At 51.6% G+C, this 230,686-nt stretch carries 207 protein-coding genes and 1 other RNA gene (1 of these 208 running past the window's edge); 90 read left to right on the top strand and 118 right to left on the bottom strand.

Annotation, left to right across the window (positions count from 1 at the left end):
* The 7 genes from H8L32_RS12425 to H8L32_RS12395 all read right to left on the bottom strand — a co-directional run.
* Positions 1-447, bottom strand: the 5' portion of a protein-coding gene (locus H8L32_RS12425) for a GntR family transcriptional regulator (protein WP_186947539.1). 288 nt of this gene lie to the left of the window's left edge; the window shows 447 of its 735 coding nt (coding positions 1-447); it begins with the start codon at positions 445-447; its stop codon lies beyond the left edge, outside the window.
* A 16-nt stretch (positions 448-463) separates the two neighbouring features.
* Positions 464-1,402: a BadF/BadG/BcrA/BcrD ATPase family protein gene (locus H8L32_RS12420; protein ID WP_230412183.1), complete on the bottom strand. Its 939-nt coding sequence runs from the start codon at positions 1,400-1,402 to the stop codon at positions 464-466.
* Positions 1,403-2,192: 790 nt separating this feature from the next.
* The gene (locus H8L32_RS12415) at positions 2,193-2,765 is read right to left on the bottom strand and encodes a cytochrome b/b6 domain-containing protein (protein ID WP_230412182.1); all 573 of its coding nucleotides are present in this window, start codon (positions 2,763-2,765) and stop codon (positions 2,193-2,195) included.
* Between the two features lie 16 nt (positions 2,766-2,781).
* The gene (locus H8L32_RS12410) at positions 2,782-3,051 is read right to left on the bottom strand and encodes a PepSY domain-containing protein (RefSeq protein WP_186947538.1); all 270 of its coding nucleotides are present in this window, start codon (positions 3,049-3,051) and stop codon (positions 2,782-2,784) included.
* Between the two features lie 135 nt (positions 3,052-3,186).
* Positions 3,187-3,870: a Fe2+-dependent dioxygenase gene (locus H8L32_RS12405; protein WP_186947537.1), complete on the bottom strand. Its 684-nt coding sequence runs from the start codon at positions 3,868-3,870 to the stop codon at positions 3,187-3,189.
* Between the two features lie 55 nt (positions 3,871-3,925).
* Positions 3,926-5,071 carry an alpha-hydroxy acid oxidase gene (locus H8L32_RS12400; RefSeq protein WP_186947536.1) on the bottom strand — a complete coding sequence of 382 codons (1,146 nt, stop codon included), beginning with the start codon at positions 5,069-5,071 and terminating at the stop codon, positions 3,926-3,928.
* A 64-nt stretch (positions 5,072-5,135) separates the two neighbouring features.
* On the bottom strand, positions 5,136-7,448 hold the full coding sequence (locus H8L32_RS12395; RefSeq protein ID WP_186947535.1) for a TonB-dependent receptor: 2,313 nt from the start codon (positions 7,446-7,448) through the stop codon (positions 5,136-5,138).
* 445 nt (positions 7,449-7,893) lie between these two features.
* Between H8L32_RS12395 and H8L32_RS12390 the strand changes: the two genes are divergently transcribed.
* The gene (locus tag H8L32_RS12390) at positions 7,894-8,061 is read left to right on the top strand and encodes a hypothetical protein (protein ID WP_186947534.1); all 168 of its coding nucleotides are present in this window, start codon (positions 7,894-7,896) and stop codon (positions 8,059-8,061) included.
* Positions 8,062-8,255: 194 nt separating this feature from the next.
* Here the strand turns inward: H8L32_RS12390 and H8L32_RS12385 are convergent, their stop codons facing one another.
* Positions 8,256-9,323: a hypothetical protein gene (locus H8L32_RS12385; RefSeq protein ID WP_186947533.1), complete on the bottom strand. Its 1,068-nt coding sequence runs from the start codon at positions 9,321-9,323 to the stop codon at positions 8,256-8,258.
* A 142-nt stretch (positions 9,324-9,465) separates the two neighbouring features.
* Positions 9,466-10,443, bottom strand: a complete 978-nt coding sequence (locus H8L32_RS12380; RefSeq protein ID WP_408058871.1) for a LysR family transcriptional regulator — start codon at positions 10,441-10,443, stop codon at positions 9,466-9,468.
* A 117-nt stretch (positions 10,444-10,560) separates the two neighbouring features.
* On the opposite strand from H8L32_RS12380, the gene H8L32_RS12375 reads away from it, so the two are divergent.
* Positions 10,561-11,862: an MFS transporter gene (locus tag H8L32_RS12375; protein WP_222619334.1), complete on the top strand. Its 1,302-nt coding sequence runs from the start codon at positions 10,561-10,563 to the stop codon at positions 11,860-11,862.
* A 50-nt stretch (positions 11,863-11,912) separates the two neighbouring features.
* Here the strand turns inward: H8L32_RS12375 and H8L32_RS12370 are convergent, their stop codons facing one another.
* Entirely contained in the window at positions 11,913-14,405 is a 2,493-nt protein-coding gene (locus H8L32_RS12370) for a glycoside hydrolase family 95 protein (protein ID WP_222619333.1), read from the bottom strand.
* A gap of 316 nt (positions 14,406-14,721) precedes the next feature.
* On the opposite strand from H8L32_RS12370, the gene H8L32_RS12365 reads away from it, so the two are divergent.
* On the top strand, positions 14,722-15,360 hold the full coding sequence (locus tag H8L32_RS12365) for an NAD(P)H-dependent oxidoreductase (protein WP_186947532.1): 639 nt from the start codon (positions 14,722-14,724) through the stop codon (positions 15,358-15,360).
* A gap of 61 nt (positions 15,361-15,421) precedes the next feature.
* Here H8L32_RS12365 and H8L32_RS12360 read toward each other — a convergent pair whose 3' ends face one another.
* The gene (locus H8L32_RS12360) at positions 15,422-16,972 is read right to left on the bottom strand and encodes a GH39 family glycosyl hydrolase (RefSeq protein ID WP_186947531.1); all 1,551 of its coding nucleotides are present in this window, start codon (positions 16,970-16,972) and stop codon (positions 15,422-15,424) included.
* An 803-nt stretch (positions 16,973-17,775) separates the two neighbouring features.
* Between H8L32_RS12360 and H8L32_RS12355 the strand changes: the two genes are divergently transcribed.
* The 3 genes from H8L32_RS12355 to H8L32_RS12345 all read left to right on the top strand — a co-directional run bounded on the left by H8L32_RS12355 (position 17,776) and on the right by H8L32_RS12345 (position 23,102).
* Positions 17,776-20,541 carry a TonB-dependent receptor gene (locus H8L32_RS12355; RefSeq protein WP_186947530.1) on the top strand — a complete coding sequence of 922 codons (2,766 nt, stop codon included), beginning with the start codon at positions 17,776-17,778 and terminating at the stop codon, positions 20,539-20,541.
* A gap of 151 nt (positions 20,542-20,692) precedes the next feature.
* Entirely contained in the window at positions 20,693-22,201 is a 1,509-nt protein-coding gene (locus H8L32_RS12350; RefSeq protein ID WP_186947529.1) for a tryptophan halogenase family protein, read from the top strand.
* A 139-nt stretch (positions 22,202-22,340) separates the two neighbouring features.
* Positions 22,341-23,102 carry a YoaK family protein gene (locus H8L32_RS12345; RefSeq protein WP_186947528.1) on the top strand — a complete coding sequence of 254 codons (762 nt, stop codon included), beginning with the start codon at positions 22,341-22,343 and terminating at the stop codon, positions 23,100-23,102.
* 32 nt (positions 23,103-23,134) lie between these two features.
* Here H8L32_RS12345 and H8L32_RS12340 read toward each other — a convergent pair whose 3' ends face one another.
* From H8L32_RS12340 to H8L32_RS12325, 4 genes are all read right to left on the bottom strand, one after another.
* Positions 23,135-23,794 carry an amino acid ABC transporter permease gene (locus H8L32_RS12340; RefSeq protein ID WP_186947527.1) on the bottom strand — a complete coding sequence of 220 codons (660 nt, stop codon included), beginning with the start codon at positions 23,792-23,794 and terminating at the stop codon, positions 23,135-23,137.
* 129 nt (positions 23,795-23,923) lie between these two features.
* Positions 23,924-24,730 (bottom strand): cystine ABC transporter substrate-binding protein, encoded by an 807-nt coding sequence (locus H8L32_RS12335; protein WP_186947526.1) that lies wholly within the window; start codon positions 24,728-24,730, stop codon positions 23,924-23,926.
* A 316-nt stretch (positions 24,731-25,046) separates the two neighbouring features.
* Entirely contained in the window at positions 25,047-25,361 is a 315-nt protein-coding gene (locus tag H8L32_RS12330) for a hypothetical protein (protein WP_186947525.1), read from the bottom strand.
* Between the two features lie 378 nt (positions 25,362-25,739).
* Complete coding sequence (locus H8L32_RS12325; protein ID WP_230412181.1) at positions 25,740-27,425, bottom strand: peptide chain release factor 3; 1,686 nt, start codon at positions 27,423-27,425, stop codon at positions 25,740-25,742.
* Positions 27,426-27,645: 220 nt separating this feature from the next.
* On the opposite strand from H8L32_RS12325, the gene H8L32_RS12320 reads away from it, so the two are divergent.
* The 7 genes from H8L32_RS12320 to H8L32_RS12290 all read left to right on the top strand — a co-directional run bounded on the left by H8L32_RS12320 (position 27,646) and on the right by H8L32_RS12290 (position 36,699).
* Entirely contained in the window at positions 27,646-28,356 is a 711-nt protein-coding gene (locus tag H8L32_RS12320) for a hypothetical protein (RefSeq protein ID WP_186947523.1), read from the top strand.
* 277 nt (positions 28,357-28,633) lie between these two features.
* Positions 28,634-29,647 (top strand): S1/P1 nuclease, encoded by a 1,014-nt coding sequence (locus H8L32_RS12315; RefSeq protein ID WP_186947522.1) that lies wholly within the window; start codon positions 28,634-28,636, stop codon positions 29,645-29,647.
* Positions 29,648-29,705: 58 nt separating this feature from the next.
* Positions 29,706-31,562 carry a signal peptide peptidase SppA gene (sppA, locus tag H8L32_RS12310; protein ID WP_186947521.1) on the top strand — a complete coding sequence of 619 codons (1,857 nt, stop codon included), beginning with the start codon at positions 29,706-29,708 and terminating at the stop codon, positions 31,560-31,562.
* Positions 31,563-31,773: 211 nt separating this feature from the next.
* A complete protein-coding gene (locus H8L32_RS12305; protein WP_230412180.1) occupies positions 31,774-33,600 on the top strand; it encodes a CIA30 family protein in 1,827 nt (608 codons plus the stop codon).
* Between the two features lie 165 nt (positions 33,601-33,765).
* Positions 33,766-34,899 carry a sensor histidine kinase gene (locus tag H8L32_RS12300; RefSeq protein WP_230412179.1) on the top strand — a complete coding sequence of 378 codons (1,134 nt, stop codon included), beginning with the start codon at positions 33,766-33,768 and terminating at the stop codon, positions 34,897-34,899.
* The gene (locus H8L32_RS12295; RefSeq protein ID WP_186947519.1) at positions 34,896-35,501 is read left to right on the top strand and encodes a response regulator transcription factor; all 606 of its coding nucleotides are present in this window, start codon (positions 34,896-34,898) and stop codon (positions 35,499-35,501) included. The genes H8L32_RS12300 and H8L32_RS12295 overlap by 4 nt, the downstream gene beginning before the upstream one ends.
* Before the next feature lie 394 nt (positions 35,502-35,895).
* On the top strand, positions 35,896-36,699 hold the full coding sequence (locus H8L32_RS12290; RefSeq protein ID WP_186947518.1) for an alpha/beta hydrolase: 804 nt from the start codon (positions 35,896-35,898) through the stop codon (positions 36,697-36,699).
* Between the two features lie 116 nt (positions 36,700-36,815).
* On the opposite strand, the gene H8L32_RS12285 is transcribed toward H8L32_RS12290, so the two are convergent.
* The 3 genes from H8L32_RS12285 to H8L32_RS12275 all read right to left on the bottom strand — a co-directional run bounded on the left by H8L32_RS12285 (position 36,816) and on the right by H8L32_RS12275 (position 40,135).
* Complete coding sequence (locus H8L32_RS12285; protein ID WP_186947517.1) at positions 36,816-38,168, bottom strand: alpha/beta hydrolase family protein; 1,353 nt, start codon at positions 38,166-38,168, stop codon at positions 36,816-36,818.
* A 550-nt stretch (positions 38,169-38,718) separates the two neighbouring features.
* On the bottom strand, positions 38,719-39,576 hold the full coding sequence (locus tag H8L32_RS12280) for an SDR family oxidoreductase (protein ID WP_186947516.1): 858 nt from the start codon (positions 39,574-39,576) through the stop codon (positions 38,719-38,721).
* Positions 39,577-39,649: 73 nt separating this feature from the next.
* Positions 39,650-40,135 carry a nuclear transport factor 2 family protein gene (locus H8L32_RS12275; protein WP_186947624.1) on the bottom strand — a complete coding sequence of 162 codons (486 nt, stop codon included), beginning with the start codon at positions 40,133-40,135 and terminating at the stop codon, positions 39,650-39,652.
* A gap of 149 nt (positions 40,136-40,284) precedes the next feature.
* Between H8L32_RS12275 and H8L32_RS12270 the strand changes: the two genes are divergently transcribed.
* Positions 40,285-40,689, top strand: coding sequence for a winged helix-turn-helix transcriptional regulator (locus H8L32_RS12270; protein WP_329605183.1), 405 nt, complete (start codon positions 40,285-40,287; stop codon positions 40,687-40,689).
* A 217-nt stretch (positions 40,690-40,906) separates the two neighbouring features.
* Here H8L32_RS12270 and H8L32_RS12265 read toward each other — a convergent pair whose 3' ends face one another.
* The 7 genes from H8L32_RS12265 to H8L32_RS12235 form a co-directional block, all read right to left on the bottom strand.
* A complete protein-coding gene (locus H8L32_RS12265; protein WP_186947515.1) occupies positions 40,907-41,464 on the bottom strand; it encodes a GNAT family N-acetyltransferase in 558 nt (185 codons plus the stop codon).
* 57 nt (positions 41,465-41,521) lie between these two features.
* Positions 41,522-41,962: an NAD(+)--rifampin ADP-ribosyltransferase gene (arr, locus tag H8L32_RS12260; RefSeq protein WP_186947514.1), complete on the bottom strand. Its 441-nt coding sequence runs from the start codon at positions 41,960-41,962 to the stop codon at positions 41,522-41,524.
* Between the two features lie 36 nt (positions 41,963-41,998).
* Positions 41,999-43,099 carry a DUF6765 family protein gene (locus tag H8L32_RS12255; RefSeq protein WP_186947513.1) on the bottom strand — a complete coding sequence of 367 codons (1,101 nt, stop codon included), beginning with the start codon at positions 43,097-43,099 and terminating at the stop codon, positions 41,999-42,001.
* Between the two features lie 399 nt (positions 43,100-43,498).
* On the bottom strand, positions 43,499-44,329 hold the full coding sequence (locus tag H8L32_RS12250) for a serine hydrolase (protein ID WP_408058867.1): 831 nt from the start codon (positions 44,327-44,329) through the stop codon (positions 43,499-43,501).
* A 199-nt stretch (positions 44,330-44,528) separates the two neighbouring features.
* A complete protein-coding gene (gene pal / locus H8L32_RS12245; RefSeq protein WP_408058874.1) occupies positions 44,529-45,059 on the bottom strand; it encodes a peptidoglycan-associated lipoprotein Pal in 531 nt (176 codons plus the stop codon).
* A gap of 210 nt (positions 45,060-45,269) precedes the next feature.
* Positions 45,270-46,595, bottom strand: coding sequence for an ATP-binding protein (locus H8L32_RS12240; RefSeq protein ID WP_186947510.1), 1,326 nt, complete (start codon positions 46,593-46,595; stop codon positions 45,270-45,272).
* A complete protein-coding gene (locus H8L32_RS12235) occupies positions 46,592-47,254 on the bottom strand; it encodes a response regulator (RefSeq protein ID WP_186947509.1) in 663 nt (220 codons plus the stop codon). The genes H8L32_RS12240 and H8L32_RS12235 overlap by 4 nt, the downstream gene beginning before the upstream one ends.
* A gap of 159 nt (positions 47,255-47,413) precedes the next feature.
* Between H8L32_RS12235 and H8L32_RS12230 the strand changes: the two genes are divergently transcribed.
* Positions 47,414-47,923, top strand: coding sequence for a cell division protein (locus H8L32_RS12230; RefSeq protein ID WP_186947508.1), 510 nt, complete (start codon positions 47,414-47,416; stop codon positions 47,921-47,923).
* Positions 47,924-48,001: 78 nt separating this feature from the next.
* Positions 48,002-48,178, top strand: coding sequence for a hypothetical protein (locus H8L32_RS12225; protein ID WP_186947507.1), 177 nt, complete (start codon positions 48,002-48,004; stop codon positions 48,176-48,178).
* Positions 48,179-48,270: 92 nt separating this feature from the next.
* On the opposite strand, the gene H8L32_RS12220 is transcribed toward H8L32_RS12225, so the two are convergent.
* From H8L32_RS12220 to H8L32_RS12200, 5 genes are all read right to left on the bottom strand, one after another.
* Positions 48,271-49,980: a long-chain-fatty-acid--CoA ligase gene (locus tag H8L32_RS12220; RefSeq protein WP_186947506.1), complete on the bottom strand. Its 1,710-nt coding sequence runs from the start codon at positions 49,978-49,980 to the stop codon at positions 48,271-48,273.
* Positions 49,981-50,114: 134 nt separating this feature from the next.
* The gene (locus H8L32_RS12215; protein WP_186947505.1) at positions 50,115-51,341 is read right to left on the bottom strand and encodes an acyl-CoA dehydrogenase; all 1,227 of its coding nucleotides are present in this window, start codon (positions 51,339-51,341) and stop codon (positions 50,115-50,117) included.
* A 78-nt stretch (positions 51,342-51,419) separates the two neighbouring features.
* Positions 51,420-51,869, bottom strand: coding sequence for a PaaI family thioesterase (locus H8L32_RS12210; protein ID WP_186947504.1), 450 nt, complete (start codon positions 51,867-51,869; stop codon positions 51,420-51,422).
* Positions 51,870-51,893: 24 nt separating this feature from the next.
* Complete coding sequence (locus H8L32_RS12205) at positions 51,894-52,658, bottom strand: SDR family oxidoreductase (RefSeq protein WP_186947503.1); 765 nt, start codon at positions 52,656-52,658, stop codon at positions 51,894-51,896.
* A 185-nt stretch (positions 52,659-52,843) separates the two neighbouring features.
* Positions 52,844-53,575, bottom strand: coding sequence for a histidine phosphatase family protein (locus tag H8L32_RS12200; protein ID WP_186947502.1), 732 nt, complete (start codon positions 53,573-53,575; stop codon positions 52,844-52,846).
* A gap of 101 nt (positions 53,576-53,676) precedes the next feature.
* Between H8L32_RS12200 and H8L32_RS12195 the strand changes: the two genes are divergently transcribed.
* On the top strand, positions 53,677-54,588 hold the full coding sequence (locus H8L32_RS12195) for a LysR family transcriptional regulator (RefSeq protein ID WP_186947501.1): 912 nt from the start codon (positions 53,677-53,679) through the stop codon (positions 54,586-54,588).
* Between the two features lie 68 nt (positions 54,589-54,656).
* Here the strand turns inward: H8L32_RS12195 and H8L32_RS12190 are convergent, their stop codons facing one another.
* From H8L32_RS12190 to rpsP, 9 genes are all read right to left on the bottom strand, one after another.
* Entirely contained in the window at positions 54,657-54,989 is a 333-nt protein-coding gene (locus tag H8L32_RS12190; RefSeq protein WP_186947500.1) for a DUF3579 domain-containing protein, read from the bottom strand.
* A gap of 312 nt (positions 54,990-55,301) precedes the next feature.
* On the bottom strand, positions 55,302-56,471 hold the full coding sequence (locus tag H8L32_RS12185) for an acyltransferase family protein (RefSeq protein WP_186947499.1): 1,170 nt from the start codon (positions 56,469-56,471) through the stop codon (positions 55,302-55,304).
* Between the two features lie 28 nt (positions 56,472-56,499).
* Positions 56,500-57,072, bottom strand: coding sequence for a GNAT family N-acetyltransferase (locus tag H8L32_RS12180; protein WP_186947498.1), 573 nt, complete (start codon positions 57,070-57,072; stop codon positions 56,500-56,502).
* 110 nt (positions 57,073-57,182) lie between these two features.
* Positions 57,183-58,133 carry a CobD/CbiB family protein gene (locus H8L32_RS12175; protein ID WP_186947497.1) on the bottom strand — a complete coding sequence of 317 codons (951 nt, stop codon included), beginning with the start codon at positions 58,131-58,133 and terminating at the stop codon, positions 57,183-57,185.
* Between the two features lie 276 nt (positions 58,134-58,409).
* Positions 58,410-59,078 carry a CoA pyrophosphatase gene (locus H8L32_RS12170; RefSeq protein ID WP_186947496.1) on the bottom strand — a complete coding sequence of 223 codons (669 nt, stop codon included), beginning with the start codon at positions 59,076-59,078 and terminating at the stop codon, positions 58,410-58,412.
* 176 nt (positions 59,079-59,254) lie between these two features.
* Positions 59,255-59,638: a 50S ribosomal protein L19 gene (gene rplS, locus H8L32_RS12165; RefSeq protein ID WP_186947495.1), complete on the bottom strand. Its 384-nt coding sequence runs from the start codon at positions 59,636-59,638 to the stop codon at positions 59,255-59,257.
* 130 nt (positions 59,639-59,768) lie between these two features.
* Complete coding sequence (gene trmD, locus H8L32_RS12160; RefSeq protein WP_186947494.1) at positions 59,769-60,515, bottom strand: tRNA (guanosine(37)-N1)-methyltransferase TrmD; 747 nt, start codon at positions 60,513-60,515, stop codon at positions 59,769-59,771.
* A 159-nt stretch (positions 60,516-60,674) separates the two neighbouring features.
* The gene (gene rimM / locus H8L32_RS12155) at positions 60,675-61,217 is read right to left on the bottom strand and encodes a ribosome maturation factor RimM (protein ID WP_186947493.1); all 543 of its coding nucleotides are present in this window, start codon (positions 61,215-61,217) and stop codon (positions 60,675-60,677) included.
* 11 nt (positions 61,218-61,228) lie between these two features.
* A complete protein-coding gene (gene rpsP / locus H8L32_RS12150; protein ID WP_186947492.1) occupies positions 61,229-61,477 on the bottom strand; it encodes a 30S ribosomal protein S16 in 249 nt (82 codons plus the stop codon).
* A 185-nt stretch (positions 61,478-61,662) separates the two neighbouring features.
* On the opposite strand from rpsP, the gene H8L32_RS12145 reads away from it, so the two are divergent.
* The gene (locus H8L32_RS12145) at positions 61,663-62,091 is read left to right on the top strand and encodes an NINE protein (protein WP_186947491.1); all 429 of its coding nucleotides are present in this window, start codon (positions 61,663-61,665) and stop codon (positions 62,089-62,091) included.
* A 262-nt stretch (positions 62,092-62,353) separates the two neighbouring features.
* Here the strand turns inward: H8L32_RS12145 and H8L32_RS12140 are convergent, their stop codons facing one another.
* The 11 genes from H8L32_RS12140 to alaS all read right to left on the bottom strand — a co-directional run bounded on the left by H8L32_RS12140 (position 62,354) and on the right by alaS (position 75,212).
* Positions 62,354-63,259 carry a hypothetical protein gene (locus H8L32_RS12140; RefSeq protein WP_230412178.1) on the bottom strand — a complete coding sequence of 302 codons (906 nt, stop codon included), beginning with the start codon at positions 63,257-63,259 and terminating at the stop codon, positions 62,354-62,356.
* Positions 63,240-63,434 carry a hypothetical protein gene (locus H8L32_RS12135; protein WP_186947490.1) on the bottom strand — a complete coding sequence of 65 codons (195 nt, stop codon included), beginning with the start codon at positions 63,432-63,434 and terminating at the stop codon, positions 63,240-63,242. Before H8L32_RS12135 ends, H8L32_RS12140 begins: the two co-directional genes overlap by 20 nt.
* A gap of 74 nt (positions 63,435-63,508) precedes the next feature.
* Positions 63,509-64,528 carry an extracellular catalytic domain type 1 short-chain-length polyhydroxyalkanoate depolymerase gene (locus tag H8L32_RS12130; RefSeq protein ID WP_186947489.1) on the bottom strand — a complete coding sequence of 340 codons (1,020 nt, stop codon included), beginning with the start codon at positions 64,526-64,528 and terminating at the stop codon, positions 63,509-63,511.
* Between the two features lie 59 nt (positions 64,529-64,587).
* Entirely contained in the window at positions 64,588-66,282 is a 1,695-nt protein-coding gene (locus tag H8L32_RS12125) for a thiamine pyrophosphate-binding protein (protein WP_186947488.1), read from the bottom strand.
* Between the two features lie 272 nt (positions 66,283-66,554).
* Positions 66,555-68,345, bottom strand: a complete 1,791-nt coding sequence (locus H8L32_RS12120) for an acyl-CoA dehydrogenase (protein ID WP_186947487.1) — start codon at positions 68,343-68,345, stop codon at positions 66,555-66,557.
* 106 nt (positions 68,346-68,451) lie between these two features.
* Complete coding sequence (locus tag H8L32_RS12115) at positions 68,452-69,381, bottom strand: electron transfer flavoprotein subunit alpha/FixB family protein (RefSeq protein ID WP_186947486.1); 930 nt, start codon at positions 69,379-69,381, stop codon at positions 68,452-68,454.
* A 108-nt stretch (positions 69,382-69,489) separates the two neighbouring features.
* Positions 69,490-70,242 (bottom strand): electron transfer flavoprotein subunit beta/FixA family protein, encoded by a 753-nt coding sequence (locus H8L32_RS12110; RefSeq protein WP_186947485.1) that lies wholly within the window; start codon positions 70,240-70,242, stop codon positions 69,490-69,492.
* Between the two features lie 602 nt (positions 70,243-70,844).
* Complete coding sequence (locus tag H8L32_RS12105) at positions 70,845-71,072, bottom strand: sulfurtransferase TusA family protein (RefSeq protein WP_186947484.1); 228 nt, start codon at positions 71,070-71,072, stop codon at positions 70,845-70,847.
* 392 nt (positions 71,073-71,464) lie between these two features.
* Positions 71,465-71,983 (bottom strand): NUDIX domain-containing protein, encoded by a 519-nt coding sequence (locus tag H8L32_RS12100; RefSeq protein WP_186947483.1) that lies wholly within the window; start codon positions 71,981-71,983, stop codon positions 71,465-71,467.
* 98 nt (positions 71,984-72,081) lie between these two features.
* On the bottom strand, positions 72,082-72,603 hold the full coding sequence (locus tag H8L32_RS12095) for a GNAT family N-acetyltransferase (protein ID WP_222619331.1): 522 nt from the start codon (positions 72,601-72,603) through the stop codon (positions 72,082-72,084).
* Positions 72,600-75,212 (bottom strand): alanine--tRNA ligase, encoded by a 2,613-nt coding sequence (alaS, locus tag H8L32_RS12090; protein WP_186947482.1) that lies wholly within the window; start codon positions 75,210-75,212, stop codon positions 72,600-72,602. The genes H8L32_RS12095 and alaS overlap by 4 nt, the downstream gene beginning before the upstream one ends.
* Positions 75,213-75,875: 663 nt before the next feature.
* On the opposite strand from alaS, the gene H8L32_RS12085 reads away from it, so the two are divergent.
* From H8L32_RS12085 to H8L32_RS12065, 5 genes are all read left to right on the top strand, one after another.
* A complete protein-coding gene (locus H8L32_RS12085) occupies positions 75,876-76,931 on the top strand; it encodes a hypothetical protein (RefSeq protein WP_186947481.1) in 1,056 nt (351 codons plus the stop codon).
* A 231-nt stretch (positions 76,932-77,162) separates the two neighbouring features.
* Positions 77,163-77,531 (top strand): VOC family protein, encoded by a 369-nt coding sequence (locus H8L32_RS12080; RefSeq protein WP_186947480.1) that lies wholly within the window; start codon positions 77,163-77,165, stop codon positions 77,529-77,531.
* A gap of 192 nt (positions 77,532-77,723) precedes the next feature.
* Positions 77,724-78,050 carry a YrhB domain-containing protein gene (locus tag H8L32_RS12075; protein WP_186947479.1) on the top strand — a complete coding sequence of 109 codons (327 nt, stop codon included), beginning with the start codon at positions 77,724-77,726 and terminating at the stop codon, positions 78,048-78,050.
* Positions 78,051-78,507: 457 nt separating this feature from the next.
* Entirely contained in the window at positions 78,508-78,936 is a 429-nt protein-coding gene (locus H8L32_RS12070; RefSeq protein ID WP_186947478.1) for a hypothetical protein, read from the top strand.
* A gap of 163 nt (positions 78,937-79,099) precedes the next feature.
* Entirely contained in the window at positions 79,100-79,561 is a 462-nt protein-coding gene (locus tag H8L32_RS12065; RefSeq protein WP_186947477.1) for a hypothetical protein, read from the top strand.
* A 130-nt stretch (positions 79,562-79,691) separates the two neighbouring features.
* Here H8L32_RS12065 and H8L32_RS12060 read toward each other — a convergent pair whose 3' ends face one another.
* Entirely contained in the window at positions 79,692-80,450 is a 759-nt protein-coding gene (locus tag H8L32_RS12060) for a tetratricopeptide repeat protein (protein ID WP_186947476.1), read from the bottom strand.
* A gap of 313 nt (positions 80,451-80,763) precedes the next feature.
* Here H8L32_RS12060 and H8L32_RS12055 point away from each other — a divergent pair, with 313 nt between their 5' ends.
* A complete protein-coding gene (locus H8L32_RS12055) occupies positions 80,764-81,405 on the top strand; it encodes an alpha/beta hydrolase (protein ID WP_186947475.1) in 642 nt (213 codons plus the stop codon).
* A 273-nt stretch (positions 81,406-81,678) separates the two neighbouring features.
* Here the strand turns inward: H8L32_RS12055 and H8L32_RS12050 are convergent, their stop codons facing one another.
* Positions 81,679-82,002 (bottom strand): hypothetical protein, encoded by a 324-nt coding sequence (locus H8L32_RS12050; protein ID WP_222619330.1) that lies wholly within the window; start codon positions 82,000-82,002, stop codon positions 81,679-81,681.
* A 152-nt stretch (positions 82,003-82,154) separates the two neighbouring features.
* Positions 82,155-82,901, bottom strand: a complete 747-nt coding sequence (gene ugpQ, locus H8L32_RS12045; protein ID WP_186947474.1) for a glycerophosphodiester phosphodiesterase — start codon at positions 82,899-82,901, stop codon at positions 82,155-82,157.
* A gap of 235 nt (positions 82,902-83,136) precedes the next feature.
* Between ugpQ and H8L32_RS12040 the strand changes: the two genes are divergently transcribed.
* From H8L32_RS12040 to H8L32_RS11980, 13 genes are all read left to right on the top strand, one after another.
* Positions 83,137-84,378, top strand: a complete 1,242-nt coding sequence (locus H8L32_RS12040) for a CaiB/BaiF CoA transferase family protein (protein WP_186947473.1) — start codon at positions 83,137-83,139, stop codon at positions 84,376-84,378.
* Between the two features lie 148 nt (positions 84,379-84,526).
* Positions 84,527-85,651 (top strand): sensor histidine kinase, encoded by a 1,125-nt coding sequence (locus H8L32_RS12035; protein ID WP_186947472.1) that lies wholly within the window; start codon positions 84,527-84,529, stop codon positions 85,649-85,651.
* A 42-nt stretch (positions 85,652-85,693) separates the two neighbouring features.
* Positions 85,694-86,521 carry a LytR/AlgR family response regulator transcription factor gene (locus H8L32_RS12030; protein WP_186947471.1) on the top strand — a complete coding sequence of 276 codons (828 nt, stop codon included), beginning with the start codon at positions 85,694-85,696 and terminating at the stop codon, positions 86,519-86,521.
* A gap of 36 nt (positions 86,522-86,557) precedes the next feature.
* Positions 86,558-87,037, top strand: coding sequence for a GNAT family N-acetyltransferase (locus H8L32_RS12025; protein WP_186947470.1), 480 nt, complete (start codon positions 86,558-86,560; stop codon positions 87,035-87,037).
* A 48-nt stretch (positions 87,038-87,085) separates the two neighbouring features.
* Positions 87,086-87,991 carry a sulfurtransferase gene (locus H8L32_RS12020; protein WP_186947469.1) on the top strand — a complete coding sequence of 302 codons (906 nt, stop codon included), beginning with the start codon at positions 87,086-87,088 and terminating at the stop codon, positions 87,989-87,991.
* Positions 87,992-88,374: 383 nt separating this feature from the next.
* On the top strand, positions 88,375-90,435 hold the full coding sequence (locus H8L32_RS12015) for a M13 family metallopeptidase (RefSeq protein ID WP_186947468.1): 2,061 nt from the start codon (positions 88,375-88,377) through the stop codon (positions 90,433-90,435).
* Positions 90,436-90,648: 213 nt separating this feature from the next.
* Complete coding sequence (locus tag H8L32_RS12010) at positions 90,649-91,092, top strand: hypothetical protein (RefSeq protein ID WP_186947467.1); 444 nt, start codon at positions 90,649-90,651, stop codon at positions 91,090-91,092.
* On the top strand, positions 91,092-91,916 hold the full coding sequence (locus H8L32_RS12005; RefSeq protein ID WP_186947466.1) for a DUF2145 domain-containing protein: 825 nt from the start codon (positions 91,092-91,094) through the stop codon (positions 91,914-91,916). The genes H8L32_RS12010 and H8L32_RS12005 overlap by 1 nt, the downstream gene beginning before the upstream one ends.
* Positions 91,917-92,085: 169 nt before the next feature.
* The gene (locus H8L32_RS12000) at positions 92,086-93,375 is read left to right on the top strand and encodes an RNA polymerase sigma factor (protein ID WP_186947465.1); all 1,290 of its coding nucleotides are present in this window, start codon (positions 92,086-92,088) and stop codon (positions 93,373-93,375) included.
* 98 nt (positions 93,376-93,473) lie between these two features.
* Positions 93,474-93,896, top strand: coding sequence for a VOC family protein (locus H8L32_RS11995; RefSeq protein WP_186947464.1), 423 nt, complete (start codon positions 93,474-93,476; stop codon positions 93,894-93,896).
* Between the two features lie 21 nt (positions 93,897-93,917).
* Positions 93,918-94,268 carry a YciI family protein gene (locus H8L32_RS11990; protein ID WP_186947463.1) on the top strand — a complete coding sequence of 117 codons (351 nt, stop codon included), beginning with the start codon at positions 93,918-93,920 and terminating at the stop codon, positions 94,266-94,268.
* A gap of 9 nt (positions 94,269-94,277) precedes the next feature.
* Entirely contained in the window at positions 94,278-94,682 is a 405-nt protein-coding gene (locus tag H8L32_RS11985) for a VOC family protein (protein ID WP_186947462.1), read from the top strand.
* Positions 94,683-94,747: 65 nt separating this feature from the next.
* Entirely contained in the window at positions 94,748-95,152 is a 405-nt protein-coding gene (locus tag H8L32_RS11980; protein ID WP_186947461.1) for a VOC family protein, read from the top strand.
* A gap of 142 nt (positions 95,153-95,294) precedes the next feature.
* Here the strand turns inward: H8L32_RS11980 and H8L32_RS11975 are convergent, their stop codons facing one another.
* Together H8L32_RS11975 and H8L32_RS11970 are read right to left on the bottom strand one after the other, a co-directional pair.
* Positions 95,295-95,864: a flavodoxin family protein gene (locus H8L32_RS11975; RefSeq protein ID WP_186947460.1), complete on the bottom strand. Its 570-nt coding sequence runs from the start codon at positions 95,862-95,864 to the stop codon at positions 95,295-95,297.
* A 141-nt stretch (positions 95,865-96,005) separates the two neighbouring features.
* Entirely contained in the window at positions 96,006-96,707 is a 702-nt protein-coding gene (locus tag H8L32_RS11970) for a pirin family protein (RefSeq protein ID WP_186947459.1), read from the bottom strand.
* Positions 96,708-96,825: 118 nt separating this feature from the next.
* On the opposite strand from H8L32_RS11970, the gene H8L32_RS11965 reads away from it, so the two are divergent.
* Both H8L32_RS11965 and gluQRS read left to right on the top strand, forming a co-directional pair.
* The gene (locus H8L32_RS11965; RefSeq protein WP_186947458.1) at positions 96,826-97,743 is read left to right on the top strand and encodes a LysR family transcriptional regulator; all 918 of its coding nucleotides are present in this window, start codon (positions 96,826-96,828) and stop codon (positions 97,741-97,743) included.
* 9 nt (positions 97,744-97,752) lie between these two features.
* Positions 97,753-98,637, top strand: coding sequence for a tRNA glutamyl-Q(34) synthetase GluQRS (gene gluQRS, locus H8L32_RS11960; protein WP_186947457.1), 885 nt, complete (start codon positions 97,753-97,755; stop codon positions 98,635-98,637).
* A gap of 173 nt (positions 98,638-98,810) precedes the next feature.
* On the opposite strand, the gene H8L32_RS11955 is transcribed toward gluQRS, so the two are convergent.
* The 6 genes from H8L32_RS11955 to H8L32_RS11930 form a co-directional block, all read right to left on the bottom strand.
* Positions 98,811-99,338 (bottom strand): hypothetical protein, encoded by a 528-nt coding sequence (locus H8L32_RS11955; protein WP_186947456.1) that lies wholly within the window; start codon positions 99,336-99,338, stop codon positions 98,811-98,813.
* A 223-nt stretch (positions 99,339-99,561) separates the two neighbouring features.
* On the bottom strand, positions 99,562-100,236 hold the full coding sequence (locus tag H8L32_RS11950; protein WP_186947455.1) for a hypothetical protein: 675 nt from the start codon (positions 100,234-100,236) through the stop codon (positions 99,562-99,564).
* A 131-nt stretch (positions 100,237-100,367) separates the two neighbouring features.
* Complete coding sequence (locus H8L32_RS11945; RefSeq protein ID WP_186947454.1) at positions 100,368-101,780, bottom strand: multicopper oxidase family protein; 1,413 nt, start codon at positions 101,778-101,780, stop codon at positions 100,368-100,370.
* 23 nt (positions 101,781-101,803) lie between these two features.
* The gene (locus H8L32_RS11940) at positions 101,804-103,231 is read right to left on the bottom strand and encodes a TolC family protein (RefSeq protein ID WP_186947453.1); all 1,428 of its coding nucleotides are present in this window, start codon (positions 103,229-103,231) and stop codon (positions 101,804-101,806) included.
* 110 nt (positions 103,232-103,341) lie between these two features.
* Positions 103,342-103,725, bottom strand: coding sequence for a hypothetical protein (locus H8L32_RS11935; RefSeq protein WP_186947452.1), 384 nt, complete (start codon positions 103,723-103,725; stop codon positions 103,342-103,344).
* Between the two features lie 66 nt (positions 103,726-103,791).
* Positions 103,792-104,397, bottom strand: coding sequence for a LysE/ArgO family amino acid transporter (locus tag H8L32_RS11930; protein WP_186947451.1), 606 nt, complete (start codon positions 104,395-104,397; stop codon positions 103,792-103,794).
* Between the two features lie 254 nt (positions 104,398-104,651).
* On the opposite strand from H8L32_RS11930, the gene argP reads away from it, so the two are divergent.
* Complete coding sequence (argP, locus tag H8L32_RS11925; RefSeq protein WP_186947450.1) at positions 104,652-105,554, top strand: HTH-type transcriptional regulator ArgP; 903 nt, start codon at positions 104,652-104,654, stop codon at positions 105,552-105,554.
* On the opposite strand, the gene H8L32_RS11920 is transcribed toward argP, so the two are convergent.
* The gene (locus tag H8L32_RS11920) at positions 105,540-106,829 is read right to left on the bottom strand and encodes a sensor domain-containing diguanylate cyclase (protein ID WP_186947449.1); all 1,290 of its coding nucleotides are present in this window, start codon (positions 106,827-106,829) and stop codon (positions 105,540-105,542) included. The genes argP and H8L32_RS11920 overlap by 15 nt on opposite strands.
* Positions 106,830-106,846: 17 nt before the next feature.
* Complete coding sequence (locus H8L32_RS11915) at positions 106,847-107,890, bottom strand: ABC transporter substrate-binding protein (protein ID WP_230412177.1); 1,044 nt, start codon at positions 107,888-107,890, stop codon at positions 106,847-106,849.
* A 570-nt stretch (positions 107,891-108,460) separates the two neighbouring features.
* On the opposite strand from H8L32_RS11915, the gene groES reads away from it, so the two are divergent.
* The 5 genes from groES to H8L32_RS11890 all read left to right on the top strand — a co-directional run bounded on the left by groES (position 108,461) and on the right by H8L32_RS11890 (position 114,093).
* A complete protein-coding gene (gene groES / locus H8L32_RS11910; RefSeq protein ID WP_110257032.1) occupies positions 108,461-108,751 on the top strand; it encodes a co-chaperone GroES in 291 nt (96 codons plus the stop codon).
* A 41-nt stretch (positions 108,752-108,792) separates the two neighbouring features.
* Positions 108,793-110,445 carry a chaperonin GroEL gene (groL, locus tag H8L32_RS11905; RefSeq protein ID WP_186947447.1) on the top strand — a complete coding sequence of 551 codons (1,653 nt, stop codon included), beginning with the start codon at positions 108,793-108,795 and terminating at the stop codon, positions 110,443-110,445.
* Between the two features lie 512 nt (positions 110,446-110,957).
* On the top strand, positions 110,958-112,940 hold the full coding sequence (locus H8L32_RS11900) for an OPT family oligopeptide transporter (protein WP_186947446.1): 1,983 nt from the start codon (positions 110,958-110,960) through the stop codon (positions 112,938-112,940).
* 271 nt (positions 112,941-113,211) lie between these two features.
* Positions 113,212-113,655: a nuclear transport factor 2 family protein gene (locus tag H8L32_RS11895; RefSeq protein WP_186947445.1), complete on the top strand. Its 444-nt coding sequence runs from the start codon at positions 113,212-113,214 to the stop codon at positions 113,653-113,655.
* Between the two features lie 105 nt (positions 113,656-113,760).
* Positions 113,761-114,093, top strand: coding sequence for a hypothetical protein (locus H8L32_RS11890; protein ID WP_186947444.1), 333 nt, complete (start codon positions 113,761-113,763; stop codon positions 114,091-114,093).
* 15 nt (positions 114,094-114,108) lie between these two features.
* Here the strand turns inward: H8L32_RS11890 and H8L32_RS11885 are convergent, their stop codons facing one another.
* A complete protein-coding gene (locus tag H8L32_RS11885; RefSeq protein WP_186947443.1) occupies positions 114,109-114,729 on the bottom strand; it encodes a tRNA-uridine aminocarboxypropyltransferase in 621 nt (206 codons plus the stop codon).
* A 113-nt stretch (positions 114,730-114,842) separates the two neighbouring features.
* On the opposite strand from H8L32_RS11885, the gene H8L32_RS11880 reads away from it, so the two are divergent.
* Both H8L32_RS11880 and H8L32_RS11875 read left to right on the top strand, forming a co-directional pair.
* On the top strand, positions 114,843-116,123 hold the full coding sequence (locus tag H8L32_RS11880) for a hypothetical protein (RefSeq protein WP_230412176.1): 1,281 nt from the start codon (positions 114,843-114,845) through the stop codon (positions 116,121-116,123).
* A gap of 121 nt (positions 116,124-116,244) precedes the next feature.
* Positions 116,245-117,144: a PhzF family phenazine biosynthesis protein gene (locus tag H8L32_RS11875; protein WP_186947442.1), complete on the top strand. Its 900-nt coding sequence runs from the start codon at positions 116,245-116,247 to the stop codon at positions 117,142-117,144.
* Between the two features lie 26 nt (positions 117,145-117,170).
* Here the strand turns inward: H8L32_RS11875 and H8L32_RS11870 are convergent, their stop codons facing one another.
* Entirely contained in the window at positions 117,171-119,165 is a 1,995-nt protein-coding gene (locus H8L32_RS11870; protein WP_186947441.1) for a TonB family protein, read from the bottom strand.
* Between the two features lie 286 nt (positions 119,166-119,451).
* Between H8L32_RS11870 and H8L32_RS11865 the strand changes: the two genes are divergently transcribed.
* A complete protein-coding gene (locus tag H8L32_RS11865) occupies positions 119,452-120,009 on the top strand; it encodes an SRPBCC family protein (protein WP_222619328.1) in 558 nt (185 codons plus the stop codon).
* Positions 120,010-120,161: 152 nt separating this feature from the next.
* Positions 120,162-121,100, top strand: a complete 939-nt coding sequence (locus H8L32_RS11860) for a 4-hydroxyproline epimerase (protein ID WP_186947440.1) — start codon at positions 120,162-120,164, stop codon at positions 121,098-121,100.
* Positions 121,101-121,137: 37 nt separating this feature from the next.
* Here H8L32_RS11860 and H8L32_RS11855 read toward each other — a convergent pair whose 3' ends face one another.
* Positions 121,138-121,905, bottom strand: coding sequence for an AraC family transcriptional regulator (locus tag H8L32_RS11855; RefSeq protein WP_230412175.1), 768 nt, complete (start codon positions 121,903-121,905; stop codon positions 121,138-121,140).
* Positions 121,906-122,371: 466 nt separating this feature from the next.
* Between H8L32_RS11855 and H8L32_RS11850 the strand changes: the two genes are divergently transcribed.
* On the top strand, positions 122,372-123,040 hold the full coding sequence (locus tag H8L32_RS11850; protein ID WP_186947439.1) for a GntR family transcriptional regulator: 669 nt from the start codon (positions 122,372-122,374) through the stop codon (positions 123,038-123,040).
* 169 nt (positions 123,041-123,209) lie between these two features.
* Here the strand turns inward: H8L32_RS11850 and trxB are convergent, their stop codons facing one another.
* The 7 genes from trxB to mrtJ form a co-directional block, all read right to left on the bottom strand.
* Positions 123,210-124,175: a thioredoxin-disulfide reductase gene (gene trxB, locus H8L32_RS11845; RefSeq protein ID WP_186947438.1), complete on the bottom strand. Its 966-nt coding sequence runs from the start codon at positions 124,173-124,175 to the stop codon at positions 123,210-123,212.
* A gap of 26 nt (positions 124,176-124,201) precedes the next feature.
* Positions 124,202-126,079 carry a protein-disulfide reductase DsbD gene (dsbD, locus tag H8L32_RS11840; protein WP_186947437.1) on the bottom strand — a complete coding sequence of 626 codons (1,878 nt, stop codon included), beginning with the start codon at positions 126,077-126,079 and terminating at the stop codon, positions 124,202-124,204.
* Between the two features lie 154 nt (positions 126,080-126,233).
* Positions 126,234-127,445: a DUF3570 domain-containing protein gene (locus H8L32_RS11835; protein ID WP_186947436.1), complete on the bottom strand. Its 1,212-nt coding sequence runs from the start codon at positions 127,443-127,445 to the stop codon at positions 126,234-126,236.
* A gap of 15 nt (positions 127,446-127,460) precedes the next feature.
* Positions 127,461-127,712, bottom strand: coding sequence for a DUF4266 domain-containing protein (locus tag H8L32_RS11830; protein WP_230412174.1), 252 nt, complete (start codon positions 127,710-127,712; stop codon positions 127,461-127,463).
* Positions 127,709-128,230 carry a TlpA family protein disulfide reductase gene (locus H8L32_RS11825; protein ID WP_230412173.1) on the bottom strand — a complete coding sequence of 174 codons (522 nt, stop codon included), beginning with the start codon at positions 128,228-128,230 and terminating at the stop codon, positions 127,709-127,711. Before H8L32_RS11825 ends, H8L32_RS11830 begins: the two co-directional genes overlap by 4 nt.
* A gap of 57 nt (positions 128,231-128,287) precedes the next feature.
* Positions 128,288-130,474 carry a choice-of-anchor D domain-containing protein gene (locus H8L32_RS11820; protein ID WP_230412172.1) on the bottom strand — a complete coding sequence of 729 codons (2,187 nt, stop codon included), beginning with the start codon at positions 130,472-130,474 and terminating at the stop codon, positions 128,288-128,290.
* A 29-nt stretch (positions 130,475-130,503) separates the two neighbouring features.
* Positions 130,504-130,827 (bottom strand): JDVT-CTERM system glutamic-type intramembrane protease MrtJ, encoded by a 324-nt coding sequence (gene mrtJ, locus H8L32_RS11815; RefSeq protein ID WP_186947434.1) that lies wholly within the window; start codon positions 130,825-130,827, stop codon positions 130,504-130,506.
* 562 nt (positions 130,828-131,389) lie between these two features.
* Between mrtJ and H8L32_RS11810 the strand changes: the two genes are divergently transcribed.
* From H8L32_RS11810 to H8L32_RS11790, 5 genes are all read left to right on the top strand, one after another.
* Positions 131,390-131,992, top strand: coding sequence for an RNA polymerase sigma factor (locus H8L32_RS11810; protein WP_186947433.1), 603 nt, complete (start codon positions 131,390-131,392; stop codon positions 131,990-131,992).
* Positions 131,989-132,684, top strand: coding sequence for a zf-HC2 domain-containing protein (locus H8L32_RS11805; protein WP_186947432.1), 696 nt, complete (start codon positions 131,989-131,991; stop codon positions 132,682-132,684). Before H8L32_RS11810 ends, H8L32_RS11805 begins: the two co-directional genes overlap by 4 nt.
* Positions 132,681-134,018: a S8 family peptidase gene (locus H8L32_RS11800; protein ID WP_230412171.1), complete on the top strand. Its 1,338-nt coding sequence runs from the start codon at positions 132,681-132,683 to the stop codon at positions 134,016-134,018. The genes H8L32_RS11805 and H8L32_RS11800 overlap by 4 nt, the downstream gene beginning before the upstream one ends.
* A 27-nt stretch (positions 134,019-134,045) precedes the next feature.
* Complete coding sequence (locus H8L32_RS11795) at positions 134,046-134,762, top strand: TorF family putative porin (protein WP_186947431.1); 717 nt, start codon at positions 134,046-134,048, stop codon at positions 134,760-134,762.
* Between the two features lie 121 nt (positions 134,763-134,883).
* Positions 134,884-135,312: a hypothetical protein gene (locus tag H8L32_RS11790; protein ID WP_186947430.1), complete on the top strand. Its 429-nt coding sequence runs from the start codon at positions 134,884-134,886 to the stop codon at positions 135,310-135,312.
* A 46-nt stretch (positions 135,313-135,358) separates the two neighbouring features.
* Here H8L32_RS11790 and H8L32_RS11785 read toward each other — a convergent pair whose 3' ends face one another.
* Complete coding sequence (locus tag H8L32_RS11785; RefSeq protein ID WP_186947429.1) at positions 135,359-136,144, bottom strand: enoyl-CoA hydratase; 786 nt, start codon at positions 136,142-136,144, stop codon at positions 135,359-135,361.
* Entirely contained in the window at positions 136,141-137,073 is a 933-nt protein-coding gene (gene ylqF / locus H8L32_RS11780; RefSeq protein WP_186947428.1) for a ribosome biogenesis GTPase YlqF, read from the bottom strand. The genes H8L32_RS11785 and ylqF overlap by 4 nt, the downstream gene beginning before the upstream one ends.
* 379 nt (positions 137,074-137,452) lie before the next feature.
* Between ylqF and H8L32_RS11775 the strand changes: the two genes are divergently transcribed.
* A complete protein-coding gene (locus H8L32_RS11775; RefSeq protein WP_222619327.1) occupies positions 137,453-137,893 on the top strand; it encodes a DUF4952 domain-containing protein in 441 nt (146 codons plus the stop codon).
* Here H8L32_RS11775 and H8L32_RS11770 read toward each other — a convergent pair.
* Genes H8L32_RS11770 through H8L32_RS11760 form a run of 3 tightly spaced genes read right to left on the bottom strand, consistent with a single transcriptional unit; the run spans position 137,890 to position 139,945 of the window.
* Positions 137,890-138,429 (bottom strand): nuclear transport factor 2 family protein, encoded by a 540-nt coding sequence (locus H8L32_RS11770; RefSeq protein ID WP_186947427.1) that lies wholly within the window; start codon positions 138,427-138,429, stop codon positions 137,890-137,892. The genes H8L32_RS11775 and H8L32_RS11770 overlap by 4 nt on opposite strands.
* 20 nt (positions 138,430-138,449) lie before the next feature.
* Positions 138,450-139,007: a GNAT family N-acetyltransferase gene (locus tag H8L32_RS11765; RefSeq protein ID WP_186947426.1), complete on the bottom strand. Its 558-nt coding sequence runs from the start codon at positions 139,005-139,007 to the stop codon at positions 138,450-138,452.
* Complete coding sequence (locus tag H8L32_RS11760; RefSeq protein WP_186947425.1) at positions 139,007-139,945, bottom strand: histone deacetylase family protein; 939 nt, start codon at positions 139,943-139,945, stop codon at positions 139,007-139,009. Before H8L32_RS11760 ends, H8L32_RS11765 begins: the two co-directional genes overlap by 1 nt.
* 275 nt (positions 139,946-140,220) lie before the next feature.
* On the opposite strand from H8L32_RS11760, the gene H8L32_RS11755 reads away from it, so the two are divergent.
* From H8L32_RS11755 to H8L32_RS11735, 5 genes are all read left to right on the top strand, one after another.
* Positions 140,221-141,141: an AAA family ATPase gene (locus tag H8L32_RS11755; protein WP_186947424.1), complete on the top strand. Its 921-nt coding sequence runs from the start codon at positions 140,221-140,223 to the stop codon at positions 141,139-141,141.
* A complete protein-coding gene (locus H8L32_RS11750) occupies positions 141,128-142,138 on the top strand; it encodes a DUF58 domain-containing protein (protein WP_329605182.1) in 1,011 nt (336 codons plus the stop codon). Before H8L32_RS11755 ends, H8L32_RS11750 begins: the two co-directional genes overlap by 14 nt.
* 5 nt (positions 142,139-142,143) lie before the next feature.
* Entirely contained in the window at positions 142,144-144,144 is a 2,001-nt protein-coding gene (locus H8L32_RS11745) for a transglutaminase TgpA family protein (RefSeq protein ID WP_230412170.1), read from the top strand.
* A 16-nt stretch (positions 144,145-144,160) separates the two neighbouring features.
* Positions 144,161-145,300, top strand: coding sequence for a lytic murein transglycosylase B (gene mltB, locus H8L32_RS11740; protein WP_186947422.1), 1,140 nt, complete (start codon positions 144,161-144,163; stop codon positions 145,298-145,300).
* A gap of 313 nt (positions 145,301-145,613) precedes the next feature.
* On the top strand, positions 145,614-145,913 hold the full coding sequence (locus tag H8L32_RS11735; protein ID WP_110257001.1) for a hypothetical protein: 300 nt from the start codon (positions 145,614-145,616) through the stop codon (positions 145,911-145,913).
* 326 nt (positions 145,914-146,239) lie between these two features.
* On the opposite strand, the gene cysM is transcribed toward H8L32_RS11735, so the two are convergent.
* The 3 genes from cysM to H8L32_RS11720 form a co-directional block, all read right to left on the bottom strand.
* Positions 146,240-147,142: a cysteine synthase CysM gene (gene cysM, locus H8L32_RS11730; RefSeq protein WP_186947421.1), complete on the bottom strand. Its 903-nt coding sequence runs from the start codon at positions 147,140-147,142 to the stop codon at positions 146,240-146,242.
* A gap of 337 nt (positions 147,143-147,479) precedes the next feature.
* Entirely contained in the window at positions 147,480-147,926 is a 447-nt protein-coding gene (locus H8L32_RS11725) for a ComEA family DNA-binding protein (protein WP_186947420.1), read from the bottom strand.
* 249 nt (positions 147,927-148,175) lie between these two features.
* Positions 148,176-149,066, bottom strand: coding sequence for a LysR family transcriptional regulator (locus H8L32_RS11720; RefSeq protein WP_186947419.1), 891 nt, complete (start codon positions 149,064-149,066; stop codon positions 148,176-148,178).
* A gap of 174 nt (positions 149,067-149,240) precedes the next feature.
* On the opposite strand from H8L32_RS11720, the gene H8L32_RS11715 reads away from it, so the two are divergent.
* Positions 149,241-150,044, top strand: a complete 804-nt coding sequence (locus tag H8L32_RS11715) for a DODA-type extradiol aromatic ring-opening family dioxygenase (RefSeq protein ID WP_186947418.1) — start codon at positions 149,241-149,243, stop codon at positions 150,042-150,044.
* Positions 150,045-150,118: 74 nt separating this feature from the next.
* On the opposite strand, the gene rfaE1 is transcribed toward H8L32_RS11715, so the two are convergent.
* The 12 genes from rfaE1 to gyrA all read right to left on the bottom strand — a co-directional run bounded on the left by rfaE1 (position 150,119) and on the right by gyrA (position 164,853).
* Positions 150,119-151,036, bottom strand: coding sequence for a D-glycero-beta-D-manno-heptose-7-phosphate kinase (gene rfaE1 / locus H8L32_RS11710; RefSeq protein WP_186947417.1), 918 nt, complete (start codon positions 151,034-151,036; stop codon positions 150,119-150,121).
* A gap of 24 nt (positions 151,037-151,060) precedes the next feature.
* Positions 151,061-152,440, bottom strand: a complete 1,380-nt coding sequence (locus H8L32_RS11705) for a UDP-glucose dehydrogenase family protein (RefSeq protein ID WP_186947416.1) — start codon at positions 152,438-152,440, stop codon at positions 151,061-151,063.
* A gap of 225 nt (positions 152,441-152,665) precedes the next feature.
* Positions 152,666-153,841 carry a lipopolysaccharide assembly protein LapB gene (lapB, locus tag H8L32_RS11700; RefSeq protein WP_186947415.1) on the bottom strand — a complete coding sequence of 392 codons (1,176 nt, stop codon included), beginning with the start codon at positions 153,839-153,841 and terminating at the stop codon, positions 152,666-152,668.
* A gap of 136 nt (positions 153,842-153,977) precedes the next feature.
* Positions 153,978-154,292, bottom strand: coding sequence for a LapA family protein (locus H8L32_RS11695; protein WP_186947414.1), 315 nt, complete (start codon positions 154,290-154,292; stop codon positions 153,978-153,980).
* 260 nt (positions 154,293-154,552) lie between these two features.
* Positions 154,553-154,858 carry an integration host factor subunit beta gene (locus H8L32_RS11690; protein ID WP_110256992.1) on the bottom strand — a complete coding sequence of 102 codons (306 nt, stop codon included), beginning with the start codon at positions 154,856-154,858 and terminating at the stop codon, positions 154,553-154,555.
* 25 nt (positions 154,859-154,883) lie between these two features.
* Positions 154,884-156,587 (bottom strand): 30S ribosomal protein S1, encoded by a 1,704-nt coding sequence (rpsA, locus tag H8L32_RS11685; RefSeq protein WP_186947413.1) that lies wholly within the window; start codon positions 156,585-156,587, stop codon positions 154,884-154,886.
* A 149-nt stretch (positions 156,588-156,736) separates the two neighbouring features.
* Entirely contained in the window at positions 156,737-157,414 is a 678-nt protein-coding gene (gene cmk / locus H8L32_RS11680) for a (d)CMP kinase (protein ID WP_186947412.1), read from the bottom strand.
* A gap of 30 nt (positions 157,415-157,444) precedes the next feature.
* The gene (gene aroA, locus H8L32_RS11675; protein WP_186947411.1) at positions 157,445-158,782 is read right to left on the bottom strand and encodes a 3-phosphoshikimate 1-carboxyvinyltransferase; all 1,338 of its coding nucleotides are present in this window, start codon (positions 158,780-158,782) and stop codon (positions 157,445-157,447) included.
* A gap of 53 nt (positions 158,783-158,835) precedes the next feature.
* The gene (locus H8L32_RS11670; RefSeq protein WP_186947410.1) at positions 158,836-159,744 is read right to left on the bottom strand and encodes a prephenate dehydrogenase; all 909 of its coding nucleotides are present in this window, start codon (positions 159,742-159,744) and stop codon (positions 158,836-158,838) included.
* Between the two features lie 7 nt (positions 159,745-159,751).
* Positions 159,752-160,825, bottom strand: a complete 1,074-nt coding sequence (pheA, locus tag H8L32_RS11665) for a prephenate dehydratase (protein ID WP_186947409.1) — start codon at positions 160,823-160,825, stop codon at positions 159,752-159,754.
* 269 nt (positions 160,826-161,094) lie between these two features.
* Positions 161,095-162,198 (bottom strand): 3-phosphoserine/phosphohydroxythreonine transaminase, encoded by a 1,104-nt coding sequence (gene serC, locus H8L32_RS11660; RefSeq protein ID WP_186947408.1) that lies wholly within the window; start codon positions 162,196-162,198, stop codon positions 161,095-161,097.
* A 6-nt stretch (positions 162,199-162,204) separates the two neighbouring features.
* The gene (gene gyrA, locus H8L32_RS11655; RefSeq protein ID WP_186947407.1) at positions 162,205-164,853 is read right to left on the bottom strand and encodes a DNA gyrase subunit A; all 2,649 of its coding nucleotides are present in this window, start codon (positions 164,851-164,853) and stop codon (positions 162,205-162,207) included.
* Between the two features lie 280 nt (positions 164,854-165,133).
* On the opposite strand from gyrA, the gene H8L32_RS11650 reads away from it, so the two are divergent.
* The 10 genes from H8L32_RS11650 to H8L32_RS11605 all read left to right on the top strand — a co-directional run bounded on the left by H8L32_RS11650 (position 165,134) and on the right by H8L32_RS11605 (position 177,845).
* A complete protein-coding gene (locus H8L32_RS11650; RefSeq protein WP_186947406.1) occupies positions 165,134-165,721 on the top strand; it encodes an OmpA family protein in 588 nt (195 codons plus the stop codon).
* Between the two features lie 306 nt (positions 165,722-166,027).
* Positions 166,028-166,687 carry an outer membrane protein OmpA gene (gene ompA, locus H8L32_RS11645; RefSeq protein WP_186947405.1) on the top strand — a complete coding sequence of 220 codons (660 nt, stop codon included), beginning with the start codon at positions 166,028-166,030 and terminating at the stop codon, positions 166,685-166,687.
* A 229-nt stretch (positions 166,688-166,916) separates the two neighbouring features.
* Positions 166,917-167,621 (top strand): bifunctional 2-polyprenyl-6-hydroxyphenol methylase/3-demethylubiquinol 3-O-methyltransferase UbiG, encoded by a 705-nt coding sequence (gene ubiG, locus H8L32_RS11640; RefSeq protein ID WP_186947404.1) that lies wholly within the window; start codon positions 166,917-166,919, stop codon positions 167,619-167,621.
* Between the two features lie 58 nt (positions 167,622-167,679).
* Complete coding sequence (locus H8L32_RS11635) at positions 167,680-168,357, top strand: HAD family hydrolase (RefSeq protein WP_186947403.1); 678 nt, start codon at positions 167,680-167,682, stop codon at positions 168,355-168,357.
* A gap of 44 nt (positions 168,358-168,401) precedes the next feature.
* Positions 168,402-168,761, top strand: a transfer-messenger RNA (tmRNA) gene (ssrA, locus tag H8L32_RS11630).
* Positions 168,762-168,939: 178 nt separating this feature from the next.
* A complete protein-coding gene (locus H8L32_RS11625; RefSeq protein ID WP_186947402.1) occupies positions 168,940-171,522 on the top strand; it encodes a type I restriction-modification system subunit M in 2,583 nt (860 codons plus the stop codon).
* Positions 171,515-172,819, top strand: coding sequence for a restriction endonuclease subunit S (locus tag H8L32_RS11620; RefSeq protein ID WP_186947401.1), 1,305 nt, complete (start codon positions 171,515-171,517; stop codon positions 172,817-172,819). Before H8L32_RS11625 ends, H8L32_RS11620 begins: the two co-directional genes overlap by 8 nt.
* Positions 172,816-173,877, top strand: coding sequence for a PDDEXK nuclease domain-containing protein (locus tag H8L32_RS11615; protein ID WP_186947400.1), 1,062 nt, complete (start codon positions 172,816-172,818; stop codon positions 173,875-173,877). The genes H8L32_RS11620 and H8L32_RS11615 overlap by 4 nt, the downstream gene beginning before the upstream one ends.
* Positions 173,874-177,137, top strand: coding sequence for a type I restriction endonuclease subunit R (locus tag H8L32_RS11610; RefSeq protein WP_186947399.1), 3,264 nt, complete (start codon positions 173,874-173,876; stop codon positions 177,135-177,137). The genes H8L32_RS11615 and H8L32_RS11610 overlap by 4 nt, the downstream gene beginning before the upstream one ends.
* A complete protein-coding gene (locus tag H8L32_RS11605; protein ID WP_186947398.1) occupies positions 177,138-177,845 on the top strand; it encodes a M48 family metallopeptidase in 708 nt (235 codons plus the stop codon).
* A 195-nt stretch (positions 177,846-178,040) separates the two neighbouring features.
* Here the strand turns inward: H8L32_RS11605 and H8L32_RS11600 are convergent, their stop codons facing one another.
* The 3 genes from H8L32_RS11600 to H8L32_RS11590 all read right to left on the bottom strand — a co-directional run bounded on the left by H8L32_RS11600 (position 178,041) and on the right by H8L32_RS11590 (position 179,125).
* Positions 178,041-178,415 (bottom strand): helix-turn-helix domain-containing protein, encoded by a 375-nt coding sequence (locus H8L32_RS11600; protein ID WP_186947397.1) that lies wholly within the window; start codon positions 178,413-178,415, stop codon positions 178,041-178,043.
* Positions 178,416-178,418: 3 nt separating this feature from the next.
* Positions 178,419-178,721, bottom strand: coding sequence for a type II toxin-antitoxin system HigB family toxin (locus tag H8L32_RS11595; RefSeq protein WP_186947396.1), 303 nt, complete (start codon positions 178,719-178,721; stop codon positions 178,419-178,421).
* A 128-nt stretch (positions 178,722-178,849) separates the two neighbouring features.
* Positions 178,850-179,125: a hypothetical protein gene (locus H8L32_RS11590; RefSeq protein WP_186947395.1), complete on the bottom strand. Its 276-nt coding sequence runs from the start codon at positions 179,123-179,125 to the stop codon at positions 178,850-178,852.
* Between the two features lie 168 nt (positions 179,126-179,293).
* Here H8L32_RS11590 and H8L32_RS11585 point away from each other — a divergent pair, with 168 nt between their 5' ends.
* From H8L32_RS11585 to H8L32_RS11570, 4 genes are read left to right on the top strand one after another with little or no spacing between them, the layout of a single operon-like run.
* Positions 179,294-180,748, top strand: a complete 1,455-nt coding sequence (locus tag H8L32_RS11585; protein WP_186947394.1) for a DUF3375 domain-containing protein — start codon at positions 179,294-179,296, stop codon at positions 180,746-180,748.
* A gap of 2 nt (positions 180,749-180,750) precedes the next feature.
* Complete coding sequence (locus tag H8L32_RS11580) at positions 180,751-181,425, top strand: DUF4194 domain-containing protein (RefSeq protein ID WP_186947393.1); 675 nt, start codon at positions 180,751-180,753, stop codon at positions 181,423-181,425.
* A 4-nt stretch (positions 181,426-181,429) separates the two neighbouring features.
* Positions 181,430-184,798 carry an ATP-binding protein gene (locus H8L32_RS11575; RefSeq protein WP_230412169.1) on the top strand — a complete coding sequence of 1,123 codons (3,369 nt, stop codon included), beginning with the start codon at positions 181,430-181,432 and terminating at the stop codon, positions 184,796-184,798.
* Entirely contained in the window at positions 184,795-185,997 is a 1,203-nt protein-coding gene (locus tag H8L32_RS11570) for a DUF3322 domain-containing protein (RefSeq protein WP_186947392.1), read from the top strand. The genes H8L32_RS11575 and H8L32_RS11570 overlap by 4 nt, the downstream gene beginning before the upstream one ends.
* 604 nt (positions 185,998-186,601) lie before the next feature.
* Here the strand turns inward: H8L32_RS11570 and H8L32_RS11565 are convergent.
* From H8L32_RS11565 to H8L32_RS11550, 4 genes are all read right to left on the bottom strand, one after another.
* On the bottom strand, positions 186,602-186,916 hold the full coding sequence (locus H8L32_RS11565; RefSeq protein ID WP_186947391.1) for a hypothetical protein: 315 nt from the start codon (positions 186,914-186,916) through the stop codon (positions 186,602-186,604).
* 142 nt (positions 186,917-187,058) lie between these two features.
* A complete protein-coding gene (locus tag H8L32_RS11560; protein WP_186947390.1) occupies positions 187,059-187,274 on the bottom strand; it encodes a hypothetical protein in 216 nt (71 codons plus the stop codon).
* Positions 187,275-187,402: 128 nt separating this feature from the next.
* Positions 187,403-187,756, bottom strand: a complete 354-nt coding sequence (locus H8L32_RS11555) for a hypothetical protein (RefSeq protein ID WP_186947389.1) — start codon at positions 187,754-187,756, stop codon at positions 187,403-187,405.
* Positions 187,757-188,438: 682 nt separating this feature from the next.
* Positions 188,439-189,392 (bottom strand): hypothetical protein, encoded by a 954-nt coding sequence (locus H8L32_RS11550; protein WP_186947388.1) that lies wholly within the window; start codon positions 189,390-189,392, stop codon positions 188,439-188,441.
* Between the two features lie 344 nt (positions 189,393-189,736).
* On the opposite strand from H8L32_RS11550, the gene H8L32_RS11545 reads away from it, so the two are divergent.
* Positions 189,737-190,381 carry a hypothetical protein gene (locus H8L32_RS11545; protein ID WP_186947387.1) on the top strand — a complete coding sequence of 215 codons (645 nt, stop codon included), beginning with the start codon at positions 189,737-189,739 and terminating at the stop codon, positions 190,379-190,381.
* Positions 190,382-190,478: 97 nt separating this feature from the next.
* Here H8L32_RS11545 and H8L32_RS11540 read toward each other — a convergent pair whose 3' ends face one another.
* Positions 190,479-191,108, bottom strand: a complete 630-nt coding sequence (locus H8L32_RS11540; protein ID WP_186947386.1) for a hypothetical protein — start codon at positions 191,106-191,108, stop codon at positions 190,479-190,481.
* 379 nt (positions 191,109-191,487) lie between these two features.
* Between H8L32_RS11540 and H8L32_RS11535 the strand changes: the two genes are divergently transcribed.
* Positions 191,488-191,808, top strand: coding sequence for a hypothetical protein (locus tag H8L32_RS11535; RefSeq protein ID WP_186947385.1), 321 nt, complete (start codon positions 191,488-191,490; stop codon positions 191,806-191,808).
* 819 nt (positions 191,809-192,627) lie between these two features.
* Positions 192,628-194,028 carry a sensor domain-containing diguanylate cyclase gene (locus tag H8L32_RS11530; RefSeq protein ID WP_329605181.1) on the top strand — a complete coding sequence of 467 codons (1,401 nt, stop codon included), beginning with the start codon at positions 192,628-192,630 and terminating at the stop codon, positions 194,026-194,028.
* 325 nt (positions 194,029-194,353) lie between these two features.
* On the opposite strand, the gene H8L32_RS11525 is transcribed toward H8L32_RS11530, so the two are convergent.
* From H8L32_RS11525 to H8L32_RS11505, 5 genes are all read right to left on the bottom strand, one after another.
* Positions 194,354-195,643, bottom strand: a complete 1,290-nt coding sequence (locus H8L32_RS11525; RefSeq protein ID WP_186947383.1) for a hypothetical protein — start codon at positions 195,641-195,643, stop codon at positions 194,354-194,356.
* A 129-nt stretch (positions 195,644-195,772) separates the two neighbouring features.
* On the bottom strand, positions 195,773-196,462 hold the full coding sequence (locus H8L32_RS11520; protein ID WP_186947382.1) for a hypothetical protein: 690 nt from the start codon (positions 196,460-196,462) through the stop codon (positions 195,773-195,775).
* Between the two features lie 18 nt (positions 196,463-196,480).
* Complete coding sequence (locus tag H8L32_RS11515) at positions 196,481-196,948, bottom strand: hypothetical protein (protein WP_186947381.1); 468 nt, start codon at positions 196,946-196,948, stop codon at positions 196,481-196,483.
* A 50-nt stretch (positions 196,949-196,998) separates the two neighbouring features.
* Entirely contained in the window at positions 196,999-198,402 is a 1,404-nt protein-coding gene (locus H8L32_RS11510; RefSeq protein ID WP_186947380.1) for a hypothetical protein, read from the bottom strand.
* 9 nt (positions 198,403-198,411) lie between these two features.
* On the bottom strand, positions 198,412-198,840 hold the full coding sequence (locus H8L32_RS11505) for a hypothetical protein (protein ID WP_186947379.1): 429 nt from the start codon (positions 198,838-198,840) through the stop codon (positions 198,412-198,414).
* A 464-nt stretch (positions 198,841-199,304) separates the two neighbouring features.
* Between H8L32_RS11505 and H8L32_RS11500 the strand changes: the two genes are divergently transcribed.
* Both H8L32_RS11500 and H8L32_RS27970 read left to right on the top strand, forming a co-directional pair.
* Positions 199,305-199,661: a hypothetical protein gene (locus H8L32_RS11500; protein ID WP_186947378.1), complete on the top strand. Its 357-nt coding sequence runs from the start codon at positions 199,305-199,307 to the stop codon at positions 199,659-199,661.
* 218 nt (positions 199,662-199,879) lie between these two features.
* A complete protein-coding gene (locus H8L32_RS27970) occupies positions 199,880-201,916 on the top strand; it encodes a di-heme-cytochrome C peroxidase (RefSeq protein ID WP_186947377.1) in 2,037 nt (678 codons plus the stop codon).
* A 36-nt stretch (positions 201,917-201,952) separates the two neighbouring features.
* On the opposite strand, the gene H8L32_RS11490 is transcribed toward H8L32_RS27970, so the two are convergent.
* The 5 genes from H8L32_RS11490 to H8L32_RS11470 form a co-directional block, all read right to left on the bottom strand.
* Positions 201,953-202,963, bottom strand: coding sequence for a substrate-binding domain-containing protein (locus H8L32_RS11490; RefSeq protein WP_186947610.1), 1,011 nt, complete (start codon positions 202,961-202,963; stop codon positions 201,953-201,955).
* A gap of 81 nt (positions 202,964-203,044) precedes the next feature.
* Complete coding sequence (locus H8L32_RS11485) at positions 203,045-204,301, bottom strand: MFS transporter (protein ID WP_186947376.1); 1,257 nt, start codon at positions 204,299-204,301, stop codon at positions 203,045-203,047.
* A 77-nt stretch (positions 204,302-204,378) separates the two neighbouring features.
* Positions 204,379-205,032, bottom strand: a complete 654-nt coding sequence (pgmB, locus tag H8L32_RS11480; RefSeq protein ID WP_186947375.1) for a beta-phosphoglucomutase — start codon at positions 205,030-205,032, stop codon at positions 204,379-204,381.
* The gene (locus H8L32_RS11475) at positions 205,025-207,403 is read right to left on the bottom strand and encodes a glycoside hydrolase family 65 protein (RefSeq protein ID WP_329605180.1); all 2,379 of its coding nucleotides are present in this window, start codon (positions 207,401-207,403) and stop codon (positions 205,025-205,027) included. The genes pgmB and H8L32_RS11475 overlap by 8 nt, the downstream gene beginning before the upstream one ends.
* A 428-nt stretch (positions 207,404-207,831) precedes the next feature.
* Positions 207,832-208,842, bottom strand: a complete 1,011-nt coding sequence (locus H8L32_RS11470; protein WP_230412168.1) for a LacI family DNA-binding transcriptional regulator — start codon at positions 208,840-208,842, stop codon at positions 207,832-207,834.
* Positions 208,843-209,468: 626 nt separating this feature from the next.
* Here H8L32_RS11470 and H8L32_RS11465 point away from each other — a divergent pair.
* On the top strand, positions 209,469-211,937 hold the full coding sequence (locus tag H8L32_RS11465; protein WP_186947373.1) for a TonB-dependent receptor: 2,469 nt from the start codon (positions 209,469-209,471) through the stop codon (positions 211,935-211,937).
* Positions 211,938-212,037: 100 nt separating this feature from the next.
* Here the strand turns inward: H8L32_RS11465 and H8L32_RS11460 are convergent, their stop codons facing one another.
* Positions 212,038-212,346 (bottom strand): hypothetical protein, encoded by a 309-nt coding sequence (locus tag H8L32_RS11460; protein WP_186947372.1) that lies wholly within the window; start codon positions 212,344-212,346, stop codon positions 212,038-212,040.
* An 83-nt stretch (positions 212,347-212,429) separates the two neighbouring features.
* Positions 212,430-213,098, bottom strand: coding sequence for a thioesterase II family protein (locus H8L32_RS11455; protein ID WP_186947371.1), 669 nt, complete (start codon positions 213,096-213,098; stop codon positions 212,430-212,432).
* Between the two features lie 139 nt (positions 213,099-213,237).
* On the opposite strand from H8L32_RS11455, the gene H8L32_RS11450 reads away from it, so the two are divergent.
* Together H8L32_RS11450 and pgeF are read left to right on the top strand one after the other, a co-directional pair.
* Positions 213,238-214,050, top strand: coding sequence for a 4'-phosphopantetheinyl transferase family protein (locus tag H8L32_RS11450; protein WP_186947370.1), 813 nt, complete (start codon positions 213,238-213,240; stop codon positions 214,048-214,050).
* A gap of 117 nt (positions 214,051-214,167) precedes the next feature.
* Positions 214,168-214,836: a peptidoglycan editing factor PgeF gene (gene pgeF, locus H8L32_RS11445; RefSeq protein WP_186947369.1), complete on the top strand. Its 669-nt coding sequence runs from the start codon at positions 214,168-214,170 to the stop codon at positions 214,834-214,836.
* Between the two features lie 4 nt (positions 214,837-214,840).
* Here pgeF and H8L32_RS11440 read toward each other — a convergent pair whose 3' ends face one another.
* Positions 214,841-215,743, bottom strand: coding sequence for a LysR family transcriptional regulator (locus tag H8L32_RS11440; protein WP_186947368.1), 903 nt, complete (start codon positions 215,741-215,743; stop codon positions 214,841-214,843).
* A 92-nt stretch (positions 215,744-215,835) separates the two neighbouring features.
* Here H8L32_RS11440 and H8L32_RS11435 point away from each other — a divergent pair, with 92 nt between their 5' ends.
* From H8L32_RS11435 to H8L32_RS11425, 3 genes are all read left to right on the top strand, one after another.
* Positions 215,836-216,813, top strand: a complete 978-nt coding sequence (locus H8L32_RS11435; RefSeq protein ID WP_186947367.1) for a sodium-dependent bicarbonate transport family permease — start codon at positions 215,836-215,838, stop codon at positions 216,811-216,813.
* 138 nt (positions 216,814-216,951) lie between these two features.
* The gene (locus tag H8L32_RS11430; RefSeq protein ID WP_186947366.1) at positions 216,952-217,428 is read left to right on the top strand and encodes a (2Fe-2S)-binding protein; all 477 of its coding nucleotides are present in this window, start codon (positions 216,952-216,954) and stop codon (positions 217,426-217,428) included.
* An 11-nt stretch (positions 217,429-217,439) separates the two neighbouring features.
* Positions 217,440-219,695, top strand: a complete 2,256-nt coding sequence (locus H8L32_RS11425) for a xanthine dehydrogenase family protein molybdopterin-binding subunit (protein WP_186947365.1) — start codon at positions 217,440-217,442, stop codon at positions 219,693-219,695.
* 69 nt (positions 219,696-219,764) lie between these two features.
* Here H8L32_RS11425 and H8L32_RS11420 read toward each other — a convergent pair whose 3' ends face one another.
* Complete coding sequence (locus H8L32_RS11420) at positions 219,765-220,670, bottom strand: LysR family transcriptional regulator (RefSeq protein ID WP_186947364.1); 906 nt, start codon at positions 220,668-220,670, stop codon at positions 219,765-219,767.
* A 164-nt stretch (positions 220,671-220,834) separates the two neighbouring features.
* Here H8L32_RS11420 and H8L32_RS11415 point away from each other — a divergent pair, with 164 nt between their 5' ends.
* Positions 220,835-222,856 carry an alkyl/aryl-sulfatase gene (locus H8L32_RS11415; protein WP_186947363.1) on the top strand — a complete coding sequence of 674 codons (2,022 nt, stop codon included), beginning with the start codon at positions 220,835-220,837 and terminating at the stop codon, positions 222,854-222,856.
* A 108-nt stretch (positions 222,857-222,964) separates the two neighbouring features.
* Entirely contained in the window at positions 222,965-224,215 is a 1,251-nt protein-coding gene (locus H8L32_RS11410; RefSeq protein WP_186947362.1) for an MFS transporter, read from the top strand.
* Positions 224,216-224,368: 153 nt separating this feature from the next.
* Here the strand turns inward: H8L32_RS11410 and H8L32_RS11405 are convergent, their stop codons facing one another.
* Positions 224,369-226,342, bottom strand: a complete 1,974-nt coding sequence (locus H8L32_RS11405; protein WP_186947361.1) for a peptidase U32 family protein — start codon at positions 226,340-226,342, stop codon at positions 224,369-224,371.
* A 309-nt stretch (positions 226,343-226,651) separates the two neighbouring features.
* On the opposite strand from H8L32_RS11405, the gene dacB reads away from it, so the two are divergent.
* Complete coding sequence (dacB, locus tag H8L32_RS11400; protein WP_186947360.1) at positions 226,652-228,136, top strand: D-alanyl-D-alanine carboxypeptidase/D-alanyl-D-alanine endopeptidase; 1,485 nt, start codon at positions 226,652-226,654, stop codon at positions 228,134-228,136.
* A 142-nt stretch (positions 228,137-228,278) separates the two neighbouring features.
* Here the strand turns inward: dacB and H8L32_RS11395 are convergent, their stop codons facing one another.
* Together H8L32_RS11395 and H8L32_RS11390 are read right to left on the bottom strand one after the other, a co-directional pair.
* Positions 228,279-229,217, bottom strand: a complete 939-nt coding sequence (locus H8L32_RS11395; RefSeq protein ID WP_186947359.1) for a hypothetical protein — start codon at positions 229,215-229,217, stop codon at positions 228,279-228,281.
* Between the two features lie 219 nt (positions 229,218-229,436).
* Positions 229,437-230,552, bottom strand: coding sequence for a hypothetical protein (locus H8L32_RS11390; RefSeq protein ID WP_186947358.1), 1,116 nt, complete (start codon positions 230,550-230,552; stop codon positions 229,437-229,439).
* Between the last annotated feature and the right edge of the window lie 134 nt (positions 230,553-230,686).

The following is a 230,686-nucleotide window of genomic DNA, read 5'->3' as shown; positions in this document are numbered from 1 at the left end:
CGCCATCACCACATTGTCGGCAGTACGCAAACGCTTGAGGCGCGATACCACGGTATTTGGCGACAAACCCAGCGACAGGATTTCTTCTGGCGATGCGATGCCGGTTTCACGTGACAGCCAGCGTGAGCCTGGCACAAAACCGCGATTGCGCAATTCTTCGCTGAAGTTGGTCAGGCGCGACAAGGGTTGTTCAAGCTTGGGGGTGATGTAAGTGCCGGAACCATGCTTGCGGGTGAGCATGCCGCGCTCGCACAACATGTCGATGGCTTTGCGCGCGGTGACGCGTGAGATATCCAGGGTTTCAGACAACATGCGTTCTGATGGCAAGGCTTCATCCGGTTGCCACAGACCGCTATGTATGCCGTTAGCCAGTTTGTTTGCCAACTGCAGATACAGAGGAGTAGAACTCTCTGCGTCAGGTTTGAAGTCTATCAGTTGTGCCAGCATGTTTCTCTCTCTTGGTTTATTGGTGTTGCCGATGTTGCAGATACTGCTGTATCAGTATCATGGCACCCGCTGCTGAATCTGCCTGCGGCTTTTGCACGCGCCCTGCCAACTGCGCCGGCAGATACACGGCCACGGCAGCGGCCAGACCGCCACACAGGGCAATCGGCAATTCACCAGAAGGGTCAAGCGCCTGCGCCATGATGGCAACCTCGGCACCGGCATCCAGCATGATGGCGCGGGCCACGTCGACTTCGGCGGCAAAGCGTATCACCAATGGTGCAAGTTCTGCATAACGGGTCTGGTTGGCCTGCGCCAGCCAGGCAAAGACGGCATCTTTGTCGCCACCACAATGTGCCAGCACGGCGCCGGAAAAGGGATTGGCAAGGTCACGACCATCCAGCACGCGCTGCAGATGATTCACTGCACGCATGCCCAGCCATGCACCACTGGCTTCATCACTGACGGGAAAGCCCCAGCCACCCACTTCACGACGCTGCCCGCTGGCCAGCAATACTTCGCCAACGCTGCCAGTGCCCAAAGCAATGATTGCGCCAGGCTTGCCATCCAGCGCGCCCAATAAAGTGGTATAGGCATCGGTTTCAGCATAGACGGCACCAAAGCCGGGATTAAGGGCGACGAATTCTTTGGTCCAATGAATATTGTGTACACCTGCCAGCCCGCAGCCAACGGCAATTTCCTGCAACGGTGGCATGGCCATGCCTGCTGCATCAAATGCCTGCTGCGTCGCCTGCAAAATGGATTGCCAGGCCTTGTCACGCCCCAGCGCCAGGCCAGACGGCCCGGCGCTGCCACGCCCCAGTTCCTTGCCTGCGGCATCAGCCAACACCACTCGCGTGCCAGTACCACCGCCATCGGCACCGACAAGATAACGGTAAGCCATGCCGCTAGCATTCTGCCCGTCTGGTGTATGCTGATTTTCTGCTTGTTTATTCATTGATAAGTGAGGTATTCATGTTTTTTGACGCCACCAAACCAGCGACGCTACATCTGCTACCATTTCAGGCTTCACTGTAAGTTTTTTCCCTAGTGGATGTCAATAGGTATTTAAGTGGTATCTTCATTTAAAATGTAACGAATTTCCCGCTTGGCTGGTAATGACTCATGGCAATAGTGGAAACCAGACCACTGCGTGCGCGCCCGCGAACAAGTCTTGCTACAGTTGTTTGCTGCAAGCGCTACGGTAAAGTACATGACCAGGGAAAGATAACTAGCTGGCACCCGCCTTCAATACCAGGCTGCAACATGCATATACTGACGTGGCATTCAAACAATCAATGCAGTGATTTTTTAAGGTGGTATTAGGGCACAACGTCCAACACCCAGGCAAAGAATCCTGCTTATCATGCTGAAGAAGTCATAGCGGAGAAGAAATGGATTATTCCGAATTCGTGCGTCACCTGATATCCGCCGTTTGGCTGATATCACCCTTCTTATTGATGATGCGGCTGGCGTCCCTGCGCAAGAAAAACAGACTGTTATTCGCCGCCATCCATTGGACAAACACAAATTCAATGCAATTGTACGATTTGGAGAATATACAGTTTAGCTACGGCAGAGGCCCTTCCACGATATGGTTTCGGGTCAGGGGTGTCGACGGCAAACGTTTTGAGATTTGCCTGGAGCAGACCTGGATACCCTCGCTTCCGTTCAGGAAGTATGCGTACAGAACAGAACTCAAGTCCAGAAAATCGCTTTAAGTGGATGCAGATGCAATTCAACTGCCACTAATCCAGATCCCCCGGCTCAGCCGATGGCTTTTTACCCGTCAGCATGGCTTTGGGCAGATTTTCGCGATGTTGCCAGCTAGTGAACAGGACACCAGCCACATGCAGGGCTATCAGTCCGACCATGATCCAGGCAATGGTGACATGCATGCGTACAGGCCATGCGTAGCCCCACAGCAAATCGGTGCCCATGGCCCATCCGGTCAATACCAATAATGCCACGCAAGATAACAGCGCTACGACCATCCAGCCGCCCAAGGGGTTGTGACCGATATAACGCGGAGCTTTACCAAGCATGACCTGGCGCACGTAATCAAGCGTCACCGGCAATGACTTCAGGAATTGGCCAAAGCGTGCATAGCGATTGCCGATACCAGACCAGACCAGCCGCGCCACTACCAGCATGCCAGCACCATAGCCTGCATATTCATGGGCAACACCAATCTGGCCGCTGGTGAACCACGCAGCGCCGATGCTGAACACCAGTATCCAATGGATCAGGCGTACAGCCAGATCCCAGACGGGCACGTCCCGAACGGGCACGTCCCGGACGGGCATGTCCCGAACGGGCATGTCCCGGACCGGTTGATTATTCTTCAACGCGTTCGAACGTTACCGGGTTGAAGAATGCTTCAACGCGTTTGCCCTTGGGATCTTTGGCATACACTTCGTAGCAGCTGGTAGTCTGTTCCATGCGGCGAATTTGCCAGCCTTCCTTGGTCAGCTTTTCCTGCAGTTCTGTATGTGGACGCCATTTGGCCTTTGGCTGGTCAGTACATTTGACATCGCCATGTGCCCACGCGCTGCTGGCTATGACAGCAAAGGCCACCGGGACGAGTTTTACAAAAATTGATCGCATTTTTTACTCCTTATAGTTGATTTAAAATTTAATGGGACTTACGCAAAATTGTCCCAGCAAGGCGTAGCGACGAAGACAGTACTTTAGTACGGCTAGGAGCTACAACGCAGCTGGGGCGGTTTTGCGTAAGTCCTGTCAAGTAATGGCCCAGCGACGTAACAAATTATGGTACACACCTGTCAGCGTCAGCAGTGCCGGATTTTGCGCATCCACCGTCATCGTCAGTTTCTGGATCGCCTGGTCAAGATCGAACAGCATGGTACGTTCAGTACCGTCACTGACCATGCTCTCTATCCAGAAAAACGAAGCAAGCCGTGCACCCGATGTTACCGGCGTCACCCTGTGCAGACTGGAAGCGGGATATAACACCATGTCACCCGCTGCAAGTTTGACGGTCTGGGCGCCGAAGTCGGTATCGATTTCCAGCTCTCCTCCTTCATACTCTTCCGGTTCGGCCAGGAACACGGTAGCAGCCAGATCACTGCGCAAGTTCTGGCCTGTGCCGGGCTGCACCATGATGGCACTGTCCACGTGCAGGCCATATCCGCCACCATCCTGGTAGCAATTGAATTTTGGCGGATAGATTTTTTGTGGCAAGGCGGCAGAAATGAAGACCGGATGCTGACCCAGATTGCGCAGAATATGATTACCCAGCTTGATGGCAAGCTCAGAATTGTCATCTATCTGCAAATTGCGTTTGACCTGTTGCGCAAGGGTGCCGGCAGTACGTACACCGTCCTGCCATTCGGCCTGATCAAGATGCGCCCTAAACTGCCGCACCTCATCCTTGCTCAAGACATTCTCGATCACAATCAACATACATTCAGCCTTATTTTATAGTTAAATTGGCGTACTCAGCGACTGCTCGCGACAATCAGGAACAGCGCAGCAAAGCCTCACTGCTGATGTCTCGCAAAGTCGCGCACCCGGCCTGGGCCATGCATACTTCCAGTTCTTCACGTAACAGTTTGATCATGTGGGCAACACCCAGGGCACCCGCGACACTCAGCGCATACATTTGCAGACGACCGACCAGTACTGCATCAGCCCCCAGTGCCAGCGCCTTGAAGACATCGGCACCAGACCGTATGCCACCATCGAGCAACAGGGGAAAATCATCCCCCACCGCAGCACGGATGGCCGGCAACACAGTCAGGCTGGCAGGTGCACCATCCAGGCTGCGCCCGCCGTGGTTGGAAACCACGACACCAGCAACACCGGCGGCCTGCAGCGCTCGTGCATCGTCTGGATGCAAAACGCCTTTTACCCATACCGGCAAAGAAGTCTGCGTCATCAGCCAGGCCAGGTCAGGCCATGTAGGCGCAGCCCGCATCACACCCTGAAAAATACGACTGTCACCGGGTGATAATTCAATGTCCTGGGCAGGCTGTCCGGCAGATGCATCCTGGACATTCACCGCCACGCAATCGGCAGGCATGCGAAATCCTGCCTGCAGGGCACGCGTACTTGCCACCTGTATGGATGCATCCAGCGTCACCACGATGGCACTGAAACCTGCTGCCTCTGCCCTTGCCAGCAGGGCCAGCGTGTCACTTCTATTTGTTTGAAAATACAGTTGAAACCACTTGTGCGCACCGGCTGCATGCGCTACATCTTCCAGCCGACAGGACGCCAGCGTACTGCATACCATGCAGCTATCCATGGCCTGGGCCGCACGTGCAGTATCAATTTCACCTGCCGGATGGGCAAGCTTCTGGAAAGCCACGGGGGCCAGCAATATGGGGTGAAGGAAGGTTTGTGTACCTAGCGCAACTCGCGTATGCCCGTCTTTGACATCGCGTAATACACGCGGATACATGGACCATTGCGAAAAGGCTGCCAGGTTGGCTGCTACGGTAAGGTCGCGTCCGCTGCCACCGGCTACATAGGCGTAGCTGGGTTCTGCCATGGTACGCTGCGCCACGATTTCATAATCCTGGGCGCAGCGTATATCTGCCGGAATACCACCAGCGGCGCCGCCAGCGACTGGCTGATTAACAGAGTTGGACGGGTTATTCATCAATGGAAAATATCAACAAAGAACCCGTATTTTATCTGAATCACCAGCTCGCCAGACAGATGCTTTACATTTCGTAGTTCAGCGCGACGCGTACTGCACGTGCATCACCTTTGTACAAGAAAGCACCAGAACGGTACACGGCTGTGTAGTAGTCTTTGTTCGTGACATTCAGTACATTGACGCGGACATCAAAGCGACGTGAGAAGCGATATGCAGCAAACACATCATATGCCGTGAACGAAGGTACTGGCTGCGAGCAAAGACCAGCAGCTGTGTAACCTGCCGCTGTGTCAGGCTGGCCACCGCAACGATCACTTTCATGACGTGCTGCGCCACCAAACGAGAACGCATTGGTCAACTGGTACTTGGCCTGTACCGAGAAGGTTTTCTTGGCGAAGTTACTCAATGGATTACCAATGTTTGCTGGTGTAGAAGAAGCCAGCACTTTGGAATCCATGAAAGCCGCGCCAGCCTGTATGGACAAGTCTTCAGTCAGATTGCCGCTCAGGCCCAGTTCCAGACCTTGCACACGATTTTTACCGGAGTTGAATGTACCGATCGTGTCATAGTTGGCACCTTCCATCACATCAGACTTCTTGGTCTGGAACAAGGCTGCCGTAGCAAGCAGTTTGTCGTCCAGCAGATTCCACTTCACGCCCAGTTCATAGTTGATCGATGTTTCTGGCTTGGCACCAGCGATCTGGTTTTGATACAACACAGCACCACCGTAACCACTGCTGGTACCGGCATCGGCTTCACCGCCGTTGATGTCCTGTGCGCTGGCAACAGAACCGTAGACGATCAGCTTGGGCGTGATCTTGTAGCTCAGACCCAGATGGCCGTTCACCAGTGTGTCTTTGTAACCGTAGTCGCCAGTGATGGCGCCTGTCGTGTTATTGCGACGTGTCAGGTTCAGGTCAAAGGAATCTGCACGCAAGCCACCGAAGGCTGTAAATTTGTCAGTCAGATCAACGGTGTCCATCAGCGTCAGCGCCAATGCCTTGATATGCCAATCCTGGTTCCAGGTCAGACGGCTGGAATTACGGCCAGCCAGGTTGCTCAGGTTAGCAACTGGTGTGCCATTGCTGTCAGTGAAGCAGAAGCCATTGTTGGCGCCAATGCCGGCTGTGGTTTTGCAATTGAATGTGCCAGTATTGGTAATAGCGTAGGTACCGGATACCACTTTGTGGTCAGCATATTCAGCACCGAAGATGAATTCATGCTTGAGGCCGCCCAGCACTTTGTCCCAACGCAAATTGCTCTGGTGCGCAAAGTAATCGATATCCTGCCAGCCAGTGTGGCCGCCATCAAGAACGCCCGTGGTGTAAGACACACCGGTTGCACCGTTGTAACGCGTTGCAGAAGACGCACCTGTAGTGACATAGCCGTTGCCGGATTTACCGTAACGCGTCAGGCTGGTGAGCTTCAGATCAGGCGCCAGCGTCCAGTTCACACGGGCTGTAACCGTGTCTACATCAGACTTCAGGAAATCATTTGCCTGGCCATACACCGGCACATTGGTTGCAGGTACGCGGTTCGGCACTGTGCCAACCAGGTAGTAACCCAGATCCGGAGATGTATCCTTGGTACGCAGACCATAGTAATCCAGCGTAACGGACAGATCCTTGCTGACTTCATACAGGCCGGACAAGGCAACACCCTTGCGCTTGCGGTTAGCAGGTGAACGATCAGGCACGTCTTCATCGCCATACAGCACATTGGCACGCAAAGCAAAATGATCGCCAAAACCTTTGTTGATGTCAGCAGTAACGCGGCGTTGTGAATCACTGCCGACACCTACGGAAATACGTTCAAAATCATGGTCCAGAGTAGCTTGCTTGGTGATGGCGTTGATCGCACCACCAGCAGTACCACGACCGGCAAAACTGGAATTAGGGCCTTTGGCGATTTCCAGTTGTTCAATCACGAAACTTTCACGTGTAGACATACCTGGATCACGCAAGCCATCGACGAACACGTCGCTACGCGCTTCCTGGCCACGGATGATGTAACGGTCGCCGAAGGCGTTACCGTTTTCGCCGGTACCCAGCGTGATGCCAGGCTGTGCGCCCAACACCTGTTTCAGGTCTGTCAGGCCAGAGTCATCAATCGCTGCACGGGTCAACACCGAGATAGTCTGTGGTGTTTCTGCCAGTGGGCGTGTGTGACGAGAATCAGCAGATGATTTCGCTTTGTACGGCGCACCAACTTCAGCATTTGGATTGGATTCAACACGTTTGCCCAACACTTCCACTTCCGGCAATTTCTGCGCATCTTTCTGTGTTTTGGCAGCAGGCGGTGTGGCGTCTTGCGCCATTACAGCCATAGGCATGAACATCGCACTGGAAATACCCAATGCCAGCGTTGTCTTCTTCATTGAGTTCATCACCAGATCGTCTGCATGACGAAGACTTTTTGGTTTTTGCGCTTGCGAATGTTTCAAGTTACCCCCTAAGTGTGTATTCAAAGTGTTATGTATAAGATATTAATTACTGGCTATATAGCTATCGCGAATCCCGCTGATGATACACTGATCGCCAATGAGAATCAATATCATTTACATTCACAGATAATGTTTTAAGGGTATTCCATCAAATAAAAGACTTATTAGCAGACCGTAGTGGGATGCCCGCAACACAGTTGCGCTGTGGAAGCAGCAGCAAGAGACAGCGAACAAAAGGAGTGGTTTCGTGGGAATTGCCAGTGCAGTCAGAAATCTGGTGCAAGGAAAGTGAATGCAACTGCAATAATCAAGATATTGATTATTGGTTCAAGTTGACGTGCAGGACTGGTTAGCCCCTGACAGTAATACAGGCTTGAAAATGGAAGAAATCTTTGTCAGTATCAATCAGGTGTCACAGATGATTTCAGACATCAATGAATTTCGCATAAAACAGACATCACCCGTTGAACAAGCTCATACCGACGTCAGCAACAGCAACCATACCGTCTACAGCAATGCTGGCGCAATCAATGAGGTGGCAAGCTAAGGTCATAGACAGGTTTTCTGACGCAAGCTAACTCTTTGACCTCGTTCATGGACGAGTTTGTTACACCACACCAGCATGGATTGCGAAGGAAGGAATAGCGGAGCCAGTTTAGAACGATCCGCTATTCATGGAAATGCGTTTCGGAATGCGCTGATCTGTGCAATAGCGCCCCCAGACTACAGCACATGTACAAATCAATACTTGGAAAAAATTGGTGTACTGCCCACACCCGCAGCAATATTGTCACCTATCGCTATTGAGTAACTATAATTGCCATTTGGGACTTTCGTTTTTTCCCATTGGATGCCGTCACAGCTGTAAAAAATATCATCGCCATCTCTAGTAAAGTTGGACGCAGAATCGACCGCCATCAATTGTCCGCCGCCAGCAACGATTGCATTACCATTTACGGGAAGGAAGACTCGCCCTTTCGCGACCGTTTTCCAGTTGATACTGTCGCTGCTATTGGCAATATTGCCTTGGCTATCAACAGCCACATACATGCCGTTAAAGTACTGCATGCCAGTTAAACCAGTTGTCGGAAATGTACCATCGCCAACGATTTTTTGTGTCTGCCAGGTATTGCCATCGCTGCTGACATATACATTAAGACGTGCACCAGCATAGAATTTTCCATTCGCAAATGTACCCCAGTCAAAGCCATAAACTTTGAGATCAGCCGCATTTGCTGCGGCATACCAACTCCGGCCATCTGCGCTCCAGATGATTTTTCCATCACGACCGACCAGTACAAATCTCCCATTTCCATAGGACATGCTTTGTGGGTCAACATTTGGCAGTGCTTGCAAAGATGGATTAGCGCTGTCGCCAATAATCACGTTATCCCAACTTGTACCATCGATCGTGCTTGATGCCATCATTCGATTATCCGCTAGTCCACCAGTTTGGCCCACCATGTAGATTTTTCCCAAAGCATAAGTCAATGCATAGCCGCCATGTACACCGGAAGAAGCCACATTAATCCAGTTTTCGCCATCCCGACTTATTACTGCCTTTCCGTACCCTATTCCCAAAAAAACGCCATTGCCATAGACGACATTATTAAAGTATTCCAACTTCTGCTTTACCCCATCCACAGCAGTCCAAGTCCGTCCGAACTTATTGGTACAACCTTGCCCCGACACAATCCCGGAGTTGGCCCCACCCGTGGCACCGCCACTATTTGCAGAGCCGCCACTACCGCCGCCGCAGGCAGATAAAACAAGAGCGATAGAAAGTACTGCTGTATTTTGAAATTTCATCATGTCAGATTAAAAATGGACCTGCATTGACTATCTTGCGTGCCAGTCAAGTGAGTCACGGGAAAAGGGAAAATAAAAAGCGAGAAATAAGAAAAGCCGCTGATTGTAACAAAAATAAATGCAATTTAAACCACTCAACAACTCACCCATGCAACGTAGTCGGCACAGCCGCTCGTATCATTTCAATAAACCGCCGCAATCGCACCGGGTAGAAGCGTGCATAGGGGTAGACCAGGTTCACGGGCAAAGGTGAGGCCTGCCATTGCGGAGCTAGTTGTACGAGGCGGCCTGTGGCCAGGTCGTCGACCAGTATCCAGGTGGAACCTATTCCTACTCCCAGGCCTTCCAGTGTTGCGGTACGCAGGGCGTAGAGATTGTCGGTGCTGAGACGCGGGGTGAAAGACAGGCGCTGGATTTCGCCTGTTTGTACATGATGCAGAAAGACTTCGTTGCGGTAAAACGTGCGTAGCGATAACCATGGCAAGCCTGCCAGATCCATCGCATGTTGCGGCATGGGTCTGCCTGCCAGTACGGATGGCGCAGCGACGACAATACGTGGCACTTCGGCCAGCTTGATGGCTACCAGCGAAGAATCGGCGATTTCACCGACCTGGATGGCGCAGTCTATGCCGGCGGCGATGAAATCTTGCAATGAGATGTCGTCATGCAACAGCCATTCAACCGACACGCGCGGATAACGTTTAAGGTAATCGGCCAGCGGCTTGATCAGGCGTTCTTGCCCGAAGGCGTGTGGTGCCACTACGCGCAGTACGCCTTCCGGCTCTTCGTTGGTGCCGCGTATATCCGATTCCAGCGTAGCCCAGCTGACCAGCAGGTTTCTGGCATGTTCGTAGCAGCGCTCGCCATCCACGGTAAGACGCATGCTGTGGGTAGAGCGATGTAACAGGCGCACACCCAGAAACTGTTCCAGCGATTGCAGGCGGCGGCTGACGGTCGGCTGGGTCGTGCCCAGCTGGACGGCAGCGGCAGAAAGGTTGCCGGCTTCAACGATGCGGACAAAGGTCTGCATCAGTTCTATGCGGTCACCTGCCCCCGTCATGAGGGCTGCTGTGGCGACATTGGCAGTATTGTCGAGGCGGGAAGCGCGGGCTTTGGTCATACGTCAAATGTATAACAAATCTGCAAGCCATGCTACTACCGTTTTATTTTGCGGCGCAATACACTGGGTTCATTCAAGCAGCCTTTGTAGTCATCAGCAAAAAACAAGGAACAAATCATGTCTTCCATTCATAATTCGCATAACCAGAGTACATCAGGCCAGCCTGGTCCTGCTCTGGCCCTACAGACACCAGCAACGGCACCTGCCTCTCATGCAGCAGTTGGCGTCAGCGTGGCGCACCAGCAACCTTCATCATCGATGGTGCTGTTGCTGGCCAGTGGCGCCAGCCTGTCGGTGGCATCGCTGTATTACAGCCAGCCCATGCTGGGCGTACTTGCCACAGACATTGGTGTCAGCGACCTGGATATCGGTTTTGTGCCAACCCTGACGCAGTTGGGCTATGCGCTGGGTATCTTGCTGCTGGCACCGCTGGGTGACAAGCATGATCGTCGTAACATCATCCTTGTCAAGGCTGGCTTGCTGGTGGTGTCGCTGATTGCGGCAGCGTTTGCGCAGTCATTAAGCGTACTGCTAATTGCCAGCCTTGCTATCGGGCTGACGGCGACCATGGCGCAGGATATTGTGCCCGCCGCTGCCACGCTGGCGCATGAATCAAGGCGCGGCAAGGTGGTGGGCACGGTCATGACCGGGCTGTTGATGGGTATCTTGCTGTCGCGTGTTATCAGCGGTTTTGTGGCAGAGCATTTTGGCTGGCGCACGATGTTTGTGCTGGCTGCTGCCGGGGTCTCGCTGATAGGCGTTGCCATCTGGCGTGGCTTGCCGCATTTTGCACCGACCACCACCTTAAGCTATCGCGCCTTGCTGGGTTCGCTGCTGGATCTGTTACGCCGTCACGGCATGCTGCGTCGTGCCTCATTGGCACAGGGTTTGCTGGCGATGGGTTTCGGTGCTTTCTGGTCCACCCTGGCAGTGATGCTGCATGCAGAACCGTTTCATCTGGGTAGTGCAGTAGCGGGTGCCTTTGGTCTGGCTGGGGCTGTAGGTGCACTGGCCGCCCCAGTGGCCGGTCACCTGGCCGACAAACATGGGCCGGGCCTGGTCACCAAACTTGGTGCGGGCCTGACTGCTGTGTCCTTTGCGGCGATGAACTTCAGTCCTTTTCTGTCACCCACTGCGCAACTGTGGTTGCTGGGCATAGGTACGGTCGGTTTTGATCTGGGTGTACAGGCAACGCTGATCGCTCATCAAACCATCGTCTACAGCATAGACCCGGGTGCACGCAGCCGTCTGAATGCGGTACTGTTTGTCGGCATGTTCATCGGCATGGCATCTGGCGCCACGCTGGGCAGTGCCCTGCTGGCACAATGGGGCTGGACAGGCGTGACTGGTCTGGCAACTGCAACAGCCCTGGCAGCATTGGCGGTGCGGTTCTGGAAGGTGCCCGCTGGCAAAGCCTGATTGATCAGGAACGAATTTCAGCTCTGCAATTTTCTTGCAGAGCTGTTTTTTTATGTAGTCGCGACAGGTATTTTCAGACGATGAATACCTTTTGCATCCAGACTGACATCCATTCTGACACCACGATAACTGACGCGCGCAGATGTGCCTGGTAGCCCTTGTAATGTCGCTGACACCAGCTTACCGGCGCGCCATTGCATATCCACACTCATGCCACCGCGAGCGCGCAAGCCAGTGACTTCACCTGATGGCCAGGCAGCAGGCAAGGCGGGCAGCAAAAACACTTCCCCTCCCCATGACTGCAGCAGCATTTCCAGCACACCGGCAGAACCACCAAAATTGCCATCAATCTGGAATGGTGGATGGGCATCAAACATATTGGGGTAAGTGCGCTTTGGGCCAGTGAGTGTTTTAAGTATGCTGTGCGCATGATCGCCCTCCCCCATGCGCGCCCACAGGCAGATGCGCCACGCGGTACCCCAGCCGGTTGCCAGGTCGCCGCGCTGACGCAGGCTGTTTTTTGCAGCTTGCAACAAGTCTGGTGTATCGCGCAGATTGATCTGGTTGCTGGGATACACGGCATACAGATGGGATACATGACGGTGACGCTGATCGGGTGCCTGCGTATCCCAATCGTCCAGCCATTCCTGCAATTGCCCGGCGTGGCCAATACGGTCGCTTGCGATCTGCGGCAAAGCCCTGGCGATGCGCTCTATCAGGGCTGGTTGCTGTTTCAGCAGACGGGCTGCTTCCAGCGTGTTTTTAAATAAATCCCGCACGATCTGGCGATCCATGGCAGGGGCAGCGCACACTGATGTCCCGAATGGATGCGAGTTTTCTGGTGACAGTGAAGGGGATGTCACCAGGCCACGGCCTTTGGGGTCTTCAATCAAGGTATCGAGAAAAAACGCGGATGCACCGAGCATGACCGGGAACAGCCGCGTCAGTACGTCAGCATCACGGCTGTAATCATAATGATCCCACACCGAGTTGCATAACCATGCGCCACCACAAGGCCAAAGGCCCCAGCGAGGACCATCGTTTGGCGAGGCCGCACGCCACAAGTCAGTATTATGATGTGTGACCCAGCCGCTGGCGTTATACATGGTTCTGGCGGTTTTGGCACCTGTTACGGCCAGGTCTTCGACCAGGCGCAGCAATGGCTCAACGCAGGCACCCAGGCCAGCGGGGTCTGCGGGCCAGTAGTTCATTTGCGTATTGATGTTGATGGTGTATTTGCTGCCCCATGGCGGATTGGTGCCTTCATTCCAGATACCTTGCAGGTTTGCTGGCTGTGTGCCAGGGCGCGATGAAGAAATCATCAGGTATCGTGCATACTGCACATACAGTGCGGACAAGGCAGGGTCTTCCGTCGTTTCGGCAGCGGCAATGCGAATATCCGTTGCTTGTGCTGCCTGCGTCGTGCTGCCCAGGTTGATGGACATGTTATTGAACAACACCCGATGATCACGGATATGATTGCTCTTGAGTAGCTCGTAAGGTTTTGTTGCTGCCTGCTCGGTCTGCCGCCTGACTATCGCCACCGGGTCACCACTGACATCGTGATAATTGACATAGCTGGTTGCAGCAGCGATCAGCAGCGTCACCGTGCGCGCCTCGCTGACTGTCATTCTATTGTTTTTCATGGTATCAGTAAGCAGGTCAAGCCTGCCATCAGACACCAGTTTAATACGCAGGGCATAGCGCAGGCCGGATTTACCACCGGCACCAGGTTCGTTGCTGCCTGTGATCAGGATGGCGTCTTTGCCGTCTGCTGCCATGGTGGAGCCAGCGCTCAGCTCGCCTGCCAGTTCCGTCTTCAGCCAGTCAACCGGCGTCTGTTTTGTCAAACCATCGGCACCCTGATAATCAGAGGAAGGATATTTCACCTTGCGCGGGCTGCGATACGCCAGTTCAATACCCAGCCTGGCTTGTTCCGCCGTCATATGCATGACAATAACCTGATCTTGTGCCGAAACAAATGTCTCGCGCTCAAATACACCATCGGCTGTCTGGAATGAGGTAAGGTTAATCGCCGTCGACAGATCAAGCTGGCGCTCATAGCGTGTGGGCTGCACAGCGCCATTATTAAGCGTCAGCAGTACATCACCCAGGCTGCCATAAGGCATGAGCTTCAGGGGATTACCCATCATATAGGTACTGGCGAGATCCGTTGCTTCTTTATATTTGCCATCGGCGATCAGTTGCCGGACTTCTGGCAATGCTGCCCGCGCATCTGGATTGTCCGGCGTGTAAGGTGCACCTGCCCACAAGGTATCTTCATTCAGTTGCAGGCGCTCTTGCCCTACCCGCCCAAAAACCATTGCCCCCAGGCGGCCATTGCCGAGTGGCAGCGCCTCTTCCCAGCACGATGCCGGTTGTCTGTACCAGAGCGTGTTTGTGCTTTTTCCCGATTCACTGTTTTGCGCCATGACCAATGAGGGAGTACCAACCAGACCCGCCATGCCCAGCATCAAATTGCGCCTGCTGCGATTGAATTTTGCGGCCGCTGCCATTTGATTCACAATGAGCTTTTTGGTCATGATTTACTTCACTCCGTTGATAAGGGATGGCAAATACACACTGAACGAAACGACTGTTGATGGCTCATGGCATTACAGCAACTGCTAATAACGAAGTCAATTCTTTGCCGCGTAGCAGGCGAAGTAATCAGAATCATGACTGACCATACGTGGCCATACGTGGCCAACATAAAGCAGTTGTTATTTCGCGATATAAATTCATCAATCAATTTAAAAAATCAGCACTTGAAACGCGTTCAGGCAAACCCACATATAATCAGAACTCATTTCATTGCTGAAGTAATTTTTAACCTTATTGCCCAGAAAGTAAGAACCCATGTCTGAATTGTTAAGCAAACTCGAATGGCGCTATGCCACCAAAAAAATGGAACCAAGCAAGGCTGTTCCACAGGAAAAAGTTGACCGTATCCTGGAAGCAGTACGTCTGACAGCCAGCTCCAGTGGCCTGCAACCTTACGAAGTGATCGTTGTGACCAATCCTGCAGTACGTGAAGAAATCAAACCACACGCCTGGAACCAGGCACAGGTTACCGACTGCTCCCATCTGCTGGTTTTTGCCGCATGGGACAACTACACCGAAGAACGTATCAATTACATGTTCGACCTGGTCAATGAAGAACGTGGTTTCAAAAACGAAGGCTGGGAAAACTATCGCCAGATGTTGTTGGCCAGCTACCCAAAACGTGATGCCGAAACCAATTATCAGCACGCTGCCCGTCAGGCTTACATCGGCCTGGGATCAGCACTGATCGCCGCTGCCTACGAAGAAGTCGACAGCACACCGATGGAAGGTTTTGATCCAGCCAAGGTCGACGAAATTCTGAAACTGCGCGAAAAAGGTTTGCGTTCGGTCGTGATCCTGCCACTGGGCTATCGCGCGACTGAAGGTGACTGGCTACAAAGCCTGAAAAAAGTGCGTCGTCCACGTGCTGAATTCGTCACCCTGGTAGATTAAACCTGCCAGTTAGCTGTCGATACTATGGCCTGCCAGGGACTATCCTGGCAGGCCATTTTCGTTATCGGGGTAGCAGCCTGACCAGAACCACATCATTCTCACGCATATCAATTTTGATGCTGGCTTTGCCTGATTGCTGCACCTTCAACTGGCGAAGCTCAGGCTGGTCTGTCGTCAAATCCTGTAATCTCTTTAACTGCGTCGTGCTCAGCCTGGCGGGCGAACCCATTTCCAGATACGCGGTATGGGCGTCATTTGATCTGAAACCAGTGCGATAGATATATGCCGTGTAATCCCCCGCTTGCAGGCCACTGACATCCAGTTCCAGGGGTGTAAGGTTTTTGGATGGCAGCACGGTGGTATAGAAGCCGCGGTTGCTCTTGTCTTGTACGGGCTGGCGATAATCCCAGGCCAGCACCTGCAAGGCCCCGTCTTCTGTACGGGTCACATAGCTTTGCGGGTCCTGGGTGGAAATGACTGCTTCGCCCAACTGGTGCAGGTATTTGTAGGCGAAGTAGGCTGGCTTGCGTATGCCTTCAGGATTGAGCAAACCAAAACCACCCTGAAACGATGCCGTCGGCGGACCCGGTTCTTCAAACAGATCGGTATAGGTCCAATAGCTCATCCCTTGTGCATGAGCTTCGCTGGATTTCAATTTACTCAAAATGTAAGCGGCACTGATGTAAGAATCATGCACAGGGTCACGCGGCGTATAACTGCTGCTCCATTCGGTAAAAAAGAGAGGCAAGTCAGGTCGTGCAGAAGCTTTGATCTGTGCCCGCACCTTTTTCACATCACCTGTCACGGCATGGGGTGAAGTGGATAGTTTGGTGTCACTGACGCCATGCTCATCAATGAAACCACCATCAACGCCATAGGTATGCGTAGTGACGAAGTCAACCGGCGCGCCGGTCTTTTGGGTAAATGCCAGAAATTCTGGCACCCAGGCCGCACCGGCGGTGGCGGGTCCGCCCACTTTCAGTTGCGGATCTATGGCCTTGATGGCGCGGGCGCTTCTTTCATATAAATCAAAATAGGCAGCCTGATCAGCCCCTTCCCAAAAAATCGCGAGATTGGGTTCATTCCATACTTCAAAATACCAGCTTCTGACTTCTTCACGCCCATAACGCGCTTGCAGATGGCGTACAAACGCGTCCACCAGAGCTGTCCATTTGACCGGATCCGGGTGCGAGATATTGCCCTTCCAGTAAAAAATGGTCTTGTCAGAACCCCGCATCGCATGCGGTGTGAAACCCAATTCGACAAAAGGTTTGATGCCCATGCGCAGCAAGCGGTCATACAAATAATCGATTTTGGTCCAGTCATATACCGGCTTGCCGTCATGCTCGGTATAGGTGTTCAGGACATCATGAAAAATGCCATGAAAGCGCAGGTAACGAAAACCCAGCTCGGCCTTGACCGTCTGCAACTGCGCCAGACTGTCTTCGCGCATCAGCGTGCCGGGGTAGTCAGAACCAACTGAAAAATCTGTGAAGTGATCACGCTGTGTTGTCGGCGAGGTGACATCAATGTGGATGCTACGCAGATCGGCAGCATACGACACGCCAAACAGCAGCGGCGTCGCCAAAGCCAACAGCAAGGGTTTGAACATGTTGGTAGTCTCGTATTTTTAGAATAGCTGAAGAACAGCTTTATTTGAGCCTGTATTGTGCTGCGCGCTGCCCGCGTGCGCAATTACGAAAACCGCCAGCCGGGGGAATGATAACTGTCAGTACCTGTACCCGCATAAAGCACTTGCCCTCATACCGCATGTCTGCATTATTTAGGGAAGCTGGGTACGGTAGCGCGGGTCGGATTGGCAGCAGATACAAAGACATTTCTTCAAGATTCAAAGAAATCCGCAATCTCATCTGAACCGCCGGCTATCTATCACAGCTTACGCATCTCCAGGCAAAACCTCTCGCATAAAAACACCTTCAGACAGGCTTGCCAAAGCCATTAATTGCTGAAAATTGTCGCACGGAAATTCCATCAAAAAAACCAATATCAATTCCACTTTAAATCCACTTTTTCAAGAGAAAATTTGCCCCTGAAGTTCATGCTGTGGGTTTAAAACATCAGTCCACTTCCATAATTGGCAAATTAAAAAAAATAATTTATTCAATAAAATCATATGGATAGATGATATATAGATGACAGAATAGAAACCAATTAAACATCGCATAGATACCACTTAGATACCGATTGACAACCTGTTTAGGCATCACTAAAGTTCATCACATCCGGTGTAATTGTTTCGAGTGGTAGTTAACTCAGAATGAACTTTATGATGCAGCGGGTGGTACCGAAAATAGTCACTGTCGTCTACGTCAAGTGCGTAAGGTATTTGGGGGAGTAAGCAATTTTTTGTAATGACCTGAAGTGGTCGGCAGGTCTTAACCGAAGGAGAATTAAATGCAAAATAAATTGAGTCCGATGAGAAGTAATCTAACGCCGATGGCATCCGCAGTTGCACTTCTGGTCATGAGTGTCGCCATGCAAGCGCAGGCACAAGAAACAGAAAAACCGGCAAAACCAACAGAACCACAAGAAGTGGTCGTTACTGGTATTCGCGCATCCCTGCAACAGTCCTTGAATCAAAAACGTAATGCCGACACTTTCGTTGAAGTCATTACTGCTGAAGATATCGGCAAGATGCCGGATAAAAACGTTGCTGATTCCCTGCAACGCGTACCTGGCGTCAGCGTTGCAGCCGCTGGCGGTGGCGAAGGCAGCTTTGGTGAAAATGACCGTGTTGCCCTGCGCGGTACACCGTTTGGCCTGACGCTGACAACACTGAACGGTCACTCCGTATCCAGTGGTGACTGGTTTGCGGACAATATCGTTGGCGGTGGCCGCAGTGTGAGTTTCTCGCTGTTTCCATCTGAACTGATAGGCCGTGTGACAGTACACAAAGGTTCCCAGGCCAACCTGCTGGAAGGTGGCGCTGAAGGCGTGGTGGATATCGAAACACGCAAACCGCTGGACTTCAAAAAACAATTCAATGCCCAGGCCAGTATTGGCATGGTCAACTCTGAAAATTCCAGCAAGTCTGACCCACAGTTGAGCGGTATGATTGCCTGGAAAAATGATGCCTCCACCATGGGTATCCTGGTTCAAGGTTTCCACCAAAAACGTACGCTGAGCCGTGCCGGTCAGGAAAATCAGATCTGGTGGGAAAAAGTTGACGTCGGTTCACCTATCGACAATGCCATCAAAGGTGCAGGCACAGCCAACACGGCTACGTCCCCTGCTTCTGGCGCAATCACAAACTTCCTTGGTGGTACTGCCTGGTTTGAACAACAGCGTACCCGTGAAGGTGGTCTGATCGACTTCCAGTTCAAGCCATCAAAAGATGTCAACATTGATGTGACTGCCTTCCAGTCACACCTGGATGCACCAAACATCAACCACAACTTCATGCAGTCACTGGGACGTTTCGTCGGCCCATCCTGGGCAACCACAGGCTACCCTACCAGCGCTTTATCCGGTACCCTGAGCCAGGGCGTGATCAGCCAGTTGACAGTCGGTAACCCGGCTGGTTGTGTACCTTGCAGCGGCATGTCCAGCGCCGTGCAGGAAATTTTCTCTCGTCCAGTTGCTGAAAGCCAGTCCCAGTTCTTTAACATCGACGGTTCTGTCCGTGTCAATGACCGCTTCACTTTAAGCGGCAAACTGGGCACCACAAAAGGCCTGGGCAATACTGTCAGCGGTGCCATGGGTATCTGGATGCCATGGACAGGTGGCAGCTACACCATCAATGGTTCTGACAAGGCTGTTACTTATGTCACACCTGGTGCTGACAAGTTCTCTATCGGCGGCTTCAACAATGGCGCACCAGGCACACCTGGCGCACCGTACACCTACGGTTCTCACGTTACTGCCAACGACAAGGAAGATTACGCACAGGTCGATGGCGTGTACAAAACTGACCTCGCAGGTATTCCTACCGTACGTTTTGGTTTCCGCGTAGCAGATCATAAACGTGACCTGAGTTCCATCGGCGTGAATGCATTGCCTGGTTTGTCGAATGCAGCCAACCTGCCTATGTCTGGTCTGACTGCTTTCCCTAACATCTTTAATGATCTGGGTGCAAATGGTGCCGGTTACTGGACTTTCTCTCAGGCTGCAGTGAATGCCTGGCTGTCCCAGTACACTAACTACAGCGGTCACTTGCTGCAAAATGAGTTCTCCATCAAGGAACCAACTCAATCTGCGTATGCGATGGCTGATTTTGGTGGCGAAGGCTTCAGCGGTAATTTTGGTGTACGCGTTTCCCGCACCAGCGAAGAAGTCACACGTAACGAGATCGGTCCTTCAGGTAATTTTGAACCGAAAACCTATAAAAACAGCTATGTCGATTTCCTGCCTAGCGCTAACTTCCGTCTGGATGTGACCAAGGATATCGTCGCCCGTTTTGGTGTTTCCCGCACCATGGCACGTCCTGAACTGGGTCAGATGGCTGGTCTGGATCTGCGTGACGTACAAGGTACAGGTAACGGTGGTAACCCTAACCTGAAACCTATCCGTGCCAATACGGTTGATCTGGGCGTGGAATGGTATTTCGCTCCAAAATCCATGATGTCTGCTGACATTTTCTATTCGGCTCTGGACGGCTACGTGACTTATGGCGCAAGCACAGGCACGTTCTACAACCAGATCCAAAAGAAAAACACCGTGTATGCGATGAGCACACCGATCAATACACAAGCTGAAGTCAAAGGTCTGGAATTGTCTTACATCCAGGCATTACCAGCCGGCTTTGGTGTCAACGCCAACTACACCTACACACTGGGTAAAGAAACTGGCCAGGCTCCTGGTTCCAAGTGCGGTGATTTGATTGCGCCTGACTGTACTTTGATCGGCACTTCCAAAAACGCATATAACCTGGGTGTGTTCTATGAAGACAGCAAGTTCAGCGCACGTCTGACATACAGCTATCGTTCCGGCTTCCTGAACGGCACCAGCCGTAACAGCGCTGCCTACCAGAACGATATCGGTACTTTGTCTGCGACTCTGGCTTATCAGATCAGCGACAATTTCTCCATCTCTCTGGATGGCAAGGACTTGAACAATCCTCTGGTCAGCTCGGTCACCAAAACACCAGGCGCAGCAGATTTGCCAGCATCCCTGTATAAAAATGGCCGTCAAATCTTCCTGACTTTGCACGCCAAGATGTAATTTGCTCCGATCAGGCGGAGGGCCCGGATAGCTTTGGCCCTCTTCCCGATTTTTTAAAGTGATGGTGCGTTTTGCTCCATCACTTTTTTTCATTGATAAGCTGAGTTGTCAGATAGGCTTACTATTGTATTTATAGTCCAGGACCGTAACCATGCAAGAACCCATCAAAAAAATCATGATCGTCGGCGGTGGCTCTGCCGGATGGATGGCTGCCCTGATTATTGCCAACTCGGTCAAAGACAAAGGTGTAGAGATCACCGTTGTCGAATCACCGACGGTAGGTGTCATTGGTGTAGGCGAAGGTTCCACACCAGTACTGAAAAAGTTCTTCGACAACCTGGGCATACAGGAAAGCGAATGGATGCCGGAATGTAATGCCACCTATAAGGCCGGCATCACCTTTGATGGCTGGTCTACCAAAGCTGGACATGAAAGTTATTTCCACCAGTTTGCCACCATGGTGGATAACCTGACCCTGCCGGTGTTTGTCAACAACGTCAAGGCACGCCTGCGCGGTGCGGATGTGTGTGCGCTGCCAAACAAATTCTTCCTGTCGTCAGCGTTGGCAGACGGCCATCTGGCCCCTATCGCAGCACATCATTTTCCTTTCTTCACCACCTATGGCTATCATTTCGATGCCATGTTGCTGGGCAAATACCTGCACAAGAAAGCACTGGAAATGGGTGTGCGCCATGTCAGCGCCCACATCACCGATGCACGGCAAGATGCCAGCGGCAATATCGCCGCGGTCGTACTGGAAGATGGCAGCAGCATGGAAGCAGATTTCTTCGTTGACTGTTCCGGCTTTGCGGCACTGCTGATAGGTAAAACCCTGAAAACACCTTTTGTCAGCTATGCCGACAATCTGTTCAATGATGCCGCGATTGCGATGCCCTCGGATATCGGTGACGCAATACCCACACAAACCATCTCCACTGCCATGAAGCATGGCTGGTCGTGGCGCATCCCGCTGCAAAACCGTTTTGGCAATGGCTATGTGTACAGCTCTTCATTTACCACGGCAGAGCAGGCCGAACACGAGTTACGTGCCAAGCTGGGCTTGCTGGAATCTGATACCCAGGCGCGACACCTGAAGATGAAACTGGGCCGCGTAGAAAAACACTGGAACAAAAATTGTCTTGCCGTTGGTCTGTCACAGGGTTTCCTGGAACCACTGGAAGCCACTGCGCTTTACCTGACGCAAATGACGGCTGCCATTTTTTGTCTGTTCCTGGAAAAAGGTGATCTCAGCGAACAGGCACAGCAAGTCTATAACCAGGAAATCAATGATTATTTCGATGGCCATCGCAACTACATCATTGCGCATTACAAAACCAATACCCGGACTGACACTGAATACTGGAAAGCCAATGCAGCCAATCTGAATGGCATCCCAGATTCACTGAAACACATCTTCGCCGCCTGGCTGGAAGGGCGCGATCTGGGTGACGAGATACGTCGGCAGGATATAGAAAAATATTACCCTATAGGTTCATGGTATGCGCTGATGGCTGGCATGGGTCTGTTCCCGGAAGTGGATGCAAGAGCACCTGATTCAGGGCAGGACAAGAGCAACCCGCTGGGTGATTTCATACCGCGTTGTGCACTTAACTTCAAGGACCATCGCCAGGTATTGGCGGATCAAAGCAAGATGCGGTAAGCCACATCACCGGTCATGCACTCCATGACCGGTGTGTGCCTGCCCGGGCAGGTGCAGCTTATCGGGACTGGCTATATGTGGTGGTTATCAAAGCTGGTTTTAGGCTACACTGGAAGCAAAGCAAACTTTCCAGGTTGCCATGCCCTTACATTACCTGTCGAGCCTGACCTCGCCCAAGCGGACGCCGCAATCCAACCGGCATCTGGGTGTCACACTGGCCTGCGTGGCTGGTGCCCTGAATGCCGGTGGTTTTTTAGCGGTCGGACAATACACCTCACACATGACCGGTATGCTGTCATCGGCAGCGGACGATTTCATGCTTGGTAAATTCCTGCCTGCCTTTGCCGCCCTTTTCATGTTGTTCGCTTTTGCCTGGGGTGCGGCCTGTACTGCGCTAATCGTCAATTATGCCAAACGCAACCAGTTCCGTTATGTGTACACACCTGTGCTCTTGCTGGAAGCCTTGCTGCTATTGTTATTTGGCCTGGTCGGTGTCCGCCTGCAAGAACATGCTGTCGTTACCGTGTCGCTGACGACCGTCTTGCTATGTTATGTCATGGGTCTACAAAATGCCCTGATCACCAAGATATCAAATGCAGAAATCCGTACCACCCATGTGACCGGGCTGGTGACGGATATCGGTATAGAAATGGGTAAACTGATTTACTGGAACCGACATCAGGGCAAGAGTGAGGGTGAAACTGAGGGTGAGGCCGGCAAGCAAAATCAGGTCGGTGCCAACATGCAAAAGCTGCGCCTGCATCTGATGCTGGTATCGGCCTTTTTTAGCGGCGGCATACTGGGTGCATTCGGCTTTCAATATTTCGGCTTCATCTCCACCCTGCCCATCGCGATGGCATTGGTCCTGCTTTCACTGGCACCGCGATTGAAGAAGCTTTGAAGAAATACTGAAAACACTGAACAGCGTTGCCATCACACCTGATGCGCTTTTTGCAGACGTTTTTCCAGGCGTCGTTGCACCACTTCAAAACACAGGCTCAGGGCCCAGTAGACGCAGGCTGCCGCAATATACAGCGGTAAGGGGCGAAAACTGGTGGCGATGACTTCCTTGGTCGCCAGCATCAACTCCGTCACCGTGATGACCGATACCAGCGAGGTATCCTTGATCAGGCTGATCAGGGTATTGCTCATGGATGGCACGGCAATACGCATGGCTTGCGGCACCACGATATAGCGCAGAGCCTGCCCGTAGTTCAATCCCAGACTGGAACTGGCCAGCCACTGGCCACGACTGACACCCAGGATGGCTCCGCGTATGCTTTCTGACAGATAAGCGCCCGCATTCAGGCTCAGCGCCAGGATACCGGCTGCAGTAGCAGAAAATTCTATGCCTATGCCGGGCAAGCCATAGTAGATGACAAAAATCTGTACCAGCAGCGGCGTGCCACGTATCAGGCTGACATAGATGGCTGCCGGGGTACTGATCACGGCAAACGGCAGTATGCGCGCGACGGCAAGCACAAATCCCAGTATCAGGCCACCAGCCATGGCACCAATCGCAAATAACAAGGTATAGGCAACCCCCTTCATCATGACCGGGGCGGCCATCTGCAGCAATTCTAAAAGTTCCATGGCGGCTTTAAAAAGAAATATCCCCGCCTTGCTGAACGGGGATATGTGAAGTGAGCGATACCCACTTAATCATACAGCGTATCGGGCGGCTATTGCTCTTCGCAAAGCAAAGTCGCCCTGGATTGTAGCTTATTGCGCTGCAGGTGCCTTGCTGACATCCTTGCCAAACCATTTATTGGATACCTTGGCAAAGCTGCCATCCTTGATGATGTCTGCCAGTGCCTTGTTCAGGGCGGCGGCAAATTTTGGGTTGCCCTTCTGGAACGGGATGCCGTTCTTGGCCAGTTCACCAACAGGTGCGCCCGCCTTGATCGGCAAGGAGCTTGCTTTCAGCAGATAGGCGACCATCAGACTGTCATTGAGTGCGGCATCGACACGGCCTGCGGCCAGATCCTGCAGGTATTCTGGCGCACCCGGATAGCTTTTAACTTCAATACCGGCAACTGCCTTGGCGCGTTCTTCATAGTTGCTGCCCTGCCCGACGCCCAGTTTTTTGCCTTTCAGGTCTTCCAGGCTTTTGAAAACACGCTTGTCATCTTTCTTGACGATGAGCTGGGCACTGGAAACGGTGTAAGGGTCAGAGAAATCAAAAGTTTCCTGGCGTTTGTCTGTGATACCGACCTGGTTGACGATGACATCAAATTTACCGGCGGACAAACCAGCCAGGATGCCACTCCATTCCGAGGTAACGAATTCCGGCTTAACGCCCAGTTTAGCGGCCAGCAGCTTGGCGACATCAACATCGAAACCGGCCAGTTCATTGGTTTTGGTATCTTTGAAATTAAACGGAGGATAAGTACCTTCCAGCGCAATTTTCAGCGTTCCACGGGTCTTGACGGTATCTAGCAGATCGGCTGCTGTAGCAGACAAGGACGCACCAGCCAGAACGACACTGGCCAGCAAAGTGGATATTGTTTTTTTGGTCAAGAGTTTCATCATAATCCTGAAAAAGGGAGGCAACCGTAGAAGACGGCAAATGCCAGTAAATCGCAACAGGCCAGACAAGCAGAACTCATTTCATCATCAGGAATGAACTCAAATTATCTGGCGACCTGCATATGATATGGAGTCTGGACTTTCAAGGACAACGAAGTATTTCTTATTTGCATATATCAGGCCTGCGCATATGCATACAGGCTAATAGACAGAAAGATAGACAGAAAGCACGCTGCCGGCACACATCCTGTCAGCCATGATAGGCTACAGCGGTGTCAGCAGCGTGCTGGCATCATAAAGAAAACCATCAATAAGATCAGAAAGAAGGCAGGTCGTTCAGGCTGTGGCCGGGTACATCATCACTGGCAGAGCTCAGGCCGTGCGCACCATCTTCATACTGGATGCCGACCACTTTGGGGCCAAGGATGATGCCATTACCGTTGCTGAATTTCGGGATGACTTCGTCGCCATTGGCGATCGTGTCCAGCACGGCCTGTACATCGGCCTCTTGCGGATCATCGACCATGGTGGGCGGCATGACCTGCCCGCCCTTGCTCTTGCCCCAGCGTACCTTGGCGATACGCTGCCCACTGTCGTCATAACGGACGGCTTCAATAAAAAATAATGCCATGATCACGCTCCTCATTAAAGTTGCAACAGAAAATCGGGAAGGGAATGGAATTGCCTGGAAGCATCGTGCATACAGTCAACGCCTATAGCCAACATACATGCCAGCATATCGTCATACTGTTTCAGCAACAGGATCAAGCTCCACTTTGCGCTTGCAGTATGACAGCCCTATGTCATTGCATTGCGCAAAAAATGCGATCTAAATCACCATGTTAGCAAATTAAAATCTGCATTCAAGGCGATTTTGTAAGCACCAATGACAAAGCGGCTGACAGGCACTTTTAGCCCTGTCAGCCGCTTGTTGATTCGTTTTGTGTGCGCTTGTTTATGCTTGATTGTGCTTGCTCATAGCTGTTTCTGCTTGCGCCTGCCAGTTAACTTAGCTCAATTTGGCCGCATGTTCACGTGTCGCATGGAAAGTTACGCCAGGCCAACGTTCTTGCGTCAACTTCAGATTCACACCTGATGTCGCCAGGTAAGCCATGTTGCCTGCAGCATCGTACGCGATGTTGCCACCGGCACTGGAGCGTTCAAAGTCGGCCAGCATTTTCTTGTCTTCGCAACTGATCCAGCGCGCGCTGCTGATGCTGGTGCCTTCAAACACGGCATCTACACCGTATTCATTTTTAAGACGGCTGGCGACCACTTCAAACTGCAGGACACCAACCGCACCCAGCACCAGATCGCTGCTGACGACGGGCTTGAATACCTGCACCGCGCCCTCTTCGCCCAATTGCTGCAAGCCTTTTTGCAATTGCTTGATCTTCAGCGGGTTCAAAATACGTGCTGTACGGAAAAAATCTGGTGCAAAGTAAGGGATGCCGGTAAATTGCAGCAGCTCGCCTTCAGAAAAACTGTCGCCTATCTGCATATTGCCATGGTTAGGCAAACCGATGATATCACCGGCGTAAGCCTCTTCCACCTGTTCACGTGACGATGCCATGAAGGTGACGACAGACGACACCTTGATCTCGCGGTTCAGGCGCAGATGTTTAAGTTTCATGCCACGTTCAAAACGACCGGAACATACGCGCAGGAAGGCAATACGGTCACGGTGGGCCGGGTCCATATTTGCCTGGATTTTGAAAATAAAGCCAGAAAACGGTGTTTCTTTCGGTTCCACTGAACGGATGGTCGCATCACGCTCACGCGGCGCTGGTGCCCAGTCCAGCAAGGCGTTCAGGATTTCACGCACGCCAAAGTTGTTGATGGCAGAGCCAAAGAATACCGGTGTCTGCACACCTGCCAAAAAGTCTTCCAGACTGAATGGATGGGATGCGCCATGCACCAGTTCAACTTCCATCTTCAGTTGTTCAATTTCCAGCGGGAACATCTCTACCAGACGCGGATTATTGATGCCCTTGATGACTTCAAATTCCTGATCCGCACGTTCGCTGCCCGGCGTGAACAGCAGAATCTCATCTTTCAGGATATGGTACACACCACGGAAAGTCTTGCCCATGCCAATAGGCCAGGTTACTGGTGCGCACTGTATCTTCAGTACTGATTCCAGTTCATCCAGCAATTCCAGCGGGTCGCGGGTTTCGCGGTCCATCTTGTTGACGAAGGTGATGATGGGCGTATTGCGCATGCGGCAAACGTTCAGCAGCTTGATGGTCTGCTCTTCCACACCCTTGGCGGCATCGATCACCATCAGGGCCGAATCGACAGCCGTCAGTACGCGGTAGGTATCTTCAGAAAAGTCCTGGTGACCCGGCGTGTCGAGCAAATTGACCACATGGTCGCGGTATTCAAACTGCATGACCGATGAAGCAACCGAAATGCCGCGTTGCTTTTCGATTTCCATCCAGTCGGAAGTCGCATGGCGACCGCTCTTGCGCGCCTTGACTGTGCCAGCCAGTTGAATCGCACCCGAAAACATCAGCAACTTTTCAGTCAGCGTGGTTTTACCCGCATCCGGATGGGAAATAATACCGAAAGTACGGCGACGTGCCACTTCGCGGCTGATCAGATCTTTCGATGGCGCACTGGTCGTCGTCGATTCCGAGGCTGTCTCTGGGATCTCGTTGGCAGCTTGCGCGCTGTCGTCTGGGGATGGGTTCATGGTGTTCATGCTGATGCCGCAAAAATGGGAGAAAAACACGCAAGTTTAGCTGGTATTGGGAGCGAAGTCGAATAACCGGCGAATAACCGTAGAATAAGCAGCAAGAGATAAGAAATAAGTATGAAATAAATATGCAATAAGTAAGCAATAAAGATTGCCAATCAGGCTACAAGAATGCTATAAGAGCAACAGTTACTCTTCATTCAATTTTGCAGCCGACATGAAAACTTTCCATCTGTTCGTCTTCAGCATCTTTGCCTTCGTCTTGCCAGCCTGCGCTCAGGCCGATGAAGATATCCTGTGGCAAAAATTCTTCACCCAGATAGAACTCAGCAAAACCTGGGTCGCTGCCACAGTGGATTCAAGCTATACCGAAGAAGAAAAAAACTGGCTCAGCCCCAGCCAGTTTGCCAAACGGGCCAAGCTAAGCAAATGGGCCAATGGAGAACCGGTACGGACTATCGAAAACCTGCCAGGGGCAATACCAAGCAGCAAGACCCATGTTTCCAGCCCCATTGCCAATCACCCCAATCTGGTATTGAGTGGCGTCACCTTCCACCAAAGGGAAGCAGATCAAATGATCGATGGCGACACCTGGGCCGTATACACGCTGAAACTGGGCACGAAAAAACGTCCACAGACAGCAAAAGTCTGGCTACAACCTGATAGCGGCAAACCCATGAAGATGGAATTCAGCTTTTCTGCCAGCATGGAGGGAACCGTGCTGTATCAAAGCAATGAGGCTGGCATCAGCCTGCCGATACGCTTTGTGCTTGAGCACGAAAAACCGGGCATGCCCAAACACTGGGTCATCGTCTTTGAAAACCTGGAATGGATATCCAGACCCGCTACCGAGCTGGTCGGCCTGAATAACTTGTACCACGTGCAACTGGACAGTTTTCAGGTCCAAAACGCGGGGCGCAGCAAATAAATCACCTCAGGTGATCCATCCCCATCCAAATCCCCATACTTTTACAGCAGGTCAGGCCACAGGTCCACCAGCACGTACTCAGCAGGATGTGCTGCGCATCAGCGACAAATCTGGCACTTGTATGCCAGCGTGATCAACATGCGTCTGCTATATGCTCACTGGCCTGTACACAAAGTTGCAGTTTGCTATATCCTCGTCATCTTTGTGTATTACCATTGACGATACTTGTGACCGTAACTTGCGATCGTACCTTCCTTAACCGCTATCTGAACTTCCTATGAAAAAGATACTGATTTCCGCCCTGATGCTGGCCATGGCCAGCCTGCCACAATTGAGTTTTGCCTGGGGTGCCGATGGCCACCAGACCGTGGGAGCAATTGCCGATTCCCTGCTGACAGGCAGCAAGGCGGGCGCTCAGGTCAAAGCCCTGCTGGGTGACAATACACTGGAAAAAGTGGCGGTCTGGGGTGATTGCGTCAAAGGTATATCCCCTGAAAAAGACTATGCCTACACGTCCACGGGCCGTTATCCGGAATGTGCATCGTTTGAAACCGCCGCAGGCATTGCTGCCATGAGCGATTATGTGAAACGCAATGACACCAATTGCAAGCCCGCCAGCGGCGAAGAAAACTGCCACAAGCAATACCATTACGCGGACGTGGCCCTGCAACATGACCAATACAAAACCGGCTATGTCGGCACCAGCGACCATGACGTGGTCAATGCCATCCGTGCTGCCGTCCTGGTGCTGCAAGACAAACCACAGCCCAAGCCCTTCAATTTCAAGGACAAGCAAGAAGCCCTGACCCTGCTCACGCATTATGTCGGCGACTTGCACCAGCCTCTGCATGTCGGCTCCATCTTCCTGAATGCCGAAGGCAAGATCATCAACCCGGATGAAGGTCAGTATGACCATGCCACCAATACTGTAGGCGGTAATGCCCTGCAATGCCCTTGCGGCAACCTGCATTCGCTGTGGGATGACTTGCCACAGCAATACAAGCGTGGCCGCATGAATGAAACACTGACCAAAAAAGCCAAAACCCTGACCCTGGCCAATGCATCCATTGAAGAACTGCCAGTGCTGTGGGCAAATGATGCCATTCGCGATGCAAGGATTTTGTTTGCCGGCACCCAATTCAGCAAAAGCACACCGAACCAAAAAGGCAATAACTGGTCTATCGCTTTGCCACTGGAATATGAAAAAACCATGGCCAGTCTGAAAGATGATGCCCTGGCCCGCGCCGGTGCCCATCTGGCCCAGTTGCTGAAAACCGTCTGGCCAGATTAAACAGTCAAGACAGCACTCGTTTCATTAGAATCACTTGAACAAATAGGACGAACTCACTATGGCTTTCACCCCACTAACCTGGATAGGAAAAGGTTTCAAATATGCCTGGTCGGCGCTGGATTTCAGCCGCCGGGTCATACTTAACCTGATCCTGCTGATCATCCTGATCATGCTTGCCGTCGGCCTGTTTGGCGGGGGACCTAAAAAAATCGAAGACAAGACCGCTTTGCTGCTCGATCTGAAAGGCACCCTGGTTGAACAGAATTCTGGCAACGCCCGCGACACGCTGCTGGCAGAAGCCCGTGGCGATGTCCGCCGGACCACGCAATTGCGTGACATCCTGTGGGTGTTGGACCAGGCAGCCAAAGATCCACAGATCAGCAGTGTTGTCCTGCTGCTGGATGATATGAGCGGCACCGGCCTGACCATGCTGCGTGAAGTCGCAGCCGCGATTGACCGCTTCAAGGCCAGTGGAAAAACCGTGGTGGCCTGGGGTTCAAGTTTTGACCAGCGCCAGTACTACCTGGCAGCACATGCCAGTGAAGTCTACCTGCACCCTATGGGTTCAGTAATGATGACAGGCTTTGGCCGCTACCAGAATTATTATCGTGACGCGCTGGACAAACTGGGTGTCACCGTCACCGTCCTGAAAGCCGGTGATTACAAGAGCTTTGGTGAACCCTACGTCGCCAATGCACCTTCGCCAGAAGCTGCAGAAGCCGAAAGCTTTTTGTACACAGCCCTGTGGAAAACCTACACCACGGATGTGGAAAAAGCCCGCAAGCTGCCGGCAGGCACCATCATGAACGGCATCAATGACCTGACCCAGTTGCTGGCCGCAGCCGGTGGCGACATCGCCAAACTGGCGCTCAACACCAAGCTGGTCGATGGTCTGAAAACCCGTGATGAATTGCGTGAGCTGATGCTCAAACGCGGCATCAAAGATGAACAAATCAAGAGTTTCCGTCAGGTGGCTTTTGACGATTATCTGGCACGCCAGAAACCCAAACTGTTTGGCGATGCGGTAGGGGTCATCATTGCTTCTGGCGAAATCAGCGAAGGCATGGCACCCCCGGGCTCCATAGGTGGCCTGTCCACCTCCAGCCTGATCCGCAAGGCACGTGAAGACGATGCCATCAAGGCTATCGTCCTGCGTGTAGATTCGCCTGGCGGCAGTGCTTTCGGTTCAGAGTTGATACGCCGTGAACTGGAGCTGACGCGCAAGGCTGGCAAGCCGGTAGTGGTATCCATGGGTAACGTCGCTGCATCGGGCGGTTACTGGATATCCATGGCGGCAGATGAAGTGATTGCAGATGAAGCCACGATCACTGGCTCCATCGGTGTCATTGCCATCTTGCCGACGGCCGACAAGGCCATGGACAAACTGGGCGTGCATACGGCTGGTTCACCCACCACCTGGCTGGCTGACCCGTTCAATCCCTTGCGTCCTTTGAACCCGCGTTTTGCTGAAGTCCTGCAAAGCAGTATCAACCATACCTATGCCGACTTTACCGGCAAGGCCGCTGCAGCCCGCAAAACTACGCCAGAGAAAATCAATGCCGTGGCCCAGGGTCGTGTATGGACAGGTCTGCAAGCCAAGGAACGTGGTCTGGTCGATACCATAGGCAGCTACGCGGATGCATTGAAATCAGCATCGACACGCGCCAAGCTGGGTAATGATTATCGCATCAGTTATATCGAACGCGAGCCATCCAGGTTTGACCGCATCTTCAGCATCTTTGGTGCCAAGACTGCCCAGATATTGCAAGACCAGTTCAAGGTCGCTGTCGTACCTACCGGCCTGCCACCGGCAGCAGCGGCACAAATGCTGTCTGACCTGACCTGGCTGTCAGAAATCAACAAGGAAGGCAAAAGCTTTACTGCACTGACACATTGTCTGTGCAAGGTTCCGTAAAACGAATTGCTCATTCCTGACCGGGCTGGCAGCGTCAATGCTGCCAGCTTCCCCGCCCCACCTCTGTTCTCCCTCGATTCCAGTCTCTCCGCCCTAATCTCATGTTAGCGCCCTGAATATGACAAATGTCATATGAAACTGGTGGCAATTGCTTCTGTCTTATCCTGCCTTATATCAGCACAATGGCGACATCCTCACTATGGAGTCGACCATGAACAAAACTTTTTTAAGCCTTGCCATCGCATGCAGCCTGAATGCTGTCGGCCTGACGCCAGGCTTTGCTGCCGATAGTTTTCTGATACGCCAGGTACGTGTTTTTGATGGCGAAAAAATTCTCAAGGACAAAAATGTCCTGATCGCTGATGGCAAGATCAGTGATCTCGATTTCAAAGGCACACCAGCAGCAGATACGCACATCATTGAAGGCCAGGGCCGCACTCTGCTGCCTGGCCTGATAGACGCGCATGTCCATGCATTTCAGGACCTGGACCTGCCCTTGCTGTTTGGCGTCACCACCCAGATTGATATGTTCACCAATGTCAATCTGGTCGCCAGCATGAATGAAAAAATGCGTAAGTGTGAAAACCGTGACCAGGCTGATCTGATTTCTGCCGGTACGCTGGCCACGGCACCTGGCGGTCACGGCACCGAATATGGCATGCCCATCCCCACACTAAGCAAACCCGAAGAAGCCCAGGCCTGGGTCGATGCCCGCATTGCCGAAGGCTCGCACTTCATTAAAATCGTGCTGGAACACGGCAGTGAGCAACATCCCTTCAACAGCCTGGATCTGGCCACTGCCAAAGCACTGGTGAAGGCAGCCCATCTGCGCAACAAGCTGGCCGTCGTGCACATAGGCAATCTGAAAGAAGCCCAGGATGCGCTGGATGCCGGGGCTGACGCCCTGGTCCACCTGTTTGCAGGCAAGCAGATCAGCGACCAGGACATGCGCGCGCTGGTCAAGACTGCCAGTGACAAACATGTTTTCATCATCCCCACCTTCAGCGTGCTGGAAAGCATGGCAGGTATCAAAGAAGAGGATGTCCTCAACGATACACGCATGACAGCATTGCTGAACAAGGCACAACTGCAGCCCCTGAATTCACCTTACCGGGCCAAAGCCGATGCCGACATGCTGAAAGTACCCAACATGATGACAGCCGCCATGCACGCTGCTGGCATACCGATACTGGCCGGTACCGATGCCGGCAATGCCGGTACCCAGTACGGTGCCAGCCTGCATCATGAACTGACATCACTGGTCAGGGCCGGTTTAAGCCCGGCAGCGGCACTGGCATCGGCCACATCGGTTCCCGCACATGCCTTTGGCCTGAAAGATCGCGGACGCATTGCCAAAGGCTATAAGGCTGACCTGTTGCTGGTCAGTGGCGAGCCAGACCAGGACATCAGCGCCAGCCGCAATATTGTCGAGGTGTGGAAAGATGGCGGACGCGTCACGCAACAACGTGAGCAAAAAATCCAGGAAGTGGCACGTCTGAATGCTCAAAAGAAGCTGGCAACACAATTGCCAGCGGACGGCCGCATCAGCCTGTTCACAAAAGACAAGCTGGCCAGCCCCTTCGGCTTTGGCTGGGCACCATCGAATGATGCCCTCATGGGCGGTAAATCCACCATCGATATCAAACTGGCAGAGGCCGGGCCGGATGGCAGCAGCGGCGTGGCAGCAGTTGATGTGGTGGCGACGGTCAGGCCCGGCTTTGCCTACCCATGGGCAGGCCTGGCATTCTTCCCCGGCAAACAAGCGATGGAAGCAGCCGACCTGAGTGCAGCCAACACCCTGAAGTTCAAAGTGAAAGGAGATGGCAGGCAGTACAGCGTAGGCATCAGCATACAGGGCAGTTATATCCCTATTTCAGTACGCTTTACTGCCAGCGAAGAGTGGAAGGAAATCAGCATTCCTTTCAGCCAGTTCAAGGGGCTGGACCCAAGTATCATCACTCTGCTGGCCTTTAACGCCGGGCCACAACCGGGCGAATATCGGTTTCAGATTGCGGATATACGCCTTTTAAAGGAATAATGTCATTTACAGGACTTACGCAAAACCGCCCCAGCTGCGTTGCAGCTCCTTGCTGGGACAATTTTGCGTAAGTTCTAAATAAAAGAATATCAGGGCTCAGTTTATTAACACCACTGAGCCTCTACAGAAAATCCGAGAAAACCCGAGAAAACCTGGGAAACCCGCTTGAGCACATCCATCTTCAATCATCTGTCCCCACCTTGGGTGCCGCCACGCTATGGCAAGGCACCTTATTTCTGGTTGCTGTCATTCGCCATTTTTGGCATGAAGTATTTTTATATTGCTCCTCAGGCCAGGGAAATATTATTGCTGGCGGCCAGCCTTGTGTTCTTTCTGCCGGTGTATTTTTACAGTTTCTGGTCCAGTGGCTGGCGCATACATGCCTGCATTCTGGTGGTGTGTGCCATGGGCATCGTCTGGGCACCGGTTAATTTTGGTGGTTCCACTTTCTGTATTTTTGCAGCCACCATGTGCTCGCGCATACCGGATACCAGCAAGGCCTACAGAGCTTTATGGGTGATCGCCGGCATCATCATCATCGCCACCGTCAGCATGCGGCTGGAAACATTTTTTTGGGTACCAGCAATTATCTTCAGCATCCCCAGCGGGATAGGCGCCATCATCGGCGAACGCCTGACACGCAGTAATGAAAACCTGTTGCGGAAACAGGAAGAAGTAGAACACCTGGCCGCCCTGGCCGAACGCGAACGCATCGCCCGTGATTTGCACGACCTGCTGGGCCACACCTTGTCCGTCATCACACTCAAGGCAGAACTGGCAGGTAAATTGTTTGACAAGAACCCGGCAGCCAGCAAAAAAGAAATCAGCGATATCGAACACACGGCCCGCCAGGCACTGGCCGAAGTGCGTGCTGCCGTCATCGGCTATCGCGCCACTGGTCTGCTGCATGAATTACAGTCCGCAAAAAATGCCCTTAGCGCAGCTGCCGTCGAGCTGGAAACAGAGATAGAAAAAGTCCGGCTGCCAGCCGCCACAGAAAACGTGCTGGCGCTGGCCGTGCGCGAAGCTGTCACCAATATCATCCGTCATGCCCAGGCCAGCATTTGCAAGATCCACCTTACTGCGGGCAACGGACGGGTAGAATTGCATATCGCCGACAACGGTGTCGCAACACACAGCATCGCTGCCAATGATAACGACGGCAAGCAAACCCTGCATAAGGGTAGCGGCCTGAACGGCATGGATGAACGTGTGCGGGCCCTTGGCGGTACACTGAATATCCGTATTGAACAGGGGCTGACCCTGCATTTGTCAGTGCCTTTGAAAGAATCCACATGATACGCATCATCATTGCAGAGGACCAGGCGCTGGTCTCCGGCGCACTGGCCGCCCTGCTGGGTCTGGAAGATGACCTGAAAGTGATCGCCCTGGCAAAAAATGGACAGGAAGCCTATGCCCTGTGTGAAAAAGAACGCCCCGACATCGTCCTCACCGACATAGAAATGCCCATCATGTCCGGCCTGGAACTGGCCGCAGCCATTGCAGAAAAAAAACTGCCCAGCAAAGTCATCGTGCTGACCACGTTTGCGCGCACCGGTTATCTGCGCCGCGCCATGGCCAGTGGTGTACGTGGCTATATGCTGAAAGATGCCCCAGCCGACACACTGGCAGCCGCCATCCGTACCGTACACGGCGGTGGCCGCGCCATCGCACCAGAACTGGCACTGGAAAGCTGGAGCGGCGAACAAGACCCGCTCAGCGAACGCGAGCGCCAGGTCTTGCGCCTGGCAGGCACAGGCTCCACCAGCACCGACATCGCCACCATCATGCACCTGTCGGAAGGCACGGTGCGTAATTACCTGTCAGAAGCCATCAGCAAACTGCATGCCAAAAACCGGGTCGAAGCCTATCGCCTGGCACGCGATCAGGGATGGCTGTAATCAAAGCTGGCAATAAGTTAAGGGCTGATGCGACTGTAAAACAAATCAGGCGCAGTAATAGCATTGCCCGCAAAAAAAACACAACACATTCCCGGGCAGATAAACCCGGGATATCTGCTGTCGCAGCTTATTTCATCCCGACTTATTTCATCCCCTCCCCATCTGTCGCAAGCACAGTGCGCAACGATGCATTCCCTTTCACGCCCAAAACAGCGGCCATATACGATCAAAAATGACGCTTGGCGACATAGGTACTGCGCAAAGAATGTCCTGCATTAAAATTGGTTCACTGCAATGAGAAATGATTGCGATTGATAAAACCCCGTGTCCGGTGCGCTTCCAGTCCTGCTGATTCTGGTGGTGCCGTTTAATATAATTGATAGAAAGATTGAAGATGAAAAAATTGATATTCGCCCTGCTCACTGTATTCGTGTTTCATTCCAGCGTATGGGCGCAGTCTGATGACAGGTTTTATTATCCATCAAAAGTGATGGTAAAAATTGAAGGGTTGGACTACGAAGAATTGCGCTTCAAAGCAGGTGATGATGAAGTCACGGGTATCTGGCTCAAACCAAAGCAAACACCAAAGGCGACCATCATTTATTTTCATGGTGCTGGCGGCAACGTGTCTGTTTATTCCAAATTCATGCGCCCGCTGGTAGAAGATGGTTTTCAGGTCGCCATGATCGATTTCCGGGGCTTTGGGCTTTCTACCGGTAAGCCGACACATTTGAATGTTGCCAGCGACGGGCAAATGGTGTTTGATCAGTTACTGCAAAGACCTGAGCTGAAAGGCAAAAAACTGATCGTCATCGGCGCTTCTTTGGGAAGCCAGATTGCTACCCATCTCAGCAAAACCAATGTGGGCAAGATAGACGCGCTGGTGCTGGATGGCCCCATGAGTTCATTCACCGATATTGCTGTGGCCAGCGTGCCAAAAGAAATGCAGGAAACGGTACGTGCGAGCCTGATCTCCCCCTATTCTGCCAAAGAAGATATCAAGGAAATCGGCAAGATCAAACTGCTGGTGTTGCATTCACCCGGCGACAAATCTGTACCCTTCAGCCAGGGCCAACTGGTATTTGCTAATGCTACGACAACAAAAACATTCTGGGAATTTGAAGGTGGACATCTGGAAGCGCCTATCAAATATCCGACAGTATGGGTAAGCAAAGTAAATGCCCTATTGGCTGACTGAACAAAGCTTCTTACTGAACCAGTAATGACCCATTACTGGTTCCTTACTGGTTCTTTACTGGTTCTTTACTGGTTCTTTACTGGTTCATTGTGTGCCTGTCCATATTGTGCAATACACTATTGTCGATACGCCTTTCCATACGTGCCATCGAGTTTGCCTTTTGCCCAGTCAGCCATCAGCTCGTAAAACCCCGGTGCAATACGAACATGCTTTCGCGTGCCATCCTTTGCCTCTACATATTCCCGCATACCGTGGCCGGTATCGGGAAAGCGGTAAATCGTGATATGACTACCTTGCTTGCGTAATTCTGAGAGCCGCTCCAAAGTAACGGCACCGGGGGCCTGGCGGTCTTCATCCGCGAATGCCCACATCTGCGGGACATTGACCTTGCTCAAGACCTGCACGGGATGCAGCGACCAGTCAATATTCAGTTTTTGAAATTGTGGTGGTATACCATTTTGGCGCAGCTTATCCACAGACAGACCCAAAAGCGCGCCCGAATATCCGCCCTTGATACGAGAAAACCAGACTTCTTTTCCAAATTGATTCTGCACTTCTGCAAGCTCGTCCAAACTTTCTTTGGCTTCTGATCTTGCAATTCTTGCCGTGATATCTGTCAGCTTCCGGGCCTTGGCGACAATGTCATCGCCATAGCCGAGGTCACGCAATTCTCTCGTCACCTGCGCCGCATCCTGCTCTGTGATATCAACGGCCAAACCATAACCTACCCCCAGAAAATCTGCCTGCGCACGCGCTGACGCAAGCGGGACTATCCATCCGCCCTGGCTTAAGCCTACGAGACCAAAACGACCGTAGCGACCTGCCGCCAGCCGTTTGGCCTCACGCGAAGCCGCTACCAGATCTTCTGCCAGGAGAGGAAAGTTCTGCGTATATTCGCCCCCGGAAAGCCCGGTACCGCGTTTGTCATACACAAAAACCGACACGCCCCGCCCAACCATCTGGTAGGGATCGCCTGCGCGATCGATCCAGCCAGCTCCTTCGGAACCATGCGCATAGACGACGAGAGGCGTATTTTTTCCCGCACCTGGCGCTTCCATCAAACGGCCTGCGAGCAGGATGCCGTTTGATTCGAATCGGGTGTTCGTTTCAGAAAGGACGACTTTCGACCAATTCTCCTTGCCCCTGACAAGGACAGCATCTTTTCCGCATTCGACGGGTGCCCCGGCATCCTGCATGTTGCCGATCGTCCCGTCGCTAAAGGTGTAGCTAAATCCCTTGTCTGTTTTCGTGATAGCGACGAATGTCAGCTTGTCCTTGCGAAAAATACCTGTCTCACAAAGAATTGATTGCAATGATTCAGGCGCCGGCATTGCCTGTCCGGGCGACACAGTATCGCGTAGTGATGCGCCAGTTGCTCCAGACTCGGGGACACGTCTCGTATCCTGGGCGAAGGAAATGGAACATGACAACAGGGATGCAGCCAACAGGGCAAACGATAGATTTTTCACTCGGTTCTCCAATAGAAATAATTGCCACGCATGGTAGGCGATGTCATCATTGCCAAGTCATGCAATCCGATGAACACGGGATTTCGATGACTGAAACCGTGAATTTCTACCTTACACACCGTTTTTTTTAGCGCCGCAACTGTTAAAGAAATAAGTTTCGATCTGTCTTGGAACGTTCATAAGCCCAGGTATCTGGAAGCTATTTGGAAGGGAATTTAGAATTGATAAAGGATGAACGGCACAGCAATTGTAGGTAAGATTAGCGAAGCGTAATCGTACGCATGCTGTACCTGGCAATGAGCAAGACGTTTCAAATTTTCTTGTCTTCTGTTCGACAAAAGGAAATTAACTGTTTTGTATTTTCATCAGAAAATCAGCAGTTGAAGACAGAACATGCGTACGATTACGCTGCGCTAATCGTACCTACGTAGGTTCAATGCGCAGCTCTGCTATTTTGCGTAAGTCCTATTAATAAAAACCAGCAAAGCTGCTTGCAACAGCAGCCTTGCTGGTCCCTGGCTTGCGGACTTTTAGCGAATCCGCAATGACATCAGATCGACGACAGGTGTGCTTGCAGCACAGCGCGCAACGTCGTCGTTGGACGCTGGATCAGCTTGCCGAGCTGGCCATCGCCATCATACAAGCCACCTTGCGCGGCACCTGTATCCGATTGCGCCAGGACGTAGGCAAAACCTTCCGGCAGGCCGAATGAGACCAGCATATCCTTGTATTCGGTTTCGGAAAAATTCACGTACGCGACAGATTTTCCAGACACATCTGCCAGCGTCGCTGCCAGTTCTGCGAGAGTAAATGCCTGGTCGCCTGCCAGTTCATAAATCTTACCGGCCTGGTCGCTTCCAGTCAATACTGCCGCTGCTGCAGCGGCGTAATCTGCGCGTGATGCAGCCGAGAATTTTCCTTCGCCAGCTGCGCCAAATACCTTGCCCGTTTCCAGCGCTGTACCCACCGCAGAAAAATAATTTTCTATGTACCAGGAATTGCGCAAGAAGACGAAAGGCAGGCCGCTATCGCGTATCAACTGTTCGGTTGCGACATGCTCTGTGGCCAGTGCCAGCGGTGACGTATCTGCATGCAGGATGCTGGTGTAGGCGATCAATTCAACACCCGCATTTTTAGCCGCCTGAATCACATTCTTGTGCTGTTCCAGCCTTTGTCCGACTTCACTGGAAGACACCAGCAAGAGTTTTTTCACACCCTGCAACGCGCTAGCCAAAGTCTCTGGCTGACTATAATCACCCTGACGAAGCTGTACGCCACTGGCACGTAAATCATCTGCCTTGCTCACATCCCTTACGATGGCAACCACCTGATTGGCTGGAACAGTACCCAATAAAGCCTGAACCACCAGCCGCCCCAATTGCCCACTTGCACCTGTTACTGCGATCATATAATTCCTTCCGAAAAGTTCAATACATCCCATTTCTGTCAGTGAAATGAGTTCCAATTGATTATTTGCTTCTCTAATTCTTTAAAGCAGAATCCCAATGTTCATCTGCCTTGCCATCCACAATCCGCCAGGTGTCAAACCAGGTGGTCGTGTATAAAAGCTGGTTGGTCGTCTTGTCCCTGACCGGCAAGGGATACATGACAGTCACCAGATCGCCTTCGGCAATCACGGCAACGATCGGTTTTGTCATTTTTTCTGGAATAGGTTTGGGTTGCACCTTTCTGACCTCGACAAAATACTTGATCACGCCATCCAGACCAGACGCCGCATTCGGGTTATGCTGTATATAGCGCCTGGACAGATACTTGTCTGCCTGTTCCCAATGACCAGCTTCCAGCAAGTCTTTAACGATGTGATAGGCCACCTGCTTGTTTGCATGCAGCCTGGGATCACTGCTGGTGAACAATGCGTCAGGATTGGCAACCCCAACAACCGGCTCTTGTGCATAGCTGGCCGCTGGCAACAAAACGGACATTGTGGATAAGCCAAGTACCGTCATTGCGCCCAGGCGCAATAACTTCTTGCCAACCAAGTTCTTGAAGCGATGTGTCTGTTTTTTCATGACTAAGTCTCTCCTTGTTTCGACATGATAGCCGATAAGGTCTATAATAGAGACTAAGTCTAAAAATTGTAAGGAGGCAGTTTTTCGTGCCAAGGTTACCTGAAGTGAACCCACCCAAACGCGCAGGAATGGCGTCTGATTTTGATCCGACCATGTGCCCGGTCAGGAATGTGCTCGACCATATTAGCACCAAATGGACGCCCCTGATCTTGCTAACCCTGCAATCAGGCGCATTGCGCTTCAGTCAGTTGCACAAGCAAGTCCCCGACATCTCCAAACGCATGCTCACCCAGTCTTTGCGTGACCTGGAAAGAGATGGGTTATTGAGCCGCAAAGTATTCCCCACCAAACCACCCAGCGTCGAATATGAATTAACCGAACTGGGCCTCTCGGTCATGGTGCCAATGGGCGCACTGGTGGATTGGGCGGAAAATAATTTTGAGAAAATGAAGTCGGCCAGGCGGGATTTTGACAATGGCATGCAGGTATGAAACTTCAGGGCTTAAATACTTTCAGCAAGGCACCATCTGGAACAGTCCTGCGCCGCACCTAAGCAGTTTGTGAAGTGACAGTCGCAGTAAAAAAGAGTCGCGTACCTGTGTGTTCATCGACATCGTCACTCCGACCCCGTGCAATGCCAGCCCTTGGGCGACGCTATTGATTTCCCCTGCAGCACCCGGTTACACAACTGCAAGAGTCATGGCCCGCTCATGCACGCTTCACCCAATCACTGTGCAACAAACCATATAACGCCGAATCTGACACTTTCCCTTCGACGATCCAGCGTTCGCGTAAAAAACCTTCCTGGATAAAACCCAGTCTTTCCAGTGTTTTGGCTGAGCCGAGATTGTGCGGCTCTATGTCGGCTTCGACACGGTTGAGATTCATTTCATTGAAACCGTAATTCAACAAGGCGACCAGTGCTTCGTGCATATAGCCCTGCCCCCAGACGGCAGCGTCCATGTCATAACCAATTTCAGCACGGCGGCACCCGGCATCCAGATGAAACAGGATACAACTGCCAAGAAAGAGATTGTCAGTTTTTCGTATCAGTCCCAGTCGCACAAAATCACCTTTAAGCATGGCCGCCATATCGCGCTCTACCATCGCCATGGCCTGCACCATTTCAGTCCAGGGTGGCGAAGGCATGTAGCGCATGACGTCCGGGTTCGAACGTATACGCAAAATAGCGTCAGCATCATCCAGACGCAAGGGCCGCAAATGCAGGCGCGGGGTATCGATAGTGATTTGTTCGAAAGATGGCATGTTGGATTCGGTGTTATGAATAACGAATACGGTCAAAAAAGTACACTAAAGAAAGCTTCACTCAATCTCATCAATCGCCTCAACCCCAAGCGCCTTGAGTCGCTCGACGTTGTCCTTCATGGCCTGTAGTAATTCGGAGGGATGGCCCTGCCAATCGGTCACTTCGCCTGTAACCCGCAGCGGTTCGCGGGAGCGGTATGATTTTGTTGGATTGCCTGGAAATTTTTTGTCCGTCAGATTGGGGTCGTCCGCTATGGTACCAGTAGGTTCTACAATGTAGATTCTGCCCGGACCTTCACCTTGTGCCAGTTCTGCGCCCCAGATGGCGGCGTCGAGGGTGGCCGTCAGATAGACGTGGTTTGCTTTTTTTCGCTGTCCAAAGTTAGAGGCATAGCCAGGCTCGATGAGGTCGCCTGGTTTCAGGTCGGCCCGTGTGCCGTGGTAAAGCTGCTGCAGGCTCAGGTCTTCGGTGGCAGGTGCTGGTTGGTTTGCTGTCATTTCTCTCTCCCTTTTTTGAACAGGCGACAGATTTAATTATGCAGCACAAATCCCGTATTTCGGCAAAAGTTCTTGTACTACATACAGCCTGTGCATTTGTAGCGCATCGTGGAATTTTTTCCAGTCGCTGTCCAGAAAATTGGGGTTATATATAAAATCTTCATTTCCTGTGTCTTTGGCTTCTGTCGTTCCCAGGGCTGCATGCTTCCATGAATTCAAGCCTTTTGGTACATAGGTCAAATCAATTTTTCCAAAACTGAAGTGCGCTTTTCTGATCGCTTTTAACCATGTCGCATGTCTTATATCACCATCTTCGTTGATGGTTCCCCTGATCAGTTTATCTATCTTGTCTTTGTCCTCTGGTGTCAGCCCGGTAGCGCTCAATGAAGCATCGCCAGCCCTGAAACTTTTCATGGCAATGCACATGTGGTCGGCAGCTTCGAGGAAGTCTTTGGGATTATCTCTGTTCACCACTTCTCCTGCGCCGTTGGTATAAGCCCAATTCAGGTAGGGCCGGTCTGGATAACTCAATACTGCACCATGCCCCAAAGGTAATGCGCCAGCGACAAATTCCCCTTTTGCATGATCAAACAAATGAGAAAAATAATCCTTGATGCTATCGCCCATGCTGTCAGATGTATGTTCTGCATGCTTACTTGTTAATTGCGAAGCCCGGTTGATTGCATCTTCAACGCCGACAAAACCTTGGTGCGCCCATGTATCGGCGTAGACATGCATGGTAATTCCCAGCCGATGCAACGCATTTCTGTCAGTTTTTCGTTGTATGCATTCTGCAACCATGTCACGCGCCACATAACTGTTAGGCTTGCAGATAATTCGCTGTATGAACCCCAGGTCATCCCCCTGGCCTGCCGGTAACCCATTATTACCAGGAAGAAAATGGAACGGTATCCATGCATGATGATTGGCAAGATCATTGAAATTTTTATAGTCCAGCATCTTGTGTGCAGACGCAATGCGGGAATACAGGGCACCGGTATCAAACTCTATATATCCGTCATTGGTGGCATCATCCACATACTGCGCACTGTAGGCGACGATCTGTGCTTCTTCATGCGAGAAATCAGCCAGGCGTGCAACTATGTATGTGACTGCATGATGAAAATCAATTTGCATGATGACCTCATAGAAATGGAGGGGTGCTTCAGGAATGGGATGATCGTATTGCAGCTTTTTGCTCAGGCGAACTTCAGTCCGGCCTGATCACAGGATGCATTTTCACAGGATGAATCATTGTGCTTTATATTTATCATAAAGACAATAATAATTACAGTGTAATAATTGCAGTGACCGAGTTTTAGCAGCTAGCAATGAATGAGCGGCAACTCAAGCGACTCTTTCTGACATGAAGCAGGGAATTATTTCTTATTATCAAGAGTTGCTATGAAGGTGGACGAACAGCACGGAAATATAGCTATGGCATGACCTGCCATGTATATCAGGGGATGTATATTACCTTGTGCAGTCAATGATCTACTGCACAAAAGCCTGTGCGAGTATTGCTGCTCGCCCGCACTATCGGCGATGCCGCCTGTGCCTTGATGACCTGGGCTTCACTTCTTCTTTGTAGCCAAGCAATTTGCCTATCTTTAGCGCATCCATCAACCTGGCGGAACTGGCCCTGGCATTCAGCAAGACCAGAGTCGCCATTTTGCCAGCGAGCTTGACGCGCATGATGAGGCAGTTGCCAGCTTCGTTGGTGAAGCCGGTTTTAGAGAGCAATACTTCCCAGCCTTTTTTGCCTACCAGGCGATTGGTGTTGTGGAATTCGCGGGTACGCCCATCTTTAAGGGAGATGCTGTCTTCACTGTCGGTCGTGATGTCGGCAATCTCAGGATATCGGGCAGCAGCCTGCGCCATTTTTACCAGATCGGCGGCGGTCGAGGTGTTTTCTGGCGACAGGCCAGTGGCTTCCTTGATGACGGTGTTGGGCATGCCCAGCGCGATCAGCTTGCTTTTGACGGCGACGATAAAGGCATTGTTACCACCAGGATAGGTGCGTGCCAGCGATGCGGCGGCACGGTTATCAGAAGACATCAGCGCCAGTTGCAGGGCATCCCTGCGGCTGATGGAACTGCCTACGGGGACGTGTGAGCTACTGTGTTTTAATTGATCGACATCGTCCGCAGTGATGTCGATTTTTTCATCCATATTGGGCTTGGTGTCGAGGACGACCATGGCGGTCATCAGCTTCGTCAGCGAAGCGATGGGTACAACGGTGGTGGCATTTTTTTCCAGCAAGACCTTGCCATTGCGGTCATCCACCACAATCGCATTCTGGGAATTCAACTGCATGGCAGCCAGGCTACTGCTATAAAACAGCAAGATCACAACTAGCTTACGCATCAACATCGGGGCATTCTTTTCAAATACAAAAAAACCAGCATGCTATCTATCTGAGCTTCAGACAGATAGCGGCCTGGTCTGGTCAACACAGGGGAAGCGATGGCTTCCCCTTCAGTTACTACTTTCCAGCTATTACTCAACTACTACTGTTCAGCTTTTACAGCTTAACTACTACTGTTGAGCGACTACTTACCGGTTATTACTTGCCAGAATACACGATATCGGCACGGCGGTTTTCTGCCCATGCGGCTTCATTGCTGCCTTGTGCTTTTGGTTTTTCCTTACCCAAGGAAACAGCTTCCATCTGTGCTTCAGACACACCCAGCAATGTCAGGGATTTACGTACGGCTTCAGCACGTTTTTGGCCCAGGGCCAGGTTGTATTCGCTGCCACCACGTTCGTCGGTATTGCCCTGGATCAGGATTTTTTTGCCTTTATTGGCGCCCAGGTATTTGGCGTGTGCATTCACGGTCGTGCTGTATTCGGATTTGACTACATACTGATCATAATCGAAATACACGCTACGTTTTGCCAATGGGCTGTTTACATCATCCAGTTCATCTTTGACAACCACAGGCGTCACAACGCGGTCATTTTTTGCTTCTGGTTTAGGTTGTGGTTGCTGCTGTGGCTGTGCAACTGCCTCTGGCGGTTTGACTGGTGTGCTGCTGCAGGCTGCCAATAAAACTGCTACTGCTGCCAGACTGGCGGCGCTTTTGATTGTGTTGATTGCACGCATGAAAATTTCCTCGAAGTTTTAATTAATGAATTCAAACCTGAAGCGGGGAAGTACACACCACAGGTATTACAAAACTTCGCTATGGTGCCCTAGGAAACTTAGGCGAATCTTAAAAAATACCCGTGGATAGGGATAAAACAGGGATTTTTACGCTGAGATTGATGATTTTTGCAATATTTGCCAGCCAATTTCCGGCTATCTTTAACTTGCATGGCGAAGAGAAGCCGGAAACTGTATGCGTACTTCCAGCCCGCCGATGGCAGCCTGGGCCATCTGTATGCGCGCCTGGTGGTGATCGGCAATGGCTTTGGTAATGGCCAGACCCAGGCCGCTGCCACTGGCACTGCTGCCTGCTACGCGGTAAAAACGATCAAAAATGCGCTCACGTTCGGCTTCGGGGATACCAGGCCCGGAATCCTGAATCACCAGCTGTATGCCGCCTATATCATCAATCAGCGTAATGTAGACTGTACCTTCTCCCTGTATATAACGCACGGCATTGTCAAGCAGGTTGCGTATCATGACGCGCAGGCTTTCGGCATCGCCCATCAAAGCGGTATTGGCGGCCATCTGGCTGCTGATGCTGATTTTTTTTGACACTGCAAACGGCATCACATCGCTGACGGCCTGTTCCACACAGGCGTTCAGCAAGGTCGGACTGAAGCTGAGTGCCGCCTGCGATGAAGGGTCTTGCCTGGCCAGTGCCAGCAATTGCTCCACCAGGCGCGATGCACGGTCTACCCCGCCCAGCAGGCGATTGACGGCTTGCTCATGCGTGTTTTCATCCTTGGCACGGCCCAGGTTCTGCACCTGCAAACGCAGGGCTGTGATCGGCGAACGCAATTCATGTGCGGCATCGGCGACAAAGCGCTGCTGTGCCTGCAAGGCCTGGCCCATGCGGTTAAGCAGTGAATTCAATTCCGTCACCAGCAGGGACACTTCGCCGGGCAAGCCTTTGTCTGACACCGGGTCGATAGAATTGGCGCTGCGATTAGCCAGTTCACTGCCGATGCGATTAAGTGGTGCCAGTACCGAGCTGACGCCCCACCAGGCAGCACAAAACAGCAAGATGGAAACAGGAATGACCGGCCACAGGGTACTGAGGGCAAATGAAAATGCACGTTCACGGCGGGCACTGATTTTTTGCGCGACCTGGATCACGCGCTTGTTTTCTTCGGCGGCATACACGCGCCAGTCGCCATTTTCAAGATTGACGGTGGAATAACCCAGTGCCGCCTGTTTCGGCAAGCTGCGATGCTGGCGTGACTGGTACACCCTGGCACCATCTTCTGACCATACCTGCACTACAAAATCAAAATCATCCATCTCGGCGCCGGGCAAGGTATGCCAGTCTACCTGGTCAAAATCACCGTCTTGCAGGGCCAGTGCCATTTGCTGCATGTGGTAATCGAACAGTTTGTCGGCTTCGCTGATGGCGGCATGCAGGGATGTGGCAAACTGCAGGGCAGCGGCAGTCAGAATGGCGATGCCAAACAGCAGCATCATTTGCAGGCGCAGGGATTTCATGCGTTTTTCTCAACCATGTAACCGACACCACGCACGTTGACGATAAATTTCTGGCCCAGTTTTTTTCTCAGGCCATGGATATACACTTCCACCGCATTGCTTTCAATTTCTGAGGTGTAGCCAAACAGCAGCTCTTCCAGCCGGCTGCGCGACAGGATGGCACCTGGCCTGGCGATCAGAGCGTCCAGTATGGTCCATTCACGTGCTGACAGAATGACCTGCTCCCTGGCGTTGAAAACCTGGCGCGTGGTTGAATCCACCTCCACCTCACCACAAACATAAGAACTGTCCACCCGCCCGCGTGAACGGCGCAGCAGCGCGTGCATGCGAGCAATCAGTTCATCCAGATCGAAGGGCTTGATGAGGTAATCATCCGCCCCGGCATGCAGGCCCTGCACTCTTTGCGCCACGGTATCACGCGCCGTCATGACCAGCACTGGCAGGGCATCACCACGCTTGCGCAAGGCTTTCAGGATATCCATGCCATCGCGCTGCGGCAGGCTAAGATCCAGCAGCAGTATGTCGTAACTGTGGATTTGCAAGGCAGCCTCTGCGGCTTCGCCACTGGTCAGCCAGTCGACCAGATTGGATTCACTCTCCAGTGCGATCTGGATATTTTCACCTATCATGGGATCGTCTTCGACGAGCAGGACTTTCATGGTCTGTCAGAAATCAGGGTTATGGTGCAATGACGGCTTGCACATGCTGTAAAGCGAGGATTGTACGCGATGGCGGTGCTAACGGCATGCACTAAACCGCTTGACACCGCTTTGCGTTTGACAGTTAATTTCCATAACAACAAAGAAATGAAAGAAAAAATGACAGCGCAAACTGCCCCAATCACTACCGGTGTCCATTCTGTACGAACAGAAAAGATACGCACATGGCTCGTGCGCTGGATGATGGCTGCTGCCGTGGCACATTTTGTGGTCGGTGCAATCCTGCCATGGCTGGCAGCGCAAAGCTGGATGGATGTCTATCACCAGCATATAGACCAGCATTTCTGGCAAGCCGCCGCACCGGATGCCGCACGTGCCGTGCAGATATGGTGGATCAGTCTGTTTGGACCAACCGTACAAACCGTCGGCCTGTGGATGGCAGCCCTGACGCAGTTGGGTAAGCGCTATCGCAGCCGCCTCGCATGGGGCTGGCTGCTTGCCGGTATCGCAGTCTGGGCACCACAAGACATACTGATTTCGCTGCAAGCGAATGCCGTGGTGCATGTCTGGATAGACAGTCTGGCTGTGCTGACCCTGATACCGCCTTTGCTGTGGCTGTGGCAGATTGATCAGGCCAGTGATTCGACGACGCTAAAACCTGTTTCGTAAAACGCAGGTTACAGCCGTCTCAGTACTTGCAAATGGATTAACAGCCACAATCTACGAACTTCTTATTCAGGAGCACGCATGTTCTTTCTACACCACCCACAACCGGTACGCCCCAGAAAAGCCGTACCTGAACTGCAAGTTAGTAGCCAGAGCCAGGCCATAGATACCAAAACCATCGTGGTGGAACACAGCACAGAAGAATTGCGCACGCTGCAATTGCCGGCGCAAGCCAAAACACCTGCCGACAGCAAGTAAAAGAAACAAAAAAAACTGCGGCTTCCCTCACAACGAAGAAAAGCCGCAGAAGCGCTCACAACACAAATGGAATCGATATTGAACTGATTGGCTTATGAAGCGGCTCCTTCCCGCTTCCTGGCCTCTTCTTCATACAATTCTTTTTTGGACAATTTGCCTACTGGCGTTTTGGGCAATTCAGCCCGAATGTCCATGGCTTGCGGCATTTCATGTTTGCCCAGCCTGTCTTTAAGGAAGTCTTTCAGGTCATCAAAACTGAATACGGCCTGCCCTGCCTTGAGTTTGATAAAGGCCTTGGCCGCCTGCCCGCGATAAGAATCGGGGATGCCGATGACGCTGACCTCGGCTACTGCAGGGTGTTCATAAATCGCTTCTTCGATATTGCGTGGATAGACGTTATAGCCACCCGACAGAATCATGTCCTTGGTGCGGTCAACGATGTACACAAAACCGTCCGCATCCATGTACCCGACATCGCCAGTGCGGAAGTAGCCATCGGCAGTGAACGCTTCACGGGTCGCATCTGGCTTGTTCCAGTAGCCTTTCATGATATTCGCACCAGCGACGCAGATTTCGCCGCGTTCACCCGGTGCCACCTCCTGACGCGGATCATCAATGCTGACAAACTTGAAGCTGATGCCGGGCGTAGGCAAACCGCAGGAACCTGTCTTGCGCACGCCACCTAAAGGTGTGAAGGTACCAGTGGGTGACGTTTCAGTCATGCCCCAGCCTTCCAGCAGGGTACAGCCTGTCAGTGCCTGGAATTGCTGCAACACCTCTGTCGGCAAGGGTGCGCCGCCGGAGTTACAGAACTTCAAGGCGCTCAGATCAAATTCCTTGATTTGCGGATGATTGATGATGGCGGTGTACATGGTGGGTACGCCGGGGAATACCGTGATCTTCTTGTTCGCCAGATCCTTCACCACGGCATCAGCATCAAAGCGGGTATGCAAGACAATTTCTGCACCCAGGCGTATGCCGAACAGCATGTCCACCGTCAACGCATAGATGTGGAATAGCGGCAGCACGGCCAACAGTTTTTCCTTGCCCTCTTCCAGCACGCGCGGCTCGATATTAGTGGTTTCCATGATCTGGCTGCACGCCGTGGTCAGGTTACCATGAGTGAGCATTGCGCCCTTGGGCAGGCCTGTGGTGCCGCCTGTGTATTGCAGGGTAGCGATGGCTTCTTTGGGGTCTATCGCCGCAATGGGCGTGTAATCACCATCATTGTCCAGCAGTTTTGCAAACAGCAGATGTTGTGCATTGTCGGGAATGGCACTGAGCTGGCCGGCCTTGTCCAGATTCGCCCTGACGGCATCCGGATAAGGCGTCATTTCCGGGATATTGCCGATGATGAGTTTTTGCAGGCGGGTATGGCCCAGCATCTTGGCCATTTGCGGATACAGCATGACCATGTCCAGCGTCACCAGCATATCGGTATGGCTGTCGGCAATTTTATGCTCCAGCACTTTCTCGGCATCCAGCGGTGAGTAATTCACCACGGTGCCACCAGCCTGCAAGATGGCGAAAAAGCTGATGACGTAATGCGGTGTATTCGGCAAATACAGGCCCACATGTACGCCGGGCTTCACACCCAGTTGCTGAAAGCCTTTAGTAGCCTGGTTCACCAGTTTTTGCAGTTCTGCATAACTGGTCTTTTTGCCCATGAATTCAAGAGCAGGCAAGTCCGGCCATTTGGCGACGGCATCATGCAGTAATTGTGGCACGCTGCTGATGGGCAGGTCGGCGTCCCAGTGTACGCCTGCGGGGTAAGATTTGATCCAGGGTTGTAAGTCGCGCATTTTTGTCTCTCTTTATAAGAATAATTTGAAAATGTCAGCCAACTGGGAAGTTAACGTCGGAAAAGCCCTGCCTCAAAAAGAGGAAGGGCCAATCCGGAACTACCCGTAAATCGCACTTATGAAACTACAAGTAATTATTTTTTCTCCGTATATTTTTTCAATTCCATCTTGCCGATCTGATTTCTGTGTACTTCATCCGGGCCATCGGCCAGGCGCAGGGTACGGGCTTGTGCGTATGAATACGCCAGGCCAAAATCATCCGACACGCCACCACCGCCATGCGCCTGTATCGCCCAGTCAATGACCTGGCAAGCCATGGTCGGTGCGGCCACCTTGATCATGGCGATTTCTTTGGCGGCTGCCTTGTTGCCTACCGTATCCATCATCTGTGCGGCATTCAGGACCAGGAAGCGTGCCTGGTCGATCAGGATGCGGGCATTGGCGATACGTTCCAGTGTCACGCCCTGCTCTGCGACCCGTTTGCCAAAGGCCACACGTGTCAACGAGCGCTTGCACATGTCTTCCAGTGCACGTTCTGCCAGACCGATCAAACGCATGCAGTGATGGATACGGCCAGGCCCCAGACGGCCCTGGGCAATCTCAAAACCACGGCCTTCGCCCAGCAAGATATTGGATGCGGGCACGCGCACGTTTTCAAACAGGACTTCGCCATGGCCATGCGGTGCATCGTCATAACCAAAGACTGGCAAGGCACGCAAAATGGTTACGCCCGGCGTATCGCGCGGCACGATGATCATCGATTGCTGCTTGTGGCGGTCAGCATTATCAGGATCACTCTTGCCCATGAAGATGAACACTTTGCAGCGCGGATCATTGGCACCGGACGACCACCATTTGCGGCCATTGATAACGTACTCATCGCCATCACGCACTATCGATGATTCAATATTGGTGGCGTCAGATGACGCCACTGCTGGTTCTGTCATCGCGAAACAGGAACGGATTTCGCCACGCAACAATGGTTTCAGCCATTGTTCCTGATGTTCAGGCGTGCCATAACGGGCAAATACTTCCATGTTGCCGGTGTCGGGTGCCGAGCAATTGAATACTTCAGGTGCCCAGACAGCGCGGCCCATGATCTCGCACAGCGGTGCATATTCCAGATTGGTCAAACCTGCACCATGGCCAGATTCTGGCAGGAACAGGTTCCACAGACCGGCATCACGTGCCTTGGCTTTCAGTTGCTCAACGACCTTGGTTGGTATCCAGGCATTGCCTGCCTTGCGGTTGGCAGCGATCTCACCAAAGAAAGTCTTTTCATTTGGATAGACGTGCTCATCCATGAAGGCGATCAGGCGTGTCTGCAAATCTTTGACTTTGGGGCTGTATTGAAAATCCATGATGTGTCCTTTTTCCTCGTTTGTTCAGTTAGCTAGGTTTGTTCAGTTTTTTTTCAAATGGACATGGCTATGTCCGTTTTACCTTCTTTGTAGCTCAATATTGCGCGCCGTCAGCAATGCTGTTGCGCATAAAACCTCTTCGCCATCACGTACAGAGAAAACCTCTGCGGCGCTGACTGTTAACAACTTGCTGTGTGAAACCACGCGTCCGCGTGCCCGCAGTTTTTCACCATCGGCGGGAGCGACTATTTTTAAACTACTGTCTATGCTGGCGTTGATCCAGCCCGGTGGCAACAGAGTGCCGGCAGCAGAAACACCGGCAAAATCTGCGGCTGCAAATATCGCTGTGGCCTGCATCTTTCCGGGTACGAAACTGAGTTCTTCGCGGTAGGCAATATCCAGTTCCACTTCGCCCGGTTCCACCTTCACAAACTGTATGCCCAGCCATTGCGCCATGGGCATGGCCAGCACCAGACTCTTCAGTTGCACTGCGTAATCTGGATTGCTTGCCACGTATGCCGGTTTCATGATCGCGCCTTGTTATTTGCCGTATTAACTAACCAGATAGCCGCCATCAACATTGATGCAGGCCCCGGTGGTGTAGCTGGACGCATTCGATGCCAGATACAAGACCGTGCCCGCCATTTCATCGGGTTCAGCAATGCGCTTCATGGGTATGCGGGTCAGTGCTCTTTCAAGGATGACAGGATTGTGGAACAGGGCTGAAGCAAACTTGGTATCGGTCGCGCCGGGCAGCAAGGCATTCACGCGCACGCCCATGGGTGCACATTCCAGCGCGAAGGATTTGGTCATGGCGATGACTGCCGCCTTGGTGATGGAATAAATCCCCTGCATGGCACCTGGCACCACACCGTTGACAGAAGCCACATTGATGATGCTGCCACCACCGTTTTTTGCCATCAGTTTGGCACCGGCAGAAGACATGAAGAAGTAGCCGCGTATATTGACATCTACCGTCTTCTGGAAGGCACCCACGTCCGTCTCGGTGATATGCCCGAAGTGAGGGTTAGTGGCGGCGTTGTTGACCAGAATATCGAGCTTGCCGTGCGCTGCCGTAATGTCGGCAAACAGGGCATCAATCTGCGCCATTTCACCAATATGGCAGGCACGTGCTTCGGCCTTGCCGCCAGCGGCAATAATTGCTGCCACCACGGCTTCGCAAGCTTCTGCCTTGCGGCTGGAAACGATGACATAGGCACCGTTGGCAGCCAGGGTTTTGGCAACGGCTTCACCTATGCCACGGCTGGCACCGGTGACCAGTGCGACCTTGCCGGTTAAATCGAACATTGCTGTCATAACTTGTCTCTCTTATTTCTTAGAACCTGTTTACGATCTGTAGCGAGCGGGTGTCAGCGAGGTCAGGGTAACAAAAACGCAGCGCAAAAAGCGGAATGTACTCTAAGTACATGAGCATTTTGAGCAGCGCATGAGCCTCGCGTCGACTCCGATTGCGCTCGCGCATTAAGATCGGAAACAGGTTCTTAAACGTAGGTAATTGCTTTGGGGTTATTCAACACTTCAAGATGCGAAAAATTGTTCAGGTAAGCCAGTGCAGGACGCAATATGCCTTCTGCTGTCGGCTGCAAATGAAAGCGGGTGACGGCACTATTCACCAGCGACCAGTTAAGTTCGGCAAAGCGCGGATCAGGAAAGCCCAGCACATGCTGGCAGAGCGCCGATATGGTGCCGCCAGAGGTGAACACGACGATGTTTTTGGCATCATCAGCAATCGCCAGTTGTTTGTGCATGGCGGTGACGCAACGCTGGCGAAATGTGTTCCAGCTTTCCACATACTCAGCATCATGTTCGCCTGACATCCAGCGGCTGATGGCCTGGGCAAAAATATCCTGGAAGGCCTGCTTGCCATTCGGGGTATTCATGAGGAAATGTTTGACCGCTGCCGGGTCATCAAAGGCTGGAACATGGCGTGCCAGGACTTCATGATGGTTGTATTCGTTGAAACCGGCATCACAATGCCAGGCAGACATATCCAGCGCGTCAACATCTTGTTGCAGTATTTCCGCCATACAGACTTGTGCCGTTTGCTGATGTCGCTTCAAGGCACCCGTGACAACCCGTGAAACCTGCATGTCACGCGCCGCCCACCAGCCCCCCAGATACCGCGCCTGCTGCTGACCCAGTTCAGACAATTGATCATAGTTCTGGCTACCGAATGAAGCTTGCCCGTGTCTGACCAGATATAAAGCTGCCATTACTTCCTCTTTGATAAATCAGGTATAAATTGATGAACAAAGTGTAAGCGCGCGACTATAATTGATCAAATGAATAGTTATTATCCATATTAATTAATCTCATGCATTTATCCCGTGTCGATTTAAACCTGTTCACCGTCTTTGTTGCCATCTATACCGAAGGCAGCGTGACCCGTGCCAGCCAGCAACTGAACCTGACCCAGCCTGCCATCAGCCATGCATTGAACCGCCTGCGGCAATTGTTCAATGACCCGCTGTTTGTACGCCAGGGGCAAATGATGGTATCGACCCCGCTGGCGCGCAGCATCATAGAACCTGTGCGACAGGCGCTGCGCGGGCTGGAAGTGACGCTGACCGAGAATGACAAGTTTGACCCGGCACTGGCTAGCAAACAGTTCAATCTTGCTTTGCGTGATGTATTGGAATCGACTGCCCTGCCGCCATTAATGGAAAGCATTACCCGGCAGGCACCGCAAATCAATCTGGCAGCAATACAGGTAGAAAGGCGGGAACTGGTCAGTGAACTGGCGGCTGGCAGTCTGGATCTGGCGATTGACATGTTGTTGCCATTGCCAAATGAAATACACCGCCAGAAGGTAGTGCAAGGCAATACCGTCGTGCTGGCAAGACGTGATCATCCCGTCATCCATGGCAAGCTGGATCTGGACACGTATATGCAGGCTGAGCACATACTGGCAAGCTCACGCCGCAAGGGTATGGGTCTGGAAGATTTTGAGCTGAGTCGCCTGGGCCTGCAAAGACGCATACGCTTGCGCTGCCAGCATTATTTCGCCGCTTGCAGGGTGGTTAGTCAGACCGATTTGTTGCTGACCATGCCGGAAGGCTATGCACGCATTGCGAATGAACAGTTTGGCAACCAGATATTTCCCTTACCTGTCGCCATGCCTTCATGGGACGTGTACCTGTACTGGCACCAGAATGTGGAAAATGACCCAGCCAACCGCTGGCTGAGACAACAGGTGATAGCGGCGTTTCAGAACCAGACGGTTTGATAAGGAATAAAGTATGGTTCTGCTTGCAACCCAAGCTTGCAACTAAACCAGATGGGATTTGGTGAAATTTATTTACCGGCCTTTGGCTCGTCTGGTAACAGACAGGCATCGATAATTTGCAAATCATTATCTTTGGCAAAACTGACCACGAAATGGTAGGCCAGCGGTTCGATTTCACGTATGGCTTCATTGACCACGACAGAACGCACGCCGTTCAGCAGGATGGGGCGAACATAGGGTGAATATTGCAGATGCGAGTGACGGCCACCGTCAGGACTGAAACAGGACATGGCTCCACACAGGCGCTCTGCCCAGTCACTGGGGCGAAATTGCTTCCCATCACTGGTGATGCCCTGGATGAAAAACTCGCGGACTTGTTGCGTTTTTTTGGTATCGGCCATGTGCTCGGCTTGCGATAAAGCAAGAGTGAATAAAGCTCAACATCATTATGTGATACCAAGCTTTCAAAATACTTCCATATTATATCTTATAGAAGACTTGAATCAAAATCGCCAGGTAGATATATTACGAGTCTTTGCAAAATCCGTTCCAGCATGTGAAAGCCAGGATGGCATCTGGCTAATATAGTTCATTTTGGACCATAGTAAAGCGTCAGCTTGCACCTGCACTTCCAACTTCTTTGTATGTGAACACAGACAGGCTACATGCTAATGACTTGCACGCCCATCCACACAGAATGAAGTTTGTATTTTCTACAAGCGACTTCTGGAAGCCAATAATAATTTTGTCAGCAATGTTTGTCTTTTCACCACTTCCAGCATCAGTAAGGGCAACAGCAGGCCACATACCAGGGCAATGCTGGCATACAGAATATTGTGCAAGCCTACATCGTCCTGTGTGCCCAGCTTGCCCAGCAGGGCAAACACCTTCCACTCTATCCATGAATGAAAAATCATGATAAACAGGCTGCTGCTGCCCAGATAGGCCAGAGCCCGCCTGCCTGCATTCCATTTTCCCAGGACATCGGCCAGACTCAACAACAGGTAAATGCCAGCCAGTGCCTGTGCCGTGGATATCCACCAACTGCCGTACAGGCGCATGTTCAAGTCTATGGTGTCGTCAAACAACACATGCAAGGTCACGAAGGTAAGGCCAGCCAGCGCCACGCCCCATGGCTGCGGCTTGAAATGCATGACCTTGTCGCGCCACAGATAACCCAGCAGGATAAAGGCAGTGCTGATGCCCAGCAGATCAGCACTCCAGGGCAGACCGGGGAAGTTGTTTTGCCGGTTCCCCAGTGCCTGGTTCAGATGGGTATAGGCTTGCCCGTCAAGTTGGGCCACAAACTGTGTCAGCACGATCCCAAGGCCAAGCAGCAGTGTAGTAACAAGCGCCACCAGGCCCTGTCTGGCGTCAAAATGATCGATGATACGCAGCACACCCCAGGCAGCCAGCATGGCCAAAAACAGATGCGGCAGATACCACAGCGGTACCCATTCTATGGTGTTGCCGGTGCCATATAACAGACCGGCCAGGTAAGTATCCCATGGCACATGGGCAAACAGAACGCGAAAAGCACCCCAGATCAGCAGCACCACAAAATACGGCTTCAGCAGCGCATCCGCCTTGACGACCAGAAAGTCCCGGAAACCGGCATCATGGTGGAACACAGCACCAGACAGAAAGAAGAACAGAGGCATGTGAAAAGAAAAAACGATGCGAAATAATTCGCCATGATCATGCGCAATGATCCAATTGTGACCAAATACCACCAGGATAATCCCCAGCCCTTTGGCAATATCAATGGTGGCATTACGAACGGTGGGATGGCTAGTGCCGGGGGTAGTAGCAAGGGGAGTGTCAGAGGCAGTACCAGAGATCGCATCAGGAGAGGCGTCATTGCTGGAAACAAGCACTTGCATATAAGCCGCCCTCCCCTGATATTAGCCCTTAATTCTCAACAATGATCTGATATGGCAATGCCGGCCATTGCTGCGGTATCAATGAATAGATCGATGCTGCTACCGGCAAGCCATCTACCATCAAACGGTTGCGGGCTGTGCATTCATGCAGCGCACCCAGCTTTCTGGCGACTTGCATGCTGAGTTCATTGCCTTCGGCCACGACGATCTCGATACGGTTAAAGCCCAGCTCTTTAAATCCGGCTTCAGCCAGTATGCGTGCCACCCGGGTGGCTATACCCTGCCCCTGCCTGGATTGCCTGATCCAGTAGCCAAGGTTACAGTAATTATGCATCTTGCTGATCAGATTCAAGCCACAGGCTCCCAGCAATTCCTTACCGTCTTCAGCAAAGATACCGAATTCATAGGCCGTGCCTTCTGCACGACCACGATTGCAGGTATCAAACCATTCATGCGTACCTTCTATCGTAAAGCCAGCATGGCACCACGACATCCAGCGGCCGACGGTTGGTACGGATTCCAGTACCGTAGCAGTAAATTGTTCTGCATCCTGCGCCTCAAAGGCACGCAGGCAAATACCAGGGGCAATAATTTTTTTCATGTGATCAGCAGGCAGTTTTCATATCAGGACGGTGACTGCGCAGACGGGGCAGCCAGCGCATCACGCATGCAAGAAGAAAAAAGCTGGCAGCATGAGCACCAGCTCTTTATTTATACCCAGGCAGCAAAAGAGAGCAGCAATAACAGCAGCATCCATAGCAACAAGGCGCGCCAGACCAGGCCAACAGCGCTTTGCAGGGCTCTGGGTGATGCTTCGGCACCGGGCTGGCTTTCCAGTTCCAGACTGTCGACATCGACGGCGCTGGCATCGGCCTGCAAGACCATGGCTTTTTCTTCTGGCTCGCCCAGACGCACACCCAGTGCACCACCACCGGCGGAAAGAATGATGCCCACCGCTTCGTCAGACCAGCGATCAGCATAATTACGCCAGGAATACACGGCATCTTCAAAATTGCCGACAACAGCAAAGGCAACGGCTGTCAGGCGGGCTGGTATCCAGTCTATCCAGTAAAACACCTGGGCTGCGTAGACACCGAATTCTTCATTTTTCATGTGATCGGGTTCATTCCATGCACGCGACAGGTATTCAGCCACGCGGTACATGACGGCACAGGCTGGCCCTACCGGCATCAGGAACCAGAAAAACACACCAAACACATTGCGATGGCTGGCAATCAGCGAACGCTCGACAGCCAGTCTTGAAATTTCAGACACATCCAGGCCGGTGGTGTCCAGATGCGTCCATTCCGCCAGATAACGGCGGGCGGCGTCTTCATCCCCTGAACTCAGGGCCAGTTGTATCGACGTGAAATAGTGGCTGTAACGACGAAAACCCAGGGTCAGGTAGACGATGATCACATTCCAGATCAGGGCTGCAAAGGGGCTCAGGCGATGGCATAGCCAGTAGATCAGCGCAGTAGGCACAGTCAGCAGGCCGACTATGATCCACCAGCCCAGGCGACCATGCTTGACTTTACCGGCATTGAACGAGGCCTCGATTTTTTCAGCCAGCGTCTGAATCTGCGTATAGATAGGGTTATCCGCACGCAAGGGCTTGAGCTGCTCGATCAACAGAGCTAACAGAATCGAAATAAAGGTCATAATTGACTGAATTGATGTTGCAGCGCAAGGCTGACAACAATGAATTTGCAAATGCGGCAAGTGTAAACCGATTTGCCCAGATTATGAAGCTTTGTTCAGTGTCCTGAGTTACTAATTCGTTGAAAAATAAATCAGGCGAAATCGGTATGAGACAAGGAGCAAAGCACAGCAAGGCTGGTGCCTTGCGCGCATTTGCGAGGCAGTATCGTATCGATTCTCGCCGGATTTATTCAACGAATTAGTAACTCAGGACACAAGAAGGCAAGTCTTTTGCTGTCATGCGCGCAAGAAATGAAACAGGTTGCGCAGCATACCGGCGGTGGCTCCCCAGATGAAATGCTGCTCATAGGGCATGGAATAAAATTGCCTCTGGCCGCTACCGTCAGGCAGTTCAAACAGGCGGCGCTGGTGATGCTGGCCATCCATCAGAAAAGCCAGGGGTACCTCGAAAATCGATGCAACTTCAGTAGGATCAGCGCGCAGGTCAAAACCGGGGTCTACCAGCGACACCACGGGGCTGACGCGGTAGCCGGTGCCGGTATGGTAATCCGGCAAATGGCCCAGCACATCCACATAACGGCGATTCAGCCCCACCTCTTCTTCTGCTTCACGCAGCGCGGTTTCTACCGGATTGATGTCTTCTTCTTCAAAACGCCCACCAGGAAAACTGATCTGGCCAGGATGATGATTCAGATTCGCGGCACGCTCGGTCAGCAGCAGGGTCAACCCGCTCTGGCGGATGACGATGGGTATCAGTACCGATGCCGGGCGAAAAGGCAGGTTTCTGGACAGGGAATGTTCATCATTGATTTCTGGCGTCCACTCGGGCGGCTGGGCAAAACGTGCACGCAACCACGCTGGCGACAGCCGGCTGACAGGCACCGCCGGCTCGGTCGCCACGGATTGGATGGGCAGGGATTCAGGATTCAGAAAAATGTTGCTCACGATGAAAAAGTCTGCGACCACATCAGGCCCGGAACTGCTATCACAATCGCGGGGGGATTTAATTCAAACCGGGACAGAGACTGCTTTGCCTGTCCGGGCACACTAAAAAGCATTTGAAAAAAGCAATAAAAAAAGGATGCCTGAGCATCCTTTTTTCGATACGGCAATAACAGATATTACTCTGCTTTTGCAGCAACAACCTTACGTGCTGGCAATTTCTCTTTGATACGAGCAGATTTACCAGAGCGTTCACGCAGGTAGTACAACTTGGCGCGACGTACGTCACCGCGACGTTTCACTTCGATAGAAGCGATCAGTGGGGAATACAACTGGAATGTACGCTCAACGCCTTCGCCGGAAGAAATCTTACGGACGATGAAGTTGGAATTCAAACCACGGTTACGACGAGAGATAACAACACCTTCGTAAGCCTGTGCACGTTTGCGTGTGCCTTCAACAACGTTGACGCTCACTACAACTGTGTCACCTGGCGCAAAGTCAGGGATGTTCTTGCCGAGGCGAGCAATTTCTTCTTGCTCTAATTTTTGGATCAGATCCATTTTTTACTCCTATGACCATCTTGCCGACGCCGCAGAATCTGGTTCTGACTGATGCCCGGTAGAGGATGGGGTTTAACATGTGAATCAATTGATCCACGCTTAAAGATTCCAGCCCTGAAGCTGAAAAATACTACAAACTGCTTAAAAACTTTTCGTCAGCACGGCTCAACAAACCGGCAGCACGGGCTGCGACGATCAAATCCGGGCGTTTCAGTTGACTGGCTTGCAGTGCACGCTGACGGCGCCATTTTTCGATCTCGGCATGGTTACCGCCCATCAGCACGGCAGGCACGGTTTCGTCTTCAAATACTTCTGGCCTGGTGTAATGCGGGCAATCCAGCAAGCCATTGACAAAACTGTCCTGCACTGCCGACGCCTCATCATGCAAGACACCGGGGATTTGCCGTATTACGGCATCCATCAGTGCCATGGCTGGCAATTCACCGCCAGACAGCACAAAGTCACCAAGACTGATCTCTTCGTCGACATACCTGTCAAGCAAACGCTGATCAACAGCCTCATATCTGCCACACAACAAGACCAGACCCGCAGCTTCAGACAATTGCATGACCTTTTGATGGGTCAGCGGTTTGCCTTGGGGTGACAGATAAATGACCTTGGGTACCGCCTGTGCCGAGACAGACTGGCGCTGCTTTGCCGCGTCAATTGCCGACTGCAAAGGTTTTGCCATCATCACCATGCCGGGGCCACCGCCGTAAGGCCGGTCATCCACGGTACGATGCCTGTCTGTGGTGAAATCACGTGGATTCCACAGCTTCAATTCGCATTTTTGTTGCTCGAACGCCCGCCTGGTCACACCAGATTGGGTAATGGCAGCGAACATTTCGGGAAACAGCGTAATGACATCGAACTGCATGGCTATGCCTTCTGAGAACCTATTTACGATCCTACTGCGCGAGCGTGATCGGGGCTCATGTACTCAAGTACATTCCACTTTCTGCGCTGCGTTTTTGTTACTCTGACCCCGCTGACGCACGCTCGCTACAGATCGTAAACAGGTTCTGAATTCATCACCTTAATAATCACTACCCCAGTCGACCTGGATTTTGCCTGTCTTTTGATCCACTTCCTTGACGAAAGTCTCTACAAAAGGAATCAGGCGTTCGTGTTTCGCCAGTTCATTCTCAGGTACATCCGCTGCTGCCACCCGTAAAATCGGATGCGCACCGTTGTCCATCAAATCCCTGACGACACCTAAATTTTCACCCTGAAGATTGTCTACCTGCAAACCTATCAGATCGAGCCAATAGAATTCACCGGTCCCCAAAGCAGGAAAATGCTTGCGAGAAATTTGTACAGTTGCACCTTTCAGCGCTTCTGCGGCATTTCTGTCAGGCACACCTACCAGCCGCGCAACCACGTCTTCGCCATGGATTTTGACTTCCATGCGATCAACATCACGCAACTCAGGCTTATCCAACCACCAGGTCTTAGCTGACAGCATTGCATCAGCATCAGCAGAATAAGGACGTATCCTTACCCAGCCATGAATACCAAATGCTCCCGAGATATAGCCCACCAGGACCAGATCATCAGGAACATGAACTCCAGCAGACATCAAAGCGGCTATTAAGCTGCAGCTTTGGAGGATGCTACCAGACGAGCTACTGCTGGCGACAATTGCGCGCCAACACCTTGCCAGTATGCCAGGCGATCTGCTGCTACACGTACTGTTTCGGCATTACCAGTTGCTACAGGGTTGTAGAAACCGATACGCTCGATAAAGCGACCATCGCGACGATTACGGGAATCAGTTGCAACGATGTTGTAAAAAGGGCGCTTTTTTGCGCCACCACGAGCTAAACGAATAACGACCATAATATTTCCAAAAAATGTCTGAACGCGGAAAAAGCTGTAGATTATAGCCCGTTTCTTAAGCAAGTCGCAAGGACTATCCCACTTTTCCCTTGCGCAATCGCATTTTTATTGATCAACGTGACTATTCCGACACATCAGGGCGGCTTGACATACAATCACAGCTTCCACTTTGATGACATGCTGCAATGACACTCGCCAATACCACACCGCATAAAAATAAAGCCCTGACAGCATTGCTGGCCGCCGTATTTGGCTGCATAGGCCTGCACCGCTTTTATCTTGCTGGCAAAAAAGACAAGTGGGGCTGGCTGCATTTCAGCTCACTGCCACTCAGTATGGTCATCCACTATTTCTATTTTGGCAAACCCGAAATCGTGCAATACAGCCTGCTGCTGATTTCTTTCCTGGCCGCCATACTGCAAGCACTGGTCATCGGCCTGACACCGGATGAAAAATGGGATGCAAAATATAATAGCAAATCCGGTAAAACCAGCGAGTCAACCTGGCCACTGGCCCTGCTGCTGGTGCTGACACTGGGTGTTGGCGCATTTACGCTGATCGCCGCCATTGCCCGCACCTTTGACCTGCTATACACCGGTGGTGCATACGGTTGATCTGATTACCGGGCAGAAAAACGGCGCCTGTCGCGTGCGCCATGCGCCATCTACCTGAATAAATAAAATGCCCCCGAAAAATTTTTCGGGGCATTTTCACTTGCCTCAACAATACCGATGTATTAACGAACGAACAAGGCAATCAGAATAACGATAGGCAGAGGTATGCCGAGCAGTAAAAGTAAAATTGAACGCATGATAGGCTCCAAAAAAAATAGACAATGAGGTATCCCCCTGCCCCACCAGGAAGCAAGGGTGACGATTATGAAATCACATGTGCCTGGTCACGTTGACGACCACCCAGTGTTGCTGCCAGGCTGGCCACAAACGCACCGAGAAGCAGTGAGACAAACATCCACAAGGCAGAATTTGCAGCAGCCCTGCGTGCCTGATCAGCCGCTGATTTAGCCGCACTCCCAATATCTGTTACCACTTTATTCATTTGATCAAAGATTGCATCAACACGTTTTGCTGCATCCACCGGTGTCATTTCCGTGCGTTTGGCGACGATGCTTGCCAAATAGTCCCGGTCACCCGGCGATAGTGCACCGGCCACAACACCAACAGATAAAATCCTGCTCACTTCCATGTGTGCAGCATTGCTATCTGTAGAAGCCTGCCCGGAGCGCAATAACATGTCCGTAAAATAATCAACCGGATTCATTTTTGTGCTGCCTGCGGCAGGCGTTCCTGCTGCCGCTGCGACTGCTGTTGTCGCTGCGATACCCGCACCTTTCTCTGCTGTATCAACTACGCCACTCACTATGCTGTGTGCAGCACTGGCCAGCAAACCCACCGTCAATAATGAAGCCACGGCCCATACCAGCATGCCATGTGCGGTATCGCGAAAGTACACCTCATCGTCATGCACGTTGCTCCATTTGATGCGTAAGCGCCCGGCGATATAGCCACCTATACCAGACGCCGCAAGCTGGGTAAAAGCCAGCCACGCAATGGTAGATATACCCATTACAGTCGCGTTATAAGACCAGGGTGACACCGAAGATAAACCCAGCCCGGCACCCAGCATCAACAGTATCAAGGACAGTGCGGCCGCAGCCACTGCACCGGCCAGCACAGCCCCCCAGGACACGCCCGAAATGCCTGAACGGGAAGCGTTTTCCTGGGTGACTACCAGCATATTTGCATCAGTCGTATTGTTGTTCATAGAAGTATCCATCCGCTTTCAATTGGTTTTTATTCGCAAGGAGTTCTGAAGTCTTTTCATCAAAAACCTTCAAGAATGACTTCAGCGTATGCGCCGCAATAGTTGATGTCTGTACGTTAACGAACACTGGCGTAACAGTTAAAGAGCCTGCCATCAGTCCAAGCTCGCGGATCATGTTTGAACGCTGCCAGACAGAAAGCACTCAGCGAAGCTGCACGCAACAGACAGCTTGATGTGCAATGGCAGAAATCAGGCTGCATATGCAAATTGTTTGCGTGCAAAAGCCCAGATCATGCCGGATGCATCGGGACCTTTGGGATCGCTATAGGCATGGCCCGCAGCACCACCGCTCCATGCATGATCCAGTCCATTTATCTCGCATAAGGTGATGACGATTTGTCCCCGGATACGATAATCGGTCATCGTTGCCGGGTAACGTGCGCCGCGCTGAACGGTACGCGCCATGCCCGCTTTCGCCCCCGATTGGGCAGCCCATTGCTGCGCCAGCAATGCACTATTGACGGGAGCAACAACGTGGTCTTTACTGCCCTGCATGATCAGCAAGGCTGGCAACTTCAATCCTGCTGGCAGCGCATCAGCCACAAGCCTGCGCCCACGCATTGCCATGATGGCCGTTGCGGATGAATGCGCAAGACCGGTAGCAATGCCGGAATGCATGGCCAGCACCCGAAAACGTTCAGGGTGTCGTATCGCCATAAGTGCGGCCATACTGGCTCCTGCAGATAATCCGGCCAGCGCAATGCGACGACTATCCACTGGTTGTGTCAAACAAATTTGATCGATCACCACATCGATAGAATCAGCCTCGCGTTGCGCCCTGCCAGAGCGCGTGTCGTACCAGTTCCAGCAAGCCTGAACATTCGCAAGACGCTCTTGCTCAGGGTAAAGCACAAGAAAACGTTCTCGCCTGGCAATTTGATTCATTCTGGTACTTGCTGCCAAGGCTGCGGCATCTTGTCCGCAACCATGCAGCATGACGATCAGAGGAAGAGATTCCGTGCCCCGCACACCAGGTGGCTTATACAGACGATAGCGCCTTGCACCTGTCATGCCGACAGTCAATCCGGGCTCGCTGCGCTTTTTCGACACCGGTCGTGTTGTAACCGGTAAGCGTTTGCGTTTTTCCGGCGCCGTCGTCAGCGCTTCCCTGATCACCCTGGATCCCGCCCGTGTCGCTGTCTTCGCCATCTTGCTGACAATACGGGTGAAAGATTTTCTCCATAGTGCCGTGCCTATGCGCTTAGTCATGGATGCGTTCTATTTTTCACTCTTTATCCTCACGCCTTGTCACCCTGGATCACTCCCTCTCAGCCACCACGTATGGACAAAAAGGCTTCCTTGACCCGTGCCAAACCAAAACGCCATATCTGGTCAATATGGATATGTGGCATGGACGGTAGCTCTGCGGGATCGATAAAGACATTCAGGAGCGCGGGGCCGCTTGCAGCAAATAGCTGGCGCAAGCCGTTTTCCAGTTCACTGGATTTTCTCACTGTAAATCCTGATGCACCACAGGCCAGGGCAAAGGCGGCAAAATCCATATTCGGAAATGTGCTGCCTTTATCTGCAGGCAAACCCGCCTCTTCCATTTCAAGATGGACCAGACCCCATTGCTGATTATTGAAAACAATCACCTTGACCGGCAAATGATGTTCTACACTGGTCATGAATTCACCCAGCAACATGGTAAAGCCTCCATCCCCTACCGCCACGATGACTTGCCTGTCGCGATTCAGGGCCTGCACGCCGTTGGCCTGACCCAGGCTGGTGCCGACAGCAGCGTTATTGAATGAAGCCAGAATCCTTTGCTGGCCAGATTGCTGCAACCAATTACCGCACCAGAGTGTCACCACGCCCGTGTCGATGATAATGGCAGCATCACTTTGCGCATGCAGGCTGATGCCACGTGTCAGAGCCTGCGGATTGACATGCTCATTGCTGTCTTTCAACCTGGCTTTTTTATCCAGCATCTCTTCCCATTTTTTGCGTGCTTCGCTCACGCTCTGCAAAAAATCCTGATCTTGCCGCTGCGGCAATTGCCCGAGCAATTGCATGACACTGGGCTTGACCGCACCGACTATGCCCAATTGCACGCCGGTGCGTCGCCCCAGCACCTCGGCGCGCAAGTCGATTTGTATGACCTTACCGTTCCTGGGCAGGTATTCGGTATAGGGGTAATCAGATCCCAGCATCAGCACCAACTCTGCATTTTGCAGGGCATCAACACCCGGCGCACCACCTATCAGGCCCACCCCTCCCATCCAAAAAGGATGGTCATGGGCCACCATGTCCTTGGCCCGAAAAGTATGCATGACAGGTGCCTGCAAACGTTCTGCCAGTTGCAGTACTTGTGCAATGGCAGAGCGACAGCCGGTACCAGCAAAAATCGCGATTTTTTTTGATTGGCTGATTAAATGAACCGCCACCGCAACATCTTCAGGATCGGCAGCCATTTCTGGTGCGGCACGCAGGGTGGCCAGACTGCTCATCGTGGCATCCGTTTTTGCAGAGAATACGTCTGGCGGAATGTTCAGGTGAGCAACTCCGTGCATGCTATAAGCATGGGCAATAGCCTGATGGAATATATGTGCTGCCTGTTCTGCATTCGTCAGCGTCTGGGTATATACCGCGACATCGCGAAACAGCAGATCAGGTGTATTTTCCTGCAGATAATCATTACCCCGCTGGGCGGCAGGTACCCCGCCAGAAATAGCCAGTACAGGGGCATGATCTTTGTGCGCCTCATACAAGCCTGCGATCAGGTGATTGGCACCCGGACCTGTCGTACCACAACAGACCGCAAGCTTACCGGTCAACTTGGCCTGGCCTGCCGCCGCAAGCGCAGCACCTTCTTCATGCCTGACCCCTATCCATTCCATACCTTTGTGTCTTCGTATGGCATCAGTAAAAGGATTAAGCGCATCGCCCACCACCCCAAAAATCTGACGAACACCAATGTCATATAAAGTGGCAACCAAAAATTCAGCGACGGTTTGTTGCATGGGATTCTCCTCATCCGGGGCGCGCGATCTGGGCAGACAACATCAACAGCGGGCAAAACAGATGCCCAGCTTTGATGGTAGAGGTGAACGTGAAAAGCCTCTATGCGCTAACGCACACAGGATTTGGGGGGAGACAAGCCAGGGAAGGACAAACAGGACAACATCAAAAAAAACGGCTCATTCAACATGGAATGAGCCGTCCTTATTCAGCTTACATTCAGCTTCTACTCAGTTTCTGTTCAAACATACCACTTATTTTCTTACAGCCCGCATCAGAACTGGTCTTCTGACAAAGCCATGACACCAGCACTGCCATCCACAATTGCCGAACGCAAACCTTGTGCTGCCGACAGGATATGGTCAGCGAAATAACGTGCCGTGGCGATCTTGGCTTTCAGGAAAGCCGCATCGCCCTCGCCCGCATCCAGTTTTTGCTGGGCGATGATGGCAGTACGCGCCATTTGCCAGCCACCGAAAACGATGCCTGCCAGCTTCAGGTACAGGACACTGCCGGCAAACACGCCTTTGATGTCTTGCTTGAAGTTGGTGACGACATAATCAACCACATCTTCCAGCGCAGCTGTACCTGCTGTCAGTTGACGCTGTATCGCCAGCGCATCAACAGAACCAATCGCCGCCAGTTGTGCTTCTGTTGCGCGCATGTCAGCGATGAATGCCTTGGCTGTGGCGCCGCCATCGCGTGAAGTCTTGCGGCCTACCAGGTCATTCGCCTGGATGGCTGTCGTGCCTTCGTAGATCGTCAGAATCTTGGCATCGCGGTAGTGTTGTGCCGCGCCGGTTTCTTCGATGAAGCCCATGCCACCGTGTACCTGCACACCAGTCGATGTGACATCCAGCGACATTTCTGTGGACCAGCCTTTGACGATAGGCACCAGGTATTCATATTTGGCCTGGTTCGCCTTGCGTACTGCGGCATCTGCATGATGATGGGCAAAGTCGCTGATACCGGCAGCCACGTAGGCCAGTGCACGAGCGCCTTCGGTCTGGGCACGCATGGACATCAACATGCGGCGTACATCCGGGTGGTTGATGATGGCAACCGGGCCGGCAGAACCTGCCAGGTCACGTGACTGCACACGGTCTTTGGCGTATTGCACGGCCTTTTGGTAAGCGCGTTCTGCCACGCCTATGCCCTGCATGCCAACGCCAAAGCGGGCTGCATTCATCATGATGAACATGTATTCGAGGCCGCGATTTTCTTCGCCAACCAGGGTACCCAAGGCACCACCGTTGTCGCCGAATTGCAATACCGCAGTCGGGCTGGCTTTGATGCCCAGCTTGTGTTCTATCGATACGCAATGTGCATCATTGCGTGCACCCAGTGTGCCGTCGGCATTCACCAAAAACTTGGGCACGATGAACAGGGAAATACCTTTCACACCTTCTGGTGCATCAGGTGTGCGTGCCAGCACCAGGTGAACGATATTTTCTGCCATATCGTGTTCACCATAGGTGATGAAAATCTTGGTGCCAAATACTTTGTATGTACCATCACCCTGCGGCACTGCACGGCTGCGTACCATCGCCAGGTCAGAGCCGGCTTGTGGCTCGGTCAGGTTCATGGTGCCTGTCCATTTACCGGAAATCAGGTTTTCCAGGTAAATGGCTTTTTGTTCGTCGCTGCCTGCGGTCAGCAGGGCTTCAATTGCGCCATCGGTCAGCAAGGGGCACAGGGCAAATGAGATACTTGCCGCATTCAACATTTCTATGCACGGCGTTGCCACCAGCTTGGGTAATCCCTGGCCGCCAAATTCTTGCGGATGCTGCACACCCTGCCAGCCTGCTTCACCAAACATCTTGAAGGCTTCTTTAAAGCCCTTGCTGGTGAAGACTTCGCCGTCTTTCCAGTAGCTGGGGGCCTGGTCGCCAGGAAAGTTCAAAGGCGCCACCACCTCACCAGCAAACTTGGCGTTTTCTTCCAGCACAGCTTCTACGGTTTCTGCCGTTGCATCTTCACAGCCAGGCAAGGCATTCACTTCCGCCAGACCGGCCAGTTCATTGATGAGGAACAGCATGTCCTTGACAGGGGCAACATAGCTCATTTTTGTATCCCAAAAAAAGAAAAAGGGGCAGGTCAGGAAGATCGCTAGAAATAATGCGATAAACCGCTTACCTGCCCCCGTCAGGCCGCCGCAGCGACCAAAAAAATTAACCTAATTCAGCAACAAGCTGTGGAACGATTTCAAACAAATCGCCAACAATGCCGTAATCCGCTACCGAGAAGATCGGTGCTTCAGGGTCTTTATTGATAGCGACGATAGTTTTGGAATCTTTCATACCGGCCAGATGCTGAATCGCGCCAGAAATACCAACGGCGATGTACAGTTGCGGCGCAACGATCTTGCCGGTTTGGCCCACTTGCCAGTCATTCGGCACGAACCCTGCATCCACCGCAGCACGGGATGCACCCATCGCTGCACCCAGCTTGTCAGCCAGCGGTTCCAGAATCTTGAAGTTGTCGCCAGAACCCATGCCACGGCCACCGGAAACGATGACTTTGGCAGCGGTCAGTTCAGGGCGGTCAGACTTGGCCACTTCACGGGAAACGAAAGCAGATTTGCCAGAGTCAGCAACGGCAGTAATTGTTTCAACAGCAGCAGAACCGCCAGTGGCAGCAGCATCAAACCCTGTGGTACGTACGGTGATGACCTTGACGGCATCAGTCGATTGCACGGTCGCGATGGCATTGCCGGCATAGATAGGACGCTCGAACGTATCAGGGCTGTCTACCTTGGTGATTTCAGAAATTTGCGATACGTCGAGCTTGGCTGCAACGCGTGGCAAAATGTTTTTGCCGTAGGCAGTTGCTGGCGCCAGGATGTGGCTGTAGCCAGAAGCGATGGCCAATACCTGTTCAGCAATGTTTTCTGCCAGACCATCAGCAAAATGCGCTGCATCTGCATGCAATACTTTGGCAACGCCAGCGATTTGTGCTGCGGCTTGTGCCACTGCGCCAGCATTGAAGCCAGCAACCAGTACGTGTACATCTGCACCACATTGTGTGGCAGCAGTGATGGTATTCAATGTGCTGCCCTTGAGGCCAGCGTTGTCGTGTTCAGCGATGACGAGTGTAGTCATGATGTCTTCCACTTGATGTGTCGTCAGGAACCATGCCCTGCCAACAAAAATTATTCTTAAATTCTATCTTTATCCAAACCTGTCCAGGCTTAATCAAGCCGGATGAAATCAGCCAATGACCTTGGCTTCATTGCGCAGCTTGGCAACCAGTGTGGCCACGTCAGGTACCTTGATACCAGCGCTGCGTTTTGGTGGCTCTACCACTTTCAAAGTCTTGACACGGGAAGCAACATCCACACCCAGGTCTGCCGGTTTGACATTGTCCAGTTGTTTTTTCTTGGCCTTCATGATGTTAGGCAAAGTCACATAACGTGGCTCATTCAAACGCAAGTCAGTGGTGATGATGGCTGGCAGTGTCAGGGACAGCGTTTCCAGTCCGCCGTCAACTTCACGTGTCACTGTGGCTTTACCATCAGCAACCGTGACTTTGGATGCGAAAGTCGCCTGTGGCCAACCCAGCAGGGCTGCCAGCATCTGACCAGTCTGGTTGCAATCATCATCAATTGCCTGTTTGCCGAGGATGATCAGTTGTGGTTGTTCTTTGTCAGCCAGTGCCTTGAGCAATTTGGCCACAGCCAGCGGTTGCAATTCTGCGTCACTTTCGACCAGAATACCGCGGTCAGCACCAATCGCCATGGCAGTACGCAGGGTTTCCTGGCATTGCGCCACGCCGCAAGAAACAGCGACGACTTCAGTCACGACGCCGGCTTCTTTCAGGCGAGTGGCTTCTTCAACAGCGATTTCATCAAATGGGTTCATGGACATTTTAACGTTGGCGATATCAACGCCAGAGCCATCAGATTTGACACGTACTTTGACGTTGTAATCGACGACGCGTTTGACTGGTACCAGGACTTTCATAGTTCTGCCTTTATGAGCTAATTGGGAAATACCGAAGGTGATACAAATATACTAAATACAAACACAGACTGAATACTGAAAATTTGCTGCCTGACGCTGCCATAAAGCTTGTGGCTTTACCGAAGAGCACTGCCCCACCCTGCACTTAAGGCACTGACTTACCACTACTTACTTATATTACTGCGCTTTCGCATTCTCAAATTGACGTATACGTAAATTCTAATGATTATAAAACGAAAACATCAACATTTTGCATAATTTAGCACGAGCGTTCTTTTTAATCCACTTAAGTGCTAGAGCAGAATGCCTAATCAAATCGCAAGCAATGACAAAAATGCGGCGATGCAAGATGAAAAACAACTAAATGAATAGTGCTACCTATGCCGCCAGCACCGGCATCTGAATAAAGACAAAGCAAGGACAAAGCAATGATAAAGCAGCCAGAGGCATCCGCGCCGGACGTAAAAAAACCCGCAACATGGATTGCGGGTTTTTTTTAGCTGCGTTGACAACGTCCATAGGCTTACTAGCCTATGTCTATGCAAGCTGATCAAACTTCTTGAGCCAACTTATTTGCCAGCCTATTTTTGCCAGCCTATTTATTACTTGCGTTTGATGAAATATTCAAACTCTTTACTGCCTTCCATGTGCGACAGCAATTCATTGCCGGTCTGCTTGGAGAAAGCTTTAAAGTCGCGCACAGATCCAGGATCAGTCGCCAAGACATGCAAGACTTCACCGGTGAGCATTTCTGCCAGTGCCTTCTTGGTCTTTAAAATTGGAAGAGGACAGTTCAGTCCGCGTGCATCCAGTTCTTTATTGAATTGCATGATTTTCCCAGTAATGCAAATTAATTGAGTAAGCTAATTCGCCTGACAATCGATGCACCAATTCTACCGGATTTTTCATTGACATGGTGCATTGCAGCAGACTAACAACAAAAGAGTTCAACTTCTTTAAAGCTTTCGCACAAAAGCGGTGCAAAACTATAAATTCTCTCTCTTGAGCTTACGCTTCCATCTTAGTCATTAAACTTACTGGCGACTGACTTGAGTCAATTATTTGATCAAAACAATTGTAAAATCCCGCGATGATTGTCAGCAGGACACCAATTCGTGACTCAATGCATGACGCAATGCATAACAGTATCTGTCTGATCTGACCCAGAACATAGGGTTGTGGGGAATTTTGGAGATTTTTATGCGCAAGCAAAATAAAAATATTATTTACTTTCCCATTCTGCATACACTGGCTCCAGACCACGGGCACGCATCCAGTCTGCCATGGCGTGGCCGGTGCCAGCATTCCAGGGCCGAAGTTTTTCTGGCGCGATCAGGCGATATTCCAGCAGTTCTGGTGACAGCCGGATTTCGCCGGATGCCTTGACGTGATAGGCAATGATGAGCTCGTTTTTGCGAATGAATTCATAGACACCGATGAGGGTGATCTGGTCAGCATCGAGATTGGTTTCTTCCTTCAGTTCCCTGGCGACGCCCTCTTCTGGCGTTTCACCACGTTCCATGAAACCGGTGATCAGGGCAAAGTTTTTTTCTGGCCATGCGGCGTTGCGCGCCAGCAGGATATGGCCTTCGACTTCAACCAGGGCAGCCAGCACCGGCAGCGGATTATCCCAATGCGTCCAGTGTCCATCCGGGCAAGCCAGGCGCAGCTTGCCGGCTTCCTGTTCATCAGGACGTTCTATCAGTGACGTAGCACAAACGGGGCAAAATTTAATTTCCATGCAGACCTCAGACTGTCATTCGCTGGTGGCTGTGAGGCTGGGTAATTGGTAGCCCTGGCTTGATACTGGCACAGACTACCAATTCTCTGGCAGCCTGTTTAAGTTTGTTTCTGTGTAGGTACCATGGCCTGGCGAGGATGCAGGCGCGCCATGGCATAACTGTCGACAAATTCACCATTGCGAAAAGCATGTGCGCGCATGGTGCCTTCCATGTCGAAACCAAATTTCCTGTACAAATGTATGGCTGCAGCGTTATCGCAAAACACCGTTAATTCCACACGCAGCACATTCAGCCAGTTATCCGAAATATGCAATAACTCGGTCAGCAATGCCGAGCCGACACCGCGCCCGGAAAACGCATCTGCCACGCCCATGCCCAAACTGGCCACATGCTGACGCCTTTGGGCTTTTTCCAGATGCAGGCTGGCTGAACCAACCACTACGCCATCATAGATGGCGACCAGACGGGTATCTTTGGGATCGGTCTTTTCCAGCCGCTCCTGCCACATCTCCAATGAAGGATGTGGCAGTTGCAAAGTGCCTGAATAGGTGCCCGTGCTGGCGAACACCCTTTGCAGCTGGGCCGCATCTGATATTTCAGCGCGACGTACGTGTATCATAATTTGGCGCTGACCCATTCGCTGACACCAGCCAGTGCTTTTGCCAGGCCACTGGCATCCGTACCACCGGCTTGTGCCATGTCAGGACGGCCACCACCTTTGCCACCGACTTGCTGGGCCACAAAGTTGACCAGGTCACCGGCCTTGACTTTGGATGTGCTATCCGCTGTCACACCAGCGATCAGGCTGACCTTGCCATCATTCACGGCTGCCAACACGATGGCTGCAGTTTTCAGCTTGTCTTTCAGCTTGTCCATGGTTTCACGCAGGGCGGTTACATCAGCGCCTTCCAGCGTTGCTGCCAGTACCTTGATGCCTTTGACATCCACAGCCTGGTTCACCAGTTCATCGCCCTGGCTGGAAGCCATTTTGGATTTCAGCGTAGCCAGTTCTTTTTCCAACGCCTTGACGTGATCCTGCACCTGACCAATACGCAGCGTCAATTCTTCTGGCTGGGTTTTCAGGGCAGCAGCCGCTTCATTGATGCGGCTGTTCAGGTTTTGTACCAGCGTCAGCGCAACTTCACCCGTCACCGCTTCCACACGACGGATACCGGCAGCAACACCGCCTTCGGCGACGATCTTGAACAGACCGATATCGCCAGTACGGGACACGTGCGTACCACCGCACAGCTCGCGCGAAGAACCGATGTCGAGTACACGTACTTCGTCACCATATTTTTCGCCAAACAGCGCCATGGCACCGTGCTTGACCGCATCGTCATAACCCATGACTTGTGCCTGGGTAGCAGCATTCGCCAGAATTTCACGGTTGACGATGGTTTCTACCTGACGGATTTCATCGGCAGTCATGGGGCCATTATGGCTAAAGTCAAAGCGGGTTTTTTCCACATCCACCAGCGAGCCTTTTTGCGACACATGTGTACCCAGCACTTCGCGCAAAGCCTTATGCAACAAATGCGTGGCTGAGTGATTGCGCATGGTTTGTGCGCGAATTTCTTTCGCAACTTCAGCTTTCACACCTTGCGCTACGCTAAGGCTGCCGGATTTCAACACGCCATGATGACCAAACACATCGGCCTGCACTTTCAGCGTATCACTGACTTCAAATACCGTATCATCTGCTGTCACCAGCACACCGGAATCACCCGCCTGACCACCAGATTCAGCATAGAAAGGCGTGGTATCAAGTACCACGATCGCATGCTGGCCAGCCTTGATTTCATTGACGGCACTGCCATCCACATACAAAGCGATGACCTTGGCTTCATGCTGCAACTGGTCGTAACCGACGAATTTGGTTTTATCGCCGCTGTATTCAATTGCCGCAGCCATCTTGAATTTGCCGCCTTCACGCGCTTTCTTCCTTTGCGCTTCCATCGCCACTTCAAAACCAGCTTCGTCCAGCGCGACTTTGCGCTCACGGCAAATATCTGCTGTCAGGTCCAACGGGAAGCCATACGTGTCATACAGCGTGAACGCAGTTTCGCCATCGAGATTCTGACCATCTTTTGCCAGTGCCGCTTCCAGTATCTTCATACCGTGTTCCAGCGTTTCGCCAAAACGTTCTTCTTCCTGCTTCAAAACCTGGGCAACACGTTCAGCCGCTTGAGCCAGTTCAGGATAAGCAACGCCCATTTCCTTGACCAGATCGGGCACCAGCTTGTAAAAGAAAGGCTGGCTTTGACCCAGCTTGTGGCCATGACGCAAGGCACGACGGGTAATGCGGCGCAGCACGTAGCCACGGCCTTCGTTACCAGGGATGATACCGTCAACAATCAAAAAGCCCGCACAGCGGATATGATCAGCAATCACGCGCAGAGAATTGTTTTCCAGATCCGTACAGCCGGTTTCACGCGCAGCAGCCTTGATCAGGTTCTGGAAAGTATCGATTTCATAGTTGGAATGCACATGCTGCAAGACTGCAGACAAACGTTCCAGACCCATGCCCGTATCCACGCATGGTTTAGGCAAAGGGTTCAGGACACCCGCTTCATCCTTGTTGAACTGCATGAACACCAGGTTCCAGATTTCAATGAAACGGTCGCCGTCTTCATCTGGCGAACCTGGAGGGCCACCCCAGATTTCCGGTCCGTGATCATAAAAAATCTCGGTACAGGGGCCGCAAGGACCCGTGTCAGCCATTTGCCAAAAATTGTCGGATGCGTAACGTGCACCCTTGTTGTCGCCAATGCGGATAATGCGCTCTACCGGCACGCCGATTTCGTTTTTCCAGATATCGTAGGCTTCGTCATCTTCCTGATAGACAGTAACTGTCAGCTTGTCTTTTGGCAAACCATAGACAGCCGTCAACAATTCCCAGGCGTAGTGAATCGCATCTTTCTTGAAATAATCGCCGAAAGAGAAATTGCCCAGCATTTCAAAGAAAGTATGGTGACGCGCCGTATAACCAACATTTTCCAGATCATTGTGCTTGCCACCGGCACGAACACTGCGCTGCGCTGTCGTGGCACGGGTGTAGGCACGTTTATCCTGACCCAGAAACACATCCTTGAACTGCACCATACCAGAGTTGGTGAACAGCAAGGTAGGGTCATTGCCAGGGATCAGACTGGAAGAGCGCACACGTGTATGGCCCTTGGATTCGAAAAAGCTGAGGAATTTATCGCGGATTTCTGACGAGTTCATAGAGTGATAGTTCAAAGCTGAAAAATAGGGGTAATTTCTGATTATACGGTATAAATTCGGCTGGATATCTATGGGGGTTGATGGCTGACGGCTGGGATTATTGGAAAAAGTGCCTGAAAACCTAAGACTTCTCAACACAGAGGCGCGGAGACACAGAGAAAACCGGAGGAAACCACAAGGTGTTTTTTGATGATTTGATGTTGTTTTATCGTCATCAGTATCAGTGGCGAGTACTTGAATATGCAACAATATGATTATCTTTTTTACAAAGACGAACTCATCAATGAAGATATCAATACAACTAAAGGCGGGCCCATGGCAGCAAGCGCGTCTTTAAAATCAGTGGCAGAAGATCGTCGTGACACTTCGAAGCAAACCTTGGAAGACATTAATCTCAACACGTACGAATATCTTATGAACGTAGAGAAGAGAATTTCCAGGCGAAAATTGTGTGAAAATAACATCAATTTCACGTTATGTGCATAATGTCCACTTCTGAAAAAACAACTTCACTATCGCTCGGCTCAGATACGCCGAAGACCGCGCCATCTGATGATGCCTATGGTTACGCGGCGTTTAGCGCACGTCATTTTTCGACATTAGACAGAATGCATATATTTACCTTCAGTAAACCACAATGCACTACCTATCAGAAAGGTTGCGATGAAAAAGAACATTGAAGCGTTTATAAGATATCACCAGTCAAAGGAGGCGCTCGCAGAATACACGCAAATTGGCGCCGCCGCTATACAGCTACTTCGGTTAAATGTCTCTGTGTCAAATGGAGCAAAGTTACTTGGGCAATTTGTAGATGCGTGCGATGTAGCGCATTGGGGCGAAGATAAGAGATTTCCAGATCCGGTCAAGAAAACGCGCGACATTGGCGAAATGCTATGCAATCAGGTGCTAGTGCAACAGATTTCCTCGTTCGATTTATTTAGTCGATCGATTGTTTCGGATTTTGCGAGATTTTCGAGTTTGGCAAGAAAAAACAACCCTCACTTGATGCACCATCACACGCTATGCATCCTTTCCCCACAATCACGTTGGGTGGCGTCGCCATGTTGCAACGAATTTGAAAACAAGTTGGGTGATCTAATCAGCAGATTAACAGACCTAGAGATCATGATTCAATGGAAAATGTCCCAGTCATTACAATCTGTTATGCCACTCTTCGACTTAGCAAGGATGTGCAGAAACAGAATAGTACATGGTGATGGTATTGTCGGATCTGATCTTGAGGAACATTCAGAAAGCAAGCAGGTTAGCGATGCGTTTGCGAACTTCAAGAAACACTATGCACGCGCCGATCTTCCTCCGCTTCCAAAACTTGTTCGGGGGAAGCAAATTGTATTGTCACCTGCAAATGCTATCTTTTTTGGAGCCGTTTTATATGAATTTGCAAGAGAGCTTAATGATCACGTATGCGCTCAAATCTCTGACAAAGAATTCGTGGAAATGGCTTTTTTTTATGGCTGCCTTGTTGAGACCCATCCTGCAAGAACGATTAAGCACCGTGATGCGGGAGCTCGAATCAAATACTTTTTAACATCAAGATACCTATTTAAAGACACTGCAAGAATCAAGGATGCTTCGTTTTATTTGAAGGAAAAAGTATGGGGAAAAACGGGCAAAGTGAATGTGGAAAGCACATATTGGAAAGTTGCGTTGGCTAGACATGAGGCCATTCGAGTCGAGCCTGTAAATAAAAATGTGTAAGCCCGCGTAGATGCGAATAGCCCTGCGTATTCGCACGCATGATCTTGTTTATTGATATTTTTACAGACTCTACATGCGTGCGATTCGTTACGCTAACCGCCACTACGCACTAAATACCCCTGAAAAAAATAGCTTTCCTTGGTACAGTTGCGATCCAGCACTTATCAAATGGCCGTAATTAGTCCAAGCGATTGAGCTTCGAAATGTCAACCAGATTTTGCAGGGAGCGCCATGCCAGCAGTTTTAAACACTATTCTGATTTATGCGAAAAACCCGTCGGCTACGGCTGAGTTTTATCGCAAGTTCTTTGACTTTGAAACCACCGGCGAAATAGTTGAGGGTTTGATTGAGCTTAATTCTCCCGCATCTGGTGCCAGTATCCTGATTCATCAAGCAGCCAGGACCGTTAAACTCGGTCAGGTTGGTGTGAAGCTGATGTTTAGCGTCGAGGATGTTGATGGTTTTAAAGAACAATGTGCGCAACGTGGCCTGATCTTTGGCAGCACGCATCAGGCTAACGGGTATTCTTTTGCGAATGTCAAAGATCCCGATGGTAATTCGGTGGCGATATCAAGCCGTGCATACCGTGCTGCGGTCTGAGCGATCAGGGGTGCTTGTTTGGGTGGAGATCAAGATGGTACGGGCTCCGTGTAGGTGCGAATAGCTAAGCGTATTCGCACGCATTTTTTTATGCGGTTATTAATATTTTCTAATCTCGACATGCATGCGAATAAGCCCCACTAATCGCACTTTCACAGATTAACCAAATACCAATTAGCGGGGCTCGCAACTATGAAGACTTTCGTTCAAGCTCGAAGAATTGCTGAGGCATGGGTTGAAATTATGATCGACGGGGATTGCGCCATCGATATATCGAAAACCAAGACAAAGCCATACGGTTGGCTTTTCTATTGGAACAGCAAAAAATATCTGGCTGACCCGGCGAACCATATGGAAGCACTTGTCGGAAACGTTCCAATTTTCGTTGATCGCGTGAATGGTGAAGTCTTGGTCGCTGGCCCTGCTGGAATCGATTGGTTTGCGAAGTATGAGACATCGATTCCACCTGCACGGCTATTGATGACGCCCGAGCCAGCTGTTTGGGACAATGTGGCTTGAAGGCGCACGACAACATGACTTTTCCGAAAGACGCAAGTCTCGCAATGCTGGTAATGCGCCTCCGCGCTGCCACAGACATGCAAGTGTTAGCGTGCAAAACAGTGCTTGAACCACTTTCAGATCAGCATCGACAATTGTATGTGGAACGATTTGAACAGGACTCTTCATGGTGCGGGTCATCGCTACTATTTGATCCAATAGAAGTTGCCCCAGAATACTCCGAATTAATTGAAGCTATTCGCCTCGAAGCGAAAAACAAACTTGACGCTGGGGAGCTCGGCGATGGTCGACCTGGACGATCTGGAAGAATGTGGGGCTGAATGAAAAACGAACTATACGCGCGTCACAATATCATCTGGCGTACTCCATTGGAAATGTCCCCGCCAATTGCGCTTTATTAGCCCACGTAGGGGCGAGCAAATTCACGTATTCGCACAAACTTATCCATTCACCTACAATGACCTCTCTAGAAATTTCAATAGAAAAAGCATTCCATGATGCCTGGCCAACAACCTACATCAAAGAAATCTCAGTTGTTGGATACATTCATGTGCTACGACATAGTCCACGGTCAAGCCCTAAAAGAATCGAAAGTAGTCTGACTCTCGCCAAATTAGACCTGGGCAATGGTTTGGAATTTATGCTTGCTCCAAAATACAGATTAAAACGAAAAAAATTATGGGAAGATCCAATAATCGAATGCGGTGACAGATTAAATCCGCCGCCGGATTTTTTGCAACTTTACAGGACATCACCAACGTCTAGCGAGTTACTGGAATTCATCAACAGAATAAACTTCTTTTATGTCTCAAAAGGTGATGAAGTCATTGAGTGCTTTGGACCAGTTCTAATCGGACTAGATATACCGAAAGTTGGTTTGGTATGAAAAGGCAACTCGCGTCTTCACACGTATGATTTTGAGGTGGTTATTGATATTTTTCAATCTCGGCTTGCGCGCGATTACGTTTCACTTGTCTGCGTGCTATACAGGAAAATGGATTCCTCATATGACGGCTGGATACCCGAAACCTTAATTGAGAACAACTACTATGGCTTCCTTAATCGTTGATTTACCCAAAAATCGAGAACTCCTGGAGAATGGTACTGTAACCATATTTGAACGCGATTTGTGTGCTAAATTTTCCGTTCACATCACTAAGAATTTTCCTTGGCATATTTCAGGGGTAAGGCTTGATTGGGGAAGCATAAAAAATTCTATACAACTGCCGTGGAACGAGGTTAGTGACGAAGAAGCAGAATTTTTTATTAGCAATACAAGCTTAGAAGAATTTACTTATGTAGCTGTGATATTTAGTGAATCACAGCCAGGCTTATTATGTACTCTTCAATTCGCAAAGCAGAACATCGATTTGTTAACCTTCCACTGTCCCGGTTTAACTTATATTGTCGCAGTAAGTGATTTGAAGAATAGAGTTTTGAAAAATGATACTTTTATTGAAGTTGACGGAGCTCGTTGGATTTCCGGCTTCAGCCCATGTAGATACGAATAGCCCTGCGTATTCGCACGCATGACATTGCCATGCCTAATAATATTTTTGCAGCCGCTATATCCGGATGATGAAGGCCCGCAGGACGTTGGTGAGTTAAAGCTGACCCCAGCTTTGCATCAACTTGTTACGTTTAATGTTTCGGCTCATTGATTGCGTCCACTGGCTTGGCCACGGCGGGACGAACATTACTGACGATGGGGATGGGAATAGTCGTGACAATCGAATTTGCTTTATTTTCCATTTCAACTGCCTTTTCTTGCTGGCCGGTCTTGCGGTAAAGGCGAGCGGAGTAGACGAAAAGGTTCTGGTAATAAGTGCCCACCGTATTGGGTGCAAATTCGCTTATTCTGATCGCGAGCTCCAGAACTTTCGATGCCTGCTCCGTCTTGTCTTGTGCGAGGAAAGCTGCGCCCAATTCTCCAAGCGGCCCGACAAATTCCTGTGTGTTAGAGCTTAATTCACGCTCGACTAATGCGAGCGCCTGAGTTGCTAGTGTTTCGGCTTGCGCAGGATCACCTGACAAGGTCAAAATTTCCGCAAGATGCGTCAAGCTAAACGCCCTGAATCGCGCGTCAGCTGAGGGTAATATCATGACAATATCGACGACTCGGCGAGAATATTTTTGTGCCGCATCGAACTGGTTCAATTGTTGATACGCAAACCCCAACTGCGTGAGAATTTGCGCGAGCTTTAGCCGCGGAAAATCCGGATCGTGTTCAGCGAGCGTTAATGCGCGCTCGGCGAGTTCCCTTGCTTTATCGTATTGCTTCGATCCAGATGCTACACTGGACTGAAAGACAAGCTGATCAATTGTGGAAGTTTCTGCTCCCGATACTTCATTAAAAAAGAGTAGTAAGGCAATAAAGAAAGGAAGCGTCTTGTTCAACATAATATGCCGCACTAATTAAAAAGGGGAAATTTAACTCTTCACATGCAGAACGATGTACTGCGATTTTAAAGTTTATCATAGGTGCAGGTGCTGGGGTCTGCCCTCGTGGGAATAGCCCGCGTATTCGCACGCATGACCTCGCAATGACTAATAATATTTTTACAGACTCTACGTATGTGCGACTACGCTACAACTAATCGCACGCGAGATGATCAGCGTACAATTACGCTACGTCAGATCGCGACTACGCAGCCGGCATCGGTGCCCATAATGTTGCAGCAAAGCGTATTTTCAGTCTTATTGGAGTGTTTTCATGAACAGCAGTAGCCGCCAGATTGTCTTTATCGATGGCGTTGGCGGCAAACGCTACATGCGCGGCAAGTTTGTCCGCTATTTTGAACGGCGAGGGTACTCGGTTTCATGTTTTGATTACCGTGCGTCATCTCTATCCCTTGATGAAATAAAAAAGAATCTGACCGAATTTTTATCCAAGGTAGCGCGTGCGGGCGAATACCATGCGGTAGCTTACTCTTTTGGTGGTGTACTGCTCCGAAGTATCAGCACACAATTGAGCATGCGCCAGTCACAGCCAAAACGTGTCGTCCTTCTCGCGTCACCAATACGTGCCATGAGACTTGCCCGCAGATTGCGTGACTGGAAAATATACCGTGCACTGACAGGCGAATGCGGCCAGTTTGCCGCTGACGACGACCTGATGAACAGCATTCCCTTGCCAGATATGCCAACCGCGTACATCTATGGAACATGGCCGTGGCTAGGCGCTTTCGGTTTCTTCTTTGGAGTTGGTTTTCCGCATGACGGAATGGTCGCAGCGGATGAAGCAATACCATCGTCACAGGCGCAAGCGACGCCAGTTCCGGCAAGTCATGCATTCATTCCATCGAATGATGATGCGTTAAGGGCCATAGAACAGTGGTTCAGTGCAGTTGCTTAAGTTGAAATAACGGGATAGCGCCTGCTTGCGTCCAACGCAAGAGGACATGCGGTTTTCCGCGTCAGCCGCTTGAGTCCGGCGAGTTAGCTCGCACTCTTCCAAGGTAGATATTGACATTTTTCAGCCCCGACATGCGTGCGATTACGTTGCACTAATCGCGCCTACACGGGCTGCATAAATCCTAATTAATCTCCCTACAAACAAAGACCGCCAGCACAGGCTGGCGGTCTTTGCTTTTTGCTTTGCATTGACAGCGGCGCGTACCGCCAAAACTTAATTTGTTGCCGTGCTCGCATTGTGTTTTTTGATGCGGATTTTTCTGCTCGCACGGTTTTCTTCTTTTTCCAGTTTGGCGCGCTCGGCTCCGGTGACTACGCCGTCGGCTTTGGCGGCTTGCTTGTCGGCTTCAATTTTGGTTTCGCGTTTTTCCAGGTTGGTCGCTTCTTTTGCGGTCAGGGCGCCGCTTTCGATGCCTTTGGCAACGCGCTTTTGTTGCACTTCCTGGCGTTTATCGATATTCGGGGTGTTGGTTTGTGCGAAAACAGAACCAGCGATCAGTGTGGTGAGCAGTGCGGCGGCAACTTGGATGGATTTCATGGTCTTTTCCCTTTGAAAAATTTCAGTGATCAGTTTTATTGTGGATGAGCAGGCTGCCCATGTACCAATAACGATGCTGCGATTTTTTCTGATGACAGGAAAAATGTAATCCGTGTAAGCACTCGTAACCATTTTATTTCCACCCAGGAATTTTAAAAATCCGCCGGTATCAAATCTATTCTGTCGGTGCAAAACGCATCCACACCCCAGTGCAGGATTTCTGCTGCCCTTTCTGGCGTGTTGACGGTGTAGCAAAACACGCCGTAACCGGCATCCTTGATTTCTTTGGTGGTATCTGGCGTCAGGTATTTGTGGTTGGTGTGCAGGGCGCGGGCGGCCAGTTCTTGCAGCCTGGCTTTCCAGTCTGGGGTGACTTTATCCATCAAGAAACCACGTGGGATAGTGGGGGCGGCGTTTTTGGCGGCCATCAGTGCGCTGAAGGAAAATGAAGAGAACAGCGGCAAATGTACCGCATCGATGACGGCCACATCGGCGAACAGGGCTTGTGTCTGCTCTGCCACTACCCTGCCAGTTTCTTCTTCGGCGCCAGGGGATGGCTTGATTTCCACATTCATCCAGATACCGTGCTGACGGCAAAAGCGTACGACATCTGCATACATGGGCACGGGTTCGCCTTTGTAGCTGTCGGCGAACCATTTGCCGGCATCCATAGTCTGTAAATCGGCAGCCATGGTATCGGCCACGCGGCCAATGCCGGGCACGGTTCGACCAAATTCAGGGTCATGCATCAGCACAGGAACGCCATCCTTTGATAACATGACATCAAATTCCACGGCGGCAAAACCGTGTTCCCATCCGCAACGCATCGCTGCCAGGGTATTTTCTGGTGCAAGTATTCCGCCCCCACGGTGGGCGATGACTTTAGGATAGGGCCACATGATGCGCTCCACATATCAACAATTAAACAAGGACTTACGCAAAATTGTCCCAGCAAGTCTATCGCTGAAGGAAACTGCCCTTGCAAGGGCAGTCCGTTACGTCGGCAGGCAACATGTTGCCTGAAACACCGACTACACCGCCGGCGACGAAGACAGTACTTTAGTACGGCAAGTCGCCGCAACGCAGTTGGGGCAGTTTTGCGTAAGTCCGCAATAAATGTAAGGATAATCGAAGATGCCGAGCTCGTCGCTACAAAAAACTGCCCTTGGCCATATCCGCGTGCTGGATTTGACGCGGGTACTGGCTGGCCCCTGGTGTGCGCAAAACCTGGCTGACCTGGGAGCGGAAGTCATCAAGGTTGAAAGACCGGGCAGCGGCGACGATACCCGTAGCTGGGGGCCGCCTTACCTGCGTGATGCAGAGGGCAATAACACCACCGAGGCCGCCTACTACCTGGCGGCGAATCGTGGCAAGCAGGCCATCACGGTGGATATTGCCACGCCTGAAGGCCAGCAAATTATCCGTGAACTGGCCGTCAAATCCGATGTGGTGCTGGAAAACTACAAGGTCGGCCAGTTGAAGAAATATGGCCTCGATTATGAATCACTAAAACTGATCAAGCCGGATCTGGTGTATTGCTCCATCACCGGCTTTGGCCAGAATGGCCCGTATGCCCACCGTGCTGGCTATGATTTTATCGTGCAAGGCATGGGCGGTTTCATGTCATTGACGGGCGAACGCGATGACTTGCCTGGTGGTGGTCCGCAAAAAGCGGGGGTGGCGATTGCCGACCTGATGACGGGCATGTATTCCACCATCGCTGTCATGGCGGCACTGACCCACAGGGACAGAACCGGTGAAGGCCAATACATAGACATGGCCTTGCTGGATGTGCAGGTTGCGATGCTGGCCAACATGAACATGAATTACCTGGCCAGCGGCAATGCGCCCAAACGCTGGGGTAATGCGCATCCGAATATTGTGCCTTACCAAACCTTTGCCACGACCGATGGCCATATCATCGTCGCGGCAGGGAATGATGGCCAATATAAAAAGTTTGTACAGGCAGGCGGACAGCCCGAACTGGCAGATGACCCGCGTTTCAGCACCAACCCTAGCCGTGTCGCACACCGTGATGTACTGGTGCCTGTGCTGGCAGACATGGTCAGGCGCAAAACCAAGCAGGAATGGATCAGTCTGCTGGAAGAGGCAGGCGTGCCTTGCGGCCCCATCAATACCCTGGATGAAGTGTTTGAAAACCCGCAGGTACTTGCACGCGAGATGCAATTCAATCTGCCCCACCCCACTGCTGGCGAAGTCAGGCTGGTGGCCAGCCCAATGAAGTTGTCGGCAACGCCGGTCACTTACCCATCGGCACCGCCTTTGCTGGGGCAACATACCCAGACCGTGCTGACTGATCTGCTGGGTTATGACGAGCAACAACTGGCAGCACTTAAAACCAAAAACATTATATAAATACAATTGACATGCCACTGGCGCGAGTTTACTCGCGCCAGTTTGGCTGGCCTTTACGACAAAAAACACAGGCTTTGTCCTGTTTGCCTGTTGCGCAGGCAGCAGGCAGGTTAAGCTGCAAACACGAAAATACCCGGCCCAAGATGACATGAACAACAAACTTTTGCAGCAGACCCAGACTTATTTGCAGTCGAGATTAAAGCCAGAACATTACCAAAGCCTGGTAGGTATTATCGGGGACATGCCACGCCTGCTGGCCATCAATACGACTTGCGGTTTCGCTGTTACCTTTGTCTTGCGCGGCGGCGGGACTCTGTTTCAAAACATTTTGTTTTCGATGTTCATAGGCTTTTCTGCCTATTCACTGATCAAGTTGTTCAAGCGTCTTTTTTGGGGAGCGGGCACGCCTAACACTATCGGTTTTTACCTGATGTGTGTCATGGTGGCACCACTTGCCTTGCTTGTTGGGATGTTTGTTGCGGCCGTTACGTTTAACTATCCCCTACCTGATATCAGTAAATTCAGATGGTCTTACATGGGCGGCGTTGTCACCCTGACATGTTTCGTCAGCCTGATCGCTGCATGGTCGTTCTGGAACCGTAGCAAGATGTCTGAATTGCAGGCATCTGCCGAAGCAGAAAAAGCCAAGAATGCCGCCATAGAAAAACAGGCCATGCAAGCCCAGTTGCAAATGTTGCAGGCACAGATAGAACCTCACATGCTGTTCAATACCCTGGCCAATCTGCAAGGCTTGATCGCTATTGACCCACCACGCGCCCAGCACATGCTGGCACAGCTGATAGTCTATCTGCGCAATACCCTGAGCTCATCCCGGGCAGAACAAACCACGCTGAAGCAGGAATTTACGCTGATGCAAGCCTATCTTGAATTACTGGCCATACGCATGGGCAAGCGCCTGCATTACACCCTCGATCTGCCAGACGATTTGCAACATATCACCATCGCCCCCATGCTCTTGCAACCCCTGGTGGAAAACGCCATCAAGCATGGGCTGGAACCCAAGATGGAAGGTGGCAGCATCCACGTCGTCGCCGAAAAACTGGGCACACAGCTACATCTGAAAATCATCGATACCGGCCTGGGCCTGCCTTTTAATTATGATGACAACAAGAACATCAGCAGCACAGACCAGCATGTCGGCAATGCCAATATCCGTGAGCGCCTACTAGCGCTGTATGGGCCACAAGCCAGCCTGAGCCTGCAAGCCAATCAACCCGAGGGGGCAATTGCCCATCTCACCATTCCTCTTTAACTGAATTAACTGATTTAACTGATTGAATGTGAGTACCTACCAATGACCACAACAGCCAAACGCGCCCTGATTGCCGAAGACGAACCGATACTGTCGCTGACCCTGCAAAAAATGCTGGAAAAACTCTGGCCAGAACTACAGCTATGTGCCGTGGTGGAAAACGGCGTACATGCCGTCCAGGAAGCCCTGGACAAACAGCCTGACATCCTGTTTCTCGACATTAAAATGCCAGGTAAGACTGGCCTGGAAGTGGCGCAGGAACTGGCAGAAGAATGGCCGGATGACAAGGCCTTCCCCCTGATCGTCTACGTCACTGCCTATGATGAATATGCGATTGAAGCGTTTGAACATTCAGCATCCGATTACGTGCTGAAACCGGCCAGTGAAGAACGTCTGGCAAAGACAGTACAAAGATTGCAGGCCAGGCTGGATGATGGGGCACAAAGGCCAAATGAGCTGGATCGCGTACTGGAACAATTGCGCCATCTGGTACCAGGCCAGGCTCTGTCAGTTGGTACTAACACTGGCAACCAGGCAACACCAGAACGCCTGCGTATTATCCGCGCAGCAGTCGGCAATCAGATACGCATGATACCGGTCGATGAAGTACTGTATTTTGAAGCCACGGACAAATACATCAATGTCGTCACCAAAGAACATTCATCGCTGATACGCAGCAGTCTGCGTGAATTGTTGCCGCAACTGGACAGCAGCATCTTCTGGCAAATCCATCGCAGCACCGTGGTCAATACCCTGCACATACAGATCGCCAACAAGGATGAGACGGGCAAGATCAGCCTGAAGTTGAAAGGTAGTGAGGACAAGCTACAAGTCAGCCGGGTCTATGCACACCTGTTCCGTCAGATGTAAGCTAGTGGCTTTCAAAGCAAACCAGACAGAATATTGATGAATACGATTAAAAACTTAAACGATTTGCAATGGCAATGCGTCAGCTTTGCAGAATTAAGCAATCTGCAATTGCATGCCATTTACCAGGCCCGTGCTGCCGTGTTTATCATTGAACAAAATTGCGTCTATCAGGATGTGGATGGCAAAGATCCCTTGTCGCATCACCTTACTGCCTGGACGCCAACAGGCGAAGTGGCTGCTTACCTGCGTATCGTACCCGCCGGCATCAGCTTTACCGAAACCTCGCTGGGCCGCGTCATCAGTACCAAAGACTGGCGTGGCACCGGCGTTGGCAAAGCTTTAATTGCGAATGGCATCAAGGCCCTGCATACACTCTACCCTGCTGCCGATATCCGCATAGGTGCCCAGGCTTACCTGGAAAAATTCTATGGCAGCTTTGGTTTTGAGACGGTTTCTGACATCTATCTGGAAGATGATATTCCCCATATCGAGATGCTGTGGACCGCAAAAGCCTGATTAAATCGCTTATAATGCTGCCAAATCAATGACTTACTGAATTTCATCATGCCCGCTGTAATACAAACACCCGATAAACCCTACGTCAATATTTCTGCCTACAAGTTCATCACTTTCAATGACACCGCTGAAAAACGCCAGGTGTTTCTGGATAAATGCAAGGAACTCAATCTGAAAGGCACGGTACTGCTGACGCCGGAAGGCATCAATATGTTTCTGGCCGGCTTGCGCCATGAAATTGATGCGTATATGGACTGGCTGCACCAGGACCCGCGCTTTGCAGATGTGGTCGCCAAGGAAAGTTTTTCTGACCACCAGCCTTTTACCAAGATACTGGTCAAGCTGAAGGCAGAAATCATCACCATGCGCATGCCGCTGATCAAGCCCGAAGAAGGCCGCGCCCCCGCAGTGGATGCTCACACACTGAAGCGCTGGCTGGACCAGGGCCATGATGACAATGGCAAAGCCGTGGTCATGGTCGATACCCGCAATGACTTTGAAGTCGATGTTGGCAGCTTTGACCACACCATTGATTACCGCATTGCCAAGTTCACCGAATTTCCAGCTGTCATCGAAGCTAACCGCGATGCTTTGAATGACAAGACCGTGGTGACTTTTTGCACCGGTGGCATACGCTGCGAAAAAGCCGCTATCCATATGCAGAACGTTGGCTTTGACAGCGTGTATCAGCTCGAAGGCGGCATCCTCAAGTATTTTGAAGAAGTTGGCGGAGATCATTATCATGGCGACTGTTTTGTGTTTGACTACCGCACAGCACTGAATCCACAGCTGGAAGCCACCGACACCAAACAGTGCTTTGCCTGCCGCGCCGTTGTCACGCCACGTGAACAATTGTCGCCCTGGTATATATCCGGCAAATCTTGCCCACATTGCAAGAAAGAATCAACAGGGGCCAGTGAACCGGCAGTTTCGGCAGAAGCCACTGCCGGATAATCCCGCCAGCACTCTGCAATAAAAAAGCGCATTTCTGATGATGTCAGAAATGCGCTTTTTGCTTTCTATGTAAATTGGAACTAAGGTTCTGGTAACGTGTCAAAAGCCTGTTGTCGAAAACAATAGCTTCTCACTCGGCACAATTAACCGCTTACGGTTCACATAAAACATAAATACGGCTTACGAAAAATTGTCCCAGCAAGTCTAACGCTTTAGGAAACCTACCTTGTAAGGTAGGTTCGTTACGTCGGCAGACAATACATTGTCTGAAACCCCGACTGCACCGCCAGCGACGAAGACAGTACTTTAGTACACGGCTCCCAGGAAAGGAGCTGCAACGCAGCTGGGGCATTTTTTCGTAAGTCCGACACAAAGGGAACAACATGAAACGCCTTCTCCTCAGCACCCTCACTCTCGCCTTGCTGGCCCCAGTCTGCCAGGCTGCTGATACAGCATCGGGCAGTACAGTAGTCAAGACTGCCGCCCTGGGCTCTGGCATCAAACCAGAAAACATGGACAAGGCGACGCGCGCGCAGGATGATTTTTACCGCTATGCACAAGGTGGCTGGTTGAAGGCGAATGAAATCCCGTCCGACAAATCAGACTGGGGTACCTTCATGCAGGCCCGTGAAGATGTACAGCAGCAATTGCGCAGCATTGTCGAAGGTGCGGCAAAAGATGGCAATAAAGTGGCAGGAACTGATAATCAAAAAATCGGTGACTTGTATAACAGTTTCATGGATGAGAAAAAACTGAATGCGCTCGGCATACAGTCGCTGAAAACCGAATTGAGCAGCATCGCCGCATTGTCAGACAAAAAGGCCATACCGGCACTGATTGCCCATTTCCACCAAATCGGTGTGACGACCCCGCTGCGCGTTGGTATTCATCAGGACAATAAAAATTCCAGCCAGTATGTGGTAGGTGTTTCCCAGAGCGGACTGGGCTTGCCCAACCGTGATTATTACCTGAAGCTGGATGATCCCAAGATGACGGATATCCGCAACAAATACCAGGCACATATAGAAAAAATGCTGACACTGGCGGGTGAACAGAATGCGGCCGAGCAGGCCAAACGCGTCGTTGCGCTGGAAACTGAAATTGCCAAAGTGCAGTGGACGGCAGTACAAAACCGTGACCCCGTCAAAAGCTACAACAAGTTTGCTATCGGTGACTTGCCAGCACTGACGCCCGCCTACGACTGGCAGGCCTATCTGCAAGCCACCGGTATGGCAGGAAAAATCAATGAACTGATCATCCAGCAACCCAGTTATATCAAAGGCTTTAATGAAAGCCTGAGCACGAACTCGCTCGACGCCTGGAAATCGTATTTCACATGGCATCTGATCAACGTGTATGCGCCTTTCCTGTCATCCGATTTTGTGAATGCAGATTTTGCCTTCAAGGGCGCACTAATAGCCGGTATCCAGGAAAACCGTACTCGTGACAAACGCGGCGTCGCACTGGTCGATCAGGTGCTGGGTGAAGCGGTAGGCAAAGCCTACGTAGAAAAATATTTTTCACCTGAAGTCAAACAGCGCACAGAGAAGATGGTGCGCTATTTCCTGGCCGCGTTCAAACAGAGTATTGATACCCTGGATTGGATGAGCCCGGAAACAAAGAAACAGGCACAAATCAAATTGTCCAAGATCAGCGTCAAGATTGGTTACCAGAACAAGTGGCTGGATTATTCCAAACTGACGATACGCAGCGATGATCTGGTGGGCAATCTCATACGTGCCCGTGCCTTCGCACAAGAAAGGGAAGTCGCCAAGCTGGGTAAACCGATCGACCGCGAAGAGTGGCATATGACACCACAAACGGTGAATGCCTATTACAGTCCAGAGATGAATGAAATCGTCTTTCCGGCGGCACGCCTGCAATCACCGCTGTTTGATGTGAATGCTGAAGATGCCTTCAACTATGGTGCACTGGGTATTTCGATAGGCCATGAAATCAGCCATGCCTTTGATGACCAAGGAGCGCAATACGACGGTGACGGCAATCTGCGCAACTGGTGGACTGCCGAAGACAAGGAAAAATTCAAGAGCAAAACCAAGGTACTGGTCGAACAATACAATGGCTACAGCCCGGTGCCTGGCCACTTCCTCAATGGTGAGCTGACGCTGGGTGAAAACATTGCCGACAATGCCGGTATCGTCATGGCCCTGCGTGCCTACAAACTGTCGCTGGAAGGAAAGCCGGCGCCGGTGATTGATGGCTGGACGGCAGAACAGCGCCTGTTCATGGGTCTGGCCCAGGCCAGACGCAACAAATCAAGCGAAAAGCGTGCAATTACCCTGGTAAAAACCGACGTGCATTCACCTGGCGAATTCCGCGTCAATGGCAGCATGGTCAATCACCCGGATTTCTATAAGTCCTTTGACGTGAAGCCGGGCGACAAGATGTACCTGGCACCAGAAAAACGCGTCGCCATCTGGTAAGTCAACCCGCGTCATCATGAAACAGCTAAAGGGCCGGAACATTCCGGCCCTTTTTGCATTTACACATCAGTGCCAGGACCGACCCCGTCAGGGTCAAGACCAAGGCATCATATTCTGCTACCTTTTCTGTAACTATTTGCTACTAATGACAAATTGCTTGTGCTTTTGTGGTCTCATCATAAAGTGAGGTCTTACATCAACGAAGGAGATACCGTGTCAACACGATTGCAAAGATTTACCCGCACTACCATTCTGATTAGTACCCTGATGGCATCCAGCCTGTTTGCCGTCCAGGCACAGGCCGGTGATTGCCTGTCATGCGGTCCATCGAATGGTTCCGAAGCACTGTCTGCGGGTGTCGGCATCGTCATGCTGGGCAGCATGTCCATGGTCGTGGGGTCTGGTCAGGTCGTGGTTGACAGCGTCAAAACAGCAGCCGATGGCGTTACCGTGGTATTGAAAGGTTCAACCGAAGCAGCCAGCGCGACCGTCAAACTGTCTGGCAAGGGTATAGAAAAAGCTGCTCTGGTCAGTGGCGCCGTGATAGAAGTCAGCGCCACCACTACCGGCTATCTGCTGGTCAGTGCTGGCAAGGCACTGGCATTCATACCAAATGAAGTCGGCAGTGCACTCATGCATCACACCAGGGTGCAATGATGAAGCGCACGGCATTCGGACTGGCAAGGACAGACGTTAGCAGTTGGGTCAGGTATTGCCTGCTGCTGGTCTGCCTGGCATTCAGCCTGCCGTCCTTTGCCGGACGCCCTTGTGAAGACAGTGCGCTAGACCCCAGAAAGGCCATGAAGGCACTGGAACTGGCACAAAAGACCAAACTCAGGCTGGATGACAGCAAGGCAGAAATTGCCATCATCGCCCGCGTTGGCCAGGATTTGTCCAAATACAAACTGCGCTATTCCCATCTGGGGCTGATACAGCATATGCCTGATGGCACCTGGTCAGTCATGCATGAACTGAACCAGTGTGGCACCGCTAATTCGGACCTGTTTCGTGAAGGCTTGGGCAATTTCTTCCTGGACGACATGTTCGCCTTTGAAACCTTGATCCTCATCCCCAGCCCTGAATTGCAGCAAAACCTGAAACTCGTCATGGCCAATGGCCGTGCCAAAAACCTGCATGCAGCCCGTTACAACATGCTGTCTTATCCGTTTTCAACGACCTATCAGAATTCCAATCAATGGGCGCTGGAAGTCATTGCCGCAGCCCAGGCCAGCGATCTGAAGATAGAAACCCGTGGCCAGGCCCAGGCCTGGTTGAAAGCAGCCGCCTACCAGCCTGACACCTTGCAGATTTCCGCCGCCACCCGCCTGGGGGCACGCATGTTCAGAGCCAATGTGAGTTTTGATGATCATCCCTTCGATCGTCGCATGGCAGGCCAGATCGATACTGTGACAGTGGAATCCATTGTCAGATTCATGATGGCCAAAGACCCTAAAACAGAAAAACTGGTATTGGGTCTGTAGCCGTCTTTCCACAAGAACAGGAACAGGGGCGTGTCAGATGACATGCCTCATTCCGATAGTGCTACACTTCTGCGCACCCGGACGAGTGCGCGCAATTATCTGAACTATCAGCATGTTCATCAGATACCTCGGTCTGGCTTGATACCCACAGCCATGGATGATCCTTGTGATGACTGCAGGCAGCAATTCCAAGCAAGAACAGCACGATCAGCACGACCAGTTCAAACAAAACGTTCAGGATATATACAAGAGCGACAGCCGACGCGTCTTCGCGACGCTGGTGCATTTGCTGGGCGATTTCGACCTGGCAGAAGAAGCCTTGCATGAAGCCTTCAAGGCTGCACTGGAACAATGGCCAGAAAAAGGCATGCCCGATCACCCGCACACCTGGCTGGTATCGGCAGGACGCTACAAGGCCATCGACAGCATACGCCGGCAAAGACGTTTTGATCCGCTGGACCAGCATATCGATACGGTAGAAGCACTGGCAGATGAAAGCGCCCTGCCCGGTGAAGCCGACATCATGGAAGACGACAGGCTGCGCCTGATCTTTACCTGCTGTCACCCAGCGCTGGCAGCAGATGCCCAGGTCGCCCTGACCCTGCGCGAAGTCTGTGGCCTGACCACCGAAGAAATCGCTCATGCCTTTCTGACTCCGGCCCCCACGCTGGCACAACGCATCGTACGTGCCAAGGCCAAAATCCGTGATGCGAATATCCCCTACCAGGTACCCGAAAAAGCAGACCTGCCTGCCCGCCTGCATAGCGTATTACGGGTGATTTACCTGGTTTTCAATGAAGCTTATTCCAGTTCAGCCGGGGCATCAGCCCTGCGCCTGGATCTGGGGGCCGAAGCCATACGCCTGGCACGGCTGCTGGGAGAGTTATTGCCGGAACCAGAAGTCAGCGGCTTGCTGGCATTGATGCTCCTGCATGAATCTCGCCGCCCTGCCCGCATTGATACCCAGGGTGAGCTGATCGCGCTGGAACAGCAAGACCGGCAATTGTGGAATCCGGTACTGATCGCCGAAGGATCAGCGCTGGTGGAACAGGCTTTGCGCTCAGGCCGCTTTGGTGCTTACAGCTTGCAGGCCGCCATTTCTGCCGTGCATGCTGAGGCAGCAAACTATACAGATACCGACTGGCCACAGATCGTCGGCTTATATGATGCCCTGTTGCGTGTCGAAGCCAGCCCCGTCATCGAATTGAACCGCGCCATTGCTCTTGCCATGTGCAGCGGCGGATTAAAAACAGGCTTGCAACTGGTGGAGAGCCTGTTGCAGAATGGTGAAATGCAGAACTACCATCTGGCGCACGCCGCCAGGGCAGACCTGCAAAGACGCAGCGGTAATTTACAGCAGGCAAGATTATCCTATGAGCAAGCCCTGACCCTGTGCAGACAGGAACCGGAACGTCGTTTTTTACAAAACAAGCTGGCTGAAATAAAAAAAATAAAATAATTTTTGAATTGATGTCGATTTGCAGCCTCACCAATCGACTATCTGATGTGGAAACGCTTTCACGCCCATTTTGAAGTCCAACAATGAAGGAATTGATCATGCCACATCCCGTCGCTTATCTGAGTTTCAACGGCAACTGCAAAGAAGCCATGTATTTTTACGAACAAACCCTGGGTGGCAAGATCACCGTCATGATGAGTGGTGCCGAATCTCCCATGGCAGCCATGATGCCACCAGAAGCAGTCAACAATATCCTGCATGCCCGCCTTGAGTTGCCGGATGGCGGCCTGCTGTTTGCCGGCGATTGCCCGCAGCACATGCCGTATGAAGGTATCAAGGGTGTGTCATTCACACTTAACTACGATACCACCGAAGAAGCCACGCGCATCTTCAATGCCCTGGCCGATGGCGGCAATGTAACCATGCCGGTACAGCCTGCATTCTGGGCCAAAAGCTGGGGCATGCTGGTAGATAAATACGGCACACCCTGGATCATCAATGGCGAACCCCTGCCACTGTAATCAGCCTTTGCCGGAGCCACTATGAAATACCTATGCCTGGTATATCTCGACAATGAACACTGGAATGCCTGCCCGGACGAAAAATGTGCAGGGTATGCGCAGGGTCTGATGGAAAGTGGCCATATGCTGGCTGCCGAACCTTTGCATCCCGTGCATACCGCCACTACAGTCAGGGTCAGAAACGGGCAATTGTCCGTGACGGATGGCCCGTTTGCCGAGACCAAGGAAATGCTGGCTGGTTTCTACCTGATTGATGCCAGAGATCTCAATGAAGCCATACAACTGGCGTCAAAAATCCCCCCGGCCCAGCATGGCAGTATAGAAGTGCGTCCAGTGCGTGCGCTGGATTTGCCTGCGGCAATAACAAATTAAGGAGATAAAATGCATAAGCAAATTTTTGTTAATCTGCCTGTCAAAGATCTGTCGCGTTCCAGGGAATTCTGGAGCAGCCTGGGTTATAGCTTTGACTCCAAATTCTCCAGTGACAAAGCCGCCTGCGTCATCTTTGGTGAAAGCATCCTGGTCATGCTGCTGGAGGAAGAACTCTTTGCCAGCTTTGCCCACAAACCCGTTTGCGATGCGCAGGAACGGGTAGAAGTGTTACATGCAGTCTCTTGCGACAGCCGCGAGCATGTCGATACCCTGATCGCAAAAGCCAGGGCTGCGGGTGCCACCGTACCTGACGAAGCAGAAGATCATGGCTTCATGTATGCGCAGGGCTTTTATGATCTTGATGGCCATGGCTGGAATTGCTGTGCATGGGCAACTGAAACTGCATGCCAATAAAGCAGTTCAACTCACTGGACCTGCCCCTACCCGTACAACACTACCGAAAATGAAAGCAAAACAAAATGCATAAGCAAATCTTTGTAAATCTGTCTGTCAAAGACCTGCCCCGTTCCAAAGAATTCTGGAACAGCCTGGGTTATAGCTTTGAGCCCAAGTTCACGAATGACCAGGGTGCCTGCATGATAATGGGAGAAAACCTGTTCGTCATGTTGCTGGTCGAAGAATTCTTTGCCGGTTTTACCAACAAACCCATCAGCGACGCGCGTGAACGCACCGAAGTGTTGAACTGCCTGTCTTGCGACAGCCGCGAGCAGGTCGATAGCCTGGTCGCCAAGGCAAAGGCTGCTGGTGCCACAATACCTAAAGAGCCAGTGGACCATGGTTTCATGTATGGGCATGGCTTCCATGATATCGATGGGCATGGCTGGGAATTGGTGCACATGGTCGCTGAAGGCGAGTCCAAATAAGTCTGCACAAGCTTAATTTGATCAGGCCGCCCGTTTTACAGGCGGCTTTTTTATGGGCGCCTTAAATAATTATCGGAATCCACATAAAAAAATCCGCCGAATCTGTGACTGGGCGGATCTTTTACTTCATTCCAGTTTCAGCTTATTTGAACTTTTGCGCTACTTCAACAATGCGCTTGCCAAACAGTTTCGCTGTTTCCAGGTCACCAGGCAATGGACCTTCTTCTGGTGTGGAATCAGATGGGGATTGCGTCATCAAACCGCTGAAGCTGGCGACGTAATTGATGTCATTGCGTTGTGCAGCCTTGCTGTTGGCTGGCATCAAACCGGTGCCGACCCAGATCATGGAATGTTGCTGTGACAGCGTGAACAGGTAATGCAGGGTCGACAGTTTGTCGCCATTCATCGATGCAGAATTGGTAAAGCCTGCAGCGATCTTGTCTTTCCAGACCTGGCTATACCAGGGCTTGGAAGATGCATCGGCAAATTTCTTGAACTGCCAGGATACGGTACCCATGTAGGTAGGTGAGCCAAACACGATGGCATTTGCTGCCGCCAGGCTTTCCCATTGTGCGTCAGTGATATTACCTTCTGCATCGATCTTGATCAGTTCGACATCGGCACCGGCCGCGGCGGCACCTGCGTGTACAGCTTCGGCTGCCTTGGTGGTATGGCCATAACCTGAATGATAAACAATAGCAACTTTAGTCATGTTCTTACTCCGTATGTTGGTTCGAATATTGGTTCGAAAATAGTTAGTTCGTAAATCAGCAACAGACACAGACACTACTTTTGAGGTAGTGCCTGTGTCCGATTCACTGCGTAAGCTTCACTGTGTCCGCCTGAGCTTCAATCAGTGAGGTAAATCAAATACCAGTACTTCTGCCTGCTTGCCCTGCTCCAGGATGAGTTTTTCTTCATTCTGGATTTTTACGGCGTCGCCTTCCTTCAGGCTCAAACCGTTGACTGTCAACTCGCCGCGTGCCACATGCACATAAGTCAGGCGGTCTGCTGCCAGTGCTACTTCCTGCCTTTGCTCTGCATCGAACAAACCTATCTGCAAGCTTGCATTCTGGCGGATTTTGATAGAGCCATCAGCCCCATCACCAGATACGACCAGACGCAGGCGCCCCTGTTTTTCTTCACGGCTGAATTCTTTTTCGCCGTACAGCGGTTCACCGCCCAGTTGATCTGGCTGTATCCAGATTTGCAGCAAACGCGTATGTTCGGTATTGGCCGGATTGAATTCCGAATGACGTACGCCAGTGCCTGCACTCATGTACTGTACATTGCCGGGACGTATCGTGCTGCCATTGCCCATGCTGTCTTTATGCGCAATCGCGCCTTCCAGCACATAGGTAATGATTTCCATGTTCTGGTGTGGATGGGTACCAAAACCCATCGCCGGAGCGATCCAGTCATCATTGATGACGCGCAGAGGGCCAAAACCCATATGCTGTGGGTCATAATATTCAGCAAATGAAAAACTGTGATGCGATTTGAGCCAACCGTGCTCGGCATGGCCGCGTTCTTGTGACGATCTAAGCGTAATCATATAAGTCCTTTCAAAATTCCTGAATATTGTTTTCAGGCGATGAACGTACTATATACAAGCAAAATCATTCATATAAGGGTAGAATTTTCTACATCTCATTCAAATTTTTTGAACAATCGTGAATATCACTCTCGAAGCCCTGCAAATCCTTGATGCGATAGACCGTAAAGGCAGCTTTGCAGCAGCAGCAGCGGCGCTGGACAAGGTGCCATCAGCCATCACCTATAGTATACGCAAACTGGAAGAAGACCTTGATGTCCTGCTCTATGACAGGCGCGGCCACCGCGCGAAACTGACCATTGCAGGGGAAGAACTGTTATTCCAGGGAAGAAACCTGCTGATCGCTGCCCAGGAACTGGAAAACCGCGTAAAACGCGCCGCCAGTGGCTGGGAGGCAGAATTGCGCATCGTCATTGATGGCATCATACAGTTCGATGACATGATCCCCTTGATCAAGGAATTTGAACAACAAAGCTGCGGCACGCGCATCCGTATCAGCGAAGAGATTTTGTCCGGCGTCTGGGAAACCATGGTGTCGGGTCGCGCCGACCTGGCCATCGGTGCTGCTTATTACGGGCCAGATGCCATACGCATGCGGGGTGAATTTCAAACCCGCCTGCTGGGCAGTGTGGAATGGGTATTTGCGGTTGCCCCGCAACACCCGCTGGCGCAGGCCGAAGGATTGCTGACACCAGCCATCTTGCAGGCACACAGGGCAATTGCCATTGGTGACACCGGGCTGACCCTGCCATCCATGACGGCAGGTTTGTTAAGCGGGCAAGATACGCTGACCGTCCCCACCATGCAGGCCAAACTGGTGGCCCAGCTGGCGGGGCTGGGCTGCGGCCACTTGCCGCGCAGGCTGGCCTTACCCTATTTGCGCAGTGGTGCATTGGTAGAAAAAAAGACGGATGCGACCCGCCCGCCGGAAGATAATCGCCTGGTCTGGCGCAGTGCCAACAAAGGCAAGGCCCTGATGTGGTTTTTACAAAAGTTGCAAGACCCTGTCGTGCAACGCATGCTGATAGGTAATTGAAGAACATTCATGCAAGCAAAACAAGTTTATACAGGACGATTTGCCCCTTCACCAACCGGCCCCTTGCATATGGGTTCCCTGGTTGCCGCCATGGCCAGCTACCTGGATGCCAGAGCGCATGATGGACAGTGGCTGCTGCGCATGGAAGACCTGGATTTTGACCGCAACGTCAAAGGTGCCGATCAGCACATCATCGCATCACTGCAACGCAGCGGCATGCAATGGGATGGTGAAGTCACCTGGCAAAGCCATCGTCAGCCGCTGTATGAAACGGCATTGCAAGAACTGGGCAATGCTTTATACCCGTGTTCATGTTCACGCAAGGAAATTGCAGATTCACGCCTGCGCCTCGGTGAAACTGCCAGCCAGATTTACCCTGGCACTTGCCGTAACGGTCTGGTTGCAGGAAAAACGGCACGTGCCTGGCGACTGTGCGTACCGGATCAGGTTTATGCATTTGAAGACAGACTGGCAGGTATGCAAACGCAAAACCTGGCGATTGAAGTTGGGGATTTTGTGTTGAAACGGGCTGACGGCTTCTGGGCCTATCAGTTGGCGGTCGTGGTGGATGATGCGGCGCAAGGCATCACCCATGTGGTACGCGGTGCCGATCTGATCGATTCAACTGCCCGGCAAATTTATTTGCAGGAATTGCTAGGCTTGCCCACGCCCGCTTATCTGCATGTGCCAGTAGTCACCAATGCAGAAGGTGAAAAACTGTCGAAACAAACTGGTGCACTGGCATTTGACCGCGGTGACAATGATGTCTTGCACGAAGCACTGTTACCGGCGGCACAGTTTCTGGGTTTGAAAATGGCATCAACCGTTGAGGATATTCCTGCGTTCTGGCGTGCTGCAATACAGGCTTGGAAAGAGAAAATAGTGTTGAAATAAATTCTGGCTGCCGTTTCTGCTCTTTGTGCTCTTTGTGCCCTTGATAATAACTATCAAAAACAGCCAACAGCAAGGACCAGAACTCATTCCATAAATAGAGATCGCTCTGACAACAAGGGCCGCAATGCGGCCCTTGTTATTGCTTGAATCATCCAGGCTTGATCCCTGTCATGTTAACGACCATGCTCGTAACCACGTCCGCGATCGTCACCACGGCGGTCACCGCGTCTGTCATCGTCACGCCTGTCGCCACGTCTATCATCACCGCGCCTGTCGTCACCACGTCGTTCATCGCGCCTGTAATCGCCATGCCTGTCATCACGTCTGTCATCGTATCCACGGTAATAGCCGTCACGGTAACGCGGCACTACTTGCGTGTTGTACCAGTTTTCCTGCACGAAATAGACCTGGCGATCACAGGCATTGTAGCGATAGCAGTTTCTGTCCCATCTGCTTCTGTGGCCGGGCGGCACGACCAGGTATAGCGGTGGCTGCACGACGGTGACCCTTTGCACTATGCGGGGTTCACGATAATACACTTGTGGCTGAGGGAAATTACCAATATCAACATGACCGTAAAACCCGGGCTGTCCAAATTGTACGGACACGCCAACGTTTTGCGCCTGAGAATGGCTGCTCATCAATAATGCGGCACTTGCAGCTACATAAAACAGCGCCTTTTTTATTGAAGTATTTTTCATGATGTATTCCATTTCGTCAAACTGCACAAGTTTGCTAAATTCGCCAAATCCAAAGCAGCATCAAGGCAAACCAACTTGTTGATGCCCTACATGCCTATAACGTTTGAAGTCAGCATCTGTTGACAGCACTACGCAGGCATTGAATGTAAGCAAGAGAGTGCACGGAATGAGTTTGTCGGTCTGTACGCCAGCCCACAAATGAATTATCTTGTTTCCAGAGTATTTATTTCGCCGCAAAATCTGCGGCCCATTGCTGCCCTTTGGCATCCAGCACGGCACGACGGCCAGCGGGTAATTTGACGCCCAATTGTGCCATCGTTGTACGATGCACAGGGCAGGCATACTGTGCCTCACGATTGGCAAATTTTCGCTTCATCACACATTCGAGCTGATTGGCACCACTGACATCTTCATAGGCGGTTTCTACACGTTCTGGCAAGGCCGTCACATAACGCAGCACCAGTTGTGCCGACATGCCGCGATACGCGGGGTCTTTCCTGCCTGCCTGATGCATATAGCTAACCGCATCCCTGAGTGCCGCATAGGCATCATCATATTTTTTGATATCGGCAATACCTGGATTCGATCTGGTTTCACTGCCGCCATCCTTGCCGGTGACCGTCATTGACCATTGCGAATTATCGGTCAGCAAATCTTCGAAACAGGCAAGGCGGTTATTCGCTTCGGCAGCCAGCATTTTCAATGCGTCGACATTGCCACCAGATGCCTGTTTACGGCTCTTGTCCAACCAGTCCTGAAAGTCGGCACGCAGGGGTTTGGCGGTCAACAGGCCGCAATCATCCAGATCAATTTGTTCGGCATGCGCCTGGTTGCATAGCATAAGGGAAAGTGGAAGGAAGACTTTGCACAGCGTGTACAGCGCGGGAATTTTTTTCATTTTGACTGGGCGGATGGATGTATCCGGAAAATGATAAAGCCGGGGCTGACGGCTTTATCATTCTTTTACTTCTCGTCACAAATCAAACAGAAAAAAACATGGCCATAATGACTTCAATGGTCTGAACAGCTTCAATGCCCGCCATGGCCTTGCGGCTTTCTGACCTGTACTTCCACTTCTGGCGTAGCAGGGGCAGCATGCTTCATGCCGGCATGTGCATCTGCCGGCTGACGCGGCGCATCTGCAACGGAGCCGGCATATTCATAGGCCACCGTGCCTTTGGGATGCTGGTACCAGCCCGGGTCTTTATAGTCACCCGGCTTCTGGTCCTTGCGTACTTTGACGACACTGAACATGCCGCCCATTTCCAGGCCACCAAATGGCCCCTCGCCGGTCATCATGGGGATAGTGTTATCCGGTAACGGCATTTCCATGGCCCCCATGTCCGCCATGCCCTTGTCACCCATGGTCATGTATGCCGGAATGAGTTTGTTGATCTTTTCGGCCACGTCTTTGTGATCGACACCTATCATCGACGGCACATTGTGCCCCATGGCGTTCATGGTGTGATGGCTCTTGTGGCAATGGAAGGACCAGTCCCCTTCTTCATCTGCAATGAATTCCAGCTGGCGCATCTGGCCTACGGCAATATCCGTCGTCACTTCTGGCCAGCGTGCTGTCCTGGGTACCGGGCCGCCATCGGTGCCTGTCACCGTAAATTCATGGCCGTGAATATGGATGGGGTGATTGGTCATGGTCAGGTTGCCCACGCGTATTCTGACCCTGTCATTCTTGCGCACATTCAGGGTATCGATACCGGGGAAGATGCGGCTATTCCATGACCATAAATTGAAGTCGGTCATGGTCATGATATTCGGTTTGAAGGCGCCGGGTTCTATGTCATAGGCATTCAGCAAAAAGATGAAGTCACGGTCTACCTCATCAATCTGTGGATGTTTATTTTTGGGATGGGTGACCCATGAACCCATCATGCCCATAGCCATTTGCGTCATTTCATCGGCATGCGGGTGATACATGAAAGTGCCGGGGCGACGCGCCACAAATTCATACACAAAGGTCTTGCCTGGCTGTATTGATGGCTGGGTCAGGCCGGATACGCCATCCATGCCGTTCGGCAGACGCTGTCCATGCCAGTGCATGCTGGTATGTTCTGGCAGGCGGTTGGTGACAAAAATGCGTACGCGATCGCCTTCCACCACTTCTATCGTAGGGCCGGGGCTTTGGCCGTTATACCCCCACAGATGGGCTTTCATGCCGGGTGCCATTTCACGTACCACGGGTTCGGCTACCAGATGAAATTCCTTGACGCCGTTATTCATGCGCCATGGCAAAGTCCAGCCATTCAATGTCACCACGGGATTATAGGGGCGACCATTTTTGGGTTGCAGTGGCGGCATGGTGTCCGGGCTGCTTTGACTAACGGCTTCTGGCAAGGCTGCCAGTGCCACCTTGCTGACGGCTGTCGCGGCCAATGCACCACCGGCAATACCGGCGAATTTGAAAAAATCTCTTCTTGAATTCATTTTATTTCCTTCTCGCTGGTGCATCAATGCGCAGCGTCTGCCGGGGCAGATGATGATATGGGGTTCAGCGTGCTTGTCGATGGGCGGGGACGGCCCAGCAGTTCTGCCTGCAAGGCGGCATCGGCCAGCCAGAATTGTTGTTCTGCATTGATGGCAGCCAGCACACTATTGATTTGTTCACGCGTATCGGCCAGCAATTCAAACACGCTGATGAACATGCCGTTGTAACGTAACTGATTTTCTGCGGAGATACGTTTGCGCAGCGGCAGTATGTCGTCCCGATATTGCCTGGCGATGTCGTACATGCTGCGATAGGCGGAATAACTGACGCGCAAATGCGAGCCTGCATTATTGACCGTGTCTTGCAGGCGATAACTGGCTGCCAGGGTATTCGCATTCATGGCTGTTCTTTGTGCATCACCCCAATCAAATATTGGCAGGCTGAGGCTGATTTCGACACCGCGTTTGATCTCGCTATGTCCGCTTGCATCAAAGATGGTATTGCGCCGCACACCCAGTTCTATGTCAGTAAAACTGCTGACCAGGCTCAGGCCCTGGCGGGCTGCGGCGGCATCCAGTTGCTGCTTTGCCAGTTGGATGTCGAGACGGTTTTTCGTGGCTTGTGGCCCTATCGTTTCTGCTGCCACGGGTGTGACTGGCAGATCGGGCAAACGCTCTGGCAGTTTGAGGAATTTTTCCTGCGCATCATTCAAACCCAGCAGACGTACCAGTTCTTCACGCGTGGCCAGGCTGTTATGGCGGGCAAAGCTGAACTGGGCTAAGGCATCTGCCTGAAACGCCTGCTGACGCGCTGCCTGCAAGGTATTGAAATTGCCGGCTTTGTGCATGCGCCCTGCCAGTTCGGCACTGGCATCGGCGGCATCGACTACCTGTTTGGCATAGTCAAGACTCTGCTGTGCTGCCACAGCCTTGACCCAGGCCACGCGCACCTGGCTGACGCGGTCTATCACATCCAGGCTTAACTGGGTCTGCGCTTGCGCCAGGCTGTGTTGCGCCATGGTCTGTCTTTGCGGCAGACTGAGCAGATCAAGCAGGCCGAGACTGAGCATGCGGCCAATTTCCAGCTCACCACCCTGGCGGCTGCGTTCAAAGTTGAACACAGGATTGGCAATGCGTGCGCTCTGTACTGCATTTGCTGCACTGGCCTGATGCTGGGCCAACAGGGCTTGCATGGCCGGACTATTGAGCAATGCAATTTGCACGGCAGCGTCTTGTGACAGCGGATCACGCAAGAAAGCGTCCGCCTTGTCTTGCCGGTCTTTTTGCTGTTCCGGCTTACTGACCAGCGCCAACTGTCCCTGGGTATAAGCGGGATAGCGCTGGTTAATTTGTTGGGTACTTTGGTCGATATCAAAACTGGCGCAGCCACCAAGCAGCAGGATGGCCGGGATCAGCGCCGGAATGAGATAGCGATAATGAATATGAGACATGAAGTCCTCGCAGAAAACGTGTTTTACCCGTCATGACGGGTTATGTGAAATGGCATAAGTAGCATTCGCTAACGCAGGCATGTGGATGCAACCGGTCAGCAGCGTTCAGATCAGATCAACCTGGGAGGACGTTCCAGCATGGCTGGCGATACGGAAGCAGGCAGAGATACCGGCAGCGATTGTGCATCGCTATGGAAGGGAATAAAAACCATGCCCTGCACCGCTGGCATCAGGGCAATGCCCATGCAGCAAGGTGCGGATGATTTGCAATTGCCGTGGGCTGAGGTGGTCTTGCCTACGCCATCATGGACAGATTTGGCATCTGTCTGTTTGGACATTTCAGGCTGGCAGTGTTCATTGTCCGCCGCACTTGCCACTGCCTGGCTGACCGGCATATCCATGGCGCAAGCCATCCTGCTGGCAACAGCAAACCCTTGCAGGGGCAGCAAGACCAGCAATAGGCAAGCAATCAGATAACGCCAGGTGGATTTCATGCGCAGAAGTTATCACAAATCCTGAGGTTCAACAAACGACTGGCGCAATAACCATGCAATTTTTTCTCAAGCCAGGGCCAGATTCGCTGCCAGCAATAGCATGACCACACCAATCAAGGTATCCATCACGCGCCAGGCTACAGGGCGGGCAAACAGCGGTGCCAGCAAGCGTGCGCCAAAGCCCAGGGCAGCAAACCAGATCGTGGCATTCAGAACCGCCCCCAGGGCAAACCAGTATTTGCCGTCACCAGGCTGTTGCCCACCGATGGCGCCCAGCAGCACTACGGTATCAAGGTAAGTATGCGGATTGAGCAAGGTTGCACCCAGTACCGCCAAAACCGCCTTGCCTGCGGTCAGATTAAGGTCACCAGCAGTTGTGACCAGACTTTGCTGCTGGAATGCTGCACGCAGGGAGCGCAAGCCATACCAGAGCAGAAATGCCGCCCCACCCCAACGCGCCAGCGCCAGCAAGAAAGGCTGGCTATTAATCGCGCCGCCTACACCCGCCACGCCTGCCAGTATCAGCAGTATTTCACAGGCAATACAAATCACCACCGTCAACCCCACATGCTGACGCCGCAACCCCATGCGCAGCACATGCGCGTTCTGTGAACCAATTGCCATGATCAGCCCGGCACTCATGCCCATGCCCTTGAGTATAAAAGTCAACATTCTCTTGCTCCAGTTTGTTTCATGTTTGTTCCATACTGGAATTCTGGGCAAGAAAGACATTAAAATGAAGTTAATTTAAAATATTTACGAATTCATTAAAATTTCTTAATTTCAATGAAGAACTTTATTTGAAATTCCTTGAATAAAATTACCGTATTGACATCGAATACAATGATTTTCTCTTCTCTGCACCTCTGTGTCTCTGTGTTGAGAGGTCTTTACTTAAAATCACCAAAGTCCATAAATAAAAACCAATGCAACCCCGATTAGACAGCCGCCAGTGCGAAGCCTTCCTCAGTGTGATTGATCACGGTAGCCTGGAACAGGCGGCGCAAGCGCTGAACCTGACCAGCTCGGCCATTTCCCAGCGCATCAAGGCACTGGAAATGGAATTGGGAAATACCCTGCTGATACGCAGCCGCCCCTGTCGTGCCACTCACGCCGGGCAAAAGCTGGTGCAACACCTGCGCCGCGTGGCCGAACTTGAACAGGATTTGCAGACTGAGTTCGCTGGCCAGCAAAGCGCCGCCATCCGCATTGCGATTGCCGTCAATGCGGACAGCCTGGACAGCTGGTTTCTGCCCGCCATGTCAGAATTTCTGATCGCAGAAAACATCCTGCTCGAAGTATTGATCGATGATCAGGACCATACCCATGATCTGCTGGAAAGTGGCATGGTGCTTGGTTGTATTTCAGCCGAAGCGCAAGCCATGCGCGGCTGCCAGGCGACACCGCTGGGTGTCATGCGTTACCTGCCGGTTGCCAGCCAGGCCTATTGTGAACGCTGGTTTCCACAAGGGATGACGCGTGAGGCCGTGCGCCATGCGCCGGTACTGACATTCAATCGCAAAGACAAATTGCAGTCGCAAATATTGCTGGAACATTTCGGCTTGCAGGAGAATGCCTGTCCCACGCATTTTCTGCCGGCCACCACACCCTATAACCGCAGCATCGTATTGGGATTGGGCTGGGGTGTCATCCCCGATATCATGCTGCGTGCAATGCCGGGACAGGAAAGCCTGGTCAGGCTGATGCCCGCACATCCGGTGGATGTCAATCTGTACTGGCATAGCTGGAAGGTGCAGACCCCCAGGCTGACACGCATGTCTGAACTGTTGATACGGCGGGCAAGAACGGTGCTGTTACAGCCTGCTTAGGGTGACAGGTTTACTTTCTGGAACGATGCGCTGGTCATCTTTGGGCTGGACCTGATTGCGGCCATGGGCTTTGGAAAAATACAGCCACTGATCGGCACGGTGAACCAGGGTTTCAACGGTGTCCCCGGCACGCAATTCGGCGACACCAAAACTGGCCGTGATGCGCAGGCAGTAGCCATCGGACAAGGCTATCGTCAATAGCTCCACCTGTTCACGAATACGGGTAGCAACGTCGATGGCGGCTTTCAAGCCGGTTTCTGGCAGTATGATCATGAATTCTTCACCGCCATAACGGACTACCCAATCCACCTCGGCACGTAATTCTGCCTTCAGACTTTGCGCAAACGTCACCAATACCTTGTCACCGACAGCATGGCCATACTGGTCATTCACATTCTTGAAAAAATCGATATCACAAAACACCACGCATACATCACGGCCATACCGTACGGCCCTTTGTATTTCTGCCGGCATGCGTTCATTGAACAGCAGGCGGTTATAACAATCCGTCAGGCCATCGGTGATGGACAATTGCTTGAGCGTTTGCATCGCAGTTTCCAGTTGCCTGGTACGTTCCGACACCAGCGCATCCTGGTTGGCAATATGCTTTTCTATACTGGCCTGCATGGTGCGAAAGCCATCTACCACCAGATCTATTTCATTATAGATATGGCCGGGTTCAAGCTGCAATTCGAGCCTGGTGGAAATTTTATTCGCCTGCAGGTTTTTGACGAAATCAGCCAGTTGTCGCATGGGGCGTTCCAGGTCGCGTCGCAAAATCGCCACCACTGCCAGGAAAATGAAAATGGACAGGACCAGCACACCCAGCACGACGATGATCAGGCTGCGCCACAACTCATTTTTCAGCATGGTTCTGTCAACGACAAACTCGGCAGTGCCCACCGGCTTTTGTGCATCCGTCGGTGCCGGAATCTCAAAAACAATACGCTGACCACCTGCCATGCGATTGACATCGCCACCGACAAATTCCTGGCCGGTATTGGCACGTATCACGACATACGCGATCGTGGTGTTTTTCAATATCAGCCTGATCTGTTTTTGTATGGTATGCGGCTCAATATCCCAGATCGCTAATGACAGCAAAGGCAGATGGGCATGGGCCACATCGTTCACCGACATGTTGAAATTATCTTCTATCGCCCGATAGTTCATCCATGCCTGCAAGCCGCTGATGGCGATCACGCACAGGATCACCCACGTGAATACGCGACGTATCAGCAAACTGGCAATGGATTGTAAGGGTGCGGTATTCATAAGTACATCTGTAGCGATCACACCTTGGCCAACAAGCGGCGAAAACTGAAGTTATATTTCTTCAATGCCGGATTGAAAACCTTGCTGAATTTTTTGAAATTAACACGGGAAAAATTCATGTCGCCAAACATGTTCTGGAAACGGCGCGCATCTTCCGGCGTAAACAAGATGAACATGGAGCGTTCCAGCTCCAGACCTTCGTTGATAAAATCCTTGCCATGATGGTAGTCATACAGCATCACCAGACTGAAAGCACCAGCGATGAAGTGGCCACCAGACAAGGCCGTCAGGGATCCCGATTCCAGCGCAGTAAATGCCTCGGATGAGGTATTGATGGTGCTGAAACTGGCATCACGCCCTGGCTTGCCGCCACGCACGCGCCAGCTTTCCATCGCACCGAAAGCCATCAGGTCATTGGCGGTCCAGATCAGCCGCGTCTGCGGATACCGCCGGTACAGCCACATGCTTTGTTCCTGCGCCTTGGCCCGGTTCCATTCACCATACACCACCTGATCCAGCACCACATCTCTGGTTTCGGCCACGGCACGGCGCATGCCTTCGGTGCGCTTATAAGAAGTGGTGGTAGAACGGTCACCGGCAATCGCCAGCAAATGCAGTTTGCCATCCGTCGCCATCCATTTTTCAGTACGGCCACGTTCTATCAGCTTGCGGGCGGTGACATAACCGGCGTCTTCTGCCCGTGGTTCCAGGCTGCCCAGCCAGTTCTTATAGATCTGGCGCGGGTGACCGACTATTGCGCGTTCGCTTTGCTCGGTGATGCCGCTGTAGGCAAAAAAGGTCTTGATATTTGCCGCATCCAGCGTGCGCAATACTTCCGGCCCCACAGCAAAATCATTCGACAGGATCACATAATCAGGACGTGCTGCTGCCGGGCGGGCAGCAATCTGCCTGGCAAATTCCAGGGGTTTTAGGTGATCGCGCTCGGCATACAAGACTTCCAGTCTGATGCCAAGGCTACTGGCTGCCGCAGCCATACTGTTGGCCGCAGTCACCCAATAAATTTCATCTGATCTTCCAGGATTCAGAAAAGTGACCGACATGGCCCATGCCGAAGCAGGCAAACCCATGCCAACAACGCAGCAGAACGCTGCACATAATCTTACCAAACAGCGTACCCAACACTGTACCCAACATCGTACCGAACTCCGTACCCACCACATTTACTGTCTCCGTGCACCCGGTCTGCCAGGCCTGTCCGGCCCAACGGCTCGTGAGCCGCAAAGGCATCAGGCATTTGCACCGGTTTTAGTTATTCAGGCGATTCGCTCGCCACATGCATCGGCAGCTTCAAAATTTCGCTTAATTTATAGGCAGTATTTTCGATGATTTACCGCAACAAAAACGGTCAAGTCACAAAAAATCACATTTCCCATGTGGCAATATTTTCATTAATGATACGAATTTAATTGCTTTAAACACATTTTCAGTCATGGTTTTGACATCATAAATGCATGATTTCTAAGGAAATTTTAATTTAGTCTATTTTCCTGTCTTGAAAAGCATAGAGCTCGCCCATATACTTAGCACTCGTTGGGAGAGAGTGCTAACAAGTCTTTCCCCAGCTTAATTGAATTCCAATAGTAATTACTCGCAAAATTAAAGGAGCTTGTATGAACCTTCGTCCCCTGCACGATCGCCTGATCGTGAAACGCCTGGATCAAGAAACAAAGACTGCATCCGGTATCGTTCTGCCTGACGCTGCTGCTGAAAAGCCAGATCAAGGTGAAGTACTGGCAGTTGGTCCTGGCAAATTGCTGGACAACGGTACTGTGCGCGCCCTGGACGTTAAAGTTGGCGACCGCGTTTTGTTCGGCAAATATTCTGGTCAGGCTGTCAAAGTAGACGGCAACGAAGTTCTGGTGATGCGTGAAGAAGATATCTTCGCGGTCGTACAGAAGTAATCGGCATCCACGATATCAATTAAAGAATTCGGAGAATTAATATGGCAGCTAAACAAGTAATTTTTGGCGATGACGCACGTGCGAAGATCGTTAATGGCGTCAACATCCTGGCGAACGCAGTTAAAGTAACTCTGGGCCCTAAAGGCCGTAACGTAGTTCTGGAACGCTCTTTCGGCGCGCCTACAGTCACTAAAGACGGTGTTTCTGTAGCTAAAGAAATCGAACTGAAAGACAAGCTGGAAAACATGGGTGCACAACTGGTGAAAGAAGTAGCTTCCCGCACTTCTGACAACGCTGGTGACGGTACAACTACAGCGACCGTTCTGGCACAAGCCATCGTTCGCGAAGGTTTCAAATATGTAGCAGCTGGCTTCAACCCAACTGACTTGAAACGCGGTATCGACAAAGCGGTTACAGCCATCGTTGCTGAAATCAAAACGCTGTCCAAGCCAACAACAACCAACAAAGAAATCGCTCAAGTTGGTTCCATCTCTGCCAACTCCGATGCCAACATCGGCGATATCATTGCCAAAGCAATGGACAAAGTCGGCAAAGAAGGCGTGATCACAGTTGAAGACGGCAAATCCCTGGACAACGAACTCGACATCGTTGAAGGTATGCAGTTTGACCGTGGCTACCTGTCACCATACTTCATCAACAATCCAGAAAAACAATCCGTTATTTTGGAAAACCCGTTCATCCTGTTGTTCGACAAAAAAATCTCGAACATCCGTGACCTGCTGCCAGTATTGGAACAAGTTGCAAAATCCGGTCGCCCACTGCTGATCATCGCTGAAGATGTAGACGGTGAAGCGTTGGCAACTCTGGTTGTGAACAACATCCGTGGCATCCTGAAAACTGCAGCTGTTAAAGCTCCAGGCTTCGGTGACCGTCGCAAAGCCATGCTGGAAGACATCGCTATCCTGACCGGTGGTCAAGTGATTGCTGAAGAAGTTGGTCTGACACTGGAAAAAGCGACTCTGGCTGATCTGGGCCAAGCTAAACGTATCGAAATCGGTAAAGAAAACACCACCGTTATCGATGGCGCCGGCCAGGCTGTAGGTATCGAAGCACGTGTTAAACAAATCCGCGCGCAAATCGAAGAAGCAACTTCTGACTACGACCGTGAAAAACTGCAAGAACGCGTTGCCAAACTGGCAGGCGGCGTTGCTGTGATCAAGGTTGGTGCTGCAACTGAAGTTGAAATGAAAGAGAAAAAAGCACGCGTTGAAGATGCTCTGCACGCAACTCGCGCTGCCGTAGAAGAAGGCGTTGTTCCTGGCGGTGGCGTTGCCCTGCTGCGCGCACGTCAAGCTGCTGGCGACATCAAAGGCGACAATCCAGATCAAGAAGCAGGTATCAAACTGGTTCTGAAAGCAATCGAAGCACCTCTGCGTGAAATCGTTGCTAACGCCGGTGGCGAACCTAGCGTTGTTGTGAACGCCATCATCAATGGCAAAGGTAACTACGGTTTCAATGCTGCCAATGACACATACGGCGACATGATAGAAATGGGTATCCTGGATCCAGCTAAAGTAACTCGCTCTGCATTGCAAAATGCAGCATCTGTTGCTGGCCTGATCCTGACTACTGATGCACTGGTTGCTGAATTGTCTGAAGACAAAGCAGGCGGCATGGGTGGTGGTGATATGGGTGGCATGGGCGGTATGGGTGGCATGGGCGGCATGATGTAAGAACCCGTTCACGATCTTACTGCGCGAGCGTGATCGGGGCTCATGCGCTGCTCAAAATGCTCATGTACTTAAGTACATTCCGCTTTTTGCGCTGCTCTTCACCCCGCTGACGCCCGCTCGCTACAGATCATAAACAGGTTCTACTAGCTGCCAGCTGCTCTCAGTAATCTAACCGAGAGTCGCATTGCTCAAAGCCCCGCAACGCAAGTTGCGGGGCTTTTTGTTGTCTGTACATCCTGCCTGCATACTCGCTATTCTCATTTCAACATGCAATTTTCGCTATAAACCATATACAACAGCCCATACAACAACCTATACAACATCAAAACCCCATTTTTTCCACAGCCTGCTTGACAGAAAACATCTGTGGCTTGGATACTGCCGCACTTGAAAGAAAATTTTCATATTGAAGGGCTGGCGTTTCAAATTTGCAATGATCTTGCAGAAAAATAGCGCTTGCCCATGGCCGATATTCCGGCACATCAATTCCGACAAACCGTTTTGGAGACAATATGGCGCTGCAACAATTAAGCGACGAGCAGATCCGGACCTGGACTCGCGCCCAAAAGGACGAGTGGTGGTTCACCAATATTTACCGTGGCGATATGGCACAACTGACCATACGCTCGGCATTCACCGGTTTTCTGCTGGGCGGCATCCTGTCTGCCACCGCTTTGTACATCGGTGCCAAAACCGGTATTACCATAGGCGTGGGCCTGACATCCGTCATCCTGGCCTTTGCGATTTTCAAGATACTTGCCAATCTGGGTATCGCCAAGGATTTCACCATCCTTGAAAACAACTGCACCCAATCCATTGCCACCGCTGCTGGCTACATGACCATGCCGCTCAATACCGTGCTGTCAGCCTATATGCTGATCAGCGGCACTGTGGTCACCTGGTGGCACCTGGTGGTGTGGATGAGCGTCTGCTCCATATTGGGCGTGCTGGTTGCCTTCCCCATGAAGCGCCGCTTCATCAATGAAGACCAACTGCCCTTTCCTGAAGGCCGTGCCTGCGGCGTGGTGCTGGATGCCGTCTATACCGGCGAAGCGGCCAGCGGCATGTACAAGGCACGCCTGATGGCCTTTACCGCCATGTGGACTGCGATTTACCAGATGATCACCAGCGATGGCTGGATGAAGCTGATACAGTTCAAAATCCTGCGCATGGATAAATGGACCAGCATGACAGAAGCCTGGCATTTCCAGGAACGTGTCGATCATTACTATTACACCGCTGCCGTCAAATACGATTTACTGATCCCCAAGATCCTCGGTACCGATTTCCGTGCACTGGGCCTGCGTTTCACCCTCGATGCTGCCATGCTGGGCGTCGGCGGCCTGATGGGCATACGTGTTGCCAGCAGCGTCTTGCTGGGTGCCATCATCAACTTCGTCTTTCTGGCACCGTGGATGATACAGCGTGGCGACATCATCGAACGCATCGCCCCTAGCGGCAAGATCGTACCTATCTCGCGCACCGAAATCGTCAATCAGTGGGGCCTGTGGTGGGCGGTATCCATGATGGTGGTGGCGTCCTTCATCAGCCTGGCTGCCAAGCCCGAACTGTTCACCAGTATCTTCAAGAAGGCAGACAAGAATAAGGTTGCCGACAAGGGCAGCAATATTCTGGATCATATCGAAGTGCCGCTGATCATTTCCTACATCGGCATCCCCATTTTCAGCATACTGGCTGCATGGACCACACATGCCTTCTTTGGCGTGCCATGGATCATGTCCATCATCACCCTGCCGCTGGTATTTATCCTGACCATCATCTGCGCCAATGCCATGGCACTGACATCCTGGACACCGACCAGCACGCTGTCAAAAATCACGCAGTTCAGCATGGGTGCGATTGACAGTGCCAATCCAGCCAACAACCTCATCCCTGCCGGCATGACTGCCGAAGTGGCGTCGAATGCATCCAACCTGCTGTCCGACATCAAGCCTGGCTATATGCTGGGTGCAAAACCAAGACAGCAGGCGATAGGCCATATCATCGGCATCTTCTCCGGTGCACTGGCGTGCGTACCACTGTACTTCCTGCTGTTCTTGCCGCCTGATGCAAATGGCGTGCGTTCCACCGCCACCATCGTGTCCGACAAGTTTGCCTTCCCCGGCGCGATGCAATGGAAAGGCGTGGCAGAACTGATCGCCAAAGGCTTCAGCAGCCTGCCATCCTCCGCCATTACCGCCATCATCGTGGCAGCAGTCGCCGCCAGCCTGATCGAAGGTGCACGCATCTTCACCAAGGGCCGCTTCCCGCTGTCCGCCGTCTCCATCGGCCTGGGCGTCATCCTGCCGCCAGAATCCTGTCTGGCGATGTGGATAGGTGCAGCGATATTCTGGTGGATGGGTAAGCGCAACAGCACACCTGGCAGCAAAGGCTATGATTTCTGGGTAGAAGGTTGCGAACCTATCTGCGCCGGTTTGATCTCTGGTGCGGCATTGATAGGTATAGGTAACGCGATTATCAATGTACTGATCTGATCTGATCAGACGCTGACTTTCCAAGCCCCGCTTTTGCGGGGCTTTTTTATGGTCAGCTGAAAACGCCTGACAACAGACAATCCGGCAAAAAACTTTATCAAATCTCAGGAACAAATGCAGATATCGCAGGTCAAGGTAAAGTGACGCCATTCATTCAGGCATCAGCAAGGCAAGACGATTCCCCGTATATGTTACGAACATCACGCTACGGACATTCGAGATTTAAAATCAGGTTTCATTTCAGATTTCACTCACAGAGGAACGACAGACCATGCCCATCGCCACTTTTCTTGTCACTGCTGCCCTGGTTGCCAGCCCGGCCGCCAACGTCGATGCGGCAACCCTGGCCGCCATCGAAGCGACTTGCTATGACTATATTGATGGTCAACTGGAAGCAGACCCCAAACGCGTAGCCAGGTCGCTGCATCCAGACCTGGCCAAACGTTCAGTGATTGGCGACACGCCGGATGAACGCCTGGGCCTGCGGCGCATGTCCAAAGAAGAACTGGTTGGCCTGACCAAAGCAGGCGCCCTTAAAACACCCAGGGCAGAATGGAGCCGTACCTGCACCGTCCTCGACGTAACCGACACAGCCGCATCAGTACGCCTGGAAACACCATGGTTTGTCGATTACTTCCACATGGGCAAATATGAAAACCGCTGGATTATCGTGAATGCGCTTTGGTATAGCAAACCCAAGGAAAACAAGAAATAAAAACATCTAAGACTCACACATGACTGATAGCATGAACAATAATTGGCGCTCTTAATCTCACTTGACTTATAAAAAAGAGCAAAATTCAAACTATCCATAAAAATCATGAGTGAACAAACAATCCTGCACATACAATTCATTGGCGAAAATGATATCCCCGACATATCAAGCAAGTCTGATGAGATCATCAAAATCCTTACTGAGGATGGAATTCACAAAGATGTCTTGTGCGATCTGATCGCGGCTTTTTCAAACTACGAGGCAACTTTCAATGTGCATAGTATCTACTTGCTTTCATTGATCGAAAGTATCGCTTCATTATTTCCGTCCGCGTGGTTTGGGGCCAGAGGTTTAGGTGAAGAATTTCGCTACACCTGGGTAGCGGAATTCCAGGAAGGCCGTAAAGTGTTTATTCAGGGCCCTTGGGATTATGAATAAATCATTGGCTAACTTTTAACTTTGTCTGAACCCCATCTGCTGCCCCACAAACCCGTCAAAAGCCTGCAACAGCGCCTGATATTTTTCTTCATCCTGCTCCAGTTGCATCAATGCATAACAGGTAGCCTCCAGCGTCGATAACTGATCTGGCGCATGCGCCTTGCGTATGCGGTAGTGTGAGGCTGGCATGTCTTGCAGGCTCAGGCGGGGCAATTGTTGCAGCAGCAGGTTCAGGTACAGCATCTTGCGGCTTTTGCGCCAGGTGGCGTCGAGTACCACCAGCCGCAGATTGGCCAACGTCTGCCCGGCCAATAAAAATTCTGGTGCTTCATATTGCAAGTCATCAGCATCATTGTGTGTGGTGGATGGATACAGCAGGACGGGCTGTTTATCACCGGCATGCAGCAAGGATCGCAGATGTGTGTCTTCAAACTGCTCTCCTTCCACCAGACTGGATGTCTGCAAACAAAGGTGCAGCAGACGTGCGCTGCCTTTGGCGTTATTCACTTCCAGCGTATGCTGCAAAATTAACACTTCTGGCATATTGGCAATACTTGTTACCCATTGGCAAATACAGGCAGTGACGGGCCGGCGGCAATGCGGGCAAAGGCTACGTTTGGCGGGAAGATTCAGCATGTCAACATTGTGAAGGATTGTTATTTTATCGGCAAGCTAAAGACGGTTTAATCCCGACTGCGATGGCTTCGACTATCATGAGCAGATACCTTGACGTTCTCTGCCTCCCTTTTATGAAAATTCCTCATTTACTGGCCACCGGCCTGTTGCTTGTTACCAGTGCCTGCGGCGGCGGCGGTGGTTCTACGGCAGCCACCACCACAACCGGAACTACAACGGGCACAACCACTGGAACAGGCACGGGTACAACGACCGGCACCACCACCGGAACTACAACGGGCACCACGACTGGCACCACCACCGGGACAGGTACGACGACCGGCACTACAACCGGTACCACAGTCATCACGCTGGAGAAAAAAGCAGCAGCACTGGCTGTCAAGCTGGGCAAGCCTTCACGCTTCCTGGTGGGTCTGGGTACGACAGAGCTGGCTGATATTCAAAAACAGGCCATTACCCCCGATATTTATGACCAATACCTGGTGGGCGTGGGTGATGGTTCCTGGCCGACCTGGAACAGCCCTTCTGGTGCCTATGTGCAGATTGTCGCCAAAAACGCCGATACCATGGGTGCGGTGCCCATGTTCACGCTGTACCAGATGGCCAGCAATGGTGACGGTAACCTGACCGGCCTGAGCAACACCACCTTCATGAAAAATTACTGGAACAATGTCCGCCTGCTGTTCCAGCAACTGAAAACCTATGGCAAACCTGCGCTGGTGAATTTTGAGCCTGACTTTTGGGGTTACACCCAAAGGGCATCCAATAATGCCGACCCATCGACCGTATTTGCGCTGGTAAATATTGATGCTGATTGCAGTACCCTGCAAAACAGCGTAACCGGCATAGCACAGTGCCTGATGCAGATCGCCAGAAAATATGCGCCGAATGCCTATGTGGGTTTTCCGCCGGCGCTGTTTGGCGACCTGCACACAACGGCCTTGTCATATATGCAGAAGCTGGGTGCAGACAAAGCCGATTTCATCGTCATGCAAACCCTGGACCGGGATGCTGGCTGTTTTGAAAATACACCACAAGTTTCGTATTGCACCCGTCTGGATACGCCATGGTACTGGGATGAAGCGAATATCACTTCGCCCAATTTCAAGGAACATTTCGCGCTGGCCAAAACCTATTACCAGGGCCTGCAATTACCGGTCTTGTGGTGGCAAACACCGCTGGGTGTGCCATCCAGCCAGTTTGGTTCTGCCTTGAAGTGGCGCGACAACCGCGTGCGCTATTTCCTGACGCATACCAGCGAAATGGTGGCGGTGGGCGGCATCGGTGCCGTGTTCAGCCCTGGTGAAGTCAACCAGACCAATATCAATACCGATGGCGGTCAGTTCAAGACCTATTCATCCAGCTATCTGGCAAAGCCTACCGCCCTGCCCTGACAATTTGTGATGTTGCCCGTTAATCGGTTTGGCCCTGCTTTGCTTGCGCAGCCCTACCGGTGACGGGCCTGTTTTATTTTTCTAAGCTTGAATCTTGGTTTGCCCTGAGACAGGAAAACTCATGCAAAAAGAGCGTCATTTCAAACAGGTTGATGTCTTCACCAGCGTGCCATTTCGCGGTAATCCGGTGGCGGTGATTCTGGATGCAGCAGGCCTGTCTGACGCTGACATGCAGGCCATTGCCAGATGGACCAACCTGGCAGAAACCACTTTTGTCTTACCAGCGACCGACCCGGCAGCAGATTATCGTGTGCGCATTTTTTCACCGGAATCTGAATTCCCTTTTGCCGGTCACCCTACCCTGGGCACGGCGCACGCCTTGCTGGAAGCGGGCTTACAGCCTAAGTCTGACGGTATGCTCACACAGGAATGCGGGGTCGGCCTGGTATCTGTGCAGATACGCGCAGATGGCAGCCTGGCATTTCGTGCGCCGCAGGCAGAACTGGTGAATCTGGATGACCGTGATTACCCGTTGCTGGCGCGCGCATTGAATATCCGGCCTGTTGATTTTCCTGCGCCTGCGGTCATCGCCAGTATGGGTATTTCATGGCTGGTGGTACGCCTTGAATCGGCCCGGCAATGCCTGGACATACAGACCAATGCCCAGGCTTTTTTAGAATTGGTGGAACATTGCGGCACAGATGGCATTGCACTCTATGGACCGAATGAAATCGATGACCCAACCGACTTTGAAGTCAGGGCCATTCTTCCCGAATATGGGCAACTGGTAGAAGACCCCGTCACCGGCAGCGCCAATGCCTGCATCGCCTGGGTGAAGCAGGCACAGGCAATCGCTGATAATCATGTGATCCATGATGGCAATGACAGCGCCTACAGCGTGCGCCAGGGTAGCCTGCTACAACGCAATGGCCATGTTGCAGTCAATTACCAGGATCAGCATCCATGGATAGGTGGACACAGCATCACCGTCATCAATGGCACGATCAACATTCCAGCTTAAACCACTAAGGACACTGAAAAAACTGCCTAGCGCAGCTCTTCAATAATCCTCAACTTTTCATCAAAATTCCAGATACGGCGAATTTCTATGACGTCGTAGCGGGCCGCTATATTCGGCGGGAAGGCGGCGTATTTGGCGTTCAGACGAGCGATTCTGCGGGCGGCCTCGTCGATGTCGGCCCGTCCACTGGAACGGTTGATGGTGATGTCTTCTATGCTGCCATCGCTGCGTATGGAAACCGTCACGACCGGGTCGCCACGTGCGCGGTCTTTGGATACTTGCGAATAATTCAGATTGCCGTTGCGTTCAATTTTCTGTTTCCAGCTATCGATATACATCTGCACCGGTACATCTTTATCCATGCTGCCAAATACACTGCGACGGCGCGGTTTATCTTCGGCATTGCTGCTGGCTGCGGGTGGCGATCCGCGCAAGAGATCCAGGCCACGAGCCTGTTCGCGAGCGCGATTGGCAAGGTCACTGCCCAACAAACTTTTCGGCAAGACAAAGGCACCCGCCTTGTCGCCATTCGATGTGCTACCACCAGGATTACTGCCACTGGCGTTAGCGTTGGGACCTGTGCTTTGCCCCTGATTCTGGTTGGCTGCGGCGGCATTGGCTGCATTCGCGGCTGCTGATGCGGCTGCAGCACTGGCAGCGGCAGCATTGGCGGCGGCTGTTGCTGCTGCGGCCGCGTTAGCTGCGGCCACCTTCGCAGCGGCGGCCTGTGCCAGTTCACGCTCGCGCTGTTCTGCGGCGACCTGTTCGGCGCGCTGGCGGGCCTGTTCTTCGGTTTTTTGACGGGCGGCCAGTTCTTCTGCTTTCTGTTTGACCAGTTGTTCTTCAACCCTGGTTTTAGCCAGCTGTTCATCCACCTGTTTTTGGCGGGCCACGGCGGCTTGCTGGCGCTGCTCTTCCTGCTTGCGTGCTTCCATTGCCAGTTGTTGTTCACGGGCTTGCTGTTCACGCTGCTGCTGGGCTGCCTGGGCTATCTGAATTGCCTGTGCAGCTTGCGCCAGTTGTACTTGCTGACGCTGCTCATCCTGTTGCTTTTGTTCGGTCTGACGTTTTTGCTCTGCCAGTTTTATTTCTTCAGCACGGACAGCTTCTTGCTGCGCGCGGCGGTTTTGTTCTTCTGCTTCTAGTTGTTTTTGCAAAGCCAATGCAGCAGCCTGATTGCGCGTTGCTTCATCAGCCTGTTTGCGGTTGTCATCATCCAGCTGTCTGGCCAGTTGCTGGTTCTGTTTAGCGGTATCTGCTGCATTTTTCTGGGCCAGTTCATCAACTTGCTTGCGCATTTTTTCTTCACGCTGCTTGCGTTTCTTTTCCTGCTCGGCGGCGCGGGCAATTTTTTCCTGCTCCTGGTCTATACCTTCCTGCGTCATGTCATCGAACTGTTTTTTGGGTTCGGTTTCAGCTTCGGCTTTTTTCGGAATTTCATCCGGATTGGGTACGGCCACGACAAAGCTGTCGTCATGAAAAGCATCCTGTGTAATCAGGCGCAGCACATCGGGAGCCTGCACCTTGCGTGTTTTTGGCAGGGATGGCGCTGCGTCTGCCGTGTTTTTCTTGCTGGCACGCGGCTTGTTGGCAGCTTTGGCTGGTACAGCGGCTGGCACGGGTGCGGCTTTTTGCGGTGCCACCAACTGTATGCCGGCGACTGCCTGCTTGCTTTCCATGCGATCGGTTGCAGTCACTGGCGGTGCCACTTGTGGAACAGGGGAGGTGACAGGTGGATTGACAAATACGGGAGGAACAGGCGTTGGTGAAGCAGGTGGAACAGGTGAACTGACAGAATTAACCGGGCTGGCAGCCGGATTATCAGCAGGTGCCGCTGGTGCTACCGGATTGGCAATTTGTATACTGATGGCAGGGGTCTCTGCCCTGCGCTTGTTCCATGGGGCTTCCAGTTCAGGCAAGCCCAGGCCAGGCAAGCCAAATTGCAGTGAAAGCACAAATGCATGGATCAATAGCGAGATGATCAAACCGCCGGTCAGGCGTTTTTTGATCTCCTCAGGCATCGTGTGCTCATTTTTGGCTGGAAACAGATTCATGCAACAAGTATAAAAATTCCTTATGTCTGCCGGGATTATCGCACGGCAAATTTGCGACCCCTACTTTACCATCTGTCAGCCTGACTGAGGATGATATATTCTATGAAAAACCTTTGGTAATCATGTAGTCAAACCAGCTTTGTTATGTGTGGATATTGCTGAAGTTGCCATCGTTTCCACAACGTCCACACATCTGCCTCTAAAACACCGCGATCAGGAAAAAGCGCAAGAAGAAACCCAAAAGGAAATCGCCATGAACTTCACATCCATCTCATTTGCTTTTTGTGCATTATTTTTTGTCACAAGTCATACCTCGGCTGAAGTAATCAATATCAGCCCCAACGGCTTTCTGATACGACATGAGGTGCAGTTGAATGTTCCCGCTGAACAGGCTTATGACCAGATGGTCAACCAGGTCAGCACATGGTGGAACCCGTCTCACACTTACTCACAGAATGCGAAAAACCTGAGCATTGATGCCCGTCCCGGTGGCTGCTTTTGCGAAAAACTGCCGAATGGTGGCGGTGTCCAGCATCTGAGCGTGGTGTATGTCGCCCCCGGCAAAACCCTGCGCATGACCGGGGCCCTGGGCCCCATGCAGGGTTCTGGCCTGGCAGGCAGCATGACCTGGGATTTCAGTGCCATCAAAGCGACAGAAACCGGCAAGGCACTCAGCAAACTGGTGTTGACCTATAGCGTTGGTGGTTATATGCCAGCCGGTTTTGACAAGATGGCACCGGCAGCAGACGGCATGCTGGGTGAGCAATTGACCCGGTATAAAAACCTTGTGAATACGGGCAAACCGGATTAAATCGTCTGCGCTGACATTGTGCCGATTTCGTCACGGTCTATTTGATTTCATGTCAAGACAGCAGCGGCGCGTATGCACTATGCTGCAGTTCTGCTATCACCTCTAAACCGCAGCGTTGCAACATCCTTACGACACCATTACGGTAAAACGACATGAAGAAAATTACAGTTATTGATTCTCATACCGGCGGCGAACCTACCCGCATCATCGTGGATGGTGGCCCGGATCTGGGGCAAGGCAGCATGGCAGAACGCCTGCAGGTTTTTCGCGAGCAGTTTGATCATTATCGACGGGCGACGGTATGTGAACCGCGCGGTTCGGATGTCATCGTCGGTGCGCTGGCCTGCGCGCCGCAAGATGCGTCCTGCACGGCGGCCCTTATCTTTTTCAATAATGTCGGGTATCTCGGCATGTGTGGTCACGGCATGATAGGCTTTATCGTCACGCTGGCGCATCAGGGCAAAATAAGTACAGGCAAGCACCGCATAGAAACCCCGGTGGGTATTGTAGAAGCCGAACTGCATGCCGACCACACCGTGACGGTACATAATGTTCCCGCCTACCGCTACCGCCAGGGTGTGCAGGTGGATGTGCCTGGTTACGGTCTGGTCACAGGTGATATTGCCTGGGGTGGCAACTGGTTTTTCCTCATCAATCAGCATGGGCAAGATCTGCGGCTGGATAATGTCGATGTACTGACCGACTTTAGCTGGCGTGTCAGAACAGCGCTGGAAGCCGATAAAATCACGGGCGATGGCGGTGCGCTGATTGACCACATAGAATTGTTTGGTGCCCCTGCATCAGCAGAGAATCACAGCCGCAACTTTGTGCTTTGCCCGGGCAAGGCATATGACCGTTCACCTTGTGGCACTGGCACCAGCGCAAAGCTGGCTTGCCTGGCGGCAGATGACAAACTAGCAGAGGGTCAGATCTGGCGTCAGGAAAGCATCATCGGCAGCGTATTTGAAGCGTCTTACCGTATGGCGGATGACGGCAAGCTGTTACCCAGCCTGCGCGGCAGTGCCTTTGTTAATGCCGAAGCCAGCCTGCTGCTGGATGAACGCGATCCTTTTGTGTGGGGCATACACTAAACCCATGTTACCTGCGACGTTGTACCTGCCAAATTAGTCAGTCCCTGCGCACCACATCGCGGTAATCGCTGGGAGTCATTCCTACCGTCGCCTTGAAGATGCGCGAAAACGCGCTGTGGTCCTGATAGCCGCAAGCGACGGCAACGTCGGTGATGCTCAGCGTTGATTCTGCCAGCATACTGGATGCGGCATCCAGCCGTATCTTGACCATCATCTGACGTGGCGTCAGTGAAAATATTTTGTGAAAATTACGTTCCAGCTGAGCCACCGATAAACCGGTCAGCTTCACCAGGTCGGCCATGGCAACCGTCTGCGTATAATTTTGATGCAGGTGTTTGACTGCTGCGGCTATCTTGGCATACACAGGGTGACGCTGATCCGGCATGGCCAGGTCGCGTGAAATGCCAGTCATGCCAACAATCTGGTGACGCACATCGCGCAGTGGGATTTTTTGGGTCAGGCACCAGCCGGGTGTACGGTTAGGATACAGATGCAGTTCCAGCTGATCATGGATTTCTTTCTTCCCCCCCAGTACCAGCGCATCTTGCGCGGCATAGCTGGCGGCCAGTGAAGCGGGAAATACCTGCTCTGCCCGCTTGCCTATCAAGGCATCCTTGTCACGCATGCCGCAACGACGCACCAGAGTATGGTTCACCACCAGATAACGCCCTTCCAGGTCTTTGACAAAAAACACAATGTCAGACATCACATCGAACAGGGCTTCAGAAAAAAATACATTTGCCAGTTGGCTGGCCAGTTGCTGACGTTTTTCCTGCGCAGGAAAAGTTGATGCATGCGGTGTCAATTAATCACTCCACAATAAAGCAGGACAACCTCCGCCGCACCGGCTGACCAGCATAACGCTTGCTGGTGGTCAATCAGGCATGCGCTGCCATGTGCTTTGGGTAAATCCATAAAAAATAACAAAACAAGATAAAAAAGCAAAGCAAAAAAAGCGACTGCTACAAACCTGCCTCAGCCTGATATTTAGCGCCACAAACAACAATTTAAATATATTAATATTATATTTGACAAAGAAAGCATAACCTAAACCACGGCCTGCAAACCATAAGTATGCTGATTTCTGTGTAATTTATGGGAAAAACTCAACAACGCATGGCAAATTCTGGCAATTGAATATATTCCAATATGGCAAAAATCAGGAATACTTATAGGAAAACACGCAGAATTTGATAATGACCGCATTTTACAAGGTAAAATTCGCATTCAAATAGGTAAAATCCATACAAAATACAGAACATGGATATCTGATGCTTGCTACTTCTGAAAAAATTCTGACTTTCACTCCCAAGCTGCGTGCAGCCGATGTGGCTTATGATGCCATCGAAAGCATGATCGTCACGCTGCAACTGAAACCTGGTTCACCGGTGGTGGAGTCTGAACTGGTGGAAAGAACCGGCCTGGGCCGCACGCCCTTGCGCGAAGCACTGATGCGCATGTCATCCAATGGCCTGATTTTGCAAATGCCACGTCGTGGCCTGATCATCAGTGATATTGAAGCTGCCGAACACATGACGCTGATAGAAACCCGCCGCGTCATCGAACGTCTGATTGCCGCCAGCGCTGCCCGCCGCGCCACGCCGCAACATCGCAAAGACATCATAGAATGCGCCGACAAAATGCTGGTTGCCGCCAAACGCAATGACTTGAATGACTACATGGCTGCCGACCAGGCTCTAGACCATGTCGTGCACGAAGCCTGCCGCAACCCGTCTGCGGTGTCTGCCGTGGTCCCACTGATCATCAAGTGCCGCCGTTTCTGGTACGCCTTCCAGCATGAAGGCGATATTGAAGAAGGTGCGCGCTGCCATATGCTGGTCGCCAAGGCGATTGCAAAAGGCAATGAAGAACAGTCAGCCAAGGCGGCTGACGGTCTGATGGATTATCTGGAATCCTTCGCCCGCAAGGTCATCGGTTAAGGACCTGATCACGATCTTAAGCACGGGTGTAATCAGAGACCACGCGGGGCTCATGCGCTGCTCAAAATGCTCATGTACCAGAGTACATTTCGCTTTTTGGCGCTGCGCTTAGTTATCCTTACCCCGCTGATCCCGTTGACGCCCGCTCGCTACAGATCGTGAACAGGTTCTAAGTTTCCAAAAAGCGCTGTGCATCCAGCGCAGCCATGCAACCTGTGCCTGCGCTGGTGATGGCCTGGCGATACACATGGTCCTGCACGTCACCGGCAGCAAACACGCCTGGTACATTGGTGGCCGTTGCCATGCCTTCGGTACCGGTACGTGTCTTGATGTAGCCGTTATGCATTTCCAGCTGCCCTTCAAAAATGCTGGTATTCGGCTTGTGACCAATCGCGATGAACACACCGTGCAGGGTGATGGGGGTAACTGTACCGTCGGCTGCCTTGACCTTGATGCCGGTCACGCCGGATTCATCACCCACCACTTCATCCAGCGTATGGTTCCATTTGACTTCAATCTTGCCTTCAGCCACCTTGGCCATGAGACGATCGATCAGAATCGCTTCGGCACGGAACTTGTCACGCCTATGGATCACTGTCACCTTGCTGGCGATATTCGACAGGTACAGCGCTTCTTCAACCGCTGTATTGCCGCCACCAACGACGGCCACTTCCTTGCCGCGATAAAAGAAGCCATCACAGGTAGCACAGGCAGACACGCCTTTGCCCATGAAGGCCTGTTCAGACGGCAGGCCCAGGTATTGGGCCGATGCGCCGGTGGCGATGATCAGTGAATCACAGGTGTATTGCGCCTGGTCGCCGATCAGGCGTATCGGTTTTTCATCCAGTTTGGCGGTGTGGATGTAATCAAAAATGATTTCGGTATTGAAGCGCTCTGCATGTTGCAGGAAGCGCTGCATCAATTCCGGCCCTTGCACGCCCATAGGGTCGGCGGGCCAGTTTTCGACATCAGTGGTAGTCATCAGTTGGCCACCTTGCTCGACACCGGTGATCAGCACGGGTTTCAGGTTGGCACGGGCTGCATACACGGCAGCAGAATAGCCTGCGGGGCCAGAGCCAAGAATTAATACATGTGCGTGTTTGGGTGTGGATGCGGGTACGGGAGTATTGGTCATACTAGGCAATCTGGAATGAGTTGATTTTACAGCGCAAAATGGCGTGACAAATGTTGTACGAAACGTTCAGGTTCCAGGTAGCCAATGATGCGGCTGTCCGGCACTTCCTTGCCGCTGCGGTCAAACAGGATGATGCCTGGCGGGCCAAACAATGAAAAACGTTTCATCAATGCTTTTTCCATATCGCTGTTGGCGGTTACGTCCACTTGCAGCAGGCGTACCTGCTTCAGTTGTTCGCTGACCTTGGGTTCGGAGAAAGTGAAACGTTCCATCTCTTTGCAGGACACACACCAGTCAGCATAAAAATCCAGTATCACAGGTGTGTTGGTCGCAGCCAGAGCAGCATCCAGTTCGGCGACGCTTTTGATGCGGGTAAATTTATTTTCCGCATGGTTTCCCGCTGAACCCGCGTCGGCCATTTGTGCAGCATTCGCTGTACCGCGCAAATGGGCCAAAGGCTGCAATACATCCTTGCCATCGCTGGCGGCACCGATGAGTTCAAACAAACCCAGGAACAGAAAACTGATCCCCAGTGCCTTTGCCACATAGGCACGCAAGCCTGCACCGGCTGGCAATGCATCAAACACATGCAAAAACACGGCACACAAAATCGCAAAGCCACCCCATACCGCCATCATGACCTTGACCGGAAACACCGGGCTGACCATCCAGATGGCAACAGCAATCAACAACAGACCAAACAGTTTCTTGACCTGATTCATCCAGGCACCTGCGCGTGGCAACAGGCTGCCGGCAGAGATACCTGTCAACAACAATGGCACGCTCATACCTACCGCCATGGAAAACAGCGCCCAGGCACCGATCAATACATTGCGGGTCTGGCTGATGTACAGCAAGGCACCAGCCAGTGGCCCCGCCACGCATGGGCCAACGATCAACGCAGACAGTGCGCCCATCACAAACACACCAAGGAACTTGCCACCGCTGAAGTTGCCACTGGCCTGACTCAGCCGGCTTTGCAGACCGCCAGGCAATTGCAATTGATAGACATCAAACATGGACAACGCCAGACCAATCAGCAAAGCTCCAAAGGTCAGCAATACCCAGGGCTTTTGCAATGCCCCCGCCAGGCCTTCACCAGCCAGACCGGCAGCCACACCCAGCAAGGTGTACACCAGGGCCATACCCAGACAATACGCCAGCGCCAGCATGAAACCACGGCCACGCGAGACATTACCCTCACCCACAATAATCGATGACAAGATCGGCACCATGGGCAAGACACAAGGCGTAAATGACAGCAGTAAGCCAAATACCAGGAATGCCATGCCTATGCGCCACAGGCTGCCACTTTGCAGCGTGCGCTGGGCCAACGAGCTGTCATCTTCCTTGTGAGCAGATTCGCTGGCGGCTGGCGCAGTGGCAGTAGCAGTGGCCGCCACTGCTGGCGTCGTCGATACTGCTGTTGTCGCATCTACCGCTTGAAGTGTCAATTTTCCGGGTGTAGAAGTATCAACACGATAGTGTTGTTCTGCCGGTGGATAACAGAGACCAGCATCGGCACAACCCTGATAACCCACCTTCAGCGTAAACACCTTGTCAGCTTTGGTGATGGGCAATTCCACCAGCAGACGGTCTGCATAGGTCTCTACTTCCTTATTGAAGGTCGTATCAAATTTGCGTATGCCATCCGGTAGTTTAGGCGCACCCAAAGTGATGCCCGGTTCCGTTGCATTGAAGCTCAGACGCTCGCGGTAGAGGTGGTAATCCTTGGCAATCGTCCAGGACAGCACCAGGGTTTTCGCGTCGCGCAATTCAGCTTGCAACTTGAAGGCCTGTTCCGGATCCAGGAAGTCGTCTGCTGCCGCTGCATGCTGTGAAAAACCACACATCAGCAAGAGCAACAATGCGGAAAACCATTTATAGAAAAAATTATGTTTCATTCAAACTCCCGAATTTTTGGGGCAGTAAATCTTTGGGTCTATTTGCTGATGCAGGATAGTCAGGGCGTAGACAGTCCCGCACCACGCATGGCGCGTAATCATTAGAACTCATTTCATAAATAGGATGAGATGCGTTCTAATTGCTGTCAGGCATCTACCACTGCTTGCTGATACCCAGTTGTATGCTTTGCGCTTCCAGTGCTGCCAGTCCTGGACTACCCTTGTGGAACAGACGCCAGTTACCGCGTTGTTCATAGTTTTCCAGTTTCACGTCTACCGTCCAGTCACGTGTCAGTTGCTTGCTCACTTTGATGCCGAAGGTGAGTGCACCAAAGCCTGACAAACGCTGATCAGCAGAGTTGAGCTGGTTAGAAGAAAACACATAACCCGGCGGGAAAGGCGCGCCCAGTTTGGCATCGTAGACCGGATCAAAATAGAAACTGGCCGCACTTTGCGAATACATGCGCAGCGACGGTGTGACGGTCCAGCCTTGCGACAGGGGCTGCACATATTCCGCCGTCAGCGTATGCGCCTTTACATCATAGCTGTCGCTGTAATAGCGATAACTGAAACGACCGGTACCACCGGTGTCCAGAAAGTGATGATTCCAGCGCGCCAGTACGGTAGTCTGGTTGCGCTCTCTGGGACGGTTATCCAGCGCCTTGTAAGGATCGGAAAAATAACCTTCACCCCGGCTATGGCTGAGCGTCAATTGCGCGATATCCTGCGCAGTGATGACCTGCGTCACACCGGCCATAAGGCTGATGGTTTTTTTGGTTTCGTTTTTGACGATCAGGTTGGTGGGGTTGATGCGGTCATGGCTGCCACCCAAGCCGGCGGTCCAGGTGGTGTTCTTGTCTTCACTGGAATACGTACCGGTCAGCGACAAGGCGCGTGACTCATAATCATGCTCGGTTGAATAGGCCGTACCCACTGTCAGGCTGGCACGCGGAAAGTAGCGGGTAAACGCCACGTCACCGGCCGTGCGCTGGTCATTCATGCGGGAAGCGCCAGAAATCGCGGTATGGTAACGCGGCGATGCGCCAGACACATCATCTGACGTCAGGGTCGCATCCAGCGACCATTCTGAACCCAGCGGGGTAATCAGGGACAGTGAAGGAGAATTGGCGGTAATGCGTTTCAGTCCAGCCTGTTTTTCTTCATAGTTCAGGTATTTGAGACTGAGGCTGGCATGTTCTGGCGGTGTTTCGGCACGCGCTACGCCCACGCCCAGGCCGGGCAACAACATGGCTGCAGTCAGCAATGCAGCACCTATGGCTTGCGATTCAACATTTGCTGATGTAGCTGACGCTGGCGATGTTTCAGATAAAGTCGAAACAGAAAGAGGAGCAGTTATTTTATTCATGTCGGAATTCTCTGATTAGTTGCAACCACAACCACCGCCACCCACACCGGCACCACCGGATGCCGCTTCGCGGCTGGTGTAGATGTGTTCGCTGTAGCGGGACTCGAGTCTGTCGCCTTCAAATGTCATTTCCGGCTTTGCCAGCGTGCCTTTTTCCCACGGTTGCACAACCTTGATCAGGCTGCATCCGGATGTGGCAAGTACACTGCTGCCGATCAGCAGCAGGCTGGCAGTTTTTTTAAACATGGTGTTCAGGCGTGACTTCATTTGATGGCTCCCAGCGAAGATTTTATTTTTGCTTCCAGTGCGCTTTTATCGGCGTCCTTGAAGCCCGCATGTTCAAACAGGATCTTTCCATCCGGACCAATCAGCACACTGCTTGGCATGCCTTTGACGCCATAGCTGCGTGGCGTAGTTCCGGCGGGGTCAAATGCCACCACAAAGCGGGCCGGTGTGGTGACCAGGAACTGACGCGCATCCTCATTTTTTTGATCCAGATTGACGCCGATAATTTGCAAACCCTGGCTACCGTATTTGGCTTGCAATTCATTCATCCATGGAAAAGACTGGCGGCAAGGTCCGCACCACGACGCCCAGAAATCCAGGTACACCAGCTTGCCCTGGTACTTCGACAGGCTGACATTTCCTTCTGCGCCACTCAGATCGAATGCGGGTGCTGCGCTACCTTTGTCGAGTGCCATTGCCGAGCTCACCAGCAATGTGGCAGCCAGGCCAGACAACAACTGGCTTACGCGTTTTTTATTCATATGTAACGTAAATTTCATCGTTCAACCTCTTTTCTTTTAAATCAGAAAAGCCGGACCGCGGTCCGGCTTCCATTATTACTTTTGCGTCGCGCCTTGGCGGGCCTGACGTCGGCGCCAGACGATGACTGCCGCAGCCAGCATTACCAGAACAGGCAACATCGGGTCATTGCCATCACGGGCGACCGAGCAACCACCGCCGCCTTCATTCCTGGGCACATTGCCGGTCACGACAGGCACTGTGGCAGTCACTGCCGTGGCAGCCAGGGAAATGCTCCAGGTCGTGGTGGTGTCAGATGAACTGATGACGACACTGCCGTTGTTAGCACCTGCATTTGCCGGTGTATAGCTCACCACCAGTTCACAAGAAGTATTCGCCTGCAGGCTGAACGGGAAGCGTGGGCAGGATGCACTGTCCACCACTGCGGCATACGGCCCGGTGAAGGCAGCATTGGTCAGGGCGATGGCACTGGTGCTTGGGTTGCTGAGCGTGAAGCGTTTGACCAGGCTGGCACTGCCTATCGTGGCGGAACCGAAGTCAAAAGATTGCGGATTGATGTTCAGCGTCACTGTCTTGACAGGGATGGCAACGCCAGTACCCGCCAGGCGAACACTCAGTTGCGCACCACCATCAGTCACCACCAGCACATCTGCGGTTTTACTGCCGGCACTGGTCGGTTTGAAGGTCGTATCTATGGTGCAGCTGGCCGCCGGACTGACTGTGCCATTAACGGCGCAAGTACCTGCCAGTGAAAAGTCATTGAGCTGGCTGCCGTTCAATACCAGGCTGGTGATCTTCAATGCAGCCGTACCGGTATTGCTGAGCGTTGTCGTATGCTTGACCGAGCTGACACCTACCTGGGTATCGGTAAATTGCACGGTGCCAGTATCAGACAACACGGGCTTGGCGACTGCCTTGCTGGTTGCCGTGCCAGTGATGGCCACCTGCAATGCTGCGGCGTTCGAAGTCACCGCCAGGCTGGCGCTTGCATCACCTTCCGTCGCCGGTGTGAATACCACAGGTACATTGCAACTGGCACCCACTGCAAGGCTGCTACCGCAGGTACCGCCCGTACCGATCACAATCGCTGATGAACCACTGACTTTGACAGATGACAGTGTCAGCGCCACGTTACCTGTGTTTGACAGACTGATCTGCTGCGTGACAGGATTACCACCAACGGTCTGCGCACCAAAGGCAAGCACGCTTGGCGTTGCGCTGATGGCAGGGGTGGCAGCAGCGCCGCTACCGGCCAGGCTGACGACAACACTACCGTTCGAAGCATTCGAAGCGATATTCAATGCCGCAGCAAAAGCGCCGGCTGTAGCTGGGGTAGCCTGTACGGTTACCGTACATTGGCCACCGGCAGCAACGGCAGTTTGTGTGCTGCAGCTACCGCCCAGGGCAAAGATGGCGGCGTTCGTGCCAGTCAGTCCGATGGAACTGAAATTCAGGGCTGCCTGACCGCTATTGGTGATCGTGATGGTCTGTGCTGCCGATGCCGCATTCACCAGAACTGAACCAAAGTTAAGGCTGGTGGCAGACACTGCCACACCGGCCTGGGCAGCGGCATTGCCGGTACCACTGAGGCTGACCAGGCTGGATCCACCAGTTGCATTGTGGCTGATGCTGATGCTGCTGCTGCGAGTGCCTTGCGCTGTCGGCTTGAAGGTAGCCAACACAGTACAGGTCGCGGCAGGGGCCAGTGCAGCACCCGCTGCGCAACTGCCACCAGCCAGGCTGAAGTCACCGCTGCTACCGCCAGTCAGCGCGATGGCTGTGATGTTCAATGCGGCAGAGCCGGTGTTACTGACTGTGGTGCTGAGTGCCGTACTGGTCTGGCCTATCGTCGTACCATTAAAGCTAAGGCTGGCTGGTGATACGCTTGCAATCGGGCCGGCGGCGACACTGGGGTTACCAATAAATGCGGCCAGATCTGCGATTTCTGCCTGGCTGAATTTATTGTTATATAAAGTGCCCATGCCACCCTTGTTCTGGGCCCAGGCATTGCTGATTTCCGTCGGATTATTCGCACCCCGCAAAATACCGTTGACGTTATTGGCGGGGCTGGCACCGTGGCAGGCAGTACAACTGGTACCGCCAGAAACCGGGCCATTCAGGTACAGGCTTTTACCATTCAAGGCATCGGCAGCATAGGCCGCCGACATGCCGGTTGCCAGTTCAATGGCGATACCTGCAGTTAAGGCCGCACCCAGCACACCAGCCTGTCGCAATAAGCGAGTAAAACGAAAATTCAACTTCATCATAGTTTCCCTTCAATGATTAAAATAGGTCACTGCATGCAAACACCAAGAGCCATTCCATTGAAGACGGCATGCATTAACGCGCACAGCCGCCAGTCACGCGTCCACTGGTACAGCATCGCCAGCAACAGGCCGGGCACAAAAATCGCTGCCACCATCGTCCAGCCTGCTGCCACATGCAGTGCGCTGAACACCGTCGCTGATATCACTACCGGTAACCAGGTCGCATTGACACCAGATTGCCGGAACTGCCCTGTCAGGTACTGCTGCAGACCAGCACGCACCACTAGCTCTTCCAATACCGGCGCCAGCAACAGCAGCCGCAACAACACGCCCACATCAGGCGCACGCATTTGATTTCCGCACATCGCATGCTGAACAAAAAAAGGAAAAATCACATTCGCCTGTTCAAGCATTTACCGTCCTGCCATGCTGATTTAAAAAAATTGCGCGCGTCGTTCCGGTGATCTGAAATACGAGTTCACGCATGGCCACAGCAGTTTCTTTTTTCATGTGTGACGACATAAAAAAATAGACCTCTCCGTTTGTTTCAAGCGGTTAATGCGCCATTCATTCGAATTGGTTCAAAGAAAAATGAAATATTTTTTGACGCATGCTGAAACTGCATTACGGCACCTTGAAATGACAGCCAGATGCTTAAGGGAGAATTCGGACGGGAAGAAAACAGCAGATAAAAAACTATGCGGAATGGTGGGACAAAAAACAATATGCGCATATCGATGCGATACAATCGTCTGATAATCTGGCTAAGTGTCGCAGCATGTGAGACCGGTAATTCATCTTGTTATTTTTTACGCAAGCCCCCTCAAAAGCCTGACATCAACATTTTTTTAACCTGCAATGAACCTTTTCCACCTGATCAGGTATTAACGTTTCATCGAGGAGAATGCAGGCATGTTTGAGAATTGGGGATGGCGAGGTAAAACAGACAACAAGCGTCCAACTACCCCGGAAGCACAGGAAGTTCAATTGATCGCCTCAATTGCGAATGCCGATCGCCAGGCGTTTGAGGCTTTGTATCGCCTGTACTTTGGCAGACTGGCCCGTTTTCTTGACAAGATGACACGCGACACACATCTGATAGAAGAGATAGTCAACGATACGATGCTGGTCGTCTGGCAAAAAGCGCATACCTTTAACCAGACTTCACGGGTCTCCACCTGGATATTTGCGATAGCTTATCGTCAGGCGTTGAAAGCCATACAGACATTTGATGCAGCGGTTGAATCCAATTTTGAGCATCATGCAGCAGAAACCCGCTATGAACCCGAACACCAGATGTCTGCCCAGCAACTGGAAGGTGATTTGAACCGGGCCTTGCGTGCCCTGCCCATGGAGCAGCGCGTGGTCGTCAGCCTCACTTATTATCATGAGATGGGATACAAGGAAATTGCTGAAACCATGGAATGCCCGGTCAACACCGTCAAAACCCGGATGTTCCACGCAAGACAGCGTTTGAGATTCATGCTTTCCGACAGCATGGAGGAAATATTATGAACATGAAAACAAGCCAGCCCTATCCGTCTGACGAGGCAATGCATGCCATCGTCCAGGACTTGCTGCCCTGGTATGTTGTCAATACCCTGCAGCCGGACGAAAAACAGCTGGTACAAAAACATTTACAAACATGCACGGCATGCAAGGATGATCTGCAATGGCAAATTAAGCTGCAAGCCCAGGAACCGGCGGCCAGCACGGCACCCGACCCTGATCGTGCACTCGCCCGTCTGCTGCCCAAACTCGATACTCCAAGGCTCGATACGCAGAGTAAACAGATACAAGCAGCCAGAGGCAAAGAAAAAAATAGCTTGCTGGAGCGCTTGCGAACCCTGTTGCCGGCAAGTGGTACCAGGTCCATGGGCTGGATCATGGCAGCACAGACGGCGATCATTGTGGGGCTGGTGGTACATCTGGCCCTGCCCACGCAGGACAATAGCAGTTATCATGTACTGGGCAGCGGCGAACGCTCGTCCGGCAATATTGTCGTCGTCTTCAAACCGGAAACCACAGTCAAAGATATACAGCGCATCATGTCATTGAACGACGCCCGCATCATCGATGGCCCGACGGTCACCAATGCCTATCTGCTCAACGTCCCTGACGACAGGTTGACGCAAAGCGTGGACGAGTTGCGCTCTGAAGCGGTGATTGAACTGGTAGAATCCCTGCAAGCCGGAGGTGCCAAATGAGTATGCGCGGCAAACCTCACGGGACCAGGCTCTGGCTCAGATTCGGACTTGCTGCCTTGCTGGCACTGACAGCAGGATTAAACATATCAACAGCCAGCGCCCGCAACGACAATGAAGCAGAAGCGGTCACGCAGAAAGAGCCGGAAGCCAAACGCCGGCTACTGGTCATGTTGCATCTGCCAACACCACATTTCCGGCCAGATGTCAGCTATAGCGGCGGTTATGCCAATGATGTCAGCCGCACTGCCCGCCGCCGCATCGCCGAAGAACTGGCGCGCACCCATGGCCTGAAACTGCTGGAAGACTGGCCCATGCCCGTCTTGAATGTCGATTGCTTTGTGATGGAAGAAACCGAGACCACGTCTGAAGCGCAGATGATGGAAACACTGAGCAAGGATGCCCGTGTCGCCTGGGTGCAGACCATCAACACCTTTGACGCACAAGCCAAAAATGATCCCTTGTTTCCCGTGCAGCCAGTTAACAAATACTGGCAACTGGATGATGTGCGCAAAATTGCCACTGGTCGCAATGTGGTCGTGGCCGTCATCGACAGTGGGGTAGAAATCAAACACCCTGACCTGGCCGGACAGGTCACACTGAACCAGAACTTCATCGACGGCAACCCCTATGTCGGCGAAACCCATGGCACCGGTGTTGCTGGCGTGATCGCTGCACGCGCCGGGAATGGCATAGGCATAGAAGGCATCGCCCCCGATACCCATGTCATGGCCCTGAGAGCCTGCTGGCAAGAACCCGAAAATAAAACCAGATGCAATAGTTTTACTTTGGGCAAGGCATTGAATTTTGCACTGACGCAGGGTGTGCAGGTGATTAACATGAGCCTGTCCGGCCCGCCAGACCGCCTGCTGAAGCAACTGCTGGATGCGGCTATTTCCCGCAACATCAAGATTGTGGGTGCCATGGACCCAAAGCGTGCTGATGGCGGCTTCCCGGCCTCGCACCCTGGCGTGTTTGCTGTGGCAGACAGCAAGACCACACAACTGGCGAGTGACATCCTGGTAGCGCCGGGGCGCGATATACCAACGACAGCACCGGGGGCACGCTGGAATTTTGTGTCAGGCTCATCCTATTCGGCGGCGCATATTTCGGGGATGATGGCATTGCTTAGCGAACTGAAACCATCGGCCAGCCTGGCGCAGGTACGTGCGGATCTGGTGGTCAATCCGGTCAACCAGAGCGATGCCAATATCAGCGGGCAGGTCAATCTGTGTGCCACTCTGCACAGGGTCACGCATAAATGTGCGTGTTCATGTCAACTGGCCACCCCTGCTGCCAGTGCGCTGCCATCCACAACCCTGGCCACCCATCCATAAGTGATGCAAATAAGTGATGCAAGATTGATGGCCATTCATAAAGGTGCGGTATTGCTTAAATTTTGTGCGATTTTCATCCTTACCCTGTTTGCTTTTGAAGGCAAGGCCCACGCACAGGTCAGCGGCAGTATCACGCTGGTGTCCGATTATTTTTATCGCGGCATCTCGCTCAGCGACGGCCAGCCGGCCCCCCAGTTAAACCTGGTCTACGATAATCCCGATGGCTGGTATGCCGGTGCCTTCGGCTCAAAAGTACGGGCCAACAGCAAAAGCAGTGATGGCGAACAGATCTTGCTGTATTCCGGTTTTTCACGCCGCCTGAATTCGGGCGTGGTATGGGAAGCAGGTGCCACGGGCTCATTGTTCCCCAAGGCTACGGACCTCAATTATGGGGAAATCTTCACCGGAGTCATGGTGGATAATCTCAGCGCACGCATCTACTATTCTCCCAATTACATAGGTTTGGACGCAAAAACCCTGTACCTGGAAGCGAATGCAGATTATGCGCTGCATGAACGCATAGACCTGTTTTCACACATAGGCTGGCTGACGTATCCGGATGCAAAACCAGGCCAGGTCATCAATAATCGCTTCGATGCGCGTATCGGCCTGGGTGCCAATTTCGCTTCATGGAAGCTGCAACTGGCCTATGGAATCAGCAGGCAAAGACGTGCTTACAGCCCGGGCAAATACCAAAGCCCGGTGCGCGACAGCCTGGTGTTCAGCGCCAGTTATCTGTTCTGATTTCTTTGCCTGCCCCCTGATCAGGCGACATAGGTAAGTATGGGTCAATGCCAGGAATGAGAGCAAAAACCAGTCCAAAGCTGCGCAAATCTTGGGCAGCACAGGGTATAATCTCGCCCTTATGGCTTTCCAACCCTTTATTTCCAAACCCAATCCTCACGCCATCGCGTTGGCGACGGTATTGTATGGCTTGCTGTATTTTGTGTTTATTACGGCGCTGAAGATATCGATGAGTCCGGCCACAGATGCCGGTACAGATACAGGTTTGTGGGGTAACCAGATTTTCATGACCATTTTTGGATTCATGCAATACTTGCTGCCTGGCCTGGCAGTAGGTTATCTGGCGCGACGTTCGCCCATGATGCACGGTTATTTGCTGGGCATCGCCACCACTGCTCTGGTATATACCTATGCCAGCGTGGCCTATAGCGATGCACCCGATTCCCTGCCCACTACCTACACCGTGTTATATACCTGCTTTGTGGCGGGGGTATGGTGTTCGCTGGGGGCGATTATTGGCGATCATTTCAGTTCACGCAAACAGTCGTAAGCTCAGCGCCTTATTTACTGTCTCATTCAGTACCTTACTCGTTGCCTTACTTCCAGACTGGTGAGCGTTTTTCCAGAAAAGCCTGTACGCCTTCCTGCGCAGTATCATCCATCATATTGCAGGCCATGGTTTGCCCGGCCAGCTGATAGGCCGCCGCCATCCCCATTTCCAGCTGCTTGTAGAATAATTGCTTGCCCATGCGGATTGCCAGCGCGGGTTTGGCGATGATGCTGGCGGCCAGTCCGGCAACGCAAGCATCCAGCTGTTCAGGGCTGACCACATGATTAATAAGGCCACGCTGCCATGCCGTCTGCGCATCGATAAAATCACCGGTCAACAACATTTCCATCGCCTGTTTACGTGAAACATTGCGCGACAAAGCAACCGCAGGGGTGGAACAGAACAAGCCCACATTCACCCCAGATACTGCAAAGCTGGCATTGTCACTGGCCACGGCCAGGTCACACATGCCCACCAGTTGACAACCGGCAGCCGTTGCCAGACCTTGCACGCGGGCGATAACCGGCTGCGGCAATTTCTGGATAGCCAGCATCAGTTTGCTGCATTGCTGGAACAGGGCCTTGTAATACTCTTCCGACGGTTGAGCCTGCATTTGCTTCAGATCATGCCCGGCACAAAATGCCTTGCCGGTGGCCGCCAGGACCACCACGCGTACGGTTTCATCAATTGCAATGGCCTTGAATTCAGCCAGCAAAGCGGCCAGCATTTCTTCTGACAGGGGGTTGAAACGCTCGCCACGGTTCAAGGTCAGGGTGGTGACACCGTCCGCATCGTTGCGCAATACCCAGGGCGTGTCCGCTGTAAGGCTCATTCTGCGTCTTCCGGCTCTGGCTCCATGCCGGTCTGCACGCTCTTGCCCTGCCCCAGCAAGACTGGCGGCACATAGGTCGCCAGCAAATGCTCACGGCTGGCCGGGGTCTCCAGGCTGATGCGACCGAGGGCACCGCTGCGGTAATCCAGCAACAGGGTATGCGATGCCTTTTCATAATCCCAGTCGCCGCCTTTGAGTTTATAGCCGCGTTTTTTTGCCACGCCTTCAATCACAGAGACAGCATCAATGCCTTCGACTGAAAAGCCATAGCGCTCAGTGATGAATTTCGGGTAATGAATCAGCAACTGCTCAGCCAGGAAAGTGGCGATTTCTTCTTCGATCAGCGCATTCACACCCACTGCATGGCTGGCAGCCAGCATCAGGCCATCGGTAGGATGTTCTATCTTGGGCCACAGCATGCCGGGGGTGTCGGTCAAAATCATGTTCTTGCCCAGATACAGACGCTGCTGGGTCTTGGTCACGGCCGGTTCATCACCGACATTGGCGACACGCTTTTTCAACAAGGCATTCATCAATGTCGATTTACCGACATTGGGTATGCCCATGATCATCATGCGCAATGGCTTGGTCGGCACACCGCGATGCGGGGCCTGCTGTAAAGCCAGGCCAGGCACTTTTGCAACATCCGATGGTTTTTTGCAGCTCAGGGCGACGGCAAACACACCTTTCTGGGCATTATAAAAATCCAGCCAGGCCTTGGTGGCATTCGGGTCAGCCAGATCGGCCTTGTTCAAAATCTTCAGGCAGGGGCGCTGGCGAAAATTGCGCAGCGACTCAACCATGGGGTTACAAGAGGCTTGCGGTATGCGGGCGTCCAGCACTTCTATCACCAGGTCGGTGTTTTCCATGGTTTCCGCCGCCTTCTTGCGGGCGGCGTTCATGTGGCCGGGGAACCATTGTATGGACATGCTTATTCTTCTTTTTAGCAAAAACAAAGCGATATTGTACGGAAGTCTGCCCTGCTTGCGCCGGAAGTTTCTCTACTTCTGCTGCTGCAATCACAAAACCATGGGAGTATGGCAATATTTACTTCATTTTTCGTATAAAAAATCAGATAAATTAAATATACATACCCCAGTATGTTTACCATGAAGAAGTCGCCGAATTGAGTAATACTGTTGAAGAATGCACGACAATCAGGGTATTTTGAAGGTATTTTAAACAATTCCTGCAATTTTCATGGCGCGTCGCTGGCTATGATCAAGATGACAAATACGCGAACAAAAATACACAAACCAGGCTGGCAGCTTCATGCACATTGTTCAACATATTTTATTGATAGGTCGGATGACCATTCCAGGCATTGCAGCTTTGCTGCTGTCAGCAAGCCTGAACATGGCATGGGCGGCAAATCCGGATGTGTCTGGTGATGACCCTGTCTGCGCGGATTTCTTACAACAAATAGCCAAAAAACCTGCCTCACTGGAATTCGTGTCTTGCGAGCCCACGATGCAGGCACAAATCCATGTCTTGCGGGTCACTTACCGTGTTGCCGGGTCACAGGCTGCCAAAGTGGAAGCCTATTTGGTCAGGCAGGCACACATGGGAAGGATGAAACGGTTTTGCTGTATCTGGGAAACCCACCCCAGCGGGCACTTCGCCAGCGGCCATGAATTTGATTACGATGTCAGCATGGCTTCGGAAGAAACCCTGGTCAGCCGTCGGGCAGACTGGTCAAAAATCAAATGGTTTTATGTGATTGTCGAACTGCCGCTGGAATCCCCTTAGGGCTTGGGCATCAGCTTCTGTCCAGCGTTTTTCTCGTCCAGTTTTTTGACACCGGCACCCAGATAGTCCGTCAATTCATTTGGTACCGTCAGCGATAACTGGTAATGCATGATTTCCAGTCCCTGTGCAGTTTGCTGGATGACGCCGGTTGCCTGACAGATGCCCATCTGGGTATGCAACTGTTCATCAAACCAGATCCAGCGACGGTCTTCTGAAAAACTGATATGCCGGTTAAAAGATTTGAAAGCCCAGGCTGAAGGGCGTTCGAAAAAGCGTTTGGCCCAGGCTTTGAATTCATCCCGCGTCCAGCGTTCGGTCTTGTCGGTGCCTATGTACACGCCGTCTTTTGCCATCTTGTCGAAATAACTGAGGCGCGCATGGGCGGCATCGTTATGCCATTCATCGATAAAGCGGGCGACTTTGTCGTTCAGCAAGGCACGTTCATCAAGGATCTGTGCCGATGCGCATGTACAGGCCAGTGCCAGGCCAAGTGCCAGGCTAAATTTAAAAAACGGCGCTGCAAAGAATCGTTTCATCAGTTGGCTCACTGTTTTCTTCAAGATGCTGCGTTCAGAAAATCTTCTTTTTTAATGCGATAGATCAGACTTGCTTCCTGGCCAGGCACGTCATCCACGGTGCTGCACAATTGCATGCCCATGCGTTCCAGCGTGCGGCGCGATGGGCTGTTGGCCGGGCGCACCAGACCATAGACTGCCGCTTCGTCCAGTGTTTCAAACGCCACTTGCAGGGCAGCTTGTGCCATTTCACTGGCATAGCCCTTGCCCCAGGCGTGGGTAGCAAAGCGGAAATACATGTTCAGGCCAGTGAAGTCACCAATCTGCTTGCGCATGACGCCGCCAAAGCCCAATACCTGGCTGTCGTCATCACCCGCGCAGATTGTCCAATAGCCAAAATGCTGTCGCTCCCAAAAGCTAACCCAGTCATCCAGCACGGCCACGGTTGCTTCACGCGAGCGCGCGCCACCGGGATTATGCAGATTGGTTGCGGGGTCGCCGTGGATAAGGGCAGCGCTATCGATATCCGAGCGTTCCAGTTTTCTGAGCAGTAGGCGTTCGGTCCTGATACTGTGCAATTGCGCAAACGGATACCTCATCAATCGAGATCCGCCAATACTTTGAGATGAGCGACCACGCTCCTGCCCAGGGCCGACAGGTTGTACCCGCCTTCCAGACAACTGACGATGCGCTTATTGGAAAATTCTTTGGCGACGCCCATGATTTCCCGCGTGATCCAGGCATAGTCGGCTTCCACCAGACCCAGCTGGCCCATATCGTCTTCACGATGGGCATCGAAACCGGCCGAGATAAAAATCATTTCCGGCTCAAATTCCCGCAGGGCGGGCAACCATTGTTCAGTGACCAGTTGCCTTACCACGTCGCCATAGCTATGCGCCGGTACCGGCACATTCACCATATTGGTGGCTGGATGATCGGTGCCGGTATACGGGTAAAACGGATGCTGGAAAAAACTGACCATCAATACCCGGTCGTCATTACGAAAAGCTTCTTCGGTGCCATTACCATGATGCACATCAAAATCAACAATGGCGACACGCCTGAGTCCGCGTGCCTCGAGTGCATGTTTGGCCGCCACGGCAACATTATTGAACATGCAAAAGCCCATGGCTTCGCCTGGTGTGGCGTGGTGGCCGGGTGGCCGTATCGAGCAAAAGGCGTTTTCAACCTCACCATCCAGCACGGCATCAGTGGCGGCCACGGCTGCCCCTGCTGCCCGTAGCGAGGCGCGCCAGGTATAGGCATTCAGACAGGTATCGGCATCGAGTGGAAAGTGCTCATACTCTGATTGCTCGGATGGGCAATTTTCGCGTATGCGGTAAATCGCATCTTCGGTATGCACCCTTGCCAGGTCAGCCTCACTGGCCTGAGGTGCATCGCGATGATCAAGAAAATCACTGATACGGCTGGCGATCAACTGATCATCTATGGCTTGCAGGCGTTCCGGTGATTCGGGATGCCAGGAGCCCATTTCATGGCGTTTGCAATCAGCATGGGTGTAATACGCAGTAGTCATGTCTCTGTATGTCTCTATGCCAGGCATTGGGGAAAGCTGCCCTGAAACCCATGGTGGGCCAGGAGAATTTTACCTTTGACCTGCTTATCGTATCTGTCTTGGCATCAGTTTCACCCTATTTCACCGATTTTGCAAACCCGTGTACTTAAAACTTTTCACCCCAGGCAACAGTTTGCGACAATTCCGTTTACACTGTCTGACGTAGACAAAAGCAATCCGCCAGTGCATGACGGCCCGGATTCTTATCCGGCCAGCGCGTTTATTTGAGGAAAAAAATGTTTTCCAAAGTACATAAAGTAGCAAAGCAGGTCAATGGCATCATCATTGGCAAAGAACAGCAAATCCGCCAGGCCCTGGTCTGTCTGCTGGCCGGCGGCCACTTGCTGATCGAGGATTTACCGGGTGTCGGCAAAACCACACTGGCCCATGCGCTGGCTATTTCCCTGGGTCTGAAGTTCAACCGCCTGCAATTTACCAGCGACCTGTTACCGGCAGATGTCATTGGCATTTCGATTTTTGACCGGGAAAAATCACAGTTCGTATTCCACCCCGGCCCCGTGTTTACCCAGGTATTGCTGGCCGATGAAATCAATCGCGCCACCCCGAAGACCCAGTCTTCCCTGCTGGAGGCCATGGAAGAGCGGCAAGTATCCACTGAAGGCCAGACCCGCATGTTGCCACAGCCATTTTTTGTGATTGCAACGCAAAACCCGGCGCATCAGGTCGGCACCTTTGCCTTGCCTGAATCACAACTGGACCGCTTCCTGATGTGCCTGTCGCTTGGCTACCCGGATGCTGCGGCAGAGCGCGCCCTGTTGCTGGGCGAAGACAGGCGCAGCCTGCTAGCCAGCCTGCCAGCCGTCATGCAGGCAGAAGAATTAATGGAAGCGCAACAACTGTTGAAGCAAATCCATACCTCGGCTCCGCTGATCGACTATGTACAGGCTCTGGCGCATGCCACCCGTCAGGGCGACCTGTTTGCAGAAGGCATGAGCCCGCGTGCCTCTATCGCCCTGTTGCAGGCTGCCCGTGCCTGGGCCGCACTTGAAGGGCGTGACCATGTCTTGCCGGAAGATGTGCAGGCCGTGCTGATACCGGTGATTGCCCATCGCCTGCGCCCACTGAAATCCACCACAGGAAAAGTCAGTGCAAGCAGTGAATTACTGGCGCAACTGATGAAGCGTGTCAGCGTCTGATGGCAGCATCATCCTTTTCAGCCCCAAGGCCATGCTGACCGCCATCAAGAAAAAGCTGCGCAAAATCATTTTTCTGGAAAACAAGCCGGAAAGCGGTGAAGTCTTCCTCAAGCAGCGCCGTGTTTTTACATTGCCCAGCAAGGCGGGCTGGTTCTTTGTAGTGCTGTTGCTGATCCTGTTTGTAACGGCCACCAATTACAGCCTGAACCTGGGCTTTGCCCTGACTTTCGTACTGGGCGGCGTCGCCATGGTGAATGCCTTCTTCGGCTTTCGTAACCTGGCTTACCTGCATTTGCTGGCAGGCCCCAGCAAATCGGTGTTTGCCGGTGAAGAAACCGAATACACGGTGTTTCTGATCAATCGCAAGCCGACCCAGCGGTATGCGATCTGGGTCGGTTTTGCCGGCCACCCCGACAAGGCGGTAGATATTTCACCAAACAGCCAGACGGCAATCCAGCTGAGTTGCCCGACCAGGGCACGTGGCCTGCAGGCCATTCCCAGGGTACGCTTGCAGACCTGGTTCCCACTGGGACTGTTGCGTGCCTGGAGTACCTGGCTACCAGATGCCCAGGCCATCGTCTATCCACAACCGGAACTGAATCCACCACCACTGCCGGTTTCCGGCAAGGCCAAAAACGAGGTGCAGGGACATGCCGGCGAAGAAGATTTTTCCGGCGTGCGTGCCTACCAGCCTGGCGACCCGATGAAACACCTGGCCTGGAAACACATCGCCAGGGTCGATAGCGCACTGGGCGGACAACTGGTCACAAAACAATTTTCCGGCGGCTCGGGCAGTGATGTCACAATCGATTTTTCTGCCCTGCCCACCCACATGGATACCGAATTGAAACTGTCACGCATGACCAGTTGGGTGCTGGAAGCAGATCAGCATGGCCTGACGTTTGGATTCCGTCTGGGCCAGACCGACCTGTCCCCGGCACAGGGGCCTGAACACTGCGAAACATGTCTGCGCGCGCTGGCGCTTTATGACTTATGAAGAGCATGCAATCCCCGTGGTTCCGGCCCATCCTGTCTCGTGACAAATCCGACACGCTGCTGCTGATTTTTGCCTGCTTTTGCGTGCTGCTGCCGCATGCAACCCATATCAAATGGTGGGTGAGCCTGGCCTCTGCCCTGTTGCTGATCTGGCGCGGCTGGCTGACGCTGAACGGCAAGCGGCTGCCACCATCATTAGTGCTGTTACCTATTGCCCTGTTGATGATGGGCGGGGTTTTCCTCACCCATAAAACCTTCTTCGGACGCGAGGCCGGGGTGACCATGCTGGTTTTGCTGCTGACCTGCAAGCTGCTGGAAATGCATGCCAAGCGTGATTTATTCGTAGTGATTTTCCTGGGCTTCTTTTTGCTGCTGACCAGTTTCTTTTATCAGCAAACCATAGGTACAGCCTTTGTCACCATGCTGGCGCTATGTTTTTTACTGACGGCACAGTTGTCCTTTCATTACACCGGCGTGGTGCCGCCCTTGAAACAAAGGCTGAAGCTGGGTGCCAGTATTCTGGGACTGGCGATACCAGTGACAGTTATCGCCTTCCTGCTATTCCCACGCATACAGGGCCCATTATGGGGCTTACCGGGGGACGCACAAACCGGGCGCACCGGTCTTTCCGGTTCCATGGCACCCGGCAATATCAGTGAACTGGTGCTGTCGGAAGATATCGCTTTCAGGGTGTTGTTCAGTCAGGCGGTGCCGCAAAAATCACTGTTGTACTGGCGTGGCGTGGTCATGACTGATTTTGATGGCCGCACCTGGTCACAGGATGAAAGAATGGGGCCGCTGTCCAAAAACCATGTGGTCTTCAGTGGTAACAAGATACGCCAGGAAATCATCCTCGAACCGAATGGCCAGAACTGGATGTTTGCTCTCGATGTGACAGCAGGTCAACCGCAAATAGAAGGTGCGCCCATCACCAGTAGCCTGGTGAATGCGCAAATGGAAATACGCAATGCGCGCAACATCAGTCAAAGGATGCGCTATACAGTAGATTCTTACCCTGCGTATAGACTGGAAACCAATGCCAGCCGAAATACCCTTCTTGCCGCCCTGCAACTGCCCGAAGGCTATAATCCACGCACTGTGGCTTTTGCCAACAAGCTGCGCGCCACCTATCAGGACAACCAGCAACTGATAGGCGCGGTGCTGAACCATTTCCGGCGTGAAGCATTTTCTTATACGCTGGAACCGTCACGCCTGGGTGTGCACAGTGTGGATGAATTCCTGTTTGATACCAAGGCCGGGTTTTGTGAACATTATTCCAGCGCATTTGTGATACTGATGCGCGCCGCCAAAATACCGGCGCGCGTTGTCACCGGCTATCAGGGTGGTGCCATGAATACGGTCGATGATTACTTTGAAATCCGGCAATCTGACGCCCATGCCTGGGCCGAAGTCTGGCTGGAAGGCCAGGGCTGGGTGCGCGTCGACCCGACTGCGGCTGTAGCACCGGAACGCGTGATGCAATCGCTGAACTATGCTGTACCACGTCGCGGTCTGGCAGGGCTTGTGAACCTGGGACCAACTGGCACTTCACTCTTGAATGTGGCACGCATGCAATGGGATGCGATCAATAATTCATGGAACCAGTGGGTACTGAATTACAATCAGAGCTCGCAAAAAAGCTTGTTGAATTCGCTGGGCTTTCTGGAGGTCGACTGGGCACAGATCACCCTGCTGTTTTTTATTGCCGCCAGTCTGGTCATCGGTATGATGGCCCTGCCCTTGATGCGCGACCGGCAGCGTATAAGCGCGCTTGATAAGGTATACTTTTCTTTCTGTCGCAAAATGGCCAGAAAAACTGCAGCACGCGATATGCATGAAGGCCCGCACGCCTATCTGCAACGCTTGCGTGCTGTGTTGCCAGCCACTGAAATGGCAAGCGCGGAGCGTTTCTTGTTGCTGTATGCAGCAACACGCTACGGTAAAATCTCTGAGCCGGAAGCCCTGGTGGTCCGGCGTTTAAAAACTTTGCTGGCTGAATGCCGCTAATTTTCGATACCGAATTTTGAAATCCTCTTATTCTTCTGTAACAGGCCGCTTGTTGACGCTGGTAGTCAGTTCCCTGCTTATCGCACCTCATGCCCAGGCCACGGCAACAAAAAAACCAAGAAAAACCAGCACGGCAGCCAGTGCATCCAGCAGCAGTGACAATACATCCGGCAAAAGCACTTCCATCAAAAAAGAGGATGTGCATTTTGACCAGTGGAAAGAAGTGTCTGCCTTCATCGGCAAAATGGTCAGCAAGCATGGCTTTGTTGAAGCGGATTTGATCGCCACCTTCAAGCAGGTACGCTATGTGGAACAGACCAGGCAGTTGATGCGCCCGGCGCCACCTGGCAAGCCCAAAAACTGGAAGGCATATCGCGCCCGGTTTGTTGAACCTTACCGCATTGATGCCGGCGTTGCCTTCTGGGACAAATATGCTGATGACCTGGCGCGTGCCGAACAGCAATACGGGGTACCGGCAGAAATCATCGTCGGCATCATCGGCGTGGAAACCATCTTTGGCAAGCAGACCGGCAATTTCCGCGTCATGGATGCGCTGACGACACTGGCCTTTGATTATCCGGACACACCGACACGCGATGCCCGCATGCAATTCTTCCAGTCAGAGCTGGAAAACATGCTGCTGATGGCACGCGAATCTTCGCTTGACCCCTTTGTGTTTAAAGGTTCGTACGCGGGTGCCATAGGCTGGCCACAATTCATGCCTGGCAGCATCAGGAAGTATGCAGTGGACTTTGATGGCGACGGCAAGATCAACCTCACTGACTCGCCTGTAGATGCGATAGGCAGCGTTGCACACTACCTGGCTGAACATGGCTGGAAGAAAAATGTACCAGTGGCATTTCCCGCGACGCTGTTGAGTCACGATAAATCAGAGGCACTTACGGCTGCAATAGGAAAAGGTCTGGCTGCCAGCTTCCAGTTACAGGAACTGAAAACCCTGGTCAGCACCGCCAGCAGCGATGCCCCTACCAACGTGCTGTATGGTCTGATTGATTTACAGAATGGCACTGACGCCACCGAATATTGGCTGGGAACAGATAATTTCTATGCAATTACCCGCTATAACCGCAGCTACTTTTACGCCATGTCGGTGTTCGACCTTGGTCGTGTGATTGCAGCTGCCAGAGGGAAATAATAGACTTAACCAAATTTAACAGAAGATAAATCAGATTTTGATGTATGTTTAGAGAAGAAAGGTTAAAAAGCAATATTTATTTTGTGAATTAGTTTTCCTAATAAACATTGCTAAACGGTATGATTTAAACTAGAGTAATGTTATCTAGTTGATACATTTACGTATGAATAAGGCAATGTGTCAAGAGATTTAACAATGATTTGCTATTTTTCTGATAAGCAAATTCTATTTTAAAGATACAATATTACCGTTTGATTAATTTTTTATTGAAGCAACTAATTTCAGCATCAATAAACTAAACAGCGAGGTAATTATGGCAAATCTGACCCAGCTTGAATCCGATGAAATCGACTATGATCCAAACAATCTGTTGGATACTCTGATCAAGCAATTGCATTTGAAAAACGATGCCGCACTTTCACGGGCATTAGAAGTTGCACCACCAGTAATCAGTAAAATCAGGCATCGTCGCCTGCCGGTCGGCGCATCACTGCTGATCCGCATGCATGAAATCAGCGATGTCAGCATCAAGGAATTGCGTGAATTGATGGGTGACCGTCGTGCAAAATTCCGTATCAGCGACAAACAATTCAAACCAAAAGACGCAGCATAATTTTGTTTTGATCTGGTAGTTGCCCGATTTAAAGCTTTAAATCAAAACGGCTATTGCATATTGAAAAATACCGAAAGCGCTCCACAAGTGCGGTTTCGGTATTTTTTTATTTGCAACCATCAGCAACACAAAAACAGAGCCAAATCTGCTTGACTGACTGTCTGCCTGCGGTTGCTGTATGTGTAGTTTAAAACCCTGCTTTACCGTCAGCCATAGTAATACCACAGCTTTATGACAGCCTTGTGAAACATCAAAGCTGCTTGCACCGATGTCATGACATCAGTGTACATACTTCAATCTACCCTGCCCTGCTATCAGGCTGAAAATCAGGCTGGGAAGACCCCCGTAGACAGATAACGATCACCACGGTCGCAGACCACAAAGACGATGGTGGCGTTTTCTACGTTCTGTGCGATTCTCAGAGCAATTTCGCAAGCACCTGCGGCAGAAATACCACAGAAAATACCCTCTTCAATCGCCATCCGTCGTGCCATATGTTCTGCATCTGACTGGCTGACTGACTCCACCTGGTCTACCCTTGCCTTGTCAAAAATCTTGGGCAGATAAGCCTCCGGCCATTTGCGTATGCCTGGGATTTGCGAGCCCTCTTCTGGCTGTGCCCCCACGATCTGTATCTGCGGGTTTTGCTCTTTCAAATAAGCAGACACACCCATGATGGTACCTGTGGTACCCATGGCACTGACGAAGTGCGTCACCTGCCCCTTGGTATCCCGCCAGATTTCTGGCCCCGTAGCTTCATAGTGTGCCAGTGGATTGTCGGGATTGGCGAACTGGTCGAGAATGACACCACGACCTTCAATCTGCATTTGCTCGGCCAGGTCGCGTGCATATTCCATGCCGCCGGTCTTGGGTGTCAGGATAATCTGTGCGCCATAGGCTGCCATGCTTTGGCGGCGTTCTATGCTGAGGTTTTCTGGCATCAGCAAAACCATCTTGTAACCACGCATGGCAGCTGCCATGGCCAGTGCAATCCCGGTATTGCCACTGGTGGCTTCAATCAGGGTATCGCCCGGCTTGATGCGACCACGTTCTTCTGCCCGCTTGATCATCGACAAGGCTGGTCTGTCCTTGACGGAACCAGCTGGATTATTTCCTTCCAGCTTACCCAGAATGACATTGTTGCGACGCCGGTTTTCATCGCCGGGTATCCTCTGCAACATGACAAGCGGGGTATTGCCAATGGTATCTTCGATGGTCAGATAGGACATAGTGAACGGTTGGAAAGAATCAAACGCTTATTCTAATCCCAGTTACCTATAGATGCTTGCCGTATAAGGCAATCAATCTGGACATGGATCGCAAACACCCACTGCAAAAAATGGCTGGCTGCTTGATTCTCCTATGAAAATCAGATGCTTCCGTCAATGGAACAGGGCTACAGGCAGCTTATACAGAATTTAAATAAGCAAATAAGTAGGCAAATAAATAAGCAAATAAGCAAAGAAAAAACCTCTGATTTGTCATCAGAGGTTTTTAGGGATGCGCGACCTTGTTACCACACAGCCTGGCCGTAGACGGCCACGGGCTGACAACCCACGCAATCAATTATTTCTTGGTTTCTTTCGCGCTAGCCGATGCTTTGGCAGATGCTGATGCCGACGGTGCCGGAGCAGAAGCAGCTGGTGCAGAGGCGGACGCAGATGCAGATGCAGAAGCCTTGTCAGCCTTTGCTGGCTTGGACGCTTTCTCTGCGCTGGCGGCCGGTTTGGCGGCGGCACCTGCTTTGGCCTGACCGTTGACTGTCAAACCTGCTTCTGACAATTTGGTGGAATTCTTTTCGCCTATGCCTTTGACGCGTTTTTCAAAATCAGCCCAATCCTTGAAGCTACCGTTTTTTGTACGTTCTTCGATAATTGCTTTGGATTTGGCTGGGCCTATGCCTTTGATACCATCCAGTGCAGCCTGATCACCTTTGTTGACATCCACGTCAGCAAATGCAAAACCCGAAGCAGCCAACAAAGCCAGCATAGCAAACATCAATTTCTTAAACATGCGAATACTCCCTCTTAAATTGAACAAGCATTAAATTGAACATCTGTTGAACATCTGTTTTTATTCAGACGCATAGTCCGGTTAAACATTCCTTCCTGCCCAGGTTAACACGCCTTATCCATCAACGGCGTAGCTGGCAAGTCGTTGACAAGTATTTCACAGATTTCTTTCAGGGATATGGCATACCCCCAAATTTACTTCGAAATGTCAGATCAAGCCTGTAATTCCTCACTCATCATTCATGACTCATCAATCATCACTCAGTTTTTCAATCAAAAAATCAATAAAGCAGCGTAACTTGGGTGGCATCTGACGCCGGCTGGCATACACAGCGAATAAATGACCAGCAAAACCGGGGCCATGATCACTGACCTGGACCAAACGGCCAGATGCCAGATCATCGGCCACCAGCCAGGCTGGCAAAAAAGCTGCGCCCATACCGGCCAGCACACAGTGGTAACTCAGCGTGGTGTCACTGGACTTCATGACGGCATCCAGCTTGAATGGCACAGTGTCTGCATTGGCAGAAAACTTCAGGCGTTCCAGTTGTACATAGTTGGGAAAAATCATGGCAACCGGCAATGGTTGCGCCGTATCGCCTACCGCCTTCAGGCTGTGCAGATAAGCAGGCGTCGTCACCATATAAAAAGGCACGCTGCACAGGCTTCTGGCGATCAGGTTGGGGGATGGTTCAGCCGTGGCGCGCAGGCCCAGATCAAAACCATCCGCGACCAGATCCACCATATGGTTGTCCAGATGCAGATCCAGCCGTATTTCTGGATAGCGTTGACGAAATTCAGCCAGCAGGCTGGCAAAACTGGCCGTAGCACACCATACCGGGGCACTGATTTTCAATTCGCCACGCGGCGGCCCGCTGTCCTGCGCAACAGCGGCGACGGCAGCATCGAGGATATCCAGCGCCTGCCGTCCCTGTTCAAAGAAGGTCTTGCCTGCTTCAGTCAGGCTCATGCTGCGGCTGGTGCGATTCAATAACCTGGCTCCCAGTTTGCGTTCCAGCCTGGCAACATGCTTGCTGACCATGGGCGCAGCCATGCCCAGCCTGTCGGCAGCAGCGGTAAAGCTGCCGGACTCTATGATTTCGCGAAAGACCCTGATGCCATTGAGTTCAAGTTCATCCATATGTTGCCTCCGGCCAATGTTGCCCGTTTTGGAAATAATTCAATGACTTTACCACTATCGATTTCCCAATTGGGAAACATTATGATCTTAAGTATGGGCACACTTTTTATGTCGAATCAGCTCTTTAGCTTCACACACTGAAGTCGTCGTTGCCAAACCAAGGAATTTTCAAACATGCGCTTACCTACTTATTTTATTTCTCATGGCGGCGGCCCCTGGCCGTATATGGATGACTTGCGCGCCCGCATGCAAGTGCTGGAAGCCTCACTGGTCGATATTCCACGCCAGTTACCGCAAGCGCCAAAAGCTTTGCTGATGATATCGGCACATTGGGAAGAAACCGCTTTCCGCGTCATGACCAATCCACAACCGCCCATGGTGTATGACTATGGCGGCTTCCCTCCCCATACTTACGAGGTCAGCTACCCTGCCCCCGGTTCACCGGCATTGGCAGAGCAGGTGATAGGCATGCTCAGAGCGGCAGGCTTGCCGACGCAGGCCGATGCCAGACGCGGCTTTGATCACGGCACCTTTGCGCCGCTGGCTGTAATGTATCCAGACGCACAGATGCCGGTGGTTCAGGTATCGCTGAAAACCGGGCTGGACCCGGAGGAACATCTTGCCCTGGGACGTGTGCTGGCCCCTCTGCGGGATGAAGGTGTGTTGATCATAGGCAGCGGGCTCAGTTATCACAATCTGCGGTATTTTGGCCCACAGGCCAAAGAGCCTTCGTCCCTGTTCGACCAATGGCTGCAAAAGATTCTGCTGGAATCCAGCGTGGAAGAGCGGGTACAACACCTGATCAACTGGTCAAAGGCACCGGCAGCACGTCTTGCCCACCCACGGGAAGATCATCTGTTGCCGCTGATGGTGGCCGTCGGTGCGGCTGAGGCAGAGGCTGGTACCTGTGTGTACCATGAAGAAAACATCTTTGGTGGCGTGGTGGCGTCGAGTTTTCGATTTGGTGCAATAGCCTGACACGAGATATAAAAACGGGATAAAAAAACGGGCTGAGATAAAAATCAGCCCATTTTTACTGAAAATGCGATGAATCAACCTGCTGTACCAGGAAACAGTTCTTCCCTGGTCACAGTTGCCGTACCCAGTTTGCCGACGACGATACCACCGGCACGGTTGGCAATCACCACTGCATCCTGCATGGACACACCGTTTGCCAGCATCACGGCCATGGTGGCGATGACGGTATCACCAGCGCCGGACACATCAAACACTTCTCTTGCCATGGCTGGTACGTGGGTGATCTGTTCTTCGGTGAACAAGGTCATGCCTTCTTCGGAACGGGTCAGCAGCAAACCCTGGAGACGCAAATCACGGCGCAATTGCTGCGCTCTGGTGGTCAATTCTTCTTCACTGCTCCAGTCACCGATGATCTGTTTGAGTTCCGATTTATTCGGGGTCAACAGGCTGGCGCCGGCATAGCGATGGAAATCACTTCCCTTGGGATCCACCAGCACCAGTTTACCGGCAGCGGTAGCCGCTTCTATCATGGCGCTGACATTTACCAGACTGCCCTTGGCATAATCAGACAGGACAATCACATCAAAATCAGCCAGCAGTGAATTGAAGCGATTGAGTTTGTCACGCAATACCAGTTCGGTAGGGCGTTCTTCAAAATCGATGCGCAGCAATTGCTGCTGGCGGCCTATTACCCGCAGTTTGATGATGGTGGAAATCTGTGGATCGCGGATCAGGTAAGCCTGTATGCCGGACGTTTCCAGCAGGCTTTCGACGCTGTTACCGGCGTCATCATCACCAACGATGCCCATCAGCGCGGCCTGTGCGCCCAGTGCCACGGCATTGCGCGCGACATTGGCAGCGCCGCCCAGACGTTCCTCACGTTTTTCCACGCGCACGATAGGGACTGGCGCTTCCGGCGAAATACGGTTGACTTCACCGAACCAGTAACGGTCCAGCATCACATCGCCTGCCACCAGGATTTTTTTACTCATGGTCTTGTTTGTCCTGCAAGCTTATTATTTGTCAGCGCGGGTCAGCACGGAACGGCCTATGCCATGGTATTCAATACCCAGCTCGGTCATGACGGTGGGTTCAAACAGATTGCGGCCATCAAAAATAACCGGCTGTTTCAGGCGCGCCTTGACCTCATCAAAGTCCGGGCTGCGGAAGGCCTTCCATTCAGTGACGATGGCTAGTGCATCGGCATCCACCAGGGCATCCATGGGGTTGGCGGCATAACGTATGGATGCCAGCAATTCTGGTGCGTCATAAAAATCCAGTTCCAGCACGCGTTTGGCTTCCTGCATGGACACCGGGTCATACACTGCCACGCTGGCGCCTGCGCGCAATAATTCACCCAGCAAGACACGCGAAGAAGCGGCCCGCATGTCATCCGTATTCGGTTTGAATGCCAGCCCCCAGATGGCAAAGTGACGACCGCTGAGGTTTTCGCCAAAACGCTGCTGTATCTTGTTGCCCAGTACCTGCTTCTGGCGTGCATTGACGGCTTCCACCGCCTGCAGGATCAACAGGTTCAAACCATAATCCTGGGCCGTACGTTCCAGCGCCTGTACATCTTTAGGGAAGCAGGACCCGCCATAGCCGCAACCGGCATACAAAAAGCTGTGGCCTATGCGTGGGTCAGAGCCAATGCCATGACGCACCGCTTCAATATCGGCACCCACATGATCAGCCAGATTGGCCAGCTCATTCATGAAGGAAATGCGGGTCGCCAGCATGGCATTTGCTGCGTATTTGGTAAATTCAGCAGAGCGTACATCCATCCAGAAAGTACGTTCGTGATTGCGGTTGAAAGGCGCATACAGCTTCTTCATCTGGCTGCGGGCTTTTTCACCCTGCGGTGTCTGGTCGCAACCAATGACAATGCGGTCAGGGCGCATGAAGTCTTCGACCGCTGCACCCTCTTTCAGAAATTCGGGATTGGATACGACAGAGAATTCCAGGGTCGCTGCACGGTTCGCCAGCTCTGCAGAAATGGCAGCACTGACACGATCAGCAGTACCAACCGGTACCGTTGATTTATCAACGACGACCTTGAAACCCGCCATGTACTTGCCAATATTTTTAGCGGCTGCCAGCACATATTGCAGATCGGCAGAGCCATCTTCATCTGGCGGTGTGCCGACCGCGATGAACTGCACGTCACCGTGCCTGACACTGGCTTCTATGTCGGTAGAAAATTGTATACGGCCCGCAGCACGATTACGCGCCACGATTTCTTCCAGACCCGGTTCATGAATAGGGATGCCACCATTGTTGAGAATATCGATTTTGCGCGGGTCAACATCCAGACAAAAGACATCATTACCCAATTCGGCCAGGCAGGCACCTGTGACCAGACCGACATAACCTGTACCAATAATTGTGATTTTCATTTTTTGATCACCATATAAAAATAAGCCACGCTGCTTGTCAGGATTTTGGACTGTTGGACTTTTGGACTATCTGACTATCCAGGCATCTGACAGTCTTGCCAGCCAGCAGATTCAGCAGATCCAGACCGCAGCACTTATTCAAGATTCTTTACAACACATCTCTGCTTCTGCATGGAGCACATCACCAAAAAAATCGGATCATGCTTGATTCAGATGCAGGAGTTCTTAATTCATGACATTCAACTCTTCCGTCCTGCGCGGCGGATAGGTTTCCCACCTGCTGCAACCCGGGCAGTGCCAGTAAAACTGTCTTGCCTTGAAACCGCAATGTGAACACTGATAGCGTGCCAGCTTTTGGGCATAGCCATGCACCAGGTTTTTCACCACAGCCAGCTCAGGGCGAACTTCCGGCGGTGCTGACATCAGGCGCGCATCAAGCAGTTTATCCAGGCCCAGCAAGGTCGGTGTACGACGCAGTTCATCGCTTACCAGCAGATTAACCGCCTCAATGCCTTCCAGTTCTTGCGTGGCCTTGAAGACGACTTCCAGCAAGTCGATAGACGGCGCTTCAGCCAGGTAGTTTTTCAACAGGTTCAAGCCTTCCTGCGGCCGGTCCAGCTTACGATAACCATCCATCAGGCGCTGGGCCACCAGGGCCACATGCGGCACGCTTTGCTGCTCAACCCGGCGCCAGGTCAGGACGGCTCTTTCGACATCGCCATTGGCCAGAAACACATCACCCATCAGGATAATCGCACGGACATTGTGGCGGTCAGCGGCCAGGGCACGGTCCAGCATGGCCAGGGCGGCATCGGCATTGGTGTGCACCAGCTCATCCTGCGCGATTTCGCAATAAAACTGGGCGACTTCTTTTTGCCGGCCACCGGCACCACATTCCTGCAAGGCATTTGCGGCCTCGATGGCACGCGCCCATTCTTTTTCACGCTGGTAAATTTCCAGCAAGGCTCGCCGTGCCTGCGCTTCAAACGGGCCATTCACGAGCTGGTTATAGGTTTCTTCGGCCCGGTCCAGCAGACCGGCTTTCAGGTAATCCTGCCCCAGTTCATACATGGCCTGGGTTTTTTGTTCGGTTGGCAGATCGGGCCTGGCAAGCAGGTTTTGGTGCACACGAATGGCGCGCTCGGTTTCACCACGACGGCGAAACAGATTACCTAGGGCGAAATGCAGGTCCACAGCTTCAGGATCAAGCCTGACGATATCGATAAAGGCATCAATGGCCTTGTCCGGCTGGTCATTCAGGAGGAAATTCAGCCCCTTGAAATAGCCGCGCGGCAGGCTGCGTGATTCAGAGATCAGTTGCCGGATATCGATACGTGCCGCAGCCCAGCCCAGTGTAAAAAACAGGGGTATGCCCAGCAACCACCAAATTTCAAATTCCATATGTATTTTTTCTTATTGAACAGGCCCAAGACTGGGTATGCTGCTTTTGCTCACTGCGATTGCTCACTGCGATTATTTACTGCGGCTGACGTGTGCAGTCTTAAACATGCTCCATGCCGTGTCAGCCTTGCTGGTATCAGGTATTGCGAATGCTATCAGCTGGCGGTGCCTGTGTGCTTGCCCTTTGCGCAGCTTCACGTTCTTTTTCAATTTCGGCCAGGGTTTTCTTGTGCTTGGACAAATCCCGGCGATGACGGAACACCATGGGCACCATGGCCAAAGCCCCCAAACTGGCGCCAGCGGCGAAGAAAATCAGCAGCATGATGACCAGCGGTGCCGATTGCTGGTAACCAAAGAAGTATTGCAGGGTGACAATCTGATCATTTTTCAGGGCGAAGCCAAAGAAAAAGATAAACAGCACCACTGCGAGAAACCTGGAGATATATTTCATGTATGCATCCTAGAAGATAAACAGGAACAAAACCCGGCAAACTGGCTGTCACTTGCAAGCGCACCTGCGCCAGCCTTGCTCCATTTGCCCATTATGCCACTGCCACACTGGCATGGTGGGGCTGTCCTGGTAGTCTACATTTTATAAAAGTGCATTGTACTGAAAAAAAACGGCATATCGGAGTACCGATATGCCGTTTTTATTTTTACATCGCTTTCGAAGCCAAATAATTCGAACCCAAATTCCAAACTCAAACGAGTTCAGTCATCGTGTATAGGTTGTCCGACCATGGCATCAACACGCTCGCGTAATTCCTTGCCTGGTTTAAAGTGCGGCACCCGTTTTTCAGGCACCATCACCTTGTCACCCGATTTGGGATTACGGCCTATGCGTGGTGGACGACTGTTCAGTGCAAAGCTGCCAAAACCACGAATCTCTATGCGCTGCCCGGTTGCCAGGGCATCCGACATGGCGTCGAGTATGGTTTTAACAGCGATATCCACATCCTTTGCTACCAGTTGCGGATATCGCTCTGCCAGACGAGCTATCAGCTCCGACTTAGTCATACGAATAAAACCTTATGACCTAAGCTTAGTTTTTATTGTCGAGCTTGGCTTTCAACAAAGCGCCCAGGCTGGTTGTGCCGGATGCTGCGTTGGAATCAGTAGTGGACATTTTTTGCATGGCTTCTTGTGTTTCAACGCTATCTTTAGCTTTGATAGACAATTGGATACCACGAGCTTTGCGGTCAATGTTCAATACCAGGGCTTCAACGCTGTCGCCGACTTTCAGGTGTGTACCAGCATCTTCCACGCGGTCGCGGGAGATTTCGGATGCACGCAGGTAGCCTTCAACGTCGTCTGCCAACTGGATTACTGCGCCTTTGGCTTCAACAGATTTAACTGTACCAACGACAACTGCACCTTTGTCATTCATTGCGCAGTAGTTGTTGAATGGGTCGCCTTCCAGTTGTTTAACGCCCAGGGAAACGCGCTCACGCTCAACATCGATAGCCAGAACGATGGCTTCCAGTTCGTCACCTTTCTTGAAGCGACGAACAGCTTCTTCGCCTGTTTCATTCCAGGACAGGTCAGACAAATGTACCAGACCGTCGATATTGCCAGACAAACCGATAAATACGCCGAAGTCAGTGATGGACTTGATCGCGCCGCGAACTTTGTCACCTTTCTTGTGGTTGATCGCGAAATCATCCCAAGGATTGGCTTTGCACTGTTTCATGCCCAGGCTGATACGACGACGTTCTTCGTCGATTTCCAGAACCATGACTTCAACTTCGTCGCCCAATTGAACAACTTTGTTTGGTGCAACGTTTTTGTTCGTCCAGTCCATTTCGGAAACGTGAACCAGACCTTCGATACCTTGCTCGACTTCAACGAACGCGCCGTAGTCGGTCAGGTTCGTTACTTTACCGAACAGACGTGTGTTCGCTGGGTAACGACGGGACAAACCTGTCCATGGGTCGTCGCCCAGTTGTTTTACGCCCAGGGAAACACGGTTTTTCTCTTGGTCGAATTTCAATACTTTTGCAGTGATTTCCTGACCAACTGTCAACACCTCGGAAGGGTGACGTACACGACGCCATGCCAGGTCGGTGATGTGCAACAGGCCATCGATGCCACCCAGATCAACGAACGCGCCGTAGTCAGTGATGTTTTTAACAACACCAGTAACCACTGTGCCTTCTTTCAGGGTTTCCATCAGTTTTTGACGCTCTTCGCCCATGGACGCTTCAACAACAGCGCGGCGGGACAGCACAACGTTGTTACGTTTGCGGTCGAGCTTGATAACTTTGAATTCCATGGTTTTGCCTTCGTAAGGAGTTGTATCCTTAACTGGGCGTGTATCAACCAAAGAACCTGGCAAGAAAGCGCGGATGCCGTTCGTCAGAACAGTCAGACCACCTTTAACTTTGCCATTAACTGTACCAGTAACGATCTCGCCAGACTCCAGCGCTTTTTCCAGCGCGAGCCAGGAAGCCAGACGTTTAGCTTTGTCACGGGACAAAATAGTGTCGCCGAAACCGTTTTCCAGCGAATCAATCGCTACGGAAACGAAATCGCCGATATTAACTTCCAGGTCGCCCTGGTCGTTTTTGAATTCTTCAACAGGGATAAAGGCTTCAGACTTCAAGCCAGCGTTAACGATCACGAAGTTGTGGTCGATACGGACGACTTCAGCAGAAATCACTTCACCGGAACGCATATCCTGACGTGACAGGGATTCTTCGAACAAAGCTGCGAAGCTATCTGCACCGGTTGCGAAATCTTGGGACATGAAAACAGTAGACATAGTATTTACAAGTTAGCCGGAAGAGTACAAAGGTACTATTTACCGGGTTAGGTTGAACATCCCTTTATTAACCTTGCGTCAATAAAGGCACTTGAAACGACACCTGCAAACTTCACCACAACCGTTACTGCAGTTTATATGGCGTTGTTTGTCTGTGTTTGCGCATACCAGACCAGCACTTTACTGACTGCTTCTTCAGCAGTTAATTCAGAGGTATCCAGGATGATCGCGTCTGGCGCGGGTTTGAGTGGCGCTGTTGCACGGGCACTATCCCTTGCATCACGTTCCATCAAATCTTTTACCAAGTTTTCCATATTAGCAGAAATTCCCTTTTCAATCAATTGCTTATATCGACGGCTTGCGCGCGCCTCGGCACTTGCTGTTAAGAAAACTTTTAAGCTGGCATCGGGAAAGATGACAGTTCCCATATCGCGCCCATCTGCCACCAGGCCGGGCTTATTGCGAAAAGCCACCTGCAAATCAACCAGTGCCTGCCGGACTGCAGGCAAAACCGCAATGCGCGAGGCGGCGACACCGACTTCTTCTGCCCTGACGGCATCGGTGACATCTGCTTCTTCCAGAAAAACATGGCCATGAACAAAACGGCAAGGCAAGGTCCTTGCCATTACAGCAATAGCAGCCTCATCATCCAGGGCAATACCCTGGCGACCAGCCATCAGGGCGGTCAGGCGGTACAGTGCGCCAGAATCCAGGTAATGAAACCCCAGATGCTTGGCCACCCTGTGCGCCACCGTGCCTTTGCCGGAAGCGGTGGGACCATCAATAGTGATAACAGGACTACGGGTAGTCATAAATACAAGAAAGCCTTTTAAAACAAGGGATTAAAACAAATCTTTGTGATTTATCCTTGCAAACACCTCGAAATAATCAGGGAAGGTCTTTGCTACGCATTTCGGATCATTGATGCGCATAGTAGCACCACGGCGGGCATGACCGTCCAAACTTGCCAAAGAGAAACACATTGCCATGCGATGATCATCGTAAGTATCTATGGTCGCCGGCAAAATCTCCACTGGTGGGGTGACTTTCATATAATCAGCACCCTCTTCCACCGTTGCACCCAATTTGCGCAATTCAGTCGCCATGGCGGACAAACGATCGGTTTCCTTCACGCGCCAGCTGGCAATATTGCGCAGGGTCGTGGTGCCATTGGCATACAGGGCCGCGACCGCAATCGTCATGGCGGCATCGGGGATATGATTAAAGTCCATATCAATAGCTTGCAAGGTGCCATTTGAGCTGGCTTCTATCCAGTTATCGCCCCGGGTAATCGTCACGCCCATTTTTTCCAGTGCTTCGGCAAAGCGCACGTCGCCCTGTATGCTGGCCTTGCCTACACCTTCAACCCGGATAGGGCCGCCAGCAATCGCGCCCGCCGCCAGGAAATAGGATGCAGATGAGGCATCACCTTCCACATGGATCACACCAGGCGACACATAGTGCTGCCCCGTTTTGACTGTAAAGGCTTGCCAGCCATCACGCTCTACCGTCACGCCAAATTTTTGCATGAGGTTCAGGGTAATTTCTATATACGGCTTGGAGATCAGTTCGCCTATGACTTCGATAGTCACATCATGTTCTCGCACCATCAAAGGTGCCGCCATCAGCAGGGCGGTCAAAAACTGGCTGGAGACATTACCCTTGACTTGCAAACGCTGGGCATGAACATGGCCACGGCGTATGTGCAAGGGCGGGTAACCGGGGTTGCCGGTATATTCAATCTGTGCGCCGGCTTCATTCAATGCATCAACCAGATCACCAATGGGACGTTCATGCATGCGGTGCACGCCATGAATGGTGTAATCACCACCCAGGACTGCCAAAGCGGCGACCAGTGGACGGATGGCTGTACCGGCATTACCCATGAACAAATCAGCCTGATGTTTGGGGAAATGCCCCTTGGCACCTTCTACCGTGTAATTCTGGGTATCACCATCCTGCTCCCAGTGCACGCCAAGCTGGTTCAGTGCATTCAACATGACCATCGTGTCATCCGATGCCAGCAAGTCCATGATCCGGGTCTTGCCTTCTGCCAGCGCCGCCAGCAACAGTGTCCGGTTGGAAATACTTTTTGAACCGGGCAATTTGACTGTGCCCTGCACCTGCATGACAGGTTGCAGATCGATGTGATGCGGATAATGTTTGCTTGCTTGTGTCATGGTCTATTCAATTCTGATCTGAGTTTGAAAGCGAGAGAAACGCATCAGCGTTATCAATCCCCACCTTCACGCTGCTGTTTTTCGGCTGCCTCGATGGCGCTGATCCAGTTATGGCGTGCGCGCTGGGCATTGGCATAAATACCTTCGATACCGGCGCTGTCTGCATCCACCAGATGCTGACGCAAGATAGCCAACCTGGCAGTGTAAGAATCCAGTTCCTGCAACATTGCGGCCCGGTTCGCCAGGCTGATGTCACGCCACATTTCTGGCGATGAACCGGCGATACGGGTAAAGTCCCTAAAACCACTGGCGGCATACTGAAACAGGGTATCGGCATGCGGCTTGCGGGCAATATCATCCACCAGCGCATAGGCCAGCAAATGCGGCAAATGACTGACAGCAGCAAACACGGCATCATGGGCCGCTGGCTCCAGATGATGGATGATGGCACCACATTGTTGCCAGGCCCAGGCCACCCTCGCCACATCGGCATCCGTATTTTCTGGCAGGCGGGTGATGACGGCTTTTTTGCCCACATACAAATCCACCAGTGCTGCTTCCGGCCCATTCAGCTCACGCCCGGCTATCGGATGCGCAGGTACAAATTGCGCTATCTTTTCACCAAGATTGGCGCGTGCGGCTGCCACCACATCGGCCTTGGTGCTGCCTGCATCGGTCACAATGGTGCCCGGCTGCAGATGCGGATAAATTGCCGCCAATATCGCGCCGGTTTGTGCCACGGGTGCAGCAATCAGCACCAGGTCACAATCCAGCAGCGCCTGTTCGGCATTGACAGCAATTTCATCAATGATGCCCAGTTGCTGCGCTTTTTCCAGCGATGCCTGGCTGCGCCCTACCCCGACTATCTGTTCCACTGCGCCCGCCTTTTTCAAGGCCAGGGCAAACGAACCACCGATCAAACCTACGCCAAAAATGGCGATGCGTTTAAAAGCTTTTTGCATCACGATCTCACAAGGTACAAGGGTAAGAACCCAGCACCTTGAAGAAGGCTGCCTTGTCATTCAGTTCGGCCATGGCGGCTGCGACCTTGCCATCCATGACATGGCCTTCGACGTCTACATAGAAATAATATTCCCAATTGCCGGTACGTGCAGGACGTGACTCAAAACGCGTCATCGAGACGCCATGCTTTTCCAGCGGGGCCAGCAGGTTATACACAGCACCGGCCTTGTTGGGCGTTGCCAGCACGATGGAAGTCTGGTCCTTGCCGCTAGGCGTGGTATGCAGGCGGCCAATCACAGCAAAACGGGTACGGTTATGCGGATCATCCTGAATATGTGCAGAAACGATGCCCAGGTTGTACTGGTGACCGGCAATTTCGCTGGCGATGGCGGCAACGGTAAAATCACCGCTGGCCATGCGTGCCGCTTCGGCATTCGACGCAACGGCCTGTCTTTCCACATGCGGATAGTGCTGGTTCAACCAGGCCTGGCACTGGGCCAGTGCCTGTGAATGGGCGCAGATACGGCTGATGCCTTCCATATTGCCGGATTTGGTCATCAGACTATGCTGCACAGGTATTGCCAGCTCGCCACTGATGGCCAGGCTGGTTTGCAAGAGCAAATCCAGCGTGCGGTTAATCGCGCCTTCAGATGAATTTTCGATAGGCACGACACCAAAATCAGCCGTGCCGGCTTCGGTCGCGCGAAAAACTTCATCAATCGACACACAAGGCAAAGCCTGTATCGCGTGACCAAACTGCTTGTATACAGCCTGCTCACTGAAAGTACCGACAGGGCCAAGGAAAGCCACGACCACGCGACGTTCCAGCGCACGGCAAGCAGACATGATTTCGCGGAAGATCAGTTGTATATCATCGCTGAGCAAGGGGCCAGGATTGCGCTCTGCCACGCCACGCAAAACTTGCGCTTCGCGTTCCGGACGAAATACCGGTGCATTGGTTTCAGCCTTGACATGGCCGACTTCTTCGGCCACACGGGCGCGCTGGTTCAGCAAATCCAGGATTTGTGCATCGATGGCATCGATCTTGATGCGCAGGGGGAGTAATTTATTGTCGCTCATAATGACCTAAAAACCGTGTTTGACAGGGGTGGGCAGGCAGCAATACTGTAGCGCATGTGCCTCGCCGGATATACTTTTTTCGCCGGGCTTTTGACCCGGTTCATCAGCGCCACGGTTTCCAGGTGATGGTGAGTACCATGCTCAGAAAGGGCTGATGATGAAAATATCTAATGGCGTCTGTCTATAGTGTAGTCAAAACAGACGCCTTATGTTTTAAGTGCTGGCTTAAACCTTGTGCTGGCTTTAAACCCTGGCTTTAAGCACAGGGCTTAAGAATGTTTGCGAGCAAACGCCTGCATAAAGCTGATCAATGCCTGCACGCCTTCCATCGGCATGGCGTTATAAATCGAGGCACGCATGCCGCCTACCGATTTATGGCCTTTCAATTGCAACAGGCCATTGGCCTTGGCTTCTGCCAGAAATGCCGCATTCAGGCTTTCATCTTTCAGATAGAACGGCACATTCATGCGTGAACGGCTGCCTTTATCTACCCGGTTTTCATAAAAATCTGTGGAATCCAGGTATTCATAGAGCAAACTGGACTTGGCGATATTCTTTTGCTCCATCGCCGCCACACCACCCTGTTGCTTCAGCCATTGAAAGACCAGGCCAGCGATATAAATCGCATAAGTCGGCGGGGTGTTGTACATGGAATCATTGTCAGCAACGACTTTCCAGTCAAAGGCAGACGGACAGATGGGCAAGGCATGGCCGAGCAAATCTTCGCGCACGATGACAATGGTCAGACCAGCCGGGCCGATATTTTTTTGCGCACCACCAAAGATGACGCCGTATTTCGATACATCAATCACACGCGACAGGATGTGCGAAGACATGTCGGCAACGATAGGTGCACCGCCTGTTTCTGCCGCCACATCAGGGGCGAACTGGTATTCAACGCCATCAATGGTTTCATTGGTACACAGGTGCACATAGGCAGCATCTGGTGTCAGCTTCCAGCTATCACGTGCAGGCACGCTGGTATAACGCCCAGCCTCGCCGGAAGCTGCAATATTCACATTGCCATATTTTTTTGCTTCCTTGATGGACTTGCCCGTCCAGGAACCTGTATGCACAAAATCTGCGGTTGCCGGCTGTGGCTTGCGCCCCATCAGGTTCATGGGGACGATGGCGTTTTCGCCCAGACCACCGCCTTGCAGGAACAGGATTTTATAATTGTCCGGCACCGCCAGCAGCTCGCGCAAATCGCTTTGCGCGGCAGCGAGGATGGACATAAATTCTGGCCCACGGTGACTCATTTCCATGACGGACATGCCACTGCCATGCCAGTCCAGCATTTCGGCAGCGGCTTGCTGCAATACCTCTTTCGGCAATACTGCCGGGCCTGCAGAGAAATTGTAGATCGTCGTCATGATGATTTACTCCGCTGCATCGGCTTCTGGTGCACTGCCTTCACTGTCACTGCCTGCATCTGGTGATTCAGGATCAGCATCTGTTTCCACGATACGTTGCAGACCAGACAGCTTGGTACCGTCTTCCACCGCGATCAGAGTCACGCCCTGGGTCGCACGGCCCATTTCACGGATTTCAGAAACGCGGGTGCGTATCAAAATGCCGCCGGTGGTAATCAGCATGATTTCGTCGGTGGTTTCAACCAGCGTTGCTGCCACAACCTTGCCGTTACGTTCGGATGTCTGAATTGCGATCATGCCCTTGGTGCCACGGCCATGACGGGTGTATTCAGTAATAGGTGTACGTTTGCCGAAGCCGTTTTCAGTTGCAGTCAAGACGGATTGCTGTTCATTTTCAGCCACCAGCAATGCAATGACCTGCTGGCCTTCATCCAGGTTCATACCGCGTACGCCACGGGCAGTACGACCCATAGGACGTACATCGTTTTCATCAAAGCGTACTGCCTTGCCGGAATCAGAGAACAGCATGACGTCATGCTTGCCATCGGTCAGTGCTGCACCGATGAGGAAATCGCCTTCATCCAGATCGACCGCGATAATGCCGGCTTTACGTGGATTGCTGAAGTCAGTCAAAGGTGTTTTCTTGACCGTGCCCAGACTGGTGGACATGAAGACATAATGGTCTTCAGGGAAAGTACGGTTGTCGCCAGACAAAGGCAGGATAACCGTGATTTTTTCACCGTCCTGCAATGGGAACATATTCACAATCGGCTTGCCGCGTGATGTACGCGAACCTTGTGGCACTTCCCATACTTTGAGCCAGTACATGCGGCCACGGTTACTGAAGCACAGGATGTAATCATGGGTATTGGCCACGAAGAGTTGCTCGATCCAGTCATCATCCTTCGTTGCTGTCGCCTGCTTGCCACGGCCACCACGTTTTTGCGCGCGGTATTCGGACAGGGGTTGCGATTTCATGTAACCAGTGTGCGACAGGGTCACGACCATATCTTGCGGCGTGATCAGGTCTTCTGTACCCAGGTCAGTGGCGTTATGGGTGATTTCTGAGCGGCGTACGTCTTTATTGCCTTCGCCGTATTCATTGCGGGCCAGGGTCAGCTCATCAGTAATGATGACGGTGACGCGTTCTGGTTTGGACAGGATGTCCAGCAAATCGGCGATTTCTGCCATGACGTCTTTGTATTCATTGACGATCTTATCTTGTTCCAGACCGGTCAGGCGTTGCAAACGCATTTGCAGGATTTCTTGCGCCTGGTCGTCAGACAGTTTGTACAGACCATCTGGCTGTATGCCGTAATGCTTGGGCAAATTCTCTGGACGGAAAGCGTCAACGCCACCAGAATTGTCGGCCGCAGTGCGCACCAGCATCTCACGCACCATGGAACTATCCCAGGCACGGGTCATCAATTCCTGTTTCGCAATCGGCGGCGTAGGCGCAGCGCGGATGATGGCGATAAAATCATCAATATTCGCCAGCGCAACGGCCAGACCTTCCAGGACATGACCACGTTCACGCGCCTTGCGCAGCTCAAACAGGGTGCGACGCGTTACGACTTCACGGCGGTGCGACAGGAAACAGGACAACATTTCCTTCAGGTTCAGCAATTTAGGCTGGCCGTTCATCAGGGCCACCATGTTCATGCCGAAGGTGTCTTGCAACTGCGTTTGCTTGTACAGATTATTCAGTACCACATCAGGTACTTCGCCACGCTTGAGTTCGATGACCACGCGCATACCCGATTTATCGGATTCATCGCGGATATCAGAAATACCATCCAGCTTTTTGTCGCGCACCAGCTCGGCGATACGTTCCAGCAGCGACTTCTTGTTCACCTGGAAAGGCAGCTCATCAACGATCAGTGCGGTACGGCTATCTTTGCCAAATTCTTCAAAGTGGGTCTTGGCGCGCATGACCACACGGCCACGGCCAGTGCGATAACCATCGCGCACACCAGACACACCATAGATAATGCCACCGGTAGGAAAGTCTGGCGCAGGGATGATCTCGATCAGTTCATCGATCGTACAATCAGGATTGCGCAAGACATGCAGGGCACCATTAATGGTTTCGGTAATGTTATGTGGCGGAATATTCGTCGCCATACCCACCGCAATACCGGATGAGCCATTGATCAGCAGATTCGGGATACGGGTAGGAAGAACCGAAGGCTCTCTCTCTTTACCGTCATAGTTGGGAACGAAATCGACCGTTTCTTTTTCGATATCTGCCAGGATTTCATTGGCGATCTTGTCCAGGCGACACTCGGTATAACGCATCGCCGCAGCATTGTCACCGTCGATGGAGCCGAAGTTGCCCTGGCCATCAACCAGCGTATACCGCAGGGAAAAATCCTGCGCCATACGCACCAGCGTGTCGTAAATGGAGGCATCGCCATGGGGATGGTACTTACCCATGACTTCACCGACCACACGCGCACATTTGACGAAGGGGCGGTTATAGACGTTGTTCATTTCGTGCATCGCGAACAATACGCGACGATGCACAGGCTTTAAGCCATCACGCACATCCGGCAAAGCTCGACCTACGATCACGCTCATCGCGTAATCGAGATAGCTTTTGCGCATTTCTTCTTCAAGGGAAATCGGGAGTGTTTCTTTTGCGAATTGATCCATTGGCGGGCCGGCAAATTAGAGCTTGGTTAATTGGTAACGTCTTTCACAAAGTCTGACGTTTAACTCTTGATTTTAGCATGCCTCGATTGCCGAATTCCATTTATAGCAATTCAGTTGGCAAACTGAGCACAATGCAGGGGCAAAGTCGGCCCTTCACATCGCAATATTACCTTTTGGCAACTGTCATCCAAATGACAGCCTCATCGTAAATTTATATGATTTAATCAAAAGCATAATAAAAAACACCTGACAAAATAATCCATCCCCCACGGAGACAACCATGTTAAAAAAATTGACAGCACTTTACGTGCTCGCAGCATTCGCCCTGCCCGTCTCAACAGTAATTGCCCAGACCAGCGCAGCTGCGCCGGCAGCACAAAGCGCTGAAGCCTCCGCTTCAGCTACATCAAGCACCGCGGCAGCAACTCCTGCGGTGCCAGCGCCAGCACCTACTCCGCCCACACCACCCAAGCGTTGCGACTTTGCCATCACCCTGCAGAGTGATGAAATTTTTGAACACAAGAAATCTGCACAGTTACCTATACTAAATAGCAAGGGTAAAGAACGTATCGACAGTGAAGTTCTGAGCAAGCTGGCAAACTGCACCAAAGTTGAGCTGATCGTGGTGAGTGGCCATACCGACCTGATCGGCAGCCATGCGCAAACCCAGAAATTATCTGAAAAGAATGCCGATGCCGTAGTCGCCTACCTTGGCAGCAAGGGCCTGAATGCCCCTATGGACACCATGGGCATGGGAAAAACCCAACAAATCAAGGCTTGCGATGACAAGTTAGCAAAGGCAAAACTGGCGGAATGTCTCGCACCAAACCGGCGCATCGTTATTGAAGGACGGGGTCTGGCTAAATAATTTCAACGGGAAAAACCCTCTGATTTCTGGTCGAAAATTAAACATTTCTGCTTAAAAACCGGATTTAACTTGCCAAAGCATACATTTCGTTGTCAAAATACGACATATTTAACTAACTGTAACTTTGTCGATTTAACAATTTTCGTCTTTATATTGATGGCTATGGCAAAATAGAACGCATGTTAATTTAAGGCTGTTGGGATGTTTGACGAAATAGTAATGTCATCATCCCCGTGGTAATATCTGGTTTTATGCAGTAATTCGCGCAGTTCATCTGCGGTAATAATCTCACCCGAGAGGAGAAATATGAAAAATTTAGTCAAGCTCGTTATCGCAGCGTCCGCAGTTGCATCCTTTTCTGCTTCCGCACAGCAAGATATCAAAGCAAACACACCATATAGCGCTTATGTGCAAGATGGTCGTGGTGTAATTGCTCGTGATCCATTTGGTCTGTGCTGGCGCACTGGCTACTGGACACCAGCTGATGCGGTTCCAGGTTGCGATGCACCATTGGTACAACCACCGCCACCAGCACCGGTTGCTCCTCCAGTTACACCTCCGCCAGCAGCACCAGTAACACCACCGCCACCACCACCAGCACCTACTTCTGAAAAAGTAACGTTTGCTGCTGACGCGTTCTTTGATTTTGACAAAGCTGTTCTGAAACCAGAAGCGAAAGTCAAACTGGATGACATGGCATCGAAACTGAAAGCCATCAATCTGGAAGTCGTGATCGCTGTTGGTCATACTGATTCTGTTGGCTCTGACGAATACAACCAAAAATTGTCCATCCGTCGCGCTGAAGCTGTAAAAGCTTACCTGGTAAGCAAAGGTATCGAAGCTAACCGTGTGTACACTGAAGGCAAAGGCGAAAAACAACCAGTTGCAGATAACAAAACTGCAGATGGCCGCGCCAAAAACCGTCGTGTAGAAATCGAAGTTGTTGGTACACGCAACCTGAAGTAATTTAGCACCCTGGCAAAACTTGTTTTGCTGCCAAAAACCCCGCATCTGCGGGGTTTTTTGTTTATGGGCCCATCCATTGGTAGCATACTGGCGAGCATATTGCGTACTGTGCCCGCATCCATGTCAGCAATGTCATTTTGCTGACTTTACGCAATGCGGTATGGACTTGAATAGCCTACAATACGGTTTTTGCAGTTTGTGCCCATGCTGGCATTTTCAGGTAAATACCATGTCCACTTTGAACGCTGATCCCGCAGAAATCCAAAAATTTAGTGAGCTGGCCCATCGCTGGTGGGACCCCACCTCCGAATTCCGCCCCTTGCATGAAATCAATCCCCTGCGCCTGGAATGGATCAACCAACTGGCACCGTTGGCTGGCAAACGCGTCATCGACGTCGGTTGCGGTGGTGGCATCCTGGCAGAATCCATGGCAAAAAGAGGCGCCAATGTCACCGGCATAGACCTGTCCGACAAGGCACTGAAAGTGGCTGACCTGCATGGTCTGGAATCTGGCATCAGTGTGCGGTATCAAAAAATCGCCGCCGAAGACATGGCCGAAGCAGAAGCCGGACAGTTTGACATTGTTACCTGCATGGAAATGCTGGAACACGTGCCCGACCCGGCATCCATCGTCAAAGCCTGCACAAAAATGGTTAAACCGGGTGGTCATGTATTCTTTTCCACCCTGAACCGCAACTTCAAATCGTATTTGTTTGCCGTCATCGGTGCAGAATACCTGCTGCAAATGCTGCCCAAGGGCACACATGACTATGCCAAGTTCATCACCCCGGCAGAATTATCACAAGACATCCGTAACGCCGGCTTACAAATTCAATCCATGAAGGGCTTGAGTTATAACCCTCTGACCCAAATCTACTCTCTGAATGCAGACACCAGCGTCAACTACATGGTGGCCTGCACACGCCCAGTGTGAATTGAATAACCGGGTACCCTGTGCCGCCAGGCAAGGGGTACCACCTTGATTTTTTCATATGCAAACACCACAAGCGATTCTTTTTGACCTGGACGGCACCCTGGCAGACACCGCCCCCGATCTGGCAGCCGCAGTCAACGTCATGCGTACCAGCCGCCAGATGGCACCAGCCCACTACCAAAGCCTGCGCCCCCATGCATCTGCCGGTGCCAGGGGTTTGCTGGGTGCGGGTTTCAACATCACCCCGGAACACCCTGACTTTATCGCCATGCGCGATGAATTTCTGAATCAGTATGCGTCTGCCCTGGTTGTGCACAGCACCCTGTTCAAACAGGTGCCTGATCTGCTCAGAGGGCTGGACGTACTCGGCGTAAGCTGGGGTATCGTCACCAACAAGGCCATGCGTTTTACCCTGCCGCTGATCCCGCTGCTGGATCTGCAAGAGGCACGCTGCGTGGTATCCGGTGACACCACTCCCCATTCCAAGCCCCACCCTGCCCCCTTGCTGGAAGCAGCCAGACAGTTAGGAATACGCTCAGAAAACTGCTGGTACGTCGGTGATGACCTGCGTGACATCCAGGCTGCCGAAGCTGCCGGCATGACCAGTATTGCTGCCGCCTGGGGTTATTGCGGTGCCACCGAACCCAAGCACTGGAAAGCCGATGCCATCATCGACAGCCCGCTGGAACTGCTGGAACTGGTACGCGCCAAACATTTACAGGCCGTCGGCTCTTGAATTTTACGCCCACAGCCACATATGAGATATACTAGCAATGCTTAGGGGTCGACCAGGTTTCGACAGGGGTTGCAAAGCAGCGCAGGGCATACCGAGGCCAGACTACCTCGTAAATACAATCTGAACTATATAACTGCAAACGATAACTCGTACGCATTAGCCGCTTAATACCGGCTAACCTTACACCACTTCGTCCATAGGGTGGGCTGGCAACAGCAGTAAGGACATTCATATGGAATCGTCTTGAGCCGGGTTACTTGACTCTCGATTAAATAATAGGTAACTCGTCCTGCCGCAGCGTGTGCGTCCGCGTCGTCAGGATTAAATCAAATGGCAGCACTAAGTATGTAGAACTGTCTGTAGAGTGCTTCTGGACGCGGGTTCGATTCCCGCCGACTCCACCAGAATATGAAAAGCCATCCAATTTATTGGGTGGTTTTTTTATTTTTCAATTTGCCTTTCAAGTATTTTGAAAGATGCACGAACATCAACTGCAATTAGCAAAGAAAAATTCTTATAATCAAAATTTAGCAATGCTAAATTACTGCATGTTTTCCATATTCCCCAAGGAATCAAGTATCAATGTCTCATAACAAACTGACTTTATCACGTCTCGAAAATCTATTGCTGACCGCCTGCGATGATTTGCGCGGCAATATGGATGCAAGCGAATACAAAGAATATATTTTTGGCATGCTCTTTCTGAAGCGTGCCAGTGATTTGTTTGACCAACGTCGGGCAGAGATCAAACGCGAAGGTAAAGCAGTTGGCTTGTCAGACGCAGATATCGCCATCAATCTGGAAGATAGGGATCAATATTCAGGCAAATATTTTTTTGTGCCGCCACGAGCACGCTGGAATGAAACCTGGATAGATGACAAAGGTAATCAGCAACCAGCGCTCAAACACATCAAAGAAAATGTTGGCTCCATGCTCAACAAGGCTTTGGAAGCTTTGGAAGAAGAAAACCCGGATGCGCTGCAAGATGTCCTGAAGGGCACCATCAATTTCAACCGCAAGATAGGGCAAAATACCCTTGACGACGACACCTTGATCGATTTCATCCAGAACTTCGAAAAAATCCCGCTCAAAGATGAAGACTTTGAATTTCCGGATCTGCTAGGTGCAGCTTATGAATGGTTGATCAAGCACTTTGCCGATTCTGCAGGTAAAAAAGCTGGTGAATTCTATACGCCAGCAGAAGTAGTACGAATCTGCGTAGAAATTTGTGATCCCAAAGAAGGCATGAGTGTCTATGACCCAACAGTGGGGTCGGGCGGCATGCTCATCCAGGCGCGCGATTATTTGCGTGAATGCGGTGCAGATCCAACTGAATTGTCTTTGAATGGGCAAGAAAAGATGGGAACCACCTGGTCCATCTGCAAAATGAATATGTTACTGCACGGTATTTCACACGCTGATATACGCAATGCTGACACATTGACCGACCCGCAACACAAAGAGCAAAACAACGAACTCAAGCGCTTTGACCGGGTACTGGCCAATCCCCCCTTTAGCCAGAACTATGCACGTACCCAATCCAAAGATGATGGCAGTGGCACCAAGAAAAAAGTCAGCATTGCCTACCCTGGCCGATTCAATGTCTGGATGCCAGAAAAAGGCAAAAAAGCCGATTTGATGTTTGTACAGCATATGCTGGCCGTGCTTGACGGCAATGGCCGCATGGCAAGTGTCATGCCTCATGGCGTACTGTTCCGTGGTGGTGAAGAGCGTGAGGCACGCCAGCACTTTATTGACAAAGGCGTGCTGGAAGCTGTCATCGGCTTGCCAGGCAATCTGTTTTATGGCACCGGCATCCCTGCCTGCATACTGGTACTCAACAAGGCGGGTGCTGCCAAGCGTGAGCACGTACTTTTTATCAATGGTGACCGCGAATACCGTGATGGCAAGGCGCAAAACCACTTGCGCCCAGAAGACATAGACAAGATCGTCCATGCCTACCGTGCCGGTCAGGATATACCTTCCTATGCGCGCCGTGTACCTGTCAGTGAAATCAGGGCTGAAGATTACAACTGCAATATTCGCCGCTATGTTGACAATGCCCCGCCGCCCGAGCCACATGATGTACGTGCTCATTTGAAAGGTGGTGTGCCCGTCAGTGAAATCGATGCCTTAAACCACTTCTGGCAAAACTATGAAGGCTTGCGTGAAAGCTGCTTTGTAGCGCGCACGACTTCTGCGCCAGGCACGGCGTATGCCGACTTTAGTACGATCATACAAGACAAGCGCGCCATCGCAGACCATGTCAAACAACACCCTGGTGTTTTACAGCGTCAAGCCATATTCATGGCCGTATTAGAAAAATGGTGGCAAAAACATTTACCCATCGTCGAGGCACTGGCACCAGACGCTGACAATCAACATGGTAAAACCACCAACGTCTATCAAATGCGCGCTACATTGCTGGACAGCATAGAGCGCACTTTTGCCAGCCAGCATCTGCTGACGCGTTACCAGGTGCGCGGTGCATTTGCCAATTACTATAAATTGCTTGCCTCTGATTTTAAATCCATTGCCGCCAGTGGCTGGGGTGCAGAACTGATCCCTGATCAAGATATATTGCAAAGCCAGTTCCCGCACGTACTGGCAGAGCTGGAACAGCAACACGCCAGGCTGGCGGAACTGCAAGCCCTGTTTGCTGCCGCTGGTGAAGAAGATTTCGAAGACAGCGACGACACCGGTGTCTTGCCTGCGGATGAAGTCAAGACTCTCAAAGCCAGCCTCAAAGAAGCCAGGGGCATGATAAAACTGGCCAAGCGCGACACCGCCTTTGGCGACTGGCAAAGTTACCAGCAAGAAGCTGAAGGCATAGAAAAACAGCTGGCCCGTCACAAAAAACTGGAAGACGAAGCAAAAAACCTCAAGGTATTGATCAAGAGTACCGAGCAAAACCGCGATGCACTGGTAGAAGCAGCCCGCCTAAAAATCAGCAAGGACGAAGCCCGCATAGTCATCGTCAAGCGTTTGGGTAAGGTATTGTTTGATAGTTACCAGCACTATTTGCGCGCCGATCAGCGCGCCTGTGTAGCTGAGATAGAAAACCTGTGGGCCAAGTATGCAATAACTGCTAAACAGATTGAAACTGCGCGTAATGAAGCGGCACAGGAATTACAAGACTACTTGGTGGAATTAGGATATGAGTGAGTGGATTGATTCTACCGTAGGAAAGGTTACGGAATACCAACGTGCAGGTGGCACACCTACTGCCACAATCAACTCTTTTTATGGAGGAGATATCCCATTTGTCACTATTGAAGATATCACGAATGGCACCCGCTTCCTTGATCGCACAGAAAAATGTCTTTCTGAGTCAGGCCTTGCAAACAGCAATGCTTGGTTTATCAAAGAACCGCACATACTTTATTCTATGTACGCTACTGTTGGTAAGCCGATCATCAATCGCATTGCATGCGCAACGAACCAAGCGATTATTGCTCTCAAAACCTCATCAGAAATTGAACCATCATTTTTGTTTTATCAACTTCTGTTTATGAGACCAGAAGTTTACAAGTACACGTCGCAGACTACGCAATCAAATCTAAATGCCGGATCAGTTAAGAAATTACCAATTTCTTATCCACGCAACAAAAATGAACAAAAGAAAATAACAACCATTCTTGCTGCGATTGATACCGCAATCGAAACGACTGAGACCTTGATCACCAAATACCAGCATATCAAGACTGGCCTAATGCTTGACCTGCTCACGCGTGGAATCTTACACAACGGACAACTACGTCCCCCTCGTTATGAAGCACCCGAGTTATATCAAGAAACTACGATTGGTTGGGTTCCAAGAGAATGGATAACGATTCCCTTAGCACAACTATTGGCTAAGATTGATGCTGGATGGAGTCCAGAATGTCCAGAAATACCACCCAGCAATGGCGAATGGGGTGTATTGAAAGTTAGCGCCGTGACGAAGGGAATCTACGATCCGTTAGAATCAAAGACTCTTCCATATTCTTTAGTACCAGATCCCTCTATAGAGGTAGCCGATGGTGACGTAATTTTGACGCGTGCCAACGGTGTGCCAGAACTAGTTGGTGTTACTGTACAAGTCAAAAATACACCGCCAAAACTAATGTTATCCGACAAATTGTTAAGATTGGTTCCCAAGCAAGAAAAAATGTCGAAAGAATTCTTGGCTCTATTAATGACATCAAACTTAATTAAATCTCAAATAGATAGCGTAATGAGCGGCAGTAGCGGTCAACGAAATATCTCCCAAGCTCAACTAAAAGGGTTCGTATGCATACGCCCTGACCTAAGCGAGCAAGAGCGAATCTTAACCTATCTTCGCTCGGTTCAGGATAAGTTAGAATTTGAGAATTTAAGTAAAGAAAAATTATTAATAAAAAAACTCGGCCTGATGCAAGACCTCCTCACAGGCAAAGTCCCGGTAAAAGTCGACGAACCTGGGCTGGAAACAAGCACATGAATACCGACCACCCTGCTTCCCTGACCCCGCCACCGGCAGGCTATGCCGAGTGGTTGTTTGATCTGAAAAGCCGTATCCATAGCGCACAGCAACGTGCGACACTGGCTGTCAACCGCGAACTGGTTGTGTTGTACTGGCAAATCGGCAGCGAGATTTTGGCAAGACAGGCGCAACAGGGTTGGGGGGCCAGGGTGGTAGATCGTCTGGCGCAGGACTTGCGCAATGCTTTTCCTGACATGAAAGGCTTCTCACCGCGCAACCTGAAATATATGCGCGCTTTTGCACAGGCTTGGCCAGAAGCTGAATTTGTGCAGCAAGCTGCTGCACAATTGCCCTGGTTTCATTTGTGTACTTTAATCGACAAGCTCAAAACCCGTGAAGAACGTGACTGGTATCTTGCCCAGACCATAGAGCATGGCTGGTCGCGCAATATACTGGTAATACAAATAGAAACCAGGTTAAAAGATAGAACAGGTGCCGCACTGAGTAATTTTGCGACACGCCTGCCTAAACCACAATCTGAGCTGGCGCGCGAGTCTCTGAAAGACCCCTATCGGCTGGATTTTCTGGGCTTGGGTAAAGAAGCTGAAGAACGTGACATAGAAGCAGCGCTGGTTCGACACATCACACAGTTTTTACTGGAACTAGGTGCAGGCTTTGCCTATGTGGGGAGGCAAGTGCATGTGGAAGTGGGTGGTGACGACTTTTTTGTTGACCTTTTGTTTTATCATCTCAAACTACGTTGCTATGTTGTTATCGAGATCAAGGCTGGCAAGTTTAAACCCGAGCATCTGGGCCAGTTAAGTTTTTACATGACGGCAGTGGACAAGCAAATTAAGCAGGAGCAAGACGCAGCCACCATAGGCTTGCTGTTATGCAAAAGCAAGAACAAAGTGGTGGCTGAATATGCACTGCACGATAGCAGCCGCCCTATGGGGATAGCCGAATACCAATTGGTGGAGTCTCTGCCAACGCAACTGCAAACCAGTTTACCGAGCATAGAGCAGTTGGAACAGGAACTGGTGGATACGCACATGCCTGAGAGCGATGCAGAATGAGCGAATACAGCGAGGTTGAACTACCGTTTTTGCAGCAACTTGCCGCACAGGGCTGGACGGTGGTTGACCAGGGTGCTGGCATCCCCCAGGATGCCGCCCCCAGCCTGCGCATGAATTTTCGACAATTCCTACTGCATGAGATATTCAAGCAAACCATACGCGCCATCAACCGGACCGATGAAGACAGCACCTGGCTAACAGACAGCCAGCTAGAAGAGCTTGCACAACAACTGCAACGCCAGCCTAACCGCACGCTGCTGGAAGCGAATGAAGCAATTCAGGCACTGCTATTCAAGACGCAGGTAGATACCAATGAACTGACAGGTGAGGCTGATCCTGTGGTGAGGTTAATCGATTTTCAGCATCCGGAAAATAATCAATTTCATGCGATCAATCAATTCCGTATAGATACGCCTGGTTGCGTGAAGGCTTTTATCATTCCGGACATTGTGTTGTTTGTAAATGGTATCCCTTTGGTGGTGGTGGAATGCAAAAAAGGTTCTGAAACCTGTGCCAACCCCATGCAGGAAGCTTTTGTGCAATTGCAGCGCTATATGCGCAAACGCGTGGAAACCGAAGCTGCGGGCTTGAAAGAAGGTGAGCCCCGCCTTTTCCAGAGTAACCTGATGCTGATCCGCAGTTGTGGGCTGGAGGCCGATTACGGCACCATCAGTTCAGGCGAAGAACATTTCTACGCCTGGAAGACCTTGTACCCCCAGGATGATGCAGCACTCAAGGGATTAAACGCTCAACAGCAACTGGTTGCCGGTATGTTAAACAAAGCCAACCTCTTGCAAATACTGCGCAGCAGTGCAGTATTCATGGATACGGACGGTGGCGCACGCGTAAAGGTGGTGTGCCGTTACCAGCAATTTCGTGCTGCAAATAAAATCATGGAGCGACTGCGCACGGGCGAGACTGCCATGGCACGCAGCGGTGTGGTATGGCACACCCAGGGGTCAGGTAAATCATTGACGATGGTGTTTTTGGCACGGATGATGCGCGCCAGCCGCGACTTGAATGATTACAAGATTGTACTGGTGAATGACAGACAGGATCTGGAAGAACAATTGGGTGACACGGCAACCCTGATCGGTGGACGGGTGAATGTGATTGAGACTCGTCAGGGCCTGCGCAACCATCTGGCCACCGACAGTTCAGACATCAACATGGTGATGGTGCATAAGTTTCAGGAACACAAGCAAACCCTGAGCAATGCAGTGGCCGAAGCCTTGGGCACTTACCTGGCCATGCCAGCGAACAAGACTTTTGGGACGGTGAATACCTCCGACCGCATTATTCTCTTGATTGACGAGGCGCATCGCACGCAAAGCTCGGACCTGGGTGACAATCTGTTTGAAGCATTTCCCAATGCGACACGCATTGCTTTTACAGGTACGCCATTAAAGCATGAACGTCATGGAGAGAAAAAAACCAATAAGCGTTTTGGTGAATACATTGATACTTACAGGCTAATGGATGCCGTCAATGATGGCGCAACCTTGCAAATTCTATATGAAGGTAAAACAGCTGACAGTGCTTTAAACGAAAAGCATGCTTTCGACGAGGCTTTTGAGGATTTGTTTCGCGACCGCAGTGAAGAAGAATTACAGGTCATCAAGAAAAAATACGGTGCTACTGGCGATATTCTGGAAGCTGAAAATCGCATCAATGCAATTGCCAAAGACCTGGTTCAACATTATATCGACAACATTCTGCCAAATGGCTTCAAGGCACAGGTAGTATGCCATTCCAAGCTGGCATGTGTACGTTACCAAGTCGGTATCAAAGCAGCGTTGCAGGAACGAATAGAGCAAGAAAAACTCAAGGCCGTACCGGATATTGATCTCGTCAGAAAATTACAGTTTTTAAAAACAGCGGTGCTCGTGTCCTCAGACGGCACGAACGAAGCGGCCTATATATCGGATACGCGAAAACAAGCACTGCGCCTGAATGCAGTCGAGAACTTTTGCCGCAGCTTTGATTTGGATGACCGAGACAAAGAAAACACGGGCATAGCATTTCTGATCGTATGTGATATGTTGCTGACGGGGTTTGACGCCCCTATAGAACAAGTCATGTATATCGATAAAAAACTGCGTGAACACAGTCTATTGCAAGCGATAGCGCGGACCAATAGGGTAAAAAAAGGCAAGCACCGTGGCTATGTCGTCGATTACATCGGCCTGGCTAATCACCTGACAGAAGCCTTGACACTTTATGCAGCCAGCGACGAATCGCAAGAATTACACGATAGTATGCAAAACATCAGCTCAGAATTGCCTATTCTGGATGAACGATATCAACGACTTATTCAGCATTTTGTTGCACTAGGCGTCAAGAACATTGAGCCATTCGTCAATGGGAAACTGGCTGATCTTGATGCAGATGCAGCAGTAGTTCATGACGCAGTAAAAGCGCTGAAAGATGAAAAACAGCGTGCTGACTTTGAGGTATATCTCAAGAAATTTTTGATGAGCATGGACATCATTTTGCCGCACAGTGCTGCACAAACATTCCGTGTACCAGTAAAACGGTTTGGCTATATCCTGCAAGTTTGCAAAGAGCGCTACAAGGATAGCAGCCTGGACTTGGGTAATGCAGGTGAGAAAGTGAAGGCGTTGATCAATGAACATCTGATCAGTCTGGGCATTAATCCCAAAGTCCCTCCTGTAGAGTTATTGTCAGAAGACTTTATGGAAAAATTGGCCACACATTCAGGTCAGAACAATGAGGCCAAAGCCAGTGAAATGGAACATGCCATCCGCAAGCATTGCACTGTGCATCATGACGAAGACCCTGCCTTCTACAAAAGCCTGTCTGAAAAAATTGACGCATTAATAGAGAAGCATCAGGACGAATGGGATTTGCTTGCCGAAAAACTGGCAGAACTACGTAACGAAGCCATCACTGGTCGCCAAAAGGGGGAAGATGGCATGGGAAAGGAAGCGACCACTTTCTACGCGCATATCATTCAGGTGGGGTTTGCCAATGCAACTGTCGAAGTTGGTGATAAACCGAGCTTTAAGGCATTGATGGAAACCGTTGTTGAGATATTGCAAGAAACAATAGCCAGCGTTGATTTCTGGCAAAATCCGGATAAACAAAAGCGCGTACGTGGTCTTCTGAAAACTGAAATCGCTAAAACTACGATAGAAGAGCTCAAACAAAACCGTGAGCGCGTCGCAGTCGAGATCATGAAGTTGGCAAAAAACCGCCACAATGAGTTGATACGTAACCTAAGAGCTGGGAGTAATTAAATGCAGCTACGACAAGTACGTGATATCGAATACCAATTACTACCGGGTGCTGACAGGCAGACGACCGATATTGTGATTGAAAGAAACGGCATGATCTCAGTACGCCCCCCACTTCGAATGACACCGGAACAGGTGGATGAGACAGTACTGTCAAAACGCATGTGGATCTACCGCAATCTTGCAGATTGGCGAGATCTGAACGCTACCAGGGTTACGCGTGAATGGGTTAGTGGTGAGTCATTTTTATATTTGGGCAGCAGTTACCGCCTAGAACTGGTAAAAGAGCAAGACGAACCATTAAAACTGAAAGATGGCCGGTTTTGCCTATTACGATCCGTCGTCGAAGTGGGGGGCAGTGAGGCCGCACATAAAGCTTTTGAAGCTTTTTATGTAGAAAAAGGTTTGGCCAGAATCAAAAAGCGCGTCGCTTTTTTTGCGAGTAAAGTAGGTAAGTCGCCTGGGACTATCCACATCAAAGATATTGGTTATCGCTGGGCGTCATGTCTTAAAAATGGTGATTTACACTTTCATTGGAAGTGTCTTATGGCACCGTTGACTATCATCGATTACATCATCGTCCACGAGTTATGCCATTTGCACCATCGTGACCACTCAGATACATTTTGGAACGAAGTGGATAAAGTGTTGCCTGATTATCGTGACCGCAAAGAGTGGTTGCGCATGCGCGGTGCAGAGTTGGACTTATAGAAAATATGAGACAAATGGAAATCAATCAGGTAATAGCATCAAAGGCTAAATAATTACATTTGATTTTTAATTGAAAAACCCGCCACAGCGGGTTTTTTATTTCCCCACACCCGGCAGCATGGTCAAAACTCTCCCGCCAGTTTCCAATAAAAAAGAAACGCGGTGCCGACTTTCAATTGACTAACGCGCGTATAATTAAATCGATGCAGCAACCTCTTGCACTAAGATTTCCAAAGGCATACCCAGCCCCTTGTGCAACTTACGAATCATTTGTATAGACAAGCTACGGTGCCCGTTTAATACCTCGCTCGTCTTTGACGGACTACCAAAATAGTCAGTCATATCTGCAGGCCGTAAACCTTGCATTTCCATTCTGAATTTAATTGCGTCGATCGGACTTGGAAGCGTGGCCGGATATTCCACGGCCTCGTACAACTCGACCAGGGTAGCAAGCACTTCCAGCTTGTCACCATCTGGCGTACCAACTTCCGGGTCAATATCCACCAGGCGTGAAACTTCTGCAAGCGCACGCTTGTAATCTTCTTGTGTGTGGATCGGGCGAATGTCCATTTTTTACTCCAGTTCTACTGTGGTTGCATCCACGGCATCATATTCTGCATGCGTGCCAATAAATTTGATATACATCACCCCGATGCGGTAAGCGACGGCAACAATCAGGCGATACTTGTTACCACCAATATTGAAAACCACACGGTTTTTAGCAACAAAACTCGCTGTTAAAAATTCAGACTTGATGTCTGCCGGCGATGTCCACTTGGCTGCCTTTACCTTTCCTTCCCAAAGAGCAATCGCACTATGGCCATCAGGGTGTCTTATGCTGAACTGGCGAAGTGGTGGGGTAGCGACGATCTTCATGCTTTTATTATAGTTCCCTTAATGGGAACTTACAACATACTGGATAATATTCCCCCCATCTTTTTGCGTAACGCTGTTCGGCCCCATCTGCACATGCAGTCATATATGACCCGCCACAATTCTCAGATTTATTGAAATTTAAGGATGAGATTCCTGACTTTATGAGTGGAGAGTGAAGAATTCGAGCCACATGCAGCAAGCCCACGAAATGGCGCATGCACGTGCCATGGCTGGCCAGGATTACCGACTCCCGCCGACTCCACCAAAATTATGTTTAAAATTAATGACTTAGTATTTTTAATTGCCATTAAATTGGGGTTATTTAGGGCTGTTTTGGCGCCTGAATGACAACAAAAAGCCAACATGGAAAAAGCCCGTCTTTGATGGGCTTTTTGCTTTCTCATGATATTTTTTTGTTCATTAAATGATGTTTATGCTGCATATTCAATCATCATAAATCCTCAACGTAGCATCGATCACGACCACTTATTAAATATACATGACAACCCCCATCTTTATGCAGTAGGATTATCGACTGCCCATATACCAATTTGAATAGCGAGTAATCCTGCATGTCCCTGGACTTTTCTACTCTGTCCGCCCTGCGTACTCATCACCCTGCCTGGCGCTTGTTGTGTTCTGACCATGCGCCCTTGATCGCCAGTTTTTTACACCGTGTCTTTGTTGCCCCGAATGTGCGTGTCGTGAATGCCGCTGATCTGGCTGAGATGCTGGAAGACGAGTTATTTACCCTGCGCGAGCGTTTGGGTGAAAACGAATTCCCCAAGCGGGCGCAGGAGTATTTGAATGACTGGGCTAACCCGGATAAAGGCTGGTTACGCAAATTCTATCAACAGGGCTCGGACGAAGCACAATTTGACCTGACGCCAGCAACAGAAAAAGCCATCAATTGGTTGAGCAGCCTGACTGAGCGCAGCTTCGTCGGTACGGAATCTCGCTTGCTGACCTTGTTTGACTTGCTCAAGCAAATGAGTGAAGGTAGCGAAGTTGACCCCGCAAAGCGCATCGCCGAGTTGCAAAAGAAACGTGAAGACATTGATGCAGAGATCAGCCGGGTCTTAAGTGGTGATCTGGGCTTACTGGATGATACGGGTATCAAAGACCGCTTCCAGCAATTCATGCAGATTTCACGTGATCTTCTGACGGATTTTCGTGAGGTTGAATACAACTTTCGCCAGCTTGACCGGCGGGTGCGTGAGCACATCGCTTTGTGGGAAGGTTCCAAGGGTGCCTTGCTGGAACAAATCATGGGAGAGCGCGATGCCATCAGTGACTCAGACCAGGGCAAGAGCTTTCGTGCCTTTTGGGATTTTTTGATGTCCAGCCGCAGGCAGGAAGAACTGACGCAGTTGCTCGATCATGTCCTTGCTTTGACGCCGGTACAGGAACTTGCACCTGGTCCACGTACCAGACGTGTACATTATGACTGGCTGGAAGCTGGTGAGCATACTCAACGGACAGTCGCACAATTATCACAACAATTGCGACGTTTTCTGGATGACCAGACCTGGCTGGAAAATCGCCGCATCATGGATATCTTGCGTGGCATAGAATCCAAGTCACTGGCTTTGCGCGAGCAACAGCCGTCAGGTGAATTTTGCAGCATAGACGAAATGACGGCAGAGATAGAGTTGCCGATGGAACGTCCTTTGCACACGCCCTCTTTCAAACCTGTGATTGCAGACTTGATCTTGCAGGCGGGCGATGCTGATCTTGATACCAACGCCCTCTACAATTATTTTACTATCGACAAAGCAGAGTTGATGCTACACATACGCCATGCATTGCAACTGCAATCACAAGCAACGCTGCAAGAAATCACGACCAAACATCCCTTGCAACATGGACTGGCTGAACTCATCAGCTACCTGCATTTGGGTAATGAATCCTTCAACACTGTGATTGATGAAGACCATACTGAAACCATAGGCTGGCATGCAGTCACGTCCCACGGCGAGCAAGTACAAAAACAGGCAACCCTGCCACGCGTTATTTTTGTGAGATGAGCATGGACACCCAGACTACCCCCGCTACCCACACAACAGCTAGCCAAGCCGCACCTATTCAAGACAATGCCTTATCCCCGCTGCTGATCAATTTGCTCAAAACGGTGCTGTACCGTGAAGATGATGAGCAATTGTGGGGCGCTCTGCTAACACTGCAAGCAAGGGTGCGGGACTATGTGGCGATTCTCAATCTTGATCTGATGCTGGATGAAGCAGAAGGTTATGCTTTTCTTAAAAGCCGCCCTGAACCAGAAGAACAGGAAGCAAAAACCAGGACCAAGCTACCGCGCTTGGTAGCGCGGCGTCCATTGTCATTTCCTGTCAGTCTGCTGCTGGCCTTGCTCAGGAAAAGGCTGGCAGAATTTGATGCCGGTGGTGGTGACACGCGTCTGGTGTTGAGCAAGGAAGATATCGCCGGATTGATGCGTGTGTTTTTACCCGACAGCAGTAACGAAGCCAGGCTGGTCGATCAGGTAGAAACCCATATCAACAAAGTGATAGACCTGGGCTTTATACGCAAATTGAAAACAGGTAGCAGCCCGCAAACTTATGAAGTACGGCGCATACTGAAAGCCTTTGTCGATGCGCAATGGCTGGCTGAATTTGACATCAGGTTAGCCAGCTACCAGGCGCAACTCGCTGGCGAAGATGCGTCAGACAAAACCGATGATGAATGATGTGATGCAATCAGATACTGAACTCACGGCAGAGGTCGAGTTGTCAGGCTTTCGCCTGCACAGGCTGGAAGTACTGAACTGGGGCACCTTTGATAGCAATATCTGGACATTGCATCTGGATGGAAAAAATGGCCTGCTGACAGGCGACATCGGTTCAGGAAAATCCACTTTGGTAGATGCAATCACTACGTTGCTGGTGCCTGCACAAAAAGCGGCCTATAACAAAGCTGCTGGCGCTGACAGTCGCGAAAGAAATTTGCGTTCTTATGTGTTGGGTTATTTCAAGTCAGAACGCAATGAAGTCAGTGGTACTGCCAAGCCGGTATCGCTGCGCAAGGATAATAGTTATTCCGTCATATTGGCAGTGTTTCGCAATGCCGGTTTTGACCAGACAGTGACATTGGCCCAGATGTTCTGGATGAAAGAGCCGCATGGGCAACCTGCGCGTTTCTTTGTCGGCGCAGAGAAAGACCTGTCTATCGCAACGGACTTTGCCAATTTTGATGCAGACATCAACAAATTGCGCAAAAGACTACGCACTTCAGGCGCTGATGTAGAAGAAACCTTCCCTAAATATGCAGCATGGTTCAAGCGACGTTTTGGCATCGAGAATGATCAGGCGCTGGAATTGTTTCATCAGACTGTGTCGATGAAATCAGTCGGCAACCTGACTGATTTTGTTCGTACCCACATGCTGGAACCCTTTGATGTATCCAGCCGCACTGATGCATTGATTTCTCACTTTGAAGATTTAAACCGTGCACATGAAGCCGTATTGAAAGCCAAGCGTCAAACCACTATGCTGACGCCGCTGGCTGCCGATTATGAATTGCACATCGTCAAGGCTGCGGAAATCGAGCAACTGAAGCAATGCCGTGAAGGTTTGCCTGGTCATTTTGCCAGCTTGAAACTGCATTTACTGACCCAACGTCTGAGTCATTTAGGCGAAGAATGGCTGCAACATAATGCCCAGATCAGACAGTTAGAATTACAACGTGAAAAGCAGGGGTTTGAGATTGATGACATCAAAATTGCTATTGCGAATAACGGTGGCGACCGCCTGGCAAAATTGGAGGCGGAGATAAGAGAAAAAGAAATTTTGCGTGAAAATCGCAAGAACAAGGCTGACCGTTACCACCAACTATTCACTGATCTTGATGAGAAGCCAGCTTACAATCAACAGGATTTTTTGGTTCAAAACCAAGCCTTTCTTGCAAAGATAGCAGATTTAAAAACTGAAGAAAGTCGGTTACAAAATACTTACAATGAATATGAATTCACATTCAGAGATAAAAAACGCAAACGAGACGAGTTGCAATTAGAAATCAATAGCCTGAAGCGCCGCCCGAATAATATCGACAGCAAGCAAATCAAGATACGCGAACTCTTGTGCGGAGCACTAGATATCACAGAAGACGAAATGCCCTTTTGTGGCGAGTTGATACAAATCCGGGAAACAGAACAAGATTGGGAAGGAGCGGCAGAACGACTTATGCGTGGTTTTGCCTTGTCCATGCTGGTGCCAGAAAAATATTACCAGCGAGTTGCAGAATGGGTGAATAGTAATCACTTGTATGGACGCTTTGTCTATTTTCATGTACACCAGCAAAAGCGCGGTAATCTGGCTAGCCCTCATCCAGATTCATTGATCAGGAAACTCGCCATCAAGACTGACTCTGCATTTTATGAATGGCTGGAGCGTGAACTGGTACATCGCTTCGATGTTGCCTGTTGTGCCAGCCAGGCACAATTCCGCCAGGCTGCTAGAGCGATCACCATGGCAGGACAAATCAAAGACCCCAGGGGGCGTCATGAAAAAGATGATAGTTACAGTATTAATGACCGTAGTCGTTATGTACTGGGTTGGTCCAATGCGCCAAAAATAGCAGCGCTGGAAAAGAACGGCCGCAAACTGGAGGCCGACATGCTTCCTTTTGTGAAATTGATGAATGACGTCAAAGCAACAAAAGACATAGTAAATGCCAAAATTGATGCGCTGGGTAAATTGGGGGAATTCAGAGATTTTGAAGAAATGAATTGGGCCAGTCTGGTGACAGACATTGCCAATTTGCAGCTTGAACGGCAAAGACTGGAAGCTGCTTCTGATGTATTGGGATCATTGAACCAAAATCTGCAAAACGCCAGACAAGTGATGAAAGAACTGGAAACACAGCTTGATGATTTCAAACACAAGCGCTCTATCAATGTAAATAACAGAGAACATGCTGAAAGCCTGCAGACCGCAGCGCTGGCGATCATACAGCGACAACAGACAGTAGCAGATGTCACGCCACTCCTGGAAAAATTGCGTATCCAGGTTTTGGGCAAACACACGCTCACGGTTGAATCATGTGATCCGCAAGAGCAGGAAGTTCGCAGTTTCATACAGAAAAATTTAGAGACGGAAGACGATAAGCTGAAGAGACTGGCCAAAAGAGTCAGCGAAGCCATGTTCACATTCAAGGCAGAATTCAAGCTTGAGACCGCTGATTTTGATTCCCATGTCGATGCCGGGTTTGAATACAAGAAGCTGTTGGAACAATTGAATCGCGACGACTTGCCACGCTTTGAAGCACGCTTCAAAGAGATGTTAAACGTCAATACCATCAATGAGCTGGCCAATTTCAATGCCCAATTGGCCAGGGAACGTGAAACCATCAAAGAACGCATTGCGCATATTAATCAATCGCTGATACAAATTGACTACAACCCTGGTCGCTACATCATTGTGGAATCGCAAATCAGCCCGGATGCCGACATACGCGACTTCCAGGCAGATTTGCGGGCTTGTACCGAGGGTACGCTCACCGGATCAAACGAAGAACAGTATTCTGAAACCAAATTCCTGCAGGTAAAAGCCATCATAGACCGGTTTCGCGGACGTGAAGGCTTATCAGAACAGGACAGACGCTGGACTGGCAAGGTAACAGATGTACGCAACTGGTTCCTGTTTGCGGCCAGTGAAAGATGGCGCAGTAACGATGCCGAGTATGAGCATTATTCGGACTCTGGCGGTAAGTCAGGTGGTCAAAAAGAAAAACTGGCCTACACTATTCTGGCAGCCAGCCTCGCCTATCAATTTGGCCTGGGTTGGGACAGGCAACGCTCACGCTCATTCCGCTTTGTAGTGATTGATGAGGCCTTTGGACGCGGTTCTGATGAATCAGCGCAATATGGCCTGAATCTGTTCCAGCAGTTGAATCTACAATTGCTGATCGTCACGCCCTTACAAAAAATTCATATTATTGAACCTTATGTATCCAGCGTTGGCTTTGTGCACAATGAAGATGGCCAGGCATCCAAATTGCGTAATTTGTCGATAGAAGAATATCGCGAACAGAAATTACATGTACTCGTGGATGCGCTGACATGAGCTGGACTGGGCCATCTGAACTAAAAGCCCAGCTGCAGCGTCTATGGGAACGTGGCGACTTATTGCGTATGCAGTTGGAAGCTGAAGCCCACTTCCCATTGCGCCTGAGCTTGAAAGTACCCACATCCAGCGATATCAGCGACCTCTTTGATGCAGTACGGAAATGGATTGCAGAACTGGCTTCAGCACCACATATCCGTCTTGAGTGGCGCGAAGTGCGCCATCGCGTGCATGGCTTGCAACGCTTGCCTGATCAGATCTGGGTTGATAGCCTTGATGCGGCTTTGGCCCTGACAGGCAAAAAGCGAGAAGCTGCACGTTTTCAGTTAATGTTTGATGACACTGTACATAAGATCCCCGCCCTGCAAGCATGGTTAAAGAAGCGGCCTATGCAAGCGCTGGAGTTGCATGAGCGATGGCCACAATTGCTGGCCATCGTCGCATGGTTATGCGCACATCCACGCCCTGCGATTTATCTGCGTCAGGTTGATATAGCAGGCATACACAGCAAATTCATTGAAGCCAATCGTGCCATATTGTCCGAACTGCTGGATCTGGCATTAACATCAGACGCCATTGATGAGCGCTACACTGGGAGTAGTCAATTCGCTGCGCGTTATGGATTTCTGGATAAGCCACTGCGTTTGCGCTTCAGGGTACTTGACGAGCGTATGGAAATTTTAGCAGGTATCAGCTACCCCGATATCATGCTGGATGCAGATAGCTTTGCCCGACTTGACTTGTCCGGCAAGACTGTTTTTATTACCGAAAATGAAACCAATTATCTGGCTTTTCCTAAGGTCGCCAATGCTATCGTTATATTTGGATCGGGCTATGGCTGGGATGCGCTGGCATCTGCACGGTGGCTGAACAACTGTGCAATTTATTACTGGGGAGATATCGATACACATGGCTTTGCAATTCTCAACCAGTTGCGCCATCATTTCCGGCATGTCACTTCATTTTTAATGGACAGGGAAAGCTTGCTGAAGCATAAAATACATTGGGGAGAGGAAAGCAATCAAGTCACCCATGATCTATACATGCTTAATAATGAAGAACACTTATTATTCGACGACTTGCGTGAGCAACGCTTAGGGAAAAATCTGAGACTGGAGCAAGAACGCATACAATTTGAGTATGTAATGAATGAAGTATTGCGGATAACAAATACGCCACAGATATTGAATCAAGCTTGAACCTTATCAGCAATGACCATAGCATGTAAATTTTATCTCTCCGCTTGGATCAGTTACTGCGTCCTGTGTGCGTGGTTATATCTGTCTGGCCATAATTCCTTTCCTCTGCAAAGCTACAAATGGCAATTTAATACCGTCTATTCTCAGAAAGGTGGCGCAGTCTAGGATTGGAGTTACTATCTTGCAGGAAGTATCCAAAATGTTGCTGAAAAACTGTATGCCCTTCCAGACGCAATATGACTGCTTTAGAGAATGGAAGATATTTTGTGCACCATCAAGAAAATGACTTCGTCATTGAAAAAGTAGTAGGAATTTTGAAATTGCGCGGCTACGACTTCAATATCGCATACCCAGTTCGATGAATTAAAAACCTACACGCTCCCCGCCCTAACCCAGCCGCCCTCCCCCTCTCAAAATCATCCCGACAACCCCGATCAAAAAACAGCGTACGGGGTGCTACCGGTTCTTCAAAAACCGACAATGCCCGTTCACTTTCGCTCCCGCTTCCCCCCGCCATTAGCTGGCAGTCCGCAGGGCGATTAGCGGTGCCTAATCGCCCGCCGGGTTGGAAATGTATAAAGGTCAGACCTGACCCAGCACCTCGCTAATGATGCCTGCGCCTGATCCATATTTCTCTTTGCCAGTCAATAAAAGCCCGCTCGTCTGGAACATGTCCGAGTCCTTGATAGTAATGAACCCGATCTGCCATTCCGCGCGCTTCTATGTGACCGAAAAAATCAATATTCTGGACAGGGATATGAAATTTTTTACAAAAAATCGGATCCGTAAAATTTGAATAGTATTCGTTGACCAGCCGGACTGCATCTTCTAACGTGTGCTTGTACGTAGTTTGAAGATGAGAAACCACTCGTTCAAATAAAAAGACTTCGTCTTCATCAGACGATACATTTAATTGCATTTCCCATCCTTACTACCGTCTCAAATTGGTTAATAAATTTCTAGCCTACGTAGGAACGACTATGTTCGGCCCCGCCAAGACGAAAATGTATGAATGTCCAACGAGACCCTGCGTACTCAACTGAACAGGACAGCGCTGCAAATCACACGACCAAAAACACACCTTGACTGTCAATTCTCTTAATCAGTTCGACCACCAAGTATCTGTAAACTGACTTAAAGGGCGTGTCAGAGGGGACAAAGAGTATCTGCGAAATTGCGTAGTCCGTCTCTAACTCAGCGTTGATTTCGAGTAGTCCTTGGCTAACTTGAGCTAGCACAGCTTCCTGCTCAATTTGCTGGCATTCACCACTTTTCATAGACAACTCCACAACACCAATTTCTCGACCATCATCAGCGAGCCGGATTCCCAAGAAGTTATGTTCAGGCCCCGTTATCCGCGCTACTTTATAGACATCTTTATCTAAAACAAATTACAAATTCATATTCACGCGCAGTCTGAAATCAATTCTCTTAACAATAGAATCATCTCCGTCACATCATGTTCGCCGACATGAGCAATGTATACAACATACTTTCCACGTGCTTCCAAGTGGCGGACGTAGTCACGTATTCCCTCTTTGATTTCTTCCGTGGCCAAGTTGAACAGGCTAGCTTCATTGCTGCCTGTAATTACGACGACAAAACTCCAGACGGTATCGTCAAAATTAAATTGTCCTTGCTTATATTGCTCTACCCTTTCGAGAAGATATTCCCGATCTTCTTCTAACGAAGTAAGCCTCTCAGTTTTTTGCACTAACTCACCTCTTAAATACGCAAGGTTCAATGTGATTTTTCCCATTCAATCGCTCGCCACTGCGGTGCCTGGTTCGGCACTTCCACACATGATCTGAATTGCCCATCATCCATTTTTTCAATACTGCCGACTGCCAGGCAAGTAGCATATCGTTTGAGCCTGCTTTTTCTGTTCGCATTTGCCTGGTATTGTGCGCATTATGGTTCTGTTCGTTTGCTGTAAATGGTGTTGTGTATGTTCAGGGGACCGGTGGCGGTGAGGTCGGCCATTTCGCTTTCTGTTTGTATTTGCAGTTTTGTTGGCTCGGTTTCTGAGCCAAGGCTCACGTGTATGACTGTATTTAGGCGTGGTGCTTCGTTTAGATGTCAAAGGACTGCCTGGCGGACACTGGCTTCTATGTCTATAGTTTGGCTGTTGTCCGCGTTTACTTCGTTGGCTTTTTCCCGGATATGTTGACGGTGTTGCGGCCAGTGATATCGCAGACGATCTGCTGGCCGACTTTGCCGTGTATGGTTGCACCACCGCTTGCCTGTGGGGCGCTCATGCCGCTGATCATTACTAGAACGCCTGCCTTGCCTCGCGCATCCAAACTGCGAAATATAGTTTCGCACAACGGTTGGAAATTTCTCCAACCAGCCATTGCGCAATGCACCTGCAACAATCACGCTAGTGCCTGATTTCTCTACGAGACTTCGCGGTCAAATCTTTGGTGGCACACTGTACCCACCTACAACTGCGGCACATTGCCCTTGGCTTTGTCTTGCTCGGCGCGTCGCTTCGCTTCGACGCCCGCAGCCTTGGCGTTGACAGCGTCAAGATCATGTACCAACCACGGGGCCGCCATGGAGACGGCGTAACTTTCGACCAAGCCCGACTTAGGGGCCGGGTACGCCGACACCATAATATTTAGTGCACAGTTGGGCGAAGGATGGAGCAACATCGCATTCACTACCGGGGCGCCGGGTATCAAATCTCCCTGGCATGGACTGTCGGTATTTGGCCCCTTGTCCTTCATGCTGAGTTTGCCGTTCATGTCATAGCGCCACTGCGCTATCCCGAGAAAATCCGGACGCGTCGAGTTGTCGATTCCCTGTGCATCGAATTTCGCTGCGACCGAGCGCTGCAGTACGTCCGCTGGAATCGCTTTGTCTGATGGCAGGCTTGTAAAGGCGCGCAATACCATGAAGACGGTCCCCGCCTCGTTGTACAACAGAACGAACTTTTCTACGCTGCCGTAAGAGTTGCCAGGCCAGGTGGTTCGCACATCGGCCTCGACACCGTTGAAACTAGAACTCATCCACGTCAGATCGGTATTTTTGAACTTGAAATTCGGATTGGCCTTGAGCGCAAGCCGACGTGCCTCATCGATGTGCATGCCAATCTTGATGCCGGCAATATCTGGCAATTTCAGCTTGGCGAGGACCGCGCTGACTTCGGTCGAATCGGGTCCTTCCGAGCTATTACGCGAAGGACGGTTACTCCTGCCCGCTGCGTTGCTGGATGGGGTCGACTTTCCTGAATCTGCCGTGTTGCCACTTGCTGGTGTGGCAGCGGGCGTTTGATTCTGGGTTGCGATGTTGTCTTTGATGATCTTCTTCAGGTCAATCCGTGGACTAGCATGGGCAGCCAGCGGTGCCGCGAATGTCAATACTGATATGAGCGTTGATACAACGTACTTCATGTGTGCTCCGTCAAAAGGAAGTTGGGAGGGGCAGTCACCGCGCAAACGGCGAACGCGCCCCTCGCATTGAAACATGAACTTAATTTAATTTCAATATTACTGCCGTATATCACTTTCTATGATTGAACTAAATTGCCCCTGACTGGACGTGAAGCGTACGAGGCCATTACCTTGCACGACAAGCTCGCTCCTAAAAAAATCGTTGAAAACGGAACCAATCTTCCCTTGGTAATCAACAAGCAAACATTACCTATCTGCGCAGCGAATAGGTAGACATGTGCAGCGTTATCGGATATTTTGAATCCATGCCTTAGGTGTAAAGCCTGAAGTGCGTGAGAATGTTCATGAAGCCATACCCATTCGCCAACACGTCCATCTACATGCCAATAGAGTTAAGCATTTATTTAATCGCCTGGATACTCTATTGCATAGTCTGCGTTACGCTGTATTTATCTGACCGGGCTTCATTCCCGTTGCGAGCTTATCGTGATTTTTTGTTTATTCCGTGGAAGCTAATCACCTTCAGCATAGCCGCCATCGGTATCACGCTGGTTGCGCCTTATACAGGTGACCCGACCTGGGATTATATCGATGCAGCCCTGATGGCCACGCTGACCTTTCTGACTGCGCCATGGGCTATTGGGACGGTTTATCTGGCTTTGCGCGGCAAGGCAAGGGGCAGGCACATTCTGCTTGCACTGGGTATGTGGATGTTTTCGGCGAGCTGGTGTTATGACTTGTATCTGCTGCTGCGCGATGGGGTTTATCCATTGACCTGGGAGGCAAATATTTATGCTTCATCAGTCTTGTATGTCAGCGCAGGCCTGTTCTGGAATCTTGAATACAAGGCTGGCAGAGGTGTGACATTTTCTTTCCTTGAAACCGGATTTCCATTGAGGCCGCAACAAACGGGTTTTACAAAAATCGTCTGGTTTGGCCTACCCTTCATGCTTCTGGCCATTTGTTGTATTGCTTATTTTCTTATCTGAGGTCTGAATAAATTGACCATAGAAAAGCAATAGACCACCTCACAGTGGCCTATTGCTTTCAACTCAGATCCACAGCATCAGTGCAAATCAATTCAACTTAACCACGCACAAACCTGCTATCCACGGCGAAGGCAGTGTTTGAATTGCCGATCGCCTGGATGAAGAACAATTCGCCATTGCGTAGCATGAATGCGCCCTGGACGCTACCGGATGAGACTTCTATTGTCCGGGTAATTGTCGTGTCCTTGAAAACAAATTTCCAGGTGGTTTTGCCATTGACTACGGAAGATGACACGGCACTGCCAACAAAGTTGACAACAGCACCATTCGCGGTAGCATTGACGACATCAACAGAAGAAGCGACGGTTTCGCCAGTCAGCATTTTGACGGTGGCATTGGCTTCTGTCCTGACATGCTGCGCTACCAGAATTGGCGAGGTATAGGTGCCCGTTGCGACAATAGCCCCTGTGCAATTGAGGTTTTCATAGTATTCAATTTTTTGCGCCATGGACAGTGCAGAACCGCCACTGGTGGCGGTGATGGTAGTGGTCTCGATTTCATGGTTCTGGCAGCCCTGATTCCAGATGCCTGCGTACTTGCTCAAAGGGCCGCTACTGGTGTCAACAGGTGCCACTGTTGCAGGTGCACTACCACCAGAACCACCACCACAAGCTGCCAGCAGCATCGCTGTCACTACGCTCAAACCGAGCAGTTTAATTTCTTTCATATTGCTTCACTCATTAGTATAAAAATAACCCGTTCGCATTATGACAACTTTTTACTGAAATTGTTACAAATAATCCATGCTGGGCTTAATTTATCTAGCCGAATGAGCCTGCACTGCCATCAAACCTGCGGACTGAGATTCACATGCATCGTACAAGCCGTTTCGGGCAGCACTAATTGAAATTGCTAAAAATACACATTTCAGACAATTTAGGCTGAGTACAGATAAAAAAGACTTAAAATATTTGAAGCTGTTCAGACAGCGGAATGACACAAAAAGCCAACATGCTAAAGCCCATTGCTTGATGCGCTTTTTGCTTTTTAGCGAAACGTGGGCAATCGGACGCAGAAGTGTACTCAACCAAAGCAAAGGACATATCATGAAATTAACTGTATCCCAAATGCTGCAACTGATAGACAAACCTGGCTTGGGCGAAGTTTTCGCCTCTGCTGTTTTTACCAGTCTCAATGACCCTGAATATGTTTTGACACAGAGCGACGTGGATGCTGTTGCAAAAAGGCTCAATGAAAATTTCAAGGCCATACCAGAGATAGGCGCAGTCGTTTTGTTTGGGGAAATTCAGACACGGGATAACTGGCTGAATGCGCGAAAAGCAATCGACAGAATTGGCGACGATTTAAGATTGTTAGTCAGAACCGTAAAACTCGATATACCGTCTGACTTGAGAAGTCATGAGTAAAGAACATCCACATGTGACGCAGCTTCATCAGATGTAGCGAATTCAGATTCTATGGGAGAAAGCACCGTAGTCATGTGTGACATCAACATCATTTTCGCTTTGTCTCATAGAGATGCTATAACAGCAATTTTTTGATTGAGTTAGCCTCAGCCTAAACCTTAAAGACATTAAAACGAGTAGGGCAGAATTTGTTGCAAACGCAGAGGCATAACCAGCGCAAACCACCACTTCCGACTGAGTGCCAGCAAACAAGACCTGGATAGCTTGGGCAATTTCTGTCAGCAAACCCGAATTGCTCAATAAAATCTAATGAGCAAAAAACTGCAAAATATTGCAAGCTGGCAATCATTTCTTAATGACGTGCGCATTAACGCGTGATATAAGATTTTTACAGCCAGCAATGCGAAAAATGATGGTCAAGCCGTAGCTATCAATCACATTAGACGACGTAGCTTGGCTATAAAGCACTGATCGTTGCTTTTACCTTAATTTGCACCAAACCCTGATGATTCGCCATCCGTCTACACACAGGTTCACAAGACGCATACTTTTCAAGTCACGTGCGAGTGTTTCTGGTTGCTGTCATCCCTTTGGTTTAAACGATCATGGAAAGGCCACTACGGCAAAAATACATCGTACCTTGATTGACCATTTATGAATCATCCAACAACACTGAATAATGCGCCGACGTCAACACCCAGGAAGCTGTCTTTGACATGGCTGGCAATGGGATTTGTAGTTTTTGTGTGCATATCACTGATTTTCATAGATGGATGGCGTAGCTGGACGGCCAGACACAATCAATTGCACGAGACAGAAGTGTCCACGACCAACATGGCACGTGCGATAGCACAACATGCTGACGACACCATCAAAGCTGCGGATACTGCCTTACTGGGCATTGACGAACAAATCCAGGCAGATGGCACTGAACCGGCAGCACTGGAAAGATTGCATAATCTGCTGGTGCGCAAAACTGCCGAACTGCCTCAACTGAAGGGCCTGTTTGTCTATGATGAAAACGGTAACTGGTTGGTGAATTCACTGCCTTCCACACCTGCCAATATCAATAATGCCGACAGAGATTACTTCATCTATCACCGCACACATCAGGACAAAAACGCCTACATAGGGTCGCCGATACGCAGTCGTTCCAGTGGTATCTGGATCATGACTTTGTCACGCAGACTCAATCATGCTGATGGCAGTTTTGCTGGCGTTGCACTGGCAACGATAGACATTGATTATTTCAACCGGTTTTATGACAGTTTCAATATTGGCCAGGCAGGCGCTATCGTTCTGGTATCCAATAATGGAACCATGCTGACCCGACGGCCGCTATTGCCAGATTCCATCGGCAAAAATATGCAGTCAACGACCGTTTTTAAAGAAAGTGCATCCCATGCATCAGGAACGTTCACGGTCAAATCAGCGCAGGACGGTGTAAAGCGACTAAACGGCTTTCGACGCCTGGATAAATATCCTCTGTTTGTCTCTGCCGCCGTATCGGAAGATGAAGTCCTCGCCGACTGGTTGACAGATACATATCTGCATTCTGCGGGCGTTGGGCTGCTCGTCATTGCACTGGGTGCAATAGGTTTCTATCTGATTGGGCAAATGAAGTTGCGTCTCAACGCTGAAGCAGAAGTCATCAGGGCACGCGATGCCATGATCGTTCTGAATAAAACGCTGGAACGGCTGTCACTGCAGGATGCATTGACCGAACTGGCCAACCGGCGCAATTTCGATATCACCCTGGAAGAAGAATTCAGCCGTGCAATCCGTAATGCCAGTTCACTGGCATTGATCATGATTGATGTTGATCACTTTAAACAATACAACGATCTTTACGGCCACGCGGCAGGCGATGAATGTCTGCGCAAAATCAGTCAGGCGGTCAAATCCTGCCAGAATCGCGCTGGTGACCTGACGGCACGTTATGGCGGTGAAGAGCTGGCCGTTATTCTTCCAACGACTGATGTTGAAGGCGCCTTGTTGATAGCCGAAAGAATCCGCACCGCAATCCATAGCCTGGGCATTTCACATGCAGGCAATGAGGCCGGCATCGTCACAGTCAGCGCCGGGGTGGAAGCCATTATCCCCGTCAGGGATTTGAACAAGCCAGTAGAACTGATTGAAGCCGCAGACAATGCACTTTATGCTGCCAAAAAGAGCGGACGTGATCGTGTTTGCAGCAATTTCAATATGGTGGATGTGTAATGCAATTTATATTTACAGCTTATTCCCCGCCCTAACCCGCGCCGCCCACTCCCTATCAAAATCATCCTGACAATCCCGATCAAAAAACCGACAATGCCCGTTCACTTTCGCTCCCCGCTTCCCCCCACGCATTAGCTGGCAGTCCACAGGCTGATTAGCTGCGCGCAATCACCTGCCTGGTTGGAAATGTATGAACATCAGAGCTGACCGCAAGCCCGCACGTTGTATGCAAGCTGTTCCATGCCAGCGACTGAACCGGACGAGGAAGACTTAGGGCGCGGTGTGCGGTAGGAAAATCAGCATGTTTTTGCTGGCACGGTGCTTGTCAATGCATCGGAGGGCAAATGCCTTTGATGCTGCATTCCAGGCCGCCAGAGGTGACTTTGGATTTTTCGCTCTTTGATAGCTTGATGAGTTCTTCGCTAAGGTCGGAGAGAGTCTTGAAGTTTTTTTCCTGTGCACAAGACAAGCGGTTAATGGCGTCGCTGATGCTGCCGGTATCTAGTGCAATGGTGGGAGCAGGCTTCTTCAATAGATCGATCAGGCGTGTGTTAAGTTCATCTTGAATTTGAAAATTGCTTACCAGTTTGGCTTCCAGCGTGGGCAGGGCGACGTTGACCTGATGCTGTAAGGTGGTTTCAGTTTTTGCGCCTCCGTTGACATTGACGTCGATACTGGCAGGTGTGGCAACGGGTTTGAGAGTGATGGGCAGGGAGGCGCTGACGGAATCGATATCTAACTTGACTGGAATGTTGATGGGTTTGCCTTCACCGCCGACATGGACGTCTCTGTTGTTGCCACCAGTTCCCACCTTGCCACTTGTTGTCATGGATATGTTGAGTGGCTCAGTATGGATGGCCATGATGCCGCCCATTGTTGCGGGGCCGACAAACAAGGCGGTGGCAAGCAGGCCGGGCAAGGCGGATTTGTTCTTGTCTTTATCGTCGTTTTTGTTCCCCATCCAGTTTTTGAGCTTATCAATGATGTCATTGCTGTCATGGTGAATCAGGCCTTGCGATTCTATGATGGCGATAAGGATGAGTGCGGCGCACAGGATGATGATGGCATACAGTGCAGCCAAGCCAATTTTATAGACGAAGTTGCCAGCGCCACCCGGCGAGAGGAAGAAGCGTTCCAGCAATTTTGCGTTGCTTATTTCTTCGGCGTCTTTGCCAGCAGTCAGTTTATCCGCATAGCCAGAAAAATCAGGGTTGTCATACAGGCTTTTTTCACATTGTTTGAGCACTTCTGTGGTGACCCTGATATGTGAATTGTCGCTGCTGGTCTTGAGCTGGGCTTGCAGGTTCTTCTCCAGGGAGAGGCAAAGGATTTGCTTTTTTATGAGCAGATTTTTATCGTGGGCGCTGTTGTAGCGGCGTTCAGTGGAGGTGATGACATACAGCAAACTGATAGCGAGCAGTAGCACGATGAAAATGCTGCTAGTGGGTTTGCGTGATGGCGGTGTGGGTGCTTCCGCTGTGTCTGGTGCGTCAGTAGGCGGTTTTTTGCTGACGGAGCTGGTTGCAGTGCCTGCCTGCGTGACCTCGTCTGCTTCCGGGGTGCTGGCCATGTCTGTTTTTGGTGCTGTGGATGGCGTCTCTTCGTTTGCTGACATGCTTGCTCCTCTTGCTGATTTGCCTGTACGGGCGACATGCGGTCTTCGGCGACAAGTCTGATGTCTGCCTATGGATAGAATGGATGAGCTGATGCTCTGCTTGGTGGCAGTATGCGAGCAGCGGTGGTGCTATTCCGGTCTTTTATCCTCGGGTTTGTCAGCTGTATTTTTTTTGACGGCATCGGCGGCAAACAGGTTGACGGTGTACACCTTGTCGACATAGACGGCAAAGAAGTAAGTCGAGATGGCAAAAATGATGAGGCCGATCACGGGAGATTTGAGTTTGATGCCATCCCGGCTGATTTCCAGTGCACTTTCTATGTTGATGCCATCATGGCTGGCTTGCCTTGTATTCTGTTCCTTGCTGAAATCAAACTTGAGTGCGTTAGGACCCGGCGCACTGGCGACATTACTGCTGTTCATTTCTGTATTCTCTGCACGATTGCCAATCCTGAAGCTTTCCTTCATGTGTTTCCAGCTCATGAGCAGGCCGGTACTGATGATCATGAATACCATGATGCAGATAATCCAGCTTTGGTAATACTGTGCCCACAGTGCGGCTGCCTGGTGTTCGTTTTGTCGTTTGAATCTGTCTACGCTGGCTTGTTCATTTTCTACATAGATGGCTTCCAGTGAGATTTGCATGGCAGTCGAGACGATATTCTTTTTTTGCGCCAGACAGTCGCTATCGGCTTTGGCGCATCCGCTGAGGTCTACGGTGGCGGCCGGATTGACATAGCTGGTTTGTTCATGCGCTGCTGCCTGGCTGTTGCTGTGGAGGCAAATGAGGGTGAGCAGCAAAATTTGATATGGCTTCATGGGCTGGGTTCCTGGGATTTAATTTTTGGCGACTTCTTCTTTGCTCAGGCATTGGTAACTATCAATATGAAGGAAAACCTTGGGCGTTTTGCAGGTGTTGATGATCCTCAATAGTTTTGACAGTTGCGTGGCGCTGTCTGGCTGGCCGCTGCCACTGGACGAGGAAGCTGGTGTAGATATCGGTGTGATAGTCGGTGCGCTACCTGCCTTGGGCTTAGGGTCATTGAAGATGCTTGCATCAGGGCTCTTGTCCTTGCCGCCCAGGGATTTGATCACTATGTAATCTCCGCTCTGGACTTCACCCTGGATGATGTAGATGCGTTTTTTATCGCTATCAGACATCGCCTTGAATAACTCTCCCTGCGCGAGCTCGAATTTGCCTGTCGGTGCTTTAGTACTGCCTTCAAAGCCTTGCGAGAATGCCAGCCCGCCAAACATGAGCAAGGCGATGCCGCTGAGCAGTTTTATTGTGCTGGTGAATTGCATACTGTCCTCCGTGTTGTTGTTTGTGCTGATTTACGTGGTCGCCGGTGTGCTTATTTCGCATCCGCCTTAGGCTGCGAAAAAATCACCGGTACATCGCTTTGCCCAAACCGTATGCCGGTGTTGAGCAGGCTGCGTTTGCCGTCGCCGCTGACATAACCACGCTCGCTGATGCTGCCGATTAATAGCCACATGTTGTCGCTGAACTGGTATTCGGCGCCGTAACCCAGGCGGCGTATGTTTTGGGTGGCGACGCCTGCAGTATCGACGCGGGCGACGCCGCCATCGATGAAGGCATGCCATTTGCCGCGGCCCAGTTTGTAGCGGGCGACGATGTCGGTGCGGGTTTCAGTGCTGAATTTGTTGGCGTCCTTGGGGTCTTTGATGCGGTCATCCCATTTTTTGGCAGCATACAGTTGCAGCAGTTGTTTTTTGTCGTCGCCATTGCCCCAGCCTCGCGAGTAAGAGGTCCACAGCACTTTGGCACCGGGCAGGGCATCCTGTATCTGGCCGGTAGAGCCGGTGTACCAGGCTTTGGCAAAACCGGCATACCAGGCGGGCTGCTTCCAGCGGTCTTTATCGAGATCTTTATATTCTTTCAGGCTCTTATAGCATGTGTCGATATTTTTGGCGGTGATCTCATCCGGGCTGTTTGGGTCGGGAGTTGGCGTGCTGCCGGGTTCCTGTCGTTTGATCTCACCGGGGCTGACTGAGAAAGGATTCCTTTTGATCAGGTAGTCGGCGCAATTGTCCAGTCCTTTCCACAGCAGGCGCGGATCGCTGCCGTCTATCAAGCCTATGCGTATGGAGGCAGCCAGTTGGTTGCCGATTTTGGCGTCTTCTGACTTGGCTGTTGCCAGGCCGATGGAGGTGCGGGTAGCAGCCCGGTTGAACCAGTTGCTGTCATAGGTATAGGGCGCGCCACCAGTAATGAGGCCGGGTGCGAGCAAGGGCAGCGGGGCGAATTCTATGCCCATGCCTTCGTTGAGTTTGCCACTGGCATCGACACCGCGCGCGACTGCCATCAGCAAGTCGTGGGGGGTACTGGGGCGGTTGATGTCGGCAGCCGTGACACCAAGCAGGCTCAAGCCGGAAGAATCCATGATGGCATCTTCTTGCTTGATGAATTTGGGGATAGCTGCGCTGATGTCGTCAGCGGCTTTTGTGGTGTCGGTCTTAGCGGTCTTGTCGGTGCTGGCGTTGGCAACCGGGCTGGGGGCTGGGCTGGGAGCGGGGTTGCCAGCAGGCACAGTGGCTGGTGTGTTGGCATTGCTGCTTGTCACGGATTTAGATTTGACCCTGAGCAGAATTTCGCCATTAGCGAGAGGCATCTTTTCCAGTAGCTCGTATTTGTCGCTGCCGATGACCAGGTCCTGGGCGTGAGCCTGGGTCAAGCTGGTGAGCAGGGAGAAGGCAAGTATGCTTGCAGTGATGAGCTTTGGCGCGGTGCTGGGCATGGCGCTTCCTTAATTAAAATACAGGCCGTCATAGCCGACATGGGCAGCTACATCATTGGCACTCAGGGTGGTCTTGACATTGGCATCATGCAAGGGTGCACGACCAGCCTGGCTGACGCTGGTGACGACATCGACAGTGCTGCCGGCAACATTGCTGGTGATGAAGATGTTCCAGGAGACATAGCCGTCAGGTGAGCAGGCGGCTGGCGGGTCAAAGCTGTAGCTGGCGGTGCCAGTGGCTGCAGTGCTGAGTACAGAAAGCGCATCGACGGGCGTGCCTACGCTGATCAGGGTCTTTTTGTTGCTGTCGCATACCACCAGTTGCAATTGCGCCATGCCATTGCTGGCACTGAAATTGATAGTGACCCTGCCTGTGGGATTCAAATTATTGTTTTGATCAAATAAATAGCGATTGTCCTGAACAAATTTGGCAAGCATGGTAGATCTCCTGGAATGGTTGTGAAAAGAGATGTGAGATTAGTTTTTTTATAATGCTTAATAGGCTAGCATTTTAAATAATTTTAGTAATTAAAAAATCAAGCTATTTTGCAAATTGTTGCAAATTTGCTTAACTCTATTTGCTATGAGGAAAAGGCTTGGGTAGTTCGGGTATTGGCGCTTCTATTTGCTTTGCGGCAAAAGGTGATGGATTGCTGATCGGGGCATTCGAGAGTAACTGTGGTGGAGGTGTTCGTTGAAAAGAGGCGATACGGCTGGCCTGGGGTGTGAGGTCGCGGCAATTTGTAGACATGGGCAATATGAATAGCCCCGCGCTGTCATTCCCGAGACGTTTTTGATCGGGACCAGGATGGCGCGTCCCGATCTCACATGCACGCAAGCTGGCGTGCTGCTGATCGGCTCGCTTATTTCATGATCCCCACCTTCTTCAAATCAGCGTTGATATGGGCGCTGGCTTTGTCGAGGATTTCTGGCTTCTTTCTGAATGCGACGAATTGGGCTATCCAGCAGGTGATGAGCCATTGTTTGCTCAGGTAATGCTGGATCAAACGGTCAACCACGTTGTCGAGGCGGCGTTTGGTATGTGGATGTTTTCGGCGAGCTGGTGTTACGACTTGTACCTGTTGCTGCGGGATGGGGTTTATCCACTGACCTGGGAAGCAAATATTTATGCTCCATCGGTCATGTATTTCTTTCATTTTGCTTCGCTCATTAGTATAAAAATGACCCGTTTTCATTATGGCAACTTTGTATTGATATTTTTACAATTAATCAACACCGGGCTTAATTTATTTGCCTGAATGAGTCAGTACTGCCATCAAACCTGCGCGCTGGAATCCACATGCGTTGTGCAAGCCGTCTCGCTTAGTCATTATTAATGTTGCTGAAAATATACATATGGCGCAACTTAGACGGCATCCTGCCAAAAAAGACTTAAAATATAGGCATGATAAAAATATAATTAAAAATCATCTCTATCTCCCCGAATTCCCCGCGTTTTTCCACTTAGGGATCTGTCATGAAACTTCCAAAAATCAAGCTGAAAATATGGCACGGCTTCCTGTTGCTCATTCTGCTTTTCATCATTCCGCCGCTTTTCATCATGCTGGCGCAGATATGGGAAGTGTCTGACAGTGATCCGGATCGCGGGGCCATCACGGTCAGGCAGGATGTGTTTGGTGACAGTGCTGGCAAGATCGTCTATCTTGATCAAAACTGGAAGCCTGAGCAAAGTCTGTGGTTTTACACCACGACCCAGGGTTCCAATTTGCTGCCTTATGATTTCTTTCTGGTGCTGGAACAGGCTGGCAAGCCTGAACTGTTTCGCAGTGATGAAAACATCAATCGCTACCGCTATCTGCCGCAGAAAAAAACATCCAGCAATCCTGATGCCTTGCCTGTGGGTTTTGTCAAAGACAATTACCTGAGTAAAAATTATGTAGGCTTTACCTGTGCTGCCTGCCATACCGGGCAAATCAATTTCAAAGGTACAGGCATGCGTATCGATGGCGGCCCCGCCAGTGCAGACATGGCAGGTTTCCTGAAAGGCCTGACCGATGCGATGGTGGCAGTCAGGGATAAGCCGGACGTGCAAAAACGCTTTGTCCAGGCTGTCATCAAACTCGGCGCATACAGCAATGAAGCAGATGTGATTACCGACATCAAGACGTACACCCTGCGCCTGACCAGCTATAACATCATCAACCACAGTCCGGTCGATTATGGTTATGCCAGGCTGGACGCCTTTGGCCGCATCTATAACCGCACGCTGGAACATTTGCTGAACCGTCAGCAAATCGAAGAAGTGCTGGGCAATATTCTGACCGAGGATGAAGTGAAAACGGCACTGGCGGGTATAGGCCAGGACATCAGTTCTGCCGACCGCGACAAGATCATAGAAAGAGTTGCGACCTCAGCCAAGAACATCGTCAAACTCAGGCAGGAATTATTTATCAAGGCGGATGCGCCAGTCAGTTACCCATTCTTGTGGGATATTGCCCAGCATGACTATGTGCAATGGAATGGCCTTGGTGCCAATGGCGGTCTGGGCCCACTGGGACGTAATACGGGTGAAGTGATAGGCGTGTTTGGCTCGCTGGACTGGCATGAGAGCAAGCGCTTCTCTGTCACCTCATTGATTTCTGGTCAGGGCTGGACCAAGAAGGTCATAGAATTTGACAGCTCCATCAATACCCAGAACCTGCGCCGCATAGAAAACCAGTTGACTGAATTGCAGTCACCACTGTGGCCGCAAGAAATTCTGGGCAAACTGGATCAGACCCGCATCAAACGCGGTGAAAAACTGTTTGCCAATTATTGTGTCAGTTGCCATGCAGAGATAGACCGCAGCTCGTCGCAAAGACGGGTGGTGGCCCATATGTCCAAGCTGGAAGAAGTCGGCACCGACCCCACCATGGCAAACAACAGTATCAAATATGAAGGTTATTCAGGCATCTTGCGCAATCAATACGTAGGTGCAGGCGTAGGTGATGTATTGCTGGATAAAAAAGCTCCGATTGCCGCTTTGCTGACCAAGGCAACCCTGGGCGTGGTGACAACTCCAGATGCGGACAAAAGCTTCATACGTCGCTGGTCAGAATGGCTGTTCAATATCATCAAGGCTTTTTTCAGCAATGAAATCAAGGATTCGAACAAGCATGGCAATTACAATCCTGACACAACGATGACGCCCTATTCTTCTTTGCAGGCCTACAAGGGGCGCTCACTGAACGGTATCTGGGCAACAGGGCCGTATCTGCACAATGGATCGGTACCGACTTTGTATGATTTGCTGCTGCCAGCAACCTGCCCTTCGGATCAAAAAGATGCTGAATGCCGCCCTGAAAAGTTCCTGGTTGGCTCGCGTGAATTTGATGTCGAAAAAGTTGGACTGAAGAGCACGGGTTATGACGGTTTTACCTTCGATACCAGATTGAATGGCAATCGCAATACAGGGCATGAATATGGTACCAAACCAGCAAAAGAGCCGGGCGACTTGCCTGTGCTGACGAAAGAACAGAGGCTGGATTTGCTGGAGTATTTAAAGAATCAGTGATTGCCTTAATTGTCTTAATTGTCTTAATTGTCTTGCTTATTCTTGAAGGGGGCCGGTCGTTGATCCCGCGATCAGCACCGGCTGCCACAGCACCTGCAAATCCGCGGCGGGTGTGCCATTCATCAGCGCCAGCAACATTTCACTCATCCTGAACCCTGCGGCTCTTGGATCAGGCTGGTCTATGGTGGTGACCTGGTCACCGACCAGGGTGTCTTCCATATTGCCCCAGACGATGACAGAGATATCACGGCCTATGGCAATGCCGGCATCCATCAGGGCGCGCATGGCGCCAACGCCGGAGAGATGGTTATCGACGATGATGGCACTGGGCCGGGGCGTGCAGTTCAATAGCTGCTGTACTGCCAGGTGGCCACTGCGTCTGTCGAGCGCATCCTGTATCAGGTAACGGGTATCAATATCCAGGCCGGCACTGCTCATGGCTTCAACAAAACTGGTACGTCTCTGGCGGGCGAAATTTAATTCCAGCGGCGCACTGATGAGGCTGATACGCTGGTGACCAAGCGCCAGCAAGTGTTGCACTGCCAGGCGTATGCCATTTGCATTGTCATAGTCAAACCAGGCATAGGGTTTGTCGGTCTGCGTGCGACCATGGGCTATGAAGGGGAAACCCTGCCTGGACAAATAAGCGATACGCGGATCTTGCACCATGGTGCGGCTGACGATCAGGCCGTCGACGCGGCGGCCTTTCACCATTTGCTCATACGAGGGCAATTCATTACCGGGCGAGACCGGCGCAATCATCAGGTTCATCTTGCGTGCTTCCAGCGCTTCGGCCATGCCACCGACCACCCCAAGGAACATCGGGTCACCCAGATCAGATGGCAGCAAGGGGTAGATCAGGCCAAACACATTGGTGCGCCCCACAGCCAGGCTGCGTGCCATGGGGTTGGCTTCATAGCCATGCTTTTCTGCCGCCGCCACTACTTTTTTGCGCGTCTGCTCGCCGACTTCAGGGTAACCGTTCAAGGCACGGCTGACCGTGGTCTTGGACATACCCAGGCTGGCAGCAAGCTCCTTTAAAGTAATCGACATAGGGTAAATAGCAAAGATGAACAGAAGCTGGGATTATATACTTGTGCAGAGTAGCCAAGTTCATCCATGGCCATCTCAGTCCAGCCGCGCAATCGCACGCTTGAAGAAAAACAGGGTCAGCAAAATCACGCTGAGTGGCAACAGCGACAGGTAAAACGCCGTCTGCCCGTTCATTGCACCAAACACATAACCCGTAATCATGGAGCCGCTGGTACCACCCAAAGCAGAAAACAGAACCAGCAAACCCGTCATGGCGGCATGCTGATTGGTCGGCAGGGAACTCAGCATGACAGAATTAATGCCGGGATAAATCGGCGCCATGAACAGGCCAATCAAAGGGAAGATGAACGCCGCCAGCGGTGCATTGCTCCAGCGCAGATCAGGGTTGGCGACGATGTTATGGGTCAGTGGCAGGGTCAGCAGAACCAGCGCCGCCATGCTGATCAGACAGATGTTCAACACCAGATACCAGTTGAGCTTGCGCATGACGGCACCGGCTCCCAGCCTGCCTATGGCCAGGCAGGCTGCAAAGATGCTGGTGGCTTGCACGCTCATGTTCACGGGCATCTTGAGGATTTCATTATTGAAGGTTGGCAGCCAGGTGCCTATGCCCTGCTCCAGCAGTACGTATAAAAAAGCCGAGATGATATAAACACAGACGAGGGGACGCGCCATCAGTTTAAGCATATCGGCAAAATCGGTAAGCAGGCTGCTGTGACTGACTGTCAGCCTGGCTTCAAATTCTGTAAAGCTGGTGGTCGCAACCAGCAAAAAGGTTAGCGCACACAATGCCGCCAGCAACCAGTAGACATGCAGCCAGACTGGCGAAGCCGGATTGTCGGCGTCAATGAAATAACCAAATATCCAGTAACCGCTGAGCACGCCAACCATGAAAAAGCCTTCCAGCGTATTCATCAGACTGGCATGCTGTTTACGGTCGCTGCTGATCAAACCTATGGTTGCATACACGGACACCTTGATAAGGGCAAAGGCGACACCCACACTGAGAAACAAGAGCTTGGTCATCAAAAAGCCAGGCAGCAAAGGCATGATCGCCGTGCTGGCCGTGACTATCGCCATGCCAGTCAGCATCGCATATTTATAACCCAGGCGCGGCAGAAAAGACGCGACACAAAACGAGACGATGCTGATGGGAATATCCTTGAATGCCTCCAGCACACTGGCAGCAGATTTGCTGACGCCATAAGTCTTGATGACTTGCAGTATCACCGTGCCCACGCTGTTGAGCAGGATGGCGAATACAAAATACAGCAGGAATAGCGCAAAAATAATGCGCCGCCTGCTGGCTGCGTGCTGAGCCTGATTGGTCATGTTGTCTCCTGCCTTTTTTATTTTTACTGCTTATTTTTTATGTTTTACTTTTGCTGCTACCGCTTTTACTGCTGCTTCTACTTTAAATAATCCTGCAAACTGAAATGATGCAAGCCTGCGATGACAACATCAGCTTCGGTCAATACTGCCGGGCTACCTATGCCCAGGGCAAACATCCTGGCAGCTTTGATGGCGCGTATGCCAGCGATTGAATCTTCAACGCCAAAACATTCATCGGCAGTCAAACCCAGCCCTGCTGCTGCGGTCAAAAATATTTCAGGATCAGGTTTGCTGTTCTTTATTTTTGCGGCATCGACGACGACATCAAACTGCTCTGCGATACCCAGTCTTTCTATTACTGCCTGCGCATTTTTACTGACCGACGCCAGGGCGGTTTTTAAACCGGCGGCACGTATCTGTTGCAGGGACTCTGCTGCGCCTGGCAATAAATCAGCCGGGCTGAGTTGGGCGATCAGGCTTTGGTAATGCAGGTTTTTTTCATCTGCCAGTGTCAGTTTATCCGTTGCACTGAAGTCTTTGCCGGATGCTGCCAGGATCAGGTTCAGCGAACCCATTCTGTCCACGCCTTTTAACTGTTCATTGAAGGCCTCGTCAAAACTCGCACCCACACTCTCAGCCAGTTTTTTCCAGGCCAGGTAATGGTAATGCGCGGTATCTGTCAGCACGCCATCCAGATCAAAGATGACGCCACGATATTCGTATTTACGCATGAGCCAGCTCCTGTGACTGCAAAGCTACTTTACATATGGCTTGCTGCTCAGTGACTTGCAGATTTTGCCCTCTGTGTTGGAATTGCAATGCCGTACCGCGCAGTAGACGGTATTCGACATGGGTCTGGCTGACGCTTATCTCCAGCAATTGCCCGCGGAAGTGCACACGGAACTGGTAGTCCTGCCATTGCACGGGCAAAACCGGAGCAAAACTCAGTTGCGCCTTGCTGACGCGCATACCAGCAAAACCATAGGCAATGCCCAGCCAGGTGCCGCCCATGGCAGCGGTATGCACACCATAGTGGGTATTGCCGTGAGTATTGTCCAGATCCAGCCTGGCAGTTTGCATGAAATAGTCGTAAGCCTTGTCCTGATAACCAACTTCTGCGGCGATGATGCTGAAGATGCAGGTAGACAGGGATGAGTCATGGGTGGTGACTTTTTCATAAAAATCAAAATCACGGCGCTTGTCATCCAGACTGAACTGGTCACTGAGCAAGAGCAAAGCCAGCACCACGTCGGCTTGCTTGCACACCTGATGGCGATAGATGACCAGCGGATGGTAATTCAGCAGCAGGGGATAATTTTCCTTGGGCGTATTGGCAAAGTCCCACACCTTTTTATTGAGGAAACTGTCGTCCTGCTCATGGATACCGCGCTCTTTGTTATAGGGCAAAGCCATATGATCGGCAGCGCGTTGCCAGGCATTTGCCTCATCGGCCTGCAGATGAATTTTTGCAGCAAGTTCAGCAAATTTTTCTGCGTGTTCATTCTGTAATTGATGAACGATATCGACGGCAAAACGTAAATGCATTTGTGCCATGGCATTGGTGTAATAGTTGTTGTTGACCTGGGCCGTGTATTCATCCGGCCCGGTCACTTCATTGATGCAAAATGAATCCGTGTCATGACCAGACAAGCGTGTGTAATGACCCAGGCCCATCCACAGGCGTGCGGTTTCCAGCACGATTTCTGCGCCTTGCGTCAGCAAGAAATCCATGTCTGCCGTTGCTTCCATATACAGCTTGATGGAATAAGCAATGTCGGCATTGATATGGTACTGCGCCGTACCTGCGGGAAAATAAGCCGAACATTCTTCGCCATCTATGGTGCGCCATGGGTACAGTGCACCGCTGGCATGTGACATCTGTCGCGCACGTTCGCGTGCTTGCGGCAAATATTGAAAGCGGTATTCGAGTAGCTTCCTGGCGATTTCGGGTTTGTTGTAGAGAAAAAAGGGGAAGATATAAATTTCTGTATCCCAGAAATAATGACCTTCATAACCTTCACCCGTCAGACCCTTGGCGGCAATATTGGTCTTGCCATCGCGCCCGACCGATTGCAGCAGGTGGAACATATTGAAACGTATGCCCTGCTGCAAGGCAGCGTCACCACTGATGTGCACATCGGCCTGCGCCCAGAAATCATCCAGATAAGCTTGCTGGCTTGCGGCCAGTTGCGCGAAGCCTTGTTCACGCACTTTCGCCAGGGCCTGCTGGCTGAGTGACAGTAAAGACGCTGCGGGATAATCGCGGGAAGAAAAATAGCTGCAAAACTTGTCCAGCTTTATCGCCTGCCCCTGTTCTGCCTGAACTGTGAAGTGTTGCTCCAGCTTTTCATCACTTTGTTGCAAGCTGCTGGTGTAAGCGCTGTCTGTCTGCAAATGATGCTGCATGGCTGTCGCAAGACTCAGCCCGCTGTTGTGGGTACGGTGCAGAAAAGCAGAGAAGTCATCTTCCTGTACAAGTTCCAGCTTGCGCAAGACCGGACCACTGATGGCGGAACCGACACGCGGGTCATCACCAGCTGTAATATTTTTCACCGCCGCATCGATAGAAGAAACCAGCCTGATCTGACCAGAAAAATTAAACGGTGTGACTTCATACGACATCGCATATACATGCTTGTTGTCAAAACTGACCAGGCGCTGGCTGTACAGGCGTATGCTACGCCCCTGCGCAGATGTCCATTGCAGGGTACGTGTCAACAGACCGGTACGAAAATCCAGCTGGCGCTGGTAGCTCTCTACTGTGCCTTGCTGCAGATCGAAAACTTCATCTTCCAGTATCAATTCCACGCACCTGGCATTCGGCACATTCAGCATGAATTGATTAGTGCGGGCCAGGCCGTAAGCGTTTTCCGGATACTGTATGGCTTCAGATTCATAAAAACCGTTGAGGTAACTGCCGTTCAGTGATTCGGCTGCTGTTCTCTGGTTACCCTCTTCTGCCGTGCCACGCAAGCCTATATAACCATTTCCCAGAGCAAACAGGGTTTCGCTGAGCAGGTGATGTGCATCATCGATGTGATTTTCTGTAATCCCCCAGCCTTCCAGCGGAAATTGATGTTGCAAGGCATCGCTTGTTTGCACGGTGTCATCCTTCATTTTTATTCTTGATCCTGGGTATTCTTGAGTAAATTTACCGGGATTATCAAATTTTACTTTATTCAAACCGGTTTGAAATTTGAATTAATTCTATTTAAACCGGTTTTAAAAGTCAATGAAGTAAATTTTTTATTTTTCAACCCTGTTTTTAAAACTAGTAAATGAAGTCAGGAAACGACAGGAATTTAAAGAAATTTTTGTGTGTTCGTTTTTAAGACGAACGGGCTCAAGCGGCGGACGCCACTGGGCTCCTGCCTTCGCAGGAGCGACGATTTGGAGGATTGTGGCTTAAGTGGGACGTAGATGTGTGTGCGGGCCTGACCAGGTCAGCCGTAACTGGGTCTGCCGTAATTGGATTAGCCGTAATTGGATTAGCAGCACTTGGTTTGGCAACCCATAATGAAATGACTAAATCAAGTCTGCCTGACTACCAGCGTGGTCTGCAAGACCTCTGACTCAACCTTCTCTTCATTGATGAGGCCAAGGATTTTTTTGGCGAGCAAAATACCACCGTCGCGCAGGTATTGGTGGACGCTGGTCAGGGCCGGGATGAAGCTGGCGGCGCCTGGCGTGTCGTCATAGCCGATGACAGATACCTGACCGGGGACTGTCATGTTTTTTTCGGTAATTGCCCGTATCGCGCCCATGGCCAGCAAGTCACTGGCGGCAAAGACGGCATCAAAAGGTTTGTCTTTTTTCTTGAGGTAGGTGGACATACAGTCAAACCCGGCTTCAAAAGTAAAGGCCTTGGGGCGCAGGATGGTGACTGCATGTTGTTGTTCACCCAGGGCTTCCATGAAACCGGCACAACGCTCCTGCACTTCGGCATGGTCAATATCGCCGATGAAAAGAAGCTTGCGCCGCCCTTGCTGGATAAAGCGTTCAGCCACGCTGGCACCGCCCTTGCGGTTGTCACTGCCGACCACAATGCCGGGTTGATTGGCATCCGGCGCACCCCAGATCACCAGTGGCAGACCAGATCGCTGCAAATGGCGCACCGCTTCACCGTGCGATCCCTGACCCAGCAAAATCATGCCGTCGGCTCCCTGCACTGGCGGCGTGTCTATCAATTGCATGGATGTCAGCACCACGCTATAACCTGCTGTCGTCAGCTCCTGGGTAATGCCGCCCAGTAATTCCAGTGGATAAGGGTCAGACATGGGCCTGTCACTGGCAGGAGTCATCTCCACCACCACCGCCACAGAATGACTGCGGCCCAGGCGTAAATTGCGGGCGCTGACGTTGAAGCGGTAGCCCTGCTCTTCTGCAATCTTGCGGATTTTTTCGCGTGTTTCTACCGTCACCAGCGGGCTATTGCGCAAGGCACGTGACACCGTAATGGTGGATACCCCGGCAATGGCTGCCAGGTGTTCCATCGTTACCCCGGATTCGGGGTTGGGTGTGCTACGCTTTTTTGCTGACATGCAAAGACCTTGTCGGAAGCTGGATTCAAATGCAGGTATTTCTATCCAGGAGAATAAACATGCCCGGCACATTGTTGTGCCATACCCATGCTTCAAGCCCGTGACTGAAATTGTTTTTTTATTCCCGCGCATTATGACAGAGCTTGTTTCGACGCGATATATCCGTAACCTGCGCCTGCACAGACAAGCCGGCAACCACCAGTCATCATGCTGACGGCAACAGTCGGAAAATACAGTCCTCAAATTTTGTCACCATCGTTGCCAGCATCGTTGCCACCATCATTGTCACCATCGTGCAGGCATACGTCAAAGGCAGGTTCACAGGACATTTCAGATCATTTCAGGCCATCTGTTTCCGCGCAGAAATGCGTGTTTTCAATCATCAAAATAATTTGTGTCGAATAAATGACATCGATAACATTTCAATTGACATCGATAACATTTATTGTTTCAATGAGCTTGTTTTTACATCTCGCCACTTGAGTACCAGGGAAAACAGGCCGTATAAAAAGGCCAGGCTCATTTAGGAAGTGGCATGAAGTAGCATCACGCATGGTGGACAAGCCGCGTTTTGCCCTTGAACGGATGTTAAGGACGACAAACTTTATAATATTCAGGAGCACAAAATGAACTGCAACAAGCCTTTCCGCTTGTCGGCGATCACACTCGCCATGATGACATTATTGAGCCAGGCACATGCCCAGGTAGCCAGCAATCCGGCAGAGACTGGCAATACCGCCGCCAAACCGGCAAAAGAAGCAAAACCGGAAGAAGTCCAGCTGATCGTCGTCACGGGCAATGCCCGCAATGGTGGCCAGCGCAAGATTGATGCGTCCTATTCCATCACCACCGCCAATGAAGAACAGGTCAAACAGGCCGCTCCCAGCAGTACGGCAGATTTGCTGAAAATTGTTCCCGGCATCTACGCCGAATCCAGCGGCGGCAATGCGGGTGCCAATATTGGCGTGCGCGGTTTCCCTATCGATGGCGACGCCCCCTTCGTGACAATACAAATGAATGGTTCGCCTTTGTTCCCGCCACCTACCCTGTCCTTTCTTGAAGGTTCGTCGCTGTTCCGCATTGACGACACCATAGACAGGGTGGAGGTCTTGCGCGGTGGCCCCAGCCCGATTTTCTCGAATGGTCAGCCAGGCGCCACAATGAACTTTTTGCTGAAGAAAGGCCGTGACGTCGCAGAAGGTAGCCTGCGTGCCACCGTCGGCACCGGCAATCTGCGTCGCATTGATGGCTACTATGGCGGCAAGATTGCCGATGGCTGGTACGGAACGATAGGCGGATTCTATCGCGTGGCACAAGGCGTACGTGACGGACAATATCCAGCAGATGAAGGCGGGCAGGTAACTGCCAGCATCACCAGAAAACTGGATCAGGGCGAACTGACTTTCTATGCCCGTACCGTCAATGATAAAAACACTTTCTACACCGGCGTGCCTTTGATTTCTGCCACTTCTGCTGGTGGTAAACCTTCTGCCTTCCCTGGCTTTGATCCTTTGACCGGCTCGCTGTATGGTAATGAATTGCGCAATGTCGCGCTGGAAGTCGGTCCAGGCCAGGTCATCAACAAAGATCTGGCAGATGGACGCGGCTTGCAGGCAAATCTGTTTGGTGTGGACTTCACCCAAAATATAAATGGCTGGACAGTCAGCAACAAGCTCAATCATTTTTCTGGTGATGCGCCTACGCTGGCTATCTTTACCGGCAATAGCCCCATGAGTATGTCGGCCTACATCAATAGCGCGATACAGTCTGCCAATGGTCAGGCCAATGTGGTCGCAGCAGCAGGGGGCAAGCAGGCCACTTCAGGCACAGCAAGCTACCTGAATGGTGGCACGGCCGTTGCGGGCGACCAGCAGGTGATGTCAGCCGGTATCTGGTCGGTGGAAAAGAAACTGAATTCCTTCACCGATGAACTGCGCATCAGCAAGGAAATCGTCAAGGACCATACCCTGACAGCCGGCCTGTACTATGCCGACTATTCATCCAAGGACATGTGGTACCTGGGCAATAGCGTCCTGATGACGGCAACACCGAATGCCCGCCCCATCAACGTGCAATTGAACAACGGTGTCATCGTCAGCGGCAATGGCCACGATGGCGCGTCTTTCTATACCCTGAATGAAAACTTCTCGGCACAGAATACGGCGTTTTACCTGGCTGACGAATGGAAAATCAATGACAGCATACGTGTGGATGCTGGTGTGCGTACAGAAAACCGCCGTTTGAATGGTGTGATCTCCAATCCCAAATCGGTGGACCTGGATAACAATCCTTTGACCCTGTACAACAACAGCGCATCCGTACTCAGTGGTTCGAATACCCCCGTCAACCGCACCGACAGTGAAATCTCTTACACGCTGGGGGGAAACTACAAGGTATCGGACAACTTCAGCGTATTTGCACGTTTGAATTCCGGCTTTGCCCTGCCCCAGTTCGATACCATACGCGACAATGGCGTGAACTCGCCTGTGACCAAGGTCAAGCAATATGAAATCGGCCTGAAGAGCGTATCGGAATATGTCAGCGCCTACCTGACCTTCTTCCACAACACCTTCACTGGCTTGCCCTTCCAGCAGTTTTTGTCGAACGGCAGCAATGTAACGGCGATTGGTGGTTCCAGCGGTTCTGGCCTGGAGTTTGAAGTGGCTGCACGGCCTATCAAGAATTTCCAGATTTCACTTAGCGGCGCCTATCAGCAATCGAAGTATGAAAACTATGGCAGCAATACCGGCCATGAAGTGAAACGTCAGCCCAAACTGCAGTTCCGTCTGTCCCCCAGCTATCGTATCCCGCTCGACAATGCCGATATCAAGCTGTATGGCACATACACGCATGTCGATGCCCGTTTTGCAGATGCTGAAAACCAGCAATCCCTGCCCAAGTATTACACCCTGGATGCAGGTGTCCTGGTTGGCCTGGGTGACAATCTGGAATTCCGCCTGGCTGGTACCAACCTGACGAATCAACTGGGTCTGACCGAGGGTAATTCCCGCGTCATCGGCAGTGGCAGCAGCGTGGTATTTGCCCGCCCTATCTTTGGTCGTGCAATCGAGGCATCTGTGCTGTATCGCTTTTAATATAGATTGGCGCAGCAGTTCATACGCACTTTAGTGAAAGCGGGGCATCTATATGGTGCCCCGCTTTATTATCGAATTCATTTATATGAAACCGAAACTTCTATTCGCCTTCAGTATTGGAGTGAGGTATCTTGCTGCGCAATACGCAAAAAGAAAGAAAGGCCCCCAACATGGGGAAAACAAAGGGAAGAAAACCGTAATAGACCCAACTTCTGCCGGATCGCTGAGCAGCTTTCCCCAAGAAAACATGGGTAGCAACAAGGGAGAAGAAATAGCCTGACACTCCGATATATCCAAAAATTGGATTCAATGAGAATAAAAATGCTCCACCAAATAATGCGACAAACGTCAGTACAAAATATAGTCGTGCCCGGAGTAAGGCTTGTTCTGCAAGTGGCGCTGTAGTCATATGGTTCCCAAATTATTGACGCACAAGTATTGACGGAAGTAGCAATATTTGCATAGTTTACTTAAAAAAACGACGCTAACCAGTTAAAACTCAATCAGTTTTCTAACTTGTTTGACTTCATCAAACAAAAAGAAATGTCCACCCGCAAACGTATGTACTTCGGGCACTTGCATAAAGCAATCTGCCCAGGCCATGCCGTCGGCCAATGCTATCTGGTCATTCTGCCCCAATAAAATTCGCACGGGTACATGGTGCTGACGCCGGTGGCCATCGACATAGGCTTCGGCTGCGCCTATATCGGCACGCAGTATGGGTTCAAACAATTCCATCAGTTGCGGTTCGGCCAGCACTTCTGCGGATAGACCGCCCATATTGGCGACCCATTCCAGAAATTCTTTCTGCGGCAATTCTGCATGATGCTGCAACAGGCGGCTATGGGGTGCTGCCGCACCGGACAACACCAGTCTTTGTGGCAAGCTGGCACCCATTGCCACCAAGCGATCCAGCATAGCCAAGGCAATATAAGCCCCCATGCTGTGTCCAAACAGTACATAGGCTTGGCCAGCGCTTGCACGCAAAGTGGGTTCCAGCAAGGCAGATACCATTTCGGGAATGCTGTGCATCAATGGCAGGTTCATATTGTTGCCATGGCCGGGCGGATCCAGCGTAATCCATTCGTGGGCATGGTCACGTGCCAGTCCGGCATAGCTATGGGTGCTGCCTCCGGCAAATGGATAGGCGATAATTTTCAATGTTGGTGTCCTGTATTGTCTGCTGCGATTGTCTGCTGCGATTGTCTGCTGCGATTGTCTGCTGTGATTATTTGCTACGATTATTTGCCGTGATTGTTTTCCATGCTTGTTTGCTGTGAAACTGGATTAAAATTGCACCATGCCTGAAGATACACCACCATCATCGCTCGCAATGGCAACTGAAGTCTGGGTCGCCAGTCTGGCACAGTTGCGTGAATACCGCTCAGGTTTGCAAGATCTTTTGAACAGCACCGAGCAGGCACGCTGTCAACGCTATCTGCACCAGGATGACAGGGACCGTTATCTGGGCGGGCGAGCCGTGGTCAAACTGGCCGTTGCCAGAAGCACAGGCTTGCCGGTACAGGATATTTTTATCGCGCTGGAAGCATCTGGCAAACCCTCTATCGCTTTTGCACAAACCACGGCAATACAAGCACCGGCCATCAGTATTTCTCATGCTGGCGATCTGGTTATCGTTGCGCTGGGCTATGGCGCCGACATTGGTGTAGACGTAGAATTATTGCATCAAGACGTGAATCTGGATGAGTTGATGCCCGTGGTCTGTAGTAACAGTGAAATCGCTGAAGTCAATCGCCTGGACGGCAAAAGCAGGACACAAAAATTCTACGAATTCTGGGTACTGAAAGAAGCCTGCCTGAAAGCAACGGGGGATGGGCTTTCTGCCGATGCAAGGCGATTGATATTCAGTGTCGATGCCGCATCACGCGTCAGCCTGATACAGGGCCTGGATCATCGGTCCGGCGTCACATGGGATTTTTTACTACGACAATATGACAATCAACATGTGATGGCCCTGGCGATCAGGCGATTTCATGCCGCCGGAGATTCCGCAGGCAATGGCAAAGCTGGTGGTGCATCAGACGAATTGTCATACAAGGATGCTGAAGCTTTGCTGAGGGATTACTGTTTGCACAATATGGCGCGGAACTGACGATCATTTGATTGCTGCGAATCGACGGCAATCCATCTCCCTCATTCTCTCCAACACCGCGCAAGAAAACTCGCTAAAATCCTGTTTTCGCAATTGAATTGAATACCGGAGCACCCCTTGCATAGCAGCCCCCTACTCGCCGCCATCCCCCACATTCGCTACGGCTTCGGAAACGCCAGGGAATTTGTACCTGCTGCGCTAAGTACACACTGGGATACGGTACCGGCGAAACTCCAGGTGCATGGCAAGCGTGTGGTCGAGATTACGGAAAAAAATCAGCAATGCGGGGATGCCGACGCGTTTTTTACGCGACTGCCTGGCATACCGGTGACCATCATCACGGCAGATTGTGTGCCGGTGCTCATGGCAAAACGTGACGGCAGCATGATCGCTGCGGCCCATGCCGGCTGGCGCGGGATCGTTGGCGGTGTCATCGAAACCTTGTGGCAGGAACTGGCAGCACAGGGCGAACAGCCGCAGGATTGGGTGGCTGCCATCGGTGCGCATATCGGGCCTTGCTGCTTTGAAGTCAGTGAAGAACTGGCCGATGATTTTCTCAGGCAATTTCCGGATCTGGATGCCAATACGCTTCGCCCCACGCACCGCCATATCAATCTGAATGCGCTGGCCAGGCGTGCCTTGCTACAGACAGGCATCCGGGACATTGATCACGCCACGCCATGCACCATGTGCAGCAAGACGGGTGAAGGCAAATATGTGTTTCGCAGTTACCGACGGGGTGACCGCAACTCTCATCAGCATTCTGGCCTGGTGATACTGGACTGACGGTTCAGGCTGGCATTCGTTCTTGCGCGTGCTGATTCAGGTAAGACAGAAAAGCACTGACGATCGGTGACAGGCGCTTGCCTTGCAAGTGCACGATGTACCAGTGCGATACGATAGGAAAACCCTCCACATCCAGCACCGTCAGCGACTGGTCCACCAGGTGTTCGCCCAGGGCATGTCGGGACAAGACTGCCAGTCCCATTTCACCGGCCACCGCCTGCTTGATGGCTTCATTGCTGCCCAGTTCAAGGCGAACCAGTGGGCTGATGCCCAGCCCTGCAAAATAACGGTCACAAGCCAGACGCGTGCCCGAGCCCTTTTCACGCAAGATAAAACGTTCATGCAGCAGCTCATCCAGCCGGATGGCTGGCTTGCCCGCCAGTGCATGCTGCAAGGGTGCCACCACGACCAGCGGATTAGGTAAAAAGACTTGCTGCACTACATCGACATCTTTTGGTGGCATGGACATGATGTAGATATCATCCCGATTCTCGCGCAGGCGCTGCACCACACCGTCACGGTTTTGTACTTCCAGTGCGATGTCAATCTCTGGATATTCACGGCAAAATGCCCCCAGCATGCGCGGTATGAAATATTTGGCGGTACTGACAACCGCCACCCGCAGCCGCCCCTGAGTCAAGCCTTTCATGCCGGCAATGCGCTGTTCCAGCGTATCCCACTCATGCGCCATCGTGCGCGCCGTGGCAGCCAGTTCTTCACCGGCTGGTGTCAGAAACAATTGCTTGCCGATGACTTCGTATAAAGGAACGCCAAAGCTATCAGTCAGTTCACGCAATTGCATGGACACCGTCGGCTGGGTCACGTGGCAGGCACGTGCCACAGCGCTGATGCTGCGCAACTCTGACAGTTCCAGAAAAAGCTGTAGTTGCCTGAATGTTACATTCATAGAGTTTTATCTATAATTAACGTCGATAAAATTGATTTTACCTGATAGTTAAAACTGCATACCATACGCTCATCTGAACACCGGAAGCCTGTATGCAAAACCTGCTCGACCCCGCCATTCTTTTCTTCATCTTTGGCCTGATTGCTGGCGGCATCAAATCAAACCTGGAAATACCGCCACCCATTTCCCGCTTTTTATCGCTGTACCTGCTTATGGCCCTGGGATTGAAGGGCGGCTTCGCCCTCGCTCATTCCGGCCTGAACCTGCAGGTGGCCAGCAGTCTTGGCTGCGCGATTGCACTGGCACTGATCATCCCGGCAGTTGCTTATCTGCTGCTCAGGCGCTTTCTTGCCGATTTTGACGCAGCAGCCGTCGCCGCCACCTATGGCTCGGTCAGCGCAGTCACCTTTATCACTGCGGTGCAATACCTGGATAGCCATGGTCTGGCGTATGGCGGCCATATGGCAGCAGCGATGGCCCTGATGGAATCACCCGCCATTCTGTTTGCGGTCGTCATGGCAAATGCCATCCGTAAAAGACAGCCAGCCAATGCCGGTACAGCAGCAGACAAGGGCCAGCATGGTTTGGGCAAAGTCTTGCACGAATCCCTGACCGATGGTGCACAACTCTTGTTGCTGGGTGCCATGCTGGTCGGTATCTTGTCTGGCGAAACAGGCAAGGCCGCCATGCAGCCATTTTCTGGCGACCTGTTCAAGGGTATGCTGGCATTTTTCCTGCTGGACATGGGTTTGATGGCGGCACGCAAGCTGCCAGAATTACGTGGCAAATCCCCCTTGCTGATGGCATTTGCATTGCTGGCACCCGTTCTGCATGCGGGCATCGCGCTGGGATTGGCCAGCCTCATGCATCTGCCGGCGGGAGATGCCGGTTTGCTGATGGTGCTGGCAGCCAGCGCTTCGTATATTGCCGTCCCCGCGGTCTTGCGTTATGCCATCCCGGAGGCATCACCTTCGCTGTATTTTGGAATGTCACTGGGTATGACTTTTCCGCTGAATATACTGTTTGGCATTCCTGTCTACATACGGCTTGCGCACCAGGTTTTGCGCTGAGATGTCTGATTCATGGAATGACTCATGGAATGATTCAGGACAGGTTTTTCCAGATGCCAAAATGCACTTTGCACCAATGCCATGAATAACTACTACAATGTGCATTGCATCTCGAATCCATCCTTGCAGGGGAAATCCATGAGTAAATACAGCCTCAACATCAACGGCAAAATACAAGCCGTCGATCTTGCACCAGACACGCCCCTGCTGTGGGCTTTGCGCGATTCACTCAATCTGGTCGGTACCAAATATGGCTGCGGGGCAGGCCAGTGCGGTGCCTGCACGGTACAGATCAATGGTGTACCGACCCGCTCGTGCCTGATGCCGGTGTCGGCGCTGGCCAAACAAAAAATCACCACCATAGAAGGCCTGGACAGCAAGGCCATGCATCCCTTGCAACAGGCATGGCAAGAACTGGATGTACCGCAATGCGGTTACTGTCAGGCCGGTCAGATCATGACCGCAGCGGCATTATTGAAGGACAAACCACACCCGACGGATGCCGATATTGATGCTGCCATGTCCGGCAACCTGTGTCGCTGCGCGTCTTATATACGCATACGTGCCGGTATCCACCGGGCTGCCGAGCTGGCCAATGGCAAGAAGAAAGCATAAGGGGAAACGGGATGAACAAGGCTATTCAACAAGTTTCGCGCCGCGCTTTCTTGCGCAACACTGCCGCCGCCAGCGGTGGACTGGTGCTGGCTTACCTGACCGGCCAGGCCGGTGAAGCCATCGCCCAGGTCAGCAAAGCAGACGGCACGGCAGCAACTGGCGATTTCACACCACATGCACTGATACGCATAGGTGCGGATGGCACGATCACCCTGGTATCAAAACAACCAGAAATCGGTCAGGGTATCAAAACCTCATTGCCGATGGTGATTGCCGAAGAACTGGAAGTCAGTTGGAAGGATGTACGTATCATCCAGGGCGATCTTAATCCTGCCTATGGCAGCCAGGGCGCAGGTGGCTCCACATCCACGCCCACCAACTACAATGAATTTCATCGCCTGGGTGCCACTGCCCGCACCATGCTGGTCACTGCTGCCGCCCAGACCTGGGGCGTGAATGCGGATGAATGCCATGCCGCAGACAGTGCCGTGCATCACCCTGCCAGCAAACGCAAGCTGACATATGGTGCACTGGCAAGCAAGGCAGCGAGCCTGCCGGTACCGGATGCAAAAAGCGTCAAGCTGAAAGACCCGGCCACTTTCAAATTGCTGGGTACACGCATAGGTGGTGTCGATAACCTGGCCATCGTGACCGGCAAACCTCTGTTTGGTATTGATGTCAAACTGCCCGGCATGCTGTATGCCGTGTATGAAAAATGTCCAGTATTTGGCGGCAAGGTCGTCAAGGCCAACCTGGATGCCATCAAGGCTTTGCCCGGCGTGAAAGATGCCTTCATTATCGAAGGCACAGACAATATCCGTGGCCTGGTACCTGGCGTTGCCATCCTGGCAGAAACCACTTGGGCCGCTTTCAGTTCCCGCAAACAATTGAACATCACCTGGGATGAAGGCAAGACAGCCGACGACAGTTGGGCAGGTTTTGCGGCCCAGGCCAAAGAATTGGCTGGCAAACCTGGCAGCACTGTCTTGCGCAAGGATGGCGATGTCGCCCTGGCATTGAGCAAATCGGCAAAAATGGTAGAAGCGGCGTATAGCTATCCGTTTATTTCACATGCCAGCATGGAACCACAGAATTGCACGGCAGCCTATAACGCCAAAGATGGCAGCATCGAAATCTGGGCACCGACACAAAACCCCGAAGCCGGGCAAAACCTGGTGGCAGAAACCCTGAGCATTCCCAAAGCCAGCATCAAACTGCACATCACCCGCAGCGGTGGCGGTTTTGGCCGTCGCCTGAGTTCTGATTTTGTGGTCGAGGCAGCCGCCATCGCCAAACAGGCCAAGGTGCCGGTCAAGCTGACCTGGTCACGCGAAGATGATATGCGGCATGATCATTTCCGTGCTGGCGGTTTTCATTATCTGCGCGGCGGCGTTGACAGCAAGGGCAAGCTGATCGCCTGGCACAATCATTTTGTCACCTTTGCCAACAAGCAGATGCGCGACGGCAAAGCCACGCTGCAAACAGGCAGCGGTGCCGGTTTGTCTGGTGACGAGTTCCCCGGTCGCTGGCTGGAAAACTGCCTGCTGGAACAAACCCCGCTGGAATGCAGTATTCCCATGGGACCATGGCGCGCACCTGGCAGCAATGTGTTTGCCTGGGTGTTCCACAGTTTTATCGATGAATTGGCCCATGCAGCAGGGCGTGATCCGCTTGAATTCCGCCTCGACATACTGGGTGACAAGGACATCGTACCCGGCACCGGTGAACGCGGCCAGGCCTACCATGTGGGCCGCATGAAAAAAGTCTTGCAGGAAGTCGCTGACAAATCCGGCTGGGGTAAAAAGAAGTTCCCACGAGGTCAGGGCCAGGGCATTGCCTTCCACTTCAGCCATCGCGGTTATATTGCCGAAGTGGCGGAAGTTACGGTCAGCAAACAGGGCGAACTGACGGTGGACCGCGTAGTGGTTGTCACGGATATAGGCGCACAGATCGTCAACCTCAGCGGTGCAGAACACCAGGTGCAGGGATCGGTGCTGGATGGTATCAGTACCCTGATGTATCCGGAACTGGACATACAAAAGGGCCGTATCGTGCAGAGCAACTTCCACGAATACCCGCTGATGCGCATCAAGGACAGTAAAACAAAAATAGATGTGCATTTCCTGAAAACCGATTTCCCGGTCACTGGCCTGGGTGAACCGGCCTTCCCGCCTTTGGCACCGGCTGTCTGCAATGCGATCTTTGCAGCGACCGGCAAGCGTGTGCGGCAGTTACCCTTGTTGCATACCGACCTGAGCTGGAGTTAAATCCAGCGAAACTTGCACAGCATGCGGCCTGAACAGACAAGAAAAATCTGTTCAGTGCTGCGCACGCGTTCAGCCCGCCATTTCTGCCAGTGCCTGCAGGCGCGCGATGACAAACTGCGCCACCGGGGAATGACTGCGCCCGCGCAGGGACACAATACCTACTTCCGAATACATGGTGGGCACACCAGGCAACACTAACGCTGCCATCTCGCCACGCCGGATTTCATCACTGACTGCGGTGTAAATAGCTGCCAGCACCGTGTCCGATTCCAGCGCTGTTCGCTTGAGGGTCAGCACGTCATCACATTCCAATGCTATGGGCAAAGGCTTGCCTGCCTCCAGACCCAGCAATTGCCCCAAAGCCTGGCGTATTGCCTGCGGCAGCCGTACAGAAGCCAGGCCATATGGCACGATATCTGTGGCCTGCAAGCCCGGCCTGTTCAGCAAAGGGTGGCCAGTACGCACAAAGAACCCGCCGGGCTGGCGCGCCAGCAAGTGGATGTCCAGATCTTCATCTGGCGGCAGTTCCCGCGTGTCAGCCACAAAAAAATCCAGTTCTTCACTGCGCAAATGCTGGGCCAGGTATTCCCAATTATTGACTTCCACCCGCAGACTGACAGTTGCATATTGCTGACGCAATTCCGGCATCAGCAAAGGCAGCAGCGTCGCCGCAGGAAAAGGCCCGACACCTATCGCCAGATGTCCTATCTGCTTTTTACGGTACAGGTCAATATCCCTTTCCAGGCAACGGCTGTCAAACAGCAGCTTGCGCGCCCGCTCAATAAAAAAGCTGCCCGCCGGTGTCGGGCTTACCTCGGTCGTGCCACGATCAAACAGTTGCACCTGCAATTCCGCCTCTGCCGCCTGTATGCTGCGGCTGAGGGCTGATTGCGACAAATGCACGCGTTCAGCCGCACGCGCGAAATTTCTTTCATCTGCCAGGGCAACCACATGCCTGAGCCGTTTCAACTCCATGACCGTATATCCTTAAAAAATGCGGGCGAGCAAGCGCTACAGAAGTTAATTATTAAGTAACATTCTCATGCAAGCCGCGCATGGATTTTAGCGCAAGAATGCATTGGACACGCGGCACTGCCCACCCTACACTCTTCCTCAAAATATATAACCGGAGATCGTTCATGTCGTTCGCGCCCCGTTCTGCAAAAAGGATATTCCCTGTCGCCCTGACGCTCACCGCACTCGCCAGCAGCCTGCTATTGATTGCATGCGGACAAAAAGCCGTCACCAATAACGCCACCAGCGCAGCCAATAACGCCATCAGTAATGAAGCCAGCGAGACGACGCAAAAAGCCAATACCGACATGGGCAAGGCACTGGCGCTGGATGATCAGCAAGATTTTGAAGATGCCAAACGCGGCCTGATCGCAAAACCAGAAGGAAAAATCCTCGGCCCCACAGGTGAGATACTGATCGACTTCGATGCCTGGAAGTTCATAGAAGGCCCGGCCCCGGCCACCGTCAACCCCAGCCTGTGGCGCCATGCCAAACTGAATGCACAAACCGGCCTGTTCAAGGTGACTGACGGCATTTATCAATTGCGCGGCTTTGACATCGCCAACATGAGCATTATCGAAGGCAAAACCGGCTGGATCATCGTTGACCCGCTGACGTCCAAAGAAAGTGCCGCCAGCGCCATCGCCTTTGCCCGGAAGCACCTAGGGGACAAACCTGTGGTCGCCGTCGTCTTTACCCACAGCCATGCCGACCATTTTGGTGGTGCACTCGGTGTCGTTTCGCCGGATGAAGTGAACAGCAAAAAAATACCCGTCATCGCCCCCGATGGTTTCATGGAAGAAGCCACCAGTGAAAACATCCTGGTCGGCACCGCCATGGCCAGACGTTCTGGCTATCAGTTTGGCAAAGACCTGGAACGATCAGCCAAAGGCCAGGTCGATACCGGCCTGGGTAAAAGCGTGGCCTATGGCAGTGTCGGTGTGCTGGAACCGAATCAGCTCATCACCAAAGCAACGCAGGAACTGACACTGGATGGCGTCAACTTTGTTTTTCATAACGTACCCGGTGCAGAAGCACCATCAGAACTGACCTTCAGCATCCCCGATAAAAAAGCCTATGCCGGCGCAGAAATCCTGGCGCAGACCATGCACAATCTATTACCTGTGCGTGGTGCCAAAGCCCGTGATGCACAGCGCTGGGCAAGTTACCTGGAGCAGGCACTGCTACAAAGTGCCGATGCCGATGTCTATTTTGGCCAGCACAACTGGCCAGTCTGGGGCAAGGCACGCATTGCAGAATTCATTACCAAACAGCGCGATGTCTACCAATACACGCATGACCAGACGGTGCGCCTGATCAATGCCGGTTACACGCCCTATGAAATCGCTGACAAGATCAAACTGCCAAAATCATTGGAAAGCTATTTCGGCGCACGCGGCTACTATGGCGACCTGCGTCATAACGTCAAAGCCGTGTACCAGTTTTATATCGGTGCCTATGACGGCAATCCGGCCAACCTGAACCGCTTGCCACCGCAAGAATCGGCCAGGCATTATGTCGAACTGGCAGGCGGTGCAGACAAAGCCATTGCCGCAGCCCAGGCCGCCTTTGGCAAGGGTGACTACCGCTGGACAGCAGAACTGCTGAACCATGTCGTCTTTGCCGACAGCAATAACAAGAGCGCCAAAGAATTGCTGGCCCGTACCTATGAACAAATGGGCTACATGGCCGAAGCATCCACCTGGCGCAACAGCTACCTCACTGCCGCCAATGAATTGCGCAATGGCCCACCCGCCAAGGGTGTGAACCGTGCCGCCATGATAGACATGCTGGCCCACACCCCGATAGAACGCTTTCTGGAAGCCATGGCCGCCGGCCTGAATGGCCCGGATGCCGAAGGCAAGGATTTCAAAGTCAACCTGGTGCTGACTGACAGTAAAGAGTCTTACGTACTATGGATAGAAAACGCCGTCCTGCATCACAAGAAGGCCGAACCGGCCAAAGATGCAAATGCCACCCTGACGCTGACCAAACCCATCTTCATCAAGATGATGGCAGGCACAGCAGGTGTCAAAGACACGCTGTTCAGCGATGATTTGAAAGTCGATGGCAGCAAGATAGATCTGGTGCGCTTCTTCGGGCTGATAGACAAGGCACCGGGAACGTTTGCGATTGTGACGAAATAAATAACACGCCAAATTTCAGAATGTAACGACCGCCCCCCTAACCATGTCTTCTGCGATAGCATAGCGCTATCCTGTCGAAGCAGCAGGAGTACCCTTAGCTATGAAGACATGGAAACAGCGCACTCAGAAACAACTCATTTTTCGGCATCCTTTGCCCTGTTAAAAACGCGGCGCTTTGGCACTTTCTGGTTTGCCAGTTTATTGTCCAATATAGGCACATGGGCGCAACAGGTCGCGCAACCATGGCTCTTGCTGAGTCTTGGCGCTTCTTCATTCATGATAGGGCTGGATGCTTTTGCACTGGGTGCTCCGGCATTTTTTCTGACCCTGTTTGGTGGTGTACTGGCTGATCGCGCAGACCGGCGTCGCATCATCAGCATCTTCCAGTCGATACAGATGCTGTGCCCGACCCTGCTGGTCGTGTTGCTGCTGACTGGCACGGTGCATCCCTGGATCATCATCTGCCTGTCGCTGGTGGTGGGTGTGACGGATGCGCTGTCCATGCCATCCTTCCAGTCCATTGTACCGAGTCTGGTCGAACGTTCACAAATCGCTCAGGGACTGGCACTGAATTCGATACAGTTCAACCTGTCGCGCATTCTGGGACCGTCTATCGCTGGCGTCCTGCTGGTGAGTGTGGGCGCAGCCGGATGCTTTACCATCAGTGCCGTATCGTATCTTCCATTCATTGCAGTAGCCTTGTGGATACTTCCACGCGGAAAAACTACGGCAGATGCCAGTACTGCGACGAGTGGACAGGGCCTGTTTTCGGGTGCGCGCGATATCGTCGCAGACCCCAATTTACGCGGTGCCCTGATCACGGTACTGACCACCAGTTTTTTATGTAGCCCCCTGATCACCTTCACGCCGGTTCTGGTCAAAGAATCGTTGCATGGCGACGCCAGCCATTTCAGTATAGGCATGGCTTCATTTGGCGTCGGTGGCATGTTGGGTGCATTCAGTTTGCTCTTGATCAGCAGGCATATTGATTTACGCAACTTCAGTTCAAAGCTGGCAGCACTGTATGGTTTAACGCTGGTGCTTGCCGGATTGAATACATGGAATTGGGGCCTGCCTGTCTTGCTGGTCTTTGCCGGACTATGCATGACAGCCAGTAACACCGCAGCCAATTCGCTGTTACAGGCCAGTGCCAGTCCACAACTGCGCGGCCAGACAGTCAGCCTCTACATGCTGGCCATGCGCGGCGGCCTGTCCGCAGGTAGCCTGCTCACCGGCATATCGGTGCACCTGACGGGCGTTCGTACAGCATTGATCATCAATGGCTGCCTGGCAGTGGCGATCCATGTGTACACCGGCTGGGCATGGCAGCGGACAAGCAAGGTAGTCATCACTTCCTAAAAATCTGCAAGGTTTCGCTGGAACGCAAATAGACCGACTGCAACTCCGTCATGCAAACACAGCATTTTTAATGCCGTAATCCCATACTATTTCAATAGCTCTGCGCCACCAACATCAAACTTCAGCAATATCGAAAAATTATCGACAACACCATCACACCGTCTGCGGCCTGGTCTTATGAAAAATCACTGGGCTATACGGTACAGATGACGGCGGTGGTGCCTGCAAAATGTGTTTTTTCATTGCGCCTATGATGTGCATTTCGCAGGGCTTGCAGTCGAATTTCAGCGTGTATTTTTCTTCGCCTGTGACCAGGGTCATGGGTTCGGCCTTGACCTGGCCTTGTACGCCTTGCACGCCCTTGGCCTGTTTGGGGCAGAGGTTGAACGAAAAGCGCAGGCAGTGCTTGGTGATCATCAGCGATACTTCGCCTGCTTCTTCATGGGATTCGTAGGCAGCAGCGATCAGTTGTACGGCGTGTTTTTCATAGAAGCTACGGGCCTTGTGGTTGTACACATTGGCGAGGTAGCTGAGGGTGGTTTCCGGATAGGCGACTGGTGGCTCGACGGCCGGTGTGCGCTCAGGTCGCTGCCATGCGGCCAGGCGTGCAGCTTCGTGCGCGGCAACGGCGTCGCGGCGCAGGGCGTTGATGACAGAAGATGGCACGAACCATGGCTGCTGCAAATCCAGATTGACCTGCTCCGCTTCAAACATGGTATTACCGAGTTTGGCGAGATTGTCACGCAGGCCTGCTTCGGCCTTGTCGCGGTTTTGTGCTGGCTCCAGCGCCAGTTGGGTGCTGACTTCAGATGTCACGCCGTCTTCATCGGTGATCTTCAGACGCAGGCCATTTGCCTGCTCTGCCAGTGTCAGCCAGACCGGAATACGGCGCTCGGCGGATTTTTTGGTGAGTGCGTGTTCCCAGCGATGGTCACGGTTGCGATTGATCAGGGTGCCGACTTTGATGCCAGTCAGTTCTGCCATTTTTTCATTCGGGAAAACGCGCCAGATTTCGCCGTTGTCTGATGCGCCTACCCGCTCTACGGTGTTGGCCTGTATGCCAGCGACATCGCGTTTGACCATGTAGTTGAGGCCATCACCATTCGACATGGGTTCATTGGCTTCGATCTCAAAGAAGTTGGCTGCAAGGCGGGTCACATAACCAAGATGCAGGCCGACATATTTGGGTGAATCGAATGCGCCTATGTCTTCAAGGCGGCCATTGGCAAAATAATCGGTGTGGCCGCGATGGAAATTCTTGTCCACATTGGGTGTGAATGCCACCTGGCTATGGCCGCTGGAAGCACGGGTGAATTCTGGCCTGCGTTCCAGGATTTCATCCAGCAGCAAACGGTAATGGGCAGTAATGTTCTTGACATAGCCCATGTCCTTGTAGCGGCCTTCTATCTTCAATGACTGTACGCCTGCATCAAGCAAGGCTTCCAGATTGCGGCTCTGGTCATTGTCTTTCATTGACAGCAGGTGTTTTTCATAAGCGACTACCCGGCCCTCACCATCGCTCAATGTATAAGGCAAGCGGCAGGCTTGCGAGCAATCGCCACGGTTGGCACTGCGGCCATTGTCGGCATGCGAGATATAGCATTGGCCAGAGAAGGCCACGCACAATGCGCCATGCACGAAATATTCGAGCGGCGTGGCGACTTGCGCCTTGATGGCCTGTATCTGTTTGATCGTCAGTTCACGCGCCAGCACCAATTGCGAAAAACCGACATCGCCAAGAAACCTGGCTTTTTCCACACCACGGATATCACACTGGGTACTGGCATGCAGCTGGATAGGTGGGATGTCGAGTTCCAGAATGCCCATGTCTTGCACGATCAGGGCATCGACACCGGCGTCATACAGTTGACGTATCTGCTTGCGTGCCGGTTCCAGTTCTGAATCATGCAGAATGGTGTTCATGGTCACGAAGATGCGTGCATGGTAGCGGTGGGCAAATTCGACCAGGGCCGCGATTTCGCTGACTTCATTGCTGGCATTGTGACGTGCGCCAAACGAAGGACCACCGATATACACGGCATCTGCACCGTGCAGTATCGCCTCGCGGCCAATTTCTACAGTTTTGGCGGGCGATAAAAGTTCAGTCTGGTTGGCAAACAGGGTCATGGTGTACACCGGTGACGTGGAAAGGCCGAAATTATAACGAAATCAAGGGCTTATGTCTTATTTGTATTCACTATCAGGGCATAAAACCGTGCCATTTGATGAAAGTCTGGCACATTCATTTACGGATAGTAAGTTTCAGGCAACATTTACCGTGACCACACATGACAGTGTAGTCAGGTCTGCGCAGATAACCAGAAGATATGCTTCCCTGACAAAATTTCATTGATAAAACAAACACACAGGCGTTGCAAGGGTCTTGCCTGCTCTACAATGCCTAGCTATACCGACTTGAGCTATCCAAACGCAACCATGCGCCTATCTTACACCCGCCCGCTGTTACCAAAACCCTCGATCTTGCTGAGTTTGCTGAGCTTACTTGCCTCAATGGGTTCTTTATTGCCAGCACTGGCAAATGCCCAGAGCAATCTGCCACCTTCAGTGGAAGCAGTATTCAGCCAGACCGGGGTGCCGCAACAGGCCATGAGTGCGATAGTGATACCTGCCAGTGGCGGTCAGCCGGTGCTGGCACATCTGTCGGAAAGGCCGATGAACCCTGCATCGACCATGAAGTTGCTGACCACACTGATCGCGCTGGAAGAACTGGGGCCGACCTTTCGCTGGAAAACCCAGATCTTGACCGATAAGCCGGTAAAGAAAGATAGCTATACCGGCAACCTTTACCTGCGCGGTGGCGGCGACCCCAACCTGACGCTGGAAAAGCTGGGCAGCATGCTGCGTGCCTTGCGCCAGCAGGGTTTTCGTAAAATCCGTGGCGATATCATTTTGGACCGCAGCTATCTGCAACCAGAGCGCCCGGATGTCGGCGCCCCAAACTTTGATGAATATCCGGACGCCTATTACAACGTGATACCGGATGCCCTGCTGGTCAACAATAACCTGATGAATCTTGGCATTGATGCCGGTACCGACAAAATCAACGTACGTCTGGGTACACCACTGGATAAACTGAAAGTCACGAGCCACCTGCATTTCAATGATCTGCCCTGCTCCGCGTGGGAAAAAGAATGGCTGCCGCCAGCGATCGACTATGCGACCACACCGGCTGGCATGACGGAAGTAACGCTGAACGGTGGTTTCCCGCGTCGCTGCAAGATCAATAACAGCATCAATATCCTTGACCGTAATCATTACATCGCCTATGCAATACGGGCACTGTGGCAAGAAATGGGGGGCAGTTGGCAAGGTGAAGTCCATGATGGCAAAGTACCGGCCAATGCAGTTGTAGTGGTAGAGCGCACATCGGAAACGCTGGCAGATATTATCCGCATCATCAACAAGCAGTCTGACAATACCATGGCGCGCATGTTGTTCATGACGCTGGGCACAGAATCGGCCAACAAGCCCGTCAGCAACAGTCTTGAAGCCGCCAATACCCGTATCAGGCAATGGCTGGGGAAACAGAATATCAATGATGCTGGCCTGGTGCTGGAAAACGGTTCCGGCCTGTCACGCATAGAACGCATCAGCCCACAGCAAATGGCGGGCATTTTGCAGGTGGGCGCACGCAGCAACTGGAATGCAGAATTTTCCAGCAGCATGCCGGTCGCTTCGCTTGATGGCACCATGCGCCGTCGTCTGAAAGGCAGCCCAGCAGAATTACGTGCCCGCATCAAGACCGGTACGCTCAAAGATGTGGTGGCCATCGCCGGTTATGTCAGGGATATCAATGATCAGCAATGGATAGTGGTGGCCACCATTAATCATGAAGACAGTATCAAGGCCAAATCAGCACTGGACGAATTGATTAGCTGGGTTGCTGCCGGCAGACGTTGAAACTGTGTTGACGAGTCGTTGAGCAGGTGTTGCAGAAATGTAGAAGAAACGTAGAAAAAGCGTTCAAGAGTTGTTGAAAAAGCGTTGAAAAAACGTTTATATTGCACCTGCAGTCTGTAAAAATAACTGCGCACGTCCACACTTATTTTTTCTGCCTGGCCTTGTCAGGAACGACTACATATTTTTGCTGATCAGCATCGAAGTGAAACAGCTTCTTCCCCTTTTGCGCACTGACCTGCAGTTCATAGGTTGACGTGCGTTCGCCCTCGTTATCCATGGTGTGGGCAAGCTCCTGATAACGGTAATGCTTGTCCGCAAAATTAAGTGTGATGTCACCCGGCGCAGTGCTACCCATGGCAATGTCCCATTTGGCGAGGTAGTCATGACAATTCGGTGGTTCTGCTTCGTTTTCATGCACACGCAGGCGCACGTGTCTGCCTCTGGCATGAGCGCTGCTGGCTGTATTGGCATTGCGGATGATATTCACGCATTCTGGCCCACTTTCTTCATGCACGGCCAGGTCCAGTCCATTCGTTTTATCCAGCATTGGCACCAGATTATTGGCGTCAATACGAAATAATAATAAACGGGTACTTGCTACACCCTGTTTCAGTTGGCTGTGTTCCAGCGCCAGTGCAAACTGACCGGGGAACAATTCAATGATGCTGGTGTTACCGATCGCCGAATTGCGGCCATTGTTGTCCAGCCATTCAATCACATCCTGTCTGCTGACCAGTGACCAGGCTTCACCACGCCGATGAAACCAGTAAGCAGCCAGCAAAGTCGGCTTGCCTGCATCGAGGGTATCGCCCTTGACCAGCAAGACGGCACTGTCTTCATTCAATCGCTGTACCTGCAAGGCATCCATACGCAGGCCCGCCTGCAAGGAGGCGGAAACAGACACAGGAAATTCAGCCTTCAACAGTGGCGGCTTGACGACAGCATTTTGCTCACCATCCCAGCCCTTGAACACCAAGCGCATCAAGTCCCGCCGTTCCAGCGTCTGTACAGACTCCGTCCGTCCACATGCCGCCAGCACAAGCAGGAACAGCACAGAACCCAGGAATTTGATCAGGGACACGCGAAATTGCACGAGGGAAATTTTATGAATGAAGTAGCAGAGATTCTAACTGATCGCTGTTCGTAAGCATGGTTTTGCCAATGAATATTCGCGCAGACGATATCATTTTCCAGTCTGGCGATGAATGCTGCGTTCTTACTTGATGGCAGCAAGAACGCAGTAATTGAGCATTGGAGGGCAAGGTTTCATGAACGGGAATACATCAAGCCATTAATGGTTTTAATGATTTTGCCGGTATTCACGAATAGCGCTGCGGTGCTCGCTGAGATCAACCTGATATAGGCCAAACAGGCCTTTACGTACTTTCACGATCACCACTTCATCCACAGTCTTGCTGCACCAGTAGGCTCTGGCGAGATTGGTATATTCAATAATGGGCAAGTTTTTGTCTTCGGGCACCAATGCGTTGCATGGTATGTTTCTGTGATAATGCGCTTCCAGTAAGGGGCCGCCCAGCAACTGGTTAATGCGTATGCCGCCCACATAGCTGGCGCCAGCAAACATTGCCCCGCTCAATACCGCCAGACCCAAAATGATACGTACGGGTACAATGCGTTCGCGACTCGCCATAAACAAGAAAAGCCCCAGTACCAGGCTGGCCAGCACCCCTGCCAGCACATGCGGCATGCCATAACTGGCATTGAAGAAGGCCCATGCTTCGCTTTGCAAGAAACGGTCTACGAAACCGTAGACCACCAGCACAGCCATGCCTGTCAGGACTTTTTTTGTCGCAGGATGCTTCGTCAGATCAAACATTGCCGCATCCAGATTGCTATCGGCAGCAAAGCTGTCGAACACGCCATGTTCGCGGAATAAGCGTACCAGTGCAGGTTCTGCATTTTTATCTGCCACCGGCGTGGCGCCGGCATTTTGCAACTGCCAATCTTTACTGCGGATGGCCCATGGCAGCTTGTGCGCATGCGAGCGCAATTGCAAGACACCAAACCGTGGAATGAAAGATACGCTCTTCAGATCATTCCAGCGCATTTCTCTTCCAAAGAATGTCAGATTGGCCAGCAGTGAGGTTGAAGTCTGTTCCAGACGCAGCCCTTCAGCATTAACAACGAGTCTGGCAGAGCGGTAAGACCATTGCATGATGGATTGCACCAGCACGAGCGCCAGGCCAAAGACCAGCCCACTCCACCGCTCAGGATGCCGGAGCGAAAACATGCCCCACATCTTTTCCAGAGTCAGCAGGCTCAGCATATTCAGATGCATGAACCAGAAAAAGGTGCCCACCACGCTGGCAGCCAGCGCAACATACGCCAGCTTTTCTATCAAGAATAGCTCGCGTTTTATCCGGGTAAATACATAGCTTGTACGCACATCCTGCATAAGGCCTTTCCAACTGCGTGGCAGTAGTCTAAGTAGTCTATATGGCAATCAATGCGCATGATGTCATGAAAAAACTTTCGCTACAAGATTCAGCCCTGATTTCAGCCCTGATTTCAGCCCTGATTTCAGCCCCG

The sequence above is a fragment of the Undibacterium hunanense genome (assembly GCF_014284335.1).
GTDB classification, from domain to species: Bacteria; Pseudomonadota; Gammaproteobacteria; order Burkholderiales; family Burkholderiaceae_D; genus Undibacterium; species Undibacterium hunanense.
This window is presented reverse-complemented; position numbering and strand designations above follow the sequence as displayed.

What these genes read in the sequence shown, in the direction of transcription:
- H8L32_RS12420 (WP_230412183.1), bottom strand. Translation starts at nt 1,402, where the DNA reads ATGAATAAACAAGCAGAAAATCAGCATACACCAGACGGGCAGAATGCT.
- H8L32_RS12415 (WP_230412182.1), bottom strand. Translation starts at nt 2,765, where the DNA reads ATGCCCGTTCGGGACATGCCCGTCCGGGACGTGCCCGTTCGGGACGTG.
- H8L32_RS12410 (WP_186947538.1), bottom strand. Translation starts at nt 3,051, where the DNA reads ATGCGATCAATTTTTGTAAAACTCGTCCCGGTGGCCTTTGCTGTCATA.
- H8L32_RS12405 (WP_186947537.1), bottom strand. Translation starts at nt 3,870, where the DNA reads ATGTTGATTGTGATCGAGAATGTCTTGAGCAAGGATGAGGTGCGGCAG.
- H8L32_RS12400 (WP_186947536.1), bottom strand. Translation starts at nt 5,071, where the DNA reads ATGAATAACCCGTCCAACTCTGTTAATCAGCCAGTCGCTGGCGGCGCC.
- H8L32_RS12395 (WP_186947535.1), bottom strand. Translation starts at nt 7,448, where the DNA reads ATGAAGAAGACAACGCTGGCATTGGGTATTTCCAGTGCGATGTTCATG.
- H8L32_RS12390 (WP_186947534.1), top strand. Translation starts at nt 7,894, where the DNA reads ATGGAAGAAATCTTTGTCAGTATCAATCAGGTGTCACAGATGATTTCA.
- H8L32_RS12385 (WP_186947533.1), bottom strand. Translation starts at nt 9,323, where the DNA reads ATGAAATTTCAAAATACAGCAGTACTTTCTATCGCTCTTGTTTTATCT.
- H8L32_RS12380 (WP_408058871.1), bottom strand. Translation starts at nt 10,443, where the DNA reads ATGACCAAAGCCCGCGCTTCCCGCCTCGACAATACTGCCAATGTCGCC.
- H8L32_RS12375 (WP_222619334.1), top strand. Translation starts at nt 10,561, where the DNA reads ATGTCTTCCATTCATAATTCGCATAACCAGAGTACATCAGGCCAGCCT.
- H8L32_RS12370 (WP_222619333.1), bottom strand. Translation starts at nt 14,405, where the DNA reads ATGACCAAAAAGCTCATTGTGAATCAAATGGCAGCGGCCGCAAAATTC.
- H8L32_RS12365 (WP_186947532.1), top strand. Translation starts at nt 14,722, where the DNA reads ATGTCTGAATTGTTAAGCAAACTCGAATGGCGCTATGCCACCAAAAAA.
- H8L32_RS12360 (WP_186947531.1), bottom strand. Translation starts at nt 16,972, where the DNA reads ATGTTCAAACCCTTGCTGTTGGCTTTGGCGACGCCGCTGCTGTTTGGC.
- H8L32_RS12355 (WP_186947530.1), top strand. Translation starts at nt 17,776, where the DNA reads ATGCAAAATAAATTGAGTCCGATGAGAAGTAATCTAACGCCGATGGCA.
- H8L32_RS12350 (WP_186947529.1), top strand. Translation starts at nt 20,693, where the DNA reads ATGCAAGAACCCATCAAAAAAATCATGATCGTCGGCGGTGGCTCTGCC.
- H8L32_RS12345 (WP_186947528.1), top strand. Translation starts at nt 22,341, where the DNA reads ATGCCCTTACATTACCTGTCGAGCCTGACCTCGCCCAAGCGGACGCCG.
- H8L32_RS12340 (WP_186947527.1), bottom strand. Translation starts at nt 23,794, where the DNA reads ATGGAACTTTTAGAATTGCTGCAGATGGCCGCCCCGGTCATGATGAAG.
- H8L32_RS12335 (WP_186947526.1), bottom strand. Translation starts at nt 24,730, where the DNA reads ATGAAACTCTTGACCAAAAAAACAATATCCACTTTGCTGGCCAGTGTC.
- H8L32_RS12330 (WP_186947525.1), bottom strand. Translation starts at nt 25,361, where the DNA reads ATGGCATTATTTTTTATTGAAGCCGTCCGTTATGACGACAGTGGGCAG.
- H8L32_RS12325 (WP_230412181.1), bottom strand. Translation starts at nt 27,425, where the DNA reads ATGAACCCATCCCCAGACGACAGCGCGCAAGCTGCCAACGAGATCCCA.
- H8L32_RS12320 (WP_186947523.1), top strand. Translation starts at nt 27,646, where the DNA reads ATGAAAACTTTCCATCTGTTCGTCTTCAGCATCTTTGCCTTCGTCTTG.
- H8L32_RS12315 (WP_186947522.1), top strand. Translation starts at nt 28,634, where the DNA reads ATGAAAAAGATACTGATTTCCGCCCTGATGCTGGCCATGGCCAGCCTG.
- sppA (WP_186947521.1), top strand. Translation starts at nt 29,706, where the DNA reads ATGGCTTTCACCCCACTAACCTGGATAGGAAAAGGTTTCAAATATGCC.
- H8L32_RS12305 (WP_230412180.1), top strand. Translation starts at nt 31,774, where the DNA reads ATGAACAAAACTTTTTTAAGCCTTGCCATCGCATGCAGCCTGAATGCT.
- H8L32_RS12295 (WP_186947519.1), top strand. Translation starts at nt 34,896, where the DNA reads ATGATACGCATCATCATTGCAGAGGACCAGGCGCTGGTCTCCGGCGCA.
- H8L32_RS12290 (WP_186947518.1), top strand. Translation starts at nt 35,896, where the DNA reads ATGAAAAAATTGATATTCGCCCTGCTCACTGTATTCGTGTTTCATTCC.
- H8L32_RS12280 (WP_186947516.1), bottom strand. Translation starts at nt 39,576, where the DNA reads ATGATCGCAGTAACAGGTGCAAGTGGGCAATTGGGGCGGCTGGTGGTT.
- H8L32_RS12275 (WP_186947624.1), bottom strand. Translation starts at nt 40,135, where the DNA reads ATGACGGTACTTGGCTTATCCACAATGTCCGTTTTGTTGCCAGCGGCC.
- H8L32_RS12265 (WP_186947515.1), bottom strand. Translation starts at nt 41,464, where the DNA reads ATGCCATCTTTCGAACAAATCACTATCGATACCCCGCGCCTGCATTTG.
- arr (WP_186947514.1), bottom strand. Translation starts at nt 41,962, where the DNA reads ATGACAGCAAACCAACCAGCACCTGCCACCGAAGACCTGAGCCTGCAG.
- H8L32_RS12255 (WP_186947513.1), bottom strand. Translation starts at nt 43,099, where the DNA reads ATGCAAATTGATTTTCATCATGCAGTCACATACATAGTTGCACGCCTG.
- H8L32_RS12250 (WP_408058867.1), bottom strand. Translation starts at nt 44,329, where the DNA reads ATGCGTAAGCTAGTTGTGATCTTGCTGTTTTATAGCAGTAGCCTGGCT.
- H8L32_RS12240 (WP_186947510.1), bottom strand. Translation starts at nt 46,595, where the DNA reads ATGAAATCCCTGCGCCTGCAAATGATGCTGCTGTTTGGCATCGCCATT.
- H8L32_RS12235 (WP_186947509.1), bottom strand. Translation starts at nt 47,254, where the DNA reads ATGAAAGTCCTGCTCGTCGAAGACGATCCCATGATAGGTGAAAATATC.
- H8L32_RS12230 (WP_186947508.1), top strand. Translation starts at nt 47,414, where the DNA reads ATGACAGCGCAAACTGCCCCAATCACTACCGGTGTCCATTCTGTACGA.
- H8L32_RS12225 (WP_186947507.1), top strand. Translation starts at nt 48,002, where the DNA reads ATGTTCTTTCTACACCACCCACAACCGGTACGCCCCAGAAAAGCCGTA.
- H8L32_RS12220 (WP_186947506.1), bottom strand. Translation starts at nt 49,980, where the DNA reads ATGCGCGACTTACAACCCTGGATCAAATCTTACCCCGCAGGCGTACAC.
- H8L32_RS12215 (WP_186947505.1), bottom strand. Translation starts at nt 51,341, where the DNA reads ATGGATTTTCAATACAGCCCCAAAGTCAAAGATTTGCAGACACGCCTG.
- H8L32_RS12210 (WP_186947504.1), bottom strand. Translation starts at nt 51,869, where the DNA reads ATGAAACCGGCATACGTGGCAAGCAATCCAGATTACGCAGTGCAACTG.
- H8L32_RS12205 (WP_186947503.1), bottom strand. Translation starts at nt 52,658, where the DNA reads ATGACAGCAATGTTCGATTTAACCGGCAAGGTCGCACTGGTCACCGGT.
- H8L32_RS12200 (WP_186947502.1), bottom strand. Translation starts at nt 53,575, where the DNA reads ATGGCAGCTTTATATCTGGTCAGACACGGGCAAGCTTCATTCGGTAGC.
- H8L32_RS12195 (WP_186947501.1), top strand. Translation starts at nt 53,677, where the DNA reads ATGCATTTATCCCGTGTCGATTTAAACCTGTTCACCGTCTTTGTTGCC.
- H8L32_RS12190 (WP_186947500.1), bottom strand. Translation starts at nt 54,989, where the DNA reads ATGGCCGATACCAAAAAAACGCAACAAGTCCGCGAGTTTTTCATCCAG.
- H8L32_RS12185 (WP_186947499.1), bottom strand. Translation starts at nt 56,471, where the DNA reads ATGCAAGTGCTTGTTTCCAGCAATGACGCCTCTCCTGATGCGATCTCT.
- H8L32_RS12180 (WP_186947498.1), bottom strand. Translation starts at nt 57,072, where the DNA reads ATGAAAAAAATTATTGCCCCTGGTATTTGCCTGCGTGCCTTTGAGGCG.
- H8L32_RS12175 (WP_186947497.1), bottom strand. Translation starts at nt 58,133, where the DNA reads ATGACCTTTATTTCGATTCTGTTAGCTCTGTTGATCGAGCAGCTCAAG.
- rplS (WP_186947495.1), bottom strand. Translation starts at nt 59,638, where the DNA reads ATGGATCTGATCCAAAAATTAGAGCAAGAAGAAATTGCTCGCCTCGGC.
- trmD (WP_186947494.1), bottom strand. Translation starts at nt 60,515, where the DNA reads ATGCAGTTCGATGTCATTACGCTGTTTCCCGAAATGTTCGCTGCCATT.
- rimM (WP_186947493.1), bottom strand. Translation starts at nt 61,217, where the DNA reads ATGTCTGCTGGAGTTCATGTTCCTGATGATCTGGTCCTGGTGGGCTAT.
- rpsP (WP_186947492.1), bottom strand. Translation starts at nt 61,477, where the DNA reads ATGGTCGTTATTCGTTTAGCTCGTGGTGGCGCAAAAAAGCGCCCTTTT.
- H8L32_RS12145 (WP_186947491.1), top strand. Translation starts at nt 61,663, where the DNA reads ATGACACTCGCCAATACCACACCGCATAAAAATAAAGCCCTGACAGCA.
- H8L32_RS12140 (WP_230412178.1), bottom strand. Translation starts at nt 63,259, where the DNA reads ATGAACAACAATACGACTGATGCAAATATGCTGGTAGTCACCCAGGAA.
- H8L32_RS12135 (WP_186947490.1), bottom strand. Translation starts at nt 63,434, where the DNA reads ATGATCCGCGAGCTTGGACTGATGGCAGGCTCTTTAACTGTTACGCCA.
- H8L32_RS12130 (WP_186947489.1), bottom strand. Translation starts at nt 64,528, where the DNA reads ATGACTAAGCGCATAGGCACGGCACTATGGAGAAAATCTTTCACCCGT.
- H8L32_RS12125 (WP_186947488.1), bottom strand. Translation starts at nt 66,282, where the DNA reads ATGCAACAAACCGTCGCTGAATTTTTGGTTGCCACTTTATATGACATT.
- H8L32_RS12120 (WP_186947487.1), bottom strand. Translation starts at nt 68,345, where the DNA reads ATGAGCTATGTTGCCCCTGTCAAGGACATGCTGTTCCTCATCAATGAA.
- H8L32_RS12115 (WP_186947486.1), bottom strand. Translation starts at nt 69,381, where the DNA reads ATGACTACACTCGTCATCGCTGAACACGACAACGCTGGCCTCAAGGGC.
- H8L32_RS12110 (WP_186947485.1), bottom strand. Translation starts at nt 70,242, where the DNA reads ATGAAAGTCCTGGTACCAGTCAAACGCGTCGTCGATTACAACGTCAAA.
- H8L32_RS12105 (WP_186947484.1), bottom strand. Translation starts at nt 71,072, where the DNA reads ATGCAATTCAATAAAGAACTGGATGCACGCGGACTGAACTGTCCTCTT.
- H8L32_RS12100 (WP_186947483.1), bottom strand. Translation starts at nt 71,983, where the DNA reads ATGGAAATTAAATTTTGCCCCGTTTGTGCTACGTCACTGATAGAACGT.
- H8L32_RS12095 (WP_222619331.1), bottom strand. Translation starts at nt 72,603, where the DNA reads ATGATACACGTACGTCGCGCTGAAATATCAGATGCGGCCCAGCTGCAA.
- alaS (WP_186947482.1), bottom strand. Translation starts at nt 75,212, where the DNA reads ATGAACTCGTCAGAAATCCGCGATAAATTCCTCAGCTTTTTCGAATCC.
- H8L32_RS12085 (WP_186947481.1), top strand. Translation starts at nt 75,876, where the DNA reads ATGAAAAAGAACATTGAAGCGTTTATAAGATATCACCAGTCAAAGGAG.
- H8L32_RS12080 (WP_186947480.1), top strand. Translation starts at nt 77,163, where the DNA reads ATGCCAGCAGTTTTAAACACTATTCTGATTTATGCGAAAAACCCGTCG.
- H8L32_RS12075 (WP_186947479.1), top strand. Translation starts at nt 77,724, where the DNA reads ATGAAGACTTTCGTTCAAGCTCGAAGAATTGCTGAGGCATGGGTTGAA.
- H8L32_RS12070 (WP_186947478.1), top strand. Translation starts at nt 78,508, where the DNA reads ATGACCTCTCTAGAAATTTCAATAGAAAAAGCATTCCATGATGCCTGG.
- H8L32_RS12065 (WP_186947477.1), top strand. Translation starts at nt 79,100, where the DNA reads ATGGCTTCCTTAATCGTTGATTTACCCAAAAATCGAGAACTCCTGGAG.
- H8L32_RS12060 (WP_186947476.1), bottom strand. Translation starts at nt 80,450, where the DNA reads ATGTTGAACAAGACGCTTCCTTTCTTTATTGCCTTACTACTCTTTTTT.
- H8L32_RS12055 (WP_186947475.1), top strand. Translation starts at nt 80,764, where the DNA reads ATGAACAGCAGTAGCCGCCAGATTGTCTTTATCGATGGCGTTGGCGGC.
- H8L32_RS12050 (WP_222619330.1), bottom strand. Translation starts at nt 82,002, where the DNA reads ATGAAATCCATCCAAGTTGCCGCCGCACTGCTCACCACACTGATCGCT.
- ugpQ (WP_186947474.1), bottom strand. Translation starts at nt 82,901, where the DNA reads ATGTGGCCCTATCCTAAAGTCATCGCCCACCGTGGGGGCGGAATACTT.
- H8L32_RS12040 (WP_186947473.1), top strand. Translation starts at nt 83,137, where the DNA reads ATGCCGAGCTCGTCGCTACAAAAAACTGCCCTTGGCCATATCCGCGTG.
- H8L32_RS12035 (WP_186947472.1), top strand. Translation starts at nt 84,527, where the DNA reads ATGAACAACAAACTTTTGCAGCAGACCCAGACTTATTTGCAGTCGAGA.
- H8L32_RS12030 (WP_186947471.1), top strand. Translation starts at nt 85,694, where the DNA reads ATGACCACAACAGCCAAACGCGCCCTGATTGCCGAAGACGAACCGATA.
- H8L32_RS12025 (WP_186947470.1), top strand. Translation starts at nt 86,558, where the DNA reads ATGAATACGATTAAAAACTTAAACGATTTGCAATGGCAATGCGTCAGC.
- H8L32_RS12020 (WP_186947469.1), top strand. Translation starts at nt 87,086, where the DNA reads ATGCCCGCTGTAATACAAACACCCGATAAACCCTACGTCAATATTTCT.
- H8L32_RS12015 (WP_186947468.1), top strand. Translation starts at nt 88,375, where the DNA reads ATGAAACGCCTTCTCCTCAGCACCCTCACTCTCGCCTTGCTGGCCCCA.
- H8L32_RS12005 (WP_186947466.1), top strand. Translation starts at nt 91,092, where the DNA reads ATGAAGCGCACGGCATTCGGACTGGCAAGGACAGACGTTAGCAGTTGG.
- H8L32_RS12000 (WP_186947465.1), top strand. Translation starts at nt 92,086, where the DNA reads ATGACTGCAGGCAGCAATTCCAAGCAAGAACAGCACGATCAGCACGAC.
- H8L32_RS11995 (WP_186947464.1), top strand. Translation starts at nt 93,474, where the DNA reads ATGCCACATCCCGTCGCTTATCTGAGTTTCAACGGCAACTGCAAAGAA.
- H8L32_RS11990 (WP_186947463.1), top strand. Translation starts at nt 93,918, where the DNA reads ATGAAATACCTATGCCTGGTATATCTCGACAATGAACACTGGAATGCC.
- H8L32_RS11985 (WP_186947462.1), top strand. Translation starts at nt 94,278, where the DNA reads ATGCATAAGCAAATTTTTGTTAATCTGCCTGTCAAAGATCTGTCGCGT.
- H8L32_RS11980 (WP_186947461.1), top strand. Translation starts at nt 94,748, where the DNA reads ATGCATAAGCAAATCTTTGTAAATCTGTCTGTCAAAGACCTGCCCCGT.
- H8L32_RS11975 (WP_186947460.1), bottom strand. Translation starts at nt 95,864, where the DNA reads ATGACTAAAGTTGCTATTGTTTATCATTCAGGTTATGGCCATACCACC.
- H8L32_RS11970 (WP_186947459.1), bottom strand. Translation starts at nt 96,707, where the DNA reads ATGATTACGCTTAGATCGTCACAAGAACGCGGCCATGCCGAGCACGGT.
- gluQRS (WP_186947457.1), top strand. Translation starts at nt 97,753, where the DNA reads ATGCAAGCAAAACAAGTTTATACAGGACGATTTGCCCCTTCACCAACC.
- H8L32_RS11955 (WP_186947456.1), bottom strand. Translation starts at nt 99,338, where the DNA reads ATGAAAAATACTTCAATAAAAAAGGCGCTGTTTTATGTAGCTGCAAGT.
- H8L32_RS11950 (WP_186947455.1), bottom strand. Translation starts at nt 100,236, where the DNA reads ATGAAAAAAATTCCCGCGCTGTACACGCTGTGCAAAGTCTTCCTTCCA.
- H8L32_RS11945 (WP_186947454.1), bottom strand. Translation starts at nt 101,780, where the DNA reads ATGAATTCAAGAAGAGATTTTTTCAAATTCGCCGGTATTGCCGGTGGT.
- H8L32_RS11940 (WP_186947453.1), bottom strand. Translation starts at nt 103,231, where the DNA reads ATGTCTCATATTCATTATCGCTATCTCATTCCGGCGCTGATCCCGGCC.
- H8L32_RS11935 (WP_186947452.1), bottom strand. Translation starts at nt 103,725, where the DNA reads ATGAAATCCACCTGGCGTTATCTGATTGCTTGCCTATTGCTGGTCTTG.
- H8L32_RS11930 (WP_186947451.1), bottom strand. Translation starts at nt 104,397, where the DNA reads ATGTTGACTTTTATACTCAAGGGCATGGGCATGAGTGCCGGGCTGATC.
- argP (WP_186947450.1), top strand. Translation starts at nt 104,652, where the DNA reads ATGCAACCCCGATTAGACAGCCGCCAGTGCGAAGCCTTCCTCAGTGTG.
- H8L32_RS11920 (WP_186947449.1), bottom strand. Translation starts at nt 106,829, where the DNA reads ATGAATACCGCACCCTTACAATCCATTGCCAGTTTGCTGATACGTCGC.
- H8L32_RS11915 (WP_230412177.1), bottom strand. Translation starts at nt 107,890, where the DNA reads ATGTCGGTCACTTTTCTGAATCCTGGAAGATCAGATGAAATTTATTGG.
- groES (WP_110257032.1), top strand. Translation starts at nt 108,461, where the DNA reads ATGAACCTTCGTCCCCTGCACGATCGCCTGATCGTGAAACGCCTGGAT.
- groL (WP_186947447.1), top strand. Translation starts at nt 108,793, where the DNA reads ATGGCAGCTAAACAAGTAATTTTTGGCGATGACGCACGTGCGAAGATC.
- H8L32_RS11900 (WP_186947446.1), top strand. Translation starts at nt 110,958, where the DNA reads ATGGCGCTGCAACAATTAAGCGACGAGCAGATCCGGACCTGGACTCGC.
- H8L32_RS11895 (WP_186947445.1), top strand. Translation starts at nt 113,212, where the DNA reads ATGCCCATCGCCACTTTTCTTGTCACTGCTGCCCTGGTTGCCAGCCCG.
- H8L32_RS11890 (WP_186947444.1), top strand. Translation starts at nt 113,761, where the DNA reads ATGAGTGAACAAACAATCCTGCACATACAATTCATTGGCGAAAATGAT.
- H8L32_RS11885 (WP_186947443.1), bottom strand. Translation starts at nt 114,729, where the DNA reads ATGCTGAATCTTCCCGCCAAACGTAGCCTTTGCCCGCATTGCCGCCGG.
- H8L32_RS11880 (WP_230412176.1), top strand. Translation starts at nt 114,843, where the DNA reads ATGAAAATTCCTCATTTACTGGCCACCGGCCTGTTGCTTGTTACCAGT.
- H8L32_RS11875 (WP_186947442.1), top strand. Translation starts at nt 116,245, where the DNA reads ATGCAAAAAGAGCGTCATTTCAAACAGGTTGATGTCTTCACCAGCGTG.
- H8L32_RS11870 (WP_186947441.1), bottom strand. Translation starts at nt 119,165, where the DNA reads ATGCCTGAGGAGATCAAAAAACGCCTGACCGGCGGTTTGATCATCTCG.
- H8L32_RS11865 (WP_222619328.1), top strand. Translation starts at nt 119,452, where the DNA reads ATGAACTTCACATCCATCTCATTTGCTTTTTGTGCATTATTTTTTGTC.
- H8L32_RS11860 (WP_186947440.1), top strand. Translation starts at nt 120,162, where the DNA reads ATGAAGAAAATTACAGTTATTGATTCTCATACCGGCGGCGAACCTACC.
- H8L32_RS11850 (WP_186947439.1), top strand. Translation starts at nt 122,372, where the DNA reads ATGCTTGCTACTTCTGAAAAAATTCTGACTTTCACTCCCAAGCTGCGT.
- trxB (WP_186947438.1), bottom strand. Translation starts at nt 124,175, where the DNA reads ATGACCAATACTCCCGTACCCGCATCCACACCCAAACACGCACATGTA.
- dsbD (WP_186947437.1), bottom strand. Translation starts at nt 126,079, where the DNA reads ATGAAACATAATTTTTTCTATAAATGGTTTTCCGCATTGTTGCTCTTG.
- H8L32_RS11835 (WP_186947436.1), bottom strand. Translation starts at nt 127,445, where the DNA reads ATGAATAAAATAACTGCTCCTCTTTCTGTTTCGACTTTATCTGAAACA.
- H8L32_RS11830 (WP_230412174.1), bottom strand. Translation starts at nt 127,712, where the DNA reads ATGAAGTCACGCCTGAACACCATGTTTAAAAAAACTGCCAGCCTGCTG.
- H8L32_RS11825 (WP_230412173.1), bottom strand. Translation starts at nt 128,230, where the DNA reads ATGAAATTTACGTTACATATGAATAAAAAACGCGTAAGCCAGTTGTTG.
- H8L32_RS11820 (WP_230412172.1), bottom strand. Translation starts at nt 130,474, where the DNA reads ATGAAGTTGAATTTTCGTTTTACTCGCTTATTGCGACAGGCTGGTGTG.
- mrtJ (WP_186947434.1), bottom strand. Translation starts at nt 130,827, where the DNA reads ATGCGTGCGCCTGATGTGGGCGTGTTGTTGCGGCTGCTGTTGCTGGCG.
- H8L32_RS11810 (WP_186947433.1), top strand. Translation starts at nt 131,390, where the DNA reads ATGTTTGAGAATTGGGGATGGCGAGGTAAAACAGACAACAAGCGTCCA.
- H8L32_RS11805 (WP_186947432.1), top strand. Translation starts at nt 131,989, where the DNA reads ATGAACATGAAAACAAGCCAGCCCTATCCGTCTGACGAGGCAATGCAT.
- H8L32_RS11800 (WP_230412171.1), top strand. Translation starts at nt 132,681, where the DNA reads ATGAGTATGCGCGGCAAACCTCACGGGACCAGGCTCTGGCTCAGATTC.
- H8L32_RS11795 (WP_186947431.1), top strand. Translation starts at nt 134,046, where the DNA reads ATGGCCATTCATAAAGGTGCGGTATTGCTTAAATTTTGTGCGATTTTC.
- H8L32_RS11790 (WP_186947430.1), top strand. Translation starts at nt 134,884, where the DNA reads ATGGCTTTCCAACCCTTTATTTCCAAACCCAATCCTCACGCCATCGCG.
- H8L32_RS11785 (WP_186947429.1), bottom strand. Translation starts at nt 136,144, where the DNA reads ATGAGCCTTACAGCGGACACGCCCTGGGTATTGCGCAACGATGCGGAC.
- ylqF (WP_186947428.1), bottom strand. Translation starts at nt 137,073, where the DNA reads ATGTCCATACAATGGTTCCCCGGCCACATGAACGCCGCCCGCAAGAAG.
- H8L32_RS11775 (WP_222619327.1), top strand. Translation starts at nt 137,453, where the DNA reads ATGACCATTCCAGGCATTGCAGCTTTGCTGCTGTCAGCAAGCCTGAAC.
- H8L32_RS11770 (WP_186947427.1), bottom strand. Translation starts at nt 138,429, where the DNA reads ATGAAACGATTCTTTGCAGCGCCGTTTTTTAAATTTAGCCTGGCACTT.
- H8L32_RS11765 (WP_186947426.1), bottom strand. Translation starts at nt 139,007, where the DNA reads ATGAGGTATCCGTTTGCGCAATTGCACAGTATCAGGACCGAACGCCTA.
- H8L32_RS11760 (WP_186947425.1), bottom strand. Translation starts at nt 139,945, where the DNA reads ATGACTACTGCGTATTACACCCATGCTGATTGCAAACGCCATGAAATG.
- H8L32_RS11755 (WP_186947424.1), top strand. Translation starts at nt 140,221, where the DNA reads ATGTTTTCCAAAGTACATAAAGTAGCAAAGCAGGTCAATGGCATCATC.
- H8L32_RS11745 (WP_230412170.1), top strand. Translation starts at nt 142,144, where the DNA reads ATGCAATCCCCGTGGTTCCGGCCCATCCTGTCTCGTGACAAATCCGAC.
- H8L32_RS11735 (WP_110257001.1), top strand. Translation starts at nt 145,614, where the DNA reads ATGGCAAATCTGACCCAGCTTGAATCCGATGAAATCGACTATGATCCA.
- cysM (WP_186947421.1), bottom strand. Translation starts at nt 147,142, where the DNA reads ATGTCCTATCTGACCATCGAAGATACCATTGGCAATACCCCGCTTGTC.
- H8L32_RS11725 (WP_186947420.1), bottom strand. Translation starts at nt 147,926, where the DNA reads ATGTTTAAGAAATTGATGTTTGCTATGCTGGCTTTGTTGGCTGCTTCG.
- H8L32_RS11720 (WP_186947419.1), bottom strand. Translation starts at nt 149,066, where the DNA reads ATGGATGAACTTGAACTCAATGGCATCAGGGTCTTTCGCGAAATCATA.
- H8L32_RS11715 (WP_186947418.1), top strand. Translation starts at nt 149,241, where the DNA reads ATGCGCTTACCTACTTATTTTATTTCTCATGGCGGCGGCCCCTGGCCG.
- rfaE1 (WP_186947417.1), bottom strand. Translation starts at nt 151,036, where the DNA reads ATGAGTAAAAAAATCCTGGTGGCAGGCGATGTGATGCTGGACCGTTAC.
- H8L32_RS11705 (WP_186947416.1), bottom strand. Translation starts at nt 152,440, where the DNA reads ATGAAAATCACAATTATTGGTACAGGTTATGTCGGTCTGGTCACAGGT.
- lapB (WP_186947415.1), bottom strand. Translation starts at nt 153,841, where the DNA reads ATGGAATTTGAAATTTGGTGGTTGCTGGGCATACCCCTGTTTTTTACA.
- H8L32_RS11695 (WP_186947414.1), bottom strand. Translation starts at nt 154,292, where the DNA reads ATGAAATATATCTCCAGGTTTCTCGCAGTGGTGCTGTTTATCTTTTTC.
- H8L32_RS11690 (WP_110256992.1), bottom strand. Translation starts at nt 154,858, where the DNA reads ATGACTAAGTCGGAGCTGATAGCTCGTCTGGCAGAGCGATATCCGCAA.
- rpsA (WP_186947413.1), bottom strand. Translation starts at nt 156,587, where the DNA reads ATGTCCCAAGATTTCGCAACCGGTGCAGATAGCTTCGCAGCTTTGTTC.
- cmk (WP_186947412.1), bottom strand. Translation starts at nt 157,414, where the DNA reads ATGACTACCCGTAGTCCTGTTATCACTATTGATGGTCCCACCGCTTCC.
- aroA (WP_186947411.1), bottom strand. Translation starts at nt 158,782, where the DNA reads ATGACACAAGCAAGCAAACATTATCCGCATCACATCGATCTGCAACCT.
- H8L32_RS11670 (WP_186947410.1), bottom strand. Translation starts at nt 159,744, where the DNA reads ATGCAAAAAGCTTTTAAACGCATCGCCATTTTTGGCGTAGGTTTGATC.
- pheA (WP_186947409.1), bottom strand. Translation starts at nt 160,825, where the DNA reads ATGAGCGACAATAAATTACTCCCCCTGCGCATCAAGATCGATGCCATC.
- serC (WP_186947408.1), bottom strand. Translation starts at nt 162,198, where the DNA reads ATGACGACGATCTACAATTTCTCTGCAGGCCCGGCAGTATTGCCGAAA.
- gyrA (WP_186947407.1), bottom strand. Translation starts at nt 164,853, where the DNA reads ATGGATCAATTCGCAAAAGAAACACTCCCGATTTCCCTTGAAGAAGAA.
- H8L32_RS11650 (WP_186947406.1), top strand. Translation starts at nt 165,134, where the DNA reads ATGTTAAAAAAATTGACAGCACTTTACGTGCTCGCAGCATTCGCCCTG.
- ompA (WP_186947405.1), top strand. Translation starts at nt 166,028, where the DNA reads ATGAAAAATTTAGTCAAGCTCGTTATCGCAGCGTCCGCAGTTGCATCC.
- ubiG (WP_186947404.1), top strand. Translation starts at nt 166,917, where the DNA reads ATGTCCACTTTGAACGCTGATCCCGCAGAAATCCAAAAATTTAGTGAG.
- H8L32_RS11635 (WP_186947403.1), top strand. Translation starts at nt 167,680, where the DNA reads ATGCAAACACCACAAGCGATTCTTTTTGACCTGGACGGCACCCTGGCA.
- H8L32_RS11625 (WP_186947402.1), top strand. Translation starts at nt 168,940, where the DNA reads ATGTCTCATAACAAACTGACTTTATCACGTCTCGAAAATCTATTGCTG.
- H8L32_RS11620 (WP_186947401.1), top strand. Translation starts at nt 171,515, where the DNA reads ATGAGTGAGTGGATTGATTCTACCGTAGGAAAGGTTACGGAATACCAA.
- H8L32_RS11615 (WP_186947400.1), top strand. Translation starts at nt 172,816, where the DNA reads ATGAATACCGACCACCCTGCTTCCCTGACCCCGCCACCGGCAGGCTAT.
- H8L32_RS11610 (WP_186947399.1), top strand. Translation starts at nt 173,874, where the DNA reads ATGAGCGAATACAGCGAGGTTGAACTACCGTTTTTGCAGCAACTTGCC.
- H8L32_RS11605 (WP_186947398.1), top strand. Translation starts at nt 177,138, where the DNA reads ATGCAGCTACGACAAGTACGTGATATCGAATACCAATTACTACCGGGT.
- H8L32_RS11600 (WP_186947397.1), bottom strand. Translation starts at nt 178,415, where the DNA reads ATGGACATTCGCCCGATCCACACACAAGAAGATTACAAGCGTGCGCTT.
- H8L32_RS11595 (WP_186947396.1), bottom strand. Translation starts at nt 178,721, where the DNA reads ATGAAGATCGTCGCTACCCCACCACTTCGCCAGTTCAGCATAAGACAC.
- H8L32_RS11590 (WP_186947395.1), bottom strand. Translation starts at nt 179,125, where the DNA reads ATGAGAAAGCAAAAAGCCCATCAAAGACGGGCTTTTTCCATGTTGGCT.
- H8L32_RS11585 (WP_186947394.1), top strand. Translation starts at nt 179,294, where the DNA reads ATGTCCCTGGACTTTTCTACTCTGTCCGCCCTGCGTACTCATCACCCT.
- H8L32_RS11580 (WP_186947393.1), top strand. Translation starts at nt 180,751, where the DNA reads ATGGACACCCAGACTACCCCCGCTACCCACACAACAGCTAGCCAAGCC.
- H8L32_RS11575 (WP_230412169.1), top strand. Translation starts at nt 181,430, where the DNA reads ATGCAATCAGATACTGAACTCACGGCAGAGGTCGAGTTGTCAGGCTTT.
- H8L32_RS11570 (WP_186947392.1), top strand. Translation starts at nt 184,795, where the DNA reads ATGAGCTGGACTGGGCCATCTGAACTAAAAGCCCAGCTGCAGCGTCTA.
- H8L32_RS11565 (WP_186947391.1), bottom strand. Translation starts at nt 186,916, where the DNA reads ATGCAATTAAATGTATCGTCTGATGAAGACGAAGTCTTTTTATTTGAA.
- H8L32_RS11560 (WP_186947390.1), bottom strand. Translation starts at nt 187,274, where the DNA reads ATGAAAAGTGGTGAATGCCAGCAAATTGAGCAGGAAGCTGTGCTAGCT.
- H8L32_RS11555 (WP_186947389.1), bottom strand. Translation starts at nt 187,756, where the DNA reads ATGGGAAAAATCACATTGAACCTTGCGTATTTAAGAGGTGAGTTAGTG.
- H8L32_RS11550 (WP_186947388.1), bottom strand. Translation starts at nt 189,392, where the DNA reads ATGAAGTACGTTGTATCAACGCTCATATCAGTATTGACATTCGCGGCA.
- H8L32_RS11545 (WP_186947387.1), top strand. Translation starts at nt 189,737, where the DNA reads ATGAAGCCATACCCATTCGCCAACACGTCCATCTACATGCCAATAGAG.
- H8L32_RS11540 (WP_186947386.1), bottom strand. Translation starts at nt 191,108, where the DNA reads ATGAAAGAAATTAAACTGCTCGGTTTGAGCGTAGTGACAGCGATGCTG.
- H8L32_RS11535 (WP_186947385.1), top strand. Translation starts at nt 191,488, where the DNA reads ATGAAATTAACTGTATCCCAAATGCTGCAACTGATAGACAAACCTGGC.
- H8L32_RS11525 (WP_186947383.1), bottom strand. Translation starts at nt 195,643, where the DNA reads ATGTCAGCAAACGAAGAGACGCCATCCACAGCACCAAAAACAGACATG.
- H8L32_RS11520 (WP_186947382.1), bottom strand. Translation starts at nt 196,462, where the DNA reads ATGAAGCCATATCAAATTTTGCTGCTCACCCTCATTTGCCTCCACAGC.
- H8L32_RS11515 (WP_186947381.1), bottom strand. Translation starts at nt 196,948, where the DNA reads ATGCAATTCACCAGCACAATAAAACTGCTCAGCGGCATCGCCTTGCTC.
- H8L32_RS11510 (WP_186947380.1), bottom strand. Translation starts at nt 198,402, where the DNA reads ATGCCCAGCACCGCGCCAAAGCTCATCACTGCAAGCATACTTGCCTTC.
- H8L32_RS11505 (WP_186947379.1), bottom strand. Translation starts at nt 198,840, where the DNA reads ATGCTTGCCAAATTTGTTCAGGACAATCGCTATTTATTTGATCAAAAC.
- H8L32_RS11500 (WP_186947378.1), top strand. Translation starts at nt 199,305, where the DNA reads ATGGGCGCTGGCTTTGTCGAGGATTTCTGGCTTCTTTCTGAATGCGAC.
- H8L32_RS27970 (WP_186947377.1), top strand. Translation starts at nt 199,880, where the DNA reads ATGAAACTTCCAAAAATCAAGCTGAAAATATGGCACGGCTTCCTGTTG.
- H8L32_RS11485 (WP_186947376.1), bottom strand. Translation starts at nt 204,301, where the DNA reads ATGACCAATCAGGCTCAGCACGCAGCCAGCAGGCGGCGCATTATTTTT.
- pgmB (WP_186947375.1), bottom strand. Translation starts at nt 205,032, where the DNA reads ATGCGTAAATACGAATATCGTGGCGTCATCTTTGATCTGGATGGCGTG.
- H8L32_RS11470 (WP_230412168.1), bottom strand. Translation starts at nt 208,842, where the DNA reads ATGTCAGCAAAAAAGCGTAGCACACCCAACCCCGAATCCGGGGTAACG.
- H8L32_RS11465 (WP_186947373.1), top strand. Translation starts at nt 209,469, where the DNA reads ATGAACTGCAACAAGCCTTTCCGCTTGTCGGCGATCACACTCGCCATG.
- H8L32_RS11460 (WP_186947372.1), bottom strand. Translation starts at nt 212,346, where the DNA reads ATGACTACAGCGCCACTTGCAGAACAAGCCTTACTCCGGGCACGACTA.
- H8L32_RS11450 (WP_186947370.1), top strand. Translation starts at nt 213,238, where the DNA reads ATGCCTGAAGATACACCACCATCATCGCTCGCAATGGCAACTGAAGTC.
- H8L32_RS11440 (WP_186947368.1), bottom strand. Translation starts at nt 215,743, where the DNA reads ATGAATGTAACATTCAGGCAACTACAGCTTTTTCTGGAACTGTCAGAG.
- H8L32_RS11435 (WP_186947367.1), top strand. Translation starts at nt 215,836, where the DNA reads ATGCAAAACCTGCTCGACCCCGCCATTCTTTTCTTCATCTTTGGCCTG.
- H8L32_RS11430 (WP_186947366.1), top strand. Translation starts at nt 216,952, where the DNA reads ATGAGTAAATACAGCCTCAACATCAACGGCAAAATACAAGCCGTCGAT.
- H8L32_RS11425 (WP_186947365.1), top strand. Translation starts at nt 217,440, where the DNA reads ATGAACAAGGCTATTCAACAAGTTTCGCGCCGCGCTTTCTTGCGCAAC.
- H8L32_RS11420 (WP_186947364.1), bottom strand. Translation starts at nt 220,670, where the DNA reads ATGGAGTTGAAACGGCTCAGGCATGTGGTTGCCCTGGCAGATGAAAGA.
- H8L32_RS11415 (WP_186947363.1), top strand. Translation starts at nt 220,835, where the DNA reads ATGTCGTTCGCGCCCCGTTCTGCAAAAAGGATATTCCCTGTCGCCCTG.
- H8L32_RS11410 (WP_186947362.1), top strand. Translation starts at nt 222,965, where the DNA reads ATGGAAACAGCGCACTCAGAAACAACTCATTTTTCGGCATCCTTTGCC.
- H8L32_RS11405 (WP_186947361.1), bottom strand. Translation starts at nt 226,342, where the DNA reads ATGACCCTGTTTGCCAACCAGACTGAACTTTTATCGCCCGCCAAAACT.
- dacB (WP_186947360.1), top strand. Translation starts at nt 226,652, where the DNA reads ATGCGCCTATCTTACACCCGCCCGCTGTTACCAAAACCCTCGATCTTG.
- H8L32_RS11390 (WP_186947358.1), bottom strand. Translation starts at nt 230,552, where the DNA reads ATGCAGGATGTGCGTACAAGCTATGTATTTACCCGGATAAAACGCGAG.